Source organism: Buttiauxella agrestis ATCC 33320 (genome assembly GCF_000735355.1).
In the GTDB taxonomy this organism is placed as follows: domain Bacteria; phylum Pseudomonadota; class Gammaproteobacteria; order Enterobacterales; family Enterobacteriaceae; genus Buttiauxella; species Buttiauxella agrestis.
Genome location: NZ_JMPI01000030.1, coordinates 1 through 230,686, shown reverse-complemented (window position 1 = coordinate 230,686; position 230,686 = coordinate 1). Strand labels below are relative to the sequence as shown.

General features: G+C 50.2%; 216 protein-coding genes, 2 tRNA genes, 5 pseudogenes and 1 riboswitch. Of the genes and pseudogenes, 112 read left to right on the top strand and 111 right to left on the bottom strand.

The features are described from left to right. Nucleotides 1–106: 106 nt before the first annotated feature. Nucleotides 107–1,285, bottom strand: coding sequence for a formate-dependent phosphoribosylglycinamide formyltransferase (gene purT, locus GBAG_RS11345; protein ID WP_034495994.1), 1,179 nt, complete (start codon nucleotides 1,283–1,285; stop codon nucleotides 107–109). Nucleotides 1,286–1,424: 139 nt separating this feature from the next. Between purT and GBAG_RS11340 the strand changes: the two genes are divergently transcribed. From GBAG_RS11340 to ptrB, 3 genes are all read left to right on the top strand, one after another. Continuing rightward, a complete protein-coding gene (locus GBAG_RS11340; protein WP_034495991.1) occupies nucleotides 1,425–1,775 on the top strand; it encodes a YebG family protein in 351 nt (116 codons plus the stop codon). Nucleotides 1,776–1,892: 117 nt separating this feature from the next. Continuing rightward, nucleotides 1,893–2,591, top strand: a complete 699-nt coding sequence (locus tag GBAG_RS11335; RefSeq protein WP_034495989.1) for a tellurite resistance TerB family protein — start codon at nucleotides 1,893–1,895, stop codon at nucleotides 2,589–2,591. 92 nt (nucleotides 2,592–2,683) lie between these two features. After that, nucleotides 2,684–4,732, top strand: coding sequence for an oligopeptidase B (ptrB, locus tag GBAG_RS11330; protein WP_034495987.1), 2,049 nt, complete (start codon nucleotides 2,684–2,686; stop codon nucleotides 4,730–4,732). Between the two features lie 6 nt (nucleotides 4,733–4,738). On the opposite strand, the gene exoX is transcribed toward ptrB, so the two are convergent. The 3 genes from exoX to GBAG_RS11315 all read right to left on the bottom strand — a co-directional run bounded on the left by exoX (nucleotide 4,739) and on the right by GBAG_RS11315 (nucleotide 6,534). Further along, complete coding sequence (gene exoX, locus GBAG_RS11325; RefSeq protein WP_034495986.1) at nucleotides 4,739–5,401, bottom strand: exodeoxyribonuclease X; 663 nt, start codon at nucleotides 5,399–5,401, stop codon at nucleotides 4,739–4,741. 38 nt (nucleotides 5,402–5,439) lie between these two features. Beyond that, nucleotides 5,440–6,171, bottom strand: coding sequence for a carbon-nitrogen hydrolase family protein (locus GBAG_RS11320; protein WP_034495985.1), 732 nt, complete (start codon nucleotides 6,169–6,171; stop codon nucleotides 5,440–5,442). Nucleotides 6,172–6,303: 132 nt separating this feature from the next. Beyond that, on the bottom strand, nucleotides 6,304–6,534 hold the full coding sequence (locus tag GBAG_RS11315) for a DNA polymerase III subunit theta (RefSeq protein WP_034495983.1): 231 nt from the start codon (nucleotides 6,532–6,534) through the stop codon (nucleotides 6,304–6,306). A 158-nt stretch (nucleotides 6,535–6,692) separates the two neighbouring features. Between GBAG_RS11315 and yobA the strand changes: the two genes are divergently transcribed. Genes yobA through GBAG_RS11300 form a run of 3 tightly spaced genes read left to right on the top strand, consistent with a single transcriptional unit; the run spans nucleotide 6,693 to nucleotide 8,313 of the window. Next, on the top strand, nucleotides 6,693–7,067 hold the full coding sequence (gene yobA / locus GBAG_RS11310) for a CopC domain-containing protein YobA (protein ID WP_034495982.1): 375 nt from the start codon (nucleotides 6,693–6,695) through the stop codon (nucleotides 7,065–7,067). Nucleotides 7,068–7,072: 5 nt separating this feature from the next. Beyond that, the gene (copD, locus tag GBAG_RS11305; RefSeq protein ID WP_034495980.1) at nucleotides 7,073–7,945 is read left to right on the top strand and encodes a copper homeostasis membrane protein CopD; all 873 of its coding nucleotides are present in this window, start codon (nucleotides 7,073–7,075) and stop codon (nucleotides 7,943–7,945) included. 26 nt (nucleotides 7,946–7,971) lie between these two features. Continuing rightward, nucleotides 7,972–8,313, top strand: coding sequence for a YebY family protein (locus tag GBAG_RS11300; RefSeq protein WP_034496304.1), 342 nt, complete (start codon nucleotides 7,972–7,974; stop codon nucleotides 8,311–8,313). Between the two features lie 524 nt (nucleotides 8,314–8,837). On the opposite strand, the gene GBAG_RS11295 is transcribed toward GBAG_RS11300, so the two are convergent. After that, on the bottom strand, nucleotides 8,838–9,752 hold the full coding sequence (locus tag GBAG_RS11295) for a transporter substrate-binding domain-containing protein (protein ID WP_167333342.1): 915 nt from the start codon (nucleotides 9,750–9,752) through the stop codon (nucleotides 8,838–8,840). Nucleotides 9,753–10,065: 313 nt separating this feature from the next. On the opposite strand from GBAG_RS11295, the gene GBAG_RS11290 reads away from it, so the two are divergent. The 4 genes from GBAG_RS11290 to GBAG_RS11280 all read left to right on the top strand — a co-directional run bounded on the left by GBAG_RS11290 (nucleotide 10,066) and on the right by GBAG_RS11280 (nucleotide 13,111). Continuing rightward, the gene (locus GBAG_RS11290) at nucleotides 10,066–11,556 is read left to right on the top strand and encodes a SulP family inorganic anion transporter (protein ID WP_034495978.1); all 1,491 of its coding nucleotides are present in this window, start codon (nucleotides 10,066–10,068) and stop codon (nucleotides 11,554–11,556) included. Nucleotides 11,557–11,650: 94 nt separating this feature from the next. Then, nucleotides 11,651–11,779, top strand: a complete 129-nt coding sequence (locus GBAG_RS23175) for a hypothetical protein (RefSeq protein WP_281630009.1) — start codon at nucleotides 11,651–11,653, stop codon at nucleotides 11,777–11,779. 104 nt (nucleotides 11,780–11,883) lie between these two features. Then, entirely contained in the window at nucleotides 11,884–12,411 is a 528-nt protein-coding gene (locus GBAG_RS11285) for a GNAT family N-acetyltransferase (RefSeq protein ID WP_034495977.1), read from the top strand. 55 nt (nucleotides 12,412–12,466) lie between these two features. Next, nucleotides 12,467–13,111, top strand: a complete 645-nt coding sequence (locus tag GBAG_RS11280; protein WP_034495976.1) for a metallophosphoesterase — start codon at nucleotides 12,467–12,469, stop codon at nucleotides 13,109–13,111. 32 nt (nucleotides 13,112–13,143) lie between these two features. Here GBAG_RS11280 and GBAG_RS11275 read toward each other — a convergent pair whose 3' ends face one another. The 5 genes from GBAG_RS11275 to yebS all read right to left on the bottom strand — a co-directional run bounded on the left by GBAG_RS11275 (nucleotide 13,144) and on the right by yebS (nucleotide 19,159). Then, nucleotides 13,144–13,335, bottom strand: a complete 192-nt coding sequence (locus tag GBAG_RS11275) for a YdfD/YebW family protein (protein WP_034495974.1) — start codon at nucleotides 13,333–13,335, stop codon at nucleotides 13,144–13,146. A 106-nt stretch (nucleotides 13,336–13,441) separates the two neighbouring features. Further along, on the bottom strand, nucleotides 13,442–13,681 hold the full coding sequence (locus tag GBAG_RS11270) for a YebV family protein (RefSeq protein ID WP_034495973.1): 240 nt from the start codon (nucleotides 13,679–13,681) through the stop codon (nucleotides 13,442–13,444). A gap of 113 nt (nucleotides 13,682–13,794) precedes the next feature. Continuing rightward, a complete protein-coding gene (gene rsmF, locus GBAG_RS11265) occupies nucleotides 13,795–15,237 on the bottom strand; it encodes a 16S rRNA (cytosine(1407)-C(5))-methyltransferase RsmF (protein WP_034495971.1) in 1,443 nt (480 codons plus the stop codon). Nucleotides 15,238–15,309: 72 nt separating this feature from the next. Continuing rightward, nucleotides 15,310–17,946, bottom strand: coding sequence for a PqiB family protein (locus GBAG_RS11260; RefSeq protein WP_034495969.1), 2,637 nt, complete (start codon nucleotides 17,944–17,946; stop codon nucleotides 15,310–15,312). Next, on the bottom strand, nucleotides 17,915–19,159 hold the full coding sequence (gene yebS / locus GBAG_RS11255) for a membrane integrity lipid transport subunit YebS (RefSeq protein WP_034495967.1): 1,245 nt from the start codon (nucleotides 19,157–19,159) through the stop codon (nucleotides 17,915–17,917). The genes GBAG_RS11260 and yebS overlap by 32 nt, the downstream gene beginning before the upstream one ends. 171 nt (nucleotides 19,160–19,330) lie before the next feature. Between yebS and GBAG_RS11250 the strand changes: the two genes are divergently transcribed. From GBAG_RS11250 to htpX, 4 genes are all read left to right on the top strand, one after another. Next, nucleotides 19,331–19,819 carry a GAF domain-containing protein gene (locus tag GBAG_RS11250; protein ID WP_034495964.1) on the top strand — a complete coding sequence of 163 codons (489 nt, stop codon included), beginning with the start codon at nucleotides 19,331–19,333 and terminating at the stop codon, nucleotides 19,817–19,819. Between the two features lie 104 nt (nucleotides 19,820–19,923). Further along, nucleotides 19,924–20,604 carry an RNA chaperone ProQ gene (gene proQ / locus GBAG_RS11245; RefSeq protein ID WP_034495962.1) on the top strand — a complete coding sequence of 227 codons (681 nt, stop codon included), beginning with the start codon at nucleotides 19,924–19,926 and terminating at the stop codon, nucleotides 20,602–20,604. A 20-nt stretch (nucleotides 20,605–20,624) separates the two neighbouring features. After that, a complete protein-coding gene (gene prc / locus GBAG_RS11240; protein ID WP_034495959.1) occupies nucleotides 20,625–22,673 on the top strand; it encodes a carboxy terminal-processing peptidase in 2,049 nt (682 codons plus the stop codon). A 192-nt stretch (nucleotides 22,674–22,865) separates the two neighbouring features. Then, complete coding sequence (gene htpX / locus GBAG_RS11235) at nucleotides 22,866–23,747, top strand: protease HtpX (RefSeq protein ID WP_034496301.1); 882 nt, start codon at nucleotides 22,866–22,868, stop codon at nucleotides 23,745–23,747. Nucleotides 23,748–23,793: 46 nt separating this feature from the next. On the opposite strand, the gene GBAG_RS11230 is transcribed toward htpX, so the two are convergent. Beyond that, the gene (locus GBAG_RS11230; protein WP_034495956.1) at nucleotides 23,794–25,170 is read right to left on the bottom strand and encodes an MFS transporter; all 1,377 of its coding nucleotides are present in this window, start codon (nucleotides 25,168–25,170) and stop codon (nucleotides 23,794–23,796) included. 177 nt (nucleotides 25,171–25,347) lie between these two features. On the opposite strand from GBAG_RS11230, the gene kdgR reads away from it, so the two are divergent. After that, on the top strand, nucleotides 25,348–26,139 hold the full coding sequence (kdgR, locus tag GBAG_RS11225; protein WP_034495954.1) for a DNA-binding transcriptional regulator KdgR: 792 nt from the start codon (nucleotides 25,348–25,350) through the stop codon (nucleotides 26,137–26,139). 47 nt (nucleotides 26,140–26,186) lie between these two features. Here kdgR and GBAG_RS11220 read toward each other — a convergent pair whose 3' ends face one another. Next, the gene (locus GBAG_RS11220; RefSeq protein WP_034495952.1) at nucleotides 26,187–26,429 is read right to left on the bottom strand and encodes a YobH family protein; all 243 of its coding nucleotides are present in this window, start codon (nucleotides 26,427–26,429) and stop codon (nucleotides 26,187–26,189) included. Nucleotides 26,430–26,588: 159 nt separating this feature from the next. On the opposite strand from GBAG_RS11220, the gene mgrB reads away from it, so the two are divergent. The 6 genes from mgrB to rlmA all read left to right on the top strand — a co-directional run bounded on the left by mgrB (nucleotide 26,589) and on the right by rlmA (nucleotide 31,059). Next, entirely contained in the window at nucleotides 26,589–26,732 is a 144-nt protein-coding gene (mgrB, locus tag GBAG_RS11215) for a PhoP/PhoQ regulatory lipoprotein MgrB (RefSeq protein ID WP_034495950.1), read from the top strand. A gap of 73 nt (nucleotides 26,733–26,805) precedes the next feature. Beyond that, nucleotides 26,806–27,093 (top strand): YebO family protein, encoded by a 288-nt coding sequence (locus GBAG_RS11210; protein ID WP_034495949.1) that lies wholly within the window; start codon nucleotides 26,806–26,808, stop codon nucleotides 27,091–27,093. A gap of 732 nt (nucleotides 27,094–27,825) precedes the next feature. After that, nucleotides 27,826–27,969 (top strand): DUF2627 domain-containing protein, encoded by a 144-nt coding sequence (locus GBAG_RS22150; protein WP_072011169.1) that lies wholly within the window; start codon nucleotides 27,826–27,828, stop codon nucleotides 27,967–27,969. A 13-nt stretch (nucleotides 27,970–27,982) separates the two neighbouring features. After that, nucleotides 27,983–28,192, top strand: coding sequence for a transcription antiterminator/RNA stability regulator CspE (cspE, locus tag GBAG_RS11205; RefSeq protein ID WP_001062678.1), 210 nt, complete (start codon nucleotides 27,983–27,985; stop codon nucleotides 28,190–28,192). 233 nt (nucleotides 28,193–28,425) lie between these two features. After that, entirely contained in the window at nucleotides 28,426–30,171 is a 1,746-nt protein-coding gene (gene ftsI / locus GBAG_RS11200) for a peptidoglycan glycosyltransferase FtsI (protein ID WP_034495947.1), read from the top strand. Nucleotides 30,172–30,234: 63 nt separating this feature from the next. Further along, the gene (rlmA, locus tag GBAG_RS11195) at nucleotides 30,235–31,059 is read left to right on the top strand and encodes a 23S rRNA (guanine(745)-N(1))-methyltransferase (RefSeq protein ID WP_034495946.1); all 825 of its coding nucleotides are present in this window, start codon (nucleotides 30,235–30,237) and stop codon (nucleotides 31,057–31,059) included. Here rlmA and mntP read toward each other — a convergent pair. The 5 genes from mntP to manX form a co-directional block, all read right to left on the bottom strand. Further along, nucleotides 31,038–31,610, bottom strand: coding sequence for a manganese efflux pump MntP (mntP, locus tag GBAG_RS11190; RefSeq protein WP_034495945.1), 573 nt, complete (start codon nucleotides 31,608–31,610; stop codon nucleotides 31,038–31,040). The two genes, rlmA and mntP, sit on opposite strands and share 22 nt — an antisense overlap. A 2-nt stretch (nucleotides 31,611–31,612) precedes the next feature. Next, a riboswitch (yybP-ykoY riboswitch) is annotated at nucleotides 31,613–31,820 on the bottom strand. 198 nt (nucleotides 31,821–32,018) lie between these two features. Further along, a complete protein-coding gene (locus tag GBAG_RS11185; protein WP_034495942.1) occupies nucleotides 32,019–32,477 on the bottom strand; it encodes a DUF986 family protein in 459 nt (152 codons plus the stop codon). A gap of 58 nt (nucleotides 32,478–32,535) precedes the next feature. Further along, nucleotides 32,536–33,390 carry a PTS mannose transporter subunit IID gene (locus GBAG_RS11180; protein WP_034495941.1) on the bottom strand — a complete coding sequence of 285 codons (855 nt, stop codon included), beginning with the start codon at nucleotides 33,388–33,390 and terminating at the stop codon, nucleotides 32,536–32,538. 12 nt (nucleotides 33,391–33,402) lie between these two features. Continuing rightward, entirely contained in the window at nucleotides 33,403–34,203 is an 801-nt protein-coding gene (locus GBAG_RS11175) for a PTS mannose/fructose/sorbose transporter subunit IIC (RefSeq protein ID WP_034455198.1), read from the bottom strand. Between the two features lie 74 nt (nucleotides 34,204–34,277). After that, nucleotides 34,278–35,246, bottom strand: coding sequence for a PTS mannose transporter subunit IIAB (gene manX / locus GBAG_RS11170; protein ID WP_034495940.1), 969 nt, complete (start codon nucleotides 35,244–35,246; stop codon nucleotides 34,278–34,280). Between the two features lie 476 nt (nucleotides 35,247–35,722). Between manX and yoaE the strand changes: the two genes are divergently transcribed. Next, entirely contained in the window at nucleotides 35,723–37,288 is a 1,566-nt protein-coding gene (gene yoaE, locus GBAG_RS11165) for a CNNM family cation transport protein YoaE (RefSeq protein ID WP_034495939.1), read from the top strand. A 1-nt stretch (nucleotide 37,289) separates the two neighbouring features. Here yoaE and GBAG_RS11160 read toward each other — a convergent pair whose 3' ends face one another. From GBAG_RS11160 to GBAG_RS11150, 3 genes are all read right to left on the bottom strand, one after another. Then, entirely contained in the window at nucleotides 37,290–38,888 is a 1,599-nt protein-coding gene (locus tag GBAG_RS11160) for an EAL domain-containing protein (RefSeq protein ID WP_034495937.1), read from the bottom strand. A 140-nt stretch (nucleotides 38,889–39,028) separates the two neighbouring features. Beyond that, nucleotides 39,029–40,207 carry an amidohydrolase gene (locus GBAG_RS11155; protein ID WP_034495935.1) on the bottom strand — a complete coding sequence of 393 codons (1,179 nt, stop codon included), beginning with the start codon at nucleotides 40,205–40,207 and terminating at the stop codon, nucleotides 39,029–39,031. A gap of 10 nt (nucleotides 40,208–40,217) precedes the next feature. Beyond that, nucleotides 40,218–41,408, bottom strand: a complete 1,191-nt coding sequence (locus tag GBAG_RS11150; protein ID WP_034495934.1) for an MFS transporter — start codon at nucleotides 41,406–41,408, stop codon at nucleotides 40,218–40,220. A 148-nt stretch (nucleotides 41,409–41,556) separates the two neighbouring features. On the opposite strand from GBAG_RS11150, the gene GBAG_RS11145 reads away from it, so the two are divergent. Continuing rightward, complete coding sequence (locus GBAG_RS11145; RefSeq protein ID WP_034495933.1) at nucleotides 41,557–42,465, top strand: LysR substrate-binding domain-containing protein; 909 nt, start codon at nucleotides 41,557–41,559, stop codon at nucleotides 42,463–42,465. 56 nt (nucleotides 42,466–42,521) lie between these two features. Here the strand turns inward: GBAG_RS11145 and sdaA are convergent, their stop codons facing one another. The 3 genes from sdaA to pabB form a co-directional block, all read right to left on the bottom strand. Beyond that, nucleotides 42,522–43,886: an L-serine ammonia-lyase gene (gene sdaA, locus GBAG_RS11140; protein WP_034495931.1), complete on the bottom strand. Its 1,365-nt coding sequence runs from the start codon at nucleotides 43,884–43,886 to the stop codon at nucleotides 42,522–42,524. 276 nt (nucleotides 43,887–44,162) lie between these two features. Further along, nucleotides 44,163–44,741 carry a CoA pyrophosphatase gene (locus GBAG_RS11135; protein ID WP_034495930.1) on the bottom strand — a complete coding sequence of 193 codons (579 nt, stop codon included), beginning with the start codon at nucleotides 44,739–44,741 and terminating at the stop codon, nucleotides 44,163–44,165. A 4-nt stretch (nucleotides 44,742–44,745) separates the two neighbouring features. After that, nucleotides 44,746–46,107 carry an aminodeoxychorismate synthase component 1 gene (gene pabB / locus GBAG_RS11130; protein ID WP_034495928.1) on the bottom strand — a complete coding sequence of 454 codons (1,362 nt, stop codon included), beginning with the start codon at nucleotides 46,105–46,107 and terminating at the stop codon, nucleotides 44,746–44,748. A gap of 109 nt (nucleotides 46,108–46,216) precedes the next feature. On the opposite strand from pabB, the pseudogene GBAG_RS11125 reads away from it, so the two are divergent. Then, nucleotides 46,217–46,390: pseudogene (locus GBAG_RS11125) on the top strand (YoaH family protein); the annotation flags it as partial. Nucleotides 46,391–46,506: 116 nt separating this feature from the next. Here the strand turns inward: GBAG_RS11125 and GBAG_RS11120 are convergent. Further along, complete coding sequence (locus GBAG_RS11120) at nucleotides 46,507–46,851, bottom strand: RidA family protein (RefSeq protein ID WP_034495925.1); 345 nt, start codon at nucleotides 46,849–46,851, stop codon at nucleotides 46,507–46,509. Between the two features lie 128 nt (nucleotides 46,852–46,979). On the opposite strand from GBAG_RS11120, the gene yoaA reads away from it, so the two are divergent. The 5 genes from yoaA (at nucleotide 46,980) to rnd (ending at nucleotide 53,384) form a co-directional block, all read left to right on the top strand. Continuing rightward, nucleotides 46,980–48,890, top strand: coding sequence for a DNA repair helicase YoaA (yoaA, locus tag GBAG_RS11115; RefSeq protein ID WP_034495923.1), 1,911 nt, complete (start codon nucleotides 46,980–46,982; stop codon nucleotides 48,888–48,890). Between the two features lie 70 nt (nucleotides 48,891–48,960). After that, the gene (gene tsaB / locus GBAG_RS11110) at nucleotides 48,961–49,656 is read left to right on the top strand and encodes a tRNA (adenosine(37)-N6)-threonylcarbamoyltransferase complex dimerization subunit type 1 TsaB (RefSeq protein ID WP_034495921.1); all 696 of its coding nucleotides are present in this window, start codon (nucleotides 48,961–48,963) and stop codon (nucleotides 49,654–49,656) included. Between the two features lie 44 nt (nucleotides 49,657–49,700). Next, nucleotides 49,701–50,303: a Slp family lipoprotein gene (locus tag GBAG_RS11105; RefSeq protein WP_034495919.1), complete on the top strand. Its 603-nt coding sequence runs from the start codon at nucleotides 49,701–49,703 to the stop codon at nucleotides 50,301–50,303. Between the two features lie 203 nt (nucleotides 50,304–50,506). Next, nucleotides 50,507–52,192 (top strand): long-chain-fatty-acid--CoA ligase FadD, encoded by a 1,686-nt coding sequence (fadD, locus tag GBAG_RS11100; protein WP_156104878.1) that lies wholly within the window; start codon nucleotides 50,507–50,509, stop codon nucleotides 52,190–52,192. Nucleotides 52,193–52,262: 70 nt separating this feature from the next. Beyond that, complete coding sequence (rnd, locus tag GBAG_RS11095) at nucleotides 52,263–53,384, top strand: ribonuclease D (RefSeq protein WP_210434939.1); 1,122 nt, start codon at nucleotides 52,263–52,265, stop codon at nucleotides 53,382–53,384. Between the two features lie 160 nt (nucleotides 53,385–53,544). On the opposite strand, the gene minE is transcribed toward rnd, so the two are convergent. Genes minE through minC form a run of 3 tightly spaced genes read right to left on the bottom strand, consistent with a single transcriptional unit; the run spans nucleotide 53,545 to nucleotide 55,371 of the window. Further along, on the bottom strand, nucleotides 53,545–53,823 hold the full coding sequence (gene minE, locus GBAG_RS11090; protein WP_034455225.1) for a cell division topological specificity factor MinE: 279 nt from the start codon (nucleotides 53,821–53,823) through the stop codon (nucleotides 53,545–53,547). 3 nt (nucleotides 53,824–53,826) lie between these two features. Continuing rightward, nucleotides 53,827–54,639 (bottom strand): septum site-determining protein MinD, encoded by an 813-nt coding sequence (minD, locus tag GBAG_RS11085; RefSeq protein WP_034495914.1) that lies wholly within the window; start codon nucleotides 54,637–54,639, stop codon nucleotides 53,827–53,829. 24 nt (nucleotides 54,640–54,663) lie between these two features. Beyond that, a complete protein-coding gene (minC, locus tag GBAG_RS11080) occupies nucleotides 54,664–55,371 on the bottom strand; it encodes a septum site-determining protein MinC (RefSeq protein WP_034495913.1) in 708 nt (235 codons plus the stop codon). A 126-nt stretch (nucleotides 55,372–55,497) separates the two neighbouring features. Here minC and GBAG_RS11075 point away from each other — a divergent pair, with 126 nt between their 5' ends. The 7 genes from GBAG_RS11075 to GBAG_RS11050 all read left to right on the top strand — a co-directional run bounded on the left by GBAG_RS11075 (nucleotide 55,498) and on the right by GBAG_RS11050 (nucleotide 60,641). Continuing rightward, nucleotides 55,498–55,773 (top strand): YcgL domain-containing protein, encoded by a 276-nt coding sequence (locus tag GBAG_RS11075; protein ID WP_034495911.1) that lies wholly within the window; start codon nucleotides 55,498–55,500, stop codon nucleotides 55,771–55,773. A 74-nt stretch (nucleotides 55,774–55,847) separates the two neighbouring features. Then, entirely contained in the window at nucleotides 55,848–56,915 is a 1,068-nt protein-coding gene (locus tag GBAG_RS11070) for a lytic murein transglycosylase (RefSeq protein ID WP_034495909.1), read from the top strand. Between the two features lie 78 nt (nucleotides 56,916–56,993). Continuing rightward, on the top strand, nucleotides 56,994–57,653 hold the full coding sequence (locus GBAG_RS11065) for a fumarylacetoacetate hydrolase family protein (protein ID WP_034495908.1): 660 nt from the start codon (nucleotides 56,994–56,996) through the stop codon (nucleotides 57,651–57,653). 90 nt (nucleotides 57,654–57,743) lie between these two features. Next, nucleotides 57,744–58,190, top strand: coding sequence for a YcgN family cysteine cluster protein (locus GBAG_RS11060; protein ID WP_034495906.1), 447 nt, complete (start codon nucleotides 57,744–57,746; stop codon nucleotides 58,188–58,190). 298 nt (nucleotides 58,191–58,488) lie between these two features. Next, complete coding sequence (locus GBAG_RS11055) at nucleotides 58,489–60,012, top strand: sensor domain-containing diguanylate cyclase (protein WP_167333341.1); 1,524 nt, start codon at nucleotides 58,489–58,491, stop codon at nucleotides 60,010–60,012. A 144-nt stretch (nucleotides 60,013–60,156) separates the two neighbouring features. Further along, the gene (ymcF, locus tag GBAG_RS23095) at nucleotides 60,157–60,333 is read left to right on the top strand and encodes a cold shock small protein YmcF (protein ID WP_404979380.1); all 177 of its coding nucleotides are present in this window, start codon (nucleotides 60,157–60,159) and stop codon (nucleotides 60,331–60,333) included. Nucleotides 60,334–60,404: 71 nt separating this feature from the next. Then, on the top strand, nucleotides 60,405–60,641 hold the full coding sequence (locus GBAG_RS11050) for a putative hemolysin (protein WP_034495904.1): 237 nt from the start codon (nucleotides 60,405–60,407) through the stop codon (nucleotides 60,639–60,641). 48 nt (nucleotides 60,642–60,689) lie between these two features. Here GBAG_RS11050 and dsbB read toward each other — a convergent pair whose 3' ends face one another. Beyond that, the gene (gene dsbB, locus GBAG_RS11045; RefSeq protein ID WP_034495903.1) at nucleotides 60,690–61,220 is read right to left on the bottom strand and encodes a disulfide bond formation protein DsbB; all 531 of its coding nucleotides are present in this window, start codon (nucleotides 61,218–61,220) and stop codon (nucleotides 60,690–60,692) included. 143 nt (nucleotides 61,221–61,363) lie between these two features. Further along, entirely contained in the window at nucleotides 61,364–62,929 is a 1,566-nt protein-coding gene (gene nhaB / locus GBAG_RS11040) for a Na(+)/H(+) antiporter NhaB (RefSeq protein WP_034496300.1), read from the bottom strand. 298 nt (nucleotides 62,930–63,227) lie between these two features. Between nhaB and fadR the strand changes: the two genes are divergently transcribed. After that, nucleotides 63,228–63,947, top strand: coding sequence for a fatty acid metabolism transcriptional regulator FadR (gene fadR, locus GBAG_RS11035; RefSeq protein WP_034495902.1), 720 nt, complete (start codon nucleotides 63,228–63,230; stop codon nucleotides 63,945–63,947). Between the two features lie 64 nt (nucleotides 63,948–64,011). Here fadR and GBAG_RS11030 read toward each other — a convergent pair whose 3' ends face one another. Beyond that, nucleotides 64,012–65,547 carry a SpoVR family protein gene (locus tag GBAG_RS11030; RefSeq protein ID WP_034496297.1) on the bottom strand — a complete coding sequence of 512 codons (1,536 nt, stop codon included), beginning with the start codon at nucleotides 65,545–65,547 and terminating at the stop codon, nucleotides 64,012–64,014. Nucleotides 65,548–65,873: 326 nt separating this feature from the next. Between GBAG_RS11030 and GBAG_RS11025 the strand changes: the two genes are divergently transcribed. The 3 genes from GBAG_RS11025 to GBAG_RS23245 are packed head-to-tail and all read left to right on the top strand — an operon-like array spanning nucleotide 65,874 to nucleotide 68,458. Next, complete coding sequence (locus GBAG_RS11025; RefSeq protein ID WP_034495900.1) at nucleotides 65,874–67,172, top strand: D-amino acid dehydrogenase; 1,299 nt, start codon at nucleotides 65,874–65,876, stop codon at nucleotides 67,170–67,172. A 21-nt stretch (nucleotides 67,173–67,193) separates the two neighbouring features. After that, a complete protein-coding gene (gene dadX / locus GBAG_RS11020; protein WP_034495899.1) occupies nucleotides 67,194–68,267 on the top strand; it encodes a catabolic alanine racemase DadX in 1,074 nt (357 codons plus the stop codon). A 32-nt stretch (nucleotides 68,268–68,299) separates the two neighbouring features. After that, nucleotides 68,300–68,458 (top strand): hypothetical protein, encoded by a 159-nt coding sequence (locus tag GBAG_RS23245; RefSeq protein ID WP_425591300.1) that lies wholly within the window; start codon nucleotides 68,300–68,302, stop codon nucleotides 68,456–68,458. Here GBAG_RS23245 and GBAG_RS11015 read toward each other — a convergent pair. Then, nucleotides 68,399–70,063, bottom strand: a pseudogene (locus GBAG_RS11015) (potassium/proton antiporter); the annotation flags it as partial. The gene GBAG_RS23245 and the pseudogene GBAG_RS11015 sit on opposite strands and share 60 nt — an antisense overlap. Nucleotides 70,064–70,163: 100 nt before the next feature. Continuing rightward, on the bottom strand, nucleotides 70,164–71,075 hold the full coding sequence (gene ldcA / locus GBAG_RS11010) for a muramoyltetrapeptide carboxypeptidase (protein ID WP_034495897.1): 912 nt from the start codon (nucleotides 71,073–71,075) through the stop codon (nucleotides 70,164–70,166). Between the two features lie 97 nt (nucleotides 71,076–71,172). Between ldcA and emtA the strand changes: the two genes are divergently transcribed. Further along, on the top strand, nucleotides 71,173–71,781 hold the full coding sequence (emtA, locus tag GBAG_RS11005; RefSeq protein ID WP_034495896.1) for a membrane-bound lytic murein transglycosylase EmtA: 609 nt from the start codon (nucleotides 71,173–71,175) through the stop codon (nucleotides 71,779–71,781). Here the strand turns inward: emtA and ycgR are convergent, their stop codons facing one another. Next, entirely contained in the window at nucleotides 71,782–72,513 is a 732-nt protein-coding gene (ycgR, locus tag GBAG_RS11000) for a flagellar brake protein YcgR (protein ID WP_034496295.1), read from the bottom strand. 231 nt (nucleotides 72,514–72,744) lie between these two features. On the opposite strand from ycgR, the gene GBAG_RS10995 reads away from it, so the two are divergent. Then, the gene (locus GBAG_RS10995) at nucleotides 72,745–72,996 is read left to right on the top strand and encodes a GlsB/YeaQ/YmgE family stress response membrane protein (protein WP_034495894.1); all 252 of its coding nucleotides are present in this window, start codon (nucleotides 72,745–72,747) and stop codon (nucleotides 72,994–72,996) included. A gap of 174 nt (nucleotides 72,997–73,170) precedes the next feature. Here GBAG_RS10995 and ygjK read toward each other — a convergent pair whose 3' ends face one another. Next, nucleotides 73,171–75,543 carry an alpha-glucosidase gene (gene ygjK, locus GBAG_RS10990; protein WP_034495892.1) on the bottom strand — a complete coding sequence of 791 codons (2,373 nt, stop codon included), beginning with the start codon at nucleotides 75,541–75,543 and terminating at the stop codon, nucleotides 73,171–73,173. A 9-nt stretch (nucleotides 75,544–75,552) separates the two neighbouring features. Beyond that, on the bottom strand, nucleotides 75,553–76,620 hold the full coding sequence (gene ygjJ, locus GBAG_RS10985; RefSeq protein ID WP_034495891.1) for a protein YgjJ: 1,068 nt from the start codon (nucleotides 76,618–76,620) through the stop codon (nucleotides 75,553–75,555). Between the two features lie 333 nt (nucleotides 76,621–76,953). On the opposite strand from ygjJ, the gene ebgR reads away from it, so the two are divergent. The 4 genes from ebgR (at nucleotide 76,954) to GBAG_RS10965 (ending at nucleotide 83,170) form a co-directional block, all read left to right on the top strand. Then, complete coding sequence (gene ebgR / locus GBAG_RS10980) at nucleotides 76,954–77,940, top strand: transcriptional regulator EbgR (RefSeq protein ID WP_034495890.1); 987 nt, start codon at nucleotides 76,954–76,956, stop codon at nucleotides 77,938–77,940. A 150-nt stretch (nucleotides 77,941–78,090) separates the two neighbouring features. Beyond that, nucleotides 78,091–81,120 carry a beta-galactosidase subunit alpha gene (gene ebgA / locus GBAG_RS10975; protein WP_034495889.1) on the top strand — a complete coding sequence of 1,010 codons (3,030 nt, stop codon included), beginning with the start codon at nucleotides 78,091–78,093 and terminating at the stop codon, nucleotides 81,118–81,120. A gap of 13 nt (nucleotides 81,121–81,133) precedes the next feature. Beyond that, on the top strand, nucleotides 81,134–81,586 hold the full coding sequence (locus GBAG_RS10970; RefSeq protein ID WP_034495887.1) for a beta-galactosidase subunit beta: 453 nt from the start codon (nucleotides 81,134–81,136) through the stop codon (nucleotides 81,584–81,586). A gap of 93 nt (nucleotides 81,587–81,679) precedes the next feature. Then, nucleotides 81,680–83,170 (top strand): amino acid permease, encoded by a 1,491-nt coding sequence (locus GBAG_RS10965; protein WP_034495886.1) that lies wholly within the window; start codon nucleotides 81,680–81,682, stop codon nucleotides 83,168–83,170. A gap of 99 nt (nucleotides 83,171–83,269) precedes the next feature. On the opposite strand, the gene GBAG_RS10960 is transcribed toward GBAG_RS10965, so the two are convergent. The 3 genes from GBAG_RS10960 to GBAG_RS10950 form a co-directional block, all read right to left on the bottom strand. Further along, the gene (locus tag GBAG_RS10960; RefSeq protein ID WP_034495885.1) at nucleotides 83,270–85,447 is read right to left on the bottom strand and encodes a TonB-dependent siderophore receptor; all 2,178 of its coding nucleotides are present in this window, start codon (nucleotides 85,445–85,447) and stop codon (nucleotides 83,270–83,272) included. Nucleotides 85,448–85,815: 368 nt separating this feature from the next. Next, nucleotides 85,816–87,528: an alpha,alpha-trehalase gene (locus tag GBAG_RS10955; protein ID WP_034495884.1), complete on the bottom strand. Its 1,713-nt coding sequence runs from the start codon at nucleotides 87,526–87,528 to the stop codon at nucleotides 85,816–85,818. 170 nt (nucleotides 87,529–87,698) lie between these two features. Continuing rightward, the gene (locus GBAG_RS10950) at nucleotides 87,699–88,556 is read right to left on the bottom strand and encodes a helix-turn-helix transcriptional regulator (RefSeq protein WP_034495882.1); all 858 of its coding nucleotides are present in this window, start codon (nucleotides 88,554–88,556) and stop codon (nucleotides 87,699–87,701) included. Nucleotides 88,557–88,721: 165 nt separating this feature from the next. Here GBAG_RS10950 and GBAG_RS10945 point away from each other — a divergent pair, with 165 nt between their 5' ends. From GBAG_RS10945 to GBAG_RS10925, 5 genes are all read left to right on the top strand, one after another. Next, complete coding sequence (locus GBAG_RS10945; RefSeq protein ID WP_034495881.1) at nucleotides 88,722–90,434, top strand: solute:sodium symporter family transporter; 1,713 nt, start codon at nucleotides 88,722–88,724, stop codon at nucleotides 90,432–90,434. Beyond that, nucleotides 90,434–91,933 (top strand): sulfatase-like hydrolase/transferase, encoded by a 1,500-nt coding sequence (locus tag GBAG_RS10940; RefSeq protein ID WP_034495880.1) that lies wholly within the window; start codon nucleotides 90,434–90,436, stop codon nucleotides 91,931–91,933. Before GBAG_RS10945 ends, GBAG_RS10940 begins: the two co-directional genes overlap by 1 nt. Nucleotides 91,934–92,000: 67 nt before the next feature. After that, nucleotides 92,001–92,348, top strand: a complete 348-nt coding sequence (locus tag GBAG_RS10935) for a YidH family protein (protein WP_034495878.1) — start codon at nucleotides 92,001–92,003, stop codon at nucleotides 92,346–92,348. After that, on the top strand, nucleotides 92,338–92,697 hold the full coding sequence (locus GBAG_RS10930) for a DUF202 domain-containing protein (protein ID WP_034495877.1): 360 nt from the start codon (nucleotides 92,338–92,340) through the stop codon (nucleotides 92,695–92,697). Before GBAG_RS10935 ends, GBAG_RS10930 begins: the two co-directional genes overlap by 11 nt. A 17-nt stretch (nucleotides 92,698–92,714) precedes the next feature. Then, complete coding sequence (locus GBAG_RS10925; protein WP_034495876.1) at nucleotides 92,715–93,833, top strand: anaerobic sulfatase maturase; 1,119 nt, start codon at nucleotides 92,715–92,717, stop codon at nucleotides 93,831–93,833. Here the strand turns inward: GBAG_RS10925 and GBAG_RS10920 are convergent. The 3 genes from GBAG_RS10920 to GBAG_RS10910 are packed head-to-tail and all read right to left on the bottom strand — an operon-like array spanning nucleotide 93,817 to nucleotide 96,748. Next, nucleotides 93,817–95,205: a serine/threonine protein kinase gene (locus tag GBAG_RS10920; protein ID WP_034495875.1), complete on the bottom strand. Its 1,389-nt coding sequence runs from the start codon at nucleotides 95,203–95,205 to the stop codon at nucleotides 93,817–93,819. The genes GBAG_RS10925 and GBAG_RS10920 overlap by 17 nt on opposite strands. A gap of 40 nt (nucleotides 95,206–95,245) precedes the next feature. Continuing rightward, nucleotides 95,246–96,196, bottom strand: coding sequence for a hypothetical protein (locus GBAG_RS10915; protein WP_034495874.1), 951 nt, complete (start codon nucleotides 96,194–96,196; stop codon nucleotides 95,246–95,248). Nucleotides 96,197–96,253: 57 nt separating this feature from the next. Beyond that, complete coding sequence (locus tag GBAG_RS10910) at nucleotides 96,254–96,748, bottom strand: SH3 domain-containing protein (protein WP_034495872.1); 495 nt, start codon at nucleotides 96,746–96,748, stop codon at nucleotides 96,254–96,256. Between the two features lie 287 nt (nucleotides 96,749–97,035). On the opposite strand from GBAG_RS10910, the gene GBAG_RS10905 reads away from it, so the two are divergent. Together GBAG_RS10905 and GBAG_RS10900 are read left to right on the top strand one after the other, a co-directional pair. Next, complete coding sequence (locus tag GBAG_RS10905) at nucleotides 97,036–98,907, top strand: putative nucleotidyltransferase substrate binding domain-containing protein (protein WP_034495870.1); 1,872 nt, start codon at nucleotides 97,036–97,038, stop codon at nucleotides 98,905–98,907. A 2-nt stretch (nucleotides 98,908–98,909) separates the two neighbouring features. Continuing rightward, complete coding sequence (locus tag GBAG_RS10900; protein WP_051873699.1) at nucleotides 98,910–99,635, top strand: exonuclease domain-containing protein; 726 nt, start codon at nucleotides 98,910–98,912, stop codon at nucleotides 99,633–99,635. Here the strand turns inward: GBAG_RS10900 and GBAG_RS10895 are convergent. From GBAG_RS10895 to pdxR, 5 genes are all read right to left on the bottom strand, one after another. Beyond that, complete coding sequence (locus tag GBAG_RS10895) at nucleotides 99,632–100,549, bottom strand: dihydrodipicolinate synthase family protein (protein ID WP_034495869.1); 918 nt, start codon at nucleotides 100,547–100,549, stop codon at nucleotides 99,632–99,634. The genes GBAG_RS10900 and GBAG_RS10895 overlap by 4 nt on opposite strands. A 257-nt stretch (nucleotides 100,550–100,806) precedes the next feature. Continuing rightward, nucleotides 100,807–101,454 carry a metal-binding protein ZinT gene (gene zinT, locus GBAG_RS10890; protein WP_034495868.1) on the bottom strand — a complete coding sequence of 216 codons (648 nt, stop codon included), beginning with the start codon at nucleotides 101,452–101,454 and terminating at the stop codon, nucleotides 100,807–100,809. A gap of 36 nt (nucleotides 101,455–101,490) precedes the next feature. Further along, nucleotides 101,491–102,249 (bottom strand): helix-turn-helix domain-containing protein, encoded by a 759-nt coding sequence (locus GBAG_RS10885; RefSeq protein WP_034495867.1) that lies wholly within the window; start codon nucleotides 102,247–102,249, stop codon nucleotides 101,491–101,493. Nucleotides 102,250–102,358: 109 nt separating this feature from the next. Beyond that, entirely contained in the window at nucleotides 102,359–103,000 is a 642-nt protein-coding gene (locus GBAG_RS10880) for a helix-turn-helix domain-containing protein (protein WP_034495865.1), read from the bottom strand. Between the two features lie 305 nt (nucleotides 103,001–103,305). Then, complete coding sequence (pdxR, locus tag GBAG_RS10875) at nucleotides 103,306–104,781, bottom strand: MocR-like pyridoxine biosynthesis transcription factor PdxR (protein ID WP_034495864.1); 1,476 nt, start codon at nucleotides 104,779–104,781, stop codon at nucleotides 103,306–103,308. A 110-nt stretch (nucleotides 104,782–104,891) separates the two neighbouring features. Between pdxR and puuE the strand changes: the two genes are divergently transcribed. From puuE to GBAG_RS10860, 3 genes are all read left to right on the top strand, one after another. Continuing rightward, entirely contained in the window at nucleotides 104,892–106,157 is a 1,266-nt protein-coding gene (puuE, locus tag GBAG_RS10870) for a 4-aminobutyrate transaminase (protein WP_034495863.1), read from the top strand. Between the two features lie 11 nt (nucleotides 106,158–106,168). After that, nucleotides 106,169–107,617 carry an NAD-dependent succinate-semialdehyde dehydrogenase gene (locus GBAG_RS10865; protein WP_034496290.1) on the top strand — a complete coding sequence of 483 codons (1,449 nt, stop codon included), beginning with the start codon at nucleotides 106,169–106,171 and terminating at the stop codon, nucleotides 107,615–107,617. Nucleotides 107,618–107,841: 224 nt separating this feature from the next. Then, nucleotides 107,842–109,320 (top strand): APC family permease, encoded by a 1,479-nt coding sequence (locus GBAG_RS10860; protein WP_034495862.1) that lies wholly within the window; start codon nucleotides 107,842–107,844, stop codon nucleotides 109,318–109,320. Between the two features lie 28 nt (nucleotides 109,321–109,348). Here GBAG_RS10860 and GBAG_RS10855 read toward each other — a convergent pair whose 3' ends face one another. Both GBAG_RS10855 and GBAG_RS10850 read right to left on the bottom strand, forming a co-directional pair. After that, nucleotides 109,349–110,041 carry a cache domain-containing protein gene (locus GBAG_RS10855; RefSeq protein ID WP_034495861.1) on the bottom strand — a complete coding sequence of 231 codons (693 nt, stop codon included), beginning with the start codon at nucleotides 110,039–110,041 and terminating at the stop codon, nucleotides 109,349–109,351. Between the two features lie 142 nt (nucleotides 110,042–110,183). Further along, nucleotides 110,184–110,909, bottom strand: a complete 726-nt coding sequence (locus GBAG_RS10850) for a FadR/GntR family transcriptional regulator (protein ID WP_034495859.1) — start codon at nucleotides 110,907–110,909, stop codon at nucleotides 110,184–110,186. Nucleotides 110,910–111,152: 243 nt separating this feature from the next. On the opposite strand from GBAG_RS10850, the gene GBAG_RS10845 reads away from it, so the two are divergent. From GBAG_RS10845 to GBAG_RS10830, 4 genes are read left to right on the top strand one after another with little or no spacing between them, the layout of a single operon-like run. Next, nucleotides 111,153–112,580 (top strand): gamma-aminobutyraldehyde dehydrogenase, encoded by a 1,428-nt coding sequence (locus GBAG_RS10845; RefSeq protein WP_034495858.1) that lies wholly within the window; start codon nucleotides 111,153–111,155, stop codon nucleotides 112,578–112,580. A gap of 12 nt (nucleotides 112,581–112,592) precedes the next feature. Next, entirely contained in the window at nucleotides 112,593–113,069 is a 477-nt protein-coding gene (locus tag GBAG_RS10840) for an ester cyclase (protein WP_034495856.1), read from the top strand. Between the two features lie 8 nt (nucleotides 113,070–113,077). Then, nucleotides 113,078–114,970, top strand: coding sequence for an NAD(P)/FAD-dependent oxidoreductase (locus GBAG_RS10835; RefSeq protein WP_034495854.1), 1,893 nt, complete (start codon nucleotides 113,078–113,080; stop codon nucleotides 114,968–114,970). A 6-nt stretch (nucleotides 114,971–114,976) separates the two neighbouring features. Continuing rightward, nucleotides 114,977–116,155, top strand: a complete 1,179-nt coding sequence (locus tag GBAG_RS10830) for a cytochrome c (RefSeq protein WP_051873698.1) — start codon at nucleotides 114,977–114,979, stop codon at nucleotides 116,153–116,155. Between the two features lie 146 nt (nucleotides 116,156–116,301). Here the strand turns inward: GBAG_RS10830 and GBAG_RS10825 are convergent, their stop codons facing one another. From GBAG_RS10825 to GBAG_RS10790, 8 genes are all read right to left on the bottom strand, one after another. Beyond that, nucleotides 116,302–116,970 carry a fimbrial biogenesis chaperone gene (locus GBAG_RS10825; protein ID WP_246864871.1) on the bottom strand — a complete coding sequence of 223 codons (669 nt, stop codon included), beginning with the start codon at nucleotides 116,968–116,970 and terminating at the stop codon, nucleotides 116,302–116,304. Nucleotides 116,971–116,995: 25 nt separating this feature from the next. Further along, a complete protein-coding gene (locus GBAG_RS10820; protein ID WP_034495851.1) occupies nucleotides 116,996–117,517 on the bottom strand; it encodes a fimbrial protein in 522 nt (173 codons plus the stop codon). A gap of 9 nt (nucleotides 117,518–117,526) precedes the next feature. Beyond that, nucleotides 117,527–118,063 (bottom strand): fimbrial protein, encoded by a 537-nt coding sequence (locus GBAG_RS10815; protein WP_051873697.1) that lies wholly within the window; start codon nucleotides 118,061–118,063, stop codon nucleotides 117,527–117,529. 9 nt (nucleotides 118,064–118,072) lie between these two features. Further along, the gene (locus tag GBAG_RS21845; protein WP_051873696.1) at nucleotides 118,073–119,104 is read right to left on the bottom strand and encodes a fimbrial protein; all 1,032 of its coding nucleotides are present in this window, start codon (nucleotides 119,102–119,104) and stop codon (nucleotides 118,073–118,075) included. Beyond that, nucleotides 119,101–121,686 (bottom strand): fimbrial biogenesis usher protein, encoded by a 2,586-nt coding sequence (locus tag GBAG_RS10805; protein WP_051873695.1) that lies wholly within the window; start codon nucleotides 121,684–121,686, stop codon nucleotides 119,101–119,103. The genes GBAG_RS21845 and GBAG_RS10805 overlap by 4 nt, the downstream gene beginning before the upstream one ends. Before the next feature lie 49 nt (nucleotides 121,687–121,735). Beyond that, nucleotides 121,736–122,419, bottom strand: coding sequence for a fimbrial biogenesis chaperone (locus GBAG_RS10800; RefSeq protein WP_167333339.1), 684 nt, complete (start codon nucleotides 122,417–122,419; stop codon nucleotides 121,736–121,738). Between the two features lie 65 nt (nucleotides 122,420–122,484). Continuing rightward, nucleotides 122,485–123,021, bottom strand: a complete 537-nt coding sequence (locus GBAG_RS10795; RefSeq protein WP_034495847.1) for a fimbrial protein — start codon at nucleotides 123,019–123,021, stop codon at nucleotides 122,485–122,487. A 448-nt stretch (nucleotides 123,022–123,469) separates the two neighbouring features. Next, nucleotides 123,470–124,363: a LysR family transcriptional regulator gene (locus tag GBAG_RS10790; protein ID WP_034496279.1), complete on the bottom strand. Its 894-nt coding sequence runs from the start codon at nucleotides 124,361–124,363 to the stop codon at nucleotides 123,470–123,472. A 456-nt stretch (nucleotides 124,364–124,819) separates the two neighbouring features. Between GBAG_RS10790 and GBAG_RS10785 the strand changes: the two genes are divergently transcribed. Both GBAG_RS10785 and GBAG_RS10780 read left to right on the top strand, forming a co-directional pair. After that, a complete protein-coding gene (locus GBAG_RS10785; protein ID WP_034495846.1) occupies nucleotides 124,820–125,737 on the top strand; it encodes a LysR family transcriptional regulator in 918 nt (305 codons plus the stop codon). 20 nt (nucleotides 125,738–125,757) lie between these two features. Then, on the top strand, nucleotides 125,758–126,618 hold the full coding sequence (locus GBAG_RS10780; protein WP_034495844.1) for a LysR family transcriptional regulator: 861 nt from the start codon (nucleotides 125,758–125,760) through the stop codon (nucleotides 126,616–126,618). Nucleotides 126,619–126,725: 107 nt separating this feature from the next. Here the strand turns inward: GBAG_RS10780 and GBAG_RS10775 are convergent, their stop codons facing one another. The 5 genes from GBAG_RS10775 to GBAG_RS10755 form a co-directional block, all read right to left on the bottom strand. Continuing rightward, nucleotides 126,726–126,974 (bottom strand): DUF883 family protein, encoded by a 249-nt coding sequence (locus tag GBAG_RS10775; protein WP_034495843.1) that lies wholly within the window; start codon nucleotides 126,972–126,974, stop codon nucleotides 126,726–126,728. A 93-nt stretch (nucleotides 126,975–127,067) separates the two neighbouring features. After that, nucleotides 127,068–129,266 (bottom strand): aldehyde oxidoreductase molybdenum-binding subunit PaoC, encoded by a 2,199-nt coding sequence (gene paoC, locus GBAG_RS10770; RefSeq protein ID WP_034495842.1) that lies wholly within the window; start codon nucleotides 129,264–129,266, stop codon nucleotides 127,068–127,070. Between the two features lie 4 nt (nucleotides 129,267–129,270). Beyond that, nucleotides 129,271–130,221 (bottom strand): FAD binding domain-containing protein, encoded by a 951-nt coding sequence (locus GBAG_RS10765; RefSeq protein ID WP_034495841.1) that lies wholly within the window; start codon nucleotides 130,219–130,221, stop codon nucleotides 129,271–129,273. Continuing rightward, nucleotides 130,218–130,919 carry an aldehyde dehydrogenase iron-sulfur subunit PaoA gene (gene paoA / locus GBAG_RS10760; protein ID WP_081908403.1) on the bottom strand — a complete coding sequence of 234 codons (702 nt, stop codon included), beginning with the start codon at nucleotides 130,917–130,919 and terminating at the stop codon, nucleotides 130,218–130,220. The genes GBAG_RS10765 and paoA overlap by 4 nt, the downstream gene beginning before the upstream one ends. Before the next feature lie 96 nt (nucleotides 130,920–131,015). Further along, the gene (locus GBAG_RS10755; protein ID WP_034495840.1) at nucleotides 131,016–132,224 is read right to left on the bottom strand and encodes an MFS transporter; all 1,209 of its coding nucleotides are present in this window, start codon (nucleotides 132,222–132,224) and stop codon (nucleotides 131,016–131,018) included. A 105-nt stretch (nucleotides 132,225–132,329) separates the two neighbouring features. Between GBAG_RS10755 and GBAG_RS10750 the strand changes: the two genes are divergently transcribed. The 4 genes from GBAG_RS10750 (at nucleotide 132,330) to GBAG_RS10735 (ending at nucleotide 137,773) form a co-directional block, all read left to right on the top strand. Then, nucleotides 132,330–133,271 (top strand): LysR family transcriptional regulator, encoded by a 942-nt coding sequence (locus GBAG_RS10750; RefSeq protein WP_034496273.1) that lies wholly within the window; start codon nucleotides 132,330–132,332, stop codon nucleotides 133,269–133,271. 132 nt (nucleotides 133,272–133,403) lie between these two features. Next, a complete protein-coding gene (locus GBAG_RS10745) occupies nucleotides 133,404–134,477 on the top strand; it encodes a YncE family protein (RefSeq protein ID WP_034495839.1) in 1,074 nt (357 codons plus the stop codon). A 57-nt stretch (nucleotides 134,478–134,534) separates the two neighbouring features. Further along, nucleotides 134,535–136,736 (top strand): TonB-dependent receptor, encoded by a 2,202-nt coding sequence (locus GBAG_RS10740; protein ID WP_034495837.1) that lies wholly within the window; start codon nucleotides 134,535–134,537, stop codon nucleotides 136,734–136,736. Between the two features lie 128 nt (nucleotides 136,737–136,864). Continuing rightward, nucleotides 136,865–137,773, top strand: coding sequence for an SDR family oxidoreductase (locus GBAG_RS10735; protein ID WP_034495836.1), 909 nt, complete (start codon nucleotides 136,865–136,867; stop codon nucleotides 137,771–137,773). A 69-nt stretch (nucleotides 137,774–137,842) separates the two neighbouring features. Here GBAG_RS10735 and GBAG_RS10730 read toward each other — a convergent pair whose 3' ends face one another. Then, entirely contained in the window at nucleotides 137,843–138,751 is a 909-nt protein-coding gene (locus tag GBAG_RS10730) for a DMT family transporter (protein ID WP_034495834.1), read from the bottom strand. Nucleotides 138,752–138,858: 107 nt separating this feature from the next. Then, entirely contained in the window at nucleotides 138,859–140,478 is a 1,620-nt protein-coding gene (locus GBAG_RS10725) for a phosphoethanolamine transferase (protein WP_034495833.1), read from the bottom strand. A gap of 320 nt (nucleotides 140,479–140,798) precedes the next feature. Here GBAG_RS10725 and arnB point away from each other — a divergent pair, with 320 nt between their 5' ends. The 7 genes from arnB (at nucleotide 140,799) to arnF (ending at nucleotide 148,296) form a co-directional block, all read left to right on the top strand. Then, nucleotides 140,799–141,938 (top strand): UDP-4-amino-4-deoxy-L-arabinose aminotransferase, encoded by a 1,140-nt coding sequence (arnB, locus tag GBAG_RS10720; protein ID WP_034495831.1) that lies wholly within the window; start codon nucleotides 140,799–140,801, stop codon nucleotides 141,936–141,938. Between the two features lies 1 nt (nucleotide 141,939). After that, the gene (arnC, locus tag GBAG_RS10715) at nucleotides 141,940–142,923 is read left to right on the top strand and encodes an undecaprenyl-phosphate 4-deoxy-4-formamido-L-arabinose transferase (RefSeq protein WP_034495829.1); all 984 of its coding nucleotides are present in this window, start codon (nucleotides 141,940–141,942) and stop codon (nucleotides 142,921–142,923) included. Further along, nucleotides 142,920–144,902 carry a bifunctional UDP-4-amino-4-deoxy-L-arabinose formyltransferase/UDP-glucuronic acid oxidase ArnA gene (arnA, locus tag GBAG_RS10710; protein WP_034495827.1) on the top strand — a complete coding sequence of 661 codons (1,983 nt, stop codon included), beginning with the start codon at nucleotides 142,920–142,922 and terminating at the stop codon, nucleotides 144,900–144,902. Before arnC ends, arnA begins: the two co-directional genes overlap by 4 nt. Next, complete coding sequence (gene arnD / locus GBAG_RS10705; protein WP_034495826.1) at nucleotides 144,899–145,801, top strand: 4-deoxy-4-formamido-L-arabinose-phosphoundecaprenol deformylase; 903 nt, start codon at nucleotides 144,899–144,901, stop codon at nucleotides 145,799–145,801. The genes arnA and arnD overlap by 4 nt, the downstream gene beginning before the upstream one ends. Continuing rightward, entirely contained in the window at nucleotides 145,801–147,462 is a 1,662-nt protein-coding gene (gene arnT, locus GBAG_RS10700) for a lipid IV(A) 4-amino-4-deoxy-L-arabinosyltransferase (protein WP_034495823.1), read from the top strand. Before arnD ends, arnT begins: the two co-directional genes overlap by 1 nt. A 130-nt stretch (nucleotides 147,463–147,592) precedes the next feature. Continuing rightward, nucleotides 147,593–147,916: a 4-amino-4-deoxy-L-arabinose-phosphoundecaprenol flippase subunit ArnE gene (arnE, locus tag GBAG_RS10695; protein ID WP_034495821.1), complete on the top strand. Its 324-nt coding sequence runs from the start codon at nucleotides 147,593–147,595 to the stop codon at nucleotides 147,914–147,916. Beyond that, entirely contained in the window at nucleotides 147,913–148,296 is a 384-nt protein-coding gene (arnF, locus tag GBAG_RS10690) for a 4-amino-4-deoxy-L-arabinose-phosphoundecaprenol flippase subunit ArnF (RefSeq protein WP_081908402.1), read from the top strand. Before arnE ends, arnF begins: the two co-directional genes overlap by 4 nt. A 123-nt stretch (nucleotides 148,297–148,419) precedes the next feature. On the opposite strand, the gene GBAG_RS10685 is transcribed toward arnF, so the two are convergent. The 4 genes and pseudogenes from GBAG_RS10685 to GBAG_RS10670 all read right to left on the bottom strand — a co-directional run bounded on the left by GBAG_RS10685 (nucleotide 148,420) and on the right by GBAG_RS10670 (nucleotide 152,296). Beyond that, nucleotides 148,420–149,973 (bottom strand): peptide MFS transporter, encoded by a 1,554-nt coding sequence (locus tag GBAG_RS10685; RefSeq protein ID WP_034495819.1) that lies wholly within the window; start codon nucleotides 149,971–149,973, stop codon nucleotides 148,420–148,422. A 300-nt stretch (nucleotides 149,974–150,273) separates the two neighbouring features. Next, nucleotides 150,274–150,627, bottom strand: a pseudogene (arsC, locus tag GBAG_RS10680) (arsenate reductase (glutaredoxin)); the annotation flags it as partial. Between the two features lie 12 nt (nucleotides 150,628–150,639). Continuing rightward, nucleotides 150,640–151,929 carry an arsenic transporter gene (locus tag GBAG_RS10675; RefSeq protein ID WP_034495817.1) on the bottom strand — a complete coding sequence of 430 codons (1,290 nt, stop codon included), beginning with the start codon at nucleotides 151,927–151,929 and terminating at the stop codon, nucleotides 150,640–150,642. A gap of 46 nt (nucleotides 151,930–151,975) precedes the next feature. Beyond that, entirely contained in the window at nucleotides 151,976–152,296 is a 321-nt protein-coding gene (locus GBAG_RS10670; RefSeq protein ID WP_034495816.1) for a metalloregulator ArsR/SmtB family transcription factor, read from the bottom strand. 86 nt (nucleotides 152,297–152,382) lie between these two features. Here GBAG_RS10670 and arsH point away from each other — a divergent pair. Then, a pseudogene (gene arsH / locus GBAG_RS10665) lies at nucleotides 152,383–153,087 on the top strand (arsenical resistance protein ArsH). 578 nt (nucleotides 153,088–153,665) lie between these two features. On the opposite strand, the gene GBAG_RS10660 reads toward arsH, so the two are convergent. From GBAG_RS10660 to ycgZ, 3 genes are all read right to left on the bottom strand, one after another. Further along, entirely contained in the window at nucleotides 153,666–153,944 is a 279-nt protein-coding gene (locus GBAG_RS10660) for a biofilm development regulator YmgB/AriR family protein (RefSeq protein WP_034495815.1), read from the bottom strand. A gap of 39 nt (nucleotides 153,945–153,983) precedes the next feature. Next, entirely contained in the window at nucleotides 153,984–154,307 is a 324-nt protein-coding gene (locus GBAG_RS10655) for a hypothetical protein (protein WP_034495813.1), read from the bottom strand. Nucleotides 154,308–154,478: 171 nt separating this feature from the next. Next, entirely contained in the window at nucleotides 154,479–154,718 is a 240-nt protein-coding gene (ycgZ, locus tag GBAG_RS10650; protein WP_034495812.1) for a regulatory protein YcgZ, read from the bottom strand. Nucleotides 154,719–155,064: 346 nt separating this feature from the next. Between ycgZ and GBAG_RS10645 the strand changes: the two genes are divergently transcribed. Then, entirely contained in the window at nucleotides 155,065–156,300 is a 1,236-nt protein-coding gene (locus GBAG_RS10645; protein ID WP_034495811.1) for a diguanylate phosphodiesterase, read from the top strand. Between the two features lie 92 nt (nucleotides 156,301–156,392). Beyond that, entirely contained in the window at nucleotides 156,393–157,130 is a 738-nt protein-coding gene (locus GBAG_RS10640; protein ID WP_034495809.1) for a MerR family transcriptional regulator, read from the top strand. 65 nt (nucleotides 157,131–157,195) lie between these two features. Here GBAG_RS10640 and GBAG_RS10635 read toward each other — a convergent pair whose 3' ends face one another. Further along, entirely contained in the window at nucleotides 157,196–158,302 is a 1,107-nt protein-coding gene (locus tag GBAG_RS10635) for an alkene reductase (protein WP_034495807.1), read from the bottom strand. Between the two features lie 102 nt (nucleotides 158,303–158,404). On the opposite strand from GBAG_RS10635, the gene GBAG_RS10630 reads away from it, so the two are divergent. After that, nucleotides 158,405–159,316: a LysR family transcriptional regulator gene (locus tag GBAG_RS10630; RefSeq protein WP_034495805.1), complete on the top strand. Its 912-nt coding sequence runs from the start codon at nucleotides 158,405–158,407 to the stop codon at nucleotides 159,314–159,316. 102 nt (nucleotides 159,317–159,418) lie between these two features. Next, complete coding sequence (locus GBAG_RS10625; RefSeq protein WP_034495804.1) at nucleotides 159,419–161,383, top strand: PhoX family protein; 1,965 nt, start codon at nucleotides 159,419–159,421, stop codon at nucleotides 161,381–161,383. A 272-nt stretch (nucleotides 161,384–161,655) separates the two neighbouring features. Here GBAG_RS10625 and GBAG_RS10620 read toward each other — a convergent pair. The 3 genes from GBAG_RS10620 to mdtK form a co-directional block, all read right to left on the bottom strand. Beyond that, a tRNA-Val gene (locus GBAG_RS10620) sits at nucleotides 161,656–161,732 on the bottom strand. Between the two features lie 41 nt (nucleotides 161,733–161,773). Further along, nucleotides 161,774–161,850, bottom strand: a tRNA-Val gene (locus GBAG_RS10615). A gap of 153 nt (nucleotides 161,851–162,003) precedes the next feature. Continuing rightward, nucleotides 162,004–163,377 (bottom strand): MdtK family multidrug efflux MATE transporter, encoded by a 1,374-nt coding sequence (gene mdtK / locus GBAG_RS10610; protein ID WP_034495803.1) that lies wholly within the window; start codon nucleotides 163,375–163,377, stop codon nucleotides 162,004–162,006. 227 nt (nucleotides 163,378–163,604) lie between these two features. Here mdtK and GBAG_RS10605 point away from each other — a divergent pair, with 227 nt between their 5' ends. Beyond that, on the top strand, nucleotides 163,605–164,246 hold the full coding sequence (locus GBAG_RS10605) for a riboflavin synthase (RefSeq protein ID WP_034495801.1): 642 nt from the start codon (nucleotides 163,605–163,607) through the stop codon (nucleotides 164,244–164,246). 44 nt (nucleotides 164,247–164,290) lie between these two features. Here the strand turns inward: GBAG_RS10605 and GBAG_RS10600 are convergent, their stop codons facing one another. The 5 genes from GBAG_RS10600 to punC form a co-directional block, all read right to left on the bottom strand. After that, the gene (locus tag GBAG_RS10600) at nucleotides 164,291–165,214 is read right to left on the bottom strand and encodes a LacI family DNA-binding transcriptional regulator (protein WP_034495800.1); all 924 of its coding nucleotides are present in this window, start codon (nucleotides 165,212–165,214) and stop codon (nucleotides 164,291–164,293) included. 56 nt (nucleotides 165,215–165,270) lie between these two features. Continuing rightward, nucleotides 165,271–166,662 (bottom strand): glycoside hydrolase family 1 protein, encoded by a 1,392-nt coding sequence (locus GBAG_RS10595; protein ID WP_034495799.1) that lies wholly within the window; start codon nucleotides 166,660–166,662, stop codon nucleotides 165,271–165,273. A 55-nt stretch (nucleotides 166,663–166,717) separates the two neighbouring features. Continuing rightward, nucleotides 166,718–168,037 (bottom strand): PTS sugar transporter subunit IIC, encoded by a 1,320-nt coding sequence (locus tag GBAG_RS10590; RefSeq protein ID WP_034495798.1) that lies wholly within the window; start codon nucleotides 168,035–168,037, stop codon nucleotides 166,718–166,720. 207 nt (nucleotides 168,038–168,244) lie between these two features. Further along, a complete protein-coding gene (gene cfa, locus GBAG_RS10585) occupies nucleotides 168,245–169,393 on the bottom strand; it encodes a cyclopropane fatty acyl phospholipid synthase (protein WP_034495797.1) in 1,149 nt (382 codons plus the stop codon). A 286-nt stretch (nucleotides 169,394–169,679) separates the two neighbouring features. Beyond that, nucleotides 169,680–170,873: a purine nucleoside transporter PunC gene (punC, locus tag GBAG_RS10580; protein ID WP_034495795.1), complete on the bottom strand. Its 1,194-nt coding sequence runs from the start codon at nucleotides 170,871–170,873 to the stop codon at nucleotides 169,680–169,682. 115 nt (nucleotides 170,874–170,988) lie between these two features. On the opposite strand from punC, the gene punR reads away from it, so the two are divergent. Next, entirely contained in the window at nucleotides 170,989–171,921 is a 933-nt protein-coding gene (punR, locus tag GBAG_RS10575) for a DNA-binding transcriptional activator PunR (RefSeq protein WP_034496269.1), read from the top strand. Nucleotides 171,922–171,999: 78 nt separating this feature from the next. Here punR and purR read toward each other — a convergent pair whose 3' ends face one another. Further along, nucleotides 172,000–173,025 carry an HTH-type transcriptional repressor PurR gene (purR, locus tag GBAG_RS10570; RefSeq protein ID WP_034495794.1) on the bottom strand — a complete coding sequence of 342 codons (1,026 nt, stop codon included), beginning with the start codon at nucleotides 173,023–173,025 and terminating at the stop codon, nucleotides 172,000–172,002. A 296-nt stretch (nucleotides 173,026–173,321) separates the two neighbouring features. Here purR and cydH point away from each other — a divergent pair, with 296 nt between their 5' ends. Next, nucleotides 173,322–173,411 (top strand): cytochrome bd-I oxidase subunit CydH, encoded by a 90-nt coding sequence (gene cydH / locus GBAG_RS22735; protein WP_034495793.1) that lies wholly within the window; start codon nucleotides 173,322–173,324, stop codon nucleotides 173,409–173,411. Nucleotides 173,412–173,450: 39 nt separating this feature from the next. Here the strand turns inward: cydH and sodB are convergent, their stop codons facing one another. Together sodB and GBAG_RS10555 are read right to left on the bottom strand one after the other, a co-directional pair. Then, complete coding sequence (gene sodB / locus GBAG_RS10560; RefSeq protein ID WP_034495792.1) at nucleotides 173,451–174,032, bottom strand: superoxide dismutase [Fe]; 582 nt, start codon at nucleotides 174,030–174,032, stop codon at nucleotides 173,451–173,453. A 177-nt stretch (nucleotides 174,033–174,209) separates the two neighbouring features. Then, nucleotides 174,210–175,061 carry a C40 family peptidase gene (locus GBAG_RS10555; protein WP_034495791.1) on the bottom strand — a complete coding sequence of 284 codons (852 nt, stop codon included), beginning with the start codon at nucleotides 175,059–175,061 and terminating at the stop codon, nucleotides 174,210–174,212. 362 nt (nucleotides 175,062–175,423) lie between these two features. On the opposite strand from GBAG_RS10555, the gene GBAG_RS10550 reads away from it, so the two are divergent. After that, nucleotides 175,424–175,768, top strand: a complete 345-nt coding sequence (locus tag GBAG_RS10550; protein ID WP_034495790.1) for a Grx4 family monothiol glutaredoxin — start codon at nucleotides 175,424–175,426, stop codon at nucleotides 175,766–175,768. A 62-nt stretch (nucleotides 175,769–175,830) separates the two neighbouring features. Here the strand turns inward: GBAG_RS10550 and rnt are convergent, their stop codons facing one another. The 5 genes from rnt to GBAG_RS10525 form a co-directional block, all read right to left on the bottom strand. Then, nucleotides 175,831–176,484 carry a ribonuclease T gene (rnt, locus tag GBAG_RS10545; RefSeq protein WP_034495788.1) on the bottom strand — a complete coding sequence of 218 codons (654 nt, stop codon included), beginning with the start codon at nucleotides 176,482–176,484 and terminating at the stop codon, nucleotides 175,831–175,833. 95 nt (nucleotides 176,485–176,579) lie between these two features. Then, a complete protein-coding gene (gloA, locus tag GBAG_RS10540) occupies nucleotides 176,580–176,987 on the bottom strand; it encodes a lactoylglutathione lyase (RefSeq protein WP_034495787.1) in 408 nt (135 codons plus the stop codon). A gap of 87 nt (nucleotides 176,988–177,074) precedes the next feature. Continuing rightward, entirely contained in the window at nucleotides 177,075–178,172 is a 1,098-nt protein-coding gene (gene nemA, locus GBAG_RS10535) for an alkene reductase (RefSeq protein ID WP_034495786.1), read from the bottom strand. A gap of 68 nt (nucleotides 178,173–178,240) precedes the next feature. Then, nucleotides 178,241–178,840, bottom strand: coding sequence for a TetR/AcrR family transcriptional regulator (locus tag GBAG_RS10530; RefSeq protein WP_034495785.1), 600 nt, complete (start codon nucleotides 178,838–178,840; stop codon nucleotides 178,241–178,243). Nucleotides 178,841–178,881: 41 nt separating this feature from the next. Continuing rightward, on the bottom strand, nucleotides 178,882–179,304 hold the full coding sequence (locus tag GBAG_RS10525; protein ID WP_246864870.1) for a phosphoethanolamine transferase domain-containing protein: 423 nt from the start codon (nucleotides 179,302–179,304) through the stop codon (nucleotides 178,882–178,884). Nucleotides 179,305–179,589: 285 nt separating this feature from the next. On the opposite strand from GBAG_RS10525, the gene GBAG_RS10520 reads away from it, so the two are divergent. The 3 genes from GBAG_RS10520 to sodC all read left to right on the top strand — a co-directional run bounded on the left by GBAG_RS10520 (nucleotide 179,590) and on the right by sodC (nucleotide 181,387). After that, nucleotides 179,590–179,829, top strand: coding sequence for a DUF1289 domain-containing protein (locus GBAG_RS10520; protein ID WP_034495784.1), 240 nt, complete (start codon nucleotides 179,590–179,592; stop codon nucleotides 179,827–179,829). 57 nt (nucleotides 179,830–179,886) lie between these two features. Then, the gene (locus tag GBAG_RS10515) at nucleotides 179,887–180,783 is read left to right on the top strand and encodes an aldo/keto reductase (RefSeq protein ID WP_034495783.1); all 897 of its coding nucleotides are present in this window, start codon (nucleotides 179,887–179,889) and stop codon (nucleotides 180,781–180,783) included. Between the two features lie 82 nt (nucleotides 180,784–180,865). Then, nucleotides 180,866–181,387: a superoxide dismutase [Cu-Zn] SodC gene (gene sodC / locus GBAG_RS10510; RefSeq protein WP_034495782.1), complete on the top strand. Its 522-nt coding sequence runs from the start codon at nucleotides 180,866–180,868 to the stop codon at nucleotides 181,385–181,387. 2 nt (nucleotides 181,388–181,389) lie between these two features. Here the strand turns inward: sodC and GBAG_RS10505 are convergent, their stop codons facing one another. Genes GBAG_RS10505 through GBAG_RS10495 form a run of 3 tightly spaced genes read right to left on the bottom strand, consistent with a single transcriptional unit; the run spans nucleotide 181,390 to nucleotide 184,517 of the window. Continuing rightward, nucleotides 181,390–183,411 carry an FUSC family protein gene (locus GBAG_RS10505; RefSeq protein ID WP_034495781.1) on the bottom strand — a complete coding sequence of 674 codons (2,022 nt, stop codon included), beginning with the start codon at nucleotides 183,409–183,411 and terminating at the stop codon, nucleotides 181,390–181,392. A gap of 8 nt (nucleotides 183,412–183,419) precedes the next feature. Continuing rightward, nucleotides 183,420–184,277, bottom strand: coding sequence for an efflux RND transporter periplasmic adaptor subunit (locus tag GBAG_RS10500; protein ID WP_034495780.1), 858 nt, complete (start codon nucleotides 184,275–184,277; stop codon nucleotides 183,420–183,422). A gap of 3 nt (nucleotides 184,278–184,280) precedes the next feature. Then, nucleotides 184,281–184,517 (bottom strand): DUF1656 domain-containing protein, encoded by a 237-nt coding sequence (locus tag GBAG_RS10495; protein ID WP_034495778.1) that lies wholly within the window; start codon nucleotides 184,515–184,517, stop codon nucleotides 184,281–184,283. Nucleotides 184,518–184,698: 181 nt separating this feature from the next. Here GBAG_RS10495 and slyA point away from each other — a divergent pair, with 181 nt between their 5' ends. Beyond that, nucleotides 184,699–185,133, top strand: a complete 435-nt coding sequence (slyA, locus tag GBAG_RS10490) for a transcriptional regulator SlyA (RefSeq protein ID WP_115631824.1) — start codon at nucleotides 184,699–184,701, stop codon at nucleotides 185,131–185,133. Between the two features lie 57 nt (nucleotides 185,134–185,190). Here the strand turns inward: slyA and slyB are convergent, their stop codons facing one another. Further along, nucleotides 185,191–185,658: an outer membrane lipoprotein SlyB gene (gene slyB, locus GBAG_RS10485; RefSeq protein WP_034495775.1), complete on the bottom strand. Its 468-nt coding sequence runs from the start codon at nucleotides 185,656–185,658 to the stop codon at nucleotides 185,191–185,193. Between the two features lie 264 nt (nucleotides 185,659–185,922). Between slyB and anmK the strand changes: the two genes are divergently transcribed. From anmK to pdxY, 5 genes are all read left to right on the top strand, one after another. Then, nucleotides 185,923–187,044 (top strand): anhydro-N-acetylmuramic acid kinase, encoded by a 1,122-nt coding sequence (anmK, locus tag GBAG_RS10480; protein WP_034495774.1) that lies wholly within the window; start codon nucleotides 185,923–185,925, stop codon nucleotides 187,042–187,044. 111 nt (nucleotides 187,045–187,155) lie between these two features. Next, nucleotides 187,156–187,479 (top strand): C-type lysozyme inhibitor, encoded by a 324-nt coding sequence (gene mliC / locus GBAG_RS10475; RefSeq protein ID WP_051873692.1) that lies wholly within the window; start codon nucleotides 187,156–187,158, stop codon nucleotides 187,477–187,479. A 57-nt stretch (nucleotides 187,480–187,536) separates the two neighbouring features. Continuing rightward, entirely contained in the window at nucleotides 187,537–188,193 is a 657-nt protein-coding gene (gene pdxH / locus GBAG_RS10470) for a pyridoxamine 5'-phosphate oxidase (protein WP_034495771.1), read from the top strand. 142 nt (nucleotides 188,194–188,335) lie between these two features. Continuing rightward, on the top strand, nucleotides 188,336–189,610 hold the full coding sequence (tyrS, locus tag GBAG_RS10465) for a tyrosine--tRNA ligase (protein WP_034495770.1): 1,275 nt from the start codon (nucleotides 188,336–188,338) through the stop codon (nucleotides 189,608–189,610). 78 nt (nucleotides 189,611–189,688) lie between these two features. Continuing rightward, nucleotides 189,689–190,549, top strand: a complete 861-nt coding sequence (gene pdxY / locus GBAG_RS10460; RefSeq protein ID WP_034495768.1) for a pyridoxal kinase PdxY — start codon at nucleotides 189,689–189,691, stop codon at nucleotides 190,547–190,549. A gap of 43 nt (nucleotides 190,550–190,592) precedes the next feature. Here pdxY and gstA read toward each other — a convergent pair whose 3' ends face one another. From gstA to ydgT, 11 genes are all read right to left on the bottom strand, one after another. Then, nucleotides 190,593–191,195, bottom strand: a complete 603-nt coding sequence (gene gstA, locus GBAG_RS10455) for a glutathione transferase GstA (RefSeq protein ID WP_034495767.1) — start codon at nucleotides 191,193–191,195, stop codon at nucleotides 190,593–190,595. Nucleotides 191,196–191,304: 109 nt separating this feature from the next. Then, nucleotides 191,305–192,810, bottom strand: a complete 1,506-nt coding sequence (gene dtpA / locus GBAG_RS10450) for a dipeptide/tripeptide permease DtpA (protein ID WP_034495765.1) — start codon at nucleotides 192,808–192,810, stop codon at nucleotides 191,305–191,307. A 617-nt stretch (nucleotides 192,811–193,427) separates the two neighbouring features. Beyond that, nucleotides 193,428–194,063: an endonuclease III gene (gene nth / locus GBAG_RS10445; RefSeq protein WP_034495764.1), complete on the bottom strand. Its 636-nt coding sequence runs from the start codon at nucleotides 194,061–194,063 to the stop codon at nucleotides 193,428–193,430. Beyond that, nucleotides 194,063–194,749: an electron transport complex subunit E gene (locus GBAG_RS10440; RefSeq protein WP_034495763.1), complete on the bottom strand. Its 687-nt coding sequence runs from the start codon at nucleotides 194,747–194,749 to the stop codon at nucleotides 194,063–194,065. Before GBAG_RS10440 ends, nth begins: the two co-directional genes overlap by 1 nt. After that, nucleotides 194,746–195,372 (bottom strand): electron transport complex subunit RsxG, encoded by a 627-nt coding sequence (gene rsxG / locus GBAG_RS10435; protein ID WP_034495762.1) that lies wholly within the window; start codon nucleotides 195,370–195,372, stop codon nucleotides 194,746–194,748. Before rsxG ends, GBAG_RS10440 begins: the two co-directional genes overlap by 4 nt. Before the next feature lie 9 nt (nucleotides 195,373–195,381). Further along, nucleotides 195,382–196,431: an electron transport complex subunit RsxD gene (rsxD, locus tag GBAG_RS10430; RefSeq protein WP_034495760.1), complete on the bottom strand. Its 1,050-nt coding sequence runs from the start codon at nucleotides 196,429–196,431 to the stop codon at nucleotides 195,382–195,384. After that, nucleotides 196,432–198,393 carry an electron transport complex subunit RsxC gene (rsxC, locus tag GBAG_RS10425; RefSeq protein ID WP_034495759.1) on the bottom strand — a complete coding sequence of 654 codons (1,962 nt, stop codon included), beginning with the start codon at nucleotides 198,391–198,393 and terminating at the stop codon, nucleotides 196,432–196,434. Further along, nucleotides 198,386–198,964 carry an electron transport complex subunit RsxB gene (gene rsxB, locus GBAG_RS10420; RefSeq protein ID WP_034495758.1) on the bottom strand — a complete coding sequence of 193 codons (579 nt, stop codon included), beginning with the start codon at nucleotides 198,962–198,964 and terminating at the stop codon, nucleotides 198,386–198,388. Before rsxB ends, rsxC begins: the two co-directional genes overlap by 8 nt. Continuing rightward, on the bottom strand, nucleotides 198,964–199,545 hold the full coding sequence (gene rsxA / locus GBAG_RS10415; RefSeq protein ID WP_034455395.1) for an electron transport complex subunit RsxA: 582 nt from the start codon (nucleotides 199,543–199,545) through the stop codon (nucleotides 198,964–198,966). Before rsxA ends, rsxB begins: the two co-directional genes overlap by 1 nt. 89 nt (nucleotides 199,546–199,634) lie before the next feature. Then, the gene (locus tag GBAG_RS10410) at nucleotides 199,635–200,087 is read right to left on the bottom strand and encodes a DUF2569 domain-containing protein (RefSeq protein WP_034495756.1); all 453 of its coding nucleotides are present in this window, start codon (nucleotides 200,085–200,087) and stop codon (nucleotides 199,635–199,637) included. 94 nt (nucleotides 200,088–200,181) lie between these two features. Continuing rightward, a complete protein-coding gene (gene ydgT, locus GBAG_RS10405; RefSeq protein WP_034495755.1) occupies nucleotides 200,182–200,397 on the bottom strand; it encodes a transcription modulator YdgT in 216 nt (71 codons plus the stop codon). A gap of 280 nt (nucleotides 200,398–200,677) precedes the next feature. Here ydgT and GBAG_RS10400 point away from each other — a divergent pair, with 280 nt between their 5' ends. Next, on the top strand, nucleotides 200,678–201,718 hold the full coding sequence (locus GBAG_RS10400) for an oxidoreductase (RefSeq protein ID WP_034495753.1): 1,041 nt from the start codon (nucleotides 200,678–200,680) through the stop codon (nucleotides 201,716–201,718). Nucleotides 201,719–201,769: 51 nt separating this feature from the next. On the opposite strand, the gene speG is transcribed toward GBAG_RS10400, so the two are convergent. Beyond that, nucleotides 201,770–202,327: a spermidine N1-acetyltransferase gene (gene speG, locus GBAG_RS10395; RefSeq protein ID WP_034495752.1), complete on the bottom strand. Its 558-nt coding sequence runs from the start codon at nucleotides 202,325–202,327 to the stop codon at nucleotides 201,770–201,772. Nucleotides 202,328–202,389: 62 nt separating this feature from the next. Then, nucleotides 202,390–202,737, bottom strand: a complete 348-nt coding sequence (locus tag GBAG_RS10390; RefSeq protein WP_034495751.1) for a DUF1283 family protein — start codon at nucleotides 202,735–202,737, stop codon at nucleotides 202,390–202,392. A gap of 103 nt (nucleotides 202,738–202,840) precedes the next feature. On the opposite strand from GBAG_RS10390, the gene GBAG_RS10385 reads away from it, so the two are divergent. The 5 genes from GBAG_RS10385 (at nucleotide 202,841) to GBAG_RS10365 (ending at nucleotide 208,662) form a co-directional block, all read left to right on the top strand. Then, nucleotides 202,841–203,167 (top strand): YnfA family protein, encoded by a 327-nt coding sequence (locus tag GBAG_RS10385; RefSeq protein ID WP_034495750.1) that lies wholly within the window; start codon nucleotides 202,841–202,843, stop codon nucleotides 203,165–203,167. Nucleotides 203,168–203,358: 191 nt separating this feature from the next. Next, a complete protein-coding gene (rspA, locus tag GBAG_RS10380) occupies nucleotides 203,359–204,573 on the top strand; it encodes a starvation-sensing protein RspA (protein ID WP_034495747.1) in 1,215 nt (404 codons plus the stop codon). A 10-nt stretch (nucleotides 204,574–204,583) separates the two neighbouring features. Then, nucleotides 204,584–205,597, top strand: a complete 1,014-nt coding sequence (locus GBAG_RS10375; RefSeq protein ID WP_034495746.1) for a Zn-dependent oxidoreductase — start codon at nucleotides 204,584–204,586, stop codon at nucleotides 205,595–205,597. A 63-nt stretch (nucleotides 205,598–205,660) separates the two neighbouring features. Then, nucleotides 205,661–207,061: an MFS transporter gene (locus GBAG_RS10370; RefSeq protein WP_034495745.1), complete on the top strand. Its 1,401-nt coding sequence runs from the start codon at nucleotides 205,661–205,663 to the stop codon at nucleotides 207,059–207,061. Between the two features lie 149 nt (nucleotides 207,062–207,210). Further along, the gene (locus GBAG_RS10365; RefSeq protein ID WP_034495744.1) at nucleotides 207,211–208,662 is read left to right on the top strand and encodes a mannitol dehydrogenase family protein; all 1,452 of its coding nucleotides are present in this window, start codon (nucleotides 207,211–207,213) and stop codon (nucleotides 208,660–208,662) included. Nucleotides 208,663–208,794: 132 nt separating this feature from the next. Here GBAG_RS10365 and GBAG_RS10360 read toward each other — a convergent pair whose 3' ends face one another. After that, complete coding sequence (locus tag GBAG_RS10360; protein ID WP_034495743.1) at nucleotides 208,795–209,481, bottom strand: GntR family transcriptional regulator; 687 nt, start codon at nucleotides 209,479–209,481, stop codon at nucleotides 208,795–208,797. A gap of 93 nt (nucleotides 209,482–209,574) precedes the next feature. Beyond that, the gene (gene ydfG / locus GBAG_RS10355; RefSeq protein WP_034495742.1) at nucleotides 209,575–210,324 is read right to left on the bottom strand and encodes a bifunctional NADP-dependent 3-hydroxy acid dehydrogenase/3-hydroxypropionate dehydrogenase YdfG; all 750 of its coding nucleotides are present in this window, start codon (nucleotides 210,322–210,324) and stop codon (nucleotides 209,575–209,577) included. A gap of 356 nt (nucleotides 210,325–210,680) precedes the next feature. On the opposite strand from ydfG, the gene guaD reads away from it, so the two are divergent. The 5 genes from guaD (at nucleotide 210,681) to dcp (ending at nucleotide 218,706) form a co-directional block, all read left to right on the top strand. Beyond that, a complete protein-coding gene (gene guaD / locus GBAG_RS10350) occupies nucleotides 210,681–212,012 on the top strand; it encodes a guanine deaminase (protein WP_034495740.1) in 1,332 nt (443 codons plus the stop codon). Then, the gene (gene xdhA, locus GBAG_RS10345) at nucleotides 212,009–213,445 is read left to right on the top strand and encodes a xanthine dehydrogenase small subunit (protein ID WP_034495739.1); all 1,437 of its coding nucleotides are present in this window, start codon (nucleotides 212,009–212,011) and stop codon (nucleotides 213,443–213,445) included. The genes guaD and xdhA overlap by 4 nt, the downstream gene beginning before the upstream one ends. Next, nucleotides 213,435–215,780, top strand: a complete 2,346-nt coding sequence (gene xdhB, locus GBAG_RS10340; RefSeq protein WP_034495738.1) for a xanthine dehydrogenase molybdopterin binding subunit — start codon at nucleotides 213,435–213,437, stop codon at nucleotides 215,778–215,780. Before xdhA ends, xdhB begins: the two co-directional genes overlap by 11 nt. Then, nucleotides 215,777–216,547: a xanthine dehydrogenase accessory protein XdhC gene (gene xdhC, locus GBAG_RS10335; RefSeq protein WP_034495737.1), complete on the top strand. Its 771-nt coding sequence runs from the start codon at nucleotides 215,777–215,779 to the stop codon at nucleotides 216,545–216,547. Before xdhB ends, xdhC begins: the two co-directional genes overlap by 4 nt. A 113-nt stretch (nucleotides 216,548–216,660) precedes the next feature. Beyond that, nucleotides 216,661–218,706, top strand: a complete 2,046-nt coding sequence (dcp, locus tag GBAG_RS10330; RefSeq protein WP_034495735.1) for a peptidyl-dipeptidase Dcp — start codon at nucleotides 216,661–216,663, stop codon at nucleotides 218,704–218,706. A 7-nt stretch (nucleotides 218,707–218,713) separates the two neighbouring features. On the opposite strand, the gene GBAG_RS10325 is transcribed toward dcp, so the two are convergent. Beyond that, the gene (locus GBAG_RS10325) at nucleotides 218,714–219,355 is read right to left on the bottom strand and encodes a winged helix-turn-helix transcriptional regulator (RefSeq protein WP_051873691.1); all 642 of its coding nucleotides are present in this window, start codon (nucleotides 219,353–219,355) and stop codon (nucleotides 218,714–218,716) included. A gap of 131 nt (nucleotides 219,356–219,486) precedes the next feature. Further along, nucleotides 219,487–220,152 (bottom strand): winged helix-turn-helix transcriptional regulator, encoded by a 666-nt coding sequence (locus GBAG_RS10320; protein WP_051873690.1) that lies wholly within the window; start codon nucleotides 220,150–220,152, stop codon nucleotides 219,487–219,489. Nucleotides 220,153–220,559: 407 nt separating this feature from the next. Here GBAG_RS10320 and GBAG_RS10315 point away from each other — a divergent pair, with 407 nt between their 5' ends. The 7 genes from GBAG_RS10315 to GBAG_RS21840 all read left to right on the top strand — a co-directional run bounded on the left by GBAG_RS10315 (nucleotide 220,560) and on the right by GBAG_RS21840 (nucleotide 227,199). After that, complete coding sequence (locus GBAG_RS10315; protein ID WP_034495734.1) at nucleotides 220,560–221,081, top strand: fimbrial protein; 522 nt, start codon at nucleotides 220,560–220,562, stop codon at nucleotides 221,079–221,081. 71 nt (nucleotides 221,082–221,152) lie between these two features. Continuing rightward, nucleotides 221,153–221,830 carry a fimbrial biogenesis chaperone gene (locus GBAG_RS10310; protein ID WP_034495732.1) on the top strand — a complete coding sequence of 226 codons (678 nt, stop codon included), beginning with the start codon at nucleotides 221,153–221,155 and terminating at the stop codon, nucleotides 221,828–221,830. Nucleotides 221,831–221,911: 81 nt separating this feature from the next. Next, nucleotides 221,912–224,449 carry a fimbria/pilus outer membrane usher protein gene (locus GBAG_RS10305; RefSeq protein WP_034495731.1) on the top strand — a complete coding sequence of 846 codons (2,538 nt, stop codon included), beginning with the start codon at nucleotides 221,912–221,914 and terminating at the stop codon, nucleotides 224,447–224,449. Between the two features lie 9 nt (nucleotides 224,450–224,458). Beyond that, nucleotides 224,459–225,382: a fimbrial protein gene (locus tag GBAG_RS10300; protein ID WP_034495729.1), complete on the top strand. Its 924-nt coding sequence runs from the start codon at nucleotides 224,459–224,461 to the stop codon at nucleotides 225,380–225,382. A 61-nt stretch (nucleotides 225,383–225,443) separates the two neighbouring features. Further along, complete coding sequence (locus GBAG_RS10295) at nucleotides 225,444–225,974, top strand: fimbrial protein (RefSeq protein ID WP_051873689.1); 531 nt, start codon at nucleotides 225,444–225,446, stop codon at nucleotides 225,972–225,974. Nucleotides 225,975–226,010: 36 nt separating this feature from the next. Continuing rightward, nucleotides 226,011–226,517 (top strand): fimbrial protein, encoded by a 507-nt coding sequence (locus tag GBAG_RS10290; protein ID WP_034495728.1) that lies wholly within the window; start codon nucleotides 226,011–226,013, stop codon nucleotides 226,515–226,517. Between the two features lie 43 nt (nucleotides 226,518–226,560). Next, a complete protein-coding gene (locus tag GBAG_RS21840; RefSeq protein WP_051873688.1) occupies nucleotides 226,561–227,199 on the top strand; it encodes a LuxR C-terminal-related transcriptional regulator in 639 nt (212 codons plus the stop codon). Nucleotides 227,200–227,234: 35 nt separating this feature from the next. Here GBAG_RS21840 and yciA read toward each other — a convergent pair whose 3' ends face one another. Further along, the gene (gene yciA, locus GBAG_RS10280) at nucleotides 227,235–227,627 is read right to left on the bottom strand and encodes an acyl-CoA thioester hydrolase YciA (protein WP_034495727.1); all 393 of its coding nucleotides are present in this window, start codon (nucleotides 227,625–227,627) and stop codon (nucleotides 227,235–227,237) included. A gap of 165 nt (nucleotides 227,628–227,792) precedes the next feature. Between yciA and GBAG_RS10275 the strand changes: the two genes are divergently transcribed. After that, nucleotides 227,793–228,221 carry an outer membrane lipoprotein gene (locus GBAG_RS10275; protein ID WP_034495725.1) on the top strand — a complete coding sequence of 143 codons (429 nt, stop codon included), beginning with the start codon at nucleotides 227,793–227,795 and terminating at the stop codon, nucleotides 228,219–228,221. A gap of 59 nt (nucleotides 228,222–228,280) precedes the next feature. On the opposite strand, the gene GBAG_RS10270 is transcribed toward GBAG_RS10275, so the two are convergent. Beyond that, on the bottom strand, nucleotides 228,281–228,817 hold the full coding sequence (locus tag GBAG_RS10270; protein ID WP_034495724.1) for a septation protein A: 537 nt from the start codon (nucleotides 228,815–228,817) through the stop codon (nucleotides 228,281–228,283). 58 nt (nucleotides 228,818–228,875) lie between these two features. Continuing rightward, nucleotides 228,876–229,619, bottom strand: coding sequence for a YciC family protein (locus GBAG_RS10265; protein ID WP_034495723.1), 744 nt, complete (start codon nucleotides 229,617–229,619; stop codon nucleotides 228,876–228,878). A gap of 496 nt (nucleotides 229,620–230,115) precedes the next feature. On the opposite strand from GBAG_RS10265, the gene GBAG_RS23090 reads away from it, so the two are divergent. Continuing rightward, a complete protein-coding gene (locus tag GBAG_RS23090) occupies nucleotides 230,116–230,364 on the top strand; it encodes a putative quinol monooxygenase (RefSeq protein WP_246864869.1) in 249 nt (82 codons plus the stop codon). A gap of 18 nt (nucleotides 230,365–230,382) precedes the next feature. Beyond that, nucleotides 230,383–230,649, top strand: a pseudogene (locus tag GBAG_RS23085) (putative quinol monooxygenase); the annotation flags it as partial. Nucleotides 230,650–230,686 lie beyond the last annotated feature (37 nt).

Sequence of the window (230,686 nt, the reverse complement as noted above, 5' to 3'; positions counted from 1 at the left end):
GGTCACATAGTTATCTATGCTCCCGGGGATTCGTTCTCTTGCCGCCTTCCTACGACTCGAATGATTTGTGTTATTAAAATCCCTGCTCATTTGAGCGGGGATTATTTTATCCTTTAACGATCACCGCTTTGGTTGCTGCAATAGCACGTGCAATGGCATCTTCCACGCTGGAACCGGTGGCCAGTGCAACACCCATCCTACGCTTGCCGTTAATCTCCGGTTTACCAAACAGACGTACCTGCAAACCCGCGCCTACCGCTGCACCGACGTTGCCGTACTGCACGTTGTCACTGGTTAATTCCGGGAGAATGACCGCTGATGCTGCCGGACCATACTGGCGAATGTCACCAATTGGCAAGCCGAGGAAAGCGCGGACATGCAATGCAAATTCTGACAAGTCCTGGGAAATCAGCGTCACCATGCCGGTATCGTGTGGGCGAGGGGAGACTTCGCTGAAAATAACTTCATCACCGCAAATGAACAACTCAACGCCAAACAGCCCGTAGCCCCCCAATGCTTTCACGACTTTCTCCGCGACTTCCTGAGCACGATTCAAAGCAAGGTCGCTCATTTTTTGTGGCTGCCAGGATTCGCGATAATCGCCATCTTCCTGCCGATGGCCAACCGGGGCGCAGAAATGCACGCCATCGACCGCACTGATGGTCAACAGAGTGATTTCGAAATCAAAATTCACCACGCCTTCGACAATCACTTTGCCTTTGCCAGCTCGGCCGCCTTCTTGCGCGTAGGCCCATGCTTTGGCTAACTGATCGGCTGTGCGGATAAAACTTTGCCCTTTGCCGGAAGAACTCATTACTGGTTTAACGATGCAAGGCAGGCCGATTTCTTCGACAGCTTGTAAGAACGCCGCTTCGCTATCGGCAAAACGGTAGCTTGAGGTGGGAAGAGTTAAATCCTCCGCGGCCAGGCGACGAATACCTTCGCGGTTCATCGTCAGTTGTGTGGCTTTGGCGCAAGGCACCACACGCTGACCTTGCTGCTCAAGCTCAACCAGCACATCGGTGGCAATCGCTTCAATTTCGGGAACGATGAAATCAGGCATTTCACTGGCGACCAGCTTTTTAAGCTCTGTGCCATCCAGCATATTAATGACATGGCTGCGGTGCGCGACATGCATCGCAGGCGCATCGGCGTAGCGGTCTACGGCAATCACTTCCAGCCCCAGGCGCTGACACTCAATCGCCACTTCTTTTCCTAATTCACCTGATCCTAACAACATCACACGAGTAGCTGAAGGACGAAGCGCTGTTCCCAACATTGACATAATCTGTATACCCGAACGGAGAAAAATAGACCGGCGGATTATAAACGAAAACGTTTGCGTACGCAGTTTTTTTCCCCGCTTGCGATACAGGGTTAATATCATTACACTGTTTAAATAAACAGTTAAACGGAGCTGCAAAATGGCGGTTGAAATCAAATACGTTGTGGTACGAGAGGGGCAAGAAAAAATGTCTTTTGCCAGTAAAAAAGATGCAGATGCCTATGACAAAATGCTCGATCTTGCTGAAGTCCTGGGTGAATGGCTCACACATAGCCCGGTTGCACTTGAAGAAGGGCAAGGCGATGTGTTGGCGATGTGGATGGCAGAAAATAAAGATGTGCTCTCTACGGTGTTGAGAAGCGGCAAATTGCCAGAGCTTGAAACGACGAATGCGGATGACGAAACATCTGGCGACGAAGTGATTTCTGAGGAAGCAGCTCCTGACGATAAGGTGGCTGAACATCCTCGCAAGCGCACCAAAGCTGCCTGAGTTCGCACGCGTCGGGCTACCGGCGCGGTTCTTTTCTCATCTTTAGCCTTATCAGACACTTCTTGACAGCCTTTCGCTTAACCTCAGATGTTAAGTTCCTAATAAAGGGTGTTTCTTATGAGCAACTGGTTACAGCAGCTTCAGTCAATGCTGGGGCAAGCTACACAATCCGTACAAAATCATACAGGCCAGAATCAATCCTCTGGTCATCCTCAGGGAAATGGTTCGCAGGGGCTAAGTAAATTACTGGTACCGGGCGCTCTGGGTGGTTTGGCGGGTTTATTACTGGCGAGCAAATCATCGCGTAAGTTACTGACTAAATACGGCACCAGCGCCTTACTGGCAGGTGGTGGTGCGGTTGCCGGAAGCGTGTTGTGGAATAAATACAAGGACCGCGTTCGTGAAGCCCATCAGGGTGAACCACAATTCGGACAGCAACAATCTCCGGTTGATGTGCGCACGCAGCGCCTGGTCATGGCGCTGGTATTTGCCGCTAAAAGTGACGGGCACATCGACGATAAAGAACGTCAGATTATCGATCAGCAACTGCGTGATGCAGGCATTGAAGGCCAGGGCCGCAACCTGATTCAACAGGCTATCGATCAACCGCTTGATCCTCAGCGGCTGGTGCAAGGCGTTAATAACGAAGAAGAAGCATTAGAACTTTACTTCCTTAGCTGCGCGGCAATCGACATCGACCACTTTATGGAGCGCAGTTATCTGAATGCTTTAGGCGATGCGTTAAAAATCCCGCAAGATGTACGTGAAGGTATCGAACAAGATATTAAGCAACAGAAACTCAACCTGCCGGGATAATCCCGGCATTTTCCGCAAAATCCCACGTTACGCTTGCAAGGCTGTCTGAATTTGCCACCCTTACAGGGTGTTAACTCAAAAAGAAAAATGACATGCCACCAAAAGCAAAAAAAATCCCCCACACCCTGTCCATGCACGGTGATACCCGCGTCGATAACTATTACTGGTTGCGCGACGACGAGCGTGCTGATGCGCAGGTACTTGATTACCTTCATCAGGAAAATGATTACGGTCATCAGGTGATGAGCACCCAACAGGCGTTACAGGAACGCCTGCTCAAAGAGATGATCGACCGCATCCCGCAGCGAGATGTCTCCGCGCCCTATACGCAAAATGGCTATCGTTATCGTCAGATTTTTGAAACCGGGAATGAATACGCCATTTATCAGCGCCAGTCTGCGATTTCTGCCGAATGGGATGAGTGGAGTACGCTGGTTGATGGCAATCGCCGCGCTGCCCACAGCGAATTTTACACCATGGGTGGAATGAGCATTACACCTGACAATACGGTGATGGCGCTGGCGGAAGATTTCCTGTCCCGCCGCCAGTATGGATTGCGTTTCCGCAATCTTGAAACCGGGAACTGGTACCCGGAGGTGCTGGAAAACGTCTCCAGCAGCTTTGTCTGGGCTAATGACTCCGCAACGCTTTACTACGTGCGAAAACATCCCAAAACGCTGTTGCCGTATCAGGTCTGGCGGCACACCGTGGGGCATCCGTCTTCTGAGGATCAATTGGTCTATGAAGAAAAAGACGAGATGTTTTATGTCAGCGTTCACAAAACCACCTCGAAGCACTTCATCCTCATTTATCTGGGAAGCGCTACGACCAGTGAAGTACTGCTGTTGGATGCCGAACTGGTGGATGCGCAGCCTCTGAGTTTTGCCCCGCGCCGTAAAGATCATGAGTACACGCTTGATCACTTCCAACATAACTTCTATTTGCGCTCCAATCGTGAGGGTAAAAACTTTGGTTTGTATCGCAGCAAATTGCGCGATGAAAGCCAGTGGGAAGTTCTGATCCCCCCGCGTGAAAACGTCATGCTGGAAGGGTTCACATTATTTACCGACTGGCTGGTGGTTGAGGAGCGCCAACAAGGGCTGACCAGCCTGCGGCAAATCAATCGCAAAACGCGTGAAGTAACCGGTATTGCTTTTGACGACCCTGCTTACGTGACCTGGCTTGGGCATAATCCCGAGCCGGAATCTTCACGGCTACGCTACGGTTATTCGTCGATGACAACGCCTGATACCCTGTTTGAACTCGATATGGATACGGGCGAACGGTGGGTAATAAAACAGACCGACGTCGCCGGATTTGAGTCCAGCCATTACAAAAGCGAACATTTGTGGGTAACGGTGCGTGATGGCGTGCAGGTACCGGTTTCACTGGTTTACCATCGCGAACATTTCCAGCGCGGTAAAAACCCGTTACTGGTTTACGGCTATGGTTCGTACGGCAGCAGTATGGACGCTGATTTCAGTAGCAGTCGTCTGAGCCTGTTAGATCGCGGTTTTGTGTTTGCGATCGCTCATGTGCGTGGTGGCGGTGAGCTGGGTCAACAGTGGTACGAAGATGGCAAGTACCTGAAAAAAATGAACACCTTTAACGATTATCTCGACGTCTGCGATGCGTTATTGAAGTTGGGATATGGCGATGAAAACTTGCTCTATTCGATGGGAGGAAGCGCAGGTGGCCTGTTAGTCGGCGCGGCAATCAATATGCGGCCTGAGTTGTTCCATGGCGTTGTGGCGCAGGTGCCATTTGTTGATGTGCTCACCACCATGTTGGACGAGTCGATCCCTCTAACTACCGGAGAGTTTGAAGAGTGGGGGAATCCTCAGGATGAGGAATATTATCACTACATCAAACAATACAGCCCGTACGATCAAATCACCGCTCAAGCCTATCCGCATATGCTAGTCACCACCGGCCTGCATGATTCGCAAGTGCAATATTGGGAGCCTGCAAAGTGGGTGGCAAAGCTGCGCGAAATGCGCACCGATGATAATTTGCTGCTGTTGTGTACCGATATGGACTCGGGGCATGGCGGGAAATCGGGGCGATTTAAATCTTACGAAGGTGTTGCGTTGGAATATGCGTTCCTGATTGCCCTGGCGCAGGGGACGCTGCCAGGGTAACGGTCTTTAACTTCCGAGATAATGTTTGAGCGTCATTCTGAGGTCCGGGGCTAATTCTTTGATGTTATTTAACATCCAGCGTAAATAGCCCGGATCTTGCTCGGCGATTTCGGAAATCGGTTTGCCACGATACTTGCCAAACGCCATGGTGGAAACCAATGCCGGGCGGCCCGTAATCGTCACCATCTGCTCAGGCTCCCAGCCTGATTCATCCATAATCCGCAGCAGCAACGCGGCGGTTATGTAGCAATCGAACAGCGCCCGGTGATGATAAAGTCCGGCCGGGGTTTCCACTTCAAGTTTGAGTGATTTGTATAAACCCATATTGCTGTATTTAATTCCCGGCCATAAACGGCGCGCGAGTTTCACGGTACAAATCCACTCGCTATTGGGCAATTCAGGTAACATTCGCTGGTCGAAACTGGCGTTATGCGCAACGTAATAGGGGCTGCCGTAGTAACGGGGGATCACATCTTCAATCCACGGTTTATCCGCCACCATCTCTTCAGTAATTCTATGGATTGCCATAGCCTGATGGCTGATCGGGCGATCCGGACGCACCAGATCGCTCATCGGATTCACTATCTCGCCGTTGACGATATCGACGGATGCTACTTCTACCACGCCGCCCTGCAAGCCACAGGTTTCCGTATCAATAATGCGCAGCATACTGACTCCATCACATCTTTGCTGATTTCATTAATACGCTAGCGTAATGGAATGATTTCTCCATGCCAACCTTTTGCGTCACGACGACCGACAGCTAACAATTCGCCATGGTCGGCACGAACCACTAATTCGCCACGATCGTCCCAACATGCGCTACGCCCGGCTGAACGATATTTCCCATCCGACCAGGCATGATTTGCCAGTAATACCGGCAAATTGTACTTATGCGCCCAACGCTGCAAATACATTTCGTCTTGTTGGTAGCTGATTTCGTTGATAAATTTTCCGGTGGCATAGAGACTCGCCCCCATTTCAGCCGCACTGCGCGGCCAGGTTTCTTCATCACTGCCGGTGCTAAAGCCCATCGCCACACTACGGTTATGTAAGCCGACTAAGGGTGTGTGTTGTCCGGGAAGGTCCATATCGTTGCTGGTAGGTTTACAACAAGCCACGCGGGAACCATCGGGCAAAAAACCAACCGAACCAGGCGTAACGCCTTTTTCGCACCGCAAAGGTAAACCCACCACAATGGTCATTTGGTGTTCTACGGCTGCATTTTGCAAGGGGTTGAGGCGCTCGTCAGTAAAGGGAAGGGAGCAAGCGTGGTGATTTTCTATATTGAATCCGGTGAGAGAAAGCTCGGGGAAAATCAGAAGGTCAATGTGTTCGCGTACAGCACACCGGATAAATTCTAAATGATGTGAAATATTCGAGTCGAGGTCATCGAGGGTGGCGCCATACTGCGCCGCTGCAACATTCCAGACAGGCATACGTTCTTCCTTAATCAATCTACCCAACGGCCATCATCCTATGGCCTAAACAGGTAATTCCTGTGTTTCTCAGTCTTTTACCGAGAAAAATCTTAACACCATTTTTGTCAGGAAGTTTAAGGCAGCGGATTTTTATTTCACTTTAGGTTCGTATGGAAGTCGTGACAGATTAACGGAAGCCAGACGGTGTGCAATCAAACGTTCCCGGAACCAATCTCGCAAATGCGCCGGCTGTTCGCGCTCAACAACTTCGGCAATAACTGGCATGTTGTAACGCTCTTTAAAGGCAACGCCTGCAGCAGCAAGATCAACATTGATCTTATCCATTTCGTCCTGGGGTAATTCAGCAAGATTGTGGTTCATATCGGCCTCCTGTTTTGTGCCGCAAAGGTACTGGTTGCTGCCGTGGATGACAACCCTTTACGGCAATATTCAATCATTGATAGCTGTTCTCATCTCGACTTAGCCAGCACTCAAGGTTATCCTTTTGCCGTCTCGAATAAGAAAAAGGAATAGTTGATATGGCTTTCACTCGAACTCGTCTCTTAACCATCGCTACATTGTTTACCGCCCTCACAGCTTCCGGCTCTGCCTTAGCGCACGCGCATTTAAAACATCAATATCCTGCGGCAGATGCTGCGGTAACGGCTTCACCACAGGCAATTACCCTTAATTTCTCTGAAGGTGTTGAGGCGAATTTTAGCGGACTCACGTTGACCGGGCCACAGCAAGCTGCGGTAAAAACGGGTACTGCGAAGCGCAATGAAAAAGACGAGAAGCAACTGATTGTTCCAGTTGAAGAAGCGCTGAAGCCGGGTGACTACCAGGTCGACTGGCATGTCGTGTCGGTCGATGGGCATAAGACAAAAGGGAATTACCACTTCTCGGTGAAATAAACCGGATGTTGCCCTCTCTTTATATCGCGCTGCGATTCATTCATTTCACCGCCTTAATGGTACTGCTGGGCAGTACCATCTCATGCTCTTTATTGGCCCCTCAGGCATTCAAACCGGTTCTCATTCGCAGGCTGAAATGGCTGTGGCAATCCGCTGTATGGATGACAATGCTGAGCGCCGTAATGTTGTTATGTGCGCAGGCGGGAATGATGGGAAGCGGTTGGTCAGATGCGGTTAATCCGCAAGTCTGGCTGGCGGTTCTCGGCACGCGCTTTGGCTCTGTCTGGCTATGGCAAATCCTGCTCGGCGTGGTGACGGTTGCGGTGCTGTTACTCAAACCGCGCACTTTGCAGTCCATGTTACTTATTCTGGCGGCAGCGCAACTTATTTTACTGGCGGGCGTCGGCCATGCGGCGATGCGCGAAGGTTTCGTCGGCGGCCTGCAACGCCTGAATCATGCGGTGCACTTACTGAGCGCGGGCTGGTGGGCTGGCGGTTTACTGCCGCTGCTGATGTGTATGCGTATGGCGAAAAAGCCGCGCTGGCGAGGTGCGGCGATCACCGCAATGATGCGTTTTTCTCGTTACGGGCATTTAGCGGTCGCAGCGGTATTGCTCAGTGGTGTCGTCAACAGCCTGATGATTTTAGGTTGGTCGTTGCCACTGGATAGCGACTACGTGCGCTTCTTGCTGATGAAAGTTGTCTTTGTTGCCGTGATGGTTATCATCGCGCTATATAACCGCTATTTTTTGGTGCCGCGCTTTAATCGCGCTCAGGCGGCAACAAAACAGTTTATTCAATTAACCTGGCTGGAAGTCATTTTATCCGTGGCGGTGATCCTTGCGGTTAGCATTTTCGCAACCTGGGAACCGTACTGATGGCGTTATTAGCTCAAGAGAGAATCATGAAAAAAAGTATTTTGACTTTGCTGATGCTGGCTTGCACCAGCAGTGCTTTTGCAGCACCACAAATTATCACCGTTAGCCGTTTTGAAATGGGTAAAGATAACTGGGCGTTTAACCGTGAAGAGGTGATGCTAAGTTGCCGTCCCGGGCATGCCTTGTTTGCAATCAACCCAAGCACATTAATGCAATACCCGCTAAATGACATTGCACAACAGCAAGTTACCAGTGGTAAAACCACCGGCCAGCCGATTTCAGTGATTCAAATTGACGACCCTAAACAACCAGGACAAAAAAAGAGTCTTGCACCATTTATTGAACGCGCCGAAAAATTGTGTAACTAAGCCTGCCTAACATCTTCATCTATAATAAAAAACCGCAATATCCAGTACCCGGCTATTGCGGTTTTAATCTAATACGTCACCTGTAACACAGTTTTTTTCCGAACACTTTTGCGCCGGACTGGAAAAGCTGCGCCGGTAATCTATTCTTAGAAGGCAAGGCGAAGTCTGCCTGCATTAATGCCAACTTTTAGCGCACGGCTCTCTCCCAAGAGCCATTTCCCTGGACCGAATATAGGAATCGTATTCGGTCTTTTTTTATCTGCTATTTAAAACAACCGCTTAGCGGTGTTTACCCAAGAAAGACCAAAACTGCACTTTCAGTCTCCTGGGTTTTTCGTAACAGACCCATAACAACATAAACTGCTTTTCCCGCGAATCCAAACACTTTTCGGTCATTTTTTTGGGTGATAACCGGAGATTTTCAGGTGAAAGCCTTCTCGATATTTTCCAAATATCTAATATTCTAGCCAATATTATTCTTTAACATATGGAACTGGCCTGGAAAGTTTACTACGGCGTCAGCGTTACTGTTGAGCTGAGTTATCTTGTGTACTCAGTAAGCGATTTTCTTGCTCGAGGAGTTTTTCAGACATGGGTTGCTGGACACTTCCGCCAGAAGGGGAGACTGGAGACATAAACCACTTGTTATATAATTTATCGAATCGCCCGGAGGTAAACATCGCTTTTATATCTTCATTGATAATATCTTTCATATTATATGCATCTTTTGCGACGACCAGTCCGTAGGATAATGTTTCACCAAAACTTTCGGGACTCATTTGATACTTTTCTCTGTCTGGAATATCAACCAGTTTTCCACGAATGATAATATCATCAGTAACAAATGCCGTAATATGGTCATCGGCAAGTAAACTAAATCCTTCGTTAAAGTCTCTGACTAATTTAACGGAAATAGAGTAATTAAATTGTTGGTTCATTTTTGCCAGCATGATTGCTGATGTCCCACCACTAATGACGCCTACAGTATGTCCGGCCAGCATCTCTTTATTGCTGATGTTATTTTCTTTCTTAGTCAGGTAATTCATTTTGGTATAAAGCCAGGGGGTAGAAAAACTCACTAATTTGTCACGTTGCCCGGTGTTAGCGGCTACGGCACAAAGGATATCTGCCTGGTTGTTCGCTATAACCTGAAAACGGGCGGCAGTAGCGACTTTCACCCACGTGACATTTATATTCGTTTTGTAACGCTGCTTTAGGTTATCGACTACATCCAGGCAGATATCTATCGCCATGCCAGCGGGTTTACCATTTGACAGCCATGAAATAGGTTTAGTGTTATCAACCCATGCGAGCCTGATATTATGAGTGTTAAGTATTTTATCCAGCACCGGGTCGGCAATAGCATTTTCACTAAATAGCACTATGCCTGCCAACAAAAAAGCACCAATCGATTTACAATAAGTCAAATGACTAAACAAAAGAAAGCCCCCATTAATTAAAATGGCTAAAAATGAATGATTTTATAGAGAATTAGAAATGGCCGTCGATACTATAATGTTTTTGATGTTTGATTCCTAATAATAGTCGTACAGGTATTATCCATTTTTACTATTTGCCGTGTAATTTTCTGGACTGTCATCAACGCTTTTAATCCATCGCAATTCTGTGCGCAGCGGTAGCGCTCGCAAAGAGATATAGATCACATTAATTAGCATCCTTACTATCCTCTCTGTACAATCACGTCGGTTCAAAATGAACCACTATTAAAAATAAACCTGCAAAGACGAAACTATGACCACAACTCAAACAGAAACACATCGCCGGGAAAATTCTCTCGCCTATGTACTGCGCAGTCCACGGCTCCTGGCGCGTGAATCCCTCGCGGGGATAGTCACCGCGCTGGCACTGGTGCCAGAGATCATTTCATTTTCGGTGATTGCCGGTGTTGACCCAAAAGTTAGCCTGGTCGCCTCCATCGTATTGTGTATTTCGATGTCATTCCTCGGAGGCCGCCCCGCGATGGTGACAGCCGCTGCGGGTTCAGTCGCGTTAGTGATCGGGCCAATGGTGCATCAGCATGGGGTCGAATATATTTTTCCTGCCGTGCTGATGGCCGGCCTAATACAGATTTTGTTCGGTGTCACTGGCCTTGCACGCATGATGCGTTATATCCCGCTTTCAGTGATGACAGGCTTTGTGAATGCCCTCGGTATTCTGATTTTCTTCGCTCAGATGCCGCACATTTGGGGGGATAATCCGCTTGTCTGGGGGCTGTTTGCGCTCACATTGATCATCGTGCTGTTCCTCCCGCGCGTGTTTAAAATGGTTCCTTCTCCGCTGGTGGCGATTCTGGTCATTACCGCCTTGTGTATCGGGATGGGGTTCTCCGTGCCAACGGTGGGGGAATCCGGGCCGATGGCTGCAGGCTTGCCTGGCTTAACCGAGCTTTTAGTACCGCTCAATCTCGACACTTTACGGATTATCTGGCCGTGCGCCTTGAGCATCGCTTTTGTCGGCTTAATGGAGTCTTTGCTGACGGCCAAACTGGTCGATGAACTGACCGATACCCCTTCGAGCAAGCGTCGTGAATGCTGGGGATTAGGTGTATCGAATATTTTTGCAGGCTTCTATGGTGGCATTGCGGGTTGCGCGATGATTGGTCAGACCATGGTTAACGTGGAACTGGGGAAAGGGCGCACAAGAGTTTCAACCCTGGCAGCCGGACTGGTCTTGCTGTTGTTGGTCACAGGGCTAAGTGAGCTGATGGCGAAGATCCCGATGGTGGTTTTGGCTGGCATCATGGTGATTGTTGCCGTCAAAACACTTAACTGGCACAGCGTTAAACCTGCCACATTAAAAAGAATACCGCTCCCGGAAACGCTGGTGATGGTAACGACGGTTGCGGTGACAGTTGCGACAGGAAACCTGGCTTTGGGTGTGGTGGGTGGTGTTATTTTTGCCATGATTCTGTTTGCTCGCCGTATCGCTCATGTGGTGCGTGCAGATAGAACGTTGTCAGATGACGGACAGTCTGTCCGTTATACAGTGACCGGCCCGCTGTTTTTTGCCAGCAGCAACGATTTGTTTGAACATTTTCGTTATGCAGACGACCCACAAAAAGTGATTATTGATTTATCTCAGGCGCAAATTTGGGATGTCTCTACCGTCGCGGTACTGGATGCAATCGAAACGCGCTATCAACGCTATGAAAGCAAAGTGGATATTGTTGGTCTGGACTTACGCAGTAGCGATTTCCACGCACGATTGAGCGGAAAAATCTGACGCTATGAGTATTAGATGACAAAAGTGTGAATCTGCCGTTACTTTTATCATCAAGGGACTGCTAGATTAGTGTTAGTCCCAGAGTGAAACGGAGGTGCCAGAAAGTTTGAAACTGATCCTCAATAGTAAACTGGTGGGGTACATCGTGGGTTTTATTACCACCGTACTCTTAGGTGTAAGCCATATTGAAACGCTTGAAGAAGCGGAAAAATTTGCCAGATAACTCGTATCACATCCTATAAAGGCTGCATTGAATGCAGCCTTTTTTATTTTATGTTGGCAGAATAATGAAAATGTTTAATCAGTCATAAAGTTAAGGTCGTGAGCATGGTTATCGCAGCACCTCGTTTGGAAACTGAGCGCTTGGTTTTACGTCATTTTACGTTGGATGATTTCCCTGATTTAGCCGCCTGCTGGACTGACCCGGAAATGGTTAAATTTATCGGAGGCGGCCAGCCGCAAGGGCCGGAAATGACGTGGAGTCGGTTATTACGCTATATCGGCCACTGGCAGGCTCTTGGATATGGTTATTGGGGGGTATTTGAAAAAGACAATGAGCGTTACGTCGGTGCGTTTGGTTTTCAGAATGCGCATCGCGAACTGACTCCAGAACTTGAATTTCCGGAAGCGGGCTGGACTTTAATTCCCTCCGTACACGGGAAAGGCTATGCGACAGAAGCCTTAGCCGCGATTTTACACTGGGCAGACCGTGAATTTACCACGCCAGTTTGCTGTATTGTAGATAACGATAATCTGCGTTCCATCCATCTTGCGGAACGATTTGGTTTCCAGTTTCAACACAACGTCGAATACCACGGCAAGCAAATCAAAATGTTCATTCGCCCGACACGTTAACCATCGCCGCGCACTGGTTTATAATTGAGCAATAAACAACCAGTGCGGAGGCGGAATGTATCAGCGAATTGACGGTGAGAACTGGCGGCATGTATTTATTGTCGGTGATTTGCACGGCTGTCTTTCCGAGTTCATCAGCCAGCTTAAACACCAACATTTTGATTACCACCAGGATCTGGTCATCTCGGTGGGGGATCTTATCGACAGGGGGGCTAACAGCCCTGGCTGTCTGGCATTGCTTGATAGCAAATGGTTCAGAGCGGTAAAAGGCAATCATGAAGCGATGGCCCTTGAAGCACTCGACGAAGGTGAAGGGATGCTCTGGCAAATAAATGGCGGGAACTGGTATCAGGAATTGCCTGAACAGGTTCAGCAAAAGGTGCAGCAAGCCTTATTACATTGTCGTGAGCTACCATTGGTGATTGAACTCCACACCCAGGGGAAGTTGTTGGTAATTGCTCACGCAGACTATCCGGCTTCGCAGTACCGCTGGAACCAACCGGTAGACGAGCATTTGCTAGTCTGGAGCCGCTCACGGCTAAATGAAAATTTACGTGGGGGAGGGGCAGATATTGACGGGGCCGATGAGTTCTATTTTGGACATACGCCGCTGAAAGAAGTCAGTCATTTCCACAATCAATTTTATATTGATACGGGCGCTGTCTTTGGTAACAAACTGACGATGGTGCAGGTTCAGTAAACAGTCATTCCTTTCACGATAAACCTAGTGCGCTACAACGTACTAAACTCGTGAGCCGGTCGCCAGAAGCCATCAATAAAGTCTTCGACCGGGAAACATCCACCATAGCGGATCCGTTGCTCATCCATAGCGAACAGACATTGATGTTCTGTGTTAAAAACGTCCACCACAATATCTTCACAGCCACCGTCCAGGTAGCAAACAAACAAAACCAACGCAAACATTCGTGCCTCTGAGTTGCACCGTTTGGCTTAATTGTAGGAGAAGTCACGGGAAGAGGGGTAATCAGACCACTTAATTAACCCGCCTGAGCGACGGGTTCATTTTGGATCAGGCAAGGCGCATGATCCAGGCATCAGATTTCTGGTCGTAATGTTGACGGTAAAGCACGGAATGTTCGCCATCTAAGACGGCGGGTATGCTGGTTTCATCATCCCAGGCATCAAGTTGCATGCACAGGTCCGGGTCTGATTTACAAGGGATGCTTAACGTTCGATCCCCCTGTTGCTCGCCATGTAATTCAGCATCATCAATTTCGAAGATGCCTATTCGTACGTTTGTTTTCGTCATCTCGCTCTCCTTGTGTCCGTATACATGTGGTATGACCAGTGAGATCACCCAATTTAGAGCGTAGACAACCGTGCGAAAACTGCAAACGACATGGCGATTATTTTTTATCGCGTTCAACCTTTGTGAGCGAACAATTTCCCATCACGAACCAAGTCACGCGGATAGCTATTTTTCAGGCGTGAGCCGACTTTTCTCGCCAGTCCAAGAGGTTGCCCTTGATAAGTGACAATCACTTCGTTGAGAGAAGGGGACTCATCAGGGTAAATATCGCGCCCGTGATACCATTCATCCGCTTCAAATTCGGTGAGCGCAAATGCAAGTGGGGAGTCTCCCTTCACCAGCGCAATTACGGCTTCATGCTGCCAGCGGTAGCCTTTGTTGTATTGCTCGGCAAGGCGTAAACCAATGCGTGAAAAGCGCACCTGGCCGAATAGCGGAATAATTTCTTTTGGGAATAACCAAATTTCTTTATCGCGCAGCCAAAGCTGTTGGTCATCTTGCCAGGCAATCCCTGATTGTTTTGCGGCTGCTTTCACTTCTGCTGCCTGTTTGCCATGCAGAGGGATGAAGGGGAATTTACCCACTTTGTAACCCGGTGCCGGGAGCGCTTCAACTGATGCCGTTTTGCGCAAGCGTGCGACAAAAAAGCCTTCGCAATCATAAATCTGTGGGAACACATGCAAATAACCTTCCGCCGTAATCGCTTTACAGGCTTCAGGGAATAAATTATTGAGCGGCGCGATTTCAACTGCATCGGGCCACTCGTCGAGTAACCACTGGCAAATCTGCTGATTCTCTTCACGGTTTAATGTGCAGGTCGAATAAATTAATGTGCCGCCTGGGCGCAGGGCATGAAACGCACTGGCGATAAGCTCTCGCTGGGTATCGGCAATGCCGGTGGTGCTTTCAGGCGTCCAGTTGCGCAGAGCGTCGGGGTCTTTACGCACCACACCTTCACCGGAACAGGGGGCATCAAGCAAAATCGCATCGAAACATTCAGGTAACGCTGCGCCAAATACCCGGCCATCAAAATGCGTGAGCGCCACGTTGCTAATACCACAGCGGCTGATGTTGGCATGCAACACTTTCACCCGACTGGCGGAGTATTCATTCGCGAGAATGGCGCCACGATTGCCCATACGCGCGGCAATTTGAGTGGTTTTTGACCCCGGTGCGGCGGCGACATCCATAATGCGGTCGGGTTGATTACCGTCTGCGAATAGCGCCGCAACAGGCAGCATGGAACTGGCTTCCTGAATATAAAACAGACCGCTTAGATGTTCTGCAGTGCTACCCAATGGCAGGCTATCTTCGTCTTCTCGCTCAATCCAGAAACCTTCCGCACACCACGGAACCGGGGTCAGATGCCAGTCGTAAGGCGCAACAAGCGTAAGAAAGTCGCTGACTGAAATCTTGAGGGTATTCACGCGCAAGCTACGGCGCAGTGGGCGTTGGCAGTATTCAATAAAACTATCGAGAGTTTGTCCTGCCGGGAGCGCATCACGAATAACATCAAGAAAGGCTTGCGGGAGAAAGGCGGTATGAGAGTGAGCCACGAAGGAATTCCAGGAAAAAATGAAGGCCCAAGTGTAGCACAAGCGCCCCGGTGAAGCACCGGGGCGCGGGCATTAACGCGGCAGGGCCGTGCCCCATTGGCGCCATTCTTTCGGTTCACTTTCCTCTAACAAGAAGTGCTTACCGGTTTCGGCTTTCGGTGCCAGCGGAGTACCTGGAGGTGTTGCAAAGGCAATACCTCCCCGAATGAACTGGCTAAAGGTGCCGGTTTTCACCACGCCACCCGTCAGACCGAAATCAAGACTGTAGCCAGACGCCAGCCAGAACACCGAGCTATCACGTACCAGGTGTTGGAAGCGTTTGCTGATACGCAAACCAATCATCACGCGGTCTGAGAGATTGCCCAACGTTAAGCCTGTTACCGTCCCCACTTCTACGCCACGGAACAGAACTGGTGTCCCAATGCTCAATGATCCGGCTTCCGGGACTTCCAGCACGATGCTCAGGCCATCTGAATAACGAGAGTCGGTGATAGACGTTTCCTGCAATTCGAAATCACGGCGGGCTGGGCCGCGTCCTGGTTCCACGTTGATGTACGGCTGGAGAATGGTATCGAGATTATCAACGCCGGAGGCTGAGATTTTCGGTGTTACCACCGAGAAGCGTGTGCCACCACGAGCAAATGTCTGAACAAATTCCGGATAAAGCACCGCTTTGGCTTCGACCTCGCTGCGGGATGCTGTGAGATTGAGCGATTCCAACTGCCCAATATCGATTCCCAGATAGCGAATTGGCATGCCTGCTGAGAGTTTGCCAGCATCGAAGGTGTGCAGGGTAATCTGGCTACCCACGGCGCGAGCGGCAGTTTCAGAGGCGTATAACATCCGTTTGTCACCTTTTTTAAGGCCGACGCTGGCACCGGATAAATTATCAAAACTGATCGCACCTTTTAAGGCACGTGAAAGCGGAGAGGCTTGAACGGTCAGCCCGCTGCCATTGAGTTGCACGCGGGCACCGCCTTCAGCCCAGAACACGCTATTGGCAGTCAGCAGGTTGCGATATTCCGGCTTGATATTCACATCGATATCGAAACTATTGGCACGAGGACGGACGCTGATAATCTCCCCGACCTGGAATTTACGATACAGCACCACGGAACCCGTTTGAATGTCGGGAAGGGTGGACGCCGTTAACGTCAACGTCGTCGTTGGCAGGTCACTCAGACTGTTTTCAACCGCTTTTTCCAGGTTAGCGTAAAGCGGATAGCTTTCATTCATCGCCCCTTTTTTGCTGCCTGGAATCACTCGCACGCCGCCGTTTATCCACTCGCTGGCACTGGCACCTAAAAGCTCGATACCATCAATACCCATTTTCACGTCAATACGGCTATTCACCACGAATTTGCTGTCGCCCTGAATCAAATGCCGATATTCAGGATCGATGGCGGCGGAGAAGGTGACGCCTTTGGCAGACAATGTGCGCTCCAGAATTTGGCCTACCTGAACGCCGTGCAAAATGATCGGCTGACCAGCATCAATGCCGTAACTTTCCGGAGCCGTCAGTTTGAGGGTCATAACATCAGGTTGTTGCAGCAGCGTTTTATCACTTGGGAAAACCACAAAGTGATTCTGTGGTTCGCCTTCGCCAGGGACTAGTTCAAACGTGCTTCCGGTGAGCAGACTGCTGAGATTCGGGTTACTGAGCGAAATTTTCGGATCACGAAGCTCAATACGCGTGCCGCTGCGCATCAAATTGACAACACTTGGGTCGACGGTCATTTGCCCGGTGACTGTGCTGCCTGGATTGAGATTAAGCTTGGTCAACGTACCCACTTCGAGGCCCTGGTACATTAACGCTGTGGAGCCAGCGGTTAAACCTTTGCCGCTTGGCAGATCGAGATCGATGATCACGCCGCGCTGGCTGTGCGCCAGGTCTTCATACAGGCCGAACTCGTCTTCAGCTTTGGCTTCAGCGGAGTTTTCCGGCGAGTCAAAGGCAATGGCACCGTTAACTAACGCTGCGAGGCTTTCCAGTTGCACCTGCGCGCCGGAAAGGCTGACGTTCGCTTTCACGCCAGAGACATTCCAGAAACGACTGCCTTTTTTCACCAGTCTGGCGAAGCGGCGATCGACCAGCACATCAATAGTGACACCCTGCTTATTGTTATTAATGGTGTAGTCGTAGACACGGCCGACCGGAATTTTGCGGTAATAGACCAGCGATCCGCTATTGAGAGAACCTAAATCTGGCGCATGGAGGTGAATCATCAGCTCGCCATTATTCAGGCGATATTTGGGCTGCGTATCGAGTGCGCTAAAGTGCTCTTGCGGTTCACCTTTACCGGGCATCATGCCGATATAGTTCCCGCCAACCAACGCATCCAGCCCAGAAACCCCGGCCAGTGAGGCTTTTGGCGTGACCAGCCAGAATTGGGTGTCCTCGCGCAGCGCGTCTTTCATATCGCTTTTAATACTGACTTTCACTTCTATTTTGCGGAGGTCTTTGCTCAGGCTCACGCTCTGCACGGTGCCGACTTCGACACCCTGATAACGGACAGGCGTGCGCCCGGCAACAATGCCGTCTGCGGAAATGAAATCAATGGTCGCTGTGGTGCCGCGTTCTTCCCAGGTTGTCCACATCAGCCAACTGGCAATCATCAAAGCGATAATTGGCAGCAACCAGAAGGGCGAAATACGGCGTTTTGTTTTAATTCGCGCTTCAGTCGGTGAAGCGGGCATTTCCTGACTCATGTGCGTCCCAAAGTAGTCGGCTATCCAGCCATTCGACAGCAAGAATAGTTAAAATAACCGCTGCGCCAAAATAAAATGCAGCCGGTCCCATAGTAAATGCCAATAACTGATCGCGATTAACCAGCGACATCGTAAGCGAAATAACAAAGAGGTCGAGAATGGACCAACGGCCAATCCAGGTAATAAAGCGTAGCAGTGTTATCCGCGTCTTAAGCCCTTTCTCACATTTAAAATGTATGCTCACCAGCAATGAAATCAGCACGATAACTTTAGTAAACGGCACCAGAATACTGGCGATGAAAACCACAGCAGCAACCGCAATATTACTGTTGGCAAGGGAAATAATACCGGAAAGAATGGTGTCTTCCTGGCGCGAGCCATTTACGTAAAGTATTGATATTGGAAGCAGGTTCGCAGGCAGCAGGAACACTAACGAACCGATTAAAGCTGCCCAGGATTTTTGTAGACTATGGCGACGACGCACTCGCAAAGGCACATGGCAGCGTGGGCAACGTCCACGATTATCCGGTACCCCCGTGAAATGGCAGCCCAGACACACGCGAAGTTGCGGGTTCCACGCCCGGGGTGGTCGTTGCGGGTAGAAACGTGACCACAGCTGTTCCATGTTGAGATGAATCAGGGTTAACAGGCTCAATATTACCAGCGCAATAAACGCCACCAGGCCGACACCCGGCTGGATAAACGCAAATTCGCGTACCTTTATGCAGGCCACACCGATGGCGACGAGATAAATATCCAGCATCACCCATTCTTTGAGCTTCTCAAGCATCAGCAACACCGGGCGCAGGTTCATGCCCAGAATATGACCGAAATAGAGATAGGCGATACCGGCAACCAGAGTCGCAGGTGCACCCACCGCACAGAACATGACCATTGCCGCGGTGAGCGGATCGCCCTGGCTGGTCATCTGCCAGATGCCCTGAAAAAGGTTAGCGTCAATGCGTGTGCCTAATAGATAGATGCGCACCAAAGGTTCGGAGAAAGCAACGGGCATGAGTAGCAGCATGGCCACCGCCATGGCCGCCAGGCGAGTTAATGACCAGTCGCGTCCATGGTAAACTTTGGCGTCACAGCGCGGGCAGTAGGCGCTCTGCGATGATTTAACCAACGGTAACGAGAAAAGTGTATCGCATTGGGGGCAACGCTGATAACGTGCCTGCGGTACAGCATGGCTAATGGCGTGTATTTTCATGTGTCATCGTAAGCTGGGAATACCGTTGGCGCATGGGGCATCTCAATGGATTATGAAATATTCGTTAAGCGTATAGTAATTCACGGAATGATACACCTTGTGGCATAACGCATTTAATGCTTATTTTACTATGCTATGCAGTTGAGTAAGACAACATACTATGGTTAATCAATGAACAAAGAACAATTTTACGCGGACTTAAACCGCGATTTCAGTGCGTTAATGGCAGGTGAAACAAGTTTTCTGGCGACGCTGGCAAATACCAGTGCATTGCTATTTGAACGGCTTGAAGGAGTAAACTGGGCGGGCTTCTATCTATTAGAAGGCGACACTCTGGTACTCGGTCCATTCCAGGGGAAAATCGCCTGTGTGCGTATTCCTGTTGGAAAAGGTGTTTGCGGTACAGCGGTATCCACCAATAGCATTCAACGTGTAGAAGACGTGCATGCTTTTGATGGTCACATCGCCTGTGACGCTGCCAGCAACTCCGAAATTGTACTTCCATTGACGGTAGGTGGTGAGGTGATTGGGGTTCTGGATATTGATAGCACTGAGTTTGGGCGCTTCACACCTGAAGACCAAATCGGCTTATCTCAACTGGTAACGCAGCTTTCGCTGATGCTTACCGACACGGATTTTAAAAAATTCTTCACTCGATAGCATGATAAACAACGGATAACGTGGCATTTGCTGATAGCGTCATTATAATGTCGCCTGTTCATGCCTGCGGATTGTTGGCAACTCCGTTGTAATCAGGAAATTTCATGGAAAATCAACCCAAGTTGAATAGTAGCAAAGAAGTCATCGCCTTTTTGGCAGAGCGTTTCCCACAGTGCTTTAGTGCTGAAGGTGAAGCCCGCCCCCTGAAGATTGGTATCTTCCAGGATTTAGTCGCGCGCGTTGAAGGGGAGATGAGCCTTAGTAAAACTCAACTTCGTTCCGCGTTACGTCTTTACACTTCAAGCTGGCGTTACCTGTACGGTATCAAAGTCGGCGCAACCCGTGTGGATCTCGACGGCAACCCTTGCGGTGAACTCGATGAGCAACATGTTGAGCATGCTCGCAAGCAGCTTGAAGAAGCAAAAGCTCGTGTTCAAGCACAGCGCGCAGAACAGGCAGCGAAAAAACGCGAAGCGGCAATTGCTAACGGTGAAACCGTTGCTGATAAGCCTCGCCGTGAGCGCAAACCTCGTCCTGCACCGCGTCGCCCTGAAGCTGCAGAACGTAAACCACGTGCAGAAAAACCGGCTCCTCAGGCTCCGGTCGAAGAAAAACGCACTCCGGTTACGGACATTTCTGCTTTGCAGGTGGGTCAGGCAATCAAAGTCAAAGCGGGTAATAACGCGATGGATGCCACCGTACTGGAAATTACCAAAGATGGCGTCCGTGTACAGCTGACTTCTGGTATGGCAATGATCGTACGCGCAGAACACTTGCAGTTCTGAAACGGAGGCCAGACCCTGGCATGAACAAACTCTTTAAGCGTACGGCGGTCGCTAGTCTGTTGTTTCTTGCAGGTAGCGCACTGGCCGTCGAAAATATCACGCGTGCCGATCAAATCCCGCAGTTAAAGGAAGAGACTCAGCACGCTACAGTGAGTGAGCGTGTCACATCACGCTTTACTCGCTCGCATTACCGTCAGTTTGATCTGGATGAAAATTTTTCCGCAAAAATTTTCGATCGCTATCTAAACCTTCTCGACTATAGCCACAACGTACTGCTTGCCAGCGACGTTGAGCAGTTTGTGTCGCGCAAGAAGCTGATAGGCGATGAATTGCGCACCGGCAAACTGGACGTCTTTTACGATCTCTACAATCTGGCCCAAAAACGTCGTTTTGAACGTTATCAATACGCGTTGAAGGTGCTGGAAAAGCCGATGGATTTCACAGGGAATGACACTTTCAACGTTGATCGCAGCAAATCGCCGTGGCCGACCAGCGTTGCAGAGTTAAATACCCTGTGGGATAGCAAAGTTAAGTTTGATGAACTGAGCCTGAAGCTGACCGGAAAAACCGATCAGGAAATTCGTGAAACGCTGACCAAGCGTTATCAGTTCGCGATTCGCCGTTTGGCTCAATCCAACAGCGAAGATGTTTTCTCGCTGGCGATGACTGCCTTTGCCCACGAAATCGACCCGCACACCAACTATTTGTCGCCGCGTAATACGGAACAATTCAATACCGAAATGAGTTTATCTCTGGAAGGTATTGGTGCCGTGTTGCAGATGGACGATGACTATACGGTAATTAACTCGATGGTTGCGGGTGGCCCGGCTGCGAAAAGCAAAGCGATTACCGTCGGTGATCGCATTGTCGGCGTAGGCCAAACCGGTAAAGCGATGATCGATGTCATTGGCTGGCGTCTTGATGACGTTGTTGCGTTGATCAAAGGGCCGAAAGGCAGCAAAGTTCGCCTGGAAATCTTGCCTGCTGGCAAAGGCACCAAAACGCGCATCGTAACATTAACGCGTGAACGTATCCGTCTTGAAGACCGCGCAGTTAAACTGACAATTAAAACGGTCGGCAAAGACAAAGTGGGCGTGCTGGATATTCCTGGTTTCTACGTTGGCCTGACGGATGACGTCAAAGTTCAGCTGCAGAAAATGGAAAAACAGAACGTTAAGAGTGTGATTATTGATTTACGCTCTAACGGCGGCGGGGCATTAACCGAAGCTGTTTCACTTTCTGGTTTGTTCATTCCAGGTGGCCCTGTTGTTCAGGTTCGTGATAACAACGGCAAAGTGCGCGAAGACAGCGATACTGACGGTGTGGTGTATTACAAAGGCCCGCTGGTGGTGATGGTTGACCGTTTCAGTGCTTCTGCCTCTGAGATCTTCGCTGCAGCAATGCAGGATTATGGCCGCGCGCTGATTGTCGGCGAACCTACCTTTGGTAAAGGTACTGTTCAGCAATACCGTTCATTGAACCGTATCTACGATCAGATGTTGCGCCCGGAATGGCCAGCATTAGGCTCTGTGCAATACACCATCCAGAAGTTCTACCGTATTAATGGCGGCAGTACTCAGCGTAAAGGTGTGACGCCAGACGTCATGATGCCAACAGGTACTGAAGAGACAGAAACCGGCGAGAAGTTTGAAGACAATGCACTCCCGTGGGATAGCATTAACGCGGCGACTTACGTTAAGTCCGGCGACTTGTCTTCGTTTGAGCCGCAGTTGCTGAAACTCCATCAGGACAGAATTGCAGCCGATCCAGAGTTCCAGTACATCATGAAGGACATTGCTCGATTCAATGCCCTGAAAGAGAAGCGCAATATCGTCTCTCTGAATCTTGCTCAACGTGAGAAAGAAAACCAGGAAGATGATGCCACGCGACTGGCACGTGTTAACGATCGCTACAAGCGAGAAGGCAAAGCGCCGTTGAAGAAACTGGACGATTTGCCGAAGGATTATCAAGAACCTGATCCGTATCTTGATGAAACGGTACACATTGCGCTGGACCTTGCGAAAATGCAGCAAGATAAACCAGCCGAGCAACCGGCTCCTGCTAAGTAACCCCCAACGGGCACAAAATTTTGTGCCCGTTTTTTTTACCTCTATCAAGCCGCGTAAACCTACCTCTCCTTAAATGTAAAGTTATGTATTATTAACCACTTGGACACGATGAATGCTTGAAAATGGCAGGCTTGCCCCTACGATGTGGGGTAACGCAGAATGCGTATTTTTAACCGAGGTAAAAAGAAAATTATGATGCGTATCGGGCTTTTCCTGTTGACCAACCTTGCGGTCATGGTCGTTTTCGGGCTAGTGCTAAGCCTGACGGGGATCCAGTCGAGCAGCGTACAGGGTCTGATGATCATGGCGGTGTTGTTTGGCTTTGGCGGTTCAATCATCTCATTGCTGATGTCCAAATGGATGGCGCTTCGTTCAGTCGGTGGGGAAGTGATTGAGCAACCACGTAACGAAACTGAGCGCTGGCTGATGGAAACGGTTCGCCAGCAGTCACAGCAGGCGGGTATCGCCATGCCACAGGTGGCTGTTTACCATGCGCCAGACATCAACGCGTTCGCAACCGGCGCACGTCGTAATGCATCACTGGTTGCGGTAAGTACAGGCCTGTTGCAGAACATGAGCCGTGATGAAGCGGAAGCGGTTATCGCTCACGAAATTAGCCATATCGCGAACGGTGACATGGTCACGATGACCCTTATTCAGGGCGTGGTGAACACCTTCGTCATCTTCATTTCTCGTATCATCGCGCAGGTTGCCTCTGGCTTCTTGTCCGGAAACAGAGATGAAGGTGAAAGCAACAATGGCAACCCGTTCGTTTATTTTGCGATTGCGACAGTACTGGAGCTGGTATTCGGTATCCTGGCGAGCATTATCACGATGTGGTTCTCGCGCCACCGTGAATTCCATGCTGATGCCGGTTCTGCAAAATTGGTTGGTCGTGAAAAAATGATTGCCGCTTTGCAGCGCCTGAAAACCAGCTATGAACCGCAAGAGGCCAGCAGCATGATGGCGTTTTGCATCAATGGTAAGGCTAAGTCAATGAGCGAATTGTTCATGACCCACCCGCCGTTGGATAAGCGTATTGAAGCGCTGCGTAATGGTGAATACCTGAAGTAGGAATAAATTGAGTTAAAAAGGCGTGCCATCGCTGGCACGCCTTTTTTTATGCCTGTGGGAGTCGAGACTGAGACATCCGTAAGCTACTGACAATGGCGGCGACAGTGGCAAAACTGCCAGCCAGCAATAACGAGGCGTGCGTTCCGTGAGTGGTGAACAAATTAAACATCAGAGCTACCAAGGCCGCGCCACAACTCTGGCCGAGTAACCGAGCGGTGCCTAACATGCCGCTGGCACCACCGCTGCGGTGACGCGGAGCGGAAGAGATAATGGTGTGATTGTTTGGTGACTGGAACAAACCAAAACCGGCACCACACAAAACCATGCGCCAGATGATATCAATATCCGACGGGTTATGAGGCAACATGGCCAGCGCAAACAAACCGCTGGCCATCACGGCTAAACCAATCCCACCAAGCAGCCCCGCATGCACTCGTTCAATTAAATGTCCCGCAATGGGAGCCATGATCATCGTCGCAATCGGCCAGGGAGTGAGTAGCAGGCCGGTTTCCACTTCACTGCGTCCTAGCGTCGATTGTAGGAAGAAGGGGAGCGAAACCATGGCGAGCATCTGCGCCGCAAAGGAACAGACTGACGTCCCAATAGACAGCGAAAATATCGGAATACGCAGTAAATCGACTGGCAATAAAGGGAAGGGAAGAGTCAGTTGTCGGCGGACAAAGAAGAACCCGATCACGGCTAGCGCAGCCAGCTCTCCGAGAATCAGCCAACCCGATTGCCCTTGGGCAAAACCGCTTATCGCTGAGATGAGCAAACCAAACGTTAGAGCATTCATAATGGCGCTGGGTATGTCGAAGCGCTGGCCCTGTGATTTTTGTTGGTTTGGTGGCAGAAAACGCATGGCCAGGATGAGAGCAACGATGCCGATCGGAACGTTAATCAAAAACAACCATTTCCATGATGCAACCGACAAAATAGCGGCGGCAATAGTTGGCCCGGCAGCAGATGAAACGGCAACAATAAACGAGTTAATTCCCATACCACGGCCAAGGTACTTTTGCGGATAAATAAGCCGAATGAGTGCGGTATTAACGCTCATTAATGCCGCACCGCCAAACCCCTGGAGTACACGTGCAAATGTCAGCATGGGTAACGAATTTGATAACGCGCAAAAAAGGGAAGTCATGCAGAACAGAATTAATCCGCACTGATATACCCGGCGATAACCAAATATATCCCCCAGGAACGACATAGAAAGTAACGAAACAATTATCGCAATTTGGTAACTGTTCACAATCCAGATGGATTCTGCCGGGCTGGCATTAAGTTCTCGGGCAATGGTGGGAAGGGCGACGTTTGCGATTACGCCATCAAGTACGGCCATGGTTATACCTAACGCAATGGCTAAAATAGCACCATAGCGCTGCGGCAATGGCAGCCCATCAGCAAGGGTTTTATCCATAGGAATGTTTGACTTCACGAGGCAATATTCGAAGAGAAATAATAATAGCACTAAATTTACGGGATATGTCGCAGATTTGTAACGAAATAGAATAGATTCATTGCGATGACATGGTAGTCAACTTATACTAAAAACCGGTTCTGATTTTTATAAAACAAATGCGATCGAGGTGATTTAATGGCAATCGCAGATCTGGATAAACAACCTGATTCTGTCTCTTCTGTCCTGAAAGTTTTTGGCATCTTACAGGCTCTTGGCGAAGAACGCGAAATTGGTATCACTGAATTATCGCAACGCGTAATGATGTCAAAAAGCACCGTCTATCGCTTTTTGCAGACAATGAAATCCCTGGGTTATGTGGCGCAGGAAGGCGAATCCGAAAAGTACTCGCTGACGCTGAAGCTATTTGAGTTGGGCGCACGTGCGTTGCAAAACGTTGATTTGATTCGCAGTGCGGACATTCAGATGCGCGAGTTGTCGCGTCTGACTAAAGAAACCATCCACCTGGGTGCGTTGGATGAAGACAGTATTGTCTATATCCACAAAATTGATTCCATGTACAACCTGCGCATGTATTCGCGCATTGGTCGTCGTAATCCGCTCTATAGTACTGCGATTGGTAAAGTTCTGCTGGCCTGGCGTGACCGCGAAGAAGTGCGTGAAATTCTTGCTGATGTGGAATACACACGTAGCACTGAACGCACAATTACCAGCACTGATGAATTGCTGAAAGTGCTGGATACCGTTCGCGAGCAGGGCTATGGCGAAGATAATCAGGAACAAGAAGAAGGTCTGCGCTGTATCGGCGTACCGGTATTCGACCGTTTCGGTGTTGTCATTGCAGGGTTGAGTATTTCATTCCCGACATTACGTTTCTCTGAAGACAGACTTCATGAATATGTGGCGATGCTTCATGATGCCGCTCGTACTATTTCTGAACAAATGGGTTATCACGAATATCCATTCTGATGAAATAATCAACGCCGCGTAATAGCGGCGTTTTTCATTCAGCTTCTTTACTGACCGTTGTCGATAACTTCGGCACTTTTGCGCAATATCGGGCAATCAGTAAGCCCTATAATCCCGCTATTGCTATGTATAAACTGGGCTGTGGTTATATTTCGCGCAGTAAGATATTTGCACTGCAAACCCAGACCCGCAACATTTTCCTGGCTTCCAATCAGAACGCCGTATCCTGAGAGCAGCAAGCCTATCCACAGAAGCGCTATTATGATTATCGCGCGAATCACCTTACGCATATATGCCTCTTATTAATAGGTTAATAGACTGCTAAGCGTAACGGATGAGGTTGCTGTAGCAATATGATGATTCTTAAATAATATATGCGCTGATGTTACGCAATGTTTAAGATGCCTATGCCAAACTTATCTTTAAATTGTTACAAGGTGGAGAGAGTAGTGAGAAAGTACAGATGGTTCATTTTGGCTGCGGTTTTGTTCATCTGCCTGCTGCTGTGGACCCAAATGGTCAATGTGATGTGCGATCAAGATGTACAATTCTTCAGCGGCATTTGCACGATTAATAAATTTATCCCCTGGTAGTGTCTTTTTATCAGCAGGAGGCTTACCTTGTGCCGTGGCAAGTGTAGAATACGGGTTTTGCTGAGGTGGTAAGATGAACGAATTAAGTGTTGGCGCGTTAAATATCGCGTCTTTGACAGTGTCTCTGGTTGTTCTGATCATCGGTCTCGTGATTTGGTTTTTTGTTAACCGAGCGAGCAGCCGTACTAATGAGCAGATTGAGCTGCTGGAAGAGCTGTTGGATCAACAAAAGCGCCAGAATGCGCTGTTACGCCGTTTGTGCGAAGCGAACGAGCCGGAAGTTGTGAAGGAAGAAGTTGAAGCTGTTAAGAAAGAAGACGACGAAGAAGATGATTTTATTCGTCTGGTCGCTGAGCGCTAATCCAGGTACTCGCACCCCTGCTTTGATCCCTTAAAATCTCATCACCAATTCGACGGTTTTCGACATCTGGAACTCCATTTCGCGAAAACCGGGTGATGTGAGCCTGGGCTAAAAGAACGCTAAGATTCCCCGGATACATTTCATGAAGCTAACGCTGCAGGATGTTGTTCAATTTCTAGACTTATCGGAATCAATGTTTAAAACAGCCTAAAAATCCTAAAGCGATATTTAGCGCAACGCTAAGACGTTTATATTAGTTGATGAATATAGCGAAACGTTTTTATTGCTTCATTGTGAAGCAGCGTGTCATTAAACTTTCATTATTTTGGTGCAATATAAACAATTAATCGCTCAAGCTTTATTCACCCAGTCATTTCTCCTATTTAACTATCCAGACTTGTTGATTTTTTGGTACGACAACATTGTTCATTTTTTGAATAGCTATGCTAAAAAAATCATAAATATAATGTCACATCATCGAATTTTTGACACTTCGCCTGGACGAATAGATCTCTTTGGGCTATGGTAAAAACGTTGTTTACGTTCTTCAAACTAATGTCCGGAATCATCATTGTTCAATGTTAATTCTATGCATTTATTGTGCATTTCATTTTCATTAACAATAAGGGTTTCGGAATTTGTGCGACAGATCGATACATACCGAAAAATGGCTTGCCATTGATTGCGTAGTATGTGATAACACTTTGGGTTAAACGAGGTACAGTTCTGTTTATGTGTGGCATTTTCAGTAAAGAAGACCTGAGTAAACACGTTGTCGTTGAATACCGCTTCTCTGCCGAGCCTTATATTAGTGCCTCATGCAGTAATGTCTCTGTTTTAGCTAAGTTATGCCTGCGGGCGAAGAAAACAATCTAAGGAATTTTGCAAAATGGCAAAGATTAAAGGTCAAGTTAAGTGGTTCAACGAGTCTAAAGGTTTTGGCTTCATTACTCCTGCTGACGGCAGCAAAGACGTGTTCGTACACTTCTCTGCAATCCAGGGTAACGGCTTCAAAACTCTGGCTGAAGGCCAGAACGTTGAGTTCGAAATCCAGGACGGCCAGAAAGGCCCTGCAGCGGTTAACGTAACTGCTATCTAATTCCGTTGAATTAGACCTGGCGCGAATAACGCCAAATTCTGATAAAAGCCCCGCTCTTGTAGCGGGGCTTTTTCATGTTTGATACTTAATCATTGTTTTTCTAAGTGTTTCTGAATCATCTCGCCAGTTATGTCTTGTAGCAAAGCAGCGCATCTTGTAGCACTGTTCCTGTCTGGTTACTTTCCTCATTATGTTTAAATTTTCAATCGCTTAGTTGTCGTTAAGGATTGGATGTGAGAAAAATCGCTCCTGGAATCGTGGGGAATTTTATTCAGTGGCGTTTTGCTCTGCTTTGCATCGCTATCTTCATGTGTCTGGTGTTTTTGCTTGGAAGAGTCGCGTGGTTACAAATCATCTCGCCAGACAATCTGGTCAAGCAAGAAGACATGCGTTCCCTACGCGAAGAAGCCGTGGTTGTACCGCGTGGGATGATTGAAGATCGTAGCGGACGTCCATTAGCAGTAAGCGTTCCAGTTAAAGCTATCTGGGCCGATCCGAAAACGGTAATGGAAAAAGGTGGCGTTCAGATAAGCAGCCGCTGGCAAGCGCTGGCGACAACGCTAAACATGCCACTTAATGACATCGCCGCCCGCATTCGTCGTAATCCCGCCGATCGATTTATCTATCTCGCACGCCAACTCGACCCACAGCAAGCGCAATATATAGAGAGTTTGAAACTGCCTGGAATTTTCCTGCGTGATGAATCCCGCCGTTTTTATCCAGCAGGTCACGTCGCTGCGAATTTGCTCGGATTTACAAACATCGACGACCAGGGAATTGAAGGGGTTGAGAAGAGTTTTAATCGCCAGTTGACCGGTAAGGCGGGTGAAAGATTAGTCCGCAAAGACCGGCACGGCCACGTTATTGAGAATATAACGGAAACTGCAGCTACTCCTGCCCATAACCTGATGCTCAGTATTGATGAGCGTTTGCAAACTGTTACCGAAGATGCGCTAAGCAATGCCGTTTCATGGAATAAAGCTGAATCTGCCGCTGCCGTTATTCTGGATGTTAATACCGGTGAAGTACTGGCAATGGCGAGCTGCCCAACGTTTAACCCGAACAATCGCGAAGGCGCCACGCTTAACGAATTTCGCAATCGCGCCATTAGTGACACTTTTGAACCGGGTTCAACGGTTAAACCGATGGTGGTTATGACGGCTTTGCAGCAGGGGATCGTTCAACCCGACAGCGTAATAGATACCCACCCTTATATTATTGATGGGCATCGTATTCGCGACGTGGGTTACTACCCGCAACTGACGCTAACCGGTATTTTGCAAAAATCGAGCGACACGGGTGTGTCACGCCTTTCTCTGGCTATGCCTATTCAGAAACTACTGGATACTTACAAAAGCTTCGGCTTTGGCATGCCGACGGGGTTGGGCCTGACCGGGGAAAGTAGCGGCCTGCTACCGCATCGCAGATTTTGGGGTGAACTGGATCGCGCCACGTTTTCTTTCGGCTACGGTTTAATGGTCACGCCGCTGCAACTGGCCCACGTTTACGCCACTATTGGCAGCTACGGCATTTCCCGGCCGCTTTCAATCACGCGTGTTGATCCGCCCGTTGTCGGGCAACGAGTCATGTCGGAAGCTATTGCTCACCAAGTTGAACATATGATGGAAAGCGTTGCTCTGCCGGGCGGCGGCGGGGTAAAAGCAGCCGTGCGTGGCTATCGTGTGGCGATTAAAACAGGGACGGCGAAGAAAATTGGCGACGACGGAAAATATATCAATAAATATATTGCTTACACCGCAGGCGTTGCGCCTGCAAGTAACCCACGCTTTGCGCTGGTGGTGGTGATTAACGATCCTGAAAACGGCGCGTATTATGGTGGGGCGGTATCAGCCCCCGTATTCAGCCAGATAATGAGCGATGTTTTGCGACTGGAAAATATTGAGCCTGATGGTTTACCCGCCGGGAACGAAAATGTCACAGTGTTAAACAAGTCCTCTGGAGATAACTCCGCAGGTTAGTGGCTTTTCGAAACGGGGCGTTTAGCGTTACACTTGCGCCCTTTACGATTGCCCGGAGTTTCTATGTCTTATCTTTGCCCGCTATGTCACGCGCCCCTTGTTCCTGAAGGGCGGAGCTTTGTTTGCCCGCAAGGTCATCAATTCGATAAGGCAAAAGAGGGATATGTGAATTTGCTGCCCGTTCAGCATAAGCGTTCTAAAGATCCGGGTGATAGCAGTGAAATGATGCAGGCGCGCAGAGCTTTTCTTGATGCCGGGCACTATCAGCCGCTGCGCGATACCATTTGTCAGATTTTAGAACAGGCCGCGCCTGCAACATTGCTGGATATCGGTTGTGGGGAAGGGTATTACACCGCCGGGTTTGCGGAGATCGCCGCAAAACAAAATGGGACTACCTGGGGATTAGACGTCGCAAAAATAGCAATTCGCTATGCGGCAAAACGCTATCCGCAAGTACATTTTTGCGTGGCTTCAAGCCACCGTTTGCCCTTCGACGATAATAGCCTTGATGCCGTGGTGCGTATTTTTGCCCCGTGTAAAGCTGAAGAGTTAGCGCGAGTGGTTAAACCCGCCGGCGTTGTGATTACGGCAACCCCAGGGCCGCGACACCTGATGCAGCTTAAAGGCTTAATCTATGACAACGTGATGTTACACAGCGCGGAGTCCGAGTCTTTACCGGGGTTCATTGCCGAGCAAACGCAACAAATTGGTTGGCCGATGACGTTAAAGGGAGATGAGGCGGTGGCTTTGTTGCAGATGACGCCTTTTGCCTGGCGTGCTCGCTCTGAAGTCTGGCAAGCACTCGCGGCTGAAACGGCGTTCAATTGTGAGACAGATTTTGTGATTCGTGTCTGGCGTCGCGAAGATCAGCTCAAGGTGCTGAAATGACCGTAAAGAATCTGGCAGCCAATTCCTATTAGCACGACACCGCCGAGGATCTCGGCGCGTTTGCCCAGCAGTGGGCCGATAAAACGGCCTAGCATCATACCCAGCGTGGACATGATCATGGTCGCGCAACCAATAGCTAAAGCAGTTTCGATAATATTGACCTGCAGAAAAGCCAGACCCACGCCGACTGCCATGGCATCCAGACTGGTGGCGATTGCGGTGGTGACTAATAACCAGAATCCATGACGTTGAAGCTTAGGTGCTTCTTCATCATCGTTGCCGCGCACCCCTTCATAAATCATTCGAATGCCAAGAAACACCAGCAAGATGAAGGCAACCCAATGATTCCATTCCAGCACCACCTGGCTTGCCAAAAGCCCCAAACACCAGCCAATAAGTGGGGTGATTGTTTCGATGACGCCAAAGATAAGGCCAGTGCGTAATGCTTCTGAAAACTTAGGTTTATGGAGTGAGGCACCTTTCCCGATTGATGCAGCAAATGCATCCATCGACATGCCGAAAGCGAGAATAATTGTTGCGGAGAGATTCATTAAAACGCCTCAGTTGGGAATATCCATATACACGCAATCCATCCCCAACTAAAACGATGGCTACGTGCCTATGGTCTCGCCTACTCAGCATCTGAGTCGTACATGCCACGTTATATTTCTGATTAAAAAATCTATTTAAACCAGTAACGAGTATGTTGACATGTACATTTTCGCAATCGCGAAAATCGGCTACTCCCCAACGACGGGCGCAACCTTAACATATTTTTCAAAGATAAAACAATTATTGAAAGCTATTATTGTTGACTTTTAAATGATAACGATTTTCATTTGCCTCGTCAGGTAATCAAAGCGTTAAAATAAAAGCACACTAACTGTGCGAAATAGCATCGGCTATATTTATGTGCTGTACAAAAAATATAGGAATATAGTCTTTGCTATTTCTATAATTTACTGATTATTAACCATTAATTTATAAATTCTTTCCAGGTCATCAATATCTTTGACCCGAATAAGCAAACGGCGTTGTTCCAATTGCATCACCAGTACACCATCTTCAGATAAATTCATTTCTTTAATACGGGAGTATAAAATCCACACGTTTGCAAAGAAGAAACCTTCTGATTTGAATAGCAGTTTAGGCTGGCGAATCCATGAAATATAAATAGCTAATAAAGCCAGAGCAGATAATAACCAGGTGGTGAGCGCAGTGCCATTGGTGGTGACGTTGTTGTAGATGAGGATTACGACCAGGCCAACGAAGATGCTGCTGTCGATACGATTACGGCGTAGTAGGGTGATTTTTAACAGGGTTTTGCCCTTGAGCTTATCCATAATGAATTCATCATAAATGGCCCAGCCAAGCAACAGCACGATAAATACCAGTAGAACGACATCTGTTAACGTCATGACACCTCCCAAAATAAAAAACCGGGGGCAGGCCCCCGGTTGTACTCAAATGCTCAAATTACAGACCCAGCAGGCCGATGGCATAACCGACGATACCGATAACGAAGAAGCCCATGATGATCCACAGCGCGTTGACTTTCTTACGCAGCAGCCACATACAAGCAAACGTTAACAGCAACGGTACAAGGCCAGGCATCAACTGATCAAGAATGGTTTGAACGGTGGTCACTTTAACTGCGCCAGTCTGGTCGGTTATCTTCGACACAACCAGCGGTATATTAACGTGCGTCCACTTGTTAACCAACGCCCCCATGACAAAGAGGCCGAGAATTGACGCCCCCTCTGTCAGTTTTTGCAGGAAGCCGCCGCCCATATCTTTAACGATATCAATACCTTTACGGTAGCCGTAAGCCACACCATAGTAACGGGTCAGCAAACGAACGGCATTGAACAGGATGAAGAACAGCAGTGGCCCAAGCAGGCTACCGCTCATCGCGATACCGGCACCCAGCGCTGCGAATACTGGACGTACAGTACCCCAGAAGATTGGGTCACCGACACCGGCCAGCGGCCCCATCAAACCAACTTTGATACCGTTGATGGCACCATCGTCAATTTCTGCACCATTTGCACGTTGTTCTTCCATCGCAAGGGTAACGCCCAGAACGGGAGCCGCTACATATGGATGGGTGTTAAAGAATTCCAGGTGGCGTTTAATCGCTTGTTTACGCGCATCGTTATTCTCAGGATACAGACGTTTGATGGCCGGAATCATTGAGAAGCAGAAGCCCAGCGCCTGCATACGTTCGAAGTTCCATGAACCCTGGAACAGGTTTGAACGCAGGAATACGCCACGAATATCACCTGGGGTGAGTTTTTTCTCGGTAGTCGTTGTTTTGGTGGTATCAACCATTTCGCTCACCTATTAATCTAATTCGTTATCGAGATCGTTAGCACCGGCTGCTGGCGCTGGTGCACCGGCGGAACGGTTGTATTTCGGGCTTAACTGGATGTACAGAATTGCCATCACAGCACCAATCACACCCAGTGCAACCAGGTTGAAGTTGGTGAAAGCCGCGGTAACGAAGCCCAGATAGAAGAATGGCATCAGGTAGCCTGCGCGCATCATGTTGATGACCATCGCATAACCCACAACAACAATCATGCCGCCAGCGATGTTCAGACCACTTGTCACCACTTCAGGAATGGCGTTCAACATGTTCTGTACTTCGCTTGTACCGACGGAAACCGCGACGATAACAGCAGGGATTGCGATACGCATTGCTTGCAAGAACAGGGAGGAAACGTGAATCCAGGACAGGGCCGATAAGTTGCCATTTTCGGCGGCCTTATCTGCTGCGTGCTGGAAGCCCACAGTGATGGTACGAACGATAATGGTCAGAACCTGGCCTGCTGCTGCCAGTGGAATGGCCAGAGCGATACCAGAACCGATGCCCTGGTGTCCGGCTATAACCAGAATGGTTGAGATAATCGACGCCAGAGCCGCATCGGGAGCAACCGCTGCACCGATATTCATCCAACCCAGAGCAATCATTTCTAACGTACCACCGATAATAATACCGGTTTTCATATCACCCAGTACCAGACCAATTAAGGTACAGGCGACCAGCGGACGGTGGAACTGAAATTCATCGAGCACCGACTCCATACCGGCAATACAGGCTACGACAAACACCAGCACAATCTGAAGAGTGGTAATCTCCATTGTACTTCTCCTTAAACGTGTGACTTATGTGTGAAAACTGAGCAAAACGTAGATTGAGCAAATTACCTGCGTAATTAGCTTTTCACCTTCGCGATCAGATCCATCATTTTCAATTTTTGATCGGTAGAAACTTTACGCGCTTCCAGCTCAATGCCGCGTTCGTTTAGTTTCTTAAAGGCTTCGATATCTTTTTCATCGACAGAAATCGCGTTATTCACCTGGGTTTTACCCTGACGGAACGCCATACCACCGATGTTCACTGACTTGATATTCACACCACCTTCTACGACGCGTTCAACGTCGGTTGGGTTGGTGAATAGCAGCATCACACGGTCGCCTGCATATTTCGGGTTATTCCACACGCGGATCATTTTAGCGACGTCAACGACGTGAGCCGTGACGCCTGGAGGAGCTACTTGCGTCAACAGTGTTTTACGCACGGTATCGGCTGCCACTTCATCACTGACGACAATAATGCGTGTTACGTTGGTTTCTTTGGTCCAGCGGGTTGCGACCTGCCCATGAATTAAACGGTCATCGATACGCGCCAGACCGATATTCATATAGTCATTTGGACCCATTGGCTTGAGCGGTGCTGCGGCTTTAGGTGCAGCAACTGGCGCAACGGGTTCAGCCTTTTCAACAGGTTTAGCTTTCAGGGCTTTTACTCCTTCACGGCCTGTTTCAACAGCGAGTGCCACTAACTCATCAAACGAAGGGTTATCATCACGGGCCATCAAGGTTTCAACTAGCATCGGAATATTGACCCCGGCGACGACCTCGTAATGCTCTTTATCGACGACAATACGGCTCGCCGCATTGAACGGGCTTCCGCCCCAGGTATCGACGAGAAACAGCACACCTTTGTCGGTGTTCAGGTTTGCCAGTTGAGCGTTGTACTTCTCGATTAGAGTTTCGGCGTTTTCACCGGGAACGAAATCTATCCAGCCAACGTTTTCTTGTTCGCCCAATAGCATTTCTGCGGTTTTCAGCAATTGTTCTGCTGCCCAGCCATGCGTGCCTATGACAATAGCAATAGTCACTTGCTACCTCCTGTGTTGGTATAGCCACACCCTTAAAAGGTGTTTTGTAGATTATCCGTTTCTCAAGCGAATCGATTCAGATAACGGTATGAGTAAAGATGTGTAACTTAAGACGGATTTATTTTAGTCAGTGAAAAAAATATTTTATGTGATGAAGATCCGTAATTTAGCTTTGCTAACAACTTAATGATTCGCCGGATAAATAATGAACGAGGTCAATGACAGAAAAATTGCAAAATCAGGTAAATCTTTGCAAAAGGGTATTTTGCTCTGATATTGTTTGCATCTCGTTTAATTACTAAGGAGTAAGGGGCAGTAGCCCACCGTATGGACCGTCACCGACGTCTTTTCAATCTCAGGTCTGAATGTTCAGCCCATCACAATGGCGTTTCACGCCTTATAAACATCTCAACACTACTCTCTGCGTCCGCGTTAAGCGTGATGCTGCTTAGTTATTCCCAAAGCAGGAGCTTGTCATGGAACTCTTAATGGATCCCCAGATTTGGGTGGGTTTACTGACGCTGATTGTGCTGGAAATTGTGCTGGGTATTGATAACCTGGTATTCATTGCCATTCTCGCGGATAAACTGCCGCCAAAACAACGTGATAAAGCCAGACTTATTGGTTTATCCCTTGCTTTGATAATGCGACTTGGTTTGCTGTCATTAATCTCATGGATGGTGACGCTCACGCAGCCGCTGTTTACCGTTGCAAATCTGACCTTCTCAGGTCGCGACCTCATCATGCTCTTTGGTGGCCTGTTCTTGCTGTTTAAAGCGACAACAGAGCTGCACGAACGGCTGGAAAATCGCCAGCACGATGACGGTCACGGTAAGGGCTACGCCAGTTTCTGGGTCGTGGTATTGCAGATTGTGGTATTGGATGCGGTGTTCTCACTGGATGCGGTCATTACCGCGGTGGGAATGGTCAACCATCTGCCAGTGATGATGGCGGCGGTGGTTATCGCAATGGGTGTGATGCTGTTGGCATCGAAACCGTTAACGAACTTTGTTAACCAACACCCGACGGTAGTGGTGCTGTGCCTGAGCTTCTTATTGATGATTGGTCTGAGTCTGGTAGCAGAAGGCTTCGGCTTCCATATTCCTAAGGGCTATTTGTACGCTGCGATTGGTTTCTCGATAATCATCGAGTTCTTTAACCAGATTGCGCGTCGCAACTTTATCCGCCATCAGTCGAATGTGCCGCTGCGCGCCCGTACGGCTGATGCGATTTTGCGCCTGATGAACGGCAAACGGCAGACGCGTCCGCAAAATCAACATGAAGACCACAAGACGATCACGCCAATTGAAGCAGAATCTTTTGCTGAAGAAGAACGTTATATGATTAACGGCGTGCTGACGCTGGCTTCTCGTTCGCTGCGCAGCATCATGACGCCACGCGGTGAGATCTCCTGGGTTGATGCCGATAAATCGAAGGCTGAAATCCGTGAGCAATTACTGGAATCACCACACAGTTTGTTCCCGGTTTGCCGAGGCGAACTTGATGAAATCATCGGTATCGTGCGTGCTAAAGAGTTGCTGGTGGCGCTGGAAAATAACGGTGATGTGGCCGCCATTGCGGCACAATCACCAGCGATTGTGGTGCCTGAAACGCTTGACCCTATCAACCTGTTAGGTGTGTTGCGTCGTGCTCGCGGCAGCTTTGTTATAGTGAACAACGAGTTTGGTGTGGTGCAGGGGCTGGTCACGCCGCTGGATGTTCTTGAAGCGATTGCCGGTGAGTTCCCTGATGCTGACGAAACGCCAGAAATCGTCCGCGATGGCGACGGTTGGCTGGTGAAAGGTTCAACTGACCTGCATGCGATTCAGCAGCACCTGGATATCAATACCCTGGTTGACGATGACGAAAATATCGCATCGATTGCGGGACTTGTTATTGCGGTAAATGGTCAAATCCCGAAAGTGGGCGACATCATTGAAATTGCTCCGCTTCGAATCCAGATAGTTGAAGCCAATGATTACCGCGTGGATCTGGTCCGCGTGGAAAAAGAACGCTCTGAACATGAAGACGAAGAAGAGTGATTTAGCGTAGCGGGATAATCGGCACCGGGTGTCCCTTACGTCGCGGAGGGGGAGTGTTATTCCCCCTCAGCCAACGCGGAAACTCGCTCAATGGCATTGGTCGCGCAAATAAATAACCCTGTAAAACATTCACGCCGCGGCGGCGCAGATATTCTGCCTGCTGCTGCGTTTCTACTCCCTCCGCCACCAAATCAATTCCCAGTCGTTGTGCCAGCGCGATGATGATGTCAGTGACCGTTGAGTTAACCGCATCTGTGCCAATCGCCGCCGTAAACGACTTATCAATTTTCAGCACATTAGGATTTAGCGTTTCCAGATACGCCAGGGAACTCTGCCCGGTGCCGAAATCATCAATGGCTAAATCCACCCCCATCCGGTGCAAGTCACGGACTACGCGGTGATCGACATCCGGTAAAGCGTCGCGCTCGGTTAACTCTAATGTCAGCTTTTGAATGGGTTGAGACGGAAACCAATGGCGGCGAAGATCGTTGATAATTTCACCTTCATGAAAATGGCTGGCGGCGACGTTAATACCAATGTGGAAGTCACGTGATTTGGGGAAAATATCGATTTGACGAATCGTTTCCTCAAGGACAAAACGGGTCAACGGGGCGATTAAATTTTGCTGTTCAGCAAGGGGAATAAAGACATCTGGCGAGATCCATCCCTGACGCGGATTATGCCATCGCAGCAGCAGCTCTACCCCGACACACTGCAAATTACGTGCGCTCATTAGTGGCTGACAAAATACCTCAAATTCATGTGAGGCCAATCCAACATTAATTTCCCATGAAAAACTCATGCGATTGGCTGTCGCAAGCCAGGCGATGTAACCGATTAGCATACTGAGGATCAGCGCCAGTGGGAGTTGTGTCGGCAAGTTGCCTAATGCCATAGCGCCTGCTGCGGGGCCAATAGTGGTGACGGAAAACGCGAATTTTTCAGAAGCCATTTCATGGCTAACCTGTCCTTCATCCACGCTAATTCTCTGCAATAATCCTTTGCCATATTCAAGATGCGAATCTGAAACATTCAGTATTGCGCGTGATACCCACGGGCGCTCAGGTTCAAGAATTAATCCGGTCAGCAACTCAATATTGATTATCTGCATCACACCATCGTGGCGACTGTTTGCCAGCGGGATCCAGGATAATAAAATCGGCGTTCCTTTCAATAATGAATGGTCGATTGTAAGAAATAACAGCGGCTGCGTGGAGGGAAGTCGGGGTTGCAGCAGGTGAACCGGCACGGCCCGTGCACCAAAAATGCTTGAGCAATAAAGAATGTCGTCCTTAATCAGTCCGATAGATCGCACCGTTTGCAAGCGCGCGGCATGCTCGCGCATTTTTAACTGCGCGACCTGGCAGGACATTCCCACTAACGGCATGACATCTTTATTGGCCTGCTCGAGTGGGACAAGAATACTTTCCAGCGTGCTAATGACACGTTGATTAAACGCCTGCCTCCGCTGTTCATTTACGTTGCGTTCGGAAACGTAGCGGGCGCTGAGAGTCAGGAAGAGTGCCAGAACAGCTAACGCAACACAGACAATTAAACGCCTGCGGCGATAACCTCTTAAAATGCGTTGAGCCGTCTGCATTCTGTTTGCACCTTGTATGTAACCGCGACCGAAATCGGCACGCAGAACATACAAAGTGTAGTAGGGGATTAGACTTACGTTGTGAAAATCATGCTTTATCGTGACCGGGCAGCACCGATTAATACGTGTTGCCCGGTACATTAACTCACGATAAGCGGGCTAATCAGACTGAGATGCGTTTTAACGCCCACTTTCATCGCATCTTCATCTAACAGGAAATGAGGATTATGGACATTCCACACGGCACCTTTTTCCGGGTTTCGACATCCTACGAAAATAAAACAGCCGGGAACATGTTGCTGATAAGACGAGAAATCCTCGCTGCCAAATAGCGGTGTTGTCACCGTTTGCAGCGTCTGTTCCGGGAAATGTTGTTGAATAACGTTGCGCGCAATTTCACATGCCTGGGGATGGTTATTACCGACCGCATAACCCGATTGCCACTCAATTTCAAAGCTGGCGCCATGAGCGGCAACGATTCCGGCAATCACTTGCTGCATCAGCTGAGGAACTAACTCACGAACCTGCTGATTGTGCGTACGCAACGTGCCTGCAAGGCGGGCACTATTGGGGATAACGTTGTAACTTTCGCCCGACTGGAAGGTGGCGATGGTTAAAACTGGCGCGTGCAGCGGGTCCAGTTTGCGTGCGACGATTTGCTGCAAAGCGCTGACGATTTCGGCCCCGATAACAATCGGGTCAACGCACAAATGGGGCATTGATCCGTGCCCGCCTTTCCCGGTGATAACAATATCGAAATTATCACTCGACGCGCTGAATACGCCTTCTTTCAATGACAGGGTTTGCGTGGGTTTATCGGGCATGACATGCAGACCGAAAATGTATTCCACATTTTCTAATACGCCAAGATTCACCAGTTCCTGTGCGCCACCCGGCGGCACTTCTTCGGCATGCTGAAAAATAAAGCGCACCGATCCTTTGAGCTGGTCCTGGAAATGGCAAAGCACTTTTGCCGCTCCCATTAACATGGCGCTATGCGCGTCATGTCCACAGGCGTGCATCACGCCAGGCTTGCACGAGGAGAAGGTTTCCCCGCTCTCTTCCTTAAGAGGAAGCGCGTCAATATCTGCCCGTAGCGCCCACACCGGGCCAGGATGTTTTCCGCGTAATTCGGCGACCACGCTGTTAGGGGTTAAGCGGCGTAATTCAAGAGGACCAAAGCTTGCAAGCTCAGCGGCAATATAATCTGCGGTGGCCTTTTCCTGGAAAGACAGATCAGGATTCGCATGAATATGCTGGCGCCAGCGAGACACATCATGGGCAACTTCTTCGGTCAGAATATCAATATTGAAAGTCATAATGGCTCCATTATTCGGTCACTGTGTTTAGCGCGGTTTTCTTTGCCATCAGCGGTATGACGGCAAGTGCGGCACAAATCATCGACAAAGATAAGAAGATAAAAGTGGTGTAGTAGTCCTGGCTGATGCCAATCAGATAACCCATCACAATCGGTGAGACGAATCCGCCCAGCGTACCGCCCGTGTTAATCAGGCCAATCGCCGCTCCCATGGTTTCAACCGGCAGCCGTTTCATTGGCAGGGTGAAGGCGGTAACAAAGCTGCCCATTAAAAAGACCTGACCTAAAAACAGGAACACGCTGGCCGCTATCGGGGAAGCCATGTGGTAAATCGTGAAGATGCACAGTGCGCTGGCAATGGCGCAGGCAACAATCACCAACGGTTCGCGGCCCTGGAAATACTTGCCGACCAACCAACCGGTTCCCAGGGAGGAAATCCAAATACCTAAACCACCTGCCGCAATAACCAGACCAGAGGTTTCAAGTGGCATATGGCGTTGCTGGACTAAAAACTTAGGCAGCCACGCCATCAGGCCATAGCTTGGAATATTGATGCAGAAAATAGAGACAAACAGCAGAACCACGGTTGGGTTTTTGAGTTGCGTGCGATAACTGACGGTAGATGCTGTTTTGGCTGCAACAGGCGGTTTTTGTACCAGCATAAAAATAACAATCGCGACGGCGCACGCCAGCAAACCTAAACCCGCGAACGAACCTCGCCAGCCGATATGCGTCAAGGCACTGACTGCCACCATCGGGCCGATTGTCATCGCAAGTCCTGCCGATGACAGCAGAATTGATTGTGCAAAAGTCCTTTTCTCAATGCTGAAATTAGTCACGACGGCTTTGGCGCAGGAGCACGGATAGCCTGAATGGCCAATCCCGGAGAGAAAGCGGAACACAATCAACATGCCAAAACTTAATCCCAACACACCAAAGCACAAGGCAAACCCGCCTAGCAAGCAAAGTGAAGCAACCAGCATGGTACGAAAACCGATGCGGTCATTCAGCCAGCCTGCGGGAATTTGAAACAGCGAATAAGACAGAAAGAAAATGCCGGTGATGTAACCCAGTTGTTGAGTTGAAACACCAAACTCTTTTTCGATGGGCAATAATGCGAAGCCCATCACCGTTTTATCTATATAGACAATGACATAGCCCAGAAATAACAGGAAAATCATCAAGGAGTGATTCTTTTTCATTATGCGGACCCTTATGCGGAATTCCGTCCCAGTGGGCGAGTTGCCCCGGTTCAGACAACAAACGTTGATATCTATATAAGCAGTGCGGGTAACCCGGCAAAAGATGCAATTTTGTTTGGGGTGATGCTTTTTGTTGATAGGGGGTGCGATGAAATATTTACCGAAAATGCAGCAGCTACATGTCTTCAGGCAGGTAGTACGCAGCCGCAGCATTCGCGGAGCAGCGAGGGTCATGGGGCAGTCTCAGCCCGCAGTAAGCCGCACGTTACGAGAGCTGGAGCAAGTTTTATCCGCACAACTTTTTTTACGCGGTAACGAAGGCATCACCTTAACGGAAGCGGGAGAGGCATTTGCCCGTCGTGCTGAGTGGATTCTGGAGGAGTTGCAACGTGCCGCAGAAGAAGTGGAGCAAATTAACCACTTTTCCCAGGGCAAGTTGAATATTGGTTTTTCTTCACTGATCGCGCTAAGTGTGTTTCCCGCGGTGGCTGACAGTTTTAAATCGCGTTTACCGCAGGCCAGTTTGCATATCAAAGAAGGGCAACTGGCGACCTTACTTCCTCTGTTGCAACAGGGGGAACTGGATTTAGCAATAGGCACCATTAATCCGGCTAAAGTGCCTGAAGATGTGATGGTCGAACCGCTTTTTAGCGCGCCATTTTGTGTGATTGCAAGGCGGGATCATCCGCTGGCCGATGCCACTTCGCTTGCACAATTGAGAAGGGCGAAATGGTTATTGCCGGAAGCCAATATTGGCTATTACCAGCAGCTTCAGGATGAGCTGAACGAATTTTATGGTCAGATGCATGAAGCACCGATTCGCACGGATTCAGTGATTTGCGGGCTGAATATGGTGTTGCACTCGGATTATCTGACGATTGTCGCCAGAGCGATGAGCACGCCGCTATTTTTGCAGGACCGGCTAACCGTGTTGCCAATCACCACGCTTCCGTCGGCGCAATATTGCGTCATCTGGTCACAGAAATCTGATTTGACGGCAACAGCGCGCCAGTTTTTATTAGCGCTTCGTCAGCAGTGCCAGAATTACGCGTGGTAGATATAAAAACGGCCCTCTTTGCAGAGGGCCGGAAGGGGATGAGTCACACGGGACGGTTAGTCACACTGAACCTTGATGGCCAGGCCGCCACGTGACGTTTCACGGTATTTGGAGTTCATGTCTTTGCCAGTTTCGTACATGGTTTCAATCACTTTATCGAGAGAAACACGCGGCTCGCTGGTGCGGCGCATCGCCATACGGGTGGCGTTAATCGCTTTAACCGACGCGATGGCGTTACGTTCGATACATGGCACCTGAACCTGGCCTGCGACCGGGTCACAGGTCAAGCCAAGGTTGTGTTCCATGCCGATTTCCGCTGCAACACAAACTTGCTCCGGACTCGCGCCGAGAATCTCAGCAAGCCCTGCGGCAGCCATAGAACAGGCCACGCCGACTTCACCCTGGCAGCCCACTTCAGCACCCGAAATTGACGCATTCATTTTATAAAGCGCGCCAATCGCACCGGAGGCGAGGAAGTAACGAATATAGGTATCCGGGCTTACCGACTCGATAAAGTGGTCATAGTAAGCCAGAACAGCCGGAACGATTCCGCACGCGCCGTTAGTCGGGGCGGTGACAACACGTCCGCCCGCAGCGTTTTCTTCGTTAACCGCCAGTGCAAACATGTTTACCCAGTCGATCACGTTCATCGGGTCGTGAGACAGTTTATCGCTGGAAACCAGCATACGACGCAGTGCGGAGGCGCGGCGCGGCACACGCAATGGGCCAGGCAGCACGCCTTCGGTATTCACACCGCGATCGATACAGGCACGCATGGTTTGCCAGACGTTAGCAAAATACTCTTCGATTTCTTTACGGCTGTGCAGAGCCAGCTCGTTCTGCATAATCACGCCAGAAAGGGACATGCCTGTCTCTTTACAATGGTTGAGCATCTCTTCGGCGGAATTGAATGAGTAGGGTACGACAATTTCGTTAGCGGCATCTTTGCCGAAGTTTTCTTCATCAACGATAAAACCGCCGCCGATAGAATAATAGGTCTTTCTGTAGATCTCTTGCTCGCCATTAAAGGCGTGGATGGTCATGCCGTTTTCATGCAGAGACAGGTTGTCATTGCGGAAACACATGCCGGAGTCTTTCGGGAAATCGACTTCATGACGACCCTGGGCAAGCCACAAGCGGTTACGAGTTTCAACATCACGAATAAACGCCGGGATAGAGTCGATATCAACGGTAGCAGGTTCGTTACCTGCAAGACCCATGATAATAGCAATATCGGTATGGTGCCCTTTGCCTGTCAGAGAGAGAGAACCGTAAACGTCGACACTGATACGGGTCGTCATTTCCAGTAATTCTTTTTCGACCAGGTCATCGACAAACAACTTACCGGCCTTCATTGGACCGACGGTATGGGAACTGGATGGCCCAATGCCTACCTTGAACATGTCGAATATGCTAATCACGCTAAAACTCCTTTCAGGACACCGGCTAAATAAAATTTGCTGCTGCAAAATCGCAGCTGGCTAGTTTAAAAATTTATTGGTCACCGTGGTAAACTATTCACATGAATTAAACTAATGGTTAACCGTAGCTTGACTAATCCGGCCTGTAGAGTGCGTTTCCAGGGAGAACGGTGGCAGCGGTATCCATCAATTCATTACCCATTTCATCTATATGGGAATGAAACCACAACGAGACACTCTGCTAAATATAGCTGGTTTCTCAGGATTAAAGAGTGATCAGGGTTCCACACCTATCTGTAAAGCTAACTCACGGATAATTCCGGCCGTCATCCCCCAGACAAAGTAGTGTTGATACCAGGAAAGCCAGACGCGGTGGGCATTGCCACGGCGGTGAATATCCAGCGGATGGTAACGCCCAAGAGTTAATGCTTCCATTAACGGCATTTCAAACACGGCGGCCACTTCGTCTTCACTGGCTTGATAAGGCAAATTGGGAGGGATGATGCCCACGACGGGCGTGACCTGAAATCCCGTGACGCTATCCACAGGGGGGAGTGTGCCAATCACTTCAACGCTGTCTGGCGAGATAGCGACTTCTTCCCAGGCTTCGCGCAGTGCCGCAGCAATCAAAGACTCGTCGGTGTCGTCCACCGCGCCGCCTGGGAAAGCAACTTGCCCCGCATGTTTGCGCATCAACGCCGAGCGCTGTGTCAGCAAAAGCCCGGGCTGTGGACGACGCACGATAGGGATCAACACTGCGGCCTGGCGTTTATTACCGCTTACGCGGGGGACAGGCGGTTGCAGCAGCTGAAAACGGGATAAAAAATCATTCATGCTCAGGGACGAACCAGACATCACTTCAACTCTCTAGTTGCGGCAAGATACGATTAACTTTATCAAAAGTTTCCTGATATTCCGCAGATTCAACACTATCGGCCACAATGCCGCCACCTGCGGAGCAATATAATTTCCCCCCTTCAGCGGTGAGCGTTCGGATAGTAATACTGGTGTCCATATTGCCGCAGAAGCTCAGATAGCCAATGCTTCCACACCATGCGTTGCGGCGCTGAGGTTCCAGTTCTTCAATCACTTCCATCGCTCGTACTTTCGGCGCGCCGGTAATCGAACCGCCAGGGAAACACGCTCTCAGCAGATCTGTCGCCTGTAAATGCGCAGGCAACTGTGCGGTGATCGTGCTGACCAGATGATGCACCGCCGGGAAGGGTTCGACGACAAACAGTTCCGGGACTTTTACGCTGCCGGGCACGGCAACGCGACCAATATCATTGCGCAGCAAATCCACAATCATCAGGTTTTCAGCACGATCTTTCGGTGAATTTGCCAGTTTTTCAGCCTGCTGTGCATCGGCAACAGGGTCTTCAAGACGCGGCAGCGTGCCTTTTATCGGGCGCGTCTGGATCATCTTATCTTCAAGCAGAATAAACCGCTCTGGCGACAGGCTCAAAACGGCGCTTTCCGGTAAACGAATAAAGGCACTGAACGGTGCTCGGTTCGCCGCGTTCAGGCGCTCGAACGCTTGCCACTCATCGCCTTCATAACAGGCATGAAAACGTTGCGCGAGGTTGACCTGATAGCAGTCGCCGCTTTTGAGATATTCCTGTACCTGACGGAATTTAAGTCCATACTGCTCGCGGGTCATATTGGACTGCCATGCGCTGGTCAGATGGAACGGCATGTTTGCGACGGGAACCTGAGACTCAAGCCAGTTGAGTCGGGCTGAATTGTCTCCCCAGCAAACCAGCGTGAGCATTTTTAAATGATGGTCAGCAATAAGTGCCCAGTCATAAATACCCACCGCCATGTCCGGTGTAGTGAGTTCAGCCTGCGCATATTCAGGCAATTTTTCAAAATGACGTCCGAGGTCGTAACCGAACAAACCCAGCGCTCCCCCTAAAAAGGGCAAGTCCGCGTGTGTTGCGGGTTGATAACCAAAGCTATCCAGCGTGTGCTGTAACAATTTTAGCGGACAACCATGATGCGCTGACTGCACATCTGCTTTGCAAATTGTGGTTTCCGCCCCGCGTGTGACCAACGTTGCGACAGGGTCCGCTGCCAGAATATCAAAACGATTATGCGGATGGTCAGCGAAGCCAGAATGCAACAGCATGGCCCAGGGTTGATGTGCCAACGCTTTGAAAGTCTGTTGAACAGCATCCGGATGCCACGGCAAAGTTTGATAAGTTAGAGTTTGCAACGTCATAAACCACAACTAGAAAATAGACAGATAACCCTGCCAGACCAGGAAACCCTCTGGAAACCCCGACAGCAGCGTGAAATAATTAACCCAGGCAATGTAACAGGAGTCGAAAATGTTTGCAGGATTACCCTCATTATCCCATGAGCAGCAGCAGAAAGCAGTCGAGAGAATTCAGGAACTGATGGCCAACGGAATGAGCAGTGGGGAAGCTATTACGCTTGTCGCGGCAGAAATTCGTGCCACTCACACCGGTGAAATGGTTGCCGTTCGCTTTGAAGATGACGATGTTGGTGACGCTGAAAGCGATGAAGAAAACGAAAGTGACGACGATGAAGAAAGATACGTCGATCATTATGAAGAGAACGATGACGATAAGTGACGTGGGCAGTAGCCCACGCCAATTTAAACTGCTGCGATAATCTTAATTTCTACTTTGTAACGCGGGTTCATCAATTTTGCCTGAACGGTACAACGTACCGGCGCATGACCCGCGACAACCCACTCGTCCCAGGCTTTATTCATGGCTGCAAAATCACTGCCTTCTGGCAGGAAAATAGTGGCATCAAGGATTTTGCTTTTATCACTGCCTTGCTCAAGAAGCACCGTGTCGATTTGCGCCAGGGTATTGGCGGTTTGCTCGTAAGCATCCGCATCCAGGTTTTCTGGCACGCCGGTGTAGTAAAGGGTGTGGTTATGGATGACCGCATCAGACCAACGCGCTTCCGGTTTTATACGCACAATACTCATCACTGTTTCCTTTTCAGCTCATTCATAATGCGCAACAGACTGCCACAATCCGCCGGGCGCTTCCACCGGCTTGCTGGATTAACACCGCTCAGGCTGACATAATACTGTCAATAAACCCAGGGGGTATTGTGACAGACGATTTTGCAGCAGACGGCCAACTCGCCACGGCGATAACTGGTTTTAAACCGCGTGAACCGCAGCGCCAGATGGCAGAAGCCGTCACCAAAGCTATCGCTTCCGGGCGTGAGCTGGTGGTAGAAGCGGGTACCGGGACCGGTAAAACCTATGCGTATCTTGCTCCGGCTCTGCGCTCAGGCAAAAAAGTCATTATTTCAACGGGTTCAAAGGCTTTGCAGGATCAGCTTTTTTCGCGTGATTTACCCACCGTTGCCAAAGCACTGGATTTCAAAGGACGGTTGGCTCTGCTCAAAGGGCGTTCCAACTATCTGTGTCTCGAGCGTTTAGAGCAAAATGCGTTGGCAGGCGGTGATCTCCAGGTCCAGACGCTAAGTGAGATCGTTAAGTTGCGCGGTTGGGCGATTGAAACCGTAGATGGTGATATCAGCACCTGCACCAGCGTGGCGGAAGATTCTAACGTCTGGCCATTAGTCACCAGCACCAACGATAACTGCCTGGGGCAAGACTGCCCGCTTTATAAAGACTGCTTTGTAGTAAAAGCGCGTAAAAAAGCCATGGACTCTGACGTCATCGTGGTCAATCACCATCTCTTTTTGGCTGATATGGTGGTGAAAGAGGGCGGTTTCGGTGAACTCATTCCCGAAGCGGAAGTGATGATTTTCGATGAAGCGCATCAAATCCCGGATATCGCCAGCCAGTATTTTGGGCAATCGGTATCGAGCCGACAACTGCTCGACATCGCCAAAGATATTTCGATTGCTTATCGCACCGAAGTCCGTGACGCCCAGCAACTACAGAAAAGTGCCGACCGTCTGGCACAAAGCACTCAGGATTTCAGGCTGAAACTCGGCGACCCGGGTTATCGCGGCAATTTGCGCGAACTGTTAGCCGAACCCTCTATCCAACGCGCATTGTTATTGCTCGATGATGCGCTTGAGCTTTGTTATGACGTGGCGAAAATGTCGCTGGGTCGTTCCGCTTTGCTTGATGCAGCTTTTGAACGGACGGTGATTTTACGCGGGCGAATCAAACGCCTGAAAGAAGTCGACACGCCGGGCTACAGCTACTGGTATGAATGCAATTCGCGCAATTTCACGCTGGCGTTAACGCCGCTATCCGTTGCGGATAAATTCAAAGAAGTGATTAGTGAAAAAGCAGGCACCTGGATTTTCACTTCCGCAACACTTTCGGTTAACGACAAACTCAGCCACTTTACCGACCGTCTCGGTATTGATAATGCAGAGACTCTGCTGCTAGCCAGCCCGTTTGATTACGCCACTCAGGCGTTGCTGTGTGTGCCGCGCGGCTTACCGACACCCAACCAACCCGCCGCAGGTAAGCACCTGGCAAAATTGCTTAAGCCGTTGATTGAAGCCAACAATGGCCGCTGCTTTATGCTGTGTACTTCCCACGCCATGATGCGCGATTTGGCCGAACAGTTTCGCGCCACGATGACCTTGCCGGTTTTACTGCAAGGTGAAACCAGCAAAGGCCAGTTGTTGCAGCAATTTGTCGATGCGGGAAATGCTCTGTTGGTGGCGACCAGTAGTTTCTGGGAAGGGGTGGACGTGCGTGGTGATGCACTTTCATTAGTGATAATCGATAAACTGCCGTTTACCTCGCCGGAGGATCCCTTACTCAAAGCGCGTATGGAAGATTGTCGTTTGCGTGGCGGGGAACCGTTTGATGACGTGCAACTTCCGGATGCCGTGATCACCCTGAAACAGGGCGTGGGGCGCTTAATCCGCGATGTTGATGACCGGGGCGTGCTGGTGATTTGCGATAACCGACTGGTGATGCGTCCATACGGCGCCGTATTCCTTAACAGCCTGCCAGCGACGCCGCGCACACGCGATATTAATCGGGCAGTAGAGTTCCTTAAGTTCCGACCGGAGCAGTAATTTGTGCCAGACTATGGTATGATGCGCGCCGATTTTTGACCCTATTTTCCCGCCAGAGGTTGGCAATACCATGCGAATTTTAGCCATCGACACTGCGACAGAAGCTTGTTCAGTTGCCCTGTATAACGAAGGGAAGTCTAGCGCCCATTTTGAACTCTGCCCACGCGAACACACGCAACGCATTCTTCCGCTGGTGCGTGACATCCTCAATGAAGGTGGCGTTGGTCTGACCGCATTGAATGCGCTTGCTTATGGCCGTGGCCCAGGTAGTTTTACCGGTGTGCGCATTGGCATTGGCATTGCTCAAGGGCTGGCTCTGGGTGCTGAATTACCGATGATTGGTATTTCGACTCTGGCTACCATGGCGCAAGGTGCCTGGCGAATGACAGGTGCAACCCGTGTACTGGCCGCAATTGATGCGCGAATGGGTGAAGTCTACTGGGCTGAATACCAGCGCGATGAAAACGGCGTGTGGCACGGTGAAGAAACAGAAGCGGTCTTAAAACCTGAAGCGGTTGCCGAGCGATTGAAACAACTTCAGGGGGAATGGGCTACAGTCGGTACAGGTTGGCAAGCCTGGCCGGATATGGCGCAGGGAAGTGAACTGGTCATCCGTGATGGCGAAGTGACGCTTCCTGCGGCTGAAGATATGTTGCCTCTGGCAATTCAGGCATTAAATGATGGTTGTACGGTGGCGGTAGAACATGCCGAACCGGTATATCTGCGTAACGAAGTGACATGGAAGAAACTTCCAGGCAGAGAATAGTTCACAACGCTCGTGAGGCCGATACGGCGTTAAGGAGAAAGGATATGTCTGGTTTACGTGTCAGGATTGTTACCCGTTTAATTGTAGTGGCTGCCGTCGTGATGCTCAGCGGTTGTGTCACAGTCCCCGATGCCATTAAAGGCACGAGTGCGACACCGCAACAAGATTTAGTGCGGGTGATGAATGCACCTCAGCTTTACGTCGGGCAGGAAGCGCGTTTCGGCGGGCGAGTGGTCAACATCGATAACAGAAAAGGAATAACGCGCCTGGAAATTGCGACCGTGAACCTCGACGAAGGTGCTCGTCCACAATTGGGTGAGCCATCGAAAGGGCGCATTTACACAGATGTAAATGGTTTCCTGGATCCGGTCGATTTCCGTGGGCAGTTGGTCACAGTGGTCGGCCCAATTACCGGCACTGTTGAAGGCAAAGTAGGCGAAACACCGTATAAATTTATGGTGATGCAAGTAAACGGCTATAAACGCTGGCGTGTCACCCAGCAAGTGGTGATGCCACCTCAACCAATTGACCCGTGGTTCTGGGGCGGGCCATATCCCTATCGAGGCCGCTATGGGCACGGTGGTATGTGGGGCGGCGGATGGTATAATCCAGGCCCTGCGCAGGTGCAGACTATCGTAACTGAGTAATAACGTGTTTTACCGAAATGAAGAGGCAGCGGCATGTCCGCTGCCTCTTCATTTTGTCATGGAATAAAAATAATTAGTGATGTGCTTCGCAACCTTAAATCAGTCTAATTAATAAACTGGTACGCTGAGTTAATATTATGTTAACGGCGTGTTTCTATATTGGGGTTGTGATGACGACGAATAATAAATTCAGAGGTGGATCCTTGAAGAAGGTTTGGCTTAACCGCTACCCAGCCGATGTTGCGGCTGAGATAAATCCTGACCGTTATCAGTCCCTGGTAGATATGTTTGAGCAAGCGACGGCGCGTTACGCCGATCAGCCTGCGTTCGTGAACATGGGCGAAGTGATGACGTTCCGCAAACTGGAAGAGCGGAGCCGCGCATTTGCTGCTTATTTGCAACAGGGTCTGGGCCTGCAAAAAGGCGACCGTGTTGCGTTAATGATGCCCAATTTATTGCAATATCCGGTCGCGTTGTTTGGCATTTTGCGTGCGGGAATGGTGGTGGTGAACGTTAACCCACTGTATACACCACGTGAGCTTGAGCATCAGCTCAACGACAGCGGTGCCAGCGCGATTGTGATTGTTTCGAACTTCGCGCATACCCTGGAAAAAGTCGTTGATAAAACCCAGGTGAAGCACGTTATTTTGACGCGCATGGGCGATCAGCTTTCTGCGGCGAAAGGGACGTTGGTCAACTTCGTGGTTAAATACATAAAACGTCTGGTGCCGAAATACCATCTGCCGGATGCCATCTCCTTCCGTAGCGCGTTGCAACACGGCTATCGCCTGCAGTACATCAAGCCGGAGATTATTAATACCGATCTCGCGTTCTTGCAATATACCGGCGGTACGACTGGCGTGGCAAAAGGGGCGATGCTGACGCATCGCAACATGCTGGCGAACCTCGAACAAGTCAGAGCGGCCTATAGCCCGCTGCTGTATGAACGCAAAGAGCTGGTGGTCACTGCATTACCGCTCTATCACATCTTCGCGCTGACCATGAACTGTCTGCTGTTTATTGAGCTTGGTGGCCAGAACCTGCTGATCACTAACCCGCGTGATATCCCGGGCCTGGTGAAAGAGTTAGCGAAATATCCGTTTACCGCGATGACGGGCGTAAACACGCTCTTCAATGCGCTGCTCAATAATAAAGAATTCCAGCAGCTCGATTTCTCGAGCCTGCATCTTTCGGCGGGTGGCGGAATGCCAGTGCAGCATGCTGTTGCGGAACGCTGGGAAAAACTCACCGGGCGCTTCCTGCTGGAAGGCTACGGCCTGACTGAATGCGCACCGTTAGTCAGTGCCAATCCACATGATATGGATTACCACAGCGGGAGCATTGGCTTGCCGGTGCCATCCACGGAAGTGAAACTGATTGATGACGAAGGCGAAGAGGTTCCTGCAGGTGAACCGGGTGAGCTGTGCGTGAAAGGGCCACAGGTGATGCTGGGTTACTGGCAGCGCCCGGATGCGACCGATGAAATTCTGCAAGATGGCTGGCTGCGCACCGGTGATATCGCGGTGATGGACGAAGAAGGTTTTATGCGCATCGTCGACCGCAAGAAAGATATGATTCTGGTTTCCGGTTTTAACGTCTATCCGAACGAAATCGAAGATGTGGTTATGCAGCACAGCGGTGTATTAGAAGTCGCGGCTGTTGGCGTGCCGAGCGGCGCATCCGGTGAAGCGGTAAAAATCTTTGTTGTGAAGAAAGATGCGTCGTTGACCGAAGAAGCGCTGGTGGTATTTTGTCGCCGCCACCTCACCGGTTACAAAGTGCCGAAGCTGGTTGAGTTCCGCGAAGAACTACCAAAATCGAACGTAGGTAAAATATTACGACGAGAACTACGTGACGAATCGGTCAGTAAAGGCAACAATAACGCCTGAGCTCCGAGTCAGTCGCCCTAACGCCGGTTCGCCGGCGTTTTTTATGGGCGCAAACCTATGAGAACTGAATTTGACTTACCAAATGATTACTACCGATGAAGCCCTTGTCCGCGTTTGCGAAGCGGCTCGTCAATTTCCAGCCGTCGCGCTGGATACCGAATTTGTGCGCACTCGCACCTATTACCCGCAACTGGGCTTGATTCAGCTTTACGATAGCGAAACCGCTTCGCTTATCGACCCGCTAACAATCACAGACTGGTCGCCGTTCAAAGCGTTGTTGCAAGACACCGCGGTGATTAAATTCCTGCATGCTGGCAGCGAAGATCTGGAAGTGTTCCTTAATGCTTTTGGTATGTTGCCCGATCCGTTTATTGATACGCAGATTCTGGCTGCTTTCAGTGGGCGTCCGCTTTCGTGCGGTTTTGCGACCATCGTCGAATCGTTTACCGGAATTGCGCTGGATAAAAGCGAATCTCGTACCGACTGGATTGCACGCCCGCTCACTGAACGCCAGTGTGAATACGCTGCCGCAGACGTGCTCTATTTGCTGCCTATCGCGCATAAACTGATGGAAGAGACAAAAGCGGCGGGTTGGATGGATGCTGCGCTGGACGAGTGCAATTTGATGGCTGCACGTCGTCAGGATGTTCTGGACCCAGAAGAAGCCTGGCGCGAAATCGGTAATGCCTGGCAGCTCAGAACGCGTCAGTTGGCATGCCTGAAGAAGTTAGCGTCCTGGCGTCTGCGTAAAGCCCGTGAGCGCGATATGGCGGTTAATTTCGTGGTGCGCGAAGAACATCTCTGGCAGGTCGCACGTTATATGCCGGGTTCATTGGGTGAGCTTGAACACCTTGGCCTGAGCGGCAGTGAAATTCGTTTCCACGGTAAATCGCTACTGGCAATGGTGGTAGAAGCGCAGGCTCTGTCGGACGATGAATTACCTGAGCCGCTAAGCAATCTTGTTGATATGCCGGGCTATCGTCGTGTCTTCAAAGCGATTAAAGCTCTGGTGCAGCAGGTGAGTGAAACCAGCGGCTTAAGTGCTGAATTACTGGCGTCGCGTAGACAAATTAATCAGTTGTTAAACTGGCACTGGAAATTAAAAACGCAATCAACGCAACCAGAATTAATCGTTGGCTGGCGTGGTCGTCTTATGGGCGAATCGCTAAAAACGTTATTGGCTGATTTTTAATATTGACTAAAAGTTTACTGGGAATAATTACAGTGTTAGCTTCTGTAATTATGGAATAGAGAAATTAACCTTTAAGAATAGTCTGTATTAAGAAGTGTGTTAGCGTAAAAATAAATAACCCCCCTCGATAATTCCAGGGGGGTTATTATGCGAACAACCATTACGCAGATTTTGTTGTTGCTTCCTGCGTCTCTGGTAACGTTACGTTAAGTTCCAGAACAGAAATATCATCATCTTTTTGATCGAGAACGACGGTTAACATCTCCGGATCGATTTTGACATATTTGCAAATCACTTCCAGAATATCGCGTTTTAATTGCGGCAAATAGTGCGGTTCACTATCACCACGGCGGCGTTCTGCAACAATGATTTGCAGGCGTTCTTTTGCGATGTTGGCGGTGTTCTTTTTCCGTGAGAGAAAAAAGTCTAGTAATGCCATAACTTATCCTCCGAACAGGCGTTTGAGGAAGCCTTTCTTCTCTTCTTCAATGAAGCGGAAAGGGCGATCTTCGCCAAGCAGGCGCTCAACAGTATCTGCATACGCTTTACCGGCGTCAGCTTCCTGGTCAAGAATGACCGGCTCACCCTGGTTTGAAGCACGCAGCACAGATTGATCTTCAGGAATCACGCCAACCAGAGGAATGCGCAGGATTTCCAGCACATCTTCCATGCTTAGCATGTCACCGCGGTTTACACGGCCTGGGTTGTAGCGAGTTAACAACAAGTGTTCTTTAATCGGTGCTTCACCGTTTTCGGCACGGCGCGATTTAGAAGAAAGAATCCCAAGAATACGGTCAGAGTCGCGTACTGAGGAAACTTCAGGGTTAGTAGTGATAACCGCTTCATCAGCAAAGTAGAGCGCCATTAGCGCGCCAGTTTCGATGCCCGCAGGGGAATCGCAAACGATAAATTCGAAGTCCATATTTTTCAGGTCTTCAAGCACCTTCGCCACGCCTTCGCGGGTAAGGGCATCTTTATCGCGGGTCTGAGAAGCGGGCAGAATATAAAGCTGCTCAGTGCGTTTATCTCTGATTAACGCCTGGTTTAATGTGGCATCGCCTTGAATAACGTTCACGAAGTCATAAACCACGCGACGCTCGCAGCCCATAATTAAATCCAGGTTACGCAGGCCAATATCAAAATCGATAACGACGGTTTTTCTTCCCTTCTGGGCCAAACCCGTAGCGATGGCCGCGCTGGACGTGGTCTTACCGACGCCCCCTTTACCCGATGTAACAACAATAATGCGTGCCATAAAGGAATTCCTTGTTAAAAGGGCTTAATTCAAAGGTTGAACGGAGAGAGCACCACTCGCCAGACTCAGGCGCGCCGCTTTCCCATAATAATCGGCTGGTATTTGCTCACTCAGCCAGTATTCACCCGCTATTGAGACCAACTCAGCAGCAAGATTTGTACAGAATATTTGTGCATCACGATCGCCACTGGCACCCGCCAGAGCACGGCCACGCATCATGCCGTAAACATGAATATTACCATCAGCGATAAGTTCTGCACCGGCACTGACGTGATTGGTGATAATCAAATCACAGTTTGGTGCATAAATGCGCTGACCGGAACGAACCGGGGTATCAATCAAACGCGTTTTTGTGACAGGGTTAACAACTGGCTCGACGGAGGGCGCAACCTCAACAGGCGCGGCCTTCGTACGTGAATTTTTTTCTTTCCCTTCAGTCAGAAGCGGTAAGCCGGCGCGTTCAATTTCTTTCTTCAACGCTTCGTCTCTACAGCCACTAATCCCTACGACGCGTAAACCCGAAGAAACCACGGCTTGCTGGATTTTCTTCCAGTTTACTGAACCATCAAGGCCGGCAACATTCACCACCACCGGTGCATTTTTCAGAAAGGCTGGAGCCTGAGAAACTTTGTCCTGAAGGGCCTGGAGAATCACCTCGGGTTGTGCGTCATGTAAGTGAAGCACTGATAAGGTAAAACTGCTGCCTTTTAACTCGATCGGCGTGTTTGACATCCTGCCCTTACTCAATTCAGTTTTAATCCCCACCGGTGTGGGACGATATTCCGAAGTACATCTGGCATGTTATAGTCACAGGTATATTCAGGCAAGCCACCATCTGGCGAAAATAGAGTAAAAAAAATGTTTTGTGTGATCTACAGAAGTAGTAAACGTGACCAGACATATCTTTATGTCGAAAAAAAAGACGATTTCTCTCGCGTGCCGGAAGAATTGATGAAAGGTTTTGGTGTACCTCAATTGGCGATGATATTACCGCTCGATGGGAGTAAAAAACTGGCCAATGCTGATTTTGAAAAAGTGAAACAAGCACTCAAAGATGATGGCTATTATTTACAATTACCGCCGCCGCCAGAAAGTTTGTTAAAAATTCACCTGGAAAATAGTCCTAAAAAATAACTTTAGGACTAGCGCCAAATCTTCTCTATACATAAAGGTAGATGATATTTACAACAAATAACCCGGGGAAAATGATGAAGACTCCAGCAATTTGTTTAACAGTCATCACCTTTATGCTCACCTCTTTCTGCGCGACTTCTGTCAGTGCGCAGACGCAATCACCTGTAAACGCACCGGTTGTGGGGCAATCTGAGGCAAAGCCTGCGGCCCCAACGCTTGCACAAGAAGGGCGTAACCCCGACGAGTTTCCCGCCTATCTCGAAACACTCAAATCCCAGGCGAGAGTTCAGGGTATCAGCGAAAACACCATCAACAGCGCGTTCGCGAATGCACATTTTGTTGATCGGGTCATAAAATCAGACCAGAACCAACTCGAAAAGAAAATCATGCTTGATGAATACCTGGCGCGAGTGATCACGCCGGAAAAAATTCAACAGGCGCGCGAGCAATTCAAGCAACATCAAAATGAATTAAGCGCGATAAGCAGCCGTACCGGCGTACAAAGCCAGTACATCGTTGCTCTGTGGGCAATGGAAAGTCATTTCGGTGAAATTCAGGGCAAGGAGGACATCGTTTCTGCGCTGGCCACACTGGCATTTGAGGGGCGGCGTGAGGCGTTCTTCACCAAAGAATTAATGTCATCATTAAAGATCCTCGACCAGAGGCATATTACGGTTGATGAACTAAAAGGTTCCTGGGCGGGCGCGATGGGGCAGAACCAGTTTATGCCGAGTTCGTATCTGCGTTATGGCGCAGACGGAGACGGCGACGGAAAAATAGATATCTGGACAAACACCAGCGACGTTTTCGCCTCAACCGCGAATTACCTGAAAACCGAAGGCTGGAGAGCCGGAGGGGATTGGGGAACGGCAGTCATTTTGCCTGTGGATTTTGATAGCACATTAGCAGGCACAAAAACGGGGCAGAGCAAAACGGTTGGCCAGTGGGAAAAACTAGGCGTCAAATTTGAAGAAGGTGTCAAACAACCAGCATCTTCGCAAAAAGCCTGGATAATCACACCTGATGATAATCTGGGGCGCTCATTCCTTGTCTACAACAACTTCCGCACGATTATGCACTGGAACCGCTCTTACTACTTTGCGATAAGCATCGCGACTATGGCCGATGCAATCGCACAATAACTGATACTCATCAGTATTCAGTCGGGATTTTTTTCTCTAGTATCAAATGTAATTAACACAACGACGCAGAGGAAAGGCATGTATCAGCATCATAACTGGCAGGGCGCGCTGCTGGATTTTCCGGTCAGCAAAGTAGTGTGCGTAGGCAGTAACTACGCAAAACATATCAAAGAGATGGGCAGTGCAACGCCAGATGAACCCGTATTATTTATTAAACCTGAAAGTGCGCTGTGTGATATTCGCCAGCCGCTGGTTCTTCCACAAGATTTTGGCTCAGTGCATCACGAAGTTGAACTGGCGATTCTGATTGGTTCTACCCTGCGACAGGCCACTGAAGATCACGTCACTAAGGCCATTGCGGGATATGGAGTGGCGCTGGATCTGACGTTGCGTGACTTGCAGGGTAAACTGAAAAAAGCAGGGCAGCCTTGGGAAAAGGCCAAAGGCTTCGATAACTCTTGCCCCATTTCAGGTTTTATTCCTGCCAGTGAATTTAAAGGTGATCCGCAAAACTCTCCGATAGCCTTAAAGATCAATGGCGAAGTGCGCCAGCAAGGCTCTACTTCTGACATGATCCACAAGATTGTGCCGCTCATTGCCTACATGAGTCGGTTTTTCACTTTGCGAGCGGGCGATGTGATCCTTACCGGCACCCCGGAAGGGGTTGGGCCACTTAATAGCGGCGATGAACTGGAAGTCAGTTTTGCCGATCGTAGTTTGACCACCCGCGTTCTATAATGAATTTGCCGCCTGTGGGCGGCAAAACTTGCATCTATAGCCCAGACTGTTTATAAGGTGCGCTTGTTTTTTTATTACCGGATAAACATTATGACTACAGTACCGTTCTGGCAGTGCAAAACTCTGGACGAAATGAGTGACTCAGAATGGGAGTCTCTCTGTGACGGCTGTGGTCAATGCTGTCTCAATAAATTGATGGATGAAGATACAGACGAAATCTATTTCACCAACGTCGCCTGCAAGCAACTCAACATCAAAACCTGCCAGTGCAAGAACTACGAGCGTCGTTTTGAGTTCGAACCCGATTGCATCAAACTCACCCGTGAAAATTTGCCGACTTTCGAATGGCTTCCGCATACTTGCGCTTATCGCTTGTTAGCTGAAGGCAAAGACTTGCCTGCATGGCACCCGTTGTTGACTGGTTCAAAAGCGGCCATGCACGGGGAACGTATTTCTGTGCGGCATATCGCTGTGAAAGAGTCGGAAGTGCGCGACTGGCAAGACCATATTTTAAACAAACCTGAGTGGGCTGATTGACCCTACGGGGGAATAGCGCTATAGCATTTGGGTATAGCGCTAAAATGTATTGTAGACCGCATATTTCACAATATTTAATTCTTTAAAATCCCTTCAGGTTTCCTTTTATTAATATTATAAATATTAACGACACGCATTATTTTTGTATTTGACTTGATAAATTTTTGTAAAACAAAATGTATTCTAATAAATAATGTATCTTTCTCAAATTTGTATATAATTAGCGCCCGTTTAAACAGTGTAGAACTATTTCTCAATTGAGAATGTGATTTTATTAGTGTTCATGGCGATTTTAGAAATGAAGAAACTATCGACAAACAAAGCCATAATAATCAACATGTCTGTCATGTTGATTCCTTTTATCTTTCTTTGCACTTGTGCATTTTTCTACATTAAATACGAAAAAGAAAGCGATTTTAGAGACACAATGAGAAGGTTTACCGATAACTCTGCAAAATCCTGCGTGGAGCGCCCGGTTGACGAGATGAAGTTATTATTGCTTTCACTGTCAGATAATATGAAAGGGGATGCAATTGAAAAGTATTTGTCTTCAGAATACATCGATCTCAATATGGTTATCCCTTCAATTGTTGACTCGACAATGTTTTTTAGTTCTGCGTTGGTTTCTGATGTGTTTGAAAATTACAAAATTTACCCAGAAATTAAAATAAGTCCATTTGCTCCAAGTGCGAGGCCATGGTATCCACACGCAGGAATAAAAGATGAAATAATATTTTCTGACCCCTATGAAACATTGAAGCTGGACAGGTCTAAAGAACAGTCCAAACTTTCTGTCACTGTCAGTATGAATATATTCGACGCGCATTCGCAACAAGTCGGGAACGTTGCGTTCGATCTCGATATGAAGAACATGAGCAGAATGCTTCAGGAGGTCTCGATACCTTATGATGGCAGGTTTGAAATCGCCTCGCGAAGCGGTGTTGTTGTCATGTACTCAAATACCGATGATGTGTTTAAGCGGACAATACCGAAGTCATGGCTAGTTAAAACCACCGAACGCTATGGCTCTTTTGTTGATGAGGAAACTGGGAAGATCGTTTATTACCGTGCATATAACAATCCTGGTTGGATAGCCTATACATCTGTAAATATAGCAACCTATACCAATACTTTTGAATCTGAATACAAACTACTGGCTTTGGTTATTCTTATATCATCTGTTTTTTATTTTGTTGTGATTGCACTGTTTAGAATCTATTTCAAGCGTTTGATTAGCCTGTTATACATGAGTAGTAATGGTCTTGAGGTTAATAGCCAGGTTGAAAACTTTGAAAGTCTGTATGAAGGGATGGTGCAAAAACATAAGCATCTTAAAGAAGTTGAAACTCTGTCTGTAACCGATACCTTAACTCAGGCAGGAACGCGTCGTAAATTTGAGCATGATGCTTCCGATTTACACAACAAGAATATCAGCTTCCACCTCGCCATCATCGATCTGGATAACTTCAAGCAAATTAATGACACGTTTGGGCATCCTGTCGGTGACACAGTGCTGAAAAATGTCTGTCGCATTGGGACAAGAATAATGGGGGACGATTATTCGATTTACCGTTTTGGCGGCGAAGAACTGGTGGTGATTTTCCCTGGTATCACGTTTAAACAATCTTACGAATTGATGGACGAATGGCGAAATGAAGTTGCAGAACGAATCTGGCGTGAAGAATCACTCAAAGTGACGTTTAGCTGTGGAATGGTAGAAGCTGATTCTGAGCACGGTCTGGATAAAATGTTAGAGCAGGCGGATAAACTTCTATATCAGGCTAAAAAGAACGGCAAGAATTGCATTGTAGCAGCCCTATAAACTCTAAATTTATTCGCTAGCCCCAGTGAAATGGGGCGATGCAGACTAAACTGCTAAGGTTTGTCCGACTTGTGAAAATAAATCGTACAAACCTGTTTTTCCCTGATACAGTATCCTTTCAATAACAAATAAAAGTAGGTTTTTATCCAATATCTATCATTTAAGTGTCCGTCATGTGGCGGTTCACAGTATCGCACTTCCCCCTACGATGTCCGAGAAACAAATCCCTTTGGCGCTGTTTGTATCTTCTGTAAATCAGGGATGCACCTCCTTCATCGTCCGATGAGTGCGATTCATCAACATAATGCAGTGGCTCGCTAAGAGCTGATTCCGCTGGTTTTGCTTTTCCCACTCCTGCACTGTTACCATTTGGCCTCCATAACGGAGGAATAATGAAAAAAATAACAATACTGCTTGGGGCGATCATTCTCAGCGGTTGTTCATCACCTGAACCCACAGCGCCCAAACCACCACAGGTTATCGGCATGCCGAACCCAGCGTCTGTTTACTGCCAGGCTAAAGGCGGGGAATTACGGACGGTGAAAACCGATTTGGGTGAGCGCGGCGATTGCTTGCTGCCGAGTGGAGAACGGATGGACCAGTGGGAGTTATATCGACGCGACCGCTAATAATAAAAAACCCGCCAAGGCGGGTTTTTGTATTTCTGGAACATGATATTAGCGTCCGAACAGATCACGACGCTTAGGTTTGAAAGGCTGAGCAATCAACACCAGTACCGCAATCAGCAGGAAGATAGCAAAAATACCCACTAACCACTGCACCATATCCAGCGTCAGGAACTCCCACTGGCGCACGGAACAATCACCTGTTGCCACAAACACGGACGGCAGCCACTTATCGAGTGGGAGCCAGCTTGGGAAACGTGCGGCAAAATCGCAAGTCACAAACGGGGAAGGGTGAAGCTGAAGCATGGTGTGTTCCCATGCTAATTGCAGACCTTTCCCGGCGCTGTAAATCCACAGTGCAATCCCGACATAGCGCAACGGTGTTTTTGGCGCAATCGCGCCGACAATCCCTGCACCCATAATGCCAAAAAGCGCACAACGCTCGTAAATACACATCACACAAGGTTTCAGCATCATCACGTGCTGGAACCACAATGCCACCATTTCCAGAGCGAATGCTGTGAAGGCCAGAAGAAGCCATGCACCGCGCCCGCGGGAGCATTGGTTTAAATATCGCAACATAATCAGTATCCCTGCAACATGCGTTGAGTCGGCAGTGTAAACGAATTCGATTTCTGTGCCAGTAGGCACATCAAAATAACACGCTAATTGAATGTTTATCAGACAAAAAACTAAACGGGCGGTGGACAACCCGTTAGTTTTGTTTAGTGCGTTACAGCATCCATTACTGGCGATGAAATCCAACCGGCATGTGCCATCCACTCGGTTGCCGGGACCAAAGTAAATTCAACGCACAACAGACCGACCAGCGTCAGTACCAGCGTATACGGCAATGCCATCAACACCATGCGCCCATACGAAAGACGAATGAGCGGAGCCAGCGCTGAAGTCAGCAGGAACAAGAAGGCGGCCTGGCCGTTTGGCGTGGCGACTGAAGGTAAATTCGTGCCGGTGTTAATCGCCACTGCCAATAACTCAAACTGTTTGAGATCGATAATACCGTGGGTAAGAGCGGCTTTCGCTTCGTTGATGTAAACGGTGCCGACGAATACATTATCGGAAATCGACGACAAAATACCGTTGAACAGATAGAACAACGCCAGCTGCGAATGCGGTTCAGCCTGCAATACAAAGTGGATAACGGGTGTAAACAAATGCTGGTCGATTATCACGGCCACAACAGCGAAAAACACCGTAAGCAGGGCGGTGAAGGGTAACGCCTCGGTAAATGCTTTTCCTATCTGATGTTCATCAGTCACGCCGCATAGCGCGGTAGCAAAGATAATCACCGACAACCCGATTAACCCAACTTCGGCTAAATGCAGTGCCAGAGCAATCACCAGCCAGACGCCAATTAACGCCTGAACCACCAGTTTCACTTTGTCCTGACGGGTACGTTTTTGCGCACTTTGGGTATCATAATCCTGCAAAATACCGCGAACTTTTTCCGGCAGTTTTTCGCCATAACCGAGGATCTTGGTCATCTCCAGTAGTACGCAGGTCGCTAAACCACAGATCAGAACAGGAATTGTCACTGGTGCCATACGCAGAAGGAAATCGCCAAAATGCCAACCCGCACTTTTCGCAATAATCAGGTTCTGCGGCTCGCCGACCATCGTCATCACGCCACCGAGTGCGGTGCCGACACCGGCATGCATCATCAGGCTGCGTAAAAATGCGCGGAATTGTTCGAGAGTGGAGCGGTTATCGGAATCAAGGAGAGTGTCATCCTGGATATCATCGTCGAGACACCCGGTAGAGGCGACACGGTGGTAGATATCATAAAAACCAACCGCGACGCTGATGACAACCGCGACCACGGTGAGGGCATCCAGGAATGCGGATAAAAATGCCGCAGCGATACAAAAAGAGAGTGAAAGCAGAATTTTTGAACGGATACCCAGCAGCAACTTGGTAAAGACCAGAAGCAAAAGCTGCTTCATAAAGTAGATGCCCGCCACCATAAATATCAGCAGCAGCAACACTTCAAGATTTGAGGCAATTTCTTCCCGCACATGATCGGCACTGGTCATCCCAACAAACACCGCTTCAATGGCCAGCAGACCACCAGGCAGAAGCGGATAGCATTTCAATGCCATTGCGAGGGTGAAAATAAACTCTGCAACCAACAGCCAGCCTGCAATAAAAGGGCTGACAAACCAAAAGACCAACGGGTTAATGACTAAAAAAGTCAGTAAAGTCAGTTTGTACCAGTTCGGTGATTGACCTAAGAAGTTGCGGAATAGCGCGCGCCCGGTAGACATTTCCATCGTAGAATTTTCATGCTCCATTTATCCGTATTACCTCGAAGCCGGGTGAGGTGAAGCCATCTCCCCGATCTTAAAAGCGAAATAGTGCGGATAAATATAAAGTTGTGTTCAGTTGTGTCGTTTCAGGGTACTCGCGCACAAGATATCAATCAAGGCATAGGAATATTCTTTAGTTGTGTGATTGACCCACAAAATTAAACCATGATTCCAGAATTGGCGGTTGTCACCGCTACCTGCGCCGCAAGGCATCTGGTATGATGAGTCTCTTTAGCAAAACCTGTGTAATGGAAAGCATACTATGGTCATTAAGGCGCAGAGCCCAGCGGGTTTCGCGGAAGAATACATCATCGAAAGTATCTGGAATAACCGCTTCGCGCCGGGAACTATTCTTCCGGCTGAACGTGAATTATCCGAACTGATTGGTGTGACCCGTACCACATTGCGCGAGGTGCTTCAGCGTCTGGCGCGTGATGGCTGGTTAACAATTCAGCATGGTAAGCCGACCAAAGTGAACAACTTCTGGGAAACCTCCGGTTTAAACATTCTGGAAACTCTGGCGCGTCTCGATCACGACAGCGTGCCGCAGTTGATCGATAACCTGCTGTCAGTGCGAACGAACATCGCGACTATTTTTATTCGTACCGCTGTTCGTCAGCATCCGGATAAAGCGCAAGAAGTTCTGGCGACCGCGAACAGTGTTGAAGACCATGCTGATGCGTTTGCAAAGCTTGATTACAACATTTTCCGTGGCCTGGCATTTGCTTCAGGAAACCCGATCTACGGTCTAATCCTTAATGGAATGAAAGGGTTATACACCCGTATCGGGCGTCATTATTTCTCTAGTCCGGAAGCACGCAGCCTGGCGTTAGGTTTCTACCATCGTCTGGCTGAAATTTGCCAACAAGGTTTGCACGATCAAGTCTTTGATACCGTGCGTACTTATGGGCGTGAAAGTGGTGATATCTGGCATCGAATGCAGAAAAATTTACCGGGCGATTTGGCGATGCACAGCCGATAGGCGAGCATTACCCTTGCCGACAGCAAAACGAAAAACGCTTCCCGAAGGAAGCGTTTTTTTATGCTTACAGACTATTGAGCCTTGGAGGGCAGCGTTCAAGTAACTCAACACTGCCATCTTCATTTTGCTGCTCAAGAGTGACATCAAAGCCCCAAAGGCGATGAACATGCTTCAGCACTTCACGACGGCCTTTATCCAGCGGGGCGCGGTTATGCGGGATGTATCGCAAAGTCAGCGAACGGTCGCCACGTAAATCAACATTCCAGACTTGAATGTTAGGCTCAAGGTTACTCAGATTGTACTGAGCTGAAAGCTCGGCACGAATCTTGCGATAACCCTCTTCGTTATGAATGGCGGCAATTTCAAGATAGTTATTGCGGTCATCGTCCAGCACCGTAAACAGGCGGAAATCACGCATCAGTTTTGGCGACAAAAACTGGCTGATAAAACTTTCATCTTTGAAATCGCGCATCGCGAAATGCAGCGTTTCCAGCCAATCTTTACCCGCAATATCCGGGAACCAATAACGGTCTTCTTCAGTAGGCGACTGACAAATCCGCTTGATGTCCTGGAACATCGCGAAGCCGAGTGCATACGGGTTAATTCCGTTGTACCACGGGCTGTTATACGGCGGCTGAAACACCACATTGGTGTGGCTATGCAAGAACTCCAGCATAAACCTGTCGGTCACTTTTCCTTCATCATACAGATGGTTAAGAATGGTGTAGTGCCAGAACGTCGCCCAGCCTTCGTTCATCACCTGAGTCTGTTTCTGCGGGTAAAAATACTGGCTGACTTTACGTACGATACGTAAAATCTCACGCTGCCAGGACTCCAGCAACGGCGCATTTTTCTCCATAAAATAGAGTAAGTTTTCCTGTGGCTCAGAAGGATAACGGCGCGCTTCGGCCACCGTCTTTTCTTCTTCACGACGTGGTAGCGTGCGCCACAACGTGTTCACCTGGCTTTGCAGATACTCCTCGCGGCTTTTTTGCCGGGCGGTCTCTTCTTGCAAGGATATTTTTTGCGGACGTTTGTAACGGTCAACGCCGTAGTTCATCAACGCATGGCAAGAGTCGAGCAGACGTTCAACTTCGTCCACGCCGTAGCGTTCTTCACACTCGGTAATATATTTACGCGCGAAAATCAGGTAATCGATAATCGAGCTGGCATCCGTCCAGCTACGGAATAAGTAATTGTTTTTGAAGAACGAGTTATGCCCGTAGCACGCATGAGCAATCACCAGCGCCTGCATCGTGATGGTGTTTTCTTCCATCAGATAGGCGATACACGGATTGGAGTTGATGACAATTTCGTAGGCCAGACCCTGTTGCCCGTGCTTATACAGCCGTTCCGTTTCAATGAACTTTTTACCAAACGACCAATGAGGATAGTTAATCGGCATCCCGACACTCGAATACGCATCCATCATTTGTTCGGAGGTAATCACTTCAATTTGATGAGGATAAGTCTCCAGGCGATAGAGTTTGGCAACACGATCTATCTCAGCGAGATAGACATCAAGCAGCTCGAACGTCCAGTCAGGTCCATCACTTAGACGTTTAGAATCCTTTGTGGCGGAATCAGTAACAATAGCCATCAGCGCGCCCTCATTGTTGGCGGCTCTCTCTGAATGGAAAGCCTCACTTTCAAGAATAGACAACTCCTGAAACTTAGCTGCTGCAAGCAAAATTTTTTCCACGCGATTTACGTATTCCAATACCCCGTTACCAATCCAATAAGTAGCATAATATTTTGTTGAAAATATTGTACCAAGCAGGAGGTTCTAATAATCACGAAGCTGCTATATCAGGCCAGGATGTGAGGAAAGTCACTATAACAAAGCCATATGTTGAATAACATTTTCATCTGAGTTATCAATTTGTAATCAGAAGATTATTCTTTTAGCTAAATGGTGGAATGGTTATGCGTGTTGTGGTGCTGGGAAGTGGCGTAGTCGGTGTCAGCAGTGCCTGGTATTTGCGCCAGGCTGGGCATGATGTCACGGTTATCGACAGGGAAGCTGGGCCGGCAATGGAAACCAGCGCGGCGAATGCCGGGCAAATTTCGCCGGGTTATGCTGCGCCATGGGCTGCACCTGGCGTTCCGCTCAAAGCCATTAAATGGATGTTCCAGCGCCATGCGCCGCTGGCAATCAGCCTCGATGGCACACAGTTCCAGCTCAAATGGATGCTGCAAATGTTGCGTAACTGCGACATGCGCCATTACATGGAAAACAAAGGTCGCATGGTGCGTCTAGCGGAATACAGCCGTGACTGCCTGAAAGAATTGCGCCATACCACCAATATTCAGTACGAAGGACGGCAGGGCGGCACGCTCCAGTTGTTCCGCACCGCGCAGCAGTACGAAAACGCTGCCAAAGATATCGCTGTTCTCAAAGATGCAGGCGTGCCTTATCAGTTGCTTGAAGCCAGTCGTTTAGCCGAGGTCGAACCTGCCCTGGCTGATGTCGCCCATAAACTGACCGGTGGATTGCGGTTACCCAATGATGAAACGGGTGATTGCCAACTGTTTACCCAAAATCTGGCGCGTATGGCGGCAGAGGCGGGCGTTGAGTTTCGTTTCAACACGCCAGTCGATCGTTTGCTATATGAAGGGCAAAGTATTTATGGCGTGCAGTGTGGTAAAGAGGTCGTCAAAGCGGATGCTTATGTCGTCGCTTTCGGCTCTTATTCCACTGGTTTACTGAAAAATATCGTTGATATTCCTGTCTATCCGCTCAAAGGCTATTCGCTGACCATCCCGATTGCCGACGAGCAAGGCGCGCCGGTTTCGACTATTCTCGATGAAACATACAAAATTGCTATCACGCGTTTTGACCAGCGCATCCGCGTGGGCGGGATGGCAGAAATTGTTGGCTTTAACACTGAGTTGCTGCAACCGCGTCGTGAAACTCTGGAAATGGTCGTGCGTGATCTTTATCCGCGTGGTGGGCATGTGGAGCAGGCAACATTCTGGACCGGTCTACGTCCGATGACGCCAGATGGCACACCGATTGTTGGGCGCACTCCGTTCAAAAATTTGTGGCTCAATACCGGCCATGGCACGCTGGGTTGGACGATGGCCTGTGGCTCAGGCCAGATGCTCAGTGACTTAATTTCTGGAAGAACGCCCGCCATTCCCTTTGATGATCTTGCGGTGGCGCGTTACTCACCGGGTTTCAGGCCGACAGGCTCGCAGCGTCTGCACAACGCTCATAACTAAATTAAAACAAGGAGAGGACACATGTCCCGTCCGGTTGTTGCGACGCTGAACCTCAGCGCGCTGCGTAACAATTTAAACATTGTCCGCCAGGCTGCTCCCCATTCGCGTGTCTGGTCCGTCGTTAAAGCGAATGCTTATGGTCATGGAATTGAGCGTGTCTGGTCGGTATTAAGTGATACCGACGGCTTTGCAATGTTAAATATTGAAGAGGCAATTTTACTGCGTGAGCGCGGATGGAAAGGGCCGATTCTCATGCTCGAAGGTTTCTTTCACGCCGATGAATTGCCGTTGTTTGATGAGTATCGGTTAACCACCAGTTTGCACAGCAACTGGCAGGTCAAAGCCTTAGCCAGGGCCAAACTGAATGCGCCATTAGATGTGTACCTGAAGATAAACAGTGGGATGAACCGCCTGGGGTTCAGCCCTGACCGTGTTCATTCCATCTGGCAACAGTTACGCGTTATTGCTAACGTTGGGCAACTCACGCTGATGGCGCATTTTGCCGATGCAGAGCAACCCGACGGCATAGTCGAGCCGATGAAACGCATTGAGCAAGCAGCAGAAGGGCTGGATTGCCCGCGTTCTGTTTCTAACTCGGCGGCCACGTTGTGGCATCCGGAAGCGCATTTTGACTGGGTTCGTCCGGGGATCATCCTGTATGGTGCATCGCCAAGCGGCCAGTGGTGTGATGTTGCCACCAGCGGTCTGCAACCGGTCATGAGTTTGCAAAGTGAAATTATCGGTGTCCAGAATCTGAAAGCGGGCGATACGGTAGGTTATGGCAGTCGTTATCGGGCGGACACCGAACAGCGGATTGGTATCGTCGCCTGCGGTTATGCTGACGGCTATCCGCGCATTGCGCCGACAGGCACGCCAGTGCGTGTTGACGGCGTACTCACTCATATCGTTGGCGCAATTTCCATGGATATGTTGACCGTTGACCTGACCCCTTGCCCGAATGCGGGAATTGGCAGTCCGGTTGAATTGTGGGGGAATGCGGTGAAAATTGATGATGTGGCGCAGGCGGCGGGTACGGTAGGGTATGAATTAATGTGCGCTTTGGCCCCGCGCGTGCCCGTAGTTACAACATCCTAATCTTTTAACCTGGTCCAGCATTTGTAGGCCGGATAAGCGCAAGCGTCATCCGGCACAAACCTAATTTACTCCGTTTCTTCGCTTTCTACGCGCACACCGATTTTACGCACCTGGTTATCTTCTTTCTCGGCGACCGTCCAAATCATCCCGGCAAACTCCACCTGGTCACCGACAACCGGCGCGCCACCTAACATGCCGACCACAAATTCGCCCAGCGTTTGCTGGGTATCGACGTTATCATCCAGTTCCAGCCCGTAAATCGTTGCCACATCGGCAAACTGCGCACTGGCTTCGAGAATAAAGTCACCAAAGAAGCGCTGATCGAGCGCCACTGGCGGCGACTGGCTAAACATTTTACCCAGGGCGGGTAAATCACGCTCGCGGCCAATCACACACAGCACATCGCCGACTTGCAAACGGGTGCGGTCATTCGGGTGCAGCAGCGTATTGTCCCGGAACAGCGCGGCAATTCGCGTGTCTTTCGGCATTTTCAGGTCACGAAGCGACGCGCCAATACACCACTTGTCTTCACTTAACTGGTAAACAAACTGCTCCCACGGGTTTTCCGGGTGGATATCCAGACCGACGCGCGAAACCGGCCAGCCGACGGGCGGCACCACCACTTTGGCTTTTTTAGCCGCCCACCCGAGCGATGTGCCTTGCAGCAACAGCGACACCAGCACCACGAAGAACGCAACATTAAAGAACAGCCGCGCGTTCTCAAGCCCTGCCATCATCGGGAACACCGCGAGGATAATCGGCACCGCGCCGCGTAACCCAACCCAACTGATAAACACCCGCTCGCGCAGATTAAAGCCACGGAACGGAAGCAGGCCGAGGAACACAGAAAGAGGGCGCGCAAAGAAAATCATCCAGATGGACAATAACAGCGCCGGAATGGCAATCGGCAACAGATCGGTGGGATTAACCAGCAGTCCCAACACCAGGAACATGCCGATTTGTGCAAACCACGCCAGGCCGTCAAAATTTTGCAGAATGCCAAAGCGGCTGCGAATAGGGCGGTTGCCGAGCAAGAATCCGCACAGATAAACCGCCAGAATCCCGCTACCGTCTAAAGCGGTGGTGATGCCAAACACCATAATCCCGCCGCTTAATGCGAGCAGGGGATACAAACCCTGAGGCAGCGTAATACGGTTGATCATTTGCAACAGCAAATAACCACCGCCAAGGCCAAGCACAATCCCCAGACCAAACTGTTGAATGATATCCATGAGGAACATCCAGCTCAGGCCAGTTTGCCCATGCTGAATCATCTCGATGAGCGTGATGGTTAAAAACACCGCCATCGGATCGTTACTACCGGACTCAATTTCGAGCGTTGCGCCAACACGTTCGTTCAGCCCTTTACCGCCCAGCAAGGAGAACACCGCTGCCGCATCGGTCGAGCCAACGATGGCACCAATCAGCAGGCCTTCAATCAGGTTGAGGTTAAACAGCCAGGCCGCTGCCATGCCGGTTAAACCCGACGTGATCAGCACGCCTACGGTGGCAAGCGAAAGTGCGGGGCCGAGGGCGACGCGAAACGAACTGGCCTGGGTGCGCATTCCGCCATCAAGCAGAATTACTGCCAGCGCCAGGTTACTGATTAAATACGCGAAAGGATAATTATCAAACGGGATGCCACCGATTCCGTCAATCCCTGCCAACATGCCGATGGCGAGGAAGATAACCAGAATGGGGATACCAAGACGCGAGGAAAAAGAACTCAATAAGATGCTACAAGTTACCAGAACGGAACCTAAAATAAACAGACTGACTATCGCCCCTGCGTCCAAAATTATCTTTCTCCTTTGCGTGTGACTCTATTCGTGAAGCAAATTTTAACACGGAAAGCATTGATTCATTGTGCTTTCTGAGGGGCATATTCTACTTATTTTATCTCATTACTGGATGACCGCTGATGGTGAGACTCGCAGTCTGCCCGTCGTGTTGCAGTTCTCCATAAGCGCCTAATGGCAGGGTAACGGTTTCTGGTTCGTGTCCAAACGGTAAACCACGCAGCACAGGAATAGACAACCGCTGCTGCAACATTCGACACATCTCATCGAAATTATAGTCGCCGTCATAATCGCTTAAGGTTGCGCCATTGAAGCTGCCCAAAATCAGCGCTTTCTGGCGCGCTAAAATCCCGGCGTGATGAAGTTGCAACAACAATCGTTCCACACGGAAAGGATGTTCGTTGATATCTTCGACCACCAAAATACCGCCATCAATCACGCTCAGCCACGGCGAGCCAATCAGCGAAACCAGCATCGCCAGGTTACCGCCCCAAAGGGTGCCGCTCGCGGAGCACGCAGGCGTCGGGCTTTGCCAGTTCAGCGTAAATTTCGGTTCAGTAATCGCCTGCCAAAAATGCTGCCAGGTAAAACTATTGAGCTCATCTGCACCAAAATTACCGGCCAGCATAGGGCCACTAAACGTGACGGTACCGGTCTGCGACAGCAGCGCGAGTTGAATAGCCGTGAAATCGCTGTGCCCGCAGATAATCGGCGTGCGTTGGCGGAAGGCAAGTCCGAGTCGGGAATAGTCGATACGTTCGAGCAGGCGTGTGGCACCGTAGCCTCCACGCACCGCTAGAACGATGTCGCATTCTTCAGGAAGTGCAGATAAATCCTGAATATCTGCCAGTCGTTGTTCGTCCGTTCCGGCAAAACGCTGAAAACGCCGCGGTACCACAGATTGGTTTTCTACCCGATGGCCCGAGGCTTTCAGGCGCTCGATACCGCGAGCCGCGGCGGCCTGATTAACACAGAAACCTGAAGGGGCAATTAAACGAATCGTCGACATGGCATTTCCTTGCTGAAAGTGAATTGGTTATCATGCCGCTTGAAACGGGTGTTGTCACCCGCCTGACGGCGATGAATATTAGTAAAGGATAATACGTGTGAATATAAGATGGCTGATTGTGTTGGTTCTGTTTATAGCTGGCTGTTCCAGCCACTCCACAAAACAACCCGAGTGGGATCCGACAAAACCGGTACAACGCGCACTAACATGGATGCCGATCACCGATCAGGCTGCAAAAGAGTGGGGCGTTAGCCCGCGAGTCGTTACCGCGATTATTGCGGTGGAGTCAGGTGGCAACCCTACGCTGGTCAGTAAGTCCAATGCGGTTGGCCTGATGCAGATTAAAGCCTCAACGGCAGGCAAAGACGTGTATCGTCATTTAGGGTGGGGCGGGCAGCCGTCAACCAGCGAGCTAAAAGACCCGGCACGTAATATCTCGATTGGGACGGCTTACTTAAGCATTCTTGAGCACGGTATTCTGGCTGGCATTGAAGATCCGCAAACGATGCAATACGCATTACTGGCGTCTTATGCCAATGGTGCGGGCGCGTTGCTGAGAACGTTTTCCTCCGATCGCAAAGATGCCATTGACGAAATCAATGATCTCAGCCCGGACGAATTTTACGAATACATAGCGAAGAACCACCCGGCACCACAGGCGCCGCGTTATTTGTATAAGGTCTCTAAGGCGTTAAACGCCATGTAATTATTTAACCCGGCCCGCTTTCTCACGAGCAGAACGTTCCAGCGCGAAAATAATACGCTGTAATTCACGTTCAACGGCCGGGTTAACATTTAGAAAGCGGAAACTCAGGCGTGGCGTGCTGACAGTTTCATTTTTACTGCCGATCACTTTTCGTTCCGAAAGCGTTATCAGTTGCATATCAAAGTGGAATTTCCCCCACTGCACTAAATCCATTTCCACCTGCGAAAAACGCATGCCCGCGCTTAATCCTTCCGGTAATGGCCCGTCAAGTAGCGCGCCCATCCCACCTAATGACAAATCACACAGTCTGAACTGGAAAGGCGAACCGTTCGGAAGCATCGCAGTGCAGTGGTAATACGGTTGCAGCGGGGCGGTGATACGGAAATATTCCCGGCGTTGCACAAACCATAACGCCTGCGGGAGTGGGGCGTGGAAAGCGGGTAAGTTCAGGTAATTCACCGCCTGCATTTTAGGCAAAATAAATTCCACCTTTGCACCTTCGGTTTCGGCGATGAACTGAATATTCGTTGCCTTTTGCGCCGCCTGGTTTTCCTGCGTCTGGCTACCAAAATCCACAATCAAACCTGAAGCTGTGACCTCAAGAATCTTGCTAATAAACTGCCCGGATGACCAACTCAACCGTATTGGTACCTGGTTTTTATGAAGATCACGTAACACGCCTAATACTGCCAGAGGACTTTGTTTCAGAAACTGCTCGTTATAGTTACTCAAGGCCAGGTCCATGTTGTGTTTTTGATAGTTGTGCAAGCAGTTATCGGCATAAAGCAAAAAAACTTAAGATAAATCTCAGAGAGTTAATAGGATAAATTCAATAACTTAGTGAGGTCAGTCACATTTTTCTAACACTTGATTATACTTAGCGTACCGACAGACAGAACCCATTGCCAAACCAATGTGGATTCTGGCTTGTTACCACACACAATAATGAAGAGGACGTTCAATATGGGTATTCTGGCCTGGATTATTTTCGGTTTGATTGCTGGTGTAATTGCAAAACTGATTATGCCTGGTAAAGATGGCGGCGGTTTCATTGTGACCTGTATTTTGGGGATCATCGGTGCGGTTGTTGGTGGATGGATTGCCACATTCCTGCATATCGGCGGCAGTGTGACGGGCTTTAATTTTCCAAGCTTCTTGGTCGCAGTGGCGGGGGCGATTATTGTGTTGATTATTTATCGCATGGTACGACGCTAACTATCCTCGTCATACTTGAAGCCGCCTCGGCGTTGGCTGCACTCACTCACCCCAGTCACTTACTCGAGTAAGCTCCTGGGGATTCCTGAGTTTGCCGCCTTGATGCAACTCCAATTATTTAGAGGATAGGTCTTAACCTATTGTGTAACGGCCCCTTTTGGGGCCGTTTTACGTTTACTGTTTTTGAGTAAAGAAATCGTTGTACAACATATAAAGGTGCGCAGCACTCCATGAGAAGTTCGGGGCTCCTTGTTGTTCGCCGTTTAGCGGATTGTAGTTTTCGCGAATAGGACCGTCGCTCGTCAGGCCATTGGCATGAGCAAAGAATCGGTTCGCCATCTCCACCGCGTCCGCTCGATATCCGTAATGCTCCATCCCTTTCAGACCAAAGTAGAACTGATCCACCCACACGCGCCCTCGCCAGTAAATATCTGCTCCAAAGGCCGGGTTGGTGAGTGCCGCCGTCCCCAATGGCACGTAGGTATTAAACTCCTTCGGGTCTTTCATGACTTTTACCACGGCATCGGCATGTGCCTGAGTTGCCGCACCGTTAAACAGCGGCGACCAGCCCTCCGGCCCTTTGCCGCGTGCGACTAACGGTTTGCCTGCGCAGCCATTTGCCAGCGGTTTATCTTCGATACGAATGTCGTAATAGAACCCGGTGATATCGTCAAACATGCAGGTGTTGATGTAATCAGCCAGTTTTTTGGCGTGCTGACTAAAGCGTTGTTCATCTTCAGACTTGCCGAGGATCTTCGCCATTTCTGCCAGATAGCTGCTGTCGCTATACATGTAGCTTGCCTGGTCCACTGACTCTTGCAGCAGCGAATAGCCAAGCAGAGTGCCATCGGGGGCGTGGTTTTCAGCAAACAGAACCTGCCAGTCTTCGCGTTTGCCGCCTTTATCCAGGTAACGTTGCAGCTGATCCGGGTCGATAAAACCGAACACGGCGGCGTCATCGCGCCCGGACTCCCACGATGCGGCAACCTGCGCAGGAATATCAATGCTGTCATATTTCCCGCTGCGCAAGACGCGGTTGTAATTATCCAGCCCCACCATTTTTTGTTCTTTATTGCCGCGTTTGACGGTAAAGATCATCTCGCCTTTGGCGGTGTTATGGGCTTTGTCGCGCGTTGCACCATATTCAGGAACCCCATTCCCGTTGTGGTCACGGTTGCGCAGCCACCAGTCGTGATAGGCCACTAAATGCGGATACATTTCTTCAAGCCAGCCTTTGTCGCCGGTGGTTTTGTACACCTCCATCACTGACCAGGCGGCAAGGCTTGGCTTGGTGTTGCGCTCGTTCCAGTTGCCACCGTCACCGCCGCGCTCCGGGCTGGTGTTATAGGCAATTAAATCCGGCACAAAACCTGCGTCCCACGGGCGAATCGGGTCGTCTTTCGGGATTTGCCAGGCAAAAACGGCACGAATATTATCTTTGGCGACGTCCGGGTTAAAATGCGCCATTGCGTACGCTTGTTTCCAGGTATCCCACGGCCAGGTCTGGTTGCCTGAGAACCAGCGCCCGGTAACTGACGGCGTCACCGAATCAAATTTCATTGCACCCGCCACGCCACGCCAGTTGCCATTGAGCGTTTCGATAGCCTTCACCGCCACGCGAGTTTGTGCCGTCGTGGCATCCGGGTTATTCAAACCCGTTTTCAAATAGCCTTCCCAGCGTTGTTCCGATGCGGTCAGATACGTTTGCGGATTATTGAGAATATCGTGAATTTTGCCCTGTTCTTTCTGCACTTCCGCCGCTGTTAACAGGTGAGAGTAGGTGGTGTAAACGGTGGTTGAGCCTTCAATATTGGCTTTGGCCACGAATCGATGTCCGTCGATTTGTGTGCGCATTGGCAAGGTTTTATGGATTTGATATTGCGACTCCCCGGAAGTCATCAGGTTAGATGGCGCTCGCACTTTGCCAAACGTCACATTCAGGCCATCCGGCGTGGCATGCAGCACACGGTTATAATCCGGGAAGGCCTGGGTAATGGTTTCAGTGGACTTTGGTTTTTGCTCCTGAAGATGATATTTCTCGAGCAATTCACCGTCCCAAACCAGCTCCAGCGGTGCGTCGGTGGTGATTTCTGTTGCCAGCAATGACGTGCGCGATGTGACAAACCGCAGCGTCATTTTTACCATGACGCCAGGGGCGGTCAGCGTCTGAATCAGAGCGCCTGGAATGCTGTACGCCTGCAGGGTAAACGCCACTTTTTGGCCGTTTTTATACACGCTCATACGGTCAAAATTATTCGCCATAAAGTTGATATATTCTTCGGTCAGCAGTGCCGGGCCGGGGAATCCCCCCATGGCTTCACTGTTGGCTGGCAGCAAATGCCCGTGCCAGGCACCGTCATCAAAGAGCGGATTAAACCGCTGATGTTCATCAAAATCGTAATCGAGCATCGCCTGCGGTGCGCCGGTGCGGTCGATAACATTGCGGAACTGACTGGCTTGTAACGCCTGGGTATCGTGATGTGGAGCTTTACACCCAGCAACAACCAGCAGGGCGGCAATCGGGGCAAGACGGAAGAGGGGATTCATGTTGTATCCTTACCAGTAAAAATATTGCATGACGAAGACCGAATTGCTGGCCTCGGTGGTGTCGTTATCAAGATAAAAACGGCTGTCCAGCGCGGTGGCGAGTTTCCCGCCAAAATACTCATACCAGATACCAAACTGTGCATAGGAGGTCGTTTGGTCATCGGCGTTATCCAGTTCGTGTTTGGCGTAACTGTATGCGGTAGAAAGATAAAAGCCTTTAGCGGGTTCAATCATGCCACTCATCATCATGCCGCTTTCGCTCCCCGGATTGTAACCATCACCTTTACCGGTGTGATGCCAGGCGCGTCCTGCAAGGTGTTTACCCTGCAAGCCAATCAGATAAAGTTGCCCGGTACCATCGGTGACTTCCAGCCCGTTGAGCAGGGTTAAACCTTCCTGAATATCGTATTGAAGATAGCCGTTGATCATAGCCCGATACGTGTACTTATCTGAATAGCGGTCATATTTTCCAAAATGCAGCCACGCCTTGCTTTCATCGACACGGCTTTCCGGTGCAGAAGTGACACTGTAACGTAATTTGCCCGTCAGGTTTTGCAACTTGGCGGCGTAGGTTAAATCGCGGGTGTTTGGGATGACGTAGCCGTATTCTGGGGTGAAATCGCCCCACCATTGCAAATCGTCCAGCGACGAATCGTTACGCCCACTTAAAATCAATTCGGTGCCTTTGTCGGTGCGGTAGCCGCCATAAAAACGGTTGATACCGCCTTCAAAACCGCCCCAGCTATGGTCGGGAACCCAGGCGTTGCCTTGATGGTCAGCTTGCACCGTCCAGCCTTCGCCATACAACAACCCGAACCAGTTACCGTGTTTGACTTCAAGGCCGCCTTCGATGTAAGTGCCGTCACTGTATTTGTGTTTGTCGTCGCCATTGAGATAAACGCTGCCCCCTAAACCCATTTCACCATAAAAGCGAAATGTCGTTTTAGCGTTGTCTTCCGCAAGTGCAGGGGGGGCTGGAGTTTGCCGTTCAGCCGGAACAACGGCTTCAGCGGCGTGTAAACTCCCTAACGGGGCCAGCAGTAACACCAGCGGTATTGCGGATAAAATCCTTGCCATGAAAGCCATTCCTTGTCGTTTTTGCTGTTATCAGTCAGCGGAATGGTCGTTATGTTAGTTAATATTTTACTAAAAAATATACTTAGATTGATAAACCGATAACTGCGTCACAACTTCAAATTGCGACTACGCAGGTTAAACGCAGGGGTATACAGAGACTCGCGATGACATTAATCTATACCCGTCATACTTCAAGCTGCATCATTGTTGGCTACGCTCGCACACCCAGGTCACTTAGTTTACTAAGCTCCCAGGGACTCGCTCTCTTGCCGCCGCGATGCAACTCGAATTATTCTGGGTATATTGTTTTCATCGCATGATTATTAGGATGTTATGGCTACTTTGAAGGAAATCGCGCAAGCGGCTCAGGTGTCTGTCGCCACGGTTTCACGCGTGCTCAATGACGATCCCACGTTGAGCGTGAAAAGCCAGACTCGTCAGAAAATCCTCGAAGCCGCAGAACGGCTGGAATATAAAGTTCCGAGCGCAAAACGCCAGGCCAGTCAGCGCCTGACGTTCGCAGCCCTCTATACCCACGGGCAAGAGTTAGAAATTAACGATCCCTATTATCTGGCGATGCGCTATGGCATTGAAACTCAATGTGAAAAATTGGGTATCACCCTGGTATCTTGCTATGACTTTAAAGGCGACCGTGCGTTGGCGTCCGCGGATGGTTTACTGATAATTGGTAAACCTCAGCCAGCCGCTCAGGCGCTGCTCGAGCAGCAGGAACTGCCGCTGGTTTATCTTGATGGGATCACCAGCGATCCGCGCTTTGACTGCGTGAGTGTGGATTTAGCCAAAATCAGCCAGAAAGTCATCGACTACTTTATTTCCCGGGGCTATCAGCGTATCGGTTTTATTGGCGGGCGCGATGACCTTGACTATGCCGATCAACGTGAGCTGGCGTTTGTGGAATACGGTCGCCGCAAGAAAGTGGTAAAGGCAGAAGATGTCTATTTTGGCGATTTTAGTAGCCAGGCCGGCTATCAGTGTGCGCTGAAAATGCTTTCCACATCAGATGATTACCCACCGGCGCTGTTTGTAGCGACCGATTCCATCGCGATTGGCGTCTTACGTGCGCTACATGAGCACGGTGTGAAAGTACCCGAGCAAATGGCGCTGATTAGCGTCAACGATATTCCTACCGCGCGTTTTGTTTACCCGGCGCTTTCTACCGTGCGCATTCATTCTGAAACCATCGGCGCGCAGGCGGTTAACCTGCTGATGGAGCGCATTCGTGATGAACGAACCATTCCTCTTTCGGTCTTTGTTCCCAGTTCGTTACAGTTGCGCGACACCACCACTCCATCTGAATAAAATCAATAAATAATAGAAAATCGTCCTGATCCCGGTGAAAACGACCAGGGCGATTTATTGTGATCCCCTCGTCATTTAGTAAACTTTAATTTTTAGTTTTAGTAAATATTTACTATTGTTTTCCCAGACGCACGTAAAGAGGATGTAAGCGTGAAGAACTGGGAAAACATAGATAAACAATCTGAGAACCGACTGCCAGCTCGCGCCTGGTTCCATAGCTACAAAAGCGTTGAACAGGCCAAAGAACTTAACCGCGCTTCAAGCCAGGGGTTTATGTTGCTCAGTGGCAAGTGGGCCTTTAACTACTTCGATCACCCTGAAAAAGTCCCCGCTGAATTTTACCGTGAGCCGATGAAAACCTGGGGCGAAATCACCGTTCCGGGGATGTGGCAAATGGAAGGCCACGGCAATCTGCAATATACCGACGAAGGATATCCCTTCCCGATTGATGTCCCGCACGTCCCGACCAACAACCCTACCGGGGCATATCAGCGCGAATTCACGCTACCAGCCGACTGGCTGCAACGCCAAATCATCATCAAATTCGATGGTGTAGAAACCTATTTTGAAGTTTATCTGAATGGTCACTATGTCGGGTTCAGCAAAGGTAGCCGCCTGAGTGCCGAGTTTGACCTCAGCCCTTATGCCCACGCAGGCGCAAATTTACTGAGCGTGCGGGTGATGCAATGGGCCGATTCTACCTATATCGAAGATCAGGATATGTGGTGGATGGCGGGAATCTTCCGCGACGTTTATCTGATAGGCCAACCACTCGTTCAATTGCAAGACTTCACCGTGGCCACTGAGTTTGATGAAAACTACTGTGATGCCGAACTTCAGATCTCTTGCGTGCTACACAACAACACCGCAACGGCGGCGGCAGGCTATCAGCTTCACGCACAACTTTTTGACGGCGAGAAATGTGTGGCGCAGCAAAACCATGCTGCGCTGACCGTACAACGTGAAGCGTCATGCCAGTTTGTCATGCCCGTCCAACAGCCAAAACAGTGGAACGCCGAACATCCCAATCTCTATTTGTTGCTGTTAACCCTGCGCGATCCCCAGGGCGACATTGTCGAAGTGGTGCCGCAGCAGGTTGGGTTCCGCGATATTAAAGTCCGCGATGGCCTGTTTTATGTAAACGGTCGCTACCTGAAATTACATGGCGTAAACCGCCACGATCACGACCACAAAAAAGGGCGCGCCGTGGATATGGCGCGTGTTGAGCGCGACATCATTCTGATGAAGCAGCACAACATTAACTCCGTTCGCACCGCCCATTATCCGAACGACCCGCGTTTTTACGCGCTATGCGACCAGTACGGTCTATTTGTGATGGCGGAAACTGACCTCGAAAGCCATGGTTTTGCCAACGTCGGCAACATCAGCCGGATTACCGACGACCCTGCGTGGGAGCACGCTTATGTCGAACGTATTGAACGCCACGTTCAGGCGCAGAAAAACCATCCGTCAATCATCATCTGGTCATTGGGTAACGAGTCGGGTTACGGCTGTAATATTCGTGCCATGGCGGCGCGCTGCAAGCAACTCGACCCCACGCGTCTGGTGCATTACGAAGAAGACCGCGATGCCGAAGTGGTGGACGTGATCAGCACCATGTATTCCCGTGTTTCTATGATGAATGCCTTCGGTGAATATCCGCATCCAAAACCGCGCATTATCTGCGAATACGCCCATGCGATGGGCAACGGGCCGGGCGGACTGGCGCAATATCAGGCGGTGTTTAACCAGCATAAATCTTTGCAAGGGCATTACATCTGGGAGTGGTGCGACCACGGTTTACTGGTGCATGACGAACAAGGTCGCGAGCGTTACCAGTACGGTGGCGATTATGGCGATTACCCGAACAACTATAACTTCTGCATGGATGGTCTGATTTACCCCGATCAGCGTCCTGGGCCGGGTTTGCGCGAATACAAACAAGTGCTTTGCCCGGTAGACATTCTTGAGACTGCGCAGGCCGACGTTTTGCAGGTGGAAAACCGCTACTGGTATAGCACGCTGGGTGATATTGAATTCCGTGTGGCTTATCAGGTTGACGGCAAAATCCTCGCGCAACAAACGCTGGCACTGCCGCATTTGCTGCCGGGCGAGTCCGAAGCGTTACCGCTAACGCCGCCAGAATTGCCGGCGGGTGAAGTGTTCATCAACGTTGAAATCGTGAAACGCAGCGCTACACCTTACAGCGAAGCGATGCATCCGCTCGGTCATTTCCAGGTTTTACGCCAGCCAGCGGCAGAACGTGAACCGCTGCCGGTGGAGAAATCCGACGCACTTCAAAGTGAAACCCTGCAACATCAACAGGTGATTCGCGGCCAGGGCTTTTCTCTGACTTTCTGCCGCCTGAGCGGCGAGCTGACATCATGGTTAGTCGACGGCGAAGAAATTGTTGGGCGTGCTCCGCATCTGACTTTCTTTAAGCCGACGATTGATAACCACAAGCAGGAATTTGAAGGGTTGTGGCAGCCGTATCACGTCCATCTGATGCAGCATAACTTCCGCGAAATGCGCCACTTCTCTCAGGGTGATGATCAGGTGATTGAAATTGACAGCACCATTGCACCGCCGGTGTTTGATTTCGGTATGCGCTGCACTTATCAGTGGCGAATTACACCTTCAGGCCACGTCACGCTGAATTTATCCGGCCAGCCGTATGGCAGCTATCAGGCCATTATTCCCAAAATAGGTCTCGATTTTGGCATCAGCAAACGCTTTAAGCAGGTGGAATATTACGGACGCGGGCCGGGTGAAAACTATGCCGATAGCTGCCAGAGCAACCTGATTGGTCGTTATCGCCAGCCCGTTGAAAGCCTGTTTGAAAACTACCCGTTCCCGCAAGACAACGGTAATCGACAAGACGTGCGCTGGCTGAGCGTGGAAGATGAAAAGGGCAACGGAATTTTCATTCAGCCGCGCAGGCCGATTAACTTCAGCCTCTGGCCGTATAGCGCAGAAATGCTGCAACAGGCGCAACACATCAACGAACTGGAAGCGAGTGATTACCTGACGCTCAACCTTGACGACCAAATCCTCGGCCTGGGTTCCAACTCCTGGGGTTCCGAAGTGCTGGACTCGTTCCGGGTGTATCTCAAAACATTCGAATACGGTTTCACTATGGTGCCATTCCGTAAATCACAAACCGATTGCGCACATTCCTGATGAGGCAAGCAACATGATTATTTTAAATACCTTAGATGAATTTAAGAGCGTTTATCGGGTGGGCAAAAAATGGCAACGCTGTATCGAGGCTATCAATAACCTTAATAACATTAAGCCAAATGTTTTTTATTCGATTGGTGACTCGCTGGTTTATCGCCTTGCCGAAGGTAATGCACACAACGGGGAATTATTTGAAGGCAACCGCCGCTATTTCGATGTGCATTATTACCTTAGCGGGCACGAGTCCATTGAGGTTGCGGATAAAAGCGCCTTGATGCCTGAGATGGCTTATCGCGATGAAAGTGACCGCGAGTTTTTCAGCGGGCAGGGCGTGCGGCATGAACTCAAGGCTGGCAACGTCATCATCTGTGAAAACCACCAGGCACACCGGTTCTCGCAGGGTAAAGACGTCAAGAAAGTGATCTTAAAAGTCACCGTTGAGGAAACGTATTTCTTAAACAAATAAGGTGCGGACGTAACACAAATGTCGGATGGCGCTTGCGCTAATCCGACCTACGAAAAGCACTAATTAAAGTATCCTACACAATGTGGAGTTCTCATGGCTTCAACAAACAGAAACACGATTGGCAAGTTCGGATTATTAGCCATGACGTTTGCGGCGGTATTTAGCTTCAACAACGTTATTAATAATAATATCCAACTCGGCATTGCCTCCGCGCCGGTTTTCCTGGTGGCAACGCTGATTTACTTTATTCCATTCTGTTTAATTATTGCGGAATTTGTCTCACTCAACCGTAATTCAGAAGCAGGCGTTTATGCATGGGTAAAAAGTGCACTCGGTGGACGCTGGGCGTTTATCACCGCTTACACTTACTGGTTTGTGAACCTGTTTTTCTTCACGGCATTATTGCCAAGGGTTATTGCTTACGCGTCCTATGCGTTCCTCGGTTATGACTATATTTTCACGCCATTAACCACGGCCATAATTTCTATCTGCCTGTTTGCTTTCTCGACCTGGATTTCTAACCATGGCGCGAAATTGCTTGGGCCGATGACATCAGTCACTTCCACATTGATGTTATTGCTAACTTTCTCTTACATCATTCTGGCGGGTGCGGCAGTTATCGGTGGAGTGGAACCGGCTGACCCTATCAGCGTTGAAGCGATTACGCCGCAGTTTAGCTGGGCATTCTTAGGGATTATCGCGTGGATATTCCAGGCTGCGGGTGGTGCGGAATCCGTGGCGGTTTACGTTAACGACGTCAAAGGTGGTAGCAAGGCATTTGTTAAAGTCATTATCCTGTCGGGCTTGTTTATCGGCGGCCTGTATACCATTTCCTCCTTGCTGATTAACGTCTTTGTGCATAAAGCTGATTTGCACTACACCGGCGGTACGGTGCAGGTGTTTGAGGGGCTGGCGCGTCATTTCGGCCTGCCAACTACGGTGATGAATCGCTTCGTCGGGATTGTTTCCTTTACTGCGATGTTTGGCTCGTTGCTGATGTGGACGGCGGCGCCGGTGAAAATCTTCTTTACCGAAATCCCTAAAGGTATTTTTGGTGAGAAAACCGTGCGCCTGAACCAGCATGGCGTGCCAACGCGCGCAGCCTGGATTCAGTTCTTAATCGTGATTCCGCTGATGCTTATCCCAACCGTAGGCTCCGGTAGCGTGCAGGAATTGATGAACACGCTGATTAACATGACCGCTGCGGCTTCCATGTTGCCACCGCTGTTTATCATGCTGGCGTACCTGAACTTGCGCCTGAAGTACGACGAAGTGAATCGTGACTTCCGCATGGGGTCGCGGATGCAAGGTATTGCCATTGTCAGCGTGCTGATTGTCATTTTCACCGTCGGGTTTATCGCTTCGACCTTCCCAACCGGGGCGAGCATCATGACCATCGTGTTTTATAACGTGGGCGGGCTGGTGATCTTCCTCGGCTACGCGTGGTGGAAATACAATAAATACGAGAAGACGCTGGATAAAGCCGGGCGTTATGAAGCGGATACACCGCTGGCGAAGATTGCGCTGGAGCAGCAGGGCGGCGCAAAGACGGAAGTGAATATTGCCAGAAGTGTGAATTTGTAGAAGGTCAAATAAATGGCGGATGACGCTGCGCTTATCCGCCCTACAACACCGTGCCGTAGGTCGGATAAGCGCAGCGTCATCCGACACCCGATTTACAGATTAAAAATCATATCCCACGGTCGCAATTACAGAGCGCTCGGCCCCCCAGTAGCAGTAACCCGTTCCATAACAGCCCGCAACGTAATCACGGCCTGTCAGGTTGGTGGCATTCACCTGCACGAACGCCCCTTTCAGCGAAGGAGTCCACGCGCCCATATCTGCACGAACCATCGCATCCATCAGGGTGGCAGAAGGCACACGCAGGGTGTTTTCGTTATCCGCCCATTGCTTGCCGATATAACGCACACCCGCACCGAGGCTGATACCAAAATCAGCTTTGAACATTCCCCACAGGCTGGCCATCTGGTCAGGCGTCACATATGGCGTGTTGCCATCGTTACCGTCAATCGCATCTTTGAAGCGCACTTTATTGTAAGTGTACCCGGCGATGGTTGAGAAACGCTGCGTCCACTGGGAATGCGCTTCCAGCTCAACACCTTGCGAGTGAACTTTGCCCGCAGGTTCGTAGTAGCTGCCCTGCACGACACGGTTGCCAACATCTTTCTGCGTCAGATCATACAGCGCCACGGTATACATATCTGCGGTGCCCACCGGCTGATATTTCACGCCCGCTTCATACTGCTCGGCAGTGGTAGGTTTCAGCAATTTGCCATCGGCACCCGGCAGAACCTGCGGGGTAATGGCCTGGCTGTAGCTGATATACGGCGAAACACCGTTGGTGAAGGCATAGAGTAATGATGCCCGGCCACTGAAATGGTCATCGGTACGGTTATCCGTCACGTCGCTATCAATGGCTTCTGCCACAATATGGCTCTTCGTCACGATATGGTCGTAACGACCAGACAGCGTCATATGCCACTGATTCCACTTCATATCATCCTGCAAATAAACGCCGGTCTGTTCGTACTGGCGCTTGCCTGCTTTGGTCAGCAAACCCTGGTTGATGGTGGAATAAGTCGGGTCACGCGGGTCGTAATAGTAGAAACCGCCAGGGCCGCCGGACTCGCCGGTCCATGGGTTGATATTGGTGGTATATGCGGAATCATCAGACAGGTTATTGGTGTATTTATGGAACTCACCGCCGAGCACCACTTTATGATCCAGCTCGCCAGTGGCGAAATCTGCTTCCAGTTGGTTATCAATGGCATAAGCATCAAGAGAAGAGGTTTCGCCGCTGTAATAACGCATCAGTTCGTCATGCTGCGCATCAGCCCAGCCAATCTGATAAGCCTGTTTCAGCCCAACGTTGGAATGGGTGTAACTGGCGTTTGAGCGGAATGCCCACACCTCATCGAATTTATGCGCAAACTCATAGCTGTAAATCTGCTGGTGACGTTTGAACTCGTCATTACCCGGCTCGACGTCAGAGAAGCCGGTGCTGATTTTGCGGCCTGTCGAAGAATAAATACTGCCGTCTGCCGGAACCGAACCGTGGAAACCGCCTGAAGGATCTTTTTCCAGATACGCACGCATCACCAGCGAAGTATTTTCGTCCGGCTGCCAGAGCAGGGACGGGGAGATGGCGTAGCGTTCATCACGGGTATTTTCATATTGGGTATCGGTATTTTTGGTCATCCCGATAATGCGATACGCCCATTCGTCGTTGATCGCATTGGTGTAATCAAACGCAGTGCCGTTGGTGCTGTTATTGCCGTACATCGCGCGAACGTGGCCTTCTTCGATAAACTGCGGTCGCTTCGAGGTTTCCATCACCAGGCCGCCAGGAATAGTCTGTCCGTAAAGCGCAGAAGAAGGCCCTTTGATAACATCAATGCGTTCGAGGAACCACGGGTCAACCTGAACCACGTTGTAGCTGCCGGCGTCGCTCATCAGGCGCAGGCCATCAAGGAAAATGTTATTCACATCACCGCCGTGGAAACCGCGCAGGGCAACGGTGTCATAACGTGTTGCGCCACCCGCAAAGCCGGTGAACACGCCAGGCGTGTAATTCAGTGCGCTGTTAACCGATAACGCGCCCTGGTCGTCCATTTGCTGACGCGTAATCACTGAAACCGACTGAGCGGTGGTGATGATTGGCTCATCAGTTTTGGTCGCACCTTTGCTCACCGGCGAGGTATAGCCTTCCGTCGCGCTGGTGGAAGTAGGCGCAGGTGCTGCGGTCACGACGACGGTATCTTCCGCCACGACGTAAGTCGGCGCAGACAAAGCAAGCGCGCAAAGTAAAGCGGAGCGCTTTACGGTAAATGCCAGTTTCATGAAGTGTAATCCCTGAAGCCAAAATGTAATTGCTTGTAATAATGGAATGCGAATTATTATCGTTATTGTTTGCGGTTTCAAGTGCAGATATTGGCAGGGAGGAAATGAAAGACCATGAAAAGAAAGGGGAATGGGGAGGGGGGAGAGTCCTCTCCTGTGGTCTCTCTCTTATACGCAACGTTGAGGGTAGGTTTCTGCCGATACGGAGAAAGTTCCGTTCACTAAACGTTCACCGTTAACAGCGGCTGCAGAGATAACCAGACGTTCGGGTGAACGGAAAAACACCTCATCTTCTAAATCTCACCCTGACAAAATTGCCAGGGTGAATTGTATCTATAAGAGAAAGTCCCCCGAGGGTGAGGGGCAAACTACTGCGCGGTTGCCGGAGCGGGCTTCGTCGCCTCAGTCACCGGACCAGGCGTTGCCGAAGGCAATTTGTCTGGCGTCGAATCACATGGCTTTTCAGTGCCGCATAGCAAATCGAGCATTTTTAGCGTCACACCGTTAGTCCAGCCGAAACCATCTTGTAACGGATATTCGCCGCCACCGCCGCCCGTACCGGTAGAAGAGACATCATATTTCTCCACCAGTTTTTTCTCCCGGTTGTAGGTATGCTGCACGTTTGTCAGGAACCGCCAGCTCACTTCCATGGCTAAATCCTGGTGCCCGTAGTTTTGCAAACCTTCGGTTGCTACCCATTGCAGCGGTGCCCAGCCATTTGGCGCATCCCATTGCTGGCCAGTTTTCAGGTTGGTGGTGGCAAGGCCGCCAGCTTTCAGTAACTGCGCCCGGGTAATGGTTGCCATTTTGTCGGCGTGTTCTTTCGATGCTGAATGTACATACAGCGGGAATAGCGACGCGGCAGTCAGCTGTGAACGAACTGCGTTAGTTTTCAGGTCATAATCCGCGTACCAGCCTTGTTTCGTATTCCACAGATGCTTTTCCATGGCTTTCTGGCGAGCATCAGCCAGTTGCTGATATTGTGCTGCGGCATTGCCGTCTTTCGCCACACTGCTGGCGTGAGCAAGCGTTTTTTCCATCTGGAATAACAGCGCATTCAAATCGACTGGCACAATCGAGGTGGTGCGAATCGAGCCCAGTTGTTCCGGGTTATCCATCCAGCGCGAGCTGAAATCCCAACCGGACGCGGCGGCAGCACGCAAATCACGGTAGATTTCCGTCGCAGGGCGATTCGGGTTGTTTTTCGCCGTCGTCACATCGTCGAGATACGATTCAGTACGCGGTGTATCGCGGTCATCCCAGTAACGGTTCAGCACCGAACCATCTTTGAGTTTTACCACTCGCAGGTTCTGCGCACCAGGTTCCAGCGCATCGCTGCCCTGCATCCAGTAGGCGTACTCTTTTTTCAACTGCGGCAGGTAAGTGGTGTACGTGTCATCGCCATTGTGGCTGGCGAGCAGTTTGACCATAAAGGCGAAGAACGGCGGTTGCGAGCGGCTCAGATAATAGCTGCGGTTGCCGTTGGGAATATGCCCCCAGGCGTCAATTTCATGGGCGAAGTTATCGACCATATCCTGCACTTTGTCCCAGTGGTCGCTTTCCGCAAGCCCAAGCATCGTAAAGTAGCTGTCCCAATAATAGACTTCACGAAAACGCCCACCCGGAACCACATACGGCTTCGGCAGCGGCAGCAAAGAATCCCATTTGCTCGCGCTATCTGTAGTGCGCGTCAGCACCGGCCACAGGCTGTCGATATGTTCACGCAACGACTGGCCTTCTGGCGGAACATATTTGTCACCTTCTTTCGGCAGCACAAAATTCACATTCACAAAGTGGCGCAAATCGAAGCCCGACTGGTTTCGTTGCATCCGGTAATCGGCGAGGATCATCAGCGGATCGTTTTTCGGCACCGCATCGGCAAAGGTCTTCTGGTCAGGGAACAGCTTTGCTGTCTGGACATCGGTAAACAATGGGCCAAGCAGAACATCAGGCGGTTGCGGCAGGGGTTGTACACTCTCATCGGCTGTTGCTGGCAGGGTAAAACTCACGAAGGCACAACCGATAGCTATTTGAATCGCAATAAATAAAGTGCGAGGACGGCGCAAAACAGGAATCGTCATTTATTTTTCTCCTTTTCAGGTTCGCGTGAAATTTTCGCGATCAACCCTATGAAAACCTTAGACGATTTTCCGGGCTGTGGAAGGAGAGAAGTCGCAACTTGCAACAAAGCAGATAATTTACCTGTACACGCCTGCTTGCCAGCTAGTGATGCGCAGTGAGGGGGAGAAGACTAATTTGCCCTGGTTGCAGAGGGCGCATAACCAAATTTTTTCTTAAACGCTTTACTGAAATGGAACGAGTCAAAGAAATTGAGCAGATCCGCGACCTGGTTCACGCTGTAACTCCCCTGGCGTAGCAGCGAAAGCGCCAATTCCAGACGCGCATCGAGGTAATACTCTTTTGGCCCTTTTCCGGTGTATTTCAGGAATAACCGCCGCAAGTATTGTTCGCTGCACTGCATCCACTCCGCCATTTGCGTGACCGTCCAACGCTGCTGGATATCGGTGTGAATGAGCGAGAGCAATTTTTCAATTTGAATCAGCTGTTTATCTTTGGTGCCCGTTTGCACTATCAGGCAAACCCATTGATAAATTAATTTAGTGATAAATGCCACGGCGAGGTTTTTATTTAATGAAATCTCGCTACAGATTAATTCTGTAACTTCGACTAATTCCTTATTAAAAATGTCGCCATTATAAATAATGGCCTGCTGGGATAATGGAATTTCCATCGCGCCGGTAGGGATAAACTCCATCCAGTACTGTTCCCAAATTAAACCCTCACAGTGGTAAGACTTTATATCGGTGGGTTTTAGGAATATGACGCAGTTGCCATTCAACGTAATGTGTGAATTGTTCTTCAGAAATATCCTTCCACTGCCCTGAAGGGTATAGACCGCCACCCATGAATTTTCAATCAACGGTTTCTTTTTGTCTCTTGGCCAGACAACCTGGTAATTCTCATCAGCCAGTGTGTGCCATAGAGAGATAAGTGATATCCCGCTTGAGATCACATTTTCATCAATAACCAGCGGGATATTGTAAGTTGTTTCGTTTTTTACATCCCAGAGGTGTGTTTTTCCATTCATTTAATTTCCCCGCCAGGGTTTCATGATGATAACGCGTGCCAGAAATTTAACAGATTCTGACTGCACCGCGAAAAATCTATATCTTAAACAGCCTATGACCTGACACAAGCGTAATTCCCTACAGACCTTCACGCGTCGGGACATAATGATAATAAGGGCAGTAAGATGAATATTCAGCAAATTGTCACCTTTTTTGCTTTTACCCTACTGGTGGCATTAATAACATGGTGGAAGCTGCGAAAAGCCGACACCAGATCGCAACAAGGTTATTTCCTCGCGGGGCGATCGTTAAAAGCGCCGGTGATTGCCGCCTCGCTGATGCTAACCAATCTTTCAACTGAACAGTTAGTCGGGTTGAGCGGACAGGCCTATCGCAATGGCATGTCGGTTATGGCGTGGGAGGTTATCTCTGCTATCCCCCTTATCTTCCTGGCGCTCATTTTTTTACCGAAGTATTTGCAGCGCGGGATAGCCACAATCCCCGATTTCATTGAGGAGCGTTTTGACAAAACCACGCGCATCATCGTGGACTGCTGTTTTCTGATTGCCACAGGCGTCTGCTTCCTGCCGACAGTCCTTTACTCTGGCGCGCTGGCGCTAAACAGCTTGTTCCATGTGGGCGAATCGCTGGGTATTTCTCAAGGGAGCGCGATGTGGCTGATGGTGGTCTTGTTGGGGCTGGCAGGCATTGCCTATGCCGTGGTTGGTGGGTTGCGTGCTATTGCTATTGCGGATGTCATTAACGGCATCGGGCTAGTGATTGGCGGCTTGATGGTACCGTTCTTCGGGTTAATGGCGATGGGTAACGGGAGCGTGCTGCGTGGTATCGAGCAGCTCACCACGGTCCATAGCGAGAAACTTAACTCAATCGGGGGAAGCCACGATCCGGTGCCCATCGGTGCCGCGCTCACAGGTTTAATTCTGGTAAACACATTTTACTGGTGTACTAATCAGGGCATTGTGCAGCGTACTCTGGCGTCTAAAAGCCTTGCCGAAGGGCAAAAGGGCGCGCTGTTAACGGCGGTGCTGAAAATGCTCGACCCGCTGATTCTTGTGCTGCCAGGGCTTATTGCTTTCCATCTGTTCCAGGACTTACCCAAGCACGACATGGCGTATCCGGCCTTAGTGAATAAAGTTATGCCGCTTCCGCTGGTCGGCTTCTTTGGCGCGGTGTTGTTCGGTGCAATCATCAGTACTTTCAACGGCTTTTTGAACAGTGCGAGTACCTTGTTTAGCCTCGGCATTTACAACCGCATCATTAACCAGAGTGCGACATCAGAACAGTTGGTGCGCGTCGGCCGCAAATTTGGACTCGCTATCGCCCTGGTTTCGGTGCTGGTCGCGCCGTGGATTGCTAACGCGCCAGAAGGTTTGTATAGCTGGATGAAACAGCTTAACGGTATCTACAACGTGCCATTGGTGACGATTGTCATCATGGGGTTCTTCTTCCCCCGTATTCCGGCTATCGCCGCGAAAGCCGCGCTATTGTTTGGTATTTGTAGCTATATCATTATCAACTATGTGGTTTCGTTCGATATTCACTTCCTGTACGTATTGTTCTTCACGTTCTGCATCAACGTGCTGTTGATGCTGGCTATCGGGGTCGTCAAACCGCGCGCAACGCCATTTAAATTCCAGGATGCTTTCGCCGTCGATATGGTGCCATGGCGCAACGCCAAAATTGCCTCGGTGGGGGTGTTGTTTGCCATGATCGGCGTTTACGCAGGGCTCGCACAATTTGGCGGCTACCAGACACAATTCATCACAATCATCAGTTATGTGATTGTCGCCGCGGTGGTGGTTTACCTGATTTACAGTAGCTGGCGGTCGCGTCAGGACTCCCGTGTTGTCTATTCTTCTGCACCTGAGGATAAGTAATGGAACGCCCTAATATCTTATTGATCATGACCGATACCCAGGCCACCAATATGGTGGGCTGCTACAGCGGTAAAGCGCTAAACACCCATAACATTGATAGCCTGGCCGAGGAGGGGATTCGTTTTAATTCGGCATACACCTGCGCTCCGGTTTGCACTCCCGCGCGCGCCGGGCTGTTCACGGGTATCTATTCAAACCAGTCGGGGCCGTGGACTAACAATGTCGCACCAGGCAAAAACATTTCCACTATGGGCCGCTATTTTAAAGATGCAGGCTACAAAACTTGTTACATCGGCAAATGGCATCTCGACGGACATGACTACTTTGGCACCGGGATCTGCCCGCCGGAGTGGGATGAAGACTATTGGTTTGACGGCGCAAATTATCTCGCGGAACTAACGGATAAAGAGATTGGCCTGTGGCGTAATGGTTTAAACAACGTGGCCGATTTGGTTGAAAACAGTATTGATAAGACCTTTACCTGGGCGCATCGCATCAGTAATCGGGCGATTGATTTCCTTGAGCAGCCGCAGCGCAACGCAGAACCGTTCCTGATGGTTGTCTCTTATGACGAGCCGCATCATCCGTTTACGTGTCCGGTCGAATATCTTGAGAAATATGAAGATTTTCATTACGACCTTGGCGCGAAAGCGTTCGATAACTTAGCCAACAAGCCAGAGCATCACCGTTTATGGGCGCAGGCCATGCCTTCTCCAGTTGGCGCTGACGGGCATTACCATCATCCACTTTATTTCGCCTGCAATGATTTTGTCGATGATGAAATTGGCCGTGTGGTTGAAGCGCTGACGCCTGCGCAGCGTGAAAACACGTGGGTGGTTTATACCTCCGATCACGGCGAGATGATGGGCGCTCACAAGCTGATCAGTAAAGGCGCTGCGATGTACGACGATATTACCCGTATCCCGCTCATCATGCGTCCGCCCATTGGTACGCGGGAACCTGAGCAAATAGACACACCTGTTAGCCACGTTGATATCCTGCCAACGCTGATGAAATTGGCAGGTATTCATCAGCCGGATATTTTGCCAGGCGAGGACATGCTCGATATCGAAACCACACGCGGCGTGATGGTGGAGTTCAACCGCTACGAGATTGAACACGATAGTTTTGGCGGGTTTATTCCCGTACGTGGATGGGTGACGAACCATCACAAGTTGGTGCTGAACCTGTTTACCAGCGATGAACTGTACGACAGGCAAAATGACCCGGACGAATTGCATAATCTTATTGATCATCCCGACTACGCAGTTAAACGCGATGAGCTACACGATCAACTAATGGATTACATGGATAAAATTCGCGACCCATTCCGCAGCTATCAATGGTCGTGCCGCCCGTGGCGTAAGCAAGCGAAGCCGCGCTGGATGGGAGCATTCCGCCCGCGCCCGGAGGATGATTACTCCCCGGTCGTGCGGGATTACGATACCGGAATGCCAACGCAAGGCGTGAAAGTCGAAGAGAAGAAACAGAAGTTTTAACCATACATAGGGCTACGGAAGGCGGATAAACACAACGCTATCCGCCAGCCCTTTTCAGGGAACAGAAATGAAAATAGGCAGAGTGGGTGAAGCACCGGATTATCGCTTTTCACTGGCAAATGAACGCACTTTTCTGGCATGGATTCGCACTGCATTAGGGTTTCTGGCCGCAGGCGTTGGGCTCGATCAGCTCGCGCCCGATCTCGCCACGCCACTGGTGCGTGAAATAGTCGCCTTATTGCTGTGCCTGTTTGCCGGAGTGTTGGCGGTTTATGGTTATCTGCGCTGGCTGCGTAATGAAAAGGCGATGCGACTCAAGCAAGATTTACCCTATACCCGCAGCCTGAAAGCCATCAGCCTGGTGATGACCCTTGTTGCAGCGGCGGTGATGGTGATGGTGATTTATGGCCGATAGTCGCCTCCAACGGCGCATTGTTGACCCAGGGTTGCAGCCGGAACGCACGTCGCTTGCCTGGTTTCGCACGCTTCTTGGATACGGCGCATTACTCATCCTTGCGCTGCGTCACCACCGGCATCACTCAGGTAACTTTTTCTGGCTGACGTTTATCGTGCTTACCCTGGTGATGGTAGTCATTTATCGCTACGCCCGGCAACGCAATCTCATGGATATCGCCGTGTGCGACTTTTCAGACTCGCGCACGACGCGCGCTAAATTGCTTATCGCCCTTGCGGTATGCAGCCTGGCTTTACTCTTTGCTTCTGCACATGTTAGTCAGCTTGTGATGTTATGGGAGAAAATGTAATGCGTGGATGTCATGTGATGGCTAAACCGACAAGCTCACAGTGCAATATTCAGTGCCAGTACTGTTTCTATCTCGATAAACCACAGCAACCCTTAATGGATGACGCCACACTCGACACGTTTATTCGCCAGCATATCGCCGCGCAACCGGGTGATGTGGTGGAGTTTGCCTGGCAAGGAGGGGAGCCGACGCTTGCGGGAATCGCGTTTTATCAACGCGTGATGGCGCGGCAATTGCGCTACTGCGGGGGAAAGCGCATTCAAAACACTATCCAGACCAATGGCATTTTGCTTAATGATGCCTGGTGCCAATTCTTCAAAAAAAACGGCTGGTTGGTTGGGATCTCAATTGATGGCCCGGCGGATCTTCACGACTATTACCGACGTTCGCGCAGCGGAAAACCGACTCATCATCACGTTATCGCAGCCATCGAAAAGCTAAAAGCTCACCGTGTTGACTTCAATTTACTGGCAGTGATAAGCCAGCATAATAGCCAACAACCTGAGCGGTTATATCGCTACCTGAAAACGCTCGGCAGTGCATTTATACAATTTATTCCGTTGGTCGAACGAAGTGAAAAGGGCGCAGTCACGCCGGAATGTGTTTCACCCGCGCAATTTGGCACCTTCCTGAAACGCGTGTTTGATATTTGGGTACGGGAAGATGTTGGTCATATTTTTGTGCAGTTGTTCGATTCAACACTTGGCGTATGGAGCGGCCATCCTTCGCAAATGTGCAGTCTGAGCGAAACCTGCGGCCACGCCTTCGCATTAGAATCCAATGGCGATCTCTATCAGTGCGACCATTACGTTTACCCGGATGACAAGTTGGGAAATTTACATGACACACCGCTTCAGGCGCTCAATGACTCACATGCCGCCATTCGCTTTGGTGAAAACAAGCGCGATTTATTGCCTGCTGACTGCCGGGTCTGTACCGTCAAACCGTTATGCCACGGCGACTGCCCAAAGCATCGCTTCAGTGAAGGGAAAAGCTATCTTTGCAGCAGTTATCATGCATTTTTCACCCACAGTGCGCCGTACATGAAAATCATGAGCCAGCTTTTGGCTCAACGGCGTGCCCCCGCGGAACTGATGCCAATTTTAGGTCGCAGTAAACTTACCCCTGCGGATTAATCAACCAGGTTCCCGCTTTTTCGACCGATAACGTCATGTTTCGCGTTTGATTGCTATCACTTAACGTAATGGTGTAGTTCCCCATCGGTAATTGCAGGAAGCCATAACCGTTCGCGCCCGGTGTCACTTTTTGTTTTTCTCCGTTCACAGACAGCGTTTCGCCATCGTTCATGCGCACATAAATCCGCGCCATCATCCCGTCGGCGGCAGGAACTACGGTTTTCGCCGTGGCAGACTCGGCTTTGTCCTGGGAGGCAGTCTGTTCAACTTTCGCGCTTTCAGGACGCGAACCCGCAGAAAAATGGCCGCCAAAAATCACGGCACCAATGGCAATACCGGCCAGCAAACTCGCGCCCGTCAGCAGGGGTAATTTATAGCGCTTTTTAAACGGCGAGAGCGGCGTTATCTCCGCATCTTCGACGGCGACCAACATGGTACCCGGCTGTTTGAGCGGCGCGAGGCCATGAATATTCGTCAATGGGATTTCAGCCAGGGCGGCAAATTCCGCAATCGACTGCGGGCGGTCTTCCGGTTTCAGCGCCAGGGCGCAGTCAACGGCGTGTAACAGGCTGTGGGAATAACCTTCCGGGCGGTTTTTCGCAAGTTTAACGCACGGGTCCTGAATGGTGCGCGTCACGCTGGCCGGAGGGCAGGTGCCGGTAATCAGGGTATACAAAATGGCACCGAGCGCATAAATATCGGTCCACGGGCCGAGCTGGTTTTCGAGGTCGTCGGCATATTGCTCAAGCGGCGCGAAACCCGGGTTCAGCGGCGTTTTTATCTCTTCACCGCTCTCAGGATGAGTCCGGCGTGGCGCTCCCGCATTGAGCAACAGCGGCGCTCCGTTGTCCTGAATCTGAATGCTGCGTAGCGACAAATCGCGGTGAACAAACCCTTCGTCATGTAACGTTGCCAGCGCGCTGCACAACATTGGTAATATGCGGCGGATCCACGCATCGTTAATGACTTCGGGTTGCTGCTGATGCAACTCGGCAAGCGTCATTCCGCTGGAGTAGGTCGTTGCCGCATACGCGGTTTCGTTTTGCGTCCAGAAACTCAACACCTGCAACAGATTCGGGTGGTTAAACTGTGCCAGCAGACGCGCGGATTGCACAAAACGACTCATGCCGTTGTTGAACGCCTGGCTATCTTGCTTGCTGCGCAGCACCAGTTGCATGTTATCGCTGCGCACAGTCAGCGCTCGCGGCATAAACTCGTGGATCGTCACCGGGCGCTCGAGCTGGTGATCCCACGCTTTATACACCACGTTAGTGTGGGTGGACTCGGTGACTTGCTCAATCTCAAATTCGTCGAAGCGGAAACCAGGCGGCAGAGCGTCGGGAAGTTCTGGGTCGTAATCTTTATCAGTCATGATGGCCTTTCTCTGCACGAAATCGACGAAAAATCACAAATTACTTCTGGGCGCGCCATGCGCCAACCGCCGGGTCACGCAATTGCGGACGCAGGGAGTCAATCAATAGCAGCGTGATCGGGGTCTCCGGGGCAAGCCATGCCGACCAGACTTTGCGCACTTCATTCAAACGCGCCTGAATGCTCGATTCGTCTATCGTCATTTCACGAGAGACTTCCACCGCTACGGTGCCGGTCGCTTGCCAGCCATTTAACTCAGCGTTATAAGGCAAAATCATCCAGCTTTGCGGTGCATGTTCATTGCTCACGACCATGCGTTCGTTATTCAGGCTGGTGATAAGCAGGCTGTCTGAACTTGCGTCATTGCTTAATCCGCTCACCGGGAAACCGTGTACAAACGTCATTTCATGGCGTTTTTCACCATGCACGCCGCTTTGAATGATTTCGCTGCGACCGTTGAGCCAGCCGCCTTTTTCACATTTCCCGTTGGGGATAAACATTGCCGACGCGTTAGCATCGCCTTGCCAGAAGGTGCGCAAATGGCAGCCATCTTGCAGCGTAAACTCCTGCCATGGGGTGCGGTCTGCCAGCGGTGAGTTTTCATCGGTTCGCGGCGTGCTGTTGGGTTCGCTCGAAATATCAGGGGCGACAATCACCGCCCAGTCGCTGCTTTTGGTCGCGGTGCCGACGGCCAGCGTGTCGCCCTGCGGGCTTTCCAGCTTCCAGCTCACCAGTTGAACGGTGCTGCACTGGCTTTCCAGAAGCGTGCCGAGGCGCGGCATAAAAGTATTGAGTACCGTAGGTTTTTTATCGCCATTGGCCACAATTCGCAGCGGTAGCTCGGCGGCACACCAGCTTTGCGGGGTGTTATCAGCAACATTATCAATCCAGACATCCAGCTTTTGCGAGGGAGACTGGACGATACGATAATTCCCCGCCCACGCCGTGGAGGAAGCCAGCAGCAGCGCCAGACCCGAAAGCCAGAGTTTCATAAAAATCCTTGTTAGCCGAACAACTTAAACAAAAGTCATGACGTTAAACGTCAACGATTAATCAATAATCCACGTGCCGCTATTGGCGTTCTGGCAGGCTTTGCTGGCATCATCGACCGCAACACAGGTGGTTTTCCTGGCCGCTTTGCGTGGACGTGGGCGATCTTTTTTCAGCGTTTGCGCATATAGCTCGCTTTTCACCAGCGCACGCATCGGCACATAACCCAGCAATTCGGTTTTATCCAGCTCGGCAATCGCCAGCCAGTTATGTTCAACCTGGCCTAACACGGTATAACTTTGTCCGTTCTCAAGGGTGTTGATGACTTTCCCGCCAAAGTCCGGTTTGCTCATAATCGAGCCTGGATACAGCGCCCGATAGCTGGCGTTTACAGGGGTAAATTCAGTGGGAGCCGCCACCGCGTATCGGTGAGTCAGCGTAACGCCATTGATTTCACTGGTCACGATTGTATCGTCCGTCATTTTTGGCGGTGGCGCTTTACAACCCACGACTGTGGCCACAACAGCAAGGATCAACAGGCTTCGCAATTTCATCGTAACTTTCCCTGAAAAAATGGTTCAAACCTGGTCGCCGGCGGGGATGAAAAGGGCGAAAGTGAAAGCCAGGTATTTGAAGAAGTATTCACAACAGTTATACATGGTAACGTTAATTTTACATCGCTTGATTCACAATTCAATGGTGATGTAACTGATTGACATTATTAAATGTTAAGCCGGTCAAGAACAGCGCGTATCAGGTTAATTGACATGCTGAATAGTATGGCTATTTGGTCACCTGCCAGCCTATATTATGAAACAGGATTTCAACTTTAGGATAAATAATGACGATGGAACCGTTATTGCCCAATATCTGCGATTTTATCGCGCATGTTTCGCCACTCAATACCCTCCCTGCGGACGCGCAAAACGATATCGCACGCTCTATCAGCATCAGTTATCTGGCGGTGGGCGAAACACTGGCTTTTGATATTGCGGCGCGTGAACGTTACCTCTACATCGTCCGTACCGGTTCGCTTGAACAACGCTGGAGCGATGGCGTGCTGCGCGCCCGTCTGGGGCCGGAAGATTTATTTGGCTTCACCTTTCTTGAAGGCATTCCGGGTAATCCTGAGGATTGTTACAACGTCACGGCGATTGAAAACACGCTGCTGTACCAAATTCCCCACCGCGTTCTGAAACAGGTGCTGCACGCACATCCGCAGTACGCCACGCACTTTTCGATTAACGCCCATGACCGCCTGAATTCCGCGATGGACGTCGTCTGGAGCGACGAAGACAAAGGCATGTTTGTGCGCAAAGTTTCTGACCTTGCGAGCGGAACGGTGTCGGTCGTCGAAGCGTCCACCTCGATTCAGGAGACGGCGAAACAAATGCGCTGTGTCGATCGCTGTTCCACGGCGGTGATAATGGAAAATGACCACATCATCGGCATCATCAGCGATCGTGACATGACCCGGCGCGTGGTGGCCGAAGGGTTTGATATTACGCGCGCGGTCAAAGAGGTGATGACTGCCGCCCCGGTGACGGTTTCTTCAGGCGACCTGGTCATGCATGCCGTGTCACTGATGATGAGCCATGGCGTGAGCAGTTTGCCGGTGGTCGATAATCATCAACCCGTCGGCCTGCTGACCGCCTCACATCTGGTGCAGCATCATCGCGTGCAGGCCATTTTCCTGATTGAGCGCATTAGCCATTGCCAGTCGGTTGACGAATTAGCGGCCCTGCAAGTGGAGCGCCAGGCCATATTTGAAGCACTGGTGCAGGGCAACTTGCGCAGCGGCGTGGTCGAAATGGTGATGTCGATGCTGATGGACGCCTTCACGCGTCGGCTCATTGAACTCGCGCTCGTGGAATTTGGCGAGCCACCCTGTGAATTCTCCTGGGTCATCGCCGGGTCGCACGCCCGCAACGAAGTGCACGTTCATTCTGACCAGGATAGCGCAATTATTTTGCCGGACGGCACCGGCCTTGAAGAGCAAATGTGGTTTTTGCGCTTTGCGAGAAGCGTCTGCCTGGGGCTTGATCAATGCGGTTATCCGCTCTGTACCGGGAATTTTATGGCGTCAGAAAGACGCTGGTGCCAACCGCTGTCGGTGTGGCTGGCCTGCATTCGCAAATGGGTGACGAACCCGGAATATACCCAATTATTAAATGCCACGGTGTTTCTGGAAACGCGTGCTTTCTACGGCAACACCTGGCTACATGACGCATTCCAGCAGGCTTTGTTAACCGAGATTGCCGCGCATCCAGGCTTCTTGCGCTCGCTCACGCGCGATGCCACCAGTACTTCGCCACCGTTGGGCATCTTCAATAATCTGGTGCTGGAAAAAAGCGGAAACGACAGCAAAACCCTGAACATCAAACGCTACGCCTTAACGCTGATTATTGACCTGTCACGCATTTATGCGCTGGCAGCCGGATGCAGTGAAACCCATACCGAAGCGCGTTTTTACGCTGCAAGAGACAAAGGACTGATGTCCGCAGAAGGCTGCACCGACATCATTGATGCCTTCCGTTTTTTAACCCGTCAGCGTTTTAACCATCAGCTTTCGCAGTTGCGCAAAGGGCTGGCACCAGACAACCACATCGACCCGCACGAGTTCGGCAGCTTTGAGCGTAAACATCTAAAAGACGCGTTTCGCATTATTGCCCGCCAGCAAGAACTGGCCCGCATGCTGTTTGTGAAGGGATAACGATGGGCCTTTTGTCACGAATTTTCCCGCCATCACTCACTCAGCAAGTTGAGTCGCAACACAAGAGATGGCGCAACATCCCAGGGCTGAGTCCGGCACTGCAACAGCTATTGGCGACACCTGTACCGAACTTCACCGCAGACGTTTTTAGCGTCCCGTGGCTGGCTTTTGACTTTGAAACCAGCGGCCTTGATGCGAATCAGGACCGGATCTTGTCGATAGGCAGCGTGATGGTGCAAAGCGGCCAAATTTTGTTGGCGAGTGCGCAGCACCAGTACATTTCCAGTGATCCGCAGGTCAATGCGCACAGCGCGGTCATCAATCACATCACGCCGGAAATGCTGCGTGATGGCGAAGCGCTTGATGAGGCGATGGAAACGTTATTCCTGCGCCTCGCCGGGCGCGTGGCTGTGGTGCATGGGAAAATGGTGGAAAGGGCGTTTATCAATGCCTGGCTGCAAACCCGTTACGGTGCAGAAGACCTGCCGATTCTGTGGATAGACACGCTGGAGATTGAGCGGCGATATCAGCAGGCCAGGAGACAAATGCAAAATGATTTGCGGCTTTCCAGTCTTCGCCGCGAATACCGGCTTCCCGATTACCCGGCGCACCATGCGCTGTGTGACGCGGTGGCGACCGCCGAGCTTGCGCTGGTGCAACTCCAGCCGCAGCGACAGGCTCGCGCTCAGGGGAAATGTTGGCCGCTGAACGCGTGTCTGTGCGGTTAAGAGGCTGAATTAATCACGCCTGCACGACGCAGAATATTGCCAATCTCAACTTTCATTTCTTCGGTCAACGGCGTCGCGGGTGCCAGCGAATGCACCGGAATATTCACTCCGGTTAATTTAATGGCATATTTCACCGCGTTGTAAAACGGCAAATCCGTACTGTAAAGCGACGGGATCCATGAAAGTGATTGCTGTAATTCAATGGCGCGGGAGAGATCTTGTTTACGCCAGGCGTCTAAAATCCCGCAGGTCAGTTGCGGCGCAAAGTTGGCACTGGCGGGAATGCAGCCATCGCCCCCGAGAATCAACGTCCCAAGCAAATACTCATCATAACCGGCAAAAACAGCGAAGTCGGGGCGCTCAGGCTTCACCGCGTGCAGGGTTTCACGAATATGCGAGAGGGTATCGACGGTATCTTTCAGACCGACAATATTCGGGCAGCTTAACGCCAGTTCGCGGATGACATTCACCGGAATAGATTGGCCGGTAAGCGCCGGGAAGTTATACAGAAGAATCGGCAACTCGAGTGCGCTGGCAATGGTTTTATAATGGCGCAACAGATTCGCTTCACTCAGCGGGTTGTACCACGGGTTGACCACCACGACGCCACTGGCACCAACCTTTTGCGCATGCAGCCCGGCGTCAATGGTTTGCTGCGTGCCGCAGTGGGCGATGCCAATCAAAACCGGCTTTCTGCCAGCGACTTTCTTCACGCAAAATTCTGCTACCTGAGCACGTTGCGCTTCAGACATATGCGCAAATTCCCCGGCACTGCCTAAAAAAAACAGGCCGTTAATCGGAGAGGCGACCAGGTGCTCAATAAGTAACGCCTGCGCGGTGCCATCAAATTCACCATGCTCATCAAATAAGGTAGGAACGGGGGGAATAACACCACTAAAACGAGGCTGATTCATTCACTTCTCCTCTGGGGGTAAATTAATTGTTCGTTGATTTAATTAGCGAATACCTTCAATTGTAGCGGAACAAAAAAATCTGTACGCCTGCCATGTCTCATTATCGGACTGTCGTTTCAGTTTGCGGTTTTTCCGGGCCATTAGAGGGGAACAGCGGATTGCGCTGATTAATGCGGTTGGTAAAATTGGCGGGTTATGAAGCTTTTCATTATTATTGTGCGCCGGAAGTCGTGATGGCCCGGCGCAGTTTGCAGGTATTAGTGTTCAAGCATCTCGTGGACAACCTGATTTTTGCTTAACGAGTACTCGTAAAAAGTCGGCCAGTTGTCCATCTCTTTCAATAGCGACTCTTGTGAGTCATTGCCCATGAAAATATGGAAGTGTTCAGATTTACGCGGGCCAATAATATGATCGCTAAACTGCACGTATTTCGGTGCTTTTGACTGACTGTCTTTGCACTCAAACAAATAGCGCACGCCTTTTTTCCCGGAGGTATAATTCAGAATTTTAAAGCCCGAATAATCGTACTTGCAGGCATTAACCGTTTTACCCACATGAAATTCAATCACATTGTTTTCAATACCAATGGTATCAATATCCGTCGCATAACCTTTCTTATAATACTCTTTGTACTGCGCCGCTGTTTTGCTGCCATCTTTCTGCGCTTTTTTCTCCATCACCGGATCTAAATCGCCGTTTAACAGGTACGGATTAACTGACTGCCACATGCCATCCCAGTCGGTGAGGGCGCGATCTTTAACCTGTTGATTCTCAAAAACGCCTTCGCTGGCTTTCTTTTCTGCGTCTGTAAGAGGCGTTCCGTGCGAATGCCCGTGTGCCAGAGCGCTGGTACTACTGAGCAAAATGCCCAGGCCGAGAATGGCAGTGGGGAAGCGTGATGTCATAAAAACTCCAGAGAAAATCATGAATGTGTGACTATGTTATAACATAACATTTCTGGAGTGCAATAGAGTGGTTAAATAAGCAGGAATACCTGTAGAAACATCATGTAAAACCGGTTTTGTTAGTTCAGGGGACTTTCTATACTCGGAACCTAAGGTAGAACTGAACACAGAATCTAACTCTGGCAACATGAAGTCATAGCACTGTACTAAATCCAACTTTGCGCGTGATAACTCAAGCAGCAGATTGTCCGCCTTTTGTTTGAAGACAATTTTTTCAACCAGTTTGGGGATGTTTTTAACATTTACTTTTTTCATTATCGAACGTTTATGTGCGCTAATGGTTTTAACGGATAATGCCGACATTTCCGCGATATAACACAAGCTATTACCCTGGAGCAATAAGCTTAAAACGTGACTTTCCATCGATGTTAATAGCGCTCTTTTAATCGGTTGGTTAATCCGAGATCTATTTTTAACATCCCCTTTATTAATCATATTGATGAGTGCGTTACATACACCTGGTGTTGCATTTCTGCTGATGAAGTGGATTGTGCAAATTGTCGAAAGGTAATTTATTAATTTTTTGTCAAAAAGCCTCCTGTCTTCTATGTTTTCCATCATGAAAATAATAGTGCTTACTTGATCAAGATTAATATCCAGGTTTATTTTGGGTAAATATTTTATGTCAACGATAATTATTGTTCTGCGGTTTACACAGTCGCTTATTGCAGAATTAAAAATACTGCGTATACCGAATTCAAAAAAACTATCATTGCTCAATAGGATAAAAGCCATTGCATTTCTCTTTGGGGTGTTCGAATTGTTAACTATCTAAAATGGGATGTTATGAATGCGCATGTTTAGGGCTATGCAAAAGATGATGTTATTTTTAAAATAAGAAATACTAAAATCTATCTGGCAAGGAGTTAATTTTATTTAGTATGCCATTCTTAATTGAAATGTACTCACCATCATTTAGTTTCTTTAGAATATCCATTACCCGACTACGGGATAACATGCTGCGGTTAGTAATGAATTTCACAGCCGTTGTGGAGTAACGTTCCTCAACGGATAACAACATCAATAAATTCAAGTGATGTTTTATAATGTGATAGGCATCACGGCCAATCAGGTTCATATCTCTTTCAACATAAACTTTAATTATCTTACCAAGAACAATCACAACTTCATGCCACAATCCTTCCTGCTCAATAATTCTTAATGCAGATTCCCAGGGAACAACTTTGGCACTTAGCTTGCTATGAGCAAAAAGGATGACATCGGGATTATATGAAACCATCACCAGACCAAAGATTGCAGGAGCTAAACTCTCTTGCATTAACAGGCGATCATTTTGCCGATAAAAGCCAAAGGCACCTGATTCTATTAGCAATATATTTTGTTCGTTGTTTTTGAAATCAAAAAAAGCTTCATTCTTTTTGTAGGTGTGATTTTCACCTATATCTTTCATCGCAGTAAAAAGCCTTTCTACTGCAGTGGTATATTCCGTTTCTATATCCATTAAATTTTTGAATATTGTTTCCATAGAGTCCCCACTAAGTTAGCCGTCTCGGCAGTGAACTTCTCGTCAATAACTATAGCTTATATTTAATTTGAGATATATCTAGTGGTTTTATAGTCTAAGGGGAATGGCTTGAGGTATTTTATCAGACATTCAGTCCAGTATCGGACTGTTGATCCAATAAAAGGCATGGGTACCAGTGGCGCATTACATTAAAGGTACGGTTCTAAAATGTGCGTGAAGATTTATTTTGCGGGCCTGAAACATATATTTGATATAATTTTCTATTAAAGCTTTGTTGTCGCTCAAATATCTCTCATTTTCATTCGTCAATATGCTTTGTACTTAATAGTCTTTACCAGGCGAAGAAAAGAGGGCAACATGTTGTCATCCTGAACGCTGGCAAATCCAACTAATAACCCTTTTGATTTCTGCGCATTAAAATAGTAGCGCGATAGTGGCCTGACCAGAATACCTTCGACATTCGCGAGTTTCGCAATGTGGATATCGTCTGCTGCGGCGGGAAGCTGAATGATCAAATGTAACCCCGCATTGCTGTTGTAATAGCCGAGATATTCTTCCCCTAAATGCCGCTTAATTAACTCGACCAGTTGGTTGCGTCGTTTGCTATATAACTGGCGCATTTTGCGGATATGCGCGGCGTAATAACCTTCGCGGATAAACTCCGCAAGTGCCGCCTGAATCACCTGATGACCGCTGCGATATAACTCGTTGTGAACTTTTTTCAGCGGAGCGGCGAGCACGTTGGGCAATACCACATAACCCAGGCGCAGTGCAGGGTAGAGCGTTTTACTAAACGTGCCGATGTAAATGACCGGACTGTTTTCTTCAAGCCCCTGAAGCGATGGAATCGGCTGGCCGGAAAAACGAAATTCACTGTCGTAATCATCTTCAACAATCCAGCTCTGGAATTCCCTTGCCTGCGAAAGTAATAACTGGCGGCGCGGCAGGCTCATCACAGAACCCAGCGGATACTGATGCGATGGCGTAACAAAGATTAATTTTGGCTTTTCATCGGCATTGGCCTGCGGCATTAATCCCTGATCGTCGACATCCAGCGCCGAAATATTCACCGCATTCATGCGCAGAATATTTTTAATTCCCCAGTAGCCGGGTTCTTCAATCCACGCATTGTCGCCAGGATCACACAGCGTGCGGGTGACTAAATCCAGTGCCTGGTGGATCCCTTCGGTAATGAGAATCTGATCGGTGGTGCATTTTACGCCGCGCGCGGTGCGCAGATAATCCGAGAGCGCAGATTTTAACTCCTCCAGCCCGGATGCGGCGTCGTAAGTCAGATATTCAGGATTCGGGCGTCTGGCGACACGGTCGTAGATTTTCTTAAACGTACGATGCGGAAAGCTTTCGACATCCGGCACGCCGGGAATGAAATCGCCCCATTGCGCCGGGCTGGCGCTGGCGTTTTCCAGCAATTCAAGGCAGCGCAGGGAAAGACTGGCGCGGTCTTCTGGTACCGTGGCTGGCACCGTGCGTGCGGCCTGCGTATTCAGGTTGTCGAGCACGCTTTCGGTGACAAACGTGCCGCTGCTGGTGCGCGTTGAAATATACCCTTCGGCCTGTAATTGCTCATACACACGTAGCACGGTGTTACGCGAAAGCGATAATTCATTGGCCAAATCGCGGGTCGGCGGCATTCGCGCCGCAGGACGCAAACTTCCCTCAAGAATACAATTACATATCGCGGCATAAAGTTTCTTATGCAGTTTCTCAGCAGGGGTCTGGAGAAATGCCTGCTTGATCACATCTACGGTAAGTGAACGCATTTGGATCCTATGAATAAAACGATTTGGCTCTCGATTCAGGTACCAGATACTGTCTAAATGAAATTCGACAATCAACCTGTAAATCTGAATTTCGTGTGAGGGATAAAAAAATGAGCAATAACGAACTCCACCAACGTCGCCTGTCCGCTACTCCGCGTGGCGTGGGCGTGATGTGTAATTTCTTTGCGCAAACGGCTGAAAACAGCACCATTACCGATGTCGAAGGGAAGCAATATATCGATTTTGCTGCGGGCATTGCGGTGCTCAATACTGGCCATCGCCACCCGCGCCTGGTTCAGGCCATCGAACAGCAGCTTCATGCGTTTACCCACACCGCTTATCAGATTGTCCCTTACGAAAGTTATGTCGCGCTGGCGGAAAAAATTAACGCAGCGGCCCCGATTGTTGGCCCTAAGAAAACGGCGTTTTTCACCACCGGCGCTGAAGCCGTTGAAAATGCCGTGAAAATCGCTCGAGCCCATACCGGTCGCCCAGGCGTGATTGCTTTTAGCGGCGGATTCCATGGCCGCACCTATATGACGATGGCGCTGACGGGCAAAGTGGCTCCCTATAAAATTGGCTTTGGCCCATTCCCTGGCTCCGTATTCCATGCGCCGTATCCGTCTGAGCTCAGTGGTATTTCCACCGAAGATGCGGTGAAAGCCATCGATCGCCTGTTCAAATCTGACATTGAAGCGACGCAAGTTGCCGCGATTATCTTCGAGCCGGTCCAGGGCGAAGGCGGTTTTAACGTAGCTCCGCCTGAATTTGTGGCGGCTATTCGCGAGATTTGTAACTCCCACGGCATCGTGATGATTGCCGACGAAGTGCAAAGCGGTTTTGCCCGTACCGGCAAAATGTTTGCCATGAACCACTATTCCCATCAGCCCGATTTGATGACGATGGCGAAAAGCCTGGCAGGCGGGATGCCGTTATCCGGCGTGGTCGGCAAAGCAGAAATCATGGATGCGCCAGCGCCGGGCGGACTAGGGGGAACCTACGCCGGGAACCCGCTTGCCGTTGCTTCGGCTCACGCGGTGCTGGATGTCATTGCGGACGAAAAACTCTGTTTACGGGCGCAAACACTGGGCGAGCGCCTGACTTCACGGCTGCGTGAAATCACCGCCACATGCCCTGCGCTGGTAGAAATCCGTGGTCTGGGTTCGATGGTTGCGGCTGAGTTTTACGACCCGGCAACCGGAGAACCGTCTGCGGCCGTCGCGCAGCAAGTGCAAAAACGTGCGTTAGAGCAAGGCTTGCTGCTGCTGACCTGCGGGCAAAATGGCAACGTGATTCGCTTCTTGTACCCGCTGACGATTCCCGATGCGCAGTTCGATCAGGCGCTGGATATCATTAAAACTGCGACGCAGATGTGAGACTCAAAATGATCAATTTGAAAAATAACGATTTGCTGCGTGATGCCTGCCTGATTGCAGGGGAATGGAGTCATGCGCAGTCGGGTAAAACCATGCCGGTAGTGAATGCTGCCACCGGGGAAAAAATAGCGGATGTGCCTTTAATGGCGCAGGTCGAAACGCAACGCGCCATTGAGGCTGCTGAAGCTGCGCAAAAAGAGTGGAAGACACAAACGGCGGCCAGTCGCGCCAAAATTCTCCACAGTTGGGTGAACCTGATTCAGGAAAACAGCGAAGATCTGGCGCGGCTGATGACTCTGGAGGGCGGCAAACCGCTGGCTGAGGCGCGAGGTGAAATCAACTACGCCGCCTCGTTTATTACCTGGTTTGCGGAAGAGGCCAAAAGAGTGGACGGCGTTCTGTTACAGCCAACGGCGGCGGATCAACGTTTTATCGTCTCGAAACAACCGGTCGGCGTTTGCGCGGCAATTACACCGTGGAATTTCCCGGCGGCGATGATCACCCGCAAAGTCGCGCCAGCACTTGCCGCAGGCTGCGCGATTATCGTAAAACCCGCGGAGCAAACCCCGCTGACCGCGCTGGCGCTGGCAAAACTGGCCGAGCTGGCGGGCTTGCCGCAAGGGTTGTTGCAGGTAATCACAGGGGACGCCAAAGAAATTGGCGGTGAACTGTGCCGCAACGCGACGGTTCGTAAACTGAGTTTTACCGGCTCCACGGACACCGGGCGTTTGTTAATGGCGCAGTGCGCGCCGACCATCAAAAAATTGTCGCTGGAGTTAGGGGGCAATGCGCCCGTTATCGTCTTCGATGACGCCGATATTGAGCTGGCCGTGAAAGGCATTATGGCGTCGAAATTCCGCAATAGCGGGCAGACGTGCGTGTGTGCGAACCGAATTTATGTGCAAAGCGGGATATATCAGGCACTCAGCGCGGAACTGGTCAAAGCGGTGGAAGCGCTAAAGGTCGGCAACGGCATGGATGACGGCGTCACTCAAGGGCCGCTAATCAATGCCAAAGCGATTGAGAAGGTGGAACTCCATATTCATGACGCGGTAGAAAAGGGTGCAACAGTATTAACCGGCGGCCACAAACACGCGTTAGGCGGAAACTTTTTCGCGCCGACGGTGGTGGCGAATGTCACGCAGAATATGCGCTTTGCGAAAGAAGAAACCTTCGGGCCAGTTGCGCCGCTATTTAAATTTGAAACCGATGCCGAAGCGGTTAATTACGCCAACGACACCGAATTTGGTTTAGCCGCTTATATCTTCACTCAGGATGCAAAACGCCAATGGCTCATCCCAGAGGCCCTGGAATATGGCATGGTTGGCGTCAATACCGGGCTGATTTCTAATGAAGTTGCACCGTTTGGCGGGATTAAACAGTCCGGCCTGGGGCGAGAAGGTTCACGTTTTGGCATAGATGAGTATCTGGAGATGAAGTATGTCTGCGTAAAACTCTGACTTTGTAAAATGGTGGATGACGCTTCGCTTATCCACCCTACAATTCATCGCGCCATAGCCTTTCGTAGGTCGGATAAGCGAAGCGTCATCCGACAAAATCCCACCTGTTAAAAATCCCGCCAAAATCTTTAACAATTATGTGACATTGAACGTATACATATAACATATTATGTTTTATAAAATACACACACTGCCTGCCCTTATGCCACATAAAGAGAAAAGATATGGAACAGACGACAGACAAAGAAAATCTTCAACATCAGCCAGTTAAAGGCGAGCAATTCAACCGCTCGATAGGGCTGATGTCTAACTTCGCATTGGGATTCACTTATCTTTCGCCGCTGACTGCGGTGTATTCGCTGTTCGCCCTCGCGGTGACGCTGGCAGGGCCACCGGCAATCTGGTGGATTTTAATTGTTGCCTGCGGTCAATTGCTGGTGGCATTAGTCTTCGGCGAAGTGGCTTCGCAATATCCGATTACTGGCGGTTTATATCCGTGGGCGAGAAGATTGTGGGGTAAAAAATATGCCTGGATTGCCGCGTGGATTTATCTCTGGGCATTAGTAGTGACCATCACTTCCATTGCCGAATATACCGCTACCTTTGTTGCGTCATTGTTTCACTACGCGACCAGCGCGGGCAACATGATGCTGACTTCCGTCGTCCTGCTGTTGATTATGATGGGGGTCAATATGTCCGGGACCAAAAACTTAGCCCGCGTCGCTAAAATTGGTTTCTGGTGCGAAATTGTCAGCGTGATTGCGCTGGGTATTTACCTGTTAATTTTCCACCGCGCCCAGCCGTTCTCCGTGGTATTTGATTCCATGGGCGTGCTCTCCGCAGACGGCAATTACACCACCGCGTTTATGTCCGCATCGTTAATGGGCTTGTTTATGTTCTTTGGCTTTGAAGCCTGCGGCAATGTGGCGGAAGAAGTTAAAAACCCAGGCAAGAAGATTCCAGTGGCGATGATTTTAAGTATCGTGTTTGGGGCTATTTCAGCGGTTATCTCAATCATGGGGTATTTACTCTCTTCACCCGACTTGCAGGATATTGTTAACGGCAAAATCGCAGACCCGATCCCGGCCATACTTAACCAGGCGCTGGGTGAAACCGGGGCGACAATATTTATCGTTGTCGCTGTTATCGCCATGCTGTCTTGTATTCTTTCTTTGCAAGCCGCATTGAGCCGCCTGATCTTCTCTTTCTCCCGCGATAACATGCTGCCGGGCAGCGAGTGGATGTCGAAGATTTCCAAACACAGCGTGCCGGATAACGCGATGATGGTGAGCTGCTTATTGCCGGTGATTATTTGTGTCTGGGTTTACTTCCAGCCGGATAGCCTGGCGCGAATCACAGCCTTTGCGGTCATCGGTATCTATATTTCATTCCAGATGGTGGTGCTGGCGGCATTGCGTCAACGCCTGAAAGGCTGGAAACCAGCAGGGGAATGGACGGTCGGTTCATGGGGAATTATCGTCAATGTGCTGGCGCTGGCTTATGGTTTGTGCGGGATTTGGTTACTGGCACAACCGGCGGCAGGCGAGAGTTTTGTGGATCGCTGGACGGTATTAGTCGGGCTGGCGATTGTGATCATTTCCGGTCTGCTTTACATGTTTATCACTAAACCGTTTGGCCGTTCGAATGCACCAGAAAACGATGCGATTGAATATGCGCGCAAGCTGAATGCGGAACAGTCATAAACATAAGGGCGGGGTTTACCCGCCCGTTTTACTTTGCCTGATATAAATTAAAGTAATCATTTTCATAAACCACAGACGCCAGGCTGACATCCAGCAAGTCACCCACGCGGAATTTTGGATGGCTCGAAAATACGATTCTGCGCTCTTTATTGGTAAGAAAAACTTTATCATTCGTCGCGAAAGGTAATAACTCATCCTCAACACGACTCACCAATAAATCAATCGCCGCCACGCCTAAGAATTGCTGGTTGAAATAAACCGGGACGGCGGAGGTAATGGTGTACGAAGTATTGCAGATATAATCAACGTAGGGACCATGAATAAATGCGTTACCCACAGCTGGCGCTTGTTTGAACCACTCAAAGGTTCTGAAATCCAGGCGCTGTTGGGTAGCCTGGTCTAAGTCAAGATTCACCTGCTTTACGCCGTCGGCCTTCTTATACCACCACTCCAGTAGCCAGAATTCCTTATTGTTTGCCGTGGCTTCTATATGGCTGGCAAACCCCGCGCCCGAACAATAAACATTGTTGTTTAATGTCTTTTTTATATGTTCCTGAATGGTCTTTCTGATGGAAGGTTCAAGCAGATGTTCAAGATTGACCCCTTCAATTTCAGCAAGTGTTGATTGAATAGCTTTCGCCAGCATCCCGGTGGAATCAATCATCGAATTGATGATGCTGTCTATTTTTTCGCTTAGGGTACGGAGTGATGTTGTTAGCATATTTATGCCTGTTGTTATATACCCTTCATACTTCAAGTTGCCTCTTTGTTGGCTGCGTTCTCGCGCCCGAATCACTTACTTATGTAAGCTCATCGGGACTTGTTCTCTTGCCGCCGCGATGCAATTCGAATTATCTTGGGTATTAATTTATATTGTGCTTCAATTTATTTTCTATCAGATAGAAAGTAAACGTGTCGATTAACTTTTTGGCAAGGTTAACGGACTCCGCTTCATGGTGTGAAGCCAGGGTGTCAATTAACGTGGTATACAGCTCAACAATTTCGCGATGGATATTGTCTGAACGGAACAAAATCGCCACCAGCGATGACCATTCTGATTGCAAAATCAATTCCTGGTTCGCCAGGCGGGCTGATTGAGAACACGCCGCAATCGCTAACAAACAGCGCATATCCGCCTGAGTGCGTGCTTCAGGCGATTGAGCTGAGTCGAGAACCGAAACAAAATCACGCAGGCGGGTAATATCTGCCTGGGTCATTCTTCGCGAGGCTAATCTTGCACTGTGGCTAATAATGGCGCAGTGCATTTCACCGAGATCGGAAAGATAATCGGTGCTTAATGATTTAAAAGGATTAAGTGTTTGACTTAATTCCCAGGCTTGTTCGCAAACAAAGCTTCCACCATTACGCCCACGCACCGTGTGGATTAAATTATTGGCACGCAGCGTATTTAACGCTTCGCGGATAGTGATGTGAGAAACCCCCATCATTTTCGCCAGATCCGCTTCATTAGGAAGTTGCTCATTAGCCTCAAGCAGGCCGGTAATAATGGCATTGGAAAGTCGCTGAACGATTTGATCGGAACGGCTGGCCTGACCGATTGGCGCAAATATCACCGCATGAGTAATCATAATATTCCCTGGTGAGATAATCCCTAAATAGAGCCTTTGAACATAGCATACAACCCCTTGTTAATGAAGGAAGCCTTAAGTATTCGTGTTCAGGCACTTCACTTTGATGAGCTGCGCAATTGCAGCGCAAAAAATCGTTTTGGAATGAGATGTATATCAAATTGTTAGTAAATTGTTATTGAATTTATCTCTCTCAAAACATATTACATAATATAGTTTATGTTTTAACGAGCGGAGAGCGCGATGAAAGTACTGAAGCACTTTATCAATGGGCAATACCAGGCAGGTTCGCAGGATAATCTTTTTGACCTGGTCAGTCCGGTCAACGGCGAAACTTACGCGCTGTCGCCGAGTGCAGGGCGAGAAGAAGTGGAGCAGGCGTACCGCGCGGCGAAAAGCGCATTTGCGGTCTGGAAACTTTCCACGCCTGCGCAACGCCAGTTAGCGCTCCTGAAGCTGGCCGATGAAATCGAACGCAATGTTGACCGACTGGTGAGCGCGCAAAGTGAAGAAACCGGGCAGTTGCGCCACTTCATTGAGAAAGAAGAGATTGCGGCTTCTTGCGACGGACTGCGGTTCTTTGCGGGTGCCGCACGTTGCCTTGAAGGTAAAGCGTCGTACGAATATGCCGCCGGTTTAACCTCCACCATTCGCCGCGAACCACTTGGAATCGTAGGCCAGGTCACGCCGTGGAATTACCCGTTTATGATGGCGGTATGGAAAATTGCCCCGGCGCTGGCGGCGGGCAACACGGTGGTGCTCAAACCGAGTGACACCACGCCAGTCAGCACCTTGATTCTGGCAGAACTGGCCGCACCGCTATTCCCGCAGGGCGCCTTTAATGTGGTGCTCGGTAAAGCGGAAACCGGCTCGCTGGTGGTCTCCAGCCCGGAAGCCTCGCTGGTGTCGATTACCGGCTCGGTCCGCGCGGGTCTGCAAGTTGCGGCCTCGGCGGCAGCAAACCTCACCAAAGCGCATCTCGAACTGGGCGGCAAAGCGCCGGTGATTGTCTTTGCCGACGCCGACATTAATAAAGCCGTCGATACCATCACCACCGCCGGATTCTTCAACGCCGGGCAAGATTGCACTTCTGCCACGCGCATCCTGATTGAAGAGTCGATTTACGCATCGTTTGTCGAAAAACTGGTGAGCAAAACCCGCGAAATTACCTTCGGCACGCCAGAAGACAAAAATGCGTTATACGGTGCGCTCAACAGCCGCAGCCAGCTTGAACAGGTGAAAGGGTTTATCAGCCGCCTCCCGGCTCATGCCAAAATTGAAACCGGCGGCAAACCTGGCGCAGGCCCAGGTTTTTACTTTGAACCGACGATTATTTCCGGCCTTGAACAGCGCGACGAAGCAATTCAGCACGAAGTTTTTGGCCCGGTCATGACGGTGCAAAAATTCTCCTCAGAAGCCGAAGCGCTCGAAAAAGCCAACGACGTGGAATATGGCCTGGCGTCCAGCGTCTGGACCAGTAACCACGGTCGCGCCCAGCGCTTTAGCATCCGCCTGGATTTCGGCACCGTGTGGATTAACAACCACATTCCTCTGTGCGCTGAAATGCCCCACGGTGGCTTTAAAAAATCCGGCTACGGCAAGGATTTGTCCTCGTACTCGCTGGATGAATACACCCGCGTAAAACACATCATGTGCGATGTTTCTGAATAATAAGGTGATGAAATGAAAGCAATAAAAGCCGCTGCGTTATCTTTTGTACTATTCTCAAATTTAGCGTTGGCCGAGGTTTCTCCGTTAACCGTCGTTAAAGATTATATGTCCGCGTGGAATGCGCATGATGCTGCTAAAGCCGCGCAATATTTAGCGCCGGACGTGGTTTATTACGACGCCGCAAGCGGTACGCCAGTGAATGGCAAAAGCAATGCTGAAAAAGAGGTGATTGGGGCCTTTATTAAAGCCGTGCCAGATTTAACCTGGAAAATGACCAGTAAACCGGTTTATGACCACGACACCATCGCCTTTCGCTGGGAATTCAGCGGTAAAAATAGCGGCGAATGGGCGGGAAGCCCGGCGACCAATAACCCGATTAAATTTGAAGGGGTGAGTTACATCACCGTCAATAACGGGAAAATTACCTGGCAGGGCGATTATTACGACTCCAAAAAGCTCGATGAAGAATTAAAGCCAAAAAATAAATAAGGTCTTATATGTCGATTACCAGACGTGATTTTCTCAATGGGGTGGCAATTACCATTGCCGCAGGGATGACGCCGCTCGATCTTGCTAAAGCCGCCGGAAAAGCCACCGCAATAATGGACGATGATTATTACCCGCCGCAGTTAACAGGTCTGCGTGGGAATCATCCCGGTTCATTTGAAATGGCCCACGCCGTGGGGCGCGACCATGAAAAATTCAGTACCGACCATCTTCCCATTAAAGAAGAATACGATCTGGTAATAGTCGGTGGCGGGCTGAGTGGTTTAGCCGCCGCCAGCTTCTGGCGCGATGTGATGGGTAAAGAGAGCAAAGTGCTGGTTCTCGACAACCACGATGATTTCGGCGGACACGCCAAACGCAATGAGTTTAACTCCGGCGGCAAAAAAATCATCGGTTACGGTGGCAGCGAAGCCTTTCAGTCGCCGACACGAAATTTTAGCGACGTCGTCAACGGGCTGATGTCCACGGTCGGTGTCAGCGTTACGCGCATGAAGCAAAGTTTTGATGTTAATTTCTACCCCAACTTACACCTCAGCCGTGGCGTGTTCTTTGATAAAAAGAACTTCGGTGAAACGAAAATTGTGGGTGGCGACCCAGGGCGTGCGGTGGCCGATGACATTCCACCCGACAGGCTCAATGGCCGCCCGCTGGCTGAGTTTATCAACGATTTCCCGTTAAGCGAAAGTGACCGCAAAGCCATTCTGGACCTGTACGTGAACCCGGTTGATTACCTGAAAGGGATGACGCAGGACGAAAAAACCGCCTGGATGGACACCCACAGCTATCACGATTTCCTGACTGAGAAAGTGGGGTTAAGCAAAATGGCGATGATGTATTTCCAGCAGCGCACCAACGACTTTTTCGCCATTGGTATAGAGGGCGTGAGTTGTTCTGACGCCCGAACCTGCGCGCTGCCAGGGATGGATGCCATGGAGCTGCCGCCGCTGGATGAAGAAGCCCTCGCTGACCTGGAAGAACCGTACGTTTATCATTTGCCGGATGGCAATGCGGGCCTGGCGCGTTTGATTGTTCGCCACCTGGTGCCTGAGGCGTTACCCGGACATACCATGGAGGATTCTGTCACCTCGCGGCTCAATTACGAAAAGCTCGACCACCCGGAAAACACCACCCGAATCCGTCTCAACAGTATTGTGATTAATGCTAAAAACACCGATGACGGCGTGGTTGTGACCTACGTTAACGACGGCAAAGCGTACCGCGTGAAAGGGCGCAACGCGATCATGGCCGGTTACAACATGATGATCCCGTATCTGGTGCCAGAAACGCCGGAAGAGCAAAAAGCCGATCTGCGCCTGAATGTCAAAGCGCCGCTGGTTTACACCAATGTGGTGGTCAAAAACTGGCAGGCATTCAAGCAACTGGGTATTCACGAATTTTATTCTCCGGCGGCTCCGTACAGCCGCGTGAAGCTCGATTACCCGGTCAGTCTCGGCAGTTATCAGCATCCGCAAAACCCGGATGAACCGATGTGCCTGCATATGGTTTATGTCCCGACCTATCCGGGCAGCAAATTGAGCGCGCGCGAGCAGTTCCGCCAGGGGCGAGCGTATTTATTGGGCACGACGTTTGATACTCACGAGCAAATGATTCGCTCGCAACTTCAGGAAATGCTCGGGCATACCGGCTTTGACCATCAACGCGATATCACGGCGATTACCGTTAACCGCTGGGCGCATGGCTATGCGTATTACGCCAGCGCGTTGTTCGATGATATGGACAAAATGGACGCCATTAAAGATAACGCGCGCAAACCGATTGGGCGAATTGCGATTGCCAACTCTGACTCAGACTGGGACGCCTACGCGCACACGGCCATTGACCAGGCCTGGCGTGCGGTCAACGAACTTAAGGCAATGGGGTGATTTGAGATGAAACAAACTCTATTGGCTATCGGATGTTTGATAGTTGCCGGAAATGCGGCGGCTGATTCTTCACCCGGTAATTCTTCACCCGGTAAATACATAGCGCGGGCGTCAGATTGCGTGGCATGCCATACCGCCGAAGGTGGGCAACCGATGGCGGGCGGCAAGAAATTTTCAACGCCGGTTGGGGATATTTACGCCACCAATATCACGCCGGATAAAACCGCCGGGATCGGCAATTACTCTTATGAAGATTTCGAAAAAGCCGTGAGGCAGGGGATTGCGAAAGACGGGCACGCGCTCTATCCGGCGATGCCATATCCTTCCTACGCCAGAATGACCGACAAAGATATTCATGATTTGTATGATTACTTTATGAATGAAGTTCCGCCGTCGGCGCAAAAGAATAAAGATAATGATATCCCGTGGCTATTATCCGCTCGCTGGCCGCTGCATATCTGGAATTGGCTTTATGTCGATGACACTCAATCGGTTAATAACGCCAATAAGCCCGATGAACAGCACAATGTATTATTGAGCCGGGGTGCATATTTAGTCGAAGGGCCGGGGCATTGTGGCGCCTGCCATACTCCACGCGGTATCACGATGCAAGAAAAAGGCTATGACGCCTCCAGCGATGTTTATTTGAGCGGAGCGATGATAGATGGCTGGAATGCCCCGTCGCTCAGAAACATCTCGATGTCGCGGGAGGAATTAAAAGGCTTGCTGCGGACGGGCAAAAGCCAGCATGACGCGCTCTCCGGGCCGATGAGCGAAGTGGTGACGCAGAGTACGCAATATATGACCGACGGTGACCTGGAAGCGATTTCATATTATTTGCTCAATTTTAACCATCCCGATGCGGGTGCGGTGTCTACAAGCGGGGCAATAACCTATTCGCCGAAAGACGGTAAAACGCTTTATTCAATGTATTGCTCGACCTGCCACGGCGATGACGGCAAAGGCAAAGATTTTACCGTACCATCGCTGGTGAATAACTCCATCGTTACGGCGAAAGACCCGGCGTCACTGCTTTCAGTCATTAATGACGGTACACAGACACCACAGACTCAGGGGAATATTTCTTTCAAAATGCCTGCTTACAAACAGGTTATGTCTGAGGAAGAGCGAAATAACGTGGTGAATTACGTGCGCGGAACATGGGGTAAACAAGCCGATAAATAAAGGATTCAGGGTTGAAGAGGTCATCAAAACGCACCTGGCTTATAACGAGCACGTCCAGGAAGAGAGGGATCTCAAAAAAATACTCTGACACCGCTTCTGGCCAATGAAGCTCATATCGTGAGGTTTATTGGCCCTTTTTTAAATACTTATTTCCCGGAAATATCCCGTTCGGTTTTCTCAAGAATACGCCCGTAATCGTTAATACTTTGCCAGCTTAAATGGCAAGTGTTTACCGTCGCACACCCGTTGATACTGCGCGAGCTAAACGGGGCCACCATCCCAGGGTTATCAATTTTTTTACCGTTAACCACCAGATTCACTAGCGTCACATAAAACGGCGTCGGGTTACTGACGCGGGCCTGCCCACGGCTTTTCTCCCATCTGAGCTGTTTATAAGCCTCCTGCGGGTTTCCTTTTAAATTGGCCGGGCGGTAAAAAAGCTTCATTCTGGAACGCACCGCAATTTGCACGCTATTGGCTTGAGCCTGGCCCGAAGGGATTGCAGCGATACTCAAGGTAAACAAACTTTCGCGGTCAGGGGGCATGTTGGCGTGAGTTTTGAGTAAGCGAATGCTGTTTTCTCGTCCTGGTTTGAGGGAGAAAAGCGGCGGTGTTGCGATAAACGGGGCAGGTTGTGTTGAAGGTGTCACCCCTGACCATGTGCCGCCAGAACTCACGGTGGTATTGATAAGCCAGGCGCTCTGGCTGGTATTGCGCAGCTCAACTTTCACCCCTTTGGCCCGCTCGTGATAGATAAACCGAGTGCCGCCAATGCTGACTCCCGCCATGCTTTGTGTGACGAGCCCAAAGAACACAATAATGGCTGCTGCAATAAAAGTTTTATTCATAAGTCAGTGTAAAAGTGATGGTGGCATTGGCCGCGCCAGGGCTGACATTACTGCCGTCAGCCACATAGCGGGCAAAAAAAGGCAGCGTTACATTTGCCTGGCGCGATGTCAGTGCGGTTCCGCCGCTGAGGTTGTTGACCGGAACCAGCGTTTTATCGCTATCGTATAGCCCAATTCCTACGCCCTGAGCGCTTTGCGCTTGCGTTGTTACGGCGAGTAGCTGCGAATTTACGGAGTTCGGTGTGCCAATAAACGTAATGCTGACGCGACTGGCGGCGGCATCGCAACGTTCCAGATGAATGGTAAACGGTTCATAACGCGTGGCGGCACCCGCCCGGTAAAACTGCTTGCTGCTGACGTTTCCCATCTCCACCGTCAGGTTTTGTGAATCGGCAGAAACCACGCAGGTGTTGTCGGTGATAGTGCCGGTAATATTCATGGTTCCGTCGTGGGCAAGCGCTGCGAATATACTGCCTGCCGATAGCGCCGCCGTGAGCAAAAAATGGAGTTTCATGCGGCCACCTTATTGATACTGCAAATCAAAATACATGACGGAGGAGGCATTTCCGGCGGTGACCACATTTTGCGTGGCTTTATAGCGCAGATAAAAAGGCAGAGAATTGCTCCCCGGCGAGAGTTCGTAAACGGTGGATGACAGGGTATTAATCGCCAGCGGCTGTTGGTTGCCATCGAGGATTTCTATCCCAACACCGGTTGCCATAGCCCCCGTGCTTCCCGTGTCTGAAAGCGCGAGTAATGCCGGGTTGTCGCTGTCGTTCGTGCCAGAAAATGTCAGCTTAGTTCCGGTCGCGGCGGAGCCACAGTTTACCAAATCAATGGTGAACCGTTTGGCGGTCGTCGTGTCGCCTGCGGCGGCAAAGTGACTTACGGAAAACTGGCCGATGTTCACCGTCTGACTCTGGCTACTACTGACATCACAAGTGCGCGACAAAATCGTGCCGGTGATTTGTAAGTTGTAGGCATCCGCGGCGGCATACGGGGCAACCAGCAGGAAGAGTGCGGCGGATAATTCCTTCAGAGGGGGGTGTTTTATTTTCATCATCACTCCTCAGGAAAAATCCACGCGCAAGACGGCGAGGGCGGTAAAGGTACCCTCCGCAGGGGCGTTGCCGGTGGTACTTACCGGATAAGCGCTAAGCATCACATTGGTCGAAAAAGTTTCGGTATCTATCTCGTCGAGAGCCAGACGAATGGAACTGGAGTCGTCATTAGGGCGCAGCAGGGCGCTATTCTGGTCGGTTATCGCCACGCCAACGTCCGGATTATCAGACTGGATGGCATCGCCGTTGGCGGTAGCAGTGCCTTTCAATGAAAGTGAGAGGTTTGCCAGAGACGCGCCGTAGTTGCACTCAACCGGCACGCTGAAAGTTTGCGGGGTAACGTTGTCTGCTTTCTGCCCCGCGGCGGTAAAATCGGTGTTGTACATCGTACCAAAATCAACATGTATAACCGCACCGGCATTCACGCTGCAATTTTGCGGGACGGAAATAACGCCATTGAGGAACACCTGCGCGATGGGTTCCGGGCTATACACGCCACTTTGCTTAGACAGGAAAATATCGGCCACATGGATGTTGTCAAATGAGGTGGTGCCGACGAAGGGTTTAATGATTTTTAAGTCAAGAAAGCCGGTGGTCCCTGCTGGCATGCTCGTCTGGCCTGCTGAGTCGTTGGCACCGCCTCCTCGTATATTTTTGAAAGGGACATAGCGGTTGCCCTGAACCGCAACGTTAATCGTTGCATCGAGGTATTCGTTCACATTGAACCATTGTGTGGTGCCTTCCAGAGTGGTCGGAACCAGGGGGGAAGTTGCAGTGAAGCGCCGGGAACGAGTCCCGGAAGGTTCATCGCAGCGTACTTGAATTCGCCCACCGGTGTTCCACGATGCCGCATGATCAAAGACTTGCCCGACCACATTCAAGGTGGTGTCAGAAATCGTCACCGTCCCGAAGCTTCCGGAGATATTGGTTGGATGTCCACTTTTCCCTTTGCAGGTATAGGTGTACGCGTGTGCGGTACTCAGTGACGCACAAAACACCACCATGACCTGGAGTAATGTTTTTCCAAATGTGATTTTCATGACTTACATTCTCTTGTCAGGGTGTTAATCGGTTTTGTTTCGGCATCGTCCGGCAGGGTGTAATCGACGCTACAGGTACGCATGGCACCGTCTCCCCATTTCACCGTCAGCGAGCCTTTGGGTTTGAGGCCGGAAAGATAAACTTGTCCGTCATCACCCACGATACTGCTGTTATCAGCACTTGAAACCATGGCGCCAAAGGGAACGGGTTTTCCCTGGTGGGTCAGATTAATCAGCACCCTGGCACCGACCTGAGTATCGAAACTTGCGCGTACCAGCGCGCCACGGGTGGGTACCACGCTCACCACGCTGTCGACCATGTCGACGTTATCGGGCATGGAGGTGGTATCCAGTGCCATCTTGTTGCGACGATAAGTGGTGGCATACGGCACCACGGCGTAACCGCGCCAGTCAGTTTTTAACCCCGATACATCTTCAACTTTCACATTTCGCGCACCGGGCGCGGCAATCAATACATTGGTCTGGCCGAGCGGCTGACTGAGGGTAATGCCCTGGTCATGTATCACTACGCCGCCACTAAGCCCGTAATTCACCTGCTGGTAATTGCCGTTGTCGCTGTAGTTGTACCCGCCGTTGACATTGCCCCACGAACTGGCGTAATCCGCAGAAACGGAACCGTTGGCGCTGCTGTTTTGGTTTTGATAACCCTGCTGCACGCTGTAATTAAGGTTGTTGTCTTCAAGCAACGTGCCATTTATCCCGGCACTTTGCGTGGTGTGCCCGTGCATATCGTTGCTGGCGCTGTAGCTTGCGTAGGCCGAGTTGTTTCGTTGCAAGGCATCATTGCCCTGAGAAAACCACAGACTGAGTGGGACAGAAACACTCATCGCGATGCGGTTATCAGCGTGCGCAAGACCTGGCATCTTGTTGTAGCTGTAGTTCAGGTTCCACGACACGCCGAGAACATTTCCGCTGTAGCCGGTCTGTAAAAGCATGCTGGCTTTATTGGTGTTCCAGTAGCTCTGGCGGCTGCCGCTGAGATAAAGCGAGCCGACAGCACCCAGTTGTTGAGAGATGTTGACCTGGAATTTATCGCGCTTGTTGTTGTAAAGGTTATAAGCACTGATGTATTCCGGTTTTGCCGTGCCATCGTTAATCGTTTCGTCGCTAACGTAACCGGACATGTTGTTCCAGGTGGTCTCCTCCAGGGTGTAGAAGCCCTGCGTGGAGTAGCGATAGCCCAGCAGTTGGAAGTTGGTTCCGAGTGCGCCGAGGGATTTTGCATACAGGAAGCGTAGAGATGAACCGACATGCTTTGTGCCATCAACCAGCTCGCTATCAGCGCCGGTGACATCCATCGAAACGGCACCAAACCGGCCGATATTTAACCCCAAACCGAGCACCGCCGCTTTATAGCGGTTAGCAAATTGCCCGCCGCCGTAGGCCGTTAAACCCTTTGGTAAACCCCAGATAACCGTAGATTGCGCGAATCCAGGATTATCTTGCTGATCATTGTTACTGCGAAAAGTCCCGGCGGTGGCAGAGTATTTAATGCGACCTTCGCGCTGTAAAATAGGCACCGTGGAATACGGCTCGCGGTAAATATTCACGCTGCCATCGGACTCTTTAACTTCAACAACCAGGTCGCCACTCGAAGAAGTAGGGAACAGATCTTTAATTTCAAACGCACCGGGGGAAACGTAGGTCTGATAGATGATGTAACCGTTTTGTCTGACCGTGACCTGCGCGTGGCTTTTGGCAATGCCGCGCACCGTAGGGGCAAAACCGCGCAGGCTGTCCGGCAGCATATTGTCATCAGAGGCAATCTGAATACCGCGAAAACTAATGCTGTCGAACACTTCGGAAGGAGTGCTGCTGTCGCCAATGGTCAGCTCGCTTTTCAGCGGAATAATGGCCCGTTCAAGATAGGTATTGATGTGGTTCCACTGGCTGTTTTGACGGCGCTGCCCGCTGCTATAGCTCCAGGTCGAATAATCACGCAAGCGCCATGGCCCAAGGTTAAAACCGCTGTTAAGGCCTAAAAAGTAGGTATTACTGGCACTGTCATTTTCGCGGTCACTGCTGTTAGCACCGGAAAAGTTGTAGTTAAATAACAAGGCATTAATGCCTTCATCCCATTGTGCAGGAGGGATGTAGCCACGTGCAGTGGTACTCATCATGGCCTGTGGCACGCTGAGATCCAGGCGTTGCTGGTCGAAATCAAACTGCGTCATCGCCCCTTCAATGGCGGAGGCGAGATGGACACAGGTGTCGGGTGCGGTTGCAGCAAGATCGGGCTTCGCGGTGGTATTCACGCCAAACACACCTAACGTTTTGACGGTCAGACAAGGTTCAAGTCCCGTGTCATCATTGCTTTGCTCATCGTTCTTTGCACTAATAAACTGAATGTCTTTTGTGGTGATGAATTCTTCATTTACCCAGACATCGACACGATAAATACCTGGAGCCTGGCCCCCCTCATCAAAATGGGATAGATCGGCTACAGCAGAAGGATCGTCAGATAAAAATGCAGGGTTAAAGACATTTTCCGCGTAGCAATGTATTGACCCCATAGCGATATATATCGCCAGCGGGGCTAATTTGTATTTTAAACGAGGCATTGTCTTATTGTTCCTTTACCGACCCAAAAATCCTTAATAAACGCGTCGGCTAACCCGTGCAGTGTTGCTCAGCGCTATTCGCGCCAAAATCATTTATGGACTGGAAATAGACACTGCCCGAAGCATGACCCGGAATAGTCGCGGTTAAGGTCGACTTTGGTGCCACCATGTTATTTTTTAGCTTCTGGTTTCCTACGCGAAATTGCACCAGTGTGACGTAATAGGGCGACGGGTTTTTAACCATAACCTGGCCGTTTGAAACATGGCAGGTCAGAGATTCAGGGGCATCAGCAGGGTTCGATTCCAACCCTTGTGGGCGCATAAATAGTTTGATGACACTCTGGGTCGCAATTTGCAAGGTATTACCTTTCAATGACTCTTTGGGTACTGAAGGAATCGCTTTACTATTAATATAAAATACGCTTTCGCGATCTTGTGGCAGCATTGGGCCGTTATAAATAATACGCAGTCGGTTCTCTTTTTTGGGGCCAAGGGCAAATAAAGGTGGAGTAATAATAAAGTTATCGACTTTATTATTGCGGCCATCAGACACCCACGACTGAATTAAAAAACGGGTGGTTTCTGATGTATTCAGAATCGGTAAAACCGTATTTTTTTCGTTGGTGTGATAAATAACCCGTGTGGCCCCCAGAGCAATTCCTCCGGCGTAAGCCGAGGTGACCGACGTCAGTATCAGAGAACTGGCAAGAAGAGATTTTTGTAGAATATGCATAGATAGTTTGCGCTCTGACATAAATTTAAAAAGTCCCCCGCAATTAAGCGGGGGAAGACAACAAATCAGGAGAAGGTTGTGCTAAATGTTGCAACTGCGGAGACATTACCCGCTGTTGCCGCAGCGCCTGTTGCGATGTAATCAACACTGAATGGCAGAATATTTTCGCCATCAATCAGCGTGGTTGTGGATGACGTTGTGCCCAGTGGCAGCACGGCACCGTCTGCGCCATACAGTTGCAGGGCAACGTTAGTTGCCGCACCCGCACCGGCGGTATTCGCCAGAGCGCCCGAAGTAACGGCATCGGATTGGCCAATAAAGGTTACCGATGCATTCTGGCTTGCTGTGGTGTCGCAGTCTTCGAGTTTGATATTGAATGACTTCTGCTGGCCTGCTGCTGTACCCGCGGTCGCAAGTTTAGAAGCGGTCACCTGATCGAGCGTCACGGTTTGATCCATGGAATCAGCAAATACAGAACAAGCCGCATCAACAACCTGACCTTCGAATTTAATTGTGCCGCCTGCAACCGTCGTATCTGCGTGCGCAGCAACAGAGAAAAGGCCAGCAGCCACTAAGGAAAGTAAAGCGGAATTGAATTTCATCGAAATACCCTTTAATCAATATATTGGATTAGAATGAAGCCGTAAAACTTCACTATCTTAATTATTAAAATCCTACTCAAAGGGAAAACAGAACCTTAATGTGTTCTATTATCTTTAACAGAAAAACAAGCCATTAATTCTCTGTGTTTCCCTTTGGTCAATAACGATACTGAATGTATGGAATTTAAATCAATTGATTTGGTGAATTGCTGACCATCAAGCGCAGGAGGATTGAAAAAAGTAAGGGCACGATGGTATGTCTCTTTTGATAAGCTATTTTAAAGCATTAATTGCTGCCAACTGGCAGCTAATCATCAAATATAAGAATATTCATCTATCAAAAAATGTACGATTCAGCCCGCTAGTACAAGCGAGCGCATCAGTAACTTGTTGAACTTATTTAGTAAAATCTATGATTTCAAATCATTAAAAAACCAAATTCGAAATGCTAATTTTGTAGGAATGTTTGCAATCTGATTAAAAGCTGCTGGAAATAATGATCGCTGGAAAATGAATGGTGATAATGAAGATAACATTCATAGCGCATTTGCAGCTCTGGCGGGGCTTCGAGTAACTGTACTGGAAGAATATTTAGCGTCTTTTTCCCAATAGTTGTGGGGACCAATATAACCAAATTGCTGAACGCGCAAAGTGTAATCAGATTTAGCGAACTGCTTGCCACAAAGGCAATATCCCGCTTCTCAAACAATGCCCGGAAATGCTGGGTTTGTTCAACATCATCACTAATAAAGTGCATCCCGCGAGACCATATGGCATGGCGATTTTGATGCCAGTCATCAAGAGTGAAGGGGGGCTTAATCGTGGTATGCCCCTTTCTGACCAGAATGCCAACGTCACAGGTGAAGAGTTTGAGTTGAATAATCGAGTTGTCTACGGGCAGACGTGAGCCAACATCAATATCAATTTCTTTATTGCGCAGGCGGGCCAGGCGTTCTGAATCGGTATCTGACGGTCTGCAAAAGGCCAGTTGAGTCTGTTCATTTTCGTTATTCAGCAACGTTATCGTCAGCAATAGCTCCAGTATTGAAGGGGTGCTTAACACAATTGCGCGGCCGCCAGGCGACAAAGCTGAACCATCCACATTGTAGTCCTGGTTGATGTTTTGATAGCGCTGACTGAGTTCGAGTGCCAGCGTATTGGGCTTCATCCCGCTGCGGGTTCTGAAAAACAGGGCAGAACCGGTGCTTTTTCTGGCCTTATTAATCAAATAACTCACGGCGCCGGGCGTGACTTGCAGGATTTCAGCCGCTTTAGTCACACTTCCCGAGGTGCTGAGGATATGAATGGCTCTAAGAACTTTCATATCGAGTTGATTATCCATGGTCAACATCACTCCTTTTATGGCGTCAGGAACAGTGTTGCATCCCGTTCCCCATCTGACTCGTTTGTTGAAATATCCCAAATTCACTGGAGTATAGACCAGCGCAGTGGTTCCGATACGGCAATATTTCGCGGAGTAAATCCAACCGCAAGGGTTAAATATAATTGCGCTTATCTACCGTGCTTTAAATCTTTATATTTAACTTTTTAATGGATTTAAAAGCAAACTAAAAAAACAATAAATACAAGGTGTTGGATCTGGATGAATTGAATGTATAGGGCATGAATCGTTTTGTAGCTGACTATGTTTATTGTTATGCACTGCAATTGAGATTATATTTTCAGTAGCCAACACCAGCTTCATTCATAAGAAATTCAGTTTATCTGTTGTTAATTTTAAACTGTTATAAATAAGTCAAGGGAATTGACATAATAATATATTCCGGAATGTTTTTTTATGCAGAGCAAAATCGACCTAAAATTATTAAAGATAATTAATGTGCTAGTGGTGAGTGGGAGCGTGACTAAAGCTGCACAGTTGCTCAACTTAACCCCTGGAGCCGTCAGCTACTCACTAAAAAAACTCAGAAGCCTCACCGGGGAACATCTGTTTATCAGAACCAAAGCGGGCATGAAACCTGATGCCACCGCTCTTGAACTCAGCCAGCGCTACCAAAAATTTTGCTCATTAGCGCAGGAGAATAACGCTGACAGTATTGAGGTAAGCCGAGAAAAACTGACCGTGATGACATTTTCTCCGATGGAAATGTTACTGGCAGAATCCATATTTAATTTACCCACGGACTCATCGTTGTATCGCTATGTGTTTTTACCCTACACCGCGAGTATTGATGAAAGAGCGGAGAAGCTAAAAAGCGGTATTGTCGATGTGGATATTGGCGGGAAACTCCCGGCCGATAAGCTTATTAGCAAAGTTAAGATCTTATCGTGCGATGTAGTGGCGCTATCAGGGGTGCAAAACAAAGCTTTGCCAACACAATTGTCGGTTGATGATTTATACCGCGCCAGACATGCGATATGGAATGTGATGATTGACTATTATTGTCACAGCATACGAAACGCGGAAAAGGTCGGTAAATACATTCAGAGTAGAGATGTCGGGCTGATTTCCAGCAGCATTATTAACATGGTGACATTCTGCGCGCACAGTGACTCTATTATGCTTATCCCCAAAATGTTTGTGCCGATGCTCACCAAAAAATTCCCGGTGCAATGTCATAAGTTACCCGCTGAATTCGATATGAAATATGACTGCTACATGCATTTTAATACTCAAATCACCGAAGATGAACAGGCGATGAAATTTGTCGATAACGTTATGAGCAACGTAAGAGATCTGTGCTTGAGTCCGTGATATTTTATCCAGGAATAGCAATGAAAGAGATTAGCCTAAAAAAATTAAAAGTTGTTAATACTCTGATTGAGTGTGGTAGTGCGGCGAAAGCGGCAAAAGTGCTGGGGATATCGCCTTCAGCGATCAGTTACACCTTAAAGCAGCTTACGGCTCAACTTGATGTGAGTCCATTCATCAGAAAAAACAATGGATTAAAACCTAATGAGCATGCTCTTGCGTTGCAGGAAAAATATCGCGAGATAATGGCGTTAAATACCACGCGCAAAAAATTTATTATTTCCACTTATTCGTTAATTGAGTTTTATCTTGCTGACTATATCAATTCAATGATTGATGGCACCTTGCTCCACTTTATCACCATGGACACCTGCGAAAATGAACGATTGCGCAAGCTACAACACAGAGAAGTGGACATTGATATTGGCGGAAGATTACCAAAAGATGTATCAATAGTCTCAAAGCGATATCTGTATTCTAAAATGTGTATTATGGCCAGCAATAACCATCCAACCATAAATGAGACGTTTACGCTGGATGATTGGCAAACAAACAAACACCTTCGTTGGCAGCGAGATTCAGGCAGTATCTCCAGCATGGTCAACAACATGGATTTCCAAACGCCTTTATTCCGCGAGCGGGAAATTTCATGGGAAAGCCCGAACCTGCTCACACTGGCTTATTTATGCTCCAGTAGCGATAACATTATTATGATCCCTGAAGTGTTTGTTGAATCGCTCAAAGGGATGTTTCCGTTGAAATCATTCCGATCGCCGGAAGCGTTAGACATGAAATTTGAGTGTTATATTCATTATCATCGTGCTTTAGAAAACAAAGTTAATTCACTAGACCTGCATAATATTTTTGATCCGAAGCCAAGATAATATTCACACCGCTATTCATAACAACATTAAAAGCAGAGAGTTTAAAGTCTGTTATTAAGGGCTGTTAAACAGCCCAATATCTTATTTATTAATTCAATTTGCAGGGTTTATTTCCGGCCTAACAGGAAACCAAACACCACGCCCACTGCGGCGGCAATGGCTAAACCGGCGATAGGGTTGGTTGAAACCTGGTCACGTACGTTATCGGTCGCATCTCTTACCGCGTAACTGGCCTGGGACGCATATTTACGTGCCGCGCCTTTAAACTGGTCATCCGGGTTATGCGCATGCTTACCGTATAATTCTCGCGCTGTGCCTGCTGCTTCGTTGATTTTGTCTGTGGCTTTATCAAACATACCGAACTCCTTAAAGGACAATGAATGGTTAAGTATAGTTGGCCTGAGCGCAACGCCGGGGAATTAGGATAATGTGAAGTCGCGCAGCCTGAATCAAATCAGCTCCGGTAAGTGTTTGAGCAGTTTATCCAGCGTGATGGGGTAGTTGCGCACCCGCACGCCCGTGGCGTTATAGACCGCATTGGCGATAGCCGCACTCACGCCGCATAGCCCCAATTCCCCCACACCTTTGGCTTTCATCGGGGATGAAACCGGGTCGGTGTCATCGAGGAAAATCACCTCCTGGGCGGGAATATCCGCATGAACCGGGACTTCGTATGCCGCAAGGTCGTGATTAACGAAATACCCCAGGCGCGTATCGACGGCTAACTCTTCCATTAACGCAGCCCCCACGCCCATGGTCATCGCGCCGATCACCTGGCTGCGTGCAGTTTTTGGGTTGAGTATCCGGCCCGCCGCGCAGACGGCCAGCATACGGCGCACGCGGGTTTCGCCCGTGGCAACGTCGACGCCGACTTCGACAAAATGCGCCGCGAAGGTGGATTGCTGGAATGTCTTTTCCAGGTCGCCAAATTCAATACTGTCTTCGACACTCAATTTGCCGCCGGAGGCCGCATCGCTAAGTTGAGCGGTACGGGCGCCGAATTTGATTTGCCCGTCGGCAAATACCGCCGTGTTCGCGTCAAACCCAAGCGTGTTGGCGATGGCCTCACGTAATTTCACGCAGGCGGCATAGACCCCCGCCGTCGAACTATTCGCCCCCCATTGCCCGCCTGAACCCGCAGACACCGGGAAATCAGAATCCCCCAGGCGCACCACGACGCTTTCCAGCGGCACGCCCAGCATTTCTGCTGCCGTCTGGGCGATGATGGTGTAACTGCCCGTCCCGATATCCGTCATATCCGTTTCAACGGTGACGATGCCTTGCGCATCAAGGTGAACCCGTGCGCCGGATTTCATCACCATGTTATTGCGAAAACCTGCCGCCACACCGATACCGACCAGCCAGCGCCCGTCACGCACTTGCGCCGGTTTGGGGTTGCGGTGCTGCCAGCCAAAATGTTCAGCCCCGGTCCGCAGGCATTCCACTAACTGGCGGCGCGAGAAAAAGCGCTCAGGATTTGCCGGGTCAACCTGGGTGTCGTTGATCACGCGAAATTCGATGGGGTCTACGCCAGCTTTTTCGGCTATTTCGTCGATAGCGATTTCCAGCGCCATTAATCCAGGCGCTTCTCCGGGCGCGCGCATGGCGTTGCCTTCGGGTAAATCGAGTTCCGCCAGCCGTAATCCGGTGTGGCGATGGGCTCCCGCATAAAGCAATTCACTTTGCTGGACGGCGGTTTCCGGCGGGCCACCCGCGACATTACCTGACCAGCTTTCGTGCGAGATGGCGTTAATGCGTCCGGTGTTATCGGTGCCGATTTGAATATGCTGGATAGTGGCCGGGCGGTGCGTGGTGTTGTTAGGGATAAGCGGCCTTTGCAGCGCGATTTTGACCGGACGTTTAGCCGCGCGAGCACCGAGTGCCGCCAGCAGCGCATCGCTACGCACGAATAACTTGCCGCCAAAGCCACCGCCGATATAAGGCGATATCACCCGCACGTTTTCTTTCGGCAGTTTCAGCGTCAGGCTCAAATCGCTGCGACACCAGTCCACCATCTGATTAGAGGTCCAGACCGTGAGTTTATCGCCATTCCACGCAGCCATTGAGGCATGAGGCTCCATCGCCATATGGCTTTGATCCGGCGTGGTGTAGGTGGCGTCGAGCTGTATGGCGGCAGCGGCAAAGGCACTGGCAAAATCACCGACGGATTTGTCCGGTTCATCTTCGGGCGGCGTGGAAACAGACGGTTTTTCGCAGGCTAAATCGTAACGACCGCGCTCGCGATGGTAATCCACGCTAATAAGTTCGGCTGCCGCACGCGCCTGCTCGAAAGTTTGTGCGACCACGACGGCAATGGCCTGGTGGTAATGGTCAATTTCCGGGCCACCGAGTAGTTTGGCCGGGTTTTTCTCGCCTTTACCCAAATGCCCGGCGTTTTCGGCAGTGACAATCGTAATGACGCCTGCGGCTTTTTCGGCGGCAGAAAGATCAATCGATTGAATGCGACCTTTGGCAATCGCCGCGCCTACTACATAGCCATACGCCGCATCGGGCTGTTCGTCATGCCACTCGTAGGCATAATGCGCGGTGCCGGTGGTTTTCAACGGGCCGTCGATACGGTCGTGCGGCTGGCCGACCACGGTAAGCTGGTCGATAGGGTTATCTTTGGCAGGATTTTCAAATTTCATCGGCTTATCCCCTCGCTTCCGTGAGTACCGAGGCGAGCGTGCGCTTCGCCAACAGCAACTTGAATTCGTTTTCGGGCGTTGGATGGGCGCTTGCGAATAAACGCGCGTAGACGCTTTGGCTGCCGTTGGTCAGTTGCGCATCCGCTTCTTCAAGCCGCCAGGGTTTGTGCGCCACGCCACCCAGCGCCACGCGGCCCGAGCCATCTTTTTGTACAACCGCAGCGACGGAAACCAGGGCAAAAGCGTAGGACGCGCGATCACGGACTTTACGATAAATATGGGTGCCGCCGAGCGGTGCCGGGAGGGTGACGGCGGTGATAAGTTCTCCCGCATTTAACACGGTTTCTTGATGGGGCGTGTTGCCGGGCGCGGGCCAGAAATCCGCAACCGGGATTTTGCGCTCAAAGCCATTGGGGTCCACGGTTTCAATAACGGCATCCAGCAGGCGCATTGCCACAGCCATATCGCTCGGATGGGTGGCGATGCAGCTTTCACTGCCGCCCACCACGGCATGCTGGCGGCTGAAACCGTTAAGTGCCGCGCAACCGCTACCGGGAAGCCGCTTGTTGCATGGCTGATGGGTATCGTAAAAGTAGGGGCAGCGCGTGCGCTGAAGCAAATTCCCGGCGGTGGTCGCCTGGTTGCGAAGCTGGCCCGATGCGCCTGCAAGCAGCGCTCTGGAAAGCACCGCGTAATCCCGTCGTACCCGCGCGTCTGCGGCAAGATCGGTGTTACGCACCAGGGCGCCAATCCGCAGCCCGCCGTCTGGCGTCGGCTCAATTTTATCCAGCGCGAGGCCGTTGACATCAATCAGATGCGTGGGCGTTTCAATCTCAAGCTTCATTAAATCCAGCAGGTTGGTGCCGCCAGCAATAAATTTAGCACCGGTTTTTTTTTGTGCGCTGGTGGCAGCCTCAGCGGGGGTTTTCACGCGTTCATAAGTAAAAGCCTTCATGATTTCCGCCCTCCGGCCACATCTTCAATGGCGGCAAGAATGTTGGCATAAGCGCCGCAGCGGCAGATATTCCCGCTCATCCGCTCGCGAATTTCATCACTGGTGGCCTGAGGCGCTGAGACTAAATCGAGGGTCACGTGGCTGGGAATTCCCTGCTCGATTTCGCTGAGCACCGCCAACGAGGAGCAAATTTGCCCTGGCGTGCAGTAACCACACTGGTAGCCATCATGTTTGATGAACGAGGCCTGCATCGGATGGAGATTTTCTGGTGTGCCTATCCCTTCGATGGTGGTCACTTCAGCACCGTCTTGCATTACCGCGAGCGTCAGGCAGGAGTTAATCCGGCGGCCATCTACGATTACGGTACATGCACCACACTGACCGTGGTCGCAGCCTTTTTTGGTGCCGGTAAGATGCAGGTTTTCGCGCAGCGCATCCAGCAACGTGGTACGCGTATCGACCTCCAGTTGCCGGGTTTCGCCGTTGATTTTTAGGGTTACGTTTGCCATTTCAGGCGCGGGTGTTGCGGTAGCGTCGCTTGCGCCAAAAGCATGCCGGGGCGCGATGGCTACTGCCGCCGATGCTGCTCCTGCTTTAAGCAGGCTGCGGCGTGTGAGTCGAAAGCTGTAATATTCAATCGGGTTGGTGTCCTGCCGCCCGGCGTTATTATTATGTGCGCCAGTATTCGGGTTGCTCATACCGCCTCCAGTGTTTTCGTACTGAACTAGTAAGCATAGACGCCATGAGCGATGGGATTAATCCTGAAAGCGCAAAACGGGGCAGGGGGCGATTCGTTATTTGCCTGAACGCGTGGTTAGACGAATCAGTAATCCGCATAACGCCGCACCGGTTGCCAGCGTCACCATCCCCGGCCAACCGAAGGTTTCCAGTGCTTTGCTGCCTAATGCCGCACCCAGCGCCATGCCGATAAATACCACCGTAAACATGATGGCGTTCAGACGGCTACGTGCGGCTGGGTTAAGAGCATAAATAATGGTCTGATGCGCCACCAATGAAGCCTGAATACCGAGGTCAAAACCGATAGCGCTGATGATGATAACCGCCAGCTGCGCAGGGACTGGCAGCAGCGGCAGGACAAACATTAACGCAAATGAAATAACCACTAGCGCTGAGGCGATTTTGGTGACGAAGTTCGGGCCACGACGATCCGCGAGAGATCCCGCCAGCGGTGCGGCAAGCGCCCCAGCAGCGCCCGCCAGTCCAAAAGCCCCTGCTACCGCGCTGCCAAGATGGAAGCGCTCGGCGAGCATAATTGCCAGTGTTGACCAGAATGCGCTAAAGGCAATCGACAGTAATCCCTGCGCCAGCGCGGCACGGCGTAAAGCGGAGTATTCCATCCATAGCTTGCCCAGCGAGCGCAATAGTGCCGGATAGCGCAGCGTGGTTTCCGGCTTGAAATCAGGCAGCACACGCCACAGCGTTAACGTGACAAGCCATACTCCCGCAGCGGCAATTCCATAAACGCTGCGCCAGCCGAATAATTCCGCCACGATGCCGCTAAATACGCGTGAAAGCAGAATCCCTGCCAGCAGCCCGGTCATCACCATACCGACGATTTTCCCCCGGCGACTTTCGTGAGCGAGCGTTGCGGCAGCGGGAATAATATCCTGTGCGACCGTTGCTACCAGCCCAATTGCCAGGCTGCTGAGTAGTAACACGTGCCAGGAAGATGCAAATCCGCATAACAGCAAAGTCAGTGCGAGCAGGGTGCCTTTAACCAGAATGATACGGCGGCGATCGAAGCGGTCACCCAGCGGCGCGAGCAACAAAATGCCCAGCGCATAACCGATTTGTGTCAGCGTCGGCACCAGGCCAACGTCACCGACACGAGCGTGGAAAGTGCTGGCGATAATTCCGAGCATCGGCTGGCTGTAATAAATTGAAGCCACGCTCAGGCCAGCGCCGAGTGCCAGAAGAAAAACAATTTTGCCCGACAGCGGGTTGTCGGTTACGGATGAAGAGACTGCGGAAAGCTGGCTCATGGCGCGCTCCTGTAAGTGCTCATGAAGTGAATGTGTCGCCATTTTTATCGTTATTCGCTGCCCGTTGTAGCCCCTGGCGGGGTAAAACTGTTATACACTTTACGTATGAACAAAAACATTAATCCCAGTGGCGACCGTATAGCCATATTGCAAACCTTCGTTCGTATCGTTGAGAGCGGTAGCCTTTCAGCGGCTGCGGCGCAGCTCGAAACTACCCAGCCAACCATTAGCCGCCGCCTGCAAAGCCTTGAGCAACTGCTTGGCGTAAAATTAATCCAGCGAACCACTCACAGCATGAAACTCACCGATGATGGCGAGCGGTGTTATCAACATGCGCGCAAGCTAATAGAAACCTGGCAGAGGCTGGAAGATGAAGTCAGCGGCGTGAGTGATGATCCGGTTGGGGTGCTGCGCGTTCGTGCGCCACACGCTTTCGGCCAGGATCAGCTTATTAAGCCTCTGGGCGACTACTTGCAGCGTTACCCGCATATCAATATTGAGTGGGTGCTTAACGACCATTCTCCGGATTTTATCCCCGAGGGTATTGATTGCGCGATTCACGTTGGCGCGATTACCGACCCCTCGGTGGTGGCGATCCGACTGGCAGAAGTACCGCGCATTGTGGTCGCTGCGCCGTCGCTTTTGGCAGGCTATCAACCGGTGACGGACGTGGGGGATTTAGCGGCATTACCGTGGGTGGCGCTGAGCAGTTTTTATCGTAACGAAGTCACGCTAAATCATGTGATCCGCGGCGAGGAGTTACGCTTCACTATTACTCCAAGGCTGAGCACCGACAGCCTGTATGCGGTGCGCAATGCGGCTATCAGCGGGGTAGGCGTTGGTATGGTTTCTTCGTGGGTGGTGAAGGAGGACCTGGAACAAGGAACGTTGCAGCACGTTTTGCCCGACTGGCAGGCCGCGCCGTTACCTGTTTATCTGCTTTATCCTTATGCAAGTTATTACCCGGCACGTCTGCGAAAGTTTATCGAGATGATGAAAGAGGTGATGCCCAGCGTGAGCGGTGTCGCGGTCGTGCCGACCGGCTAGTATGGACTATGTAGTACCCCTTACCGACGCAGAGATTTTTATTGATTCAGTCATTTACGCTTGATTACAAAATGCTAATGAGTATAGTTCTCATTCTCTTTTTTATTGACGGATATGACAGGGATTTTCCTGATGAAAACAAAATTCTCCGCCGTTGCACTGTTTTTGACAGTGGCACTGAGCGGTTGCGCAACTCAGCAAACCTCACAAACCACGCCTCCCGCCACGCAAAAAGCCGTCGCCACCGATACCACTCAGCGCGATTTAGCCGCCGGACTCTACGAAATGGCGCTCGGCCCGAAGGGCGATGTGCTGTATGTCGCCAGCGCTGAAGGATTTAAAGATGTGCAGGGCGGGGTAATTTACAAGCTGGATGCCACTACGCTGAAAACCGTTGGTTCGAGCCACACTGACCTGAAAAACTTCGGGATGGCTCTCTCCCCGGATGGGCAGATTGTGTATGTGACTAACTCTCTGGATGGCGCTCTGAGTGCGGTGAACACCGCAGATGGAAAAGTTAAATCACGTATTTTATTCAGCGAGCGCAACAAAGAGGGTTTCCCTTACGGTGCTCGTGAAGTGTTGCTGCATAACGGCTTGCTTTACATCGGCGCGGTTGCAGACCCGGCGCAAATCTGGGTGGTGGATGCCGAAACTCTGAAGCTTAAAATGCGCATCAAAAATACCGGCAAATGGATGACCGGCCTGCATTATTCCCAAACCACCGACCGCATTTACGCCGCCAATGGCAGCGGTGAGATTCTGGTCATTAACCCGAAAACAAATCGCGTCGAAAAACGCTGGAAACCGCTGGGTGATAAACCGGCATTGCTGCTCAATATGGCAGAAGACAGCGCGACGGGGCGTCTGTTTGTCACGGATAACTCGAAAGCGAAAACCACGCTGGTGCTGAATATCCGTACCGGAGAAGTGATTAAGCAGTTGGCGGTGGGCGATTCTCTGGCGGTGAAATTCAACGCCAAACGCAATGAGATTTACATCACTCAGCGCGAGTCCGGCAAGCTACTGAGCCTCGATGGCACCACTTATGCGCTGAAGAAATCGTGGGATTTAAAGCCCAACCCAAACAGCCTGCTGCTCTCTGACGACGGGCAAATTCTGTATGTCACCGTCAAGCAAGCCTTTAACAAAGATCATTCCACGAATGGCCCGGACAGCATCGTGAGAATCGACCTCAAAAAATAAGCATCAGGCCCGGTTGCGGGCCATTTTGTTTTATTTGGATTTTTTGGCGAGAAAATTATGCACAACACCCTGGGCAAAACCCGTTTATTACGTAAATCTCTGATTGCGATGGCAATGGGAGCGGTCACTCAAACCACTCACGCAGCCAGCAACGACGCGTCCACACAGCAGAATCAAGAGGAGTCGATTGTCGTGCAGGGCAATGCCGATAGCGCATTTAAACCCGGCGGCAACGAACTGGTTCCGGCATACATGGACGGGCAAATCGCCCACGGCGGGCGTTTAGGCATGTTAGGCGAACAAAAAGCGATGGACGTGCCGTTCAACGTGATCGGCTATACCGCCAAACTGGTTCAGGACCAGCAGGCCAAAACCATTGGCGATGTTGTCAGCAATGATGCGGGCGTGCAGGCGGTGCAGGGTTACGGCAACTTCTCCGAAACCTACCGTATTCGTGGCTTCAAACTTGATGGCGACGATATGACGATGGGTGGCCTGTCGGGCGTGGTACCGCGCCAGGTGATGGACACTCAGATGCTCGAACGTGTCGAAGTCTTTAAAGGCGCGAATGCTTTACTCAATGGCGCGGCGGGCAGCGGCGTTGGCGGCATGATTAACCTCGAGCCAAAACGTGCCGAGGCGTTACCGACCACCCAGATTGGCGTCGATTACACATCAGATTCCCAGGTAGGCGGTTCGCTGGATGTCGGACGCCGTTTCGGCGATAACGACCAGTTTGGCGCGCGCGTGAATCTGGTGCATCGCGAAGGGGAAGCGGCGGTCGATGATGACAAACGCCGTACCACGCTTGCCTCCATTGGCCTCGATTATAAAACCGATCGCTCGCGTTCATCTCTGGATTTTGGCTATCAGAAGAAAACGTTCCATGGCGGCACCATGGGCATCAATATCAGCGGCGTTGATTTCATTCCTGACGTGCCGGGCAGCACCAAAAACTACAGCCAGAAATGGGGCTACAGCGATATCGAAAACGAATTCGGCATGGCGAAAACCGAGTTTGATTTGACCGATAGCTGGACGACCTACGCGGCATTAGGCGCACAACACGCTCACGAAACCGGCACTTATAGCGCCCCTAAAATGCTCAATGAAAACGGCGATGCCACCGTCGGCCGTCTGGATACCAATCGTATTATTGATGCCTTCAGCGGCATGGCGGGGGTGCGCGGTGATTTCGATACCGGCGCGATTTCTCATAAAGTGAACGTTGGCTATTCCGCGCAAATCAAACGCGACGCTACCGCGTGGCGCATGTCTGCCAAAAATCCAACCACCAATATTTATGATAATCACGCCGTGCCAGAACCGACGAATGCGTACTTTGGCGGCGACTATTTTGACCCGCTGACCACGGCGCGTAACCGCACGCAGGGCTGGCTGCTGAGTGACACGTTTGGCATCCTGGATGACAGCGTGCTGTTTACCGCCGCTGCCCGTCATCAAAAAGTGGTGGTGCGTAACTACAGCAACAAAACTGGCCTCGAAGACACTTCCTCGCGGTATACGCAAAGCCGCTGGATGCCGACCTTCGGGCTGGTGTACAAGCCATGGAATGAAATCTCTCTCTATGCGAACCATACCGAAGCCTTGCAGCCGGGAAGCAATGCGCCAAAAGGGGCGGCCAACTACGGGCAAAGCACCGGCATCGCGCACTCTAAACAAGATGAAGCCGGGGTGAAAATTGATTACGAGCGTGTCGGCGGTTCGCTTGCGCTTTTCGAAATCAAAAAACCCTCTGCCGTTTTGAATGCCAGTAACTATTACGCGCTCGACGGCGAGCAGCGCAACCGGGGTGTGGAGCTGAACGTGTTTGGCGAGCCAATGTTAGGCTTGCGCTTAAACGGCAGCACGATGTGGCTGGATCCGGAGCAGACCCACACCGCAGGCGGCAAAACTGACGGCAAAGACGCCATTGGTGTCTCCCGTTTCTACATGGTGGTGGGCGCGGAATACGACATCAAGCCGGTTAACGGACTGACGGCGACGGCGAAAGTGAACCATACCGGTTCGCAATATGCCGATGCGGCGAATACCAAAAAACTCGACAGTTACACCACGCTTGATCTCGGTGTCCGCTATCGTATGAACCTGAATGCCGATCGCAATGAAATGGTGGTGCGGGCGGGCGTTGATAACGTCACCAACGAGAAATACTGGTCTGGCGTAGAAGATTTAGGCACCTATATCTTCCAGGGCGAGCCGCGCACGCTGAAAGTGTCAATGACCTATGATTTCTGATTAGCGTGTTGTCGGGTGGCGCTGCGCTATCCGGCCTGGGAAGAATCTTGTTCTCAGCTTTAAGGCCACCTCGGTGGCCTTTTGTTCTATGCTTTCTGTTCTGCGAATGAAAATCACAGGAGCTGAATATGCAAAGCAAGAATGGGATCCCCGATTCACGCAATAGAACCCACTCCGATGCTTATCCATCGCCACCATTTGAACATCAGAAGCAGCCATTTCCGGGGCTTGCCAAAAACATGATCCCCGTCCCCGATCACGGTGAAACATCTTATAAAGGCAGCGACAGACTTATTGGGCGTAAGGCGTTAATTACCGGCGGAGATTCAGGAATAGGGCGGGCCGTGGCCATTGCCTTTGCTCGTGAAGGGGCCGATGTGGCGATTAATTATCTGCCCGAGGAAGAAGAAGATGCCGTTGAAGTGATTGCGCTGATTCGTGCCGAGGGATGTAAGGCCGTCGCCATTCCGGGCGATATCCGCAACGAAGCGTTTTGCCAGCAACTGGTGACGCAGGCCGCACAGGAACTGGGCGGATTAGATTTGCTGATTAACAACGCAGGGCGTCAACAGTTCTGCGAATCAATCAAAGACCTCACGACTGAAGCGTTTGATGCCACTTTCAAAACCAATGTGTACGCCATGTTCTGGATAACCAAAGCGGCGCTGAGCTATCTGCCACGGGGGGCGGCAATCATTAATACCGCGTCCGTGCAGGCTTATCTACCCAGTGATAATTTGCTTGATTACTCTCAGACCAAGGCCGCGATTGTGGCATTCACCAAATCTCTCGCGAAGCAGCTCGCACCCGAGGGGATCCGGGTCAATGCTGTCGCGCCAGGCCCGTACTGGACGGTTTTGCAATGCAGCGGCGGGCAGCCGCAGGAAAAAATTGAAAAGTTTGGCGCTTCCGCACCGCTTGGACGCCCAGGGCAACCGGCGGAAATTGCGTCACTGTACGTGACGTTTGCTTCGCCAGAGTCCAGCTTTACCTCAGGGCAGGTCTGGTGTTCAGACGGTGGGACAGGGACGCTGTAATGCACGAATGAGTAAAGCGTTAAATGTTTCGAGGCACCCCATGGGGTGCCTCTTTTATATGTGCGTTTTTTACGCCTGATGGGTGATGACGCGACGGCGTGAGTCCAGCGAAATCAGAATAACTGAAGATAAAATCATCAGGGTGCCCAGCCAGTCGGAAACCGTAAAGGTAATGCCCAGCAATAATAGCGAAAGGAACGTGCTGCTTAACGGTTCGGTGCAACTCAAAATACTGGCTTTTGGCCCGCAAATAAGCTGCGCACCTTTTAAATAGAGGCTGAAAGTGAGTGACGTTCCGATAACCACCAGATAGAAAAAGGCCAACAGCACATTTCCGGTTATCACAAAGTCGCCTCCCTGGCCGGCATAAAATGGCAGAAGCATCGCGCCGCCTATTAACATACTCCAGCCGACAATCGGCAGGGTGCCGTACCGGGCGATTAAACGCGAAGGCCAGGTGGTATAAAACGCGGCGGCGAAAGCCGAGGCAATCCCCCAGAATAATGCGCTACCGGAAATCGTGAGCGACGTCGGGTCGCCATGGGTCACTAATAAAAAGGTGCCTAACAACGAGGTGCCAATTGCCGCAAAAACCAATATGCCGGGGCGGGATTTACGCACCAGCGAGAACCAGGCCACGATAATGGTAGGGGATAAAAACTGGAGCACGGTGGCGGTGGCAGCGTTGAATTTTTCAATGGTCATCAGGAAGGTGAGTTGCACGGCCAGCGCACCCACAAGGGAGAATACCAGCAGGCTGATGGCATCCTGGCGGTTTTTGAAAATGCGGAAAATTGTCTCGCCCTGAATAAAGGACAGCGTCAGCAAAATTAACCCGGCAAACAACAGGCGCGTCATCGTTAAAAACTGCGATGACATCTGGCTCTGCTCCATAATGTATTGCGCGCAAACCCCAGAACTTCCCCACAAAATCGCTGCCGTTAAGACGTTCAGCGCACCTCTTTTACTCGAACCCACTTGATTTACCCATGCCATTTTTTGCCGAAATCATAGCATGAGTCATAAAAAAGCTTTTCAGTTATTGAGGTTGCCACCCAGAAATCAGGTGGCAATTAAACCAACAATTAACTGCGGCATCCGTGGAATATATCCATGTCGGGTTTATAAACGCTGGTGCTAATATCCCAAAGCCCCAGTACCGACGAGAACAAATTGTCGTGGGAATAAGCGTTCTTGAGCGCGTTATTTTGCAGGCACGTCATATTCATGTGTTTCTCGGCAATAAAGCCGGGTGACATCCACACTTGCATCGGAATATGCGTTTGTTCCTCAGGCGCAATTTTGTACGGGGTGCCGTGCAGGTATAACCCTTTTTCGCCTAATGATTCGCCGTGGTCGGAAACGTAAATCAGTACGGTGTTATAACGGTCACTGTATTGTTTGAGTTTTTCAATCATTTGCGCCATCACACGGTCGGTATTACGGATGGTGTTGTCGTAGGAATTGACGAGCTGTTCCTGGGTGCAGTTTTCAATATCGCTGCGAGCACATTCCGGCATGTAATGGCGTTGATCCGCAGGATAACGCTGGAAGTAGGTTGGGCCGTGGCTGCCAATTAAATGGAATGCCAACATTTTATCGCCTGACATTTTAGAAATATCCTGATCGATATTATCCAGCAGCACTTCGTCATAGCAGGTTTGCCCATCACAAAGTTTTGGGTCAGCGGTCGGCTTAATCTCGATAGTCGGGATGCGCGTGCAAGCGCCTTTACAACCGCCGTCATTGTCCTTCCAGAGCATTGAAACGCCCGTTTTGCGCACCACATCGAGAAGACCTTCGCTGTTGGCGGCTCTTTTGTGGGAGTACTCGGTGCGATTCATATCAGAGAACATACACGGCACAGAGACTGCGGTGGCGGTGCCACAAGAATGTACATTGGCAAAGGAAATAACGCCGCCAATCTGGCGGGTCCAGGCGTTGGTGTCGCGTGAATAGCCATTCATTGAGAAGTTTTTGCTGCGCGCCGTTTCCCCAATCACCAGGAACATCAGCGTCGGTTTATCTGCACTGGCTACACGTTTGGCGTCATCACCCAGCGTCTGGAACGGTTCTTTGGTCGTAAAGTACGTGTCTTTCACATAGCCAAAGGTGCTGTAAACGTAGTTGGTCGGGATGATTTCTTTGTTTAACGTGGAGTTATTACGACCCACGGAAGCGTAATCCTGGTAATAGATTGCGGCCACACCGGCGATAAGCGCCAGTGACGCCACCATCGACAGCGCGCGCCAGGCAACACCTTTATACCATTTCGATGGGTACTCGATTTTTATTAAAAACAGCAAGACAGCCGGAAGAACCCCCGTCAGTAACAACCACAAAATGATCGAGCCGTTCAGGTAGGAATGGGCTTCTTGCGGGTTGGTTTCAACGATGTTCTGGATCATGGATTGATCAAACATCACTTTATACTTAAGCGTCGAATAACTGACCATCGACCCGGTAATCAGCAGCAACGCAAAGAACGGTTTGAGCAGATAACGGACAGAGAAGGGCATAAAGACGAAGTTGAGCGCGGCCACGAGGACAAACGGGATGGAGATAACAAAGCCGGCTTTATCATGCTCAAGATGCGACAAAATATCGTAAAAATGCAGCAACACGGGCCAGTTGAGTAGGAAGGCAAAAACCATCGCCAACAGCAAAACCAGTGGGATAACTTTCATCCTGAAAAGTACAGGCATTTACATCTCCAACGATATTGTTTTTTTAGCTAAAAAAAGGGATTAACAAATTTGCAAACAAGTTTTTGACGTGACTATTTACGCCTGCAAATTACGAAAGGGATTATTTACCCTGAACCTTAATTTAACCTTAATGTTGCCCTTCTAAATTTTCACTGTGATTCCGTCCATCTTAATATTGAGCTAAGGAATCTCTGCCAGGATGGTTTTGTTTTAATCCGGTTTAATTTGGAGCGCAGTAACGCAATCATGTTGTGCTTTCATTTAATTAACCCGGCTCATGATTTAAAAAGCAACTTAGATAATTACAGGGATATCCAATGAGTGAATTTCTGCCTTTCTCACGTCCTGCGATGGGACCAGAAGAAATCAACGCAGTGAGTGAAGTTTTGCAGTCTGGTTGGATAACAACTGGCCCTAAAAATCAGGCACTTGAACAGGCATTTTGCGAGTTAACCGGCAATAAGCATGCGATTGCGGTGAGCTCTGCAACGGCGGGTATGCATGTCGCATTGATGGCGCTGGGCATTGGGGCGGGCGATGAAGTGATCACGCCGTCGCTGACCTGGGTTTCCACCCTGAATATGATTGTATTACTCGGTGGCGAACCGGTGATGATTGATGTTGACCGCGATACGTTGATGGTCACGGCGCAGGCGATTGAAGCCGCGATTACTCCCCGCACCCGCGCCATTATCCCGGTTCATTACGCCGGAGCGCCGGTGGATATTGACGCCATCCGTGCGGTGGGCGAACGCCACGGGATCCCTGTGATTGAGGATGCTGCGCACGCGGCGGGAACTCACTACAAAGGCAAACATGTTGGCGACAAAGGAACGGCGATTTTCTCCTTCCACGCCATCAAAAACATGACCTGCGCCGAAGGCGGGTTGATTGTTACCGATGATGAGCAATTGGCGAATAGAATGCGCAGCCTGAAGTTCCACGGCCTGGGCGTTGATGCGTTCGACCGCCAGACGCTGGGGCGTGCACCGCAGGCGGAAGTTATCTCGCCGGGCTATAAATACAACCTCGCGGATATTAATGCAGCCATTGCGCTGGTGCAGTTAAAAAAACTCGAGCAAAACAACGCGCGCCGCACTGAAATAGCTGAGCGTTATTTAAGCGAATTAGTGAATATGCCTTATTTACCGCTTATTCAACCAGGTTGGGCACATAAACATGCCTGGCATCTTTTTATTCTGCGCATAGATGAAACTCGCTGTGGAATTTGCCGTAATGAATTCATGGATGCTTTAAAAGCAAAAGGAATTGGCACCGGGCTGCATTTCAGAGCCGCGCATACACAAAAATATTACCGCGAGCGTTATTCCATTCTTTCGTTGCCCGACACCGAATGGAATAGCGAACGTATTTGTTCCATTCCGTTATTCCCAACGATGACCGATGACGATGTGACTCGCGTAATTACCGCCTTACGTGAAGTAGCAGGAAAATAATATGACCAAACCAGAAGTAATCCACAAAGTTACTGTCGTGATCCCGGTTTATAACGAACAGGAAAGTTTGCCTGAACTGATCAGGCGAACCACGGCTGCCTGCGAAACCCTGGGTAAAGATTACGAAATTCTGCTGGTGGATGACGGCAGCACGGATAACTCGGCAGAAATGTTAAGCGATGCTGCCGAAGCACCCGGCAGCCATATCGTCGCGGTTTTGCTCAACCGAAATTACGGCCAGCACAACGCCATTATGGCCGGTTTTAGCCATGTCACCGGGGATTTGATTGTCACCCTTGATGCGGATCTGCAAAACCCGCCGGAAGAGATCCCGCGCCTGGTCGCCAAAGCCGATGAAGGGTATGACGTGGTCGGTACCGTGCGCCAGAACCGCCAGGATACCTGGTTTCGCAAGCGCGCATCGCGTGTGATTAACCGCCTGATTCAGAGTACCACCGGTAAAGCGATGGGCGATTATGGCTGCATGTTGCGTGCTTACCGCCGCCACATTATCGACGCCATGCTGCATTGCCACGAACGCAGCACCTTTATTCCCATTCTCGCCAATACCTTTGCGCGTAAAGCGGTTGAGATCCCTGTGCATCACGCCGAGCGTGAATTTGGTGAATCGAAATACAGCTTTATGCGCCTGATTAATTTGATGTACGACCTGGTCACCTGCCTGACCACCACGCCGCTGCGCATGCTCAGCGTGTTCGGCAGCATTATTGCAGTGTTGGGTTTTGCGCTTTCGGTATTGCTGGTGGTGTTACGTCTTGCCTTCGGGCCGCAATGGGCGGCGGAAGGGGTCTTCATGCTGTTTGCGGTGCTGTTTATGTTTATCGGTGCGCAGTTTGTCGGCATGGGCCTGTTAGGGGAATACATCGGCCGAATATATACCGATGTCCGTGCACGCCCCCGTTACTTTATTCAGCGCGTCGTTAGCCGCAGCTCAGTTTCAACTTCAGAGGAAAATCAGCAATGAAAGCTGTCGTATTTGCTTATCACGATATGGGGTGCGCCGGTGTTAATGCCCTGGTTGCCGCCGGTTATGACATCACGGCGATTTATACCCATCCAGACTCGCCTGCTGAAAATCACTTCTTTGGCTCGGTGGCGCGAACGGCAGCGGAACACGGTATTCCGGTTTACGCACCTGACGATGTGAATCACCCGCTGTGGGTGGATCGCATCAAGTCGGCGCAGCCGGATGTGATTTTCTCTTTCTATTACCGCAACTTGCTCAACGATGAAATTTTAAATAGCGCCTCCGTTGGCGCATTTAACCTGCACGGCTCATTGTTACCTGCGTACCGTGGCCGCGCGCCGTTGAACTGGGCGTTAGTCAATGGTGAAACTGAAACAGGCGTCACGCTGCATCGTATGGTCAAACGCGCTGATGCGGGTGCCATTGTGGCGCAGCATCCCGTGGCGATTGCCGCGACGGACACGGCGTTAACGCTGCACCATAAATTGACGGAGGCGGCGTCTGACCTGTTGGACGATATGCTGCCGGTTATCAAAACCGGGCATTTCCCGCAGGTTGAACAAGACCACAGCAAAGCGACGGTTTTTGGCCGCCGCACGCCACAGGACGGCTGCATTAACTGGCAATCGACCGCTCGCGAAATCAATAACCTGGTACGTGCGGTGACGGATCCATGGCCGGGTGCTTTTGGCTATGTGGGCGGCAGCAAGTTTATCGTGTGGAAATCGCGCGTGCTGGAAGGTTTGCAGGCAGCGAAAGCAGGAACGGTTTTGTCCATCAACCCGCTGGTGATTGCCACCGGCGGCGGGGCGCTGGAAATCGTGACCGGGCAAACTGAAAACGGCGTCTACATGCAGGGCTCGCAACTGGCTCAAAGTCTCGGTTTAGTCGCCGGGGCATTGCTTTGCAGCAAGCCGGTGTCGGCGATTAAACGCCGCACGCGCGTGTTGATTCTTGGGGTGAACGGTTTTATCGGCAACCACCTGACCGAGCGTCTGTTGCAGGACGATAACTTTGAAGTGTATGGCCTGGATATTGGCTCTGATGCTATTAGCCGCTTCCTCGGCAATGAGCGTTTCCACTTTGTGGAAGGTGACATCAGTATTCATTCCGAGTGGATTGAATATCACATTAAAAAATGTGATGTGGTTCTGCCGCTGGTGGCGATTGCCACGCCGATTGAATACACCCGTAACCCATTGCGCGTATTTGAGCTGGATTTTGAAGAGAACCTGAAAATTATTCGTGACTGTGTGAAATACCAGAAGCGCATTATTTTCCCGTCCACTTCAGAAGTGTATGGCATGTGCAGCGACAAAATGTTTGATGAAGATAACTCGAACCTGATTGTTGGCCCGATTAACAAACAGCGCTGGATTTACTCGGTATCCAAGCAATTGCTCGACCGCGTGATCTGGGCTTATGGCGAGAAAGAAGGTTTACGTTTCACGCTGTTCCGCCCGTTTAACTGGATGGGGCCGCGCCTGGATAACCTGAATGCCGCCCGTATCGGCAGCTCGCGCGCGATTACTCAATTGATCCTTAACCTGGTGGAAGGCTCGCCGATTAAGCTGATTGATGGCGGGCGTCAAAAACGTTGTTTCACCGATATTAGCGACGGTATCGAAGCGCTGTTCCGCATTATCGAGAACAAAGACAATAACTGCGACGGGCAAATTATTAATATCGGCAACCCCGATAACGAAGCGAGTATTAAAGAATTGGCTGAAATGCTGCTGGTGAGTTTTGAAAAACATCCGCTGCGTAACCATTTCCCGCCGTTTGCCGGTTTCCGCGAAGTGGAAAGCAGCACCTATTATGGTAAAGGTTATCAGGACGTGGAGCACCGCAAGCCGAGCATTCGTAATGCGCATCGCTTACTGAACTGGACGCCAACGGTCGAGATGGAAAAAACCGTTGACGAGACCCTGGATTTCTTCCTTAAAACAGTTGAACTGACGGAACCTCAGGCATGAGAAAAGTTGGCCTGCGCATTGATGTAGATACATGGCGGGGCACCCAACAAGGGGTTCCTCATCTTCTCGAAATCTTAAGTTTGCACGGTATTCAGGCCACATTTTTCTTCAGTGTTGGGCCGGATAACATGGGCCGCCATTTGTGGCGACTGGTGAAACCGCAATTCCTGTGGAAGATGCTGCGTTCCAAAGCGGCATCGCTCTACGGTTGGGATATTTTATTGGCAGGAACCGCATGGCCGGGCCGGAAAATCGGCGAAGGCAATGCGGAGATCATTTCCGCTGCGGCGGATCATCATGAAGTCGGCCTGCACGCGTGGGATCACTTCGCCTGGCAAACCTGGGCGGGAGTCTGGGACAACAACCATCTCGAGAAGCAAATTCGTCTTGGGAGGGAGGCGTTGAGCCAGATTATCGAACAACCGGTGACTTGTTCAGCAGTTGCGGGCTGGCGAGCCGATCAGCGTGTGGTACGGGCAAAAGAGTCTTTCGGTTTTAGCTATAACAGCGATTGCCGTGGCACTACGCCGTTTCGTCCGCTGTTACCCGATGGCAGCACCGGGACGGTACAAATTCCGGTGACGCTCCCCACCTGGGATGAAGTGATGGGTAAAGGCATCAGTCGCGAAGGGTATAACCGTTTTATTCTTGACCGCATCAAACAAGACGCCGGGACGCCGGTGTACACCATCCACGCTGAGGTGGAAGGGATCGTGATGCAAAACGATTTTAACGAATTGCTGACCATGGCGGCGCTTGAAGGGATTGAATTTTGCCCATTGAGCGAGCTGTTACCGCAAGATTTAACCTCACTGCCGTTGGGTAAAATCGTACGTGGTGTTATCCCCGGCCGAGAAGGATGGCTGGGGTGCCAGCAAATTGTTTTGGGTATGAACTGATGAAGTCAGCAAAACCTGTATTTATCCTGGCGGTGTTTTTTGCTCTGTTTTACCTGTTACCCATCGAGTTCCGCGCCCTCTGGCAACCGGATGAAACGCGTTATGCGGAAATCAGTCGCGAAATGCTGGCGGCGGGTAACTGGATAGTCCCGCATTTTCTGGATGTGCGTTATTTCGAAAAACCGGTCGCCGGGTACTGGATCAATAACCTCAGCCAGATTTTCTTCGGCCATACCAACTTTGCGGTGCGGTTTGGTTCGGTGTTTTCGATAACGCTCAGCGCGTTGTTGGTCTCCTGGCTGGCGTTTCGCTTGTGGCTTGATACACGTGTCGCGGTGCTCTCAGGTGTGATTTTCCTGACCTGCCTGCTGGTTTACGGGGTAGGGACTTACGCCGTTCTCGACCCGATGATCACCCTGTGGCTGGTGGCGGCCATGTGCAGCTTCTGGCTGGCGGCCAATGCACAAACCACGGCGGGCAAGTTGGGCGGTTACCTGCTGCTGGGTGTTGCTTGCGGCATGGGCGTCATGACCAAAGGTTTTCTGGCGCTGGCGGTGCCGGTGCTGGGTGTGTTGCCGTGGGTAATTGCGCAAAAACGCTGGAAAGAAGTGTTGTTGTTTGGGCCGCTGGCCATCATCAGCGCCACGCTGATAACGTTGCCGTGGGCGCTGGCTATCGCTAAAGCGGAGCCGACTTTCTGGCACTACTTCTTTTGGGTGGAGCATATTCAGCGTTTTGCTGAAAAAGATGCCCAGCATAAAGCCTCATTCTGGTATTACATTCCCTTCCTGATTGCCGGATGTTTGCCGTGGGTGGCGTTATTACCGGGCGCTTTAAAACGCAGTTGGCAGGCGCGCAAATTTGAAAGCGGCTCGCTCTATTTGCTGGGCTGGGTCGTGATGCCTTTACTGTTTTTCAGTATCGCAAAAGGCAAATTACCGACCTACATTCTGCCGTGTTTTGCCCCGCTGGCGATTCTTTTGGCCCGTCATGCCACGCAATTACTGGCGACATCACACACGCTGAAAATTAACGGTTGGATTAACGTCATTTTTGGCACCCTATGTAGCCTCGTTGTACTGGTGGTGTTGGCTCCGTGGGGTGTGGCAAAACATCCCGTGTATGCCAGCCAGGAAGTGTTGAAAGTGGTTCAGGCTACAGTGGCGTTTGCGGTGTGGGCGCTGGTGGGGTTCATCACCACGCGCGATAACGCCCGGCTCTGGCAGTGGGCGGCAATTTGCCCGCTGGGTATTGCGTTGTTAGTCGGCGGTGTTATTCCCGCTAAGGTTATCGACTCCAAGCACCCGCAGGCATTTATCAATGTGGTACGCCCGCAACTGGAGAGCAGCCGCTATATTCTTGCCGACAGTGTAGGCGTTGGCGCGGGTGTTGCCTGGGAGTTAAAGCGCGATGATATTACGCTTTATGCCAAACCCGGCGAGCTGGATTACGGCCTGAAGAATTTCGCTGATGCGAAAGATAACTTTGTCTCGCGTGAAGATTTTGCGCACTGGCTCGCGGTTCACCGCAAAGAAGGCAATGTGTCGCTGCTGATGCTGATGTCCAAAGACACATTGCCTGAAGACCATGATGTCCCCACGCCGGATAACCTTTATCGCAAAGGGCGCTTTGTGCTCTTCTTCTACGAAAAAACGCCATGAGTTATCTGCTAATCGTATTGGCCAGTTTTTGTAGGGTGGATAAGCGCAAGCGTCATCCACCATTTCCACCGGTTGTGTCGGAGGGCGCTAACGCTTATCCGACCTACGAAAAAGGTTTGTCATCAGTCTCATGAGTTATCTGCTAATCGTATTGGCCAGTTTATTGAGTTGTGGCGGCCAGCTTTGCCAGAAGCAGGCCACCTGGCGGCCTGGTCGTCGTCACTTGCTCTGCTGGCTGGCATTGAGCGTTTTACTGCTCGGCTGCGCGATGTTGCTGTGGTTGTTAGTGTTACAACGCATTCCTGTCAGCGTGGCTTACCCGATGTTAAGCCTGAATTTTATCTTTATTACCTTTGCTGCACGTTTCATCTGGCATGAGCCTGTTTCACTGCGCCACTGGCTCGGTGTGGTGCTGATTATTGCGGGTATTTCTATTCTCGGGGGTGCCGCCTGATGGGCTACTTCTGGGCATTGGTGAGCGTGCTGTTAGTCAGTTGTGCGCAGCTGATCATGAAATGGGCGATGGTGGAACTGCCTTTGGTTAACCAGCCGCATGAGCTAGTCACAGCCGTTTTGTCGCTCACCCCGGGTGCCGTGGCGTTGTTAACAGGATTGTGCGCTTACGCCTGTTCGATGGGATGCTGGTTTTTGGCGCTGCGCAAAATTGCGCTGAGTAAAGCCTATCCGTTACTGAGTTTAAGCTACGTTATTGTGTGGGCTGCCGCTATCTGGCTGCCGTGGCTGCATGAAGGTTTTAGCGTCGGGAAATTGGCCGGAGTGGGGGTGATTTTTATTGGCTTGCTGTTGGTGTGTATTCCCGACAGGAAACGTTAAATTTATCGCTATCCACCACACTCCCGTCATTGAGAGCAGCAGGGTTAAAGATAAACGCAGAGGCCGGTCGAAAGACCGGCCTCTGCGTATGGGCAAACTTAATCACCCAGCCTGGGAGTTTAATCAGGCACTGGTGGCGGGTTTCTGCTCTGCTTTAACCTGAGCGTTTGCCAGCATTCTGCGCACCGGAATAATCAAAATGAACAGCACCGCGGCGCAAATCAGAAGCGCAATGGAACAACGTGCGAACAGGTTCGGCAGCATATCCAACTGGTCGGCTTTAACGTGCCCGCCAATCAGACCCGCAGCCAGGTTGCCCAGCGCACTGGCGCAGAACCAAAGCCCCATCATCTGGCCACGCATTCTTTCCGGTGCCAGCAGCGTCATGGTTGCCAGGCCAATCGGGCTGAGGCACAACTCGCCCAGTGTCAGCATTAAAATGCTTCCCACCAGCCACAAAGGTGATACACCTGCGCCGCCGTTATTGAGCACGTCTTGCGCGGCCAACATCATGATGCCGAAGCCTGCTGCCGCGCACAGAATACCGATAACAAATTTGGTGATGCTACCCGGGCGCACGTTGTTGCGTGCCAGCGCGGGCCATGCCCAGCTAAACACCGGTGCCAGTATAATGATAAACAACGCGTTGATTGACTGGAACCACACGGCGGGTATTTCAAAGTCGCCAATCATGCGGTTGGTATAGTCATTTGCGAAGAGGTTAAACGAAGTCGGTTTTTGCTCAAACGCTGACCAGAAGAAGGCAGCGGAAACCAGCAAAATAAAGCAAACCAGCAGTCGGGCACGCTCTTTTCTGTTCAGGCCTGCAAAGACGAAAAGATAGATAAAGTAGAGCGCAACCGAAGCGGCAATCACGTACACCAGCATGCTGGCAACCGCGACAGGGTTAATCACGATAACACCCTGTGCAATCAGCGTAACGAGAATCGCCACACCTACCGCCAGCACCAGCAACCAGGCTCCGACACCGTTTTTCTTCGCCACCGGATTGTTCCAGGTTGAGTCCAGACCCACTTCGCTGTCGTAACGTTTCATCGCCGGAACGGCATACAGGCGGAAAATAATCAGCGCCACCAACATACCGATACCGCCAATACCAAAGCCCCAATGCCAGCCGTGCGTTTTTATCAGCCAGCCGGAAATCAGCGGGGCGATAAACGAACCCATGTTAATACCCATGTAAAACAGTGAAAAACCACCGTCACGACGCGCATCGCCTTTTTTATACAGCGTGCCCACCATCACTGAGATACAGGTCTTAAACAGGCCAGAACCCAGCACGATAAACATCAGGCCGATGAAGAACAGGTTGTTGCCCATAAATGCAGACAAGGCTATCGACAAATGTCCGATGGCGATGAGAATCGAGCCATACCAGACGGCTCTTTGCTGCCCAAGCCAGTTATCCGCAAGCCACCCACCCGGCAATGCGGCGAGGTACATGCAACCGGCAAAGATGCCGACGATGGCCGAGGCGTTTTCGCGTGCCAGCCCCATGCCTCCGTCATAAACCGTTGCCGCCATAAACAAAATCAGTAACGGGCGGATGCCGTAAAACGAAAAGCGTTCCCACATTTCTGTGAAGAATAATGAGCCTAGCGGATAAGGATGGCCGAAAAACGTTCGGCTCTCGTTTTGGTTTGCAGAGGAATGCATAAAATCTCCAGAAAAGGTCTGTAATACGTACTTGTGAAGACCGAAATGGCGACGGCTATCTGGCAGGCCGCTCTTTAACATTTCATCAACAATATTGGGTCACCGGATACTAGTGTTGTCTGGTGCGAAGTGCAGGACTTTAAGATGAAAAGTCGACAATTGTCTACTTTTACAGATTTTCTGGCGTTACGAAGCGCACAACAATTGACATTAATGCGACGAGATCATCTTAGTGCGGAAGATGTCTCTGTATTCCCCAGAAATAAAAAAGATCGCCTGAAGAGGCGATCTTTTTTGCTAATTGGGCAAAATGTCCAGGACCGTTTCAGAAGGGCGACATAACCGGGTTGCTATGGGAGTGACAACAATCGGGCGGTTAATCAGAATCGGATGCTGCAACATGAAGTCAATGATCTGATCGTCGGTGAATGATCCTTCCGCCAGTTTTAATTGCTCATAAGGTTCTACATTTTTGCGTAGCAGCACCTGCACTGTAATGCCCATATCCGCGATCAATTTGACCAGTTCCTCGCGCGAAGGAGGTGTTTCCAGATACAAAATAACGTTAGGTTCAGCGCCCGTATTGCGAATGAACTCCAGCACGTTGCGCGAGGTTCCACAGGCCGGGTTGTGATAGATAGTGATATTGCTCATTTTAGATTCTCATTAGAGGGTGAAAGTCAGGCGCAGTGCCAGGGCGACCAGCGTGACGAAAAGGACCGGAAGAGTCATGACAATCCCCACGCGGAAGTAATATCCCCAGGTGATTTTGATATTTTTCTGCGACAGAACGTGTAGCCAAAGCAGCGTTGCCAGACTGCCAATCGGGGTGATTTTCGGCCCGAGATCGCTGCCAATAACGTTGGCATAAATCATCGCTTCTTTGATAACGCCTGTCGCCGTGCTGCCATCAATCGACAGCGCTCCAACCAGAACGGTCGGCATATTGTTCATCACCGACGAAAGGAATGCCGTCAGGAACCCGGTCCCCAGTGTCGCTATCCACAGCCCTTGTTCTGCCAGTTGATTGAGCACAGCAGAGAGAAAGTGAGTCAGTCCGGCGTTTCGTAACCCGTAGACCACCAGATACATACCGAGCGAGAAGATGACGATTTGCCACGGTGCGCCACGCAAGACTTTGCCCGTATTAATGGCATGACCTTTGCGGGCAACACCCAGCAAAATTAGCGCGCCAACAGCCGCGACCAGGCTGACGGGGACACCGAGTGGCTCCAGAGCGAAAAAACCGACCAGCAGCAGAATCAGAACCAGCCAACCGGTTTTGAAGGTATTCACATCCCGGATCGCGTCTTTTGGTTCCTTTAACAGCGAAACATCGTAAGTGGCGGGAATATCTTTGCGGAAAAACAGGTGCAGCATCACCAGCGTGGTGGCAATCGCGGCGAGGTTAACAGGCACCATCACGGCGGCGTATTCAGTGAACCCGAGCTTAAAGAAATCCGCAGAGACGATATTGACCAGGTTCGAGATGATAAGCGGCAGGCTGGCGGTATCGGCGATAAACCCCGCGGCCATCACAAACGCTAAGGTGGCTCCCTGGCTGAAACCCAGTGCCAGAAGCATCGCAATGACTATCGGCGTCAGAATCAGTGCGGCACCGTCATTGGCGAAGAGGGCCGCAACCATCGCGCCTAACAGGATTATCCAGGTAAACAGCAGCCGACCCCGTCCATTTCCCCAACGGGCAACATGCAGCGCAGCCCATTCAAAAAAGCCAGATTCATCGAGCAGTAAACTGATGATAATCACGGCGATAAAAGTGGCGGTGGCATTCCAGACTATCTGCCAGACTACCGGAATATCACTCAGGTGAACGACGCCTGTGAGTAACGCCAGACCTGCACCCAGCGCCGCACTCCAGCCAATACCCAATCCTCTGGGTTGCCAGATGACGAGAACGAGAGTGAGTAAGAAAATAGCCCCAGCCAATAGCATCAGAAACTCCCTTCATATTTGTTTTTGTGTATGTGAATTCTTGTTTTTAACATGATGTTGCTGACGCGTGGCTCAGTTTGCTACGAACAACGTCACGTTCACAATTCCAGGCCGCATCAATGATGGCTGCAGCCCAGGCAGGCATATGTGGCGACAGGCGATAATGCACCCACTTTCCTTCACGTCGATCAATAACCAGCTCCGCTTCCCGCAACAGAGCCATATGGCGGGAAATTTTAGGCTGTGACTCTTTCGTTGCGCCGCAGATATCACAAACGCACAGCTCACCGGATTCCCTGAGCAACATCACAATGGATGAACGAGTTTCATCAGCAAGTAGTTTAAAAAGCTGAACAGGCAGTAGCATTTTTAACCTCGATGTAAAATGACTATACATATGATAATTCATATGTGATAAGTTTTAAAGCACAGCTATTGAAAAGGATAATATTCATGACACATTTACCAGCCCTCGAACAGGCGCACTTTGATGATGCAATAAGCAGCAAACTTGATGCCTGCGACCGGGCGGCCCCGCGAATTCTGATCCTGTATGGGTCAGTGCGAGAGCGTTCATACAGTCGGTTTGCCGCCGAGGAAGCAGGGCGGTTACTGACAAAAATGGGGGCCGAGGTGAAAATATTTGACCCATCTGGCCTACCGTTACCCGATGACGCACCGGTTACTCACCCCAAAGTTCTCGAATTGCGGGAGCTGGTGAGGTGGTGTGACGGAATGGTCTGGAGTTCACCGGAAAGACATGGCGCGATGAGTTCCGTGATGAAGGCTCAGATTGACTGGATACCCTTAAGTGAAGGCGCTGTTCGCCCGTCCCAGGGAAAAACGCTGGCCGTGATGCAGGTCTGTGGGGGTTCGCAATCATTCAACACCGTAAATCAGATGCGAATTCTGGGACGCTGGATGCGGATGTTCACTATTCCCAATCAGTCTTCAGTCCCCAAGGCGTGGCAGGAGTTTAATGATGATGGTCGAATGAAACCTTCCGCCTAGTACGACAGAATTGTTGATGTGGCTGAAGAGCTGTTTAAAATTACGTTAATACTCAAGGGAAATGCCGATTATCTCGCAGACCGATATAGTGAAAGAAAGGAAAGCCATGAGGCACTTTCGCAACGGGTCAATCAGGCGAAAATTTAGCAGGACGTGTGGACTAAAATGACCGGGCAATTTCAGGGTAAAGATACATGGATGCGCGGACTGTAATGTAAAAAAGTAGTTTTTGGCGCCACTAACCTAAAAGAAACAAACCGCCCTTAGGCGGTTTGGATTAAACCCCAACTCAATTACCTTACTGGATCTATGACCGCTTTCGTACCCCCCGGCAGCAATCGCGATAAGCATGCTCAGGCCAGTCCAGATTGCGGCACCGGTTGCAATACCTTCCAGAGGGTCTTGTTCTTTAAGGGGATCGATAGTGCTGTCACCAATGGCGGTACCAATAATGGCCAGTAATAAACCACCATTGAAATAACCACACCGTAAGTCTTAAGAATAGTCTGCGAATGAAGTGAGGTGTTTAAATATTTCCAGTTACGCTGTTAAAATATCTGAAAAAAAAGGGGGGGATGCTGAGTGTCGCTTTTAAATAATTATATAGCTATGAATCAACACTTCACTGTTTAAGCGAAGCGTTAATTCATAGCCTGAGAAAATAAAAAATTGGCTGAAAGAAAACGAGGCTGTGAGAAAAAATAATGCGAAATTATAATCCCCTGTTAAATATCGTCCGTAGTATGGTCAACAACGATTTCCAGGGTCTTACGTACGATATCAATGGTCACGACATCGTCCGTGGATTCAATGGCCTCAATTAACCGTTGAATAATGGCTTTATTAGTAAGATGTCCATCAGTAGCAAGAATACTGCGTATTACCGCTCCGAGTAATACAGCCTCATCAGCCAGCATGTCGCCAGCATTACGGAAATATGCAGTCAGTGCAGTGTTTGGCAGAGTGGCATAAATTTCTGATTTATGAAGCGTTATCTGGGTCATTTACTTCACCATTATTAAGTTATGAGTTAATAGAGGCAGTCAGTGTTTTTTACTGCTACCAGGTACCGGACTTTCGTCAAACAACGAATATACATTGTTACTTTTCTCAATCTGGCCGTCCCTGTCCCCATCGTTTTGCGCAGGAATCAAAGCACGTCGCGAGAGGCCCAGGCGGTGGTTGCTAATATCTGCAATCACATCGGCTATCACATCACGTCGGTGATCATCTCTTTCTGTCGCTTCCATTATTTGCAGCCTTTCCACCAACGATCGGGTGCTTATGGCTCCGTTATCGTAAAGGATTGATAAAACTGCTTCTCCGATCAGCTGATCGATTAATTTCTCTCTTTTACTTCTGTTCATAACTGCGTCTCTGCTTGCCAGCGTGGTTCGTTTCCGAAACGTGGCATGAAATCAGCTTTCTCATGCAGGAGGTGAGCTGAAGGTTGCCAGGCTTTCCGATATAGCCTGAAATAATACTCCCGAAAATGTTTACTTATAAACCCGTAATTTGTGCTTGTTTACCGTTTGAACCTAACGATCAAAAAGCAGGCCAATTAAAGTGTGATAGTGGCTCTCTTCTTCCGGACCGGACGCGTGTTCAACTCGACGCAACAATTTTGTACAGATTGATTTGCGATTCAAACTGCGCCCGTCACTCAGGATTTCAACCACTATTTGCCCTAGAGTTTCTTGTTGGGAAGGCAAAGATGCCTTTGAGAAATAGCGTGTGATGGCGTTAGCCGCATCGGGAACGTAGTTGTTCTGTTGCATTAGTCACTCCTGTAAACATGCAGTCATCAGTTAATGTACAAATAAAGTTATACAAATATTAAAAAGCTGTACATAGAAAAACGTAAAGAATTGTCTTAAATTCTTATACATTAAATGCTATATGTTTAATTTCAGTTGCTTAGACTGCTAATTTTTTATGGAGTTAAAAAAATCATGTACAGATATAGTGTTTTTTGCACATAGTCACGACGAGAAATCTGTTTGCATGGCTGTACGTATGTTCATTTTTTGTTAATAAGTTATTAATATTAATGTATTTTTAATGTGGGATTTGGTTATTCATCTGCTACTGTAAACACTTAAATCGCCTCTAATTGGACACTGAATGCTCACAACCATCATTTACCGCAGTCATATCTGTAAGAACGTACCCTTTACCTCGGTCATGGATATGGTTGCCGTCGCCAATGTTAAAAATGCACAGGCCGATGTGACAGGCATACTGCTGTTTAACGGCACACACTTCTTTCAGCTGATTGAAGGCCCGGAAGCGAGTGTTTTAAACGTCTACCAGCATATTTGTCAGGACGCGCGTCACCACAACATCGTGGAGCTGCTGTGTGACTACGCTCCGGCGCGACGGTTTGGCAAAGCCGGTATGGAACTCTTTGATTTAAGAGAATATGAAGGGCATGAAGTCCTGCAAGCGGTGCTCGATAAAGGGACAACCAAGTATCAGCTTATTTATAACGATCGGGCGCTTAAGTTTTTGCGTACCTTCGTTGAGTCGACTGAAAAAGAAAACTATTTTGAAATTCCGCCAGCGGACTCCTGGGTCTTTGTTACGGGCGCCAAAAAACTCAGCCACACGAGCGTTCATACAGGGGCAGTGGTTCCTGAAAACGCCGCAGATTGTAGCTTTGCATTCCAGCCAATGGTCGACCCATTTGCCCAGAAAATTTTGTCTACTGAAGCTTTGTTACGCACTCCCGGCGGCGATTCTCCGGCCAGCTATTTTGCCGGGCTTAGCGGTAACGCGCTTTACGAAGCCGACCTGAATAGCAAAAAAGTGGCCTTTGCGATGGCGAGGGCGCTCAACCTTGGCGAGCACTCTGTTTCGGTTAACCTGTTCCCCATGACGCTGGTGATGGTTCCCGACGCAGTTGATTTTTTGCTAAGGGAGATTCAGCTAAATGGACTGGTCCCGGAACAGGTAACGGTAGAGTTCACTGAAAGCGAGGTGATTTCGCGCATTGATGAATTCACCGGTGCCATCAGGCAACTGAAAGGCGCGGGCATTAGCGTCGCAATAGACCATTTTGGGGCGGGTTTTGGCGGTCTTTTGTTACTGGCTCAATTTCAGCCAGACAGAATTAAAATCAACAGCGAACTGATTAAGAATGTTCATAAAAGTGGCCCACGTCAGGCCATTATTCAGGCGATTATTAAGTGCTGTGCTTCGCTGGAAATCTCCATTTCAGCGGTGGGAGTGGAGAAGGTCGAGGAGTGGATGTGGCTGGAATCCGCTGGAATTACGCAGTTCCAGGGGAACTTATTTGCCAGCGCTTGTCTGAACGGAATATCCGCCGTGGCCTGGCCTGAAAGGAAAGCAGATCTCTGAATCAGGTTGTACAATGAAAAAAATAAGTTGTACAACCCGCACGGAGTCGTTAGTTTCGACAGGGAAGTGTCAAGTTCACAACGAGGGAATGAATGACCTTATACAGTATCGGTGAAGTTGCCGAACGATGTGCAATCAACCCCGTCACGCTGCGCGCGTGGCAGCGTCGCTACGGTCTCCTCAAACCGCAGAGGAGCGAGGGCGGGCATCGGCAGTTTGATGACGAAGATATCCTGCGTATCGAAGAGATTAAACGCCTGATTAAGAGCGGCGTGTCCGTAGGCAAGGTGAAAGCTTTGCTTGAAGCAAACCAGACTACGGCTCATGACCATGATGCCTGGCGGTTACAGCAAGAAGAGGTGATGACCGTTTTGCGTTTTGTCCAACCGGCAAAACTGCGTGCAAAAATCGCGTCCATGGGGCGTGAAATCCCGGTTGATACCCTGATTGACCATGTTTTCATCCCGGTTCGTCAATGCCTTAGCCTCGATAAATATACCTCCAGAGCAATGATAAGCCTGCTTGATGGGTTGCTGATTGACTATGTTGTCCAGCGCCTTGCTGAATCACGCAATACTGAAGGTCAAGACACCTTAATGATTGGCTGGGAAAGCGATGACCGCACCCGCCTGTGGCTCGAGGCCTGGCGTCTGTCACAACATGGCTGGCGTCCTGATGTGCTGGCCGATCCGCTAGATTCACCTCGTCCGGAATTATTCCCTGGCCAACATGTTTTTGTCTGGACAGGAAAGGCATTAACTCTGCGCCAACAAGAACAACTGGAACACTGGCAAAAACAAGGATTTGCCATCAAATTTCACGCGGGTTAAGGATGACCTGGCTGACTCCTCATCTTGAAATAGTTGAGAGCGCCATCCTTAACCTCCGTTTCGTCTCAGACCTCAGCCGCCAGCAAGGGATAATCGGTATAACCGACTTCGGTGCCACCAAATAGGGTTGCCGGATTGCCAATACCTGCCAGAGGAAGATTGCCTTTCAGGCGACGCGGGAAATCTGGGTTGGCGATAAACGGACGACCAAAAGCCACCAGATCCACCATTCCTGCAGCCAGCAGTTTGTCGGCTTTTTCACGCGTGTAATTGCCCGCGACAATGATCGCCCTGCTGAACGTCGCCCGCAGAGTTTCTCTGAACTCATATGGCACCTGCGGCGCATCATCCCAGTCTGCTTCGGCAAGGTGAATAAAGGCAATGCCTTTGGTTTCACACCAGGCGGCCAGGGCCAGAATGGCTTCACTGGTCTGCGAGTCGTCCATCCCACGCTGGGTAATAAACGGTGCAAGGCGAATGCCGGTGCGGTCTGCGCCAATGGCATCGCTGATGGCTTCCAACACTTCCTGCGCAAAACGCACCCGGTTTGCCAGACTGCCGCCGTATTCATCGGTACGCTTATTCGAGGTGCGTCGCAAAAACTGGTCAATCAGATAACCGTTTCCACCGTGGATTTCCACACCGTCAAACCCGGCAGCCATGGCATTAATGGCCGCCTGACGGTAATCCGCAATCACCTGTTGAATATCATCATTAGTCAGTTCACGTGGCACCGGGCAGGCGACCATTTCTCCGACGCCATTGCTGTTCACCACCCACACCTGCGCGTCTGGCGACAACGCGGAAGGGGCAACAGGCTTGCCGTCGGGATGAAAACTTTCGTGAGACATGCGCCCCACGTGCCACAACTGAGAGAATATTTTGCCATCGACTTTATGGACGGCGTCCGTCACCAGCCGCCAACCCGCAACCTGTTCCGCAGAATGAATACCCGGCGTCCAGGAATACCCCTGACCCTGGGGAGAAATTTGCGTGGCTTCGGTGATGATAAGCCCAGCTCCGGCTCGCTGCTGGTAATACTCTGCCATCAACGCCGTGGGGATATTGCCCGGTTGTGCGGCGCGGGCGCGGGTCATGGGGGCCATCACGATTCGGCTTTTCAGTTCGACAGCGCCAACTTGCGTGTTCTCAAACAGGGTACGTTGCTTCATGTTTTATTCTCCAGGGAGGTCAGTTATGGCTTGACTTTACGCCCTGCGAATCGCTTTGATAATGGCAGCGAAAACTGATTCTCTATTCAGGAAAACAAAATAATGGGCAAACTCGAAGATATTACGTTGCTGGTGGAAGTGGTTGAGGCGGGTGGGCTGGCTGCCGCCGGACGCAGGATGAACCTTTCTCCTGCCACCATGACGGCCAGGCTGAAAGCGCTGGAGGAGCGATATCAGACCCGGTTTTTTAACCGCTCCACGCGCGCCATCGCCCTGACTCGAGCCGGGGAGGAGTTTTATCACGCCGCGCTGCGCGTGCTGGAAGAAATGGCGCAGGCCGAATCGAAACTGACGCAAAAAGAGGGTGTGCTTAGCGGCAGCCTGCGGATCTCAGCATCGTCAGATTTTGGCCGCCAGTATCTGTCGCCCGCGTTACTCGATTTTTCCCGTCTCCACCCTGAAGTCAGAAGCTCGGTGTATCTGAGCGAGAATGTGGTGGATTTGATTGCCAACCGCCTGGACATGAGCGTGCGTTTCGGCAACCTTCCGGACAGCAATCTGGTAACTAAATTTATTCGCCCCAACCACCGTGTGCTCGTGGCGGCGAAAAGCTACCTTGAAACACACGGCATTCCCCAGCATCCCGATGAGCTGCACGCGCATCGCTGCCTGGTGATGGAGCAACGCGGCACGCTGATGAACGAGTGGCGCTTTGAAGAAAAGGGCGAATCAGCCGTGGTTCGGGTCACGCCAGCGATGGTGTGTGATGACGGCGCACTACTGCGCCAGTGGGTGCTGGCAGGGGCGGGTATCGCCAGTAAATCGTGGTGGGACATTAAGCGCGATGTGGAGCAGGGGCGGCTGGCGGTTCTGTTTGCGGAGTGTTTTATCGGTTTCAGCCGCCATGACAAAAAACAGGTCGGCCTCCAGTTTGTCTACCCGCAACGGCGTTTCCAGCCTTTGCAGGTGACCGCTTTCAGCGAGTTTTTCATTAACTGGCTGGATAATGAATAACGTGGCCATGATGGATGTAATTCTGGCGTCTGTTGTTATAAATCTGTAACAAATCCTTCTTACACTGCTCACTTCTGATAACAATATCGAAAGGAAGCCATGATGAGCAGACCTCTTAAGCCGCTGTTTAAACAAGAACACAGCAACGAAATCAGTAATTGCAGCGCTAACCCCGTTTTCTCAGATGTTGCCAGTGCTTTTGTCAGCCGCCGCCGCTTCCTGCAACTGGGTATGCTCGCCGGCACGGCGGTGACATTCCCGGCACTGCTGAAATCGCCTGCCGCATGGGCGGTCGAGACTGCCATGGTGCGGCCTTCATCACTCGGTTTTACCAGTATCGGCGTTTCGACCGACGACACCGTTCGCGTGCCTGAAGGCTACGTGGCGCGACCGTTTTACCGCTGGGGCGATGCGGTGGGTTTAAAAGGCAATCTGCCGGAATTTAAAACCGATGGCAGCAACACCACTGATGAGCAGGCAGCTCAGGCGGGAATGCACCATGACGGGATGGCGTGGTTTGGTCTGCCGCAGGGCAGTGATGACCCGCATCACGGGTTGTTGGCGATGAACCATGAATACATCGACAACGGTTTGCTGTTTAAAGATGGTGTGGCGAACTGGAGCCTGGATAAAGTCCGCAAAGGGCAGAATGCGATGGGGGTTTCGGTTATCGAGGTGAAAAAAGAGGGGGGGAACTGGGCAGTGGTTCGCCCCTCTGAGTTTGCACGTCGCATCACCGTGAACACTCCAATGACTTTAACCGGGCCTGCGAAACATCATGCCCTGATGCAAACCGCTGCCGACCCGCAGGGTGAAACGGTGCTGGGCACCATGCAAAATTGCGCCAACGGGCATACACCGTGGGGAACTTATCTGACGTGTGAAGAGAACTGGTCGGATATTTTCGTTAAGAAAGCCGCGCCGAATGCACTCGAAAAACGCTATGGCATTAGCGACAGCGATGACTCCTACCGCTGGAGTGAAGTTGACCCGCGTTTTAACGTGGACGCCACACCGAATGAACCCAACCGCTTCGGCTGGGTGGTGGAAATCGACCCGTATAATCCGGCATCAACTCCGCGTAAACATACCGCGCTCGGGCGTTTTAAGCATGAAGGTGCGGCGGTGACGCTGGCTGCGGATAACCGTGCTGTTGCCTATATGGGCGATGACCAGAAATTCGAGTACATCTATAAATTTGTTTCCACAGGCATTTACGATGCCAGCAATCGCGAATCGGCAATGGACCTACTTTCTGAAGGTACGCTGTATGTGGCGAAATTTAATGACGATGGCAGCGGTGTCTGGTTGCCGCTGGTTTATGGGCAATCAGGACTTGATCACAGTAACGGTTTTGCAAGCCAGGGCGAGTTGCTGATCAAAACCCGTCTTGCCGCCGATGTGGTTGGCGCAACGAAAATGGACCGACCGGAGTGGATTGCGGTCGATACCCATACCGCGGGGAGCGTGTACTGTACGTTGACCAATAACAGCGATCGCGGCAAAGAAGGCAAAGCCCCGGTAGATGCCGCTAACCCACGTGCTAACAATGTTTACGGGCACATCATGCACTGGAGCGAGGAGAACAGCGACCCGGCATCAACTACCTTTAAGTGGGACATTCTGGTGTTGGGCGGCAAACCCGATAGCGCGGATGAAAAAACCAAAGGCTCAATGACCGGGGCTGAATTTGGAAGTGCGGATGGTTTGTCGTTTGACCATCGCGGCGTGTTATGGATTCAGACGGATGTCTCGTCCAGCACCATCAACAAAAAAGCCTACGAGGGCATGGGCAATAACCAGATGCTCGCCACCGTACCTGGCTCCAATGAATATCGCCGTTTCCTCACCGGCCCGCGCGGCTGCGAGATAACCGGCATCGCCTTTACCCCAGACAACCGCACACTGTTTATTAATATCCAGCACCCCGGCGAACCTGGCGATGATATCAGCGACCCGGCGAATCCTACTGCCGTTTCAACCTGGCCTGATGGCGATAAAACTAGTCGTCCGCGTTCTTCCACGGTGGTGATTGTGAAAGCAGATGGCGGAGTCATCGGCAGCTAATCAGTAACGGCCTCTGTGAAGAGGCCGTAGTCATCCCCCTCCAGCAGATTTGTTTATTCATACAAACAAAATAATCCATTCTATTTGTTGCAGCCGGGTTATTAACCACGATGGTGCACTCCCTGAATATCACCGACGGTCAGGCGGGAAATGTCATCAAGGAAATCAAAAACTGAAAATGTCTGGGGCAAAAAATGGGGGACAAAGCTGTTTGTGATGTGTAGATGATTTTTTATAACAGAGGAGTTGAACAAAGAGAGATTTTTCAAGAATGGTGCGTCCGAGTGGACTCGAACCACCGACCCCCACCATGTCAAGGTGGTGCTCTAACCAACTGAGCTACGGACGCACTGTTTGTTGCGGTACTGCTGATTGCGGTAAAACGTTAAATGGTGCGTCCGAGTGGACTCGAACCACCGACCCCTACCATGTCAAGGTAGTGCTCTAACCAACTGAGCTACGGACGCACTGTGTTGTCTGTGACAACGGGGACGAATATTAGCGGCAGCACCCGAGCCTTGCAAGCGGTAAACAGCAAATTTCTTCCATATTTCACTCGTTTGCTGCGCATCTGCGCAACTCGGTGTAAAAATAGCCGCCAAAAAGGCGGCCATGAACATTTACCGTGCAGCGCGTTGCAAAATCGTGATTGAAGGCTGGCGCTGTAACCAACGCATCCGCAGCATCATCATGACGGCCGCAGACGTCAGGCCGATGATAAATCCAATCCAGAAACCTGCCGGGCCCATCGGTTCAACCACCCAGTCCGTCAGCGCCAGAATGTAACCGCTTGGCAATCCCAACACCCAGTAGGCGATAAACGTGATAAAGAAAATCGAGCGCGTATCTTTATAGCCACGCAGCACGCCGCTGCCGATCACCTGCACAGAATCAGAAAGCTGATACACCGCCGCCAGTAGCATCAAGTGCGCCGCCAGCGCGACAACTTCAGGATTGCTGTTGTAGAGCAGGGCGATGTGTTCGCGCATCACTACCGTGAAAATCGCAGTCAGCATCGCCATACACATCCCTACGCAAATGCCGGTCCAGGCCGCCGTTTGCGCGTCGAGTGTTGAACCCTGGCCCAGACGGAAGCCTACGCGTATCGTGACCGCCGCGGAAAGGGACATCGGCAGAACAAACATCAGCGAGCTGAAGTTAAGGGCAATCTGGTGCCCAGCCACATCGATAATCCCCAGAGGCGCAACCAGTAGAGCGACCACGGCGAACAGCGTCACTTCAAAGAACAGCGCCAGCGCAATCGGCAGCCCTAGTTGGGTTAAGCGATACATCACTTTCCAGTCGGGCTTGATGAAGCCTTTTGGTAGTTTCAAATCGCGCATCGAACGGGATTTCTTCACATAGGAAATCATGCTGAAGAACATCACCCAATATACGGCAGCCGTTGCAACACCGCAGCCTACGCCGCCGAGCTCTGGCATGCCAAGGTGACCGTAAATAAAGATGTAGTTAACTGGAATGTTGACCAGTAAACCGATAAAACCCATCACCATGCCGGGTTTGGTTTTCGCCAGGCCTTCACACTGGTTACGCGCCACCTGGAAGAATAAATACCCCGGGACGCCCCACAGCAATGCACGCAAGTAGCCAACGGCTTTATCGGCCAGTTGTGGGTCGATATTTTTCATAGCATGGATGATATAGCCCGCGTTCCACAGCACAATCATGATGAGCGCCGAGACAATGCCAGCCAGCCAGAAGCCCTGGCGAATCTGGTGCGCGATACGCTCACGGCGACCAGATCCGTTGAGTTGCGCCACGGTAGGCGTCAGCGCCATTAACAAACCATGGCCGAACAGAATGGCGGGTAGCCAGATGGAGGTACCGATTGCCACAGCGGCCATATCGGTTGCGCTGTAGCCACCGGCCATCACGGTATCGACAAAGCCCATCGAGGTTTGTGCGATTTGCGCGAGGATGACAGGTATCGCCAGCGCGAGCAGCTGGCGGGCTTCAACTATGTACTTCTGCATTTTTAACACCTGATTATTATTAGTTATTAGAAAGACAACAAGACCGCCAGAAATGGCAGAAAAATAGGAATTGCAGGGGAATTAGCCTGACTATTGTAGCGGCAGAAAACGAATACGCCAGCCAAATAATGGTGGGGTAGTGCGGATAGCTGGCAAGCTGTTTTTCCAACTGTTAAAGTGCTGCATTACGAATTATCAGCAGCCGAATAATTACCAGGAGTTTGACGATGTTTACAGGTATTGTGCAGGGTACTGCGACCCTGGTCTCCATTGATGAGAAACCCAATTTCCGTACCCACGTAATTGAAATGCCAGATGAGATGTTACCTGGCCTTGAAACAGGTGCGTCGGTGGCACACAACGGCTGTTGCCTGACCGTCACTGAAATCAATGGCAACCACGTCAGCTTTGATTTAATGAAAGAGACGCTGCGTATTACCAATCTCGGCGAGTTAGTTGTGGGTGATAGTGTTAACGTCGAACGCGCGGCTAAATTTAATGATGAAATCGGCGGGCATCTTATGTCCGGTCATATTATGACGACCGCTGAAGTAGCAAAGATTCTGACCTCAGAAAATAACCGCCAGATCTGGTTTAAAATGCGCGATAAAACCTTGATGAAATATATTCTGCATAAAGGATATATCGGCATTGATGGTATTAGCCTGACGGTCGGTGAAGTCACGGCTTCGCGTTTCTGCGTACATTTAATTCCGGAAACGCTTGAGCGCACTACACTTGGCAGTAAAAAACTGGGGAATCGTATTAATATCGAAATCGACCCGCAAACCCAGGCGATAGTAGACACCGTTGAGCGCGTGCTTGCGCAGCGTGAAGCGACACTGGATGCGTTGCTACCGAAGGCGTGATTGCAGGGTTTTGTCGGATGCCGTTTACGCGACATCCGACTTTCTTATGCAATCAACAAACTTCCGCGCACCAAATCACTGGTATGCCGATCCCCAAGCAATAATTCCACCGCCCGACGCGCAATACTTTCCAGGGGATATTTAATCGCTGGAATGGCGTTTGCTCCCGGCATTCGGGTTGAACCATCAAGACTGAATACCATCACTTGTTCAGGCACGTGTAACTGGTACTGATTGAGCATCATCATGGCTTCCTGCGCCTGAGTGTCATCGGTCACTAGCAATGCGGAAAACTTCACACCGCGATTGATCAGCCGTTGCAGCGCGATACGCACCGAGGATTCATCCTCAATCACCAACTGCCGGTTAAAAGGCACCACGTGGTTGTGCAGCGCCTGGTGATAACCCTCAAGGGTTTGGGCTGCCGCTTCACCGCTGGCAAAGTTTATCAGGGCGATTTGCCGCCGTTTCTGGTTACACAAATAGTGCACGGCGGTTTCAGCCGCGAAAACGTGATCGCATTGAATACTCAGCGCATTCGAACCGCTCAGGCAATCAATCAGCATAATATCGTCGTCGAGGGGAGGGAGTGAGAAACGCGCCCCCACAACCAGCAACGCATCGCATAACCCGTTTGAAAGTTCCTGAGCGGCCTGCGCCACGCTGTCGTGGTCATTGGCGAAGCGTAACAGCAGGTGTTTATGATGCTGGTTAAGCTGTTTCTCCAGCGCTTGCAGGTAGCCTGTGGACTGCTGAATATGCTCGGTGGCACAGATTACGCCAATGCAATTGGTTGATTGGGAACTCAAAGATTGAGCAATCGCATTGGGCTTGTAGTTAAGTATTTCTGCCGCGCGCAAAACGGCCTGGCGACTCTCTTCTTTCACGCCGCGACTGCCGCTTAAAACACGCGAAACGGTGGCTTTAGAAACCTGTGCAAGGCGTGCTACATCATTAATATTCGACATGGTGTGAGTTTCCCGCTTCTCAGCCAGAAACGGGCCTTGCGGCCCGAATGCTGAGATTACGTACGATCGTTAAAGCCATTTTCTGCGGAAGTTGCTTTGTACCACTCACCGCTTTTCTTGATAGTGCGTTGCTGAGTCTCAAGATTTAACGAGACAAAGCCATAACGGTTTTTGTATGCATTGCACCAGGACCAGTTATCAATAAACGTCCACATGTGATAACCCAGGCAATTACTGCCTTCACTAATGCCTTTATGCAGCCATTTCAGGTGGTCGCGCACGAAATCAATGCGGTAGTCATCCTGAATCTGGCCGTTCTCGTCGAAACGCTGTTCGTTTTCAACGCCCATGCCGTTCTCAGAAATATAGCAATTTGGGTTGCCATAATTTTCACGCAGGTTGGTGAGAATATCGTAAATCCCTTGCTCGTAAATTTCCCAGCCACGATACGGGTTCATTTTGCGGCCCGGCATTTCGTAGGCTTCAAAGAACCATTCCGGCATAAACGGGCTGTCCGGGTTAACCAGCGAGTCGCGGCACTTGATGCGGCGCGGCTGGTAGTAGTTGATACCCAGTAAATCGACGACACCCGCTGCAAGCAGCTCTTTGTCACCCGCCTGGCACTCAGGCAGTTGACCATGTTCTTTCAGCAGTGCAACCAGTTCTTGCGGATATTCACCACGCAAAGCTGGGTCGAGGAAGCTGCGGTTGAACATCAGGTCAGCGATGTTTGCCGCTTTCACATCCGCAGGGTTTTGCGAACGCGGATAAGAAGGGGTGAGGTTGAGGATAATACCAATTTCGCCGCCGTCGTTACGCTGGTGGTAAGCCTTTACCGCCAGGGAGTGGGCAATCATGGTGTGGTAGGCGACGGTTGCCGCACGTTTGAAATCCACCACGTTCGGGTAATGGAAATCATACAGATAGCCGCCTTCAACAGGCACTACCGGCTCGTTGAAAGTGAACCAATGCTTCACGCGGTCGCCAAACAGCTCGAAACAAACGTTCGCAAATTCCGCGTAGGCCGTGACAACGTCACGATTTTCCCAGCCACCTTGCTGCTGCATAACCATCGGCATATCAAAGTGGAACAGGTTGATAAACGGCTTAATGCCCTGCGCCACCAGTTCGTCGATAACCTGATTGTAGAAGGTGACGGCTTCCTGGTTAACCGCGCCACGGCCTTCAGGAATCAGACGTGCCCAGGAAATCGAGGTGCGGAAGGTGTTGTGATTCAGCTCTTTGAGCAGGGCGATATCTTGCTTCCAGTTTTTGTAGAATGTGGAAGTCTCTGCTGGGCCCACACCGTTGTGGAAGCGGGTGGGTTGTTCCTTATACCATTGATCCCAGATAGTGGCGGACTTGCCAAAAGAGAGGGTTTCGCCTTCGGTTTGTGGCGCTGAACTTGCGCTGCCCCACCAGAAATTTTCAGGAAATACGTATTTCATTACAGTTCCTCTTGTGACGGACGAGCCTGCCAGACCGGCAGGCAAAAGTAGTTGATTAGTTCACGGTAATCGGGTTTTCACTTTCCTGCGCGCTACGCTCTTCATCCTGTTTGATCAGAGTGCGTTCGTAAGCTTTCAGGAATGGGTAATACATCACAGCCGACATGACCATACAAATTAGACACATGATTACGGGACTTACCGCCCAGTTTGCGGCCCACGAGGCCCCAATCGGCGCAGGCGTTGTCCACGGAGTGAGCGATACCACTTGAGCAACCCAACCTAATTTGGTCGCGATATAGGCAAGTGTTGCGTTAATCATCGGCACCAGCGTAAACGGCAGGAAGAACAGCGGGTTCATGATGATTGGCGTACCGAACAGAATCGGTTCGTTGATATTAAAGAAGCTAGGAACCACGCCCATTTTGCCGATGGTGCGCAGGTGAATGGCACGGCTGCGCAGCAATAAGAAGGCCAGCGGGAGCGTTGAACCTACGCCGCCAATCAGCAGATAGTGATCCCAAAAACCTTGCAGATAGATGTGCGGCAGAACATTACCTGCGGCCAGCGCCGTCTGGTTAGCGGAAAGGTTAGCCATCCAGAACGGGTTCATAATCCCGGTGACGATTAACGCGCCGTGAATACCGGCAAACCACAGGATTTGGCAGATAAACACTGAAATCAGAATCGCAGGCAAAGAGTCTGACGCTGAAACCAGTGGCGCCAACAGGTGCATAATGGCTTCAGGAATAATCATGCCGGTGGTGGACTCGATGAACAGGTTCAGCGGGTGCAGCGTGGCGACAATCACCACCACCGGGATCAGGATTTCAAAGGAGCGCGCCACGCCGGTAGGCACTTCTTTTGGCAGGCGAATAGTGATGTTGTGGCGTTTTAAGAACGCGTACATTTCACTGGCGTAAATCGCGGTAATCAGCGCGGTAAAGATGCCCTGGCCCGAGAAATACTGCGTCGAAATCTGCCCGTCTTTATAAGGGGCGGCAACCAGCAAAAAGGCCATAAATGCCAACAGACCCGTCATGATAGGGTCGAGCTTGTAGTGCTTGCCAAGACTTGCGCCGATACCGACGGAGATAAAGAACGTCATCACGCCCATGCTGAGGTTAAACGGCAGCATGAGTTGTTCACGATAAGTGAGCGAGAAATTCAGCCACGAGCGGGCAAAACTCCAGGTGCTGTCAGGAGAGAACGGCGGGAAAATAAACACTAACAAGAACGAACCGATAATCATGAACGGCAGAGCTGAGATAAAACCATCGCGGATAGCGATGACATGGCGCTGAGAACCCATTGCTCCGGCCATGGGGGTGACTTTGTGCTCAATCACATTGACCATTTTTTGGTAGATGCTCATGGCGGTATCCTTGTTATTGTTTCGGGAAGTGCGGTTATTGTGAAACAAAACGGAAACCGGTTTCCAACTGAGAAACGAATAAGTGTTAACGGGATCAAACTCAGGAAGAAAGGAGACCAGGAAACGTGAGGAGGGTCACGCTTTGTTAAGAAAATGCTACAGAGTTGCAGTAAATAGTGACCCCGGAGATACCGGGGCCATTACTCATTAATGAGGAACTCGTAAGCCGTCTTCAATGCCGCGACTAAAGACTATTTGCCAAAGCTGAATATCACGGGCGCGGAAGGCTCCGGCACAGGCATTCAGATAATAACTAAACATGCGTTTAAAACGTTCGGAATAGTTATCGGCGATTTCAGGCCAGTGCTGCAAGAAACGCTCATTCCAGGCCATTAAGGTTTTATCGTAATCGGCACCAAAGTTATGCCAGTCTTCCATCACGAAATGCTTTTCACTGGATTGTGCAATCTGGCACACCGACGGCAGACAGCCATTCGGGAAGATATATTTATCAATCCACGGATCCACGCTGTTATTGGTTTTATTGGAACCAATGGTGTGCAGCAGGAAAATCCCTTCCGGTTTCAGATTACGGTCGGCGACACTAAAATAGGTGGCATAGTTTTTTGGCCCGACATGTTCAAACATGCCGACGGAAACAATGCGATCAAATTGCATATCCAGTTCGCGATAGTCTTGCAGCAAAATAGTGACATCAAGACCCGCACACCGTTCCTGCGCCATTTTTTGTTGTTCAGCAGAGATCGTGACACCGTGTACCGCGACGCCGTAATGTCGGGCAGCATATTGCGCAAGACCGCCCCAGCCGCAACCAATATCCAGCAGCGTCATTCCCGGTTCCAGTTGCAGTTTATCGCAGATCATTTTTAGTTTGGCGTTCTGCGCATCGCTGAGCGTGGTGGCTTCTTTCCAGTAACCACAGGAATATTGCATATGCTCATCAAGCATGCGGCTAAATAAATCATTGCCAAGATCGTAATGTTCTTTGCCAACAATCCAGGCGCGTTTTTTAGATTGCAGATTCATTATCCGGGCAGCGGCAATGCGTAGCGTGTCTTTTAAATGGCGGGGAAGTTGATCCTCGAGTCCGGCACGAATGGTGTTATTGAAAAATATATCCAGACGCTCGCAGTCCCACCAACCGTCCATATAGCTTTCACCCAGCCCGAGTGAACCCTCTTGCAGGACGCGTTTAAAAAAATCGGGGTGCTTAACCTGTATATCGAAAGGGCGCGGGCCGTTTATTTCCACTCCAGCCTTAGCGAGCATTTCGTTAACAATTCGATACCACGGGTTATTTCTTATGCTGACTTCTTCTATACACGATGAACTCATAGCTTCTCCATCACCATTGTGTGAGGAACCTTCAAACAGCGTAGACGCTATTTTGGGCATGTGAGAAATGTCACGGAAAAAACCGTGAGCCTGATATCCGACGTAGAACAGAGAAAGGGGCGAGTGCCCACAAAAAAAGCTCTCAAAACAACAAACGGGAGCACAAAGGCTCCCGTCACGATTTCATTATAATTGTGCTGACAACCGAGCCGTTAATGAGTATAGGCTCGCCTGTTTAGTGATTCAATGAAATATTGTTAGCACGCTAAGTTATTCACTAACATCATTAATGCGCATCGGATTCAGCAGGTTGCCAGACCTCTGCATTTTTACGGCGCTGCATCAGATAACCTAACATTGCCAGCGCAATGGTCACCAGCATCACGCTGGTGGTCGTCAGCAGCGGCGTTGCCACAAGCCAGGACACCATCAAACTTGCCAGGAAGCACAGGCCCAATTGCAGCGTGTTTTGCAGCGCAGCGGCTTTACCGGTGGCCTGCGGGAATGGCAGCAGTGCTGAAGCAACAACGATAGGGTAAATTGCGCCGTTGGCTATTGCCATGATACAGAATGGGATCAGCAGCAGCGTCAGGGTCGCGTGACCGCTTATCGAAACCGCCCAGGTGCCGAAAATACTCAGCGTATATAAAGCCAGCAGCCAGGGCAGCATTTGCTTGCCGTTCCATTTTTGCAGCGCGCTGCGACAACCGTAACCGCCAATCAGGAAGGCAATGGTTTGTGGCACGTAGCTCAGGCCGATTGCCGCCGGGCTGTAACCCATATCGTTCAGGATGAATGGGGAACCGGTCAACCAGGCAAAGAAGCTTGCGGAACAAGCGGCATAAATCAATACGTTGCCGCTATATACGCGATTGCGCAGCAACGACATAAAGCTGACTTTGTTGTCTTCAGTTTGCGGGTGATGCTGAGTCCGTGGTTTCAGGCGCAGCGTTGGGATCATCAACACCAGGGTGATAGCAAACAGGGTGGCGAAAATCGCCTGCCAGTCGAAGTGCGTCAAAATCCAGCTACCGAGCAGCGGTGCCAGTGCCGGAGACAAACCAACCAGCGGCATAATTGTTGCGAAAATACGATTTGCGCGGTTTGCCGGGTAGTAATCCGTCACCAGCGCCTGCCAGCTCACCGCCGCAGAACACACGCCAACGGCCTGTACAAAGCGCAGGACCAGCAGCGCGGTGGCGCTTTCGACCCACAACATGCCGATACAACCGATGGCAAACAGACTCAACCCGGCCAGTAACACAGGTTTGCGGCCGAAATGGTCAGACAGCGGCCCCCACATTAACTGAGCGAACGCAAATCCGGCGAGGAACAAACTCAAGCTTGCGCTCACCGCGGAAGCATCGGTCTGTAAATCTTGCTGAATAGCCGCGAAAGCTGGCAGATACATGTCTGTGGCGAGGAACCCCAGCACACTTAATCCGGCCAGCCAGATAAGAAATCCTTTTGATGGTTGCATGTTTTTCTCTTGATTTATCTTGCAGGTTGATTGCCGCGAGAGTGTACGGAGTGCAATTACGCTTGTGAAACGCTAATATTTGTCTATTGCGTTCAAAAAATTTGTGAGCAGAAAAATGTGGTCTGAATATTCGCTGGAAGTGATAGATGCGGTGGCGCGCAATGGCAGCTTCAGTGGTGCTGCACAGGAGTTGCACCGCGTTCCGTCTGCCATCAGCTATACGGTACGGCAACTGGAAGAATGGTTAGCTGTTCCGCTGTTTGAACGCCGTCATCGTGATGTCGAATTAACCCCCGCGGGCGTCTTTTTTTTGAAGGAAGGGCGCTCTGTTATCAAAAAAATGATGACGACACGGCAGCAGTGCCAGCAGATCGCAAATGGATGGCGCGGACACCTGGCGATTGCGGTCGATAATATTGTAAAACCCGAACGCACGCGCCAGCTGGTGTTGGATTTCTACCGCCATTTCCCGGATATCGAGCTGCATATTTATCAGGAAGTCTTTAACGGCGTGTGGGACGCGCTGGCGGATGGGCGCGTTGAAGTTGCGATTGGCGCAACGCAGGCCATTCCTGTCGGTGGGCGTTTTGCCTTCCGGGACATGGGGACACTGAGTTGGCGTTGCGTGGTGGCTGCAAATCATCCCCTGGCGGTACAAGGCGGTACATTAAGTGATGACGACTTACGTGCCTGGCCGTCGCTGGTTCTGGAAGATACCTCGCGTTCCTTGCCAAAGCGTATTACCTGGCTGCTGGATAACCAGCGGCGTGTAGTAGTGCCAGATTGGGAGTCGGGTTCCGATTGCCTGAGTGCAGGTTTGTGCATCGGTATGGTGCCATTGCATATCGCCAGACCGTGGGTAGATTCCGGTAAATGGTGCGAGCTGACGCTGGATAACCCATTCCCGGATGCCGCGTGTTGCCTGACGTGGAAGCAAAATGATGCGTCACCCGCGCTAGCCTGGTTATTAGATTATCTGGGAGATAGCGAAACGATGAATCAGGAGTGGTTGCAGGAGCCTGACAGCGCTGCTTCACAGAGTTCGTAGGGTGGATATAAGCCGCAGGCGTCATCCACCATTTACGTCAGAACTGTCGGATGACGCTGCTGTACGACCTACGCTATTTTAGCGGCGGTAATCGCGGAACGGACCGTCGGCTACGGAGCGGCGTTCAATCAGGCGCGGATGCACTTCAATGGACTGCGACTCTTCGCGTTTGTTGACGATTCTGTCCAGCAACATGTTAAACGCCGTTTCACCCAGCGAATCTTTTGGCTGGTGAATGGTGGTCAGTGCTGGCGAGAAGAAGCGGGCGTTACGCACGTTATCGTAGCCAATAATTGAAATATCCTGCGGCACACGCAGACCCATTTCATCAGCGGCACAAATCGCGCCCATCGCCATAATATCCCCGCCACAGAAGACTGCCGTTGGACGATGAGACTGGCCGAGAATCTGCTGCATCGCGCGGTACCCAGACTCTGGCTCAAAGTCGCCCTGAACAATCCAGTTTTCTGGAATGGCGATACCGGCTTCTTCCAGCGCTTTCATAAAGCCTGCGTGACGACCGCCGCCGGTGTTACGTTCCATTTGGCCAGGAATGGCGCCAATTTCACGGTGGCCGCGCTCAATCAAATAACGCCCGGCCAGATAACCGCCGTGGAACGCGTTATCGACCACAGAGTCGGTGAAGTCTGCGCGAGCTTCGCCCCAGTCCATCACCACCATGGGGATATGGCGATATTCTTCGAGCATTGTCAGCAGTGATTCCGGATACTCAGAACACATCACCAGCAGGCCATCGACGCGCTTTTGCGCCATCATTGATAAATAAGCGCGCTGTTTTTCAAAGTTGTTGTGCGCATTGCCCAGAATCAGGGTATAGCCTTTTTCAAAGCAGCTATTTTCCACGGCTTCGATGATCTCGGCGAAATAAGGGGCTTCGCTGGAAGTGGCAAGCAGACCAATCGTTTTGGTGTGATTAACTTTAAGGCTGCGTGCGACGGCACTAGGTGAATAGTGCAATTCTTTGATTGCCGCCCAGACCGCATTGCGAGTCTCTTCCGCCACAAAGCGAGTTTTGTTAATCACATGTGATACGGTTGTAGTGGAAACGTTTGCGCGCTTCGCCACGTCCTTGATTGTCGCCATTAAATTTCACTCCAGACCATATCGTAAACTCCTGATAACTAATATGTTAAACGTTTGCGTACACTGACTCCTGAGGCAACGTTTGGGTTGCGGGTATGCCGGGATTGCGACATAAAACGGAAGGAGGGCATAGAATTGATGGTACGCAATAAATTAGCGAGGGATTTTGGCCTATCCGGAAGAAAAGTGGAAGAGGGAAAAGTGATATCAGGTTAAAACCAGGAGGATTTTTATTTCTGGTTGTGGGAAAATCGCTCTGACACACCGATTGTAAGGTAATTAAAAGGAGTTTATTGATGAGCACAGATTTGAAATTTTCAATCACCACAACGGTCATTGTTCTGGCACTGATCGTCTGTGGCGCGTTAACTGCCGTACTGCACTGATTAAAATGGGCCGCAATCGCGGCCCATATCTTTTAGGTTTTACGCTGCCAGATTCTTCGCAACAAATTCCCAGTTCACCAGCGCCCAGAAATGCTCAAGGTAGCCTGCGCGAGCATTACGGTAGTCGATGTAGTAAGCATGTTCCCAAACGTCTACTGTCAACAGCGGTTTTGCCGCAGTGGTCAGCGGGGTGCCCGCGTTAGACGTTGAAACGATAGCTAATGCGCCATCTTCTTGCTTAACCAGCCAGGTCCAACCCGCGCCGAAGTTTTTGATAGCCGCGTCGGTAAACTGTTGTTTGAATTCAGCAAAGCTACCGAAAGACTTATTGATGGCTTCCAGCAGTGCGCCTGTTGGCTCGCCACCTGCGTTTGGTGCCAGGCAATTCCAGTAGAAAGTGTGGTTCCACACCTGTGCTGCGTTGTTGAATACGCCGCCTTCTGAAGTACGAACGATCTCTTCCAGAGTTTTACCTTCAAACGCGGTGCCCTTAACCAGATTGTTCAGGTTAGTGACGTAGGTTTGATGGTGTTTACCGTAATGGTATTCCAGCGTTTCGGCAGAGATGTGTGGGGCTAAAGCATCTTTCGCATATGGTAGTGCAGGTAATTCGAACGACATTGCAAACTCCTTATTACCCGTCATTCTTCGAGCCGCATCGTTGACTCAAATGAGTTAGGGTATCTATTGTTAAATAAACACTTTTAGTGCGGGTTTAGGTTAACAAATTGAAAGGAAAAGCAAAAGAGAAACGCACTTACCCGTTTATGGGCAAGTGCGAGTTTTTACGAAGAGGGATTAGCGAATGGTTTTTGAGGTCATAACGCGTTTGGCACCCACATAATGGCGCTGCCAGTAATCTTCACTTAAAGACGTGATTTGAATATCGCGACCCGTGCGAGGTGACTGGATGAATTTACCATTGCCAACATACACGCCAACGTGATCAGCGGTGCCGCGACCACGGGTGCGGAAGAAGACCAGATCGCCTGTTTCCAGTTCGCCACGGTCTACTGAAGAAGCATCACGCAGATGGTACATCTCGTTCGCGGTGCGCGGAATGCGGAATTTCACCAGGTCTTTATAAGCGTAGTAAACCAGACCGCTGCAATCGAAACCGGTATTTGGCGAAGTGCCTCCCCAGCGATACGGTTTGCCAATCTGGCCCATCAATTTATTCATTGCCGTTTTTTGTGCTTTTTGCACGCGGACTTTATGCGCCTGAGCAATAGTCGTTGGATGCTCTGCTTTAACTTTCACACAACGCGTTTTGTAACCTTTGCGAGGTTTACTGCATTTTTCGGTGAAAGTAACAGGCTGGACTTTTGCGAGCTGAGAGGATTTTTTGCGGTCGGTTTTGGCAAGATTCTTGGTTTTGGTGCTGCTGGCATTTTTAACGGTTTTACTTTTCGCGGCAGCGGTTTCTTTTTTCTTGCTTGCGGTCTTGGTGGTGGTGCTTTTCTTGCTGGCGGTAGTGGTTTTCTGTTTACTCTTACTGCTCTTTTCTGTGCTCTTCGTTGTGGATTTCACAACGTGCGCCTTTTGCGCGACCACGGGACGAGCGTGTTCAGACGCCTGCGTCAATGGTATATACGGCAAGGTAAATAGCAGAGCACAGAGCGTGATAGATGTTTTTGTTATCCGCGCCACTCGACATTCCCCTGGTTAAAATAAATGCATGATAAATACCATCATGCCCGTGTATGATTTTGCGAAACCCGCCGATTCTAATCCATAAGGCGCAATAAAGTTAATAACCTTTTTCGATTCCTCTTCCTGTTTCGTTACCGAACGCAAAAAAAATGACCAAACTAATGGTTGTGAGGCTATTTATTGATCGTGCTTATAGTTATTTCCTGATTTCCCGCTGCGGGAAAAGTGTTATTCTTGATGCATGTTGTCCCTCCATCGCGCAGCACAGAGAAACCCTGTAAAAAATGGTGTTTTCTGGAGAGGGTGTCAATCGCTACAATGGCAGGCTAATGCCAGTACTTGGTTTGAGGAAGCAAGCAATGAGCACTATTGAAAAAATCCAACAACAGATCACCGAGAACCCAATTCTTCTTTATATGAAAGGTTCTCCGAAACTGCCTAGCTGTGGTTTCTCTGCCCAGGCTGTGCAGGCGCTGTCTGCCTGTGGCGAGCGTTTCGCATACGTTGATATTTTACAGAACCCAGACATCCGTGCTGAGCTGCCAAAATACGCAAACTGGCCGACTTTCCCGCAGCTGTGGGTTGATGGCGAGCTGGTTGGCGGCTGCGACATCATCATCGAAATGTATCAGCGTGGTGAGTTGCAATCTCTGATTAAAGAGACCGCAGCGAAGCATAAATCTGAAGAGTCAGACGCAGAGTAATTATTTGCTCATGTGTTTTGTGCTAATAAAAAAGCGACCGGCTTAGGTCGCTTTTTTTATGCTTAAGATTCAGGCTCTGCCGGAAGCGGAAGAGGCCAGCCACCTAAGCGTTTCCAGCGATTGACGATTTCGCAAAACAGGTGCGCTGTTTGCTCGGTGTCATACAGAGCAGAGTGCGCCTGGCTACTGTCAAACGGCATGCCCGCGGCGATGCACGCTTTCGCCAACACCGTTTGACCTAATGCCAGTCCGCTTAACGCGGCGGTATCAAAGGTGACAAACGGATGGAACGGGTTACGTTTGAGTGATGCGCGTTCTGCCGCTGCCATCATAAAGCTGTGATCGAATGTGGCGTTATGGGCGACCATAATCGCACGGTTGCATCCGCTGTCTTTGATGCCTTTACGCACCATTTTGAAAATCGCATGCAGCGCATCATATTCGCTGACGGCACCACGCAACGGGTTGTGCGGGTCGATACCATTAAAGGCCAGCGCTTCAGGCTGAAGGATTGCACCCTCAAACGGATCGACATGGAAATGCAGGGTTTCATCCGGCGATAACCAGCCGTCTTGATCCATCTTTAAAGTGATGGCTGCGACTTCCAGTAAAGCATCGGTTTTCGCGTTAAAGCCGGCAGTTTCTACATCAATGACTACCGGATAAAAACCACGAAAACGGTCGCACAGGCTATGCAGTTGCGTGTTGTCAGACATCAGGATCTCTTAGTACGGGGAAAAAGCAGCGCGCATTATGGCAAATTTTAGGGAGGGTTGCAGTAGCGGGCGCAAAAATGCCCGCTACTCGGGTATTAGTGACCCAGACCTTTGCCAGCGTCTTTACTTTCGATCAGCTCAATTTTGTAGCCGTCTGGATCTTCAACGAAAGCGATAACGGTGGAGCCGCCTTTGACCGGACCAGCTTCACGCGTCACATTGCCACCGTTTTGGCGAATACGTTCGCAAGCTTCGGCTGCATTATCAACGCTCAGCGCGATGTGACCGTAAGCATTGCCCAAATCATAGCTTTCGGTGCCCCAGTTATAAGTCAGCTCAATAACCGCTTCTTCCGTTTCCGGACCGTAACCCACGAAGGCCAGAGAGTATTTGTATTTAGGGTTTTCGCTGGTACGCAGCAGGGTCATGCCCAGTACGTTAGTGTAAAACTCGATGGAGCGTTGCAGGTTGCCGACACGCAGCATGGTATGAAGTAAGCGCATAAATTCCTCGAAGAATTAGAAGGTTAATTTCTAAATGTGAGGTAAGTATAGCGGCGAATAAACGCCGCTATCAACGGAAGACTCTGATTATAAGGTCGGATAATCGGTATAACCTTCAGCGCCACCGCCGTAGAAGGTTTCAGGGCGCTGGGCGTTGAGTTCTGCATTGCGATGCAGGCGCTCAACCAAATCAGGGTTCGCGATGTAATCACGGCCAAACGCGACAGCGTCAATCAAACCTTTTTCGATTAATGCTTCTGCTTTTTCTGGGGTATAAGCGCCTGCACCAATGATCACACCGTTGAAACATTCGCGTACTTTCTGACGGAATGCTTCGGTGTATGGCTTGCCGCCGGCCCAGTCTGGTTCAGACATGTGCAGATAAGCAATGCCACGTTTGTTCAGTTCTTCAATCAGATACAACGCATCGGCTTCTTCATCCGGGCCGTTGTCCACATTCTGGAATGAACCGACTGGAGAGACACGAATACCAATACGGTCAGCGCTCCATTCTTTGCTCACAGCATCAACCACTTCCAGCACCAGGCGCGCGCGGTTTTCACGGCTACCGCCGTACTCATCGGTGCGATGGTTAGAGGATGGCGAGAGGAACTGGTGCAACAAATAACCGTGTGCAGAGTGCAGTTCAACCATATCAAAACCAGCGTCACGTGCGTTTCCTACCGCCTGGCGGAAGTCATTCACGATGCCTGGAATTTCATTGAGCTCAAGTGCGCGCGGCATGGATGTATCGACGCGAATGGCATGGCCGTTTTCATCACGAAGCGAAGTGCGGGTACCGGCAGAAAGTGCAGATGGAGCAACCGGTGCTTGCTGGCCAGGCTGAATACTGGTGTGGGAAATACGACCGGTATGCCACAGTTGCACAGCAATACGGCCATCTGCGGCGTGAACGCCCGCCGTAATTTTCTTCCAGGCAGCAATTTGCTCATCGCTATGCAAACCTGGTGCGCCTTCATAACCTTTCGCTTGCGCTGAAATCTGCGTCGCTTCACTGATGATAAGCCCTGAGCTGGCACGCTGGCGGTAATATTCACCCATCAACGGCGTAGGGATATCACCCGGTACGATGCTGCGCAGTCGGGTCAGTGGAGCCATAAAAATACGGTTCGGGGCGGTAATAGCACCCACTTTTAGTGGAGTAAATAATTTATCTGCTGACATATAAAACGCCTCTAATAGACCGGTCGTCTACTGTTTGATTAAATAAAAAGTACTGAAATAAAAGCCTGTCAGGAGACAGGCTCCGCTAATAATTGAGTGACGTGAGCGAGGGCGCATTCCAGCGGTATCGCGCTACGTGAAATCTTCGCCTGCAAGCTCGCTCCGAGCCAAAGGGCATAAATCACCTGAGCCTGGCTGAACGCGGAATCGGTCAATTTCAGGCTTTTCTCTGCGTGACCTTTTTCCAGTGCATCTGCAAGCTGGGAAACAATCTGTGCCGAGCCTTGATTCAGCGACGCACGCATATCTTCTGAAAGGTCGCAAACCTCCGCCGAAAGTTTGACCGTCAAACAGCTGATCAGGCTACCGTGTTGGGAAAACCAGTTAACAGTTTCCTGATACCAGGCCAACAATCTTTCGCGGTACGTTCCCACGCCACAGGAAAAGTGCTGCTGCAATCGCAGGTTATAAGCCGTGTAATAGCGCTCCAGCATCGCCACGCCAAACGCTTCTTTAGAGCGAAAGTAATGGTAGAAAGATCCTTTCGGGACTTCGGCAGTGCTTAACAATTCGCTCAACCCCATGCCAGTGAACCCGCGTTGCAGGCAAAGCTGCTCGCCGGTCGCAAGGAGGTGTTCGCGTGTGTCATGGTCAGGATGTCTGTTCATGGGGAAAGACTGTAATAGACCAGTCGGTCTAACGCAAGTTTTTAGGGTAAAATTTTTACGATGTTTTTGTGACTAATGAACAGCGATGCGTAATCGCTATAAAAAACTGAAGCCACCAGAATAATGATCAACAGTCCCGCCAGAACGCCGACCAGGCGGATGAGTAGGGTGTACCACCAGCGTGAAGCCTGGATTTTAATCGCTGACAGAAACAATGCGGATACCAGTCCAGCCAGCCCGATCCAGAGCAGTAATGGCGGGGTTATTAACCCGGATGCGTTATGGGAGTCGGTTTCAAAGACGCTACTTACAATATGAGAGTCAATGACTGCACCACAGGTAAACATAAAGTAATTGTTCGCCGCACAACCCATCACCAATATCACCAGCAGTGGCTTACGTATCCACGGAAAATTAATCAGATTGAAGAGGGATAACCAGGCGCTGAACAAAACCACGGGCACGGAAATGGCGAATATCCAGCTGTGAAATGAGTCCGCGGCAATGATGTCCCATGCGCGTTTTATGAACAGTGAATTAATCAAAGTAAAGAAAAGGGCACAGCACAGGTTAAATCTGGAGTCGTTACACCGTAACCTTTTATTGATTTCCATAACGCCCGTACGACACGAATATAATGGACGTAGACTAATTTAATAAGATTAGGCGAACCTTAATTTCTCCGCATCGCTTGCAACATTCTGCGTGTCAGGCTTCAATTGAAGCAATGTGCTTGAAGAGGTTGGCGAGTGTCTGAACAGTTAGAGTTTTTCCCGATACAAAGTCCGTGTCGCGGGATCTGCCAGTCAGATGAGCGCGGCTTTTGCCGTGGGTGTATGCGCAGCCGTGACGAGCGCTTTCAGTGGCAGCAACTGAGCGATGGGCAAAAACAAGAAGTGCTACGTTTATGCCGCCAGCGTTTAATGCGTAAATTACGTGCAAACAAGAGCGCATCCCCCGAAGAACCGCAACAACCTTCACTTTTTTAATTCCCTGATCCCTCTATACTCAGTCGCAGAATTCATTTAACACTGAGGACAGGCTTTATGGTACAGCGCATTACGATTTCCCCGCAGGGACCAGAACTTTCCCGTCTGGTGATGGGGTATTGGCGTTTGATGGAGTGGAATATGTCCGCCCCTCAACTGGCCAGCTTTATTGAAGAGCATGTCGACCTGGGTATTACCACTGCTGACCACGCTGATATCTATGGTGGTTATCAATGTGAAGCCGCGTTTGGCGAGGCAATGCGCCTGGCTCCGCATCTGCGTCAAAAAATGGAAATCGTTACGAAGTGTGGGATTGCTACCACGGCAAAACCCGATCACGCTTTGGGGCACTACATCACCGACAAATCTCACATCATCAGCAGCGCGGAAAAGTCACTTCAGAACCTGGCCACTGACTATCTGGACCTGCTGTTAATTCACCGTCCTGATCCTTTAATGGATGCTGACGAAGTGGCGGAAGCGTTCACTATGCTGCATCAGAGCGGCAAAGTGCGTCACTTTGGCGTTTCAAACTTCACACCCGCTCAGTTTGCATTGTTGCAATCGCGTCTGCCGTTTACGCTGGCGACCAATCAGGTGGAAATTTCTCCGGTACATCAGCCGACTATTCTTGATGGCACGCTGGATCAATGCCAGCAGTTGCGCGTTCATCCGATGGCATGGTCATGTCTGGGCGGTGGTAGCCTGTTTAATGACGAAGCCTTCCAGCCGCTGCGTGATGAGTTACAAGCGGTAGCAAATGAGATGGGTGCTGAAACTATCGAGCAAGTGGTTTACGCATGGGTGATGCGTTTGCCGTCTAAACCGTTGCCAATTATCGGCTCCGGTAAAATTGAACGTGTGCGTTCAGCCATTCATTCTCTGAGCCTGGATATGAGCCGTCAACAATGGTTCCGCATTCGTAAAGCCGCTCTGGGTTACGACGTGCCATAACCCGCAAAAATAGTTATCTCCCGGAGGATTCCACCTGTCTGGCCTATGCTTAACAGGGTAAACATGAATCCGGGAGATAAATATGAAGCGAATGAGTCTGGCGTTACTGGTCTTATTGAGTTGTGGAGCAGCTCACGCTGCAAGCACCGACGTTCAAATGAATCTCGTCACGGCTGAGGGGATTGGTCACTCTCTTGGCAATGTCAAAATCACCGAGACCGATAAAGGACTGGTTTTTGCACCGGACCTGCGAACACTTCCCCCTGGCGACCATGGGTTCCATGTCCACGCCAAAGGCAGCTGTGATGCTGCTATGAAAGATGGCAAACCTTCAGCCGCTGAAGCGGCCGGTGGGCATCTTGATCCTGAACATACTGGCAAACATATGGGTCCAATGGGTGTGGGTCATCTGGGTGATTTACCCGTGCTGGTGGTCGATAACGACGGCAGCGCCACCCAGCCCGTTACAGCACCGCGTCTGAAAAAACTCGATGATGTAAAAGGCAAGGCGTTAATGGTGCATGTTGATGGCGATAATATGTCCGATCAACCGAAACCACTTGGCGGTGGTGGGGCGCGCTACGCTTGCGGCGTTATCCAGTAAAACTAGTGGCTGCCTGCCAACGTTCCGGCAGGTGGCGCTTGTTCCAGTTGGGAAAGCGAACAATAAAGCCGCCAGATGATTCCGGCGAGTTCTCGGGCATCCGCATTATGGTGATGCGCAAGCGTGTCCGACATTTTCTGTAATTCCTGCAATGTTGCTGCCAGCGATCGTTGCTGAACCCCACGTTCACTCATCACGTCCCGCAAGGTATGAATACACACATCACGCACCTGCGAAAGCGGGTCGGACCGTGTTTCCCAACTCCGCAATTGCCAGACTACATGCGAGCAGTTCAGTAACACCACTCCCCAACGCAACAGCCAGCGGCGCGCCGTTTCATCTTTGCTGTTACTCAGTTGGCTAATGTGGTGATAGGCCAGCGATTCAAATTGGTTTTCCGTGTGGACGGGTTTGCGGCTTAACTGATCGACAAAACCACGTCGCAAGGCCCGAATATGGCGGCGACTCTTCCGCGTGTCTGAACCCGGTCGCAGAATGGAAAACGCCACCCACGAAAGGCCCACGCCTATCACTTTTGCCAGATTATCATTCAGGAAATCTGCAAAGTCATAAACCGGCGGGTTGGTCACTGCGATAAACGAACCCATGAAAACGATCAGTTGCCCCCATAAGCCCGCCAGCTTGGGTTGTTGTAGCTTGAGTAACTGCATGGTCGCCAGCAGCGGCAATAAGAAAATCAGGAACTGCCAGAGGTCGGTGATTTGCACCATCAGGCCGAATTTCACCAGGAAGCTAAATAGCGATAGCCACAGCAATGTGCGCATCAGCAAGGTGAGCGAATTAAGCGGCGAGGCGACAGACGAATAGAGCACGCAGCTTATTGCCGCCAGCGATAGCGCACCGCTCCCGCCATCCCATTGGGTGCTGATACACCAGGCTCCGGTCACGGTGATTACGCAGAAGGTGCGAACTGCGCTCCACAAGGCCTCGGTGTTATCGGTATGCCGCGCCAGTGGCGGAGTTTTCGGTGGTTCTAGCTCTGATACCGGCGTCGCATTTTCCAGTTCACGCAACCATCGCGAACTGTTCAGATACAACCAGCAGAAATAACGCAGACGATGCCAGAACGCCTGATACCGATAGTCATCATCGACCCCGGGGGCAATCTGCTGTAACAGGCGGGCGATGTGATATTTATGAGTATCCTCCCGCGCCAGCTCTTTAATTAAGGCTTCCAGGACTGGCCATAAATTTTCTGGCGGGTCAGGCCAGTTCATCAACATCCGACGCAGGCCGGAGATAACACTGGTGAGGCGGAGTTGTTGATGAATCAGATAATTGAGCAAATTATTCTGGCGGCGAAAACGATAATGGCTCCAGAACGCCTGAATCCTTAAAAGATTCATGGTCAGAATCTGCCCGATAACCCCTTCGTGCGCCATGCGAATCGCATCGGTGGTTTCTGGTTTCCACAGCATCGACGCGTGTTCCAGCAAACGGGCATGCATATTTCGCAGCGCACTCAGCAGCGTGGTGCCATCAGAGGTGCTGGGCAGCACCATCATCATAAAACCACCGCATAAAATCCCGACGATAACTTCGCAAACACGTGCCTGAGTAATATCCCACAGCTGCGTGGTTTCAACCGTATTCACCATCGGGAAAGCGATAATCGCGGCGGTGTAGCCCGCCAGCATAAAGGCATACGCGACGTTATTCTGGAAATGGCTTGAGCTCCAGGTGCACAGCGCCAGCCACGCAGCCATAGCAAAAGTAAACAACCACGGGTCGTTTAGCGTATTCCCGGCAATAATCAGCGAGGCCATAGCACCAATCAAACTGCCTGCCACGCGCCCCAGACTTTTACTGACCACGCCGCCGACGGTAGGGAAGCTCACGACCGCCGCTGAAGTCATTGCCCAGTAGGGCTCATCTAAATTCAGGTAATAAGCGATGGTCAATGCCAGACACATCGCAATCGCATTACGCAGGGCGTAGCGCCATTGCCCGGCGTTTGCTTTGCCCCAGGGCGTATTTTGCCATGCCAACGCTGAGAGTTTCATCAGTGCTGTCAGTGCTTAATGGATACAGTGCAGGTGGTGCCGGATACTAATGTGACTCCTTGCGGAATCTCATCGAGCTTGATGCGCACCGGAACACGTTGGGCCAGTCGCACCCAGGGCACGTTGGGTTTGATATCCGGCACTAAATTGCTGTCGCTTTCAACACTCTGATCGTAGATGGCGCGGCCAATGCTTTGTACTTTGCCGCTTAAAGGAATATGGCCGCTATACAACACGATTTGAGCGGCGTTGCCGGGTTGGATATGGCGAAGTTTGGTCTCTTCAAAATAACCAACAACATAAAAAGAGTGGCTATCGACCAGCGCAAATACCGGCTGCCCGGCGGTGGCGTAATTGCCGGTTCGTGTTGAAAGATTTGTCACCCAGCCATCAACGGGCGCGGTCACGGTCGTTTGCGTAATCTGCCATCTTGCCTGTTCAAGCGTGGCTTCAGCCGCTTTTACTGCGGCTTGAGCGGCTTTCACATTGATATTGGCGGTGTCCATAGCTTCGGCAGAAATATAGTTGCGCGGCAAATTACGGCGGCGTTTGGCTTCGTTGCTGGCCTTGCCCAGTTCAGACTGCGCCTGGGCTAACTGCGCCTGCGCGTTGAGTTCGGCAATGTGGTAAGGCGTGACGTCAATGGTGAACAAAGTCGAACCCGCTTTGACGAACTGATTATCTTCAATATTAAGCTTTGTAATGGTCCCTGAAACTTGCGGCGTAATGCTGACTTGCTCTGCGCGAACTTTCCCATCTCGCGTCCACGGTGATTGCATGTAATAATTCCATAACATCCAGCCAACAATGATGGCTACAGCAAAAACCAGCAGCGTGGAAAAATACTTAATTGTTTTCATATTCATGCTTTACCACACCACCAGAATGACCAGGCCTGCACTGACAGAGAGTGAGAATAACGACAAATCCATTAATGTCGGATGCCAGATTTCGCCGGAATACATCCAGTCACGTAACAAATGATGCAGGATGAGCCAGATAAAAAAACCAACGAGAACCGCTTTAAAAAGAGGGGGAAAGTAGATAGAAGCACCCAAAATCAGGTCCTGAATGGGTAAGCCTGAGGTCAGTAAATTAAAGCTCACGTCAGATAATCCTTTAAAATTCCGGGGACGACTGCCGTTTCCCCTGACTTAGATGTAAACTAAAAGTATAGCTGGTTGCATAACGTCAGCAAAAATAAGGATTTTGTTTTTTCAATTAAAGCCTGCACAGTAGTTTAAAATCAGTATAATATGTTAGCAAGCTAATTATAAGGAGATGAAATTGGAATCGCCATTAGGATCAGATCTGGCACGATTGGTGCGCATTTGGCGTGCTCTGATTGACCATCGCCTGAAACCACTTGAATTGACACAAACGCATTGGGTTACGTTGCACAATATTCATCAGTTGCCGCCCGAGCAGTCACAGATTCAACTGGCCAAAGCGATCGGCATTGAGCAACCATCATTGGTCAGAACACTTGATCAACTTGAGGAGAAAGGTCTTATTTCTCGTCAGACTTGTGCGAACGACCGTCGCGCGAAGCGTATTAAACTCACTGAGCGGGCAGATCCCATCATCACGGAGATGGAAACGGTTATCAAAAAGACGCGCGATGAAATTCTGTTGGGTATCAGCCCCGAAGAGCAGACACTGTTGCTTAACCTGATAAACCGGCTGGAAAAAAACATCGTTGATTTACAGACGAAAGAATGATTTTTTTATCGAAAGCCTCGCTGCAAAGCGAGGCTTTCTGCTTTATAGAAGCATTAATTAGTTCGGTGAAACAGTGGTCTGGCTGCCGTTACTAGCGATTCTCACACGTTGACCCGCAGAGAATTTAGTGTCGCCTTGTTTTTGTACGACCAGAATGGTGTTGCCGTCATCTTTACGAATTTCCAGCTCAACACCCTGAGTTTTGTTCATCGCACCCTGAACACTCTGACCTGCCACGCCACCTGCTACTGCACCCGCAGCTGTTGCCAGTGAACGACCGGTACCGCCGCCGACGGTGTTACCCAGGAAGCCACCCAGAACAGCCCCGCCAATCGCACCCATCACGTTTGAATCATTTCCTGCCTGAATCTGAACAGGGCGAGCAGAAACCAACGTACCGTACGTGACGCTCTGCACTTGTTTGGCATCAGAGGCGCTGTACACGTCGCCGGAAAGTGAACTGGTGTTGCTGCAACCAGCCAAAGTTAACCCAACTAATGTTACTGCCAGTACACGTGAAATCATTTTTTGACTCTCCTGAACACCTGAAACGCCCAACTGAGCATCCTTCATGGATAAATTATATGGTATTTAGGTGCTGAATTTAAAATTAGTTCAGATGCATTATGGCATTGATACTAAAAAACCTTAACTTAACCGTGCCTAAACCAGCGCAATATTCTTTGTGACACAGGCATTGTTGTTAAAAAGTATTAATGAATCATCGAATTGAGTGCTAATTTATGATGGAGTTTACCCCCTAAAATGGCGAATCTACAGGAGTAACAGATGAAATCAGGGCGTTATATCGGTGTGATGTCGGGCACCAGTCTGGACGGTATTGATGTCGTTCTGGCAGCGATTGATGAGCATCTTGTTGCGCAGCAGGCGAGTTACAGCCACCCGATTCCTTTAGATATCAAAAATGCCATTCTGGCAATCTGTCAGGGGCAGCAGTTAACGCTTTCTCAGCTTGGGCAGCTCGATAATCGCCTGGGGAAATTGTTCGCCGAAGCGGTGCAAACGTTGATGAATGAACAGGGGCTGACTTATACCGACATCACGGCTATCGGGTGCCACGGGCAAACCGTCTGGCATGAACCGCAAGGTGATGCGCCGCACACGATGCAAATTGGTGATAACAACCAAATTGTTGCGCGCACCGGTGTAACAGTCGTAGGGGATTTTCGCCGCCGCGATATGGCGCTTGGTGGACAAGGCGCGCCCCTGGTTCCGGCATTCCATCATGCTTTATTAGCCCATCCGACCGAACACCGCATGGTGCTCAACATCGGTGGGATTGCCAACCTTTCTTTGCTGATACCGGAACAACCCATTCGTGGGTTTGATACCGGCCCCGGAAATATGCTGATTGATGCATGGATCTGGCGTCAGCGCGGCAAGGCGTACGATAAAGACGCCGAATGGGCGAGCAGCGGTAAAGTTATCATTCCTCTATTGCAGCAAATGCTTAGTGACCCGTATTTTGCCATGCCTGCGCCTAAAAGCACCGGTCGCGAGTATTTCAACTATGGTTGGCTCGAGCGCCAGTTGGCTGCATTCCCAGGGCTTGCCGGGGAAGATGTTCAGGCCACACTCACGGAACTCACCGCGGTGACTATTTCCGAGCAGGTTTTATTAAGCGGTGGTTGTGAACGCCTGATGGTGTGCGGTGGCGGGAGCCGTAACCCGCTACTCATGGCGCGTTTAGGTGGTTTGCTGCCTGGAATCGAAGTGACAACCACTGATGATGCGGGCATTAGCGGCGATGACATGGAAGCACTGGCATTCGCCTGGCTTGCGTACCGCACTATGTCGGGCCTGCCGGGAAATCTGCCGTCCGTGACCGGTGCAACAGCCGCTAGCGTGATTGGTGCCATATTTCCCGCAAACCCGCTCCATCTTCCCTGAAGAATCGGAGTTAACTGAAATTCACAACAGCACTAAAACTCTAAACTGAAGTGATGGGGGACGCTAAGCTCCCCCTTTTATAAGAAATTATAAGAACTTCAGGACATGCAGATGAAAAAACTACTTATTGCCACTATTCCTTTCATGCTCGCCGGATGCAGCTATTACAACACCTTTGTTGAGCGTATGCAGACCGATACCCTGCAATATCAGTGCGACGAAAAACCCCTTACCGTTAAACTTAATAATCAGAAACAGATGGTCAACTTTGTCTACGACAACGAATACCTGTCGCTGACTCAGGGTCTGTCAGCCTCGGGCACGCGTTATACCGACGGGGTGTACGTGTTCTGGTCGAAAGGCGATACCGCCACGGTTTATCGTAAAGACACGGTGGTGTTAGATAACTGCCAGTTACAAAATCCTAAGCGTTGAGATTTTTGAGGGTGGAGCGCACAATAGCTCCACCTGACAATTGCCTGACGTAAAGCCATGTCTGATAACGACTCTTTGCAACAAATTGCGCATTTGCGCCGCGAATACACCAAAGGTGGGTTGCGCCGCACTGATCTTACCGAACAACCACTGCCTTTGTTTGAGCGCTGGTTAGCTCAGGCATGTGATGCAAAACTTGCCGATCCTACCGCGATGGTAGTGGCAACCGTTGATGAAAACGGCCAGCCATATCAGCGCATTGTTTTGCTCAAACACTTCGATGAACGAGGGCTTGTGTTTTACACCAACCTTGGTTCACGCAAAGCCCATCACCTGGAAACGAATCCTCGAATCAGTCTGCACTTCCCGTGGCATATGCTCGATCGCCAGGTCATGGTGCAGGGAACGGCGGAACGCTTATCCACCATTGAAGTGCTGAAATATTTCCACAGCCGTCCGCGTGATAGCCAAATCGGCGCCTGGGTTTCAAAACAATCCAGCCGTATTTCCGCGCGCGGTATTCTGGAAAGTAAATTCCTCGAACTAAAACAAAAATTCCAGCAGGGCGAAATTCCACTGCCGAGTTTCTGGGGCGGATATCGCGTAACGATTGACCAAATGGAATTCTGGCAGGGCGGTGAACATCGCCTGCACGATCGTTTTTTATACCAGCGTGACGGCAGTGCCTGGAAAATAGACCGTCTGGCTCCGTAGCATCAGGAATTTGTTGTGTTAAGCGCTGGTACTCCACGTGCCAGCTCTCTATTATATGTCCCCTAAGAAATTAACTCCTTTCGCCACCAGGCGAAAAACCGTGTACCGGTAAAGGTGCAGTCGTATATAGATGGAGAATTTGATGGCGAGCATCAATTTGATAAAACAATTGCAAGAGCGGGGCTTAGTCGCCCAGGTAACGGATGAAGAAGCGTTAGCACAGCGACTGGCGCAAGGGCCAATTGCTCTGTATTGCGGCTTTGATCCTACCGCTGACAGCTTGCATTTGGGCCATCTGGTTCCACTGCTGTGCCTGAAACGCTTCCAGGAAGCGGGTCACAAACCGGTTGCGCTGGTGGGTGGTGCTACAGGCCTGATTGGCGATCCAAGTTTTAAAGCCTCCGAGCGCAAACTGAATACCGAAGATACCGTGCAAGAGTGGGTTGAAAAAATCCGCCGCCAGGTTGCACCATTCCTCGATTTTGACTGTGGCGAAAACTCAGCGGTTGCGGCGAATAACTACGACTGGTTTGGCGGAATGAATGTTCTGACCTTCCTGCGTGATATTGGTAAGCACTTCTCCGTAAACCAGATGATCAACAAAGAAGCGGTGAAGCAACGTCTGAACCGTGATGATGTGGGTATCTCCTTTACCGAGTTTTCCTACAATCTGCTGCAAGGTTACGACTTCGCCTGCCTGAACAAACTGCACGGCGTGGTTCTGCAAATTGGCGGTTCCGATCAGTGGGGTAACATCACCTCTGGTATCGACTTGACCCGCCGTCTGCACCAGCAGCAAGCGTTTGGTTTGACTGTGCCGCTAATCACCAAATCTGATGGCACCAAATTCGGTAAAACCGAAGGCGGCGCGGTATGGCTTGATCCGAAGAAAACCAGCCCGTACAAATTCTACCAATTCTGGATTAACACCGCAGACTCCGACGTTTATCGCTTCCTGAAGTTCTTCACCTTCATGAGCCTGGCAGAAATCGACGCGCTGGAAGAAGAAGACAAAAACAGTGGTGCGGCTCCGCGTGCGCAATATGTGCTGGCAGAGCAGGTGACTCGTCTGGTTCACGGTGAAGAAGGTCTGGAAGCGGCGAAACGTATTACCAGCAGCCTGTTTAACGGCAACCTGAGCGATTTGACCGAAGCTGACCTTGAACAACTGGCTCAGGACGGCGTGCCAATGGTTGAAATGGAACGCGGCGCTGATTTACAGCAAGCGTTGGTCGATTCTGAACTGCAACCCTCTCGTGGTCAGGCGCGTAAAACTATCGCGCAAAATGCTATCACCATTAACGGTGAGAAGCAGTCCGACCCGGAATATACCTTTGCTGATAGCGATATTCTGTTCAATCGCTACACCTTGCTGCGCCGGGGTAAGAAAAATTACTGCCTCGTTTGTTGGAAGTAATTAAGAAAGACCAGAAGGGCGTGGGAAACCACGCCCTTTATTTTTGCGATATATCCCCAGAGTAGCCCGAGTAGAGAAATGAAAAACATTCTTGCCATCCAGTCCCATGTGGTTTTTGGTCATGCAGGTAATAGTGCTGCCGAATTCCCGATGCGCCGCCTGGGCGCCAATGTGTGGTCGCTGAACACCGTTCAGTTCTCCAATCACACCCAATACGGAAAATGGACAGGCGACGTCATGCCTGCCAGCCATCTCAGTGAGATTGTGCAGGGAATTGCAGATATCGGTCAGTTGCAGCGTTGTGATGCGGTGCTGAGTGGTTATCTTGGCTCTGCGGAGCAGGGTGAACACATTCTTTCTATCGTGCGCAAAGTGAAAGAAGCGAATCCGCAGGCGAAGTATTTCTGTGATCCGGTTATGGGGCACCCTGAAAAGGGTTGTATCGTCGCACCTGGTGTAGCCGAATTCCATACGCGCTATGCGCTGCCTGCCAGCGATATTATTGCGCCAAACCTGATTGAGCTTGAAATTCTCAGCGGCCATGCAGTGAATACCGTTGAAGAAGCGGTTGCCACGGCGCGTGAACTCATCGCCAAAGGCCCGCAAATTGTCCTGGTGAAACATCTGGCACGTGCCGCTTATCAGCAAGATCGCTTTGAGATGTTGTTGGTGACAGCCGATGAAGCCTGGCATATTCACCGTCCGTTGGTGGACTTTGGTGAGCGCCAGCCAGTTGGTGTAGGCGATGTGACAAGTGGCCTGTTGCTGGTGAAGTTGTTGCAGGGAGCCACACTTCGCGAAGCGCTTGAGCACGTTACTGCTGCGGTTTATGACGTGATGGTCGTGACGAAGAAAATGGAAGAGTACGAACTCCAACTGGTTGCGGCGCAAGAAGGTATTGCGAAACCTGAGCATTATTTCACTGCGGTGAAACTGTAAAACATAAACGCCCTCAGTAGAGGGCGTTTTCACGTCAAGCAGATTAAATCCCTTCAGCTGTTAACGCCGCCGCCACTGCCGGACGCGCTTTCATACGCTCCATAAACGCGTCGATGTTGCTCAACCCTTCCAGATTGAGTTTCAATGCCTGCGCCCAGCGCAATACGGTAAACAGATACGCATCCGCCACGCTAAAACGCAGACCCATCAGCCACTGTTTGTCATTCAACTCTTCGTTGACGTATTTGAATTTTTTCTCAAGTGCGGCACGCGTAAGTGTTTTGAAATCGTCAGGCGTTGCTGGATTAAATAATGGCGAGAAGCCTTTGTGAAGCTCTGTCGCAATGTAGTTAAGCCACTCGAGCGTATGGTAGCGCGTCATGCTGCCTGCGGGAGCGAGCAACTGGCGGTCAGGCACTTTATCTGCGAGGAACTGCACAATCGCAACCCCTTCAGTCAGCAGCGAACCGTCATCAAGTACCAGTGCCGGAACCTGGCCTTTGGCATTCACTTCAAGATAATCGTCACCCGTTTCGGTTTTCTTTGCCGCTAAATCGACTTTGACGAGGGAGAAATCTACACCGGTTTCGCGCAGGATGATGTGGGGGGAGAGGGAACAGGCACCAGCTTTATAATACAGTTTCATTACTGAACTCCTATAGGGCGCTAAGATACCCTATGTTAGTGCGCAAACGGGCAAAAAAAAAGCCGTTAGCGAAAAGCTAACGGCTGAAAAAATCATGTTTCCCGCTACATTACGCGGTGGCTGTTTCCGTGGTGGTTTCAGCTTTTTCGTCACTCTGTGCCATACGGCTCAGTTTCGGTGCCGTAATCATCATCAGAACCGCGATAACAGCGGTAGCAATACCGATTTGCATGAATACGTGACCGTAAACTGCCAGTGACTGCAATGGATCTGTCACGTTTTCCGGTACAGCCATCAGGTTGGCAACTTTACCTGCAATGATTGCCGCACCAGCAGTCGTCAGGAACCAGCTACCCATGATGAAGCCCATCAGACGCTGTGGCACCAATTGTGCAACCATCGCCAGACCCAGACCAGAAATCATCAATTCGCCAATACTTTGCAGCGCATAGCTCAGGATCAACCAGCTTACTGAAACGATACCCGCATCGGATGCAAACTTAGCACCGACTGGCAGCACCAGGAACGCGAGGGAGCACAGAACCATACCGAATGCGAACTTGTGCGGCATTGGGATGCGGTCGCCCATTTTGTTATAGATTGCAGCCAGAATCGGGCTACCAATCATGATCCAGAATGGGTTCAGTGCCTGGAACTGCTCTGGTTCAAACGCGATACCCAGAATGGAGTGCTCAACGTTACGAATAGCAAAGAAGTTCAGAGAGGTTGGCATTTGGCTATACAGCACAAAGAACACGATCGCTTCAACCATCAGGATGAACGCAACAATCATCTTACGGCGCGCTGTGCCTTTCATGGCGAAGGTTTCTTTAGCAAAGATAACCACGATGCCCAGAGCGACTACGCCCAGAACCATACGTGCGATACCCTGGTTGTGCAGCAGCCAGGTTGCTGCGGTAACCAGCACCAGAACGCCGACAATAGTCGTGGCCAGTTTACCGAAGTGAACAGGCTGGAAGTCAGGTTTGGAACCGTGGTTCTTCACCCACTTCTTACAGAACATGAAGTTCACGAGGGTAATCAGCATACCCACGAAGCTCAGAGAGAACGCAACACTCCAGCCATACTTCGCTGCCAGCCATGGTGTAGCCAACATAGAGAAGAATGAACCGATGTTGATGGACATGTAGTACATGGTAAATGCACCGTCCAAACGCGGGTCGTCTTTTTCATAGCATGTAGAAAGCAGGGAAGACGGGTTAGCCTTGAACAGACCGTTACCCACAGCGATTGTCGCCATACCCATATAAACAACGGCAACATCGTGGCCGGAGTAAGCTACCAGCGCGTAACCGATAGCCAGAACGATTGTGCCGAGCACAATGACACGCTTGGTGCCGAGAACTTTATCGCCCAACCAACCACCAATAGCGACCATTCCGTAGACCAGCGCGCTGAAGGAAGAGAACAGGGTGATGGAGTCAGCTTCGGACATACCCAGCATTTTGACCAGGTAAACGGCCATGATGCCTTGCAGGCCGTAGTAGCCAAAACGCTCCCACAACTCGATAGAGAAAATCAGGTAGAACGATTTTGGTTGTTTGAAAGCGTTCAGACTTACGCTTTCTGTTGGTTTTTGGTTTGCAGTCGACACATATACCTCTTTTTTTTACATCCCACTTTAACAGGAGTTTTCTAAGCGTCATGCCGGGTGGGCATTCGCTTTTTTAGTTATAAGGAAGGGGAAACGGCGGGTAATGTTCACTATCCTGCGCAATCAGGCAAGAGGTTTGTAATAATCTGTTACATATATCCGAGGCGGAATAAAGCACCGAAAAGCAATTTGTTATTCAGCGTTAAATTTTATCAAAATGCGCTTTACCAATTTATTCTCTGCTGGAATATCAAAATTAAATCAATTTAGTTATATATTCTGCTCTAAAGGCGAATGTGTAGTGATATGGGCGGGGTGTAAAGATATGTGCAGGCTATTGTACTGCCTAAGTTGAGTATTCACTGGTGAATAAGAGGTTATTTGTTTCATTTTGATGACTTAAATTTAACATCAGGTTATCAGTGTGATCTGCGTCACATAGTTATGGAAAATTCTTATCGTAAAAAAATGATTAACCTGTTCGGGTAATTATTCACCGCAGGATGTAAACGAGGCGGCAATGATTTGCAGAACAAAGCAACTGAATATGGCGAATAGGAAGAGAGGAGGAATGGAGCATTGAACCGGCCTGCCACGAATGCCGCAGGCGGAAGAAATCAGATATCGACTTTCTCTTTGTATTCGCAAAGATCTTCGATGATACACGAGCCACAGCGCGGCTTACGGGCGATACAGGTATAACGACCGTGAAGGATAAGCCAGTGATGGCAATCGACTTTAAATTCTGCCGGAACCACTTTCAGCAGTTTTTCCTCTACCTGCTCAACATTTTTACCCGGCGCGAAGTTCGTGCGGTTACAAACGCGGAAGATATGGGTATCTACCGCGATGGTCGGCCAGCCAAACGCGGTATTAAGCACCACGTTTGCTGTTTTACGCCCTACGCCCGGTAACGCTTCCAGCGCGGCACGGTCTTCCGGGACTTCGCCATTATGCAATTCAATTAGCATCCGACAGGTCTTAATCACGTTCTCAGCCTTGCTGTTAAACAGGCCGATGGTTTTGATATACGACTTGATGCCATCCACGCCCATCTCCAACATCGCCTGCGGTGTATTTGCAACCGGATACAGTTTTGCCGTGGCTTTGTTGACGCTGACATCTGTCGCCTGCGCGGACAACAACACGGCTATCAGCAGCTCAAACGGCGAACTGAATTGCAGCTCTGTCGTAGGATGAGGATTGTTGTCACGCAGGCGCGTGAGGATCTCTAACCGTTTGCTCTTATTCATTACGCTTTCTCTGGATGTCCTTCCGTGGCGACAGCTTTCGCTGCGCGGCGCGTTTTCATTCTTTCATCAATAAGATATTTAACAGCAAGCATCAAACCCAAACCAATAAATGCCCCTGGCGGCAGCATGGCCAGCAGGAACGGCGTATCGGTATGGAACACTTCAATACGCAGCACTTTTGCCCAGTTGCCTAACAGCGCATCAGCCCCATCAAACAGCGTACCGTTGCCAATAATTTCACGCAGCGAGCCGAGAACAAACATCGCGCTGGTAGCCCCCATGCCGATGGCAAACCCATCGAGAGCGGCAAGCGGTACGCTACTTTTAGCGGCAAAAGCTTCGGCGCGGCCAATCACAATGCAGTTGGTCACAATCAGAGGAATAAAAATCCCCAGCGACTGATACAAACCGTAGGCGTAAGCATTGATCAACATCTGTACGGTACTGACCACCGACGCGATAATCATCACGTAAATCGGTATACGAATTTCAGCAGGAACCCAGCGTCGGAGTGCTGAAACCGCGCTGTTGGTTAGCACTAATACCAATGTGGTGGCAAGGCCAAGTCCCAGGGCGTTGGTGGCTGTGGATGTTACCGCCAGCAGCGGGCACAGGCCCAGTAACTGCACCAGCGCGGAGTTATTTTTCCATAGCCCCTGAACGACAATATCTTTTACTTCGCTCATGGTTGTGCTCCACAAACAGGTAAATTATCTACTTGAGAGGGTAATGTTTTTGCGAACAATCCCGCACGTTTAACCGCATTGACAACTGCGCGCGGGGTAATCGTCGCGCCGGTAAACTGATCAAACTGACCGCCGTCTTTCTTCACCGCCCAGCTCGGGTCATCATTACCCTGAATGGTTTTACCCGCAAAATGGGTAATCCAGTCGCTCAGGCGCGTTTCGATTTTGTCACCCAGGCCCGGTGTTTCATGGTGTTCGGTCACTCGTGAGCCCAATACTTTGCCGTTAAAATCCGCAGCGACCAGCAACTGAATAGCGCCAGAATAGCCATCGGGTGCAGTCGCTTCCATGACCACGGCTACCGGCTGCGAACCTTTACGCGCAACATAGATTTCGCGATCGCCTTTGCCTAATGGCGAATTGTTCACCACCACGCAACTGGCCTGAATATTGTTGTCGTAACTATCGGATGAAATCACCTGATCGAACAACACCTTCTGTTGAGCAACGGCTTGTTGTTCGATGGTGCCTTTGGTCAGCGCGTTAACGACTGCGGTAAGTCCTGTTGCCAGCGCGGCAAACAGCGCCAGAGTCACGCCATGTTTTTGCATTGTTTTCAGCATGACGAATCCTTAGCGATGCCCGTAAGCACGAGGGCGGGTGTAGTAATCAATCAACGGCACGGTGATGTTAGCCAGCAGAACAGCAAACGCGACGCCATCAGGATAACCGCCGTAGGTGCGAATCAGCCAGACCAGCAAACCGGCCAGCGCGCCGAAAATCAGACGCCCACGATTGGTTGTCGAGGCGGTAACGGGGTCGGTGAGAATAAAGAATGCACCCAGCATCGTTGCGCCAGAGAACAGATGGATCAGCGGTGATGCACATTTTTCCGGAGCAAACATCCAGCCCAGGGTGGAACACACCGCCAGCGCCAGAAGAAAACTGACCGGAATATGCCAGCGAATGGCACCTTTCACCAGTAAGAACAGCCCGCCTACAAGGAATGCGAGATTCACCCACTGCCAACCAATTCCCGCCAGCACGCCGGTATAAATCGGCTCTTGCAACAGGTCGGTGGCGGAATGCCCGGCGCGTAATCCGGTTTTAAACGTGTCGAGCGGGGTGGCTTGACTTATACCATCTATACCCATCCGCAACTGCGACATGGTATCGCCAGCCGCCGTCGTGCCAGAAAATATTACGTGCAGCGAGTCGGCAAAACCAGGTACCGTTGCGGCAAGCGTATGCGGTGGCAACCAGGATGTCATTTGCACCGGGAAGGCAATCAACAACACCACATAACCGACCATTGCCGGGTTAAACGGGTTGTGCCCCAGGCCGCCATATAATTGTTTCGCGATAATCACGGCGAACACCGTGCCGAGGATGACCATCCACCAAGGAGCAAACGGGGGAATACTGATGCCAAGTAACAGGCCGGTAAGCGCGGCAGAATTATCGCCCAGGATCCGTAGCGGCTGCTTACGCAGTTTGAGCACCAGCAGTTCAGCGGCGACAGCCGTCAAAATACCTAATGCGATTTGCACCAGACTGCCCCAGCCAAACCAGTACCACAGCATTGCCATTCCTGGCAAAGTGGCATAAGTCACCAGCAGCATAATTCGCGATGTGCTGCGTTGGTTATGGGTATAAGGGGAGCTTGCTATCTTAAAAACCATTTATTCCTCTGATGCCATTTGTTGCGCTGCTTTTCGTGCCTGGACACGAGCAATTGCCGCGGCAACGGCGGCTTTACGCGGATCTTGTTCTTCGGCAGGTGTTTCTTCAGATTGTTGTTCGGCCTTCGCGGCTTTACGGGCTTTCGCTCGGGCAATGGCGGCTTCGACCGCCGCTTTGCGCGGATCAACCGTTTCGGCTTTAGCCACTTCGACCGGGGCTGTTGCTGCTTCGTTTGCTTGTGCCGCTTTGCGTGCTTTCGCTCGGGCAATCGCTGCTTCGACCGCGGCTTTACGCGGATCAACAACACCGGTTTCTGCTGGAATTTCTTGCGCTTCTTTCTCAACCTGACGAGCGCGCGCCTGCGCTTTACGCGCTTCGCGGGCGGCAATCACTTGCTGGTTGTCCGGCAAGGTTCCGGCTTTGATAACAATCGGCTCATTGCCTTGCGCATTCTTGCTTTTCACCCGGGCGAGAGCGGCCTGAATGGCATCATTATCTTTAGCTGTAGGTTGAACGGCTGCTTGTTTATGGCGCTCAAGGCGAGCGGCTTTTTCGCGTTCGAGCCGCGCCTGGCGCGCTTCAAAGCGCTCTTTGGCTTCAGCGGTGCGTTTGGCTTCCAGCTCGATTTCACGTATCTCGGCTTTTTCCTGACGGAAATATTGCACCAGCGGAATATTGCTTGGGCAAACGTAGGCGCAAGCCCCGCATTCGATGCAATCTTTGAGATTATGGGCCTGCGCTTTATCGTGCTGTTGCCCACGGCTAAACCAGTAGAGTTGCTGTGGCAAAAGATCTGCCGGGCAGGAATCAGCGCAGGCGCTGCAACGAATGCAGCTCTGTTCTTCTTGTTGCTCACCCATTTCGAGAGTGGAAGGTGCCAGCAAACAGTTGGTAATTTTGACGACAGGAACATCCAGCCACGGCAGGCTAAAGCCCATTAACGGCCCGCCCATAATCACTTGCTGATCATGACCCGGACGGAATCCGGCAAAATCCAACAGATGGCGGACTGGCGTTCCCAGACGCGCCCAGACATTTCCCGGTTGCTGAACGGCACCGCCGGTTAACGTCACCACACGCTCGGTTAACGGTTCTCCATCCATAACGGCGCGTTTCACGGCAAAAGCGGTGCCGACGTTTTGCATCAGCACGCCAATATCAGACGAGCGGCCACCTTGTGGAACTTGTTTCCCGGTAAGAATTTGAGTGAGTTGCTTTGCGCCACCAGACGGATATTTGGTTGGGATCACCCGCAACTCGATACCGTGCGTATTGCAAAGCACCGCACGCATCATCGAAATGGCCTGCGGCTTGTTATCTTCAATGCCAATTAACACGCGCTTTGGCTGCAAAATATGCGTAAGAATACGTACGCCGTCGATGATTTGCGCCGCGCAATCCTGCATCAGGCGGTCATCGGCGGTAATGTAAGGCTCGCATTCCGCGGCATTGATGATCAGCGTGTCGATTTTATCGCCACCACCGAGCAATTTGTTTCCGGTCGGGAAGCCTGCTCCGCCCAGACCGGCAACACCAAATTGATGAATACGCGCAATTAATTCTTCACGGCTATGCGACGCATAATCATGCCAGCCGTCACGTTCAATCCAGGTATCTTCGCCATCGGCTTCAATAATCACACTCAGCTCAGCCAATGCAGAAGGATGGGCGGTCGAGTGGGGCGCAATGGCGGTGATGGTTCCGGAAGTGGGAGCATGAACGGGTAACATGCGACCACGCCCACGAGTCAAAGGTTGACCACGCAGCACATAATCGCCGGCTTTCACGCACAGTTCACCTTCAGCACCAATGTGCTGCTTCAACGGAATAACCAGCTTTTGTGGCAAAGGAACCTGGCGCAGCGGCGTGCCGTTTGACTGAGTTTTCATTTCTGGTGGATGAATGCCACCATCGAAATCCCAGATTTTGTCTTTTTTGAAACGGGTAAATAACTTAAGCATTTTGCTCCACCGGAATGAGTCTAACCGGGATGGTTTGCAGATCCCACTTCCAGCTTTCTGTGGTGGTTTCGACCGGGCGCAGCTCAATACAGCGAGTTGGGCATGGGTCGACACATAAATTGCATCCGGTGCAAAGGTCACTAATTACGGTATGCATGGCGCGAGTGGCACCGACAATGGCATCCACCGGGCAGGCCTGAATGCACTTGGTGCAGCCAATACAATTCGGTTCGTCGATAACGGCTAACATGCGAACGGGTTCCAATGCCTGAGCATCGCCTTCAATGGGCTGGGGATCCACGTTAAGTAAGGTCGCAATTTTGTGCATCACGGCTTCACCGCCAGGTGCGCACAAGTTGATTTTTGCACCCTGATTACCCACAGCTTCCGCATAAGGGCGGCAGCCTGGATAACCGCATTGCCCGCATTGACTCTGGGGTAACAGTTCGTCAATTTTATCGACAATCGGGTCTTCTTCGACGCGAAAACGACGCGAGGCATACCCGAGGATCAGCCCGAAGACCAGACCCAACAGACCCAGCGCAATAACAGCAATCCAAATCGTACTCATCAGAACTTCACCAACCCGCTAAAGCCCATAAAGGCCAGAGACATCAAACCGGCGGTAATAAGCGCGATGGCATTGCCACGAAATGGCGCGGGCACGTCGGCAACCGCTAAACGTTCGCGAATAGCCGCAAACAACACCATCACCAGCGAGAAACCCACGGCGGCAGAAAAACCATAAAGGGCTGATTGCAGGAAGTTATGGCCGAGATTGATGTTCAACAACGCGACGCCCAGCACCGCACAGTTAGTGGTGATTAGCGGTAAAAAGATACCCAGCAGGCGATAGAGCGCCGGGCTGGTTTTGCGCACCACCATTTCGGTAAATTGCACAACGACGGCAATAACCAGAATAAACGCCAGTGTGCGCAAATAGACGAGGTCAAGAGGAATAAGGATCAACTCGTTGACCAGCCACGCACAAATAGACGCCAGGGTGAGGACAAAAGTGGTCGCCAGCCCCATGCCGATGGCCGTTTCCAATTTTTTGGAAACTCCCATAAACGGACACAGGCCAAGAAACTTCACTAATACGAAGTTATTAACCAGTACCGTACCAACAAAGAGCAGCAAATAATCTGTCATGAATGAGACCTGAAACAAAAAAAGCCGCCTATTATCGTCTAACCGACCGATGACGACAACTGGGCGTTTATAGGGTTATTACGGCGAAACTACGGGTTGATAAATGTCTGCTTCACGCGTTGCGAACGCTTGAGGTACGGGACCAACAAAGCCGCAGCTAACAGCGGGAACATCAGCTGACGTAATGCCAGATCGTCACTCACTGGGGAAAACGCGAAGGCTTTAACCGCTAACAACACCGACAGCAATAACCAAAGAATATAATGACGGACCACATTCTTACGACGTTTAAAGAAGGCGATAGTCAACCACACGGTATAACCCCACATGGCAATTGCGCAGGCAATCGAGGTGTACCAAAACATCACCATTTTGGGGCCTTGCGCGCTCATAAGTCGATGGCTTTCTGGGGAGATGAGCATCATAAGATAAATGGCGAGGGCAATACTGCTGCTGAGTAAGGTCATCAGAAGCCAGGCGAGAGGGGCAAGAAGCCAGCCTGCAATGCGGGGTGATCGCCCAGGAAATTGCGTTGTCGTCATGTTACCTCCCGAAAAAGAATAAGACTTTCCTTATGAGATTCATAAGGCGGGAGGATTATAAGGTTTTTTTAACGCTTTGCTACCGCAAGCTGCGCTACAGCACATATCGCCAGACGGATTTTGGCACACAACCTAAATCAAACAGCCGTCCACCGGAAACCAATTCAGCCCGACGATGATCGGCAGCACGATACATATTCATCAATTCATTATTATCGGTCAGAGTGTAATTAAGATGGTCGAAGAGTTTTTCCAGGCTTTCGGATGAGCTGATTTTGCGAAATTTCATTAAATAATCTAGAGCGGTCATGAGAGGCGGTTATCCATACAAAAGAGAAAATAAGCGGTACGCGGTGATTCTGACTTGCATGAATAATAAACGGAAATACATGTTTTTATTGCAGGAGAAAGCGTGATATTGACTTTTTAGGAGTTTTCATCATCACATACGCCATCACCTGACCCTCCTGACACCCGCGAATTGTCTGGTGTTTGGTAAGTGTGCAACTAGCTCGCAACAATATAATTACCTGTTGTTACAATTACAGGGATGGTGTCAAATAGGTCGTCCAAAATTATGAGGAAAGCAAATGAGTGATAACATTCGTGTCGGATTAATCGGTTACGGTTACGCCAGTAAGACTTTTCATGCGCCATTAATTGTCGGTACACCAGGCATGGTTCTGGCCGGTGTTTCCAGCAGCGATGCCACGAAAGTTCATGCTGACTGGCCAAACATGCCGGTAGTCTCTGATCCTCATCATCTGTTTAATGATCCAAATATCGACTTAATCGTCATTCCCACCCCAAACGACACCCACTTCCCGCTGGCAAAAGCAGCGCTTGAAGCCGGTAAACATGTCGTTGTCGATAAACCCTTTACCGTGACGTTGTCACAAGCACGTGAACTGGATGCACTGGCGAAAAGCTGTGGCTTATTGCTTTCTGTCTTCCACAACCGCCGTTGGGACAGCGATTTCTTAACCGTGAAAGCGCTGCTGGCTGACGGTACGCTGGGTGAAGTGGCCTATTTTGAATCTCATTTTGACCGCTATCGTCCGCAGGTACGTAACCGCTGGCGCGAGCAGGCGGGCGTTGGGAGCGGGATTTGGTATGACTTAGGCCCACATCTTATTGACCAGGCGCTGAATCTTTTTGGACTGCCTGTCAGCCTGACGGTGGATTTAGGCCAACTGCGCCCAGGCGCTCAGGCGACGGACTACTTCCATGCGGTGCTGGCGTATCCGCAGCGTCGCGTTGTGCTGCACGGCACTTTGCTGGCGGCAGCAGAAACAGCACGCTACATCGTGCATGGCGCGCGTGGCAGTTACATCAAATATGGCCTCGACCCACAGGAAGATCGCCTGAAAGCGGGCGAGCGTTTACCGCAGGAAGACTGGGGTTACGATATGCGCGACGGCGTGTTAACGCTGGCGCAGGGCGAGGTGATGGCGGAGCAGACGTTGCTGACCGTGCCGGGTAATTATCCGGCTTACTACGCGGGGATTCGTGATGCACTCACGGGCCACGGTGAGAACCCGGTTCCTGCCGCGCAGGCCATTCAGGTAATGGAAATGATTGAGCTGGGCATGGAATCCGCGAAACATCGCGCGACACTGAACCTGGCGTAACCGCCGCCAGACCCTGGCACCACGCTCACTTTCAGGGGGCCAGGGTTTCGGTTACTGCGCAGTCGGTTTTAAAATATTGCCCGCAGTTTTGTGCCCCGCCAGATATTGATGCTGGAAAATGCACATCCGAATTGTGTTGCGATATTCTCCATTGATAAAGAACTCGTGGATTAACTCACCTTCCACCATAAAGCCGAGCTTCTTATAGATGTGCACGGCTTTTTCATTCTCTTTATCAACAATCAAATACAGCTTGTACAGATTGAGCACCATAAATCCGTAATCCATCGCAAGCTTTGCGGCACGTGATGCCAGGCCTTTGCCCTGATAATCAGGCGAGATGATTATCTGGAATTCGGCACGGCGATGAACATGGTTGATTTCGACCAGTTCCACCAGGCCTGCTTTTTCGCCATTACATTCGATGACAAAACGACGCTCGCTCTGATCGTGAATATGTTTGTCATAAAGATCCGACAGCTCGACAAATGCCTCGTAAGGCTCTTCAAACCAATAGCGCATCACGCTGGCATTGTTATCAAGCTGGTGAACGAAACGCAGATCTTCACGCTCAAGCGGGCGAAGTTTAATGGGGAGTTCCTGGCTCATTTGAATTCCTTTCAAAGACATAAGGCTTCTCTTAAGAAGCCTTATTGATTAACGTCGTGCAGTTACGGAGCGACAACGCGACCGGTGCGGCGGTCAAGGCAACGCAGGGTATTGGGTTCCCAATAAGCGTTGACGTTAGCGCTTTTCTGGCAATTGTCCTGGGCATCAAAAGCGACGTCGGTTTTGTCCCATTCTTTTTCGGCGCGTTTGTTAACTTTCTGGCGCAGAGAGCGTGTGTCATTCCATTGCTCTTTGTCCATCGCCGCATCTTGGCGAGTTTGCGCATTGTCACCCGACTCGATAATCAGTTTATTGGTCTGAGCATTCGCGGGTTGGACAAACGCAAACGCACTCAGCAATAATGCCAGCGGCATAGCCACCGACAGATATTTGCGAAGGATTGTGTTCATTGCGGTTTCCTTTAGAGTATTTTGCAGCTTATAAATATACCACGGTGCGCAATGCGTACCAGATGGTGCACATTTGACCTCATTATCCCAGACAACGTTCAATATGATCAAAACAACCTTGTTATTTTTTGCAACGGCTCTGGCCGAAATCATTGGCTGCTTTTTACCCTGGCTGTGGTTAAAGCGCGAAGGCTCTGCATTCCTGCTATTTCCGGCAGCATTATCACTGGCGATGTTCGTCTGGTTGTTGACGCTCCACCCGGCAGCCAGTGGGCGTGTGTATGCCGCTTACGGTGGCGTTTATGTCGTGACCGCGTTGTTATGGTTACGTGTGGTTGATGGCATCAAATTAAGTGCCTACGACTGGATAGGAGCATCTGTTGCCTTCTGCGGCATGTTGATTATCGTCGCTGGCTGGGGCCGGGCCTGATTAATTCCTCTTTTTTCTCTAAAATTCATTCACTTCCCTTAACTCCTCTGATGTAACCCCTTGCAAGAGTCACAAAATAATTGTGACTCAGTCCGTCAAAATTCGATCTACATACTTGTATGGTAGTATTTTGAGGGTTAATTTCACACTCATTGAACACCCATTATCTGATGTGTAGTAAGGGAACCTGAATGAAAATTGTAAAAGCAGAAGTGTTTGTGACGTGTCCTGGACGGAACTTTGTCACGCTGAAAATTACGACAGACGATGGGATCACCGGACTGGGCGATGCCACCTTAAATGGCCGCGAATTGTCGGTTGCGTCGTATCTGAAAGACCACGTTTGCCCGCAACTGGTGGGGCGTGATGCGCACCGTATCGAAGATATCTGGCAGTTCTTCTACAAAGGTGCTTACTGGCGCCGTGGGCCGGTGACGATGTCGGCGATTTCTGCGGTCGACGTCGCGTTGTGGGACATTAAAGCGAAAGCCGCCAACATGCCGCTGTATCAATTGTTGGGCGGAGCCTCCCGCGAAGGCGTGATGGTTTACTGCCACACCACCGGTCATTCCATTGATGATGTGCTGGAAGACTACGCCCGGCATAAAGAGCAGGGTTTTAAAGCGATACGTGTGCAGTGCGGCGTGCCGGGCATGAAAACCACCTACGGTATGGCAAAAGGCAAAGGGCTGGCGTACGAACCCGCAACCAAAGGTGACTGGCCCGAGGAGCAGTTATGGTCAACGGAAAAATATCTCGATTTCACCCCCAAATTATTCGAGGCCGTGCGCAATAAGTTTGGCTTCGACGAACATTTGCTACACGACATGCACCATCGTCTGACGCCAATCGAAGCCGCGCGTTTTGGTAAAAGCATCGAGGATCACCGCCTGTTCTGGATGGAAGACCCGACGCCTGCCGAAAACCAGGAATGCTTCCGTCTGATTCGCCAGCACACCGTAACCCCGATTGCCGTCGGCGAAGTCTTTAATAGCATCTGGGATTGCAAACAGCTTATCGAAGAGCAGCTAATCGACTATATCCGCACCACGATTACTCACGCGGGTGGCATCACCGGCATGCGCCGCATTGCGGATTTCGCCTCGTTATACCAGGTGCGAACCGGCTCACACGGCCCGTCCGACCTGTCTCCAGTTTGTATGGCCGCCGCGCTGCATTTTGACCTCTGGGTGCCGAACTTTGGCGTGCAAGAATACATGGGCTACTCCGAGCAAATGCTGGAAGTATTCCCGCATAACTGGACGTTTGATAATGGATTCATGCACCCCGGTGATAAACCCGGTATTGGCATTGAGTTCGATGAAAAACTGGCCGCGAAATACCCCTACGAACCTGCGTATCTGCCGGTGGCCCGCCTTGAAGATGGCACTTTGTGGAATTGGTAAGGAAGAAAATATGAAAAGCGTAACCATACAGCAGCCCGAAAAATTGGTAATTGAAGAACGTTCAGCCCCACAACCGCTACCGGGGGAAGTCAGAATACGGGTGACATGCGCTGGTATTTGTGGCTCTGATGTACACATTTATCGCGGTCATAATCCTTTTGCCAAATATCCTCGCGTTATTGGGCATGAGTTTTTCGGCCTCATTGATGCGGTCGGTGAAGGTGTTGAAAAATCACGCATCGGTGAACGTGTGGTCGGTGACCCGGTCGTCAGTTGCGGTCATTGTTATCCGTGCGCGGTAGGGCGGCCAAATGTATGTGCGGAACTTCAGGTCATTGGGGTGCATCGCGACGGTGGATTTAGTGAGTACGTCACGCTACCGGCGAAAAACGCGCACGTCGTGCCGGACTCTATTCCCGATAACGAAGCGACGATGGTTGAACCGTTTACCATTGCGGCAAATATATGCTCTCAGATGAAACCAGGCCCATTGGATACGGTGCTTATCTATGGTGCAGGGCCGATGGGGCTGACATCTATTCAGGTTTTACGCGGAGTATACGGCGTGAAAGAAATTATCGTCGCAGACCGCATTGACGAACGCCTCTCCATGGCGAAAGCAAACGGTGCCGATCGCGTGATTAACAACGCGAACAGTGATTTAAAAACCGAACTGGACGCGCTTGGAATTCGCCCGACGCTGATCATTGATGCCGCCTGCCACCCGTCAATTTTACCGGAAGCCATAAGCCTTGCATCACCTGCTGCACGTATCGGGATTATGGGGTTTTCATCAGAAGCGTGTGTCATTAGCCAGCAGGCGATTACCAGCAAAGAGTTAACTATTTTCAGCTCTCGTCTGAATAGCAACCGGTTCCCGCTGGTGATTAGCTGGATGACAGAGCGCAAAATTCAGCCAGAAAAACTGATCACTCATCAATTCCCTTATACGCAGGTGCTTGATGCAATGGAACTCTTCGAGAAAGACCAGAAGCAGTGTTGCAAGGTCTTATTGAAATTCTAAGTCACAACCTCTGTACCCTTATATTTGCTGTACCTACAACGACAAATAGCAGAGAACATAATAATGAATACAATAACTAAACTTGATAATACCCAACCTGAAAGAAGTACCAGTGATTTGGTTAAAGCCGCCGTTTCCGGTTGGTTAGGAACAGCGCTGGAATTTATGGATTTCCAGTTATATTCCCTCGGTGCCGCATTGGTATTCCATGAGATTTTTTTCCCGGAACAATCTGCTGCTATGGCTTTGATTCTGGCGATGGGAACCTACGGCGCAGGTTATATTGCGCGTATTGCCGGTGCCTTTTTCTTTGGCCGAATGGGTGACACCATTGGTCGTAAGAAAGTATTATTTATCACAATTACCATGATGGGAATTTGCACCACATTAATTGGTGTATTACCAACGTACGCGCAAATAGGTATTTTCGCCCCATTATTGCTGGTTCTACTACGTATTATTCAGGGCCTTGGCGCAGGTGCTGAAATATCCGGTGCCGGTACTATGTTGGCTGAATATGCGCCTAAAGGTAAGCGCGGTGTTATTTCTTCTCTGGTAGCTATGGGGACAAACTGTGGCACACTTTCCGCTACGGCGATCTGGGCGGTGATGTTCTTTGTGCTCTCGAAAGAAGAGTTGTTAGCTTGGGGCTGGCGTGTCCCGTTCCTCGCAAGTGTCGTCGTGATGATTTTTGCCATCTGGTTACGTCTGAACCTCAAAGAAAGCCCGGTATTTGAAAAAGTGAATGATGAAGCGCCAGCCACGGTTGGAAAGCAGCATGCTGCTGATAATACTCATTCGCTGGGGGCGATGTTCACCAGTAAATCATTTTGGTTAGCAACAGGATTACGTTTTGGGCAAGCCGGTAATTCGGGGCTAATTCAGACCTTCCTTGCGGGTTATTTAGTGCAAACCCTGCTATTTGAAAAAAGCGTGCCGACGGATGCGCTGATGATTAGCTCTGTCATTGGCTTCATCACTATTCCTTTCCTTGGCTGGCTCTCAGATAAAATAGGTCGTCGCATTCCATATATTATTGTCAGTATTTCATCGATTATTCTCGCATACCCGATGTTGTCGATGATTATGGATAAAAGTAATAGCGTGAATGTGATTATGGCCTCCATCATTATTATTCATAACGTGGCGGTACTCGGGTTATTTGCCCTGGAAAATATCACCATGGCGGAAATGTTCGGAGCGCGTAACCGTTTCACCCGCATGGCCATTTCTAAAGAAGCTGGTGGGCTAGTTGCAGTAGGCTTTGGCCCTGTGCTGGCGGGGATATTTGTCAACATGACTGATTCCTGGTGGCCAATTGTGGTGATGATGATTTCTTATTCGATTGTTGGGTTGCTGTCAGCGGTGCTAATGCCTGAGGTGAAAGACCGTGATTTGAGCTTGTTAGAGGATGCTGCGGAACCTGCGCAAGCTACACGAGTGGTAAAGGGATTGCATGTTTAAACTCTAAAGTGTGAGTTGTTATACACCTTTGATTTCGTGTCATACCAAATGCACAAAACTTTAATGCAAATCAATATGCAGACTACCATAGCAGGTAGTCTGTGGCGGTCCCCAAGTTACTACACAGCTACTAAACAGCGAGTTTCAAAATGGAAAACAAGCTCTTATCTGCAAAAGCTATTGTCCCTCAATACGACCGTAGCAAACTGGTATCACGCATCGTTCATCTTGGTTTTGGCGCCTTCCATCGCGCTCATCAGGCAGTTTACGCTGACATCCTGGCAAGCGATCACGGTAGCGACTGGGGTTACTGTGAAGTTAACCTGATTGGTGGCGAGCAGCAAATTGCTGATTTAAAACAGCAAGACAACCTTTATAGCGTGGCAGAAATGTCTGCCGACGCATGGCATTGCCGGGTGGTGGGTGTGGTGAAAAACGCCATTCACGCTCAGGTCGATGGCCTGGAAGCCGTGTTCACCGCCATGACGCAACCTGAAGTGGCGATTGTCTCCCTGACCGTGACGGAAAAAGGCTATTGCCATACTCCGGCAACCGGCACCATCTTGCTGGATCACCCATTCATTGCACACGACATCGCAAATCCGCAACAGCCAAAATCTGCACCGGGCGTGATTGTTGAAGCCCTGGCGCGTCGTAAAGCCGCTGGTCTGCCAGCATTTAGCGTGATGTCCTGCGACAACATGCCGGAAAACGGCCACGTCACACGCAATGTTATTACCGCGTACGCGCAGGCGATTAATCCGGAACTGGCGGAGTGGATCAAAGCGAATGTAACATTCCCATCCACTATGGTTGACCGCATTGTGCCAGCCGTTACTGCTGAAACTCTGGAACAAGTGGCTCAGGCAACCGGCGTTGCTGACCCTGCTGCTGTGGCATGTGAACCGTTCCGCCAGTGGGTTATCGAAGACAACTTTGTGGCTGGTCGCCCAGAGTGGGAAAAAGCCGGTGCGGAATTGGTGAAAGACGTTCTGCCATACGAAGAAATGAAATTGCGTATGCTCAACGGTAGCCATTCATTCCTTGCATACCTCGGCTATCTGGCGGGCTATCAGCATATTTCTGAGTGCATGCAGGATGAGAATTACCGTCGTACCGCACATGGATTGATGTTGCAGGAACAAGCGCCAACCTTGAAAGTGCAGGGCGTTGACCTGGCAAAATATGCCGATTCACTGATTGCGCGTTACACCAACCCGGCACTGCGTCACCGTACCTGGCAAATCGCGATGGACGGCAGCCAGAAATTGCCACAGCGTTGGTTAGACTCCATTCGTTGGCACCTGGCAAACGGCAGCGAATTTAATCTGCTGGCGCTGGGCGTTGCAGGTTGGATGCGTTATGTCGGTGGTGTGGACGAGCAGGGCGCGGCTATCGAAGTGAGTGACCCATTATTGCCTGCTATCCAGCAAGCGGTTGCTGCCAGCAAAGAAGGGGAAACCCGCGTTAAGGCTCTGTTAGGGCTGAAAACTATCTTTGGTGAAGACCTGCCTGCGAATGCGAAATTCGTTAATCAGGTGATTGAATCTTACCTGGCGCTGCGTGAAAACGGCGCGAAAGCGACAGTCGCTAAGTTCTAAATTTGTAGTTTCGTAGGGTGGATTAGCGCGAGCGACATCCACCGTTTACGCTGTTGTTACAGATGAAAATGTCGGATGGCGCTGCGCTTATCCGACCTACGAATGCAAGTCTTCACGCGCAGTATTTCAAACTTACTCTTCAGTAAACCAGTCGCGCTTCTCGTTACGAATCAACAAAATTGACTGACTTATCTCATGCAGATGGCGATGCATTGCCTGATCCACGCCGTTTTCGTCATGCTGCTTCAGGGCTTCAAAAATATCGTAATGCTGAGAGAGTAACATTTCTGGGGGAGAGACGTGTTCAAGGCTCATATAGCGCACCCTGTCCATTGTCGCTTTAATATTCTCGACCGTTTCCCACGCCAGGCGGCAATCCGCTACTAATGCTAACTGCTCATGGAATTCGTCATCTAACTGGAAAAAATCATCCAGTTGGTTACGGTCAATGGCCGTGCGTTGCTGATTGAGCAACTGTTCAAGCATATAGAGATGTTCATCCGTCGCCATACTCGCGGCACGTTTTGCCACCGCACGTTCAATCGCTTCACGCACAAAACAGCCGTTCTTCACCTGGCTGACCGAAATCTTATTCACATACGTACCACGCTGCGGGCGGATTTGCACCAGTCCCGTTTCAGCCAGTTTAATAAAGGCTTCACGCACCGGCTGGCGCGATACTTCAAAGCGAATCGACACTTCTTTTTCAGAAAGCGGAGTACCAGGCGGAATCAGGCAACGAACAATATCACGGCGCAAAATGCGGTAGATTTGTTGGTTTACAGGCTGAGTGGGGTTGAGCAAAGTTGACGGTAACATGGTTTTTTTTCTTATCGTTGAAGAACCGTGCAAATTTAACATTTATTTGCACGGTCGCCCATACCTGAAAACCTCCAGATATGGGCAAGGCGATTAACCTTCGCGGTGAACGCTAAGCCCCGCAAACGACTGGCTAACAGGCATCATTTCAAGGGTGTTGATGTTGACGTGTTTCGGTAATGTCGCGACCCACCAAACGGCTTCAGTCACATCTTCAGGCGTCAGCGCATTGGCATTCTCGTAGGTTTTCTCGACTTTGCCGTCGTCACCTTTGAAACGCACGTTTGAGAACTCAGTTCCGCCAACCAGACCCGGCTCAATATCCGTTACGCGAATAGCCGTCTTATGCAGATCTGCACGCAGATTCAGGCTGAACTGGCGCACAAACGCCTTGGTTGCGCCATAAACGTTACCACCTGCGTACGGCCAGCTTCCCGCAGTCGAACCGATATTGATAATGTGACCACGATTACGCTCCACCATACCTGGCAGCACGGCGCGAGTCATATACACCAGACCTTTATTGTTGGTGTCGATCATCGTTTCCCAGTCATCCGCGTCAGCTTTATGAGCAGGTTCCATACCCAACGCCAGGCCCGCGTTATTCACCAGCACGTCAATATTGCGCCACTCGGCAGGCAGTTGTTCCATCGCTTGCTCGATAGCCGCGCGATTACGTACATCAAGTTGCAGCGTAATGATGCTATCACCCAGTTCGTCTTTCAGCTCTTGCAGGCGCTCCAGACGGCGGCCGGTAGCAATCACTTTATGGCCTTGCTGGACGAAACGACGGGTAATGCTCTCACCAAATCCGGCGGTGGCGCCGGTTACCAGAATAATCATCTCACTGTTCCTCAACGCTTTTTATGTCGTAATACCTTAGCACGCGAACGCTATTTTCGATAATTGAACTTTAGTATGGTAGACCTTGCGCAATGCTGGTGCAGCAAGGGTTTCGCGCTGCACCAGCATCGCGCAGATTTTTTCGCCATTCCCGAGAACTCCGTCCGCAAAGGGGAAAGGCAACCGATTGCGATAAATAGCAACCGGTTGCATACCTTAAAGTTGCGCAAATGTTGCGCAACTACCAAAAATGTAATCTAAGCTACTGTTATCAAACTGATTAAAGCCAAACGGCAACATGGCATCAACATTGCAATAGTTAACTCATTCTTCACAAACCCATTACAGGTACAGCGATGACAGTTAATTACACGCAAGCATTGCGCGGTCAGTTTTTCGACATCACCCAAACCGGAACCCGCCCGGATGAATTACTGGCAAACGCTCGTCATCACGAAGATGGGCTGTTATTTCTTAACGACGGCATTATCGTCGCGTTGCTGCCGTGGGAAGAAGGGTGTCTCCATCTACGCGGCGAAAATGACTATGTCGATTATCGCGGCAAACTGATCCTGCCAGGTTTCGTTGATACGCATCTGCATTATCCGCAAACCGAAATGATTGGCGCATATGGCGAACAGCTCCTTGAATGGCTCCAGACCTACACTTTCCCGGTGGAAAGTCAGTACCAGGACAGCTCGCACGCCGCGAAAATGTCGGCATTTTTCCTCAGCCAGCTACTGAGCAACGGCACCACCACGGCATTAGTGTTTGGCACTGTGCATCCGCAATCGGTAGAGGCTCTGTTCAGTGCGGCGGAGCACCTCTCAATGCGCATGATTGCCGGGAAAGTGATGATGGATCGCAACGCGCCGGATTATCTGACTGAAACACCGGAACAAAGCTACACGCAGACCCGCGAACTCATTCAACGCTGGCATAAAAAGGGGCGTCTGAATTACGCGTTAACCCCACGTTTTGCGCCTACCTCTTCACCTGAATTGCTCGCCGCCGTGCAAGCGCTGCGCGAAGAATTCCCCGATACCTGGCTCCACACCCATCTGAGTGAAAATAGCGCGGAAGTGGAATGGGTGAAAAGCCTGTGGCCCGAGTCCGAAAGCTATCTTGGGGTGTATCACCACTACAAACTGACCGGGAAACGTAGCGTCTTTGCCCACGCCATTCATCTGCAGGATTGCGAGTGGGATTGCCTGCACCGCACCGAATCGGCCATTGCCTTTTGCCCGACCTCAAACCTGTTTCTGGGGAGCGGCCTGTTTAACTTAAAACAGTGCCACGAGCGCGGGATCCGCATGGGGATTGGCACCGATGTGGGCGCAGGCACCACCTTTAATATGCTGCAAACCCTGGCGGAGGCGTACAAAGTCGCACAGTTGCAAGGCTACAGATTGTGCGCAAGCGAAGCGTTTTATCATGCCACGTTAGGCGGCGCTCACGCGTTAGATCTTGACGATAAGATTGGCAATTTCTTACCCGGCAAAGAAGCGGATTTCGTGGTGCTCGACTTAGCGGTATCGCCGCTACAGAAAATGCGCCATGCCAATAGCCGCGACATTTTCGAAAAACTGTTCGTGCTGATGACGCTGGGCGACGATCGCAACATCTGGCATACCTGGGTCAACGGTAAATGCGTGTGGACGCGAGACACGCTGGAGGTCGCGGCATGATTCAATTTTTGCTCAATCAAACCTTAAAAACGCTCGACGATGTTGATCCAAATACCACGGTATTGAACTGGCTGCGGGGGAGCGAACATCGCTGCGGCAGCAAAGAAGGGTGCGCGTCGGGCGATTGTGGCGCGTGCACTGTGGTGCTTGGGCAAATCGATGGCGAGAAAATGCGCTATGACACGGCCAACGGCTGCATCACGCTCATCAGCCAGTTGGATGGCAAGCAGTTGCTGACGGTCGAAGATTTAGCGCAAGGCGACAAACTGCATCCGGTCCAACAGGCGATGGCGGACTGCCATGCATCACAATGCGGTTTTTGCACCCCGGGTTTTGTGATGTCCGGCTTCGCGCTGCACAAAGCCAGGAGCCACTCGCAGCGCCATGAGATTGAAAAACATCTTGCCGGGAATCTGTGCCGTTGCACCGGTTATCGTCCGATTATCGAGGCGATGCAAAAAAGTGCCGGATCTGAGCAGGATCAGTTCAGCCGGGATGAACCGCAAACGGTGACACGCCTGAAATCTCTACAACAAGCGCAGATGGGCGAGCTACGCAAATCTAACCGCTGCCTGTTACCGAAAAGCGAGGCGCAACTGGCCGAGCTTTATCAGCAAAACCCGCAGGCTCGTCTGCTGGCGGGTGGCACCGATCTGGCGCTGACAATTACCCAGCAATACCAGACGTTACCGCTGATCATCAGCCTTAATCAGGTCGAAGAACTTAAAGTCATTACCGTCAGCGAAAATCAGATCCGACTGGGGGCGATGGTGACGTTACAGAGGTGTGAGCAGGTCTTGCAGCCGCTGGCCCCGGCGTTTGCACGCGTATTAGAACGTTTTGCCTCGCCGCAAATTCGCAACCACGCGACGCTTGCCGGGAACCTGGCGAATGCCTCGCCCATCGGTGATGGCGCGCCCATGTTACTGGCGTTGGGAGCCAGCCTTGAACTGCGCTGTGGCGAGGTGACCCGCGTTCTGCCGCTCGATGAGTTCTTCCTGAGCTACCGCAAAACTGCTTTGCAGCCGGGTGAATTTATCAGCGAGGTGGTGATTGAACGCGAAGCGATATCGCCGACGTTTAACGCATGGAAGATTTCTAAACGCATGGATGACGATATTTCGACGGTATTTGGCGCATTTAATCTGCATGTCAAAGACGGAATTGTGGAGTCCGCAAAACTGGCATTTGGGGGCATGGCGGCGGTTCCGGCGCGGGCGAAAAGTGCCGAGCAGGCGTTTATCGGACAACCCTTAAATGAGCGGACGGTCGGGCTGGCCCGCGAAGCGCTGGCCAATGATTTCCAACCGTTAACCGATTTCCGGGGCTCAGGCATTTACCGTCTGAAAGTTGCGCAGAATCTGTTAACACGCCTGGTTTTGCAACACAACGAACCAAGCGATGCGCTGGAGGTAAACGCTTATGTCAACTAACCCGGTGCGTCTGTCAGAACAGGCTTTAATAGAACAATTTACCCGTGAAATGAACGGCGGCGCGGGCAAAAGCCTGAAACATGAAAGTGCGGATAAACACGTCAGCGGCAAAGCGGAATATATCGACGACAAACTCACCTTGCCGGGCATGTTGCATCTTTGCCCGGTTCTCAGCCAACACGCTCATGCGAAAATTTTAAACATCGACACGTCCGCGTGTTATTCGGTGCCAGGTGTTGAGCGAGTTTTCAGCTGGAAGGATGTCCCTGGCGAGCTGGATATCGGCCCGCTGGCACCGGGCGACCCGCTGTTTGCCCGCGACCGGGTGGAATACCACGGCCAGATTGTATTAACCGTCGCGGCGCAAACACCCGACGCCGCACGCGCAGCGGCGCTCAAGGCGGTGATTGAATATGAGTTGCTTGAACCCGTGCTGGATGTCGAAGAAGCATTGCGCCGCGAGCTGTATGTGCAAGAGCCGCACGTTCATCAACGTGGTGACGCAGACTCCGCGCTGGCAACGGCTACGCATCGACTTCAGGGGCAGTTTCATATTGGTGGCCAGGAGCATTTTTACCTCGAAGGGCAAATCGCCGTCGTACAGCCCGGTGAAGACGGTAGCGTGACGGTGTGGTCGTCCACTCAACATCCGACCGAAGTACAAAAGCTGGTGGCCTCGGTACTGGGCGTCACTATGAATAAAGTCACGGTGGATATGCGCCGCATGGGCGGGGGATTCGGCGGCAAAGAAACGCAGGCTGCGGGCATCGCCTGCCATGCTGCCCTGGTGGCGGCATTGACCGGAAAACCGGCAAAAATGCGCTTATCAAGGCGTGACGATATGCGCATCACCGGTAAACGGCATCCGTTTTTTGTCCGCTACGATGTTGGTTTTACGGATGAAGGGATGCTCAATGGCGTAGTCATCGATCTGGCGGCTAACTGCGGTTATTCGCTGGATCTCTCAGGATCGATCTGCGATCGGGCGATGTTTCACGCCGATAACGCCTATTACCTCGGTGATGCGCGTGTCACGGGTTATCGCTGCCGCACAAATCTGGCGTCGAATACGGCGTATCGTGGTTTTGGCGGGCCGCAGGGTATGGTCGCCATCGAACAGATTATGGATCACATTGCCCGCGACCTGGGCTTGGACCCGCTGGATGTGCGCAAACGCAATTACTATGGCGACACCGAACGCAACGTGACGCACTACCACCAAACTGTTGAACACAACATTATGCCGGAAATAACTCGTCAGCTTGAGGTGAGCGCAGATTATCAGAACCGTCGTGCGCAAATCGGTGAATTTAATCGCCACAGCCCGGTACTCAAACGCGGACTCGCCCTGACCCCGGTGAAATTCGGTATCTCGTTTACCTCCAGTTTCCTGAATCAGGCGGGCGCGTTACTGCTGATTTACACCGATGGCACCGTGCAGCTTAACCATGGCGGCACGGAGATGGGACAGGGCCTGAACACCAAAGTGGCGCAAGTCGTCGCGCAGGTGCTGCAAATTCCTGTCGAGCAGATTCAGGTCACGGCAACGAATACGGGCAAAGTCCCTAATACTTCACCGACCGCGGCGTCATCCGGTGCCGATCTTAACGGTAAAGCGGCGGAAATTGCGGCACTCACCATTAAAGAACGGCTGGTGGAGATGCTTTGCCGTTTACACCATTGTGAAGCGGAACACGTAGAATTTCGCAACGGCGTAGTGAAAGCGGCAGGGCGACATTTCACATTCAACGAAATTGCTCACCTGGCGTGGCTTAACCAGGTGCCGCTTTCGGCGACGGGTTTCTACAAAGTGCCGGGAATTCATTACGATCGCGCCGCCGGACGCGGACAACCGTTCTATTACTTCTCATACGGAGCGGCGTGCTCGGAAGTGATTATCGACACGCTGACCGGGGAATATCGCCTGCTGCGCACGGATATTCTGCATGACGTAGGGCGTTCACTAAACCCGGCGCTGGATATCGGGCAAATCGAAGGCGGCTTTGTGCAAGGCGCGGGCTGGCTGACCTGCGAAGAGCTGGTGTGGGATGAAAAAGGGCGGCTGCTGACCGACAGCCCGATGAGCTACAAAATCCCGGCGATTAGCGATGTGCCATGCGATCTGCGGGTGAATCTGCTGGAAAATCACGCTAACCCGCAGCACACCGTTTACCGTTCCAAAGCCGTTGGCGAACCGCCATTTATGCTGGGAATATCGGTGTGGTGTGCCTTGCAGGATGCCGTCGGCAGTGTGACGAATTACCAGAAACACCCGTTATTAGACGCGCCCGCCACACCGGAGCGCGTGTTCTGGGGTTGTCAGGAGGCACCATGAACGATGAATGGATCCGCATTCTGATGCAGTTACATGAACGCCGTGAACCGTGTGTGTTGCTGACGTTGCTGACGGACAAAGGCTCGGTGCCGAGAAATTGCGGCACCAAAATGATCGTTGGCCGCGAACACACTTATCTGACCATCGGCGGCGGGCATCTCGAATACCAGTGCATCGCCATGGCCCGTGACATGCTGGAGAAGCAAAACACCGCTCCGCATACCGAACATTTTAATCTCGGCGCCAGGCTTGGGCAGTGTTGCGGTGGAATGACCACGGTGTTATTTGAACCGCTGATTCAGCCGCAGCCGCAAATTGTCGTTTTTGGCGCAGGCCACGTCGGGCAGGCGCTGGTGGCATTATTATCAACCTTACCTTGTCACATCACCTGGGTTGATGAACGTGCTGATATGTTCACTGCCGTGCCGCCAGGAGTGAAAGCCTGGCAGGCGGAAGACCCGCTGGATGCGGTGAAATCCGCACCTGCGAACAGTTATTTTATTGTGATGACACACCATCACCCGCGCGACCTGGAATTAACCGCAGCGATACTGAAACGTGGTGATTACCGCTATCTGGGGTTAATTGGCTCACACACGAAACGCCAGCGTTTTGAGTATCGACTGGCGGGAAAAGGCATCACGCAGCAGCAACTGAGCACCTTGCGCTGCCCGGTGGGTTTGCCCGATGTGAAAGGGAAACTCCCGGCAGAAATCGCCGTGGCTATTACCGCAGAGATTATTGCTGTATATCAGGCCGCCAGTTAGAGATTGGCGGATGACGCATATGCTTATCCGCCCTACAATCACTTAACTTTCTTCGTAGGGTGGAAAAGCGCTAGCGTCTTCCACCTTCCTGCTGGTCTTATCAGGAGTTCAGGATGCTGTCAGTTAACCCGTTTTACCGCATCAGTTTATTGCCCTACCAGGCGCCACATTTTGATGACATTCACGACAGCCACTATCGCCCGGCGTTTGACGAAGCCAAACGTATCAAGCGCGAAGAAATCGCCGCAATTGCCAATGACACCGCCGAACCCACTTTCGAAAATACTTATCTGGCGCTGGAAAAAACCGGGCAAATGTTGGGAAGAGTGACGAATGTTTTCTTCGCCACGACTTCAGCAAATACCAACGATTATCTGCAACAACTCGATGAAGAGTTTGCCGCCGAACTTGCCGAACTGGCGGATGAAATGCGTCTGAACGCCGTGTTGTTTGCGCGTTTGGATAGCGTTTACCAACGTCGTCATACGCTAAATCTTGATGACGAATCGCAGCGTCTGGTTGAAGTCGTCTGGCAGAGCTTTAACCTGGCAGGTGCGATGTTAAGCGAAGAAAAGAAAGCACGCCTGAAGGTACTCAACAAAGAAGCCGCGCAGCTCAGTAGCCAGTTTAATAATCGTCTGCATGCCGCTGATAAAGCCGCCGGGCTGGTGGTTGACGACGTCAATCTACTGGACGGGTTAACGCCTGCGGAAATTGCCGCCGCCGCGCAACAGGCGAAAGCGAAGGGGCTTGACGGCAAATATGTTATCGCGCTGCTTAACTTCACGCAGCAGCCAGCGCTGCAATCATTAAGTCACCGTGAGACGCGTGAAAAACTGTTTAAAGCCGGTTGGGATCGCACACAACAAAATGATGGCAACGACACGCGCGCTATTGTCGCTCGCCTGGCAACGCTGCGCGCAGAACAGGCGGAATTGCTCGGGTTCGATAACTACGCGGCATGGAAAATTGCTGACCAGATGGCCCAAACACCGCAGGCTGCACTGCAATTTATGCGTGGTATCGTGCCTGCGGCAACGGCGCGGGCACAGCGGGAACTGGCCGATATCCAGCACGTTATCGACGCACAAAATGGTGGATTTAAAGCCGAGGCCTGGGACTGGGCGTTTTATGCTGAGCAGGTACGACGCGCGAAATACGATCTCGATGAAGCGCAAATCAAACCCTATTTTGCATTGAATAATGTGCTCACCAACGGTGTTTTCTGGGCAGCAAGCCAGCTTTTCGGTCTCAGTTTCGTTGAGCGTTTCGATATTCCGGTTTATCACGATGATGTGCGGGTGTGGGAGATCTTCGATAAAGACGGTCGTGGTATGGCGCTGTTTTACGGCGATTTCTTTGCCCGTGACAGCAAAGGCGGCGGGGCGTGGATGGGCAATTTTGTTGAGCAATCCACATTGCTTGCTAACGCGCCGGTGATTTACAACGTCTGCAATTACAACAAACCGGCATCTGGCGAAGCCGCGCTCATTTCCTGGGATGATGTCGTCACGCTGTTCCATGAGTTCGGCCATACCCTTCACGGCCTGTTTGCTACCCAACATTACGCAACTTTATCCGGCACGAATACGCCGCGCGATTTCGTCGAGTTCCCTTCGCAAATCAACGAGCACTGGGCGCGCGAGCCGCAGGTATTTGCCAACTATGCTCGCCATTATCAAACTGGCGAACCGATGCCAGAGGCGCTAAAAGAGAAGTTATTCCGCGCAGCGCAGTTTAATAAAGGCTACGACATGACAGAGCTGCTCGCCGCTGCGTTGCTGGATATGAACTGGCACAGCTTGCCTGCGGGAAGTGTGATTGACGACGTGGTTAAGTTTGAAGCAAACGCGCTGGAGCAAGAGCGCATCAAACTTGCTGCGGTGCCCCCGCGTTACCGCAGCAGCTATTTCGCGCATATTTTTGGCGGCGGTTATGCCGCAGGGTATTACGCTTATATCTGGACGCAAATGCTGGCCGACGATGGCTATCAATGGTTTGTGGAGCAGGGCGGGCTAACAGCAAATAATGGCCAGCGTTTCCGTGAGGCGATTTTGTCTCGCGGAAATAGCCAGGATCTTAAAACGTTTTATAACGAATGGCGAGGACATGCGCCATACAGCGAACCGATGCTGGAAAACCGGGGTCTGGCCGAATAAAAGTGCGTTAATATTTGGCGGGTAAATGATTCAACGCGACCAGGATACCGTCGTCGAGTTGTATATACCCGCCTTGTCTTAACTGAGCGAGCATTTTCATCACGGTACTGCGTGAAAGCCGTGTTCTTTCCAGAATGTATTTCACTGCAGAAGTTTTTTCCCGCACACTCTCAGGCTCTTGCATCAACATGATTAAGTGGAACTTCACCACTTCATAGGTAGTGGGGGCTGTCATAATAATATTGTTATTAAAAAGATTGGTGGTTATCTTCATAATGTGCCTAGCGAGCAGTTCCCATGATTTTGTTTCAGCTATCAATTCCTGTGCTCGGGCGGTGGTAAGAATAGCGATTTCAGCTTCACCTTGTAACTCTAGGTATAACCCGCTGGTATCGGGAATCATATTGGTGATCCCAGCGATATTAGGCGTACGTAAGGTGCCCATTACAAAGTCATCTGCATCACGGCGCACTTTTATCAGGCCAGATCTTATGATGTAGCACATTTTCACCCCGCCTTCTGTGTAGTAAAGCCTGCGCTGTGGGGGGAATTTTTCAAATGTGACAAAAGGACTCAGCACTTCGATAAGATCGAAAGTTGCTTGGATTTGAATCGTCGTGGTGAAATTATCGTCGGAAGAATCTTTCATGTCGGCACATTTCATATTAAAACTGTTTAATTAAAACTAGCATAAAACGGGAAGATGTGAATATCGTTTTTGTAACAATTACTGGTTAGTAAACAGATGGATATGAAAAATTTTTACCTTTATTGAGGGCTTCAATATTTCAACGGAATGTTATTGATGCTAACTAAACAACCACGCTCAGTGATGATGTACCCCCCCGCTTTTAACTGCGCAAGAATTTTCATAATACTGCTGCGCGACAAAAATGTTCGGCTCTGTATATAGTTAGCAATACTAACGCTATTTCTGATTTCCACTGTCTCTCTCATCAATTCATATAGTTGATAACGAATAATGTCATAAGAAGACAACGAAGATATTTTGGTGCAATGGTCGTAAACACGCGTGACGGTGTACACCAATAATGCAGAAAGATTTCTCCACAGATTCTCTTGTGCAATAATCTGGTTTGCCACCTCTAAAGTTATCCAGCTCACTTCGGATTCATCGTGAGTTCTGATATGAAGATAATCAGGATTGGTTAATTGTGTGCTCATGCCAAACACAAAAGGCGCTGATTCAGTATTTAATACCATCCCATCTATACTGCGATAAAGTGAAACACTACCTTTATGTAAAAGAAAACACTTCCTCTCACTGCTGTCCATATAGTTAATAATTTGACGTGGTTTTGTTTCCATTTTGTTAGAATGCTTATTAAGGTGCGTGATCAACAACTCAATATCAGCAATGGGCTTTTTATTTAAGATGGTTAAATCATCTGTAAAAAATGGATTTTGTTGTTCAAATACAGACATTTACATTCCTCTCGTAAAGACCAGGAACATTCCTGGGTTGGCTATATACGGTTGCATTATGGTTAAGAATTTTTATTAAGTGAATAAATGTTACGGTGTAAAATTACACCCAAAAACACCTTGAGTTTAATGCGTGATTTGATGAAAATTGATTCAAGCAGGGAATGATGTAGTAATGTGAAAAATGATTTTTTAATATAAACGTGGATTCCGGTTTTATATTTGGTCAACCACGTAAATATTAATGACGAAAATCATATTTATGCAACGCATGATTATTCGCTGTAAATATCACATGATGATGCATGGACAAACCTGGCGAGGATATTAGTTCATTATCTAACGATAATGGATAGGGATCTTTTTATCTAAATATCTCGCCATATAATTATATAAAGGAAAACGTAATGAAAAAGAACTTACTTGCTGCCGCAATCGCTGCTACATCCTTAATGGCTGCAGCTTCAGCTTTCGCTGCTGATGGCACCGTTAACTTTACGGGCGAAATTCTGGATACAGCATGTACTGTTGATATCGGCGCAAACAATACTATGACAGTCGATCTCGGTCGCGTTTCTCGTACTTCTTTAACTGACGCGAGCCCGCGCTCTTCGGCAACCAAGTTTATCCTGAAGCTGAAAGATTGCCCGGCAAACCTGGTGACTGCTCGCTTTAAGTTTGATGGTGCGGGTTACCCGGGCGATGATTCAGTTCTGAAACTGAACGACGAACCAGGTGTTGCAACTGGCGTTGCGATTGAATTGGCTGATATTGCGGCAACACTGCCTCTGTTCACGGCATCTACTGCTTATACATTAACAGCTGGCGTGAACGAACTGCCGTTCTATGCCCGCTATCTGAAAAAAGCGGCTACCGTAACTGCGGGTCCTGCAAATTCAACAGCGACCTTCACAGTTAACTACAACTAATTTATTCCCTTTATAAAGGGAGTGCATCGGGCCGATATTATCGGCCCGTATTTTCATCGTATAGGATAAATATGAAAGTATTCCATAAATCTGTTTTATTGGGTGTTTTAGCCATTGTTATTTCTACCACTGTTAATGCAGGCGTAGTTATTGGCGGCACCAGGGTTATTTATGATGGAGGTAAGAAGGAAGCTTCACTGAGCGTCAATAATCCAGACACGGTGCCATATCTTATTCAGTCATGGATTGATACCCAATCGGGTGGCGCTGAGAAAGCTCCCTTTATTATTACACCCCCTCTGTATCGTCTGGATCATGGTCAGCAAAACGTGATGCGTATTGTGCGTGCTGGTAGTTTGCCGGAAGATAAAGAATCAATGTTTTGGTTAAGTATTAAATCTATTCCTTCAGCACCAAAGAAAGAAAATACGCTTCAGGTGGCGGTGAAAACGCGGATTAAATTAATCTACCGCCCTGAAGCTTTGAAAAAGACTGTGCCTGAAAACCTGGCGGGTCAATTGACCTGGCAGAAAGTAGGTAACCAGGTTCAAGTTAATAATCCGACAAACTACTATATGAATTTTAACCAAATTACAGTCAATGGCAAAGCGTTGGCAGATGTGACCTATGTTGCCCCTGGCAGTACTGCACGTTTTGATTTGCCTACAGGAGTTTCATCAGGTGCGCTGACCTTTAAAATTATTAGTGACTATGGCGGCATTGGCGAAATTCATAACGCATCAATTTAATACAGTATTAATACTCCCCAGTACGTACAGGGAGGTACGGTTGTTGATTATAGACCTATATCAATAGGCAGGAAGTTAATAATGATAGCAAATAATCGTCTCCAGTTTCGACCGGCCTTTCTCGCCTGTGGGATTGCGCTGGCATGTTCAGGAATGAGTGAATCGGCACAGTCGCGGGATTATTTTAATCCCGCATTACTGGAGGTAGATAACCCTTCCTCACAGGGCGTTGATCTCGCCGCTTTTGAAAATGGTGAGCAGGCAGAAGGGGTATATCGGGTTGATGTCATTATTAATAATGAAATGGTCGACACTCGGGACATTACCTTTAGTTTATTGAAAGAAGGTAATGACGAAGCAAAGCTTCAGCCTTGTTTATCTGCCGGGATGTTGCAAAGTTATGGCGTAAAAATAGAGCTTTTTCCTGCAATAAAAACAGACGATAAATGTGTCAATCTTGCGGTTATTCCGCAGGCCTCATCTGAGTTTCTATTTTCGACACAAAAATTATTGCTCAGCATTCCCCAGGCTGCGCTTTCACAACAAGCGCGCGGCTATGTCTCTCCAGAATCATGGGATGAAGGGATTAGTGCACTGTTATTAAATTACAGCGCAAGTGGCAGTAATACCCATGCGCGGATAAATAACGGTGAAAGCGACAATAGTCAGTATGTCAATTTACGGCCTGGCGCAAACCTCGGCCCGTGGCGTCTACGTAATTATTCAACGTGGACGCGAGACGGCAATGGCCAGAGTAAGTGGAACTCTGTTTATACCTACCTGCAACGTAATGTTATTTCGCTGAAAAGCCAGATGACATTAGGTGACAGTTCATCACCATCGGATGTGTTTGACAGTATACCTTTTCGCGGTGCTCAGTTGGCATCAGACGAGGACATGGTGCCAGACAGTATGAAAGGATATGCACCTGTAGTGCGTGGCATTGCGCGAACTAATGCGCAAGTGACCATCCGCCAAAATGGCTATGTCATTTATGAAAATTATGTCGCTCCAGGTGCATTTGAAATTACCGATATGTTTCCAACCGGCGGATCTGGCGATCTGTATGTCACCATCAAAGAGGCCGATGGCAGCGAACAATATTTAATAATTCCATTTGCATCACTGCCCGTTTTGCAGCGTGAAGGGAGCATGAAATACAGCCTGACAGCCGGGCAATATCGCTCGTATAGCAGCAGTGTTGAAAATACACCGCTGGCGCAGGGTACGGCAATTTACGGTCTTCCACATGGTTTTACTATTTATGGTGGTTTACAGGAATCAAGCAAATATCAGTCACTGGCTCTGGGTCTGGGTAAAAATCTCGGCGAAATTGGAGCAATCTCTGTCGATGTGACTCAGGGGTGGTCAAGACCGAAAGATGGCGAGAAGAGCAGTGGTGAATCATGGCGGATTCGTTACAGCAAAAACTTCGCAGAAACAGGGACCAACTTCGCTATAGCCGGGTATCGCTACTCAACTTCAGGCTATTACAGCATGCAGGAAATACTGGACTCGTACAGCGATCAGACGGTTAATCCGGAGCGTCGTCGTAATCGCGCCGAAACCACGTTAAGCCAGTCACTAGGGCAAGATTTTGGCGCACTGACGCTAACGGCTATTCGTGAAGATTACTGGAGCATTAACAAGACCATGGAATCCTATGGTGCGAGCTATAACAACTCGTTGAATGGGATCAGCTACGGGCTTGGTTACACCTACAGTAAAAACTCAACGGCGAATGGCAGCAGCGGTGGTCGAATTTATGATAAAGATCAACAATTCTCACTGTCGATTAACGTGCCGCTGGATCGCTTCCTGAGTAATACCTGGGCGAACTACAACATGAGCACCAGTAAACAGGGTAATACGACTCACTCTGTCGGTTTAAGTGGTAACGCACTGGAAGGAAATGCGCTTGGCTGGAGCGTGCAACAAGGTTATGGCACTAGTGGCGCAGGTGCGACAGGCAATATGAATGCCGATTATCGCGGAACTTATGCTGAAGTTATGGCCGGTTACGGTTATGACAAAAGAAGCGAGCGCATGAACTATGGGATTTCCGGCGGTGTATTAGCTCATGCCGATGGCATCACGTTGGCACAACCTTTTGGTGAAACTCTGGTGTTGGTTAAAGCACCTGGTGCAAAAGGGGTGGGTATCGCAAACCAAACGGGAGTGAAAACTGATTTCCGGGGTTACACTGTGGTCAGCAATCTGTCGCCGTTCCGAAAAAACGATATTACCTTGGATCCAGAACAAACACCTGAAGATGTAGAAATTGAACTGACCAGTAAAACGGTTGTGCCGACTCGAGGTGCGATTGTTCGCGCAGAATATATTGCCAGTGTTGGCGCTCGCGTATTACTTTCAGTGACACGGAGTAACGGGGAATATGTACCGTTTGGGGCTATTGCAACACCAGTGAATACTCGGGTTAAAGAGCAAGGTTTTATTGTTGGCGATAGTGGACAAGTCTATCTGACCGGATTATCTGAGCGTATCGATATGCTAATTAAATGGGGGGGAGACCCTACGGATTCATGTCGAGTGAAATCTGATTTGCCAACAGTTAAAAAAGACGAGTCTGTAATGCAGATTGCAGCAAAATGTCTGTAAGGAATGATTATGAATTTGCTAATTAAAGCATTATTGCTGTTGCCATTATTATTCGGCGGAGCGAATGTCTTCGCGGGGTGTGATTTTGGTGGAACTTCACTCGTAACGTTAACGGTTAATCCAGGTAATATAATTGTTCAGCGTGATACTCCCGTAGGCACAAATATCGCAACCGTAGTGAGCGCCGGAACGAATGCGGGTTTCGGTTGTACCACCACGTGGAGCTATAAATGGTTTCCGATGATATTCAATGTGCAGTCTTCCGTTACAGGCACAGAACCAATCTGGCTAACAAATATTCCAGGTGTGGGTATTTCATTTGGCCAACAAACTCCTGTAGCAATGGGGGCCAACCGATATGGATACTGGCCGAATGGTCGTACGTTATATTTCTATAAAGTCGGCCCAACAGGAAGTGGCGTATTTACGACAGGCTTGGTTCAACAGGGTAGGGTCGTCAGTCCAACCACAATGATAGGTATGAATGTTCAATTAACCGGCGGTAGCGTGACCACTGTCGCTTGTTCTATTAATACGCCAGATCTTTCATTCCCGATTGGAGATGTAAATGTGAATACATTTGGTTCGACGGTAGGCTTTATTAACCCTAAAACAAATACACAAAACCTGGGGTTAAACTGTGATGTTAATGCGAATGTTAATGTCACAATGAGCGGAACACAAAATCCGGATACCACGAATACCAGTGTATTGAAATTATCAAATCAGGGAAGTGCAGGTGTGGCAAGTGGTATTGGCGTGCAATTGGTATATGGCTCAACACCCTTAACGCTTAATTCAACAATATTTTTGAAAACAGCGACATCCACAGCAACTTCATTACCGTTGATAGCACGTTATTATCAAACCAAATCCACGGTAACTACGGGGGACGCAAGTTCGTCCGCAACATTAACGCTGACCTATCAGTAGTAAATTAACAACAGAATGTCATGTCCAAGATATGACATCAAAAATATAAAGGAATAAAGTTATGAATAGCACCAAGAAAATCATTTCCGCAGCCATTTTCGCCACATTGTTTACAGGATATGCCAATGCGGCGGCTGATAATGTCAATATTCTTATTACTGGTAGAGTGATCGCTTCACCTTGTACGACTGTTAACGGGGGGCAAAACCCTTTAACTGTGTCACTTGGTGATGATATTGGCGCGAGTTCACTTCAGTCTGCTGGCAGTAATTCTCAATGGGTCGAATTTGATCTGGCATTAACAGGTTGCCCGAGTGGTACCAATAACGTTAAAGCCACTTTTACTGGCAGTCCTGATACTGTTGACGGTACTCGCTGGTTAAACACGGCAGCGAGCAAAGCACTGAATACTTCCGTAGAACTTAAAGATAAAGCAACAAGTGTGACAATCAGTAATGGCAGTATGTTAACCGCGCCGGTTGCATCTAATAAAGCGACCTTTAGATTAAAAACGGCAGCTTATAGTGCGCAGGGAAATGCGCAGCCAGGTGATATTAGTACGGTCATTTTGGCCTCATTTGTTTATCAATAATTCTTATTGTTAATAACGTGCCCGTCAGGAGGCCTTGTGCAGCGATATTGTTATCTAATTATTCTGTCATTTTTAATGATAATCGGACAGGCAAATGCTGAAGATATCAGTATCCACGGGCGCGTTGTTGACAAGCCCTGCACTGTAGATATTGATACGGAGTATAAGCAAATAGATTTGGGGAAAGTCATCGCACATAATATCCGGGAAGCAGGAACGGGCGGAGGCTGGACTAACTTTGATTTATTGTTGGAAGATTGCTCTGCGTCAACACCTTTTGTTACTGCCTATTTTGTTGGTGAGCCTGATGTTAATGACAATAATGCATTTAAAAATTATGGTAGTGGTGCAAACGTTGCCCTACAAATAACCAATGCTGATCACTCAGTAGTTTACGGTAACGGAAGCATAAAAGTTGTTTCCATAAATATGTCTACACGCAAAGCGACGTTTCCATTATCTGCGCGAATTATTAGCCCGTTGGGTAATGCAAAGGGTGGTACGTTTAATTCAATTGTGAATGTTGATTTCATCTATCAATAATTATTGTGGTTTACAGTGCTTTTAAATTCTTCGAAGGTGTACTATGTTGAATATTGCTGTTGATGATTCAGATGCGCTTTATAGAACAGGGATGGAGCTACTTCTGAAGGAGTTATTTCTAAGTGAGCAAAACAAATCGGTGAAATTCAGTCTGCTGACGAAGACAAATGCCATTCAGGCTGATGTTATCGTGAAAAGTTTCGTTCCCGGCGCGGAGTATGTTTGCCAACCAATTTTAAAATTCCGAAGTAAACCAGGCTTGATCATTGGTATCGTTGATGGTGATAAAAAACCTTACCATGATGTACTGCCATTATGCGTTAAAGATATTATTTTCATTCACCGTTCAGAACCATTATCTACCGCTCGTTATAATGTGATTAATGGATGGAATGAAAGTTTGCAGAAACCTTCAAAGGTTAATTGCAAAAAATGCCTTCAGTGTAAGTATCGGACATTAACGCCTCAACAGTCAATTATCGCTAAATACTTTCTACGTGGGAATGACATTGTTGATATTGCGAAGTTATTACAGATTAATGTGAAAACAGTGAGCGCCCATAAACGTTTGATGATGAGTAAGTTTAATTTAAATTCAGATTGTGAGTTGTTACGATTCCTCAAAAATTTGAAAATGCATAACCCTCCTGTCCATTTATTTATCGACAAACTAGGTTTATAAAAAATGCGCCCAATGGCGCATTTTTTATATCAGCATTAACGAGGGATAGGGCGAGGTTTGCCCTCTGTATCGACAGCGACATAGATAAATACGGCTTCGGTGGCTTTATAACGCTGGCCAATCGGCTCGGATGAAACCTTTTTCACCCAGACTTCGATGTTCACCGTAATAGAGCTGTTTCCGCGTTTTATACAATTGGCGTAACAGCACACCACATCCCCAACGGCGACAGGCTTGAGAAAAGTCATCCCGTCGACCCGAACCGTGACTACACGACCCTGGGCAATTTCTTTAGCCATAATCGCGCCGCCCATGTCCATCTGCGCCATTAGCCAGCCACCGAAAATATCACCATTTGCGTTGGTGTCTGCGGGCATTGCCAGGGTGCGTAAAACCAGTTCTCCGGCAGGAGCGTCTTGCTGGGTCATGTGTATTCCTGAAAATGTTGATGAAATTCATCATCGTGTTGCGGGTTTCTGACGTAAGTTTAATACGCTTTACTCGTTTCAGTCACCAGGTAGCATTAATGTCTTAAAGGGTTTAGCGCGAGGCTGGCAAAATCACGCTCACTTTGAATCGACACTGTAACCAATATGAAGAAATACTTACTTATCTTTGTCAGTCTGCTTGCGTTATCCAGCCAGTCCAGTTTTGCCGGGACAAAAACGCTGGTGGAATATGGTGTGGTGCAACAATCGCAAATTACCACGAGCCAAACCCGTTCCCATCCTCTGCGCACCGTCGCCGCAGGGGCTGCAGGGGCCGCCATTGGCAACCAATTTGGTGGTGGTTCAGGGAAAACCATCATGACGGCGACGGGTGCCGTTGCAGGCGCTCAGGTTTCACGTAACCGTCAGAGCCAGCAGCAAAACGCCCAGCAGGTGGATTTGACGATCAAAACCGATGCGGGGCAGATTATCCAGGTTACGCAGAGTTACGATGGACGCATCACGTTTAATAAGGGAGATAAAGTGCGCATTCTCACCTCTGGCAACAACACCAGCGTGGATAAATCCTCGTAATATAATGTTCGAACATAAAAAAACCCGCCGGAGCGGGTTTTTGCATTTCTGAAGGGGGACTACTTCTCTTCTTGCGGCATGTGCTTATAGATGTAGACGCCGCTCAGCAGGGTGAAGACCAGTGTCGCAGCGGTCAGACCGAACACTTTAAAGTTCACCCAAACGCTCTGTGGAAGCCAGAACGCCACGTAAATATTCAGCGCGCCACAGGCAATGAAGAACAGCGCCCAGGCAATGTTCAGACGGGACCACACCGTTTGCGGGAGTGAAATCTCCTTCCCAAGCATGCGTTGAATCAATGGTTTGTTCATCACCCACTGGCTAATCAGCAAGGCAGCGGCGAACAGGCCATAAATCACGGTGACTTTCCATTTGATAAATTCATCGTTATGGAAGAACAACGTCAGGCCGCCAAATACGGCAACCATCAGGAAAGTGATTAGCGCCATTTTTTCCAGTTTGCGGAATTTGTACCAGCTGTAGACCAGCGCAAAACCAGTGGCGACGATAAGCGCCCCAGACGCCACATAGATGTCGTACATTTTATAAAATGCGAAGAAAACAATCAGCGGCAGGAAGTCGAGAAACTGCTTCATAATCTGTTCCGTAAAATGACTCCTGAGCGTTTATTTGCCGCTCAGGAGCAGGTGAATGTTATTGGCGAACCAGCATATACAAGCGGAATAAATAGATGAGCAACACCGCAGAAATAAGGTTGCTTATCGTGTTTGCAATCACCCCGCCAACCGCGGGTGAGAGCGCCGCAAATGAAGATGCGAGCATCAAAAGGGCCGTTTTCGCCAGTAACCAGCTAATAACCGCCGGGGCGACAAGGCGCATATTTCCCCAGGCCAGGCGCATACTGCTGCGCAGTGACTGGAAAATCCCGATTTTATCCTGAACAACCATCACCGGTGCAAAAGAGAGCAGAATCGCAAATATCACACCCGGCACCACTACCAACATGATTCCGATTTGCACGACAAAAGTGGTCAGGAACATCAGAACAAAGATTTTAGGCAACACGGGAGCCGATGTGCCAATGGCACGAAGGGCGCTTACGCGTTGCCCGGCGCTCACCATCTGGATGAGAACCAAAATGCTACCCGCGAGAATAGCGTTACCAATCAAGCCTGCAAACGTTGATGCCGCAGAGGCTTTAAGTAGCATCTGCTGCTGTTCAGGTGTCATGTTTTGCACAAGGTCAAATAGCCCAACGCTATTCGATAAATTATCCCCTTCACTAAGGATAGACATTTGCTCATCGCTAGGTGAAAAAGCGTGACCGATAACAACCGAAATAAAGGCACAAAGCAAGGCAATCAGTAAAACAGTAACGAACTGATTGCGTACAAAATTCCCCGTGTCACGGTACACAGAACCCGCCGTGATAGACATGCACTCTCCTTGATGTTGCTCGGTTAAAAATCAGCGGGAATTGTACACCGGATGACGGACGCTGGCACCGACAAGATGCATGGTGAAAGTAAGTTACTGTCAATATGACAAATTGATCTGCGACAAAAAAGCTGTTTTACCTATAAGTTGACATAAGGGCCCAGGATAGCTGACATGACATTGCGGAAAAGGTCTGTCTCGTTACTGAATGAGTCATTAAGCAACGTATGCCGGGGGATCCGTTCTGACCCAGGCCCAAAATCGGTTCTGCACATGAACAGGTTTTGCATATTTCGTCAGGTCATGCCGATGGCGACTATTTTGTTTTCAACATTAATTAATCAATCAACGCTTTGCCTTGTCGGTGCTTTTTAAATAGTAAGGATAAACTGTCGAATATGTTTCCAGTAAGGCATCATCACCGCGAGAAACTGCTCTTTAACGGGTTGAACAGAATATTACGGCTTCGGTAACCGGTGAAGCCGGAACACTGGCGATGTATTTAGCGAAAAAGAAAGTGAATCCGTCAGTTGCTTATATATTTGAAATTTATGCTGATAGTGATGCTTACGATCAGCACCTGAATTCAGCGAGCTATAAAGCGTTTTTGCGCAAATCACCTGATATTCTGGAGGCGAGTTATAAGCGTAGAATTGCTACGGTGCCGCAATTTCTTGCAGATAAAAAGATTGTGCAAAGCGATAACACGAGAAATAAACTCGTCATCGTTGATGTGAAACTTTAGTCTGGGCAGGCTTTTCGCGATGTCATTCTACCCGAAATGGCAACGTCCATTAAGCTGGAGGAGGGGGAGCTGGCCATGTGCGCCGCTATCGATAAAGCGAACCCAAACCGCTGGTATTTCTATGAGATCTACGCCAGCGAAGAGGTATATCAGGCCCATCGTATGACATCCCATTTTAAAGAATACATTGAGCTGACGGCAGAAATGACGACTTATAAAGAAGCCATTACTATTGAGCCAGGCTTGTTTATGAATAAGGACTATCTGAGGTATGAAATTAAGTGAATGATTTCCTGCTCGGCGAGTGGAGCTGAACTAAACT

Coding starts and splice junctions, on each gene's coding strand:
- purT (WP_034495994.1), bottom strand. CDS start 1,285: ATGTCAATGTTGGGAACAGCGCTTCGTCCTTCAGCTACTCGTGTGATG.
- GBAG_RS11340 (WP_034495991.1), top strand. CDS start 1,425: ATGGCGGTTGAAATCAAATACGTTGTGGTACGAGAGGGGCAAGAAAAA.
- GBAG_RS11335 (WP_034495989.1), top strand. CDS start 1,893: ATGAGCAACTGGTTACAGCAGCTTCAGTCAATGCTGGGGCAAGCTACA.
- ptrB (WP_034495987.1), top strand. CDS start 2,684: ATGCCACCAAAAGCAAAAAAAATCCCCCACACCCTGTCCATGCACGGT.
- exoX (WP_034495986.1), bottom strand. CDS start 5,401: ATGCTGCGCATTATTGATACGGAAACCTGTGGCTTGCAGGGCGGCGTG.
- GBAG_RS11320 (WP_034495985.1), bottom strand. CDS start 6,171: ATGCCTGTCTGGAATGTTGCAGCGGCGCAGTATGGCGCCACCCTCGAT.
- GBAG_RS11315 (WP_034495983.1), bottom strand. CDS start 6,534: ATGAACCACAATCTTGCTGAATTACCCCAGGACGAAATGGATAAGATC.
- yobA (WP_034495982.1), top strand. CDS start 6,693: ATGGCTTTCACTCGAACTCGTCTCTTAACCATCGCTACATTGTTTACC.
- copD (WP_034495980.1), top strand. CDS start 7,073: ATGTTGCCCTCTCTTTATATCGCGCTGCGATTCATTCATTTCACCGCC.
- GBAG_RS11300 (WP_034496304.1), top strand. CDS start 7,972: ATGAAAAAAAGTATTTTGACTTTGCTGATGCTGGCTTGCACCAGCAGT.
- GBAG_RS11290 (WP_034495978.1), top strand. CDS start 10,066: ATGACCACAACTCAAACAGAAACACATCGCCGGGAAAATTCTCTCGCC.
- GBAG_RS11285 (WP_034495977.1), top strand. CDS start 11,884: ATGGTTATCGCAGCACCTCGTTTGGAAACTGAGCGCTTGGTTTTACGT.
- GBAG_RS11280 (WP_034495976.1), top strand. CDS start 12,467: ATGTATCAGCGAATTGACGGTGAGAACTGGCGGCATGTATTTATTGTC.
- GBAG_RS11275 (WP_034495974.1), bottom strand. CDS start 13,335: ATGTTTGCGTTGGTTTTGTTTGTTTGCTACCTGGACGGTGGCTGTGAA.
- GBAG_RS11270 (WP_034495973.1), bottom strand. CDS start 13,681: ATGACGAAAACAAACGTACGAATAGGCATCTTCGAAATTGATGATGCT.
- GBAG_RS11260 (WP_034495969.1), bottom strand. CDS start 17,946: ATGAGTCAGGAAATGCCCGCTTCACCGACTGAAGCGCGAATTAAAACA.
- yebS (WP_034495967.1), bottom strand. CDS start 19,159: ATGAAAATACACGCCATTAGCCATGCTGTACCGCAGGCACGTTATCAG.
- GBAG_RS11250 (WP_034495964.1), top strand. CDS start 19,331: ATGAACAAAGAACAATTTTACGCGGACTTAAACCGCGATTTCAGTGCG.
- proQ (WP_034495962.1), top strand. CDS start 19,924: ATGGAAAATCAACCCAAGTTGAATAGTAGCAAAGAAGTCATCGCCTTT.
- prc (WP_034495959.1), top strand. CDS start 20,625: ATGAACAAACTCTTTAAGCGTACGGCGGTCGCTAGTCTGTTGTTTCTT.
- htpX (WP_034496301.1), top strand. CDS start 22,866: ATGATGCGTATCGGGCTTTTCCTGTTGACCAACCTTGCGGTCATGGTC.
- GBAG_RS11230 (WP_034495956.1), bottom strand. CDS start 25,170: ATGGATAAAACCCTTGCTGATGGGCTGCCATTGCCGCAGCGCTATGGT.
- kdgR (WP_034495954.1), top strand. CDS start 25,348: ATGGCAATCGCAGATCTGGATAAACAACCTGATTCTGTCTCTTCTGTC.
- GBAG_RS11220 (WP_034495952.1), bottom strand. CDS start 26,429: ATGCGTAAGGTGATTCGCGCGATAATCATAATAGCGCTTCTGTGGATA.
- GBAG_RS11210 (WP_034495949.1), top strand. CDS start 26,806: ATGAACGAATTAAGTGTTGGCGCGTTAAATATCGCGTCTTTGACAGTG.
- GBAG_RS22150 (WP_072011169.1), top strand. CDS start 27,826: ATGTGTGGCATTTTCAGTAAAGAAGACCTGAGTAAACACGTTGTCGTT.
- cspE (WP_001062678.1), top strand. CDS start 27,983: ATGGCAAAGATTAAAGGTCAAGTTAAGTGGTTCAACGAGTCTAAAGGT.
- rlmA (WP_034495946.1), top strand. CDS start 30,235: ATGTCTTATCTTTGCCCGCTATGTCACGCGCCCCTTGTTCCTGAAGGG.
- mntP (WP_034495945.1), bottom strand. CDS start 31,610: ATGAATCTCTCCGCAACAATTATTCTCGCTTTCGGCATGTCGATGGAT.
- GBAG_RS11185 (WP_034495942.1), bottom strand. CDS start 32,477: ATGACGTTAACAGATGTCGTTCTACTGGTATTTATCGTGCTGTTGCTT.
- GBAG_RS11180 (WP_034495941.1), bottom strand. CDS start 33,390: ATGGTTGATACCACCAAAACAACGACTACCGAGAAAAAACTCACCCCA.
- GBAG_RS11175 (WP_034455198.1), bottom strand. CDS start 34,203: ATGGAGATTACCACTCTTCAGATTGTGCTGGTGTTTGTCGTAGCCTGT.
- yoaE (WP_034495939.1), top strand. CDS start 35,723: ATGGAACTCTTAATGGATCCCCAGATTTGGGTGGGTTTACTGACGCTG.
- GBAG_RS11160 (WP_034495937.1), bottom strand. CDS start 38,888: ATGCAGACGGCTCAACGCATTTTAAGAGGTTATCGCCGCAGGCGTTTA.
- GBAG_RS11155 (WP_034495935.1), bottom strand. CDS start 40,207: ATGACTTTCAATATTGATATTCTGACCGAAGAAGTTGCCCATGATGTG.
- GBAG_RS11150 (WP_034495934.1), bottom strand. CDS start 41,408: ATGAAAAAGAATCACTCCTTGATGATTTTCCTGTTATTTCTGGGCTAT.
- GBAG_RS11145 (WP_034495933.1), top strand. CDS start 41,557: ATGAAATATTTACCGAAAATGCAGCAGCTACATGTCTTCAGGCAGGTA.
- GBAG_RS11135 (WP_034495930.1), bottom strand. CDS start 44,741: ATGTCTGGTTCGTCCCTGAGCATGAATGATTTTTTATCCCGTTTTCAG.
- pabB (WP_034495928.1), bottom strand. CDS start 46,107: ATGACGTTGCAAACTCTAACTTATCAAACTTTGCCGTGGCATCCGGAT.
- GBAG_RS11120 (WP_034495925.1), bottom strand. CDS start 46,851: ATGAGTATTGTGCGTATAAAACCGGAAGCGCGTTGGTCTGATGCGGTC.
- tsaB (WP_034495921.1), top strand. CDS start 48,961: ATGCGAATTTTAGCCATCGACACTGCGACAGAAGCTTGTTCAGTTGCC.
- GBAG_RS11105 (WP_034495919.1), top strand. CDS start 49,701: ATGTCTGGTTTACGTGTCAGGATTGTTACCCGTTTAATTGTAGTGGCT.
- minE (WP_034455225.1), bottom strand. CDS start 53,823: ATGGCATTACTAGACTTTTTTCTCTCACGGAAAAAGAACACCGCCAAC.
- minD (WP_034495914.1), bottom strand. CDS start 54,639: ATGGCACGCATTATTGTTGTTACATCGGGTAAAGGGGGCGTCGGTAAG.
- minC (WP_034495913.1), bottom strand. CDS start 55,371: ATGTCAAACACGCCGATCGAGTTAAAAGGCAGCAGTTTTACCTTATCA.
- GBAG_RS11075 (WP_034495911.1), top strand. CDS start 55,498: ATGTTTTGTGTGATCTACAGAAGTAGTAAACGTGACCAGACATATCTT.
- GBAG_RS11070 (WP_034495909.1), top strand. CDS start 55,848: ATGAAGACTCCAGCAATTTGTTTAACAGTCATCACCTTTATGCTCACC.
- GBAG_RS11065 (WP_034495908.1), top strand. CDS start 56,994: ATGTATCAGCATCATAACTGGCAGGGCGCGCTGCTGGATTTTCCGGTC.
- GBAG_RS11060 (WP_034495906.1), top strand. CDS start 57,744: ATGACTACAGTACCGTTCTGGCAGTGCAAAACTCTGGACGAAATGAGT.
- GBAG_RS11055 (WP_167333341.1), top strand. CDS start 58,489: ATGAAGAAACTATCGACAAACAAAGCCATAATAATCAACATGTCTGTC.
- GBAG_RS11050 (WP_034495904.1), top strand. CDS start 60,405: ATGAAAAAAATAACAATACTGCTTGGGGCGATCATTCTCAGCGGTTGT.
- dsbB (WP_034495903.1), bottom strand. CDS start 61,220: ATGTTGCGATATTTAAACCAATGCTCCCGCGGGCGCGGTGCATGGCTT.
- nhaB (WP_034496300.1), bottom strand. CDS start 62,929: ATGGAAATGTCTACCGGGCGCGCGCTATTCCGCAACTTCTTAGGTCAA.
- fadR (WP_034495902.1), top strand. CDS start 63,228: ATGGTCATTAAGGCGCAGAGCCCAGCGGGTTTCGCGGAAGAATACATC.
- GBAG_RS11030 (WP_034496297.1), bottom strand. CDS start 65,547: ATGGCTATTGTTACTGATTCCGCCACAAAGGATTCTAAACGTCTAAGT.
- GBAG_RS11025 (WP_034495900.1), top strand. CDS start 65,874: ATGCGTGTTGTGGTGCTGGGAAGTGGCGTAGTCGGTGTCAGCAGTGCC.
- dadX (WP_034495899.1), top strand. CDS start 67,194: ATGTCCCGTCCGGTTGTTGCGACGCTGAACCTCAGCGCGCTGCGTAAC.
- ldcA (WP_034495897.1), bottom strand. CDS start 71,075: ATGTCGACGATTCGTTTAATTGCCCCTTCAGGTTTCTGTGTTAATCAG.
- GBAG_RS10995 (WP_034495894.1), top strand. CDS start 72,745: ATGGGTATTCTGGCCTGGATTATTTTCGGTTTGATTGCTGGTGTAATT.
- ygjK (WP_034495892.1), bottom strand. CDS start 75,543: ATGAATCCCCTCTTCCGTCTTGCCCCGATTGCCGCCCTGCTGGTTGTT.
- ygjJ (WP_034495891.1), bottom strand. CDS start 76,620: ATGGCAAGGATTTTATCCGCAATACCGCTGGTGTTACTGCTGGCCCCG.
- ebgR (WP_034495890.1), top strand. CDS start 76,954: ATGGCTACTTTGAAGGAAATCGCGCAAGCGGCTCAGGTGTCTGTCGCC.
- GBAG_RS10970 (WP_034495887.1), top strand. CDS start 81,134: ATGATTATTTTAAATACCTTAGATGAATTTAAGAGCGTTTATCGGGTG.
- GBAG_RS10965 (WP_034495886.1), top strand. CDS start 81,680: ATGGCTTCAACAAACAGAAACACGATTGGCAAGTTCGGATTATTAGCC.
- GBAG_RS10960 (WP_034495885.1), bottom strand. CDS start 85,447: ATGAAACTGGCATTTACCGTAAAGCGCTCCGCTTTACTTTGCGCGCTT.
- GBAG_RS10955 (WP_034495884.1), bottom strand. CDS start 87,528: ATGACGATTCCTGTTTTGCGCCGTCCTCGCACTTTATTTATTGCGATT.
- GBAG_RS10950 (WP_034495882.1), bottom strand. CDS start 88,556: ATGAATGGAAAAACACACCTCTGGGATGTAAAAAACGAAACAACTTAC.
- GBAG_RS10945 (WP_034495881.1), top strand. CDS start 88,722: ATGAATATTCAGCAAATTGTCACCTTTTTTGCTTTTACCCTACTGGTG.
- GBAG_RS10940 (WP_034495880.1), top strand. CDS start 90,434: ATGGAACGCCCTAATATCTTATTGATCATGACCGATACCCAGGCCACC.
- GBAG_RS10935 (WP_034495878.1), top strand. CDS start 92,001: ATGAAAATAGGCAGAGTGGGTGAAGCACCGGATTATCGCTTTTCACTG.
- GBAG_RS10930 (WP_034495877.1), top strand. CDS start 92,338: ATGGCCGATAGTCGCCTCCAACGGCGCATTGTTGACCCAGGGTTGCAG.
- GBAG_RS10925 (WP_034495876.1), top strand. CDS start 92,715: ATGGCTAAACCGACAAGCTCACAGTGCAATATTCAGTGCCAGTACTGT.
- GBAG_RS10920 (WP_034495875.1), bottom strand. CDS start 95,205: ATGACTGATAAAGATTACGACCCAGAACTTCCCGACGCTCTGCCGCCT.
- GBAG_RS10915 (WP_034495874.1), bottom strand. CDS start 96,196: ATGAAACTCTGGCTTTCGGGTCTGGCGCTGCTGCTGGCTTCCTCCACG.
- GBAG_RS10910 (WP_034495872.1), bottom strand. CDS start 96,748: ATGAAATTGCGAAGCCTGTTGATCCTTGCTGTTGTGGCCACAGTCGTG.
- GBAG_RS10905 (WP_034495870.1), top strand. CDS start 97,036: ATGACGATGGAACCGTTATTGCCCAATATCTGCGATTTTATCGCGCAT.
- GBAG_RS10900 (WP_051873699.1), top strand. CDS start 98,910: ATGGGCCTTTTGTCACGAATTTTCCCGCCATCACTCACTCAGCAAGTT.
- GBAG_RS10895 (WP_034495869.1), bottom strand. CDS start 100,549: ATGAATCAGCCTCGTTTTAGTGGTGTTATTCCCCCCGTTCCTACCTTA.
- zinT (WP_034495868.1), bottom strand. CDS start 101,454: ATGACATCACGCTTCCCCACTGCCATTCTCGGCCTGGGCATTTTGCTC.
- GBAG_RS10885 (WP_034495867.1), bottom strand. CDS start 102,249: ATGGCTTTTATCCTATTGAGCAATGATAGTTTTTTTGAATTCGGTATA.
- GBAG_RS10880 (WP_034495865.1), bottom strand. CDS start 103,000: ATGGAAACAATATTCAAAAATTTAATGGATATAGAAACGGAATATACC.
- pdxR (WP_034495864.1), bottom strand. CDS start 104,781: ATGCGTTCACTTACCGTAGATGTGATCAAGCAGGCATTTCTCCAGACC.
- puuE (WP_034495863.1), top strand. CDS start 104,892: ATGAGCAATAACGAACTCCACCAACGTCGCCTGTCCGCTACTCCGCGT.
- GBAG_RS10860 (WP_034495862.1), top strand. CDS start 107,842: ATGGAACAGACGACAGACAAAGAAAATCTTCAACATCAGCCAGTTAAA.
- GBAG_RS10855 (WP_034495861.1), bottom strand. CDS start 110,041: ATGCTAACAACATCACTCCGTACCCTAAGCGAAAAAATAGACAGCATC.
- GBAG_RS10850 (WP_034495859.1), bottom strand. CDS start 110,909: ATGATTACTCATGCGGTGATATTTGCGCCAATCGGTCAGGCCAGCCGT.
- GBAG_RS10845 (WP_034495858.1), top strand. CDS start 111,153: ATGAAAGTACTGAAGCACTTTATCAATGGGCAATACCAGGCAGGTTCG.
- GBAG_RS10840 (WP_034495856.1), top strand. CDS start 112,593: ATGAAAGCAATAAAAGCCGCTGCGTTATCTTTTGTACTATTCTCAAAT.
- GBAG_RS10835 (WP_034495854.1), top strand. CDS start 113,078: ATGTCGATTACCAGACGTGATTTTCTCAATGGGGTGGCAATTACCATT.
- GBAG_RS10830 (WP_051873698.1), top strand. CDS start 114,977: ATGAAACAAACTCTATTGGCTATCGGATGTTTGATAGTTGCCGGAAAT.
- GBAG_RS10820 (WP_034495851.1), bottom strand. CDS start 117,517: ATGAAACTCCATTTTTTGCTCACGGCGGCGCTATCGGCAGGCAGTATA.
- GBAG_RS10815 (WP_051873697.1), bottom strand. CDS start 118,063: ATGAAAATAAAACACCCCCCTCTGAAGGAATTATCCGCCGCACTCTTC.
- GBAG_RS21845 (WP_051873696.1), bottom strand. CDS start 119,104: ATGAAAATCACATTTGGAAAAACATTACTCCAGGTCATGGTGGTGTTT.
- GBAG_RS10805 (WP_051873695.1), bottom strand. CDS start 121,686: ATGCCTCGTTTAAAATACAAATTAGCCCCGCTGGCGATATATATCGCT.
- GBAG_RS10800 (WP_167333339.1), bottom strand. CDS start 122,419: ATGCATATTCTACAAAAATCTCTTCTTGCCAGTTCTCTGATACTGACG.
- GBAG_RS10795 (WP_034495847.1), bottom strand. CDS start 123,021: ATGAAATTCAATTCCGCTTTACTTTCCTTAGTGGCTGCTGGCCTTTTC.
- GBAG_RS10790 (WP_034496279.1), bottom strand. CDS start 124,363: ATGGATAATCAACTCGATATGAAAGTTCTTAGAGCCATTCATATCCTC.
- GBAG_RS10785 (WP_034495846.1), top strand. CDS start 124,820: ATGCAGAGCAAAATCGACCTAAAATTATTAAAGATAATTAATGTGCTA.
- GBAG_RS10780 (WP_034495844.1), top strand. CDS start 125,758: ATGAAAGAGATTAGCCTAAAAAAATTAAAAGTTGTTAATACTCTGATT.
- GBAG_RS10775 (WP_034495843.1), bottom strand. CDS start 126,974: ATGTTTGATAAAGCCACAGACAAAATCAACGAAGCAGCAGGCACAGCG.
- paoC (WP_034495842.1), bottom strand. CDS start 129,266: ATGAAATTTGAAAATCCTGCCAAAGATAACCCTATCGACCAGCTTACC.
- GBAG_RS10765 (WP_034495841.1), bottom strand. CDS start 130,221: ATGAAGGCTTTTACTTATGAACGCGTGAAAACCCCCGCTGAGGCTGCC.
- paoA (WP_081908403.1), bottom strand. CDS start 130,919: ATGAGCAACCCGAATACTGGCGCACATAATAATAACGCCGGGCGGCAG.
- GBAG_RS10755 (WP_034495840.1), bottom strand. CDS start 132,224: ATGAGCCAGCTTTCCGCAGTCTCTTCATCCGTAACCGACAACCCGCTG.
- GBAG_RS10750 (WP_034496273.1), top strand. CDS start 132,330: ATGAACAAAAACATTAATCCCAGTGGCGACCGTATAGCCATATTGCAA.
- GBAG_RS10745 (WP_034495839.1), top strand. CDS start 133,404: ATGAAAACAAAATTCTCCGCCGTTGCACTGTTTTTGACAGTGGCACTG.
- GBAG_RS10740 (WP_034495837.1), top strand. CDS start 134,535: ATGCACAACACCCTGGGCAAAACCCGTTTATTACGTAAATCTCTGATT.
- GBAG_RS10735 (WP_034495836.1), top strand. CDS start 136,865: ATGCAAAGCAAGAATGGGATCCCCGATTCACGCAATAGAACCCACTCC.
- GBAG_RS10725 (WP_034495833.1), bottom strand. CDS start 140,478: ATGCCTGTACTTTTCAGGATGAAAGTTATCCCACTGGTTTTGCTGTTG.
- arnB (WP_034495831.1), top strand. CDS start 140,799: ATGAGTGAATTTCTGCCTTTCTCACGTCCTGCGATGGGACCAGAAGAA.
- arnC (WP_034495829.1), top strand. CDS start 141,940: ATGACCAAACCAGAAGTAATCCACAAAGTTACTGTCGTGATCCCGGTT.
- arnA (WP_034495827.1), top strand. CDS start 142,920: ATGAAAGCTGTCGTATTTGCTTATCACGATATGGGGTGCGCCGGTGTT.
- arnD (WP_034495826.1), top strand. CDS start 144,899: ATGAGAAAAGTTGGCCTGCGCATTGATGTAGATACATGGCGGGGCACC.
- arnT (WP_034495823.1), top strand. CDS start 145,801: ATGAAGTCAGCAAAACCTGTATTTATCCTGGCGGTGTTTTTTGCTCTG.
- arnE (WP_034495821.1), top strand. CDS start 147,593: ATGAGTTATCTGCTAATCGTATTGGCCAGTTTATTGAGTTGTGGCGGC.
- GBAG_RS10685 (WP_034495819.1), bottom strand. CDS start 149,973: ATGCATTCCTCTGCAAACCAAAACGAGAGCCGAACGTTTTTCGGCCAT.
- GBAG_RS10675 (WP_034495817.1), bottom strand. CDS start 151,929: ATGCTATTGGCTGGGGCTATTTTCTTACTCACTCTCGTTCTCGTCATC.
- GBAG_RS10670 (WP_034495816.1), bottom strand. CDS start 152,296: ATGCTACTGCCTGTTCAGCTTTTTAAACTACTTGCTGATGAAACTCGT.
- GBAG_RS10660 (WP_034495815.1), bottom strand. CDS start 153,944: ATGACCCAGATAACGCTTCATAAATCAGAAATTTATGCCACTCTGCCA.
- GBAG_RS10655 (WP_034495813.1), bottom strand. CDS start 154,307: ATGAACAGAAGTAAAAGAGAGAAATTAATCGATCAGCTGATCGGAGAA.
- ycgZ (WP_034495812.1), bottom strand. CDS start 154,718: ATGCAACAGAACAACTACGTTCCCGATGCGGCTAACGCCATCACACGC.
- GBAG_RS10645 (WP_034495811.1), top strand. CDS start 155,065: ATGCTCACAACCATCATTTACCGCAGTCATATCTGTAAGAACGTACCC.
- GBAG_RS10640 (WP_034495809.1), top strand. CDS start 156,393: ATGACCTTATACAGTATCGGTGAAGTTGCCGAACGATGTGCAATCAAC.
- GBAG_RS10635 (WP_034495807.1), bottom strand. CDS start 158,302: ATGAAGCAACGTACCCTGTTTGAGAACACGCAAGTTGGCGCTGTCGAA.
- GBAG_RS10630 (WP_034495805.1), top strand. CDS start 158,405: ATGGGCAAACTCGAAGATATTACGTTGCTGGTGGAAGTGGTTGAGGCG.
- GBAG_RS10625 (WP_034495804.1), top strand. CDS start 159,419: ATGAGCAGACCTCTTAAGCCGCTGTTTAAACAAGAACACAGCAACGAA.
- mdtK (WP_034495803.1), bottom strand. CDS start 163,377: ATGCAGAAGTACATAGTTGAAGCCCGCCAGCTGCTCGCGCTGGCGATA.
- GBAG_RS10605 (WP_034495801.1), top strand. CDS start 163,605: ATGTTTACAGGTATTGTGCAGGGTACTGCGACCCTGGTCTCCATTGAT.
- GBAG_RS10600 (WP_034495800.1), bottom strand. CDS start 165,214: ATGTCGAATATTAATGATGTAGCACGCCTTGCACAGGTTTCTAAAGCC.
- GBAG_RS10595 (WP_034495799.1), bottom strand. CDS start 166,662: ATGAAATACGTATTTCCTGAAAATTTCTGGTGGGGCAGCGCAAGTTCA.
- GBAG_RS10590 (WP_034495798.1), bottom strand. CDS start 168,037: ATGAGCATCTACCAAAAAATGGTCAATGTGATTGAGCACAAAGTCACC.
- cfa (WP_034495797.1), bottom strand. CDS start 169,393: ATGAGTTCATCGTGTATAGAAGAAGTCAGCATAAGAAATAACCCGTGG.
- punC (WP_034495795.1), bottom strand. CDS start 170,873: ATGCAACCATCAAAAGGATTTCTTATCTGGCTGGCCGGATTAAGTGTG.
- punR (WP_034496269.1), top strand. CDS start 170,989: ATGTGGTCTGAATATTCGCTGGAAGTGATAGATGCGGTGGCGCGCAAT.
- purR (WP_034495794.1), bottom strand. CDS start 173,025: ATGGCGACAATCAAGGACGTGGCGAAGCGCGCAAACGTTTCCACTACA.
- cydH (WP_034495793.1), top strand. CDS start 173,322: ATGAGCACAGATTTGAAATTTTCAATCACCACAACGGTCATTGTTCTG.
- sodB (WP_034495792.1), bottom strand. CDS start 174,032: ATGTCGTTCGAATTACCTGCACTACCATATGCGAAAGATGCTTTAGCC.
- GBAG_RS10550 (WP_034495790.1), top strand. CDS start 175,424: ATGAGCACTATTGAAAAAATCCAACAACAGATCACCGAGAACCCAATT.
- rnt (WP_034495788.1), bottom strand. CDS start 176,484: ATGTCTGACAACACGCAACTGCATAGCCTGTGCGACCGTTTTCGTGGT.
- gloA (WP_034495787.1), bottom strand. CDS start 176,987: ATGCGCTTACTTCATACCATGCTGCGTGTCGGCAACCTGCAACGCTCC.
- nemA (WP_034495786.1), bottom strand. CDS start 178,172: ATGTCAGCAGATAAATTATTTACTCCACTAAAAGTGGGTGCTATTACC.
- GBAG_RS10530 (WP_034495785.1), bottom strand. CDS start 178,840: ATGAACAGACATCCTGACCATGACACACGCGAACACCTCCTTGCGACC.
- GBAG_RS10515 (WP_034495783.1), top strand. CDS start 179,887: ATGGTACAGCGCATTACGATTTCCCCGCAGGGACCAGAACTTTCCCGT.
- sodC (WP_034495782.1), top strand. CDS start 180,866: ATGAAGCGAATGAGTCTGGCGTTACTGGTCTTATTGAGTTGTGGAGCA.
- GBAG_RS10505 (WP_034495781.1), bottom strand. CDS start 183,411: ATGAAACTCTCAGCGTTGGCATGGCAAAATACGCCCTGGGGCAAAGCA.
- GBAG_RS10500 (WP_034495780.1), bottom strand. CDS start 184,277: ATGAATATGAAAACAATTAAGTATTTTTCCACGCTGCTGGTTTTTGCT.
- slyB (WP_034495775.1), bottom strand. CDS start 185,658: ATGATTTCACGTGTACTGGCAGTAACATTAGTTGGGTTAACTTTGGCT.
- anmK (WP_034495774.1), top strand. CDS start 185,923: ATGAAATCAGGGCGTTATATCGGTGTGATGTCGGGCACCAGTCTGGAC.
- mliC (WP_051873692.1), top strand. CDS start 187,156: ATGAAAAAACTACTTATTGCCACTATTCCTTTCATGCTCGCCGGATGC.
- pdxH (WP_034495771.1), top strand. CDS start 187,537: ATGTCTGATAACGACTCTTTGCAACAAATTGCGCATTTGCGCCGCGAA.
- tyrS (WP_034495770.1), top strand. CDS start 188,336: ATGGCGAGCATCAATTTGATAAAACAATTGCAAGAGCGGGGCTTAGTC.
- pdxY (WP_034495768.1), top strand. CDS start 189,689: ATGAAAAACATTCTTGCCATCCAGTCCCATGTGGTTTTTGGTCATGCA.
- gstA (WP_034495767.1), bottom strand. CDS start 191,195: ATGAAACTGTATTATAAAGCTGGTGCCTGTTCCCTCTCCCCCCACATC.
- nth (WP_034495764.1), bottom strand. CDS start 194,063: ATGAATAAGAGCAAACGGTTAGAGATCCTCACGCGCCTGCGTGACAAC.
- GBAG_RS10440 (WP_034495763.1), bottom strand. CDS start 194,749: ATGAGCGAAGTAAAAGATATTGTCGTTCAGGGGCTATGGAAAAATAAC.
- rsxG (WP_034495762.1), bottom strand. CDS start 195,372: ATGCTGAAAACAATGCAAAAACATGGCGTGACTCTGGCGCTGTTTGCC.
- rsxD (WP_034495760.1), bottom strand. CDS start 196,431: ATGGTTTTTAAGATAGCAAGCTCCCCTTATACCCATAACCAACGCAGC.
- rsxC (WP_034495759.1), bottom strand. CDS start 198,393: ATGCTTAAGTTATTTACCCGTTTCAAAAAAGACAAAATCTGGGATTTC.
- rsxB (WP_034495758.1), bottom strand. CDS start 198,964: ATGAGTACGATTTGGATTGCTGTTATTGCGCTGGGTCTGTTGGGTCTG.
- rsxA (WP_034455395.1), bottom strand. CDS start 199,545: ATGACAGATTATTTGCTGCTCTTTGTTGGTACGGTACTGGTTAATAAC.
- GBAG_RS10410 (WP_034495756.1), bottom strand. CDS start 200,087: ATGACGACAACGCAATTTCCTGGGCGATCACCCCGCATTGCAGGCTGG.
- ydgT (WP_034495755.1), bottom strand. CDS start 200,397: ATGACCGCTCTAGATTATTTAATGAAATTTCGCAAAATCAGCTCATCC.
- GBAG_RS10400 (WP_034495753.1), top strand. CDS start 200,678: ATGAGTGATAACATTCGTGTCGGATTAATCGGTTACGGTTACGCCAGT.
- speG (WP_034495752.1), bottom strand. CDS start 202,327: ATGAGCCAGGAACTCCCCATTAAACTTCGCCCGCTTGAGCGTGAAGAT.
- GBAG_RS10390 (WP_034495751.1), bottom strand. CDS start 202,737: ATGAACACAATCCTTCGCAAATATCTGTCGGTGGCTATGCCGCTGGCA.
- GBAG_RS10385 (WP_034495750.1), top strand. CDS start 202,841: ATGATCAAAACAACCTTGTTATTTTTTGCAACGGCTCTGGCCGAAATC.
- rspA (WP_034495747.1), top strand. CDS start 203,359: ATGAAAATTGTAAAAGCAGAAGTGTTTGTGACGTGTCCTGGACGGAAC.
- GBAG_RS10375 (WP_034495746.1), top strand. CDS start 204,584: ATGAAAAGCGTAACCATACAGCAGCCCGAAAAATTGGTAATTGAAGAA.
- GBAG_RS10370 (WP_034495745.1), top strand. CDS start 205,661: ATGAATACAATAACTAAACTTGATAATACCCAACCTGAAAGAAGTACC.
- GBAG_RS10365 (WP_034495744.1), top strand. CDS start 207,211: ATGGAAAACAAGCTCTTATCTGCAAAAGCTATTGTCCCTCAATACGAC.
- GBAG_RS10360 (WP_034495743.1), bottom strand. CDS start 209,481: ATGTTACCGTCAACTTTGCTCAACCCCACTCAGCCTGTAAACCAACAA.
- ydfG (WP_034495742.1), bottom strand. CDS start 210,324: ATGATTATTCTGGTAACCGGCGCCACCGCCGGATTTGGTGAGAGCATT.
- guaD (WP_034495740.1), top strand. CDS start 210,681: ATGACAGTTAATTACACGCAAGCATTGCGCGGTCAGTTTTTCGACATC.
- xdhA (WP_034495739.1), top strand. CDS start 212,009: ATGATTCAATTTTTGCTCAATCAAACCTTAAAAACGCTCGACGATGTT.
- xdhB (WP_034495738.1), top strand. CDS start 213,435: ATGTCAACTAACCCGGTGCGTCTGTCAGAACAGGCTTTAATAGAACAA.
- xdhC (WP_034495737.1), top strand. CDS start 215,777: ATGAACGATGAATGGATCCGCATTCTGATGCAGTTACATGAACGCCGT.
- dcp (WP_034495735.1), top strand. CDS start 216,661: ATGCTGTCAGTTAACCCGTTTTACCGCATCAGTTTATTGCCCTACCAG.
- GBAG_RS10325 (WP_051873691.1), bottom strand. CDS start 219,355: ATGAAAGATTCTTCCGACGATAATTTCACCACGACGATTCAAATCCAA.
- GBAG_RS10320 (WP_051873690.1), bottom strand. CDS start 220,152: ATGTCTGTATTTGAACAACAAAATCCATTTTTTACAGATGATTTAACC.
- GBAG_RS10315 (WP_034495734.1), top strand. CDS start 220,560: ATGAAAAAGAACTTACTTGCTGCCGCAATCGCTGCTACATCCTTAATG.
- GBAG_RS10310 (WP_034495732.1), top strand. CDS start 221,153: ATGAAAGTATTCCATAAATCTGTTTTATTGGGTGTTTTAGCCATTGTT.
- GBAG_RS10305 (WP_034495731.1), top strand. CDS start 221,912: ATGATAGCAAATAATCGTCTCCAGTTTCGACCGGCCTTTCTCGCCTGT.
- GBAG_RS10300 (WP_034495729.1), top strand. CDS start 224,459: ATGAATTTGCTAATTAAAGCATTATTGCTGTTGCCATTATTATTCGGC.
- GBAG_RS10295 (WP_051873689.1), top strand. CDS start 225,444: ATGAATAGCACCAAGAAAATCATTTCCGCAGCCATTTTCGCCACATTG.
- GBAG_RS21840 (WP_051873688.1), top strand. CDS start 226,561: ATGTTGAATATTGCTGTTGATGATTCAGATGCGCTTTATAGAACAGGG.
- yciA (WP_034495727.1), bottom strand. CDS start 227,627: ATGACCCAGCAAGACGCTCCTGCCGGAGAACTGGTTTTACGCACCCTG.
- GBAG_RS10275 (WP_034495725.1), top strand. CDS start 227,793: ATGAAGAAATACTTACTTATCTTTGTCAGTCTGCTTGCGTTATCCAGC.
- GBAG_RS10270 (WP_034495724.1), bottom strand. CDS start 228,817: ATGAAGCAGTTTCTCGACTTCCTGCCGCTGATTGTTTTCTTCGCATTT.
- GBAG_RS10265 (WP_034495723.1), bottom strand. CDS start 229,619: ATGTCTATCACGGCGGGTTCTGTGTACCGTGACACGGGGAATTTTGTA.
- GBAG_RS23090 (WP_246864869.1), top strand. CDS start 230,116: ATGTATTTAGCGAAAAAGAAAGTGAATCCGTCAGTTGCTTATATATTT.